Consider the following 229906-nt stretch of genomic DNA (forward strand, 5'->3'; position numbering starts at 1 on the left):
GAGGTCACGTGGTCGTATGCGGAGCTGAACGTGCGGGCGAACCGGATCGCGCATGTGCTGCGGGCCAGGGGGGTGGGCCCGGAGGATCTTGTGGGGGTCTGCCTGGAGCGTGGTGCGGATCTGTTGCCGGCGCTGCTGGGTGTGCTGAAGTCGGGTGCGGCGTACGTGCCGCTGGACCCGGCGAATCCCGCGGACCGTCTCGCGTACATCGTTCAGGACGCGAACGCGCCGGTGGTGCTGACCACTTCTGCGCTGGCGGGTGTCCTCGAGGGGCGTTACGAGGGCGAGGTCGTCGCTCTCGACGCCGAGGCCGAGGTCCTCGCGGCCCAGCCGGGTACTGATCCGGGTGTGGCGGGCAGTCCTCAGAACCTGATCTACACGATCTACACGTCGGGTTCGACGGGGCGTCCCAAGGGGGTGGCTCTCACTCACGAGAACGTGGTGCGGCTTCTCGCGCGCGGTCAGGAGCACTATGCCTTCGGTGGCGGCGATGTGTGGCCGCTGTTCCACAGCTACGCCTTCGACGTCTCGGTCTGGGAGATGTGGGGTGCGTTGCTGCACGGGGGGCGTCTGGTGGTCGTTCCCTTCGCGGTCACGCGTTCGCCCGAGGAGTTCCTCGACCTGCTTGTCGAGCAGGGCGTGACTGTCCTCAACCAGACGCCTTCGGCGTTCCGTTCGCTGGTGGGTGCTGCCCGGGACGGTGATCCGCGGGTGGGGTTGCTGGCTCTGCGTGCGGTGGTGTTCGCGGGGGAGAAGCTGGAGGTTTCCGAGCTCGTGCCGTGGGCGGAGCGCGTCGGCCTGGACCGTACGGCTCTGGTGAACATGTACGGGATCACCGAGACCACGGTGCACACCACGTACCACCGGCTCACCAAGCGTGACCTGGACCCGCAGGCCGGCAATCCGATCGGCCGGCCGCTCAGTGACCTGCGCGTCCACCTCCTCGACCACAACGGGGACCTGGTGCCGATCGGGGTGCCGGGTGAGATCCATGTGGCGGGCCCGGGTGTGGCGCGCGGGTATCTGAACCGTCCCGAGCTGACCGCCGAGCGTTTCGTCCCTGACCCGTTCGGTCCGGCCGGTTCGCGGCTGTATCGCAGTGGTGACCTGGCGCGGCGGTTGCCGGACGGGAGTCTGGAGTTCGTCGGGCGTGCGGATGACCAGGTGAAGGTCCGGGGGTTCCGGATCGAGCTGGGTGAGATCGAGAGTGTGCTGGGGTCGCATCCGGGGGTGCGGGACGCGGTTGTGGTGGTGCGTGAGGACGTGCCGGGTGACCGGCGTCTGGTGGGTTATTTCGTGTCTGCCGGGGTGGGGGAGGTGCCGGGGCTGGGTGAGCTTCGGGCGCATCTGTCGGCGTCGTTGCCTGAGTACATGGTGCCTGCGGCGTTCGTGCCGTTGGAGGTGTTGCCGTTGACGACGAACGGCAAGCTCGACAAGCGGGCTCTGCCTGCTGTGGAGGGTGCCGCGCTGGGCAGTGACCGTGTGTTCGTCGCGCCGCGCACGGCGACCGAGGAGCAGATCGCGGGTATCTGGCGTGAGGCTCTGGGCGTCGAACGGGTGGGTGTCGAGGACGGCTTCTTCGACCTCGGCGGCGACTCCATCCGGGCGGTGGCATTGGTCGGCGCACTGCGCGCGGCCGGATTCGACGTCGCCGTGCGCGACATCTTCGACCACCGCACGATCGCGACGCTCGCGGAACTCGTCGCCACACGCGGCCGGGCCGTCGTCCAGTCGGCCGTGGCCCCCTTCGAACTGCTCGGTACCGGTGACCGCGAACATCTTCCGGCCGGACTCGCCGACGCGTACCCGATGTCGCAGACCCAGATCGGCATGGTCGTCGACATGGTCGCCCACGACCGGAACGCCCACTACCAGAACGTCGCGTCCACGCGGATGCGCGCCGAGGTGCCGTTCGACGTGGGTGCGCTCCGCGCCGCCGCTTCGACGGTGACGGCACGCCACGACGTGCTGCGCACCTCGTTCGACCTGAAGTCCTGTTCCGTACCGGTTCAGTTGGTGCACGCGTCGGCCGAGATGCCGGTGGCCGTCCGGGACCTCCGCGGCCTGGGGGTGCAGGAGGCGGCACAGAGCATCGAGGCCTTCCACGCGGCGGAGAAGGCCAGGACCTTCGACCTCGCAGCACCCCCGCTCTTCCGGCTGACGGCCCACCTGGTCGCGGACGGCGGCTGGTGGCTCTCGGTCACCGAGTTCCACGGCATCGTCGAAGGCTGGAGCTACCACTCCCTGATCCAGGAACTGCTCGCCCTGTACCGGCAGGTGCTCGACCACGGGGAGGCCGATCGGTATGTCGCGCCGGGGGTCAGGTTCGCCGACTCCATCGCGGGTGAACTGCGCTCGCTCGCCTCGGACGAGGACCGCACGTACTGGCGCCGGACTGTCGAGGAGCATGCGAAGTTCACCCTCCCCGCCGGCTGGGGGGCTCCGGACCTGCCCGTCGAGCACTTCTGGGTCTCCGTACCGTTCGACGATCTGGAGGGCCGGCTGCGGGCCCTGGCGACGGAGGCGGGCGCCTCACTCAAAAGCGTCCTGGTGGCCGCGCACGGCAAGGTCCTGAGCCTGCTCACCGAGCTGCCTGCCTTCACGGGCGGCGTGGTGGTGCACACCCGCCCCGAGACGGCCGATGCCGACCGCATCTACGGCATGCATCTCAACACCGTGCCGTTCGCGTTCGACCGCGGGGCGCGGACCTGGCGCGAACTGGTCGGCCGCGCCTTCGAGCGGGAGGCGGCGCTCTGGCCGCACCGCCGCTTCCCGATGCCCGAGATGCAGCGCATGGCGGGCGGGCAACGGCTCGTGGAGGTTCTGCTCAACCACGTGGACTTCGACCGGCTGGAGAGCGAGGCGGTCGATCTGGACAGCCTGATGGCGCCGGGTACGACGGAGTTCGATCTCGCGGTCACCACGGTGTCTCGCCGCATCGGTCTGAAGACCAACACCGGGGTGCTGACCCGTGCGAACGCGCGCAGGATCGCGGAGCTGTACCGGAAGGTGCTCGAATCGATGGCGGCGGACCCGGACGGGGACGCGGCCGAGGCATTCCTGGCACCGGACGAGCGGGAGCTGCTGGAGCGGGTCAATCGGACGGAGTACGAGGCCGAGACGCGTTCGGTGCTGGAGCTGTTCGAGGCGCAGGCGCTGCGGACTCCGGAGGCCACGGCCGTGCAGTCGGACGAACTCATCCTCAGCTACGCGGAGCTGGACGCCCGTGCGAACCAGGTCGCGCACTACCTGCGGGATCAGGGAGCCGGCCACGAGTCGCGGGTGGCGGTGGTCCTGGACCGAGGTCCTGAGCTCATCGCGTCCCTGCTCGGGGTGTGGAAGGCGGGCGCGGCCTACGTGCCGGTCGATCCGAGCGCCCCGGCCGAGCGGATCGCGGCGATCGTGGAGACGTCGGGTGCGCGGGTGGTCCTGGACGCGACGCGGCCTTCGGTGGCGCAGCTGCCGGTGACGGCGCCGGAGCGGGTTGATGATCTGGACCGGCTGGCGTATGTGATCTTCACGTCGGGTTCGACGGGGGTGCCGAAGGGTGTGGAGCTGCCGCACCGCGGGCTCGTCAACCACGTCGCCTGGGCGGCGCGGGAGTTGGCGTCGCGGGGTTCGGGTGGTGCGCCGTTGTTCTCTTCGGTGGCCTTCGATCTGGTGGTGCCGAACTTGTGGGCGCCGTTGGTGGTGGGGCAGGCGGTTCACACGGTGTCCGGGTCGGTGGACATGGCTGATCTGGGTGCGCATCTGGTGGCGCGGGGCCCGTACAGCTTCATCAAGCTGACGCCGGGGCATTTGGAGATCTTGGGGCATCAGCTGGATCCTGCGGCGGTGGCGTCCTTGGCCGGGGTCGTGGTGGTGGCGGGTGAGGCGCTGTCCGGTGAGGTCGCGGGCCGTTGGTCCGCGGTGCTGGGTGCGGGCCGGCTGGTCAATGAGTACGGGCCGACCGAGGCGTCGGTGGGTACGTGTGTCTTCCCGGTGACCGAGGCGGAGTCTTCGCAGGTCGTGCCGATCGGTTCGCCGTTGCCGAACATGACGATGTATGTGCTGGACGGGCTGTTGCAGCCGGTTCCGGTGGGTGTGGCGGGGGAGTTGTATGTGGGTGGGACCGGTGTGGCGCGTGGTTATGCGGGTCGTGCGGATCTGACGGCGGAGCGTTTCCTGCCGGATCCGTACGGGCCTGCGGGTGCGCGGTTCTACCGGACGGGTGACCTGGTGCGGCAGCGGGTGGACGGGAACGTGGAGTTCCTGGGCCGGCTGGATGACCAGGTGAAGATCCGTGGTTACCGTGTCGAGCTGGGTGAGGTGCAGGCCGTGCTGGCCGCGCACCCGGGCGTGCGTGAGGTGTTCGTGACCGTCCACGAGACGGACACGGGTGACAAGCAGCTCGTGGGCTACTACGTGACGCAGGACGGCCGGCCGGTCGAGGACCTGGGCGCGTTCTGCGGGCTGCGCCTGCCGGACTACATGATCCCGTCGGCACTGACACCCCTGGCCGCCCTGCCGCTGAACGCCAACGGCAAGGTCGACCGCCGCGCCCTGCCCGCCCCCGGCAGGAACACATCCCCAGCCCGCCCGTTCGTCGCTCCCCGCAGCCCCGTCGAGGAGCGATTCGCCGCTGTCTGGTGCGAGGTGCTGGGGGTCGGCCGGGCCGGTATCCAGGACAGCTTCTTCGACCTGGGCGGCGACTCGATCCGTGCCGTCGCACTCGTCGGCGCGCTGCGGGCGGAAGGCTTCGATCTCGACGTACGGGACGTCTTCGACCGCCGCACGATCGCCGCACTCACCGAACTCGTCGCCGGGCGCGCTCCCGCCGTCGTCCGTGCCCCCGTGGCGCCCTTCGAACTGCTGGGCGCCGATGACCGGGAACGCCTCCCGGCCGGGCTCACCGACGCCTATCCGATGGCGCAGACCCAGGTCGGCATGGTCGTCGAGATGCTCGCCGACGAGAGTCTGCACCGCTACCACAGCGTCTCCTCGTTCCGGATCAGGGACGAGGAGCCCTTCGACGACGCCGCTCTGCGTGCGGCCGCCGGAGCCGTCGCCGCACGCCACGAAGCCCTGCGCACGTCGTTCGATCTCAACTCCCTCTCCGTGCCCGTACAGTTCGTGCACGCCGAGGCCGAGGTACCGGTGGCCGTCCACCCCCTCCCGGCGGGCCTGGACGCCGAGGGCGTCCAGGAGGCGCTCCGTACGTTCCAGGCCGACGAGCGCTCCCGCCCCTTCAGGGTCACCACCGCCCCCCTGCTCCGGCTCGCCGCACACCCGGAGGCCGACGGAGCCTGGTGGCTGTCGATGGTGCGCTGCCACGCGATCACGGAAGGGTGGAGCCACTACAACCTGCTCATGGAACTCCTGGACTGCTACCGGCAGTTCCGCGACACCGGCTCCCTTCCCGCGCCCCCGCCCGCTCCCGCGATCCGTTACGCCGACTTCGTCGCGACCGAGCGGCGCGCCCTGGACAGCGACGAGGACCGTGCCTACTGGGCGGGCGTCGTCGACAGCCATCCCACGTTCGTGCTCCCGGCCGGCTGGGGGGATCCGGACCGGCCGCCGGGGGAGCGGGTGCGGCGCCGCGTCGCGATCCATGACCTGGAGCCCGGCCTGCGGGCGCTCGCCGCCCGCGCCCAGACGTCCCTCAAGAGCGTGCTGTTCGCCGCGCACCTCAAGGTTCTCGGAGCTCTCACCCATGAGGAGTCCTTCACCTCCGGGCTCGTGTGCGACTCCAGGCCCGAGGCAGCCGGCGCCGACAAGGTGCACGGGATGTACCTCAATACCGTGCCCTTCCCTCACGACCAGGCTCGTACGGTCGGCAGTTGGGTCGGCCTGGTGCGTTCCGTCTTCGCCCGGGAGGTCGAACTCTGGCCGCACCGGCACTTCCCGATGCCGGAGATGCAGCGAGGGGCGGGCGGCCGGCGACTCGTCGACGTGTCCTTCAACTACCTGGACTTCCGCCAGGTCGACACCGAGCTGGTGGACGTCGCCCCGACGCTCGCCGAGGGCGGCACGGAGTTCGACCTCGCCGTGACGACGCTCGCCGGAAGCCTGGCCCTGAGCAGCAACGCCGGTGTCCTCGGCGAGGCCGACGCGGACCGGCTCGCGGAGATGTACCGCCGGGTCCTCGAAGCGATGGCGGCCGACCCGGACGGCGCGGCGGACGAGGACCTCCTCGCCGTACAGGACCGCTCGCTGCTGGATGCCCTGCACACCCCTGTGTACAAGCGAGAGGACCCCGCCCCGCTGCCGGACCTCTTTGCCGTGCAGGTCGCCCGCACCCCGGACACGGTGGCTCTCGTACACGGCCGTACCACCGTCCGGTACGGCGAGCTGGACGCCCGGGCCGACCGCATCGCCCGTGTACTCCGGGCGCGGGGGGTGCGCAGGGGTGATGCGGTCGGGGTGCTGCTGGGCCGTGAACCCGATCTGGTGGCGTGCCTGCTCGGGGTGTGGAAGGCGGGTGGGGCGTACGTTCCGCTCGATCCCGCGGCACCCGGCGAGCGGCTGCGGTTCATGCTCGGGGACGCGCGGGTGCACACGCTGCTGACCCGGCGCGACCGGCTCCCGGACGGTCTGCACCACCCGGGTGCGGTCCTCCTCGACGAGCTGCCGGACCCGGAGACGGGCCCCGGCCGGCCCCCGGGTCACGCCACGGACCCCGGTCACCTCGCGTACATCATCTACACCTCCGGCTCCACGGGCCGTCCCAAGGGCGCCCAGATCACCCACGAGGGCCTCGCCCACCGGGTGTCGTGGGCCGTGAGTGAACAGGGAATCGGCCCGAGCGACCGGGTCCTTCAGAAGACGCCGACCGGATTCGACGCGGCCGGATGGGAACTGTTCGCTCCACTGATCTCCGGCGGCACCGTGGTCCTCGCCCCGCCCGGGGCCGAACGCGACCCGCAGGCGCTCCTGCGGGCCGTCGCCGACCATCGGGTCACGGTTCTCCAGGTCGTCCCGTCGGTGCTGCGGCTGCTGACCGGAACGGCGGGCTGGGAGGCGTGCACCCAGCTGCGGCTGCTGTGTTCGGCGGGTGAGGAGCTGGACGGCGAACTCGCGGTCCAGGTGGGGAAGCTGCGGCCCGGGCTCCAGCTGTGGAACACCTACGGGCCCACCGAGTGCGCCGTCGACGCGACCGCGCACGCCGTGCGGGCCCCGGTGACCGACGCCCCGGTCCCGATCGGCCGGCCCCTGCCGCACGTGGGCGTGCAGATCCTCGGCCCCACCATGCGACGGGCGGCGGTCGGGGTGACCGGGGAGCTCCACATCGTGGGCGCCGCGCTCGCCCGCGGCTACCGCGGCCGCCCCGACCTCACCGCCGAGCGCTTCGTGCCGGACCCTTACGGCCCGGCGGGCGCCCGCATGTACCGCACGGGCGACCTGGCGCGGATCGCCCCGGACGGGACCCTCGTCCACGCGGGCCGCACGGACGACGAGGTCAAGATCAACGGAGTCCGGGTGGCGCCCGCGGAGAGCCGGGCCGCGCTGCTCGCCCTGCCCGGCGTGCGAGACGCGCTCGTGCTGCCCCGGCAGGCCTCCGACGGCACCGGGCCACGGCTCGTCGCCTACGTGGTCGCGACGGTCGACGGCGCCGCACTGCGGCAGCTGCTCTCCACCCGGCTGCCCCCGGCCTTCGTACCCACCGCGTTCGTGCACCTGGACCACATCCCGCTCACCGTGAACGGCAAGCCGGACCGCACCGCCCTGCCCGCACCCGAACCGGCCGCCGACCGCGCGTACGTCGCCCCGGCCACCCCCGTCGAGCGCGCCCTCGCCACGATCTGGTCCGAGGTGCTCGGGCTCGAACGAGTCAGCGCGCGGGACAACTTCTTCGACTACGGCGGGGACTCCCTGCTGGTCATCAAGGTCATCGGCGCGGCTCGCAGACGCGGGCTCCCCGTGACCCTGCGGATGCTGTACGAGTACGACACCCTGGCCGACCTGGCCGGAGCCGTCGACTCGCTGACGGAAGGACAGGACATGACGCCCGACTCACCACCGGTGGCCGCCCCCGAGCTCCCGCAGGCTCTGCCGCGCATCTCCAGGGCCGACCTGGAGGAGGTCATGGCGGCCCACCGCATCCCCGGGGTCGCCGTGGCCCTGCTGAGCGGCGGCGAGGTCGTGTCGGTGGAGGGGTACGGGGTCACGGCCGCCGACCGGCCCGAGCCGGTCACCTCCCGTACCGCGTTCCAGGTCGCGTCCGTGAGCAAACACGTCACCGTGCTGGCCGTCCTGCGGCTGGTGGCCGAGGGCGAGCTGAACCTCGACGGAGACATCAACCGCCACCTCACGAGCTGGCAGGTCCCCGACGACGCCCGCATCACGCTGCGGGAACTCATCAGTCACCAGGGCGGTCTGAGCCACGTCGCGCCCACCAACTTCCTGCCCGGCGAACTCATGCCGACGATCCCCGAGATCCTGCACGGCCGACTGCCCGCCACCAACGAGCCGGTACGCGCCGTGCATCCCGCGGGCACCACCTTCAAGAAGAGCAACATCAACTTCTCGGTGCTCGAACAGCTGCTGCTCGATGTGACCGGCGAACCGTTCGGCGCGATGATGCGGCGGCTGGTCCTCGACCCGCTCGGCATGGCCGACAGCACCTTCGACCAGCGGCACCCCGTCACCGCCACCCACCCCGTCGCCGTCGGCCACGACACCGAGGGCGAGCCGATACCGGGCCGCTGGCGGGTGCGCAACGAGGTCGCGGCCGGCGGCCTGTGGGCGAGTGCCGAGGACCTGGCCAAGGTGTCCCTGGAGATCCGCCGGGCCTACCTCGGCGAACCGGGGACCCTCGTCGGCCGCCCGCTGGCCCAGCAGATGCTGACCATCTGGCACCCCGGCAGCTTCTACGGCCTAGGCACCGTACTGGACGACACGGCAGGAGACGTGGAGTTCGGGCACGGCGGCCGCACGGTGGGCTACCGGGTCGGCACCTTCACCCGCATCGACAGCGGGGAGGGCCTGATCGTGCTGACCAATTCCGAGAACGGCAAGCACGCCAACACCTACGTCGCGGACGCCGTACGGCGCACCGGCGGCGGCCTCGGCACCGGCGAGGCGATCGCCGCCTGGGTGAAGGGCACCGATGAACCGGTCGAGCCCGCGGTCTCCCATGAGTGAGAGGGCGGCCGTCACCGGGACAACGGCCGAGCGGCTGCGCCGGGCCGTCGGACAGCGGCCGGACGGCGAGGCGACGGCCGTGCTCGTACGGGCCGAAGGACCCGAGGGGCCGTGGTCGGCCGAGTCCGGGGTCGCCGACGTCACCACCGGCGAACCGGCACGGCTGGAACACCGGTTCCGCATCGGCGGGGTGACCAAGACCTTCCTCGCCGCGACCGTCCTCTCCATGGCCGAGGACGGCCTCATCGACCTGGACGAACCCGTCGACCGGCAGTTGCCCGGCCTGCTCCGGGCCCCCGTCACCACGCGCCGGCTCCTCGACCACACCAGCGGACTGGCCGACGAGAGCGACGTCCGCTACAACGACACCCCGTGGTTCCTGCGCCACCGCCTCGACAGCTTCACCCCCGAGCAGTTGCTCGCCCGGCCCCTGCGGCAGCCGCTCGACTTCGCCCCCGGCACGGCCCAGCAGATCACCCGCGCCAACTACGTCGTCGCCGGCCTGCTCGTCGAGCAGGTCAGCGGACGCGGATACGCGCAGGAGATCGAGGAGCGCGTACTGCGGCCGCTCGGGCTGGACGCCACCACGCTGCCCGGCGCGGACCCCGCCATGCCGGCACCGCACCTGCGCGGGTACGAGGACGGCTCGGACATCACCGAGCACAGCCCCACCATCCACGGCGCCGCAGGCGAGATGATCTCCACCGTGCCCGACCTGGACCGCTTCCTGAGCGCCCTCCTCGGCGGCGAGCTCCTGGGCGAACAGGCCCTCGCGCAGATGTTCCGGGTGCCGGACGTCCCGTACGTCAAGGGCGGGCGTGCCTTCTGCGGGGCCGGGCTGGACAGCATGACGCTGCCCACGGGGACCACCGTGTGGGGCATGGCGGGCGTCGTCCACGGATACCTGGCCGGCATCGGCGCCACCCGGGACCTCGGGCATCGCGTCGTCTACATGATGGCGCCGCGCACCCGGGGCACCCTGCGCGTGCCGCCCGCGGTGCAGGCGATCCTCGCGGCGGCGTTCTGAGCCACGACGGCGGCGGGCCGGGCCCTCCCTCTCGGGAGGTGCCCGGCCCGCCGCCGTCGTCGTGGTGGGGTGCCGTGGGGCTCAGCCCGCGGCGCTCAGCTTCACGTTGCCGCCGTCCGTGTGCAGCGTGATCTTGCGGGTGGACGCGGGGTCGGTCTTGATGTCGACCTTCGACGAGCCACCGTTGCTGGTGGCCTTCACCGCGTACGCCTCGGCGGAGGGCACCTGCACCGACACGTTGCCGGCCCGGGTGTCGATGTCCACGGTGTCCGGTGCCGCCGCGAAGCTGGCCTCGATCGCGCCGCCGTTCCCGTCGACGGTGAACCGCTTGGCGGTGATCCGGTCCGCGGTGACCTTGCCCCCACCGGACTTCACCTCAAGAGCGCCGGCGAGCCCGGACACCGTGACGTCCCCGCCCTTGCTCTCCAGGACCGCCGCGAGGGACTTCGGCACCTCCAGGGTGTAGTCCACCTTGCACGTGGAGGCCCCGCCGTCCTTGGCGCAGCCGTCCCCGGGCGCCAGCACCAGGGTGCCGCCCCGCGTGGTGTGCTCCGTCTTCGGCTTGTCACCGCTGTACGACACCTTCTCGGTGACCCGTACCGTGCTGCCGTCACCGGCGACGATCTTGATGTCGCCGCCCGGGGTGCGCACGTCCAGTGCCGACACCTTCCCGGTCACGTCGTACGAGGTGCTCTTGTTCTTGGATCCCTCCTCACCGGGCTCGCAGCCGGTGGCGAGTACGGCGGCGGAGAGGGCGAGGACGGCGACGGACAGGTGGCGGGTGCGGAGCTTCATGATGGCCTCTTCTTCTTTCGGTGCTCGGGACGACTTCAGGTCTGCGCGGTTGCGGGGCCAGGGCCCCTCGTCGGGATCAGGCATGATCCGAACGAGCGGTCCTAGGAGAGAGGGCGGCGGTTCACGGACCGGCCGCCCTCGCGGTAGGAGGCGTGGGAGAAGGAGCCCGGGGTCTGGGCGACCCACACGCCGCCGAGGACCTGGGCCCGGACGACGGAACGTGTGGTCCCGGTGCCGGGGAGCGGACCCGTGAACACCACGGTCGGCGCGGCGCCGCCGGCCGGCAGACGCCCGGCCACCAGCGAACGCTGCGGGCACGTCTCGACATAGCTCTGGGTGTTCGCGACCGTCGACATGTGGACTCCCAAGTGACTTGGCCCCGCCGCTGCGGCGCTCCGACTGCTGACACAACAAAACCGTGAGTCGGGGGTCCGGCACATTGCGGCGGAACAGAGTCTTCGGGGTAGGGCCAGGCATACCCCGGAAGTAGAACTGGGCTGCTGGGCGCGGGGGGTAGGGAATTTCTACGGTGGAGCCATGGCAATCCTGGAAACGAAATCGGTGTGGGTGGCGGTCCGCCGCCCCGGGTTCCTGTTCTCGTCCTGGCCGTGGCGGGCGACCGCCTACCTGCTGAGCAGCACGCCGGTGGGCCTGGCCGGGCTGATCGCGATACTCACCGCGTTCGCGGTGGGTGGCGCTCTCACCGTCGTGCTCGTGGGGGTGCCGCTCCTGCTGGCGGCCCTGCTGTCCGGCATCCCGATGGGCGTGATCGAGCGGCGCCGGCTGGGGATGGTCGGACACCACGCCCTGCGCGCCCCGCACGAGGATCCGCAGGAGCCGGGGATCGGCCCCTGGTTCAGGCAGCGGATCGGCGAGGCCGCCAGCTGGCGCGAACTGGCGTACACGCTGCTGTTCGTCACGGTGCTGTGGCCGCTGGACCTGCTGGCCGTGGTCTTCGCGCTCACCGTTCCCGTGGGCCTGATGGCCACCCCGTACATGCTGGCCGCGTACGGCGGCGGCGAGTCCACCATGGCGCTGAAGCAGTGGGCCGTCACCTCGTATCCGCAGGCCTGGGCACTCGCCGCCCTCGGGCTGCTGCTGCTGCCGGTCGCGGCCTACGCGCTGACCGTGGTGGCCGGCGCCCGGGCCGGCGTGGCGCGGAAGCTGCTGACCTGACCGGGCACGGGGTGTCATCCGCCAGCCTCCTTCCGCGGCGCTCACGTTGATTCATTCAACGGGGCGCCGCGGTGGCGCGCCCGGCGTGTCAACTGGCAGCACCCTGCCCGGGCAGGACCTTGCGAGCCCTCTCCGCCGGGGCTCAGCAGCGCGCCCCCGCGAGCGAGCGGGCGAACATCAGCACCACCTCGTGGAAGCGGTACTGCGGCAGCCCCGATGAGTCCACGCCCGCCATCTCCAGGAGGGACACATCGGTCAGCCGCTCCAGGAAGTCCTCCGCCACCTGCTCCGGGACCCCGAAGAGCAGCCCCGCGGTGACCGCGGGGAACACACCGCGGCCGAGCGCCGTCAGCTCGGCGAGAAGGTCGTGCTCCCGTGCGCTGAAGCCGCGCATCGAGGACAGCACCGACTGCCGTACGTCGAGGTCCCCGAAGCGCAGTTCGTGCAGACGCGTCTCCTCCTTCATGAGCCGGTCCGCCAGGCGCCTGGCCGACCAGTGCGGCCGGGACGCGAGGCGGGCACCGGCGACCCGCAGGGCCAGCGGCAGTCCGCCGCAGGCGTCCGCGATGGCGGAGGCCGCCTCGGGCTCGACCGCGATCCGCCGCACACCGGCGACCGCCGCGAGCAGGGCGAGGGAGTCGCCCCGCTCCATGGGCGCGCACGCGGTGGTGTGCGAACCGGACACGGCGCACAGCCGGGCTCGCCCCGTGACGAGCACCGCGGCCGTGGCGCTGCCCGGCAGCAGGGGGTCGAGCTGGAGGTCGCCGGCCGCGTTGTCCAGGAGGATCAGCAGCCGCTTGCCCGCCGTACGGGTGCGGTACAGGCGCACCAGCTCGTCCAGGTCGGCCGGCGGCCCGTCGAGCGCCGCGACGGGCTCACCGAGGGCGCGCAGCAGTCGTACCAGGATCTCGGCCGGGTCCTTGGGCGTGCCGTCCGCGTGGCACAGGTTCGCGTACAGCTGCCCGTCGGGGAAGTGCTGGACGCTGGCGTGCGCGGCGTGCACGGCGAGCGCCGTCTTGCCCACCCCCGCCATACCGGTGATCAGCATGCGCTGCGGCCGGAAGACGGGCTGCCGGCCGGCCGGCGGCGGTGCCAGCTGATCGAGGAGTACGGAGAGTTCGGGCTCCCGGCCCGTGAAGTCGGCGATGTCGGCGGGCAGCATCGCGGGCGGCGCGACCTGCGGCGTGAACGCGAACGGCAGCCCGCCCGGGTACTGCGGGGTGTTCGCGTGCGGCGCGGACGTCGGGACCGAGGCCGGCGGCCGGGGCAGGTCGAGGGTGCCTTCGAGCACCGCCTGGTAGGTGGCGTTCAGGTCGGCGCCGGGGTCGACGCCCAGTTCCTCGGCGAGCGTGCGCCGGCCCTGCCGGTAGACGTACAGCGCGTCGGCCTGCCGGCCGCACCGGTACAACGCGGTCATCAGCTGGGCGCGCAGCCGCTCGCGCACCGGGAACTCCAGCACCAGGCCGGTCAGTTCCGGGACGAGCTGCTGGTGCCGGGAGAGCGCGAGGTCCGCCTCGACGCGGTGTTCCAGCATGGTGGTGCGCGCCTCCTCCAGCTGCGGCAGTTCCGCGTCCGAGAGGAACGTCGTGACGTTGGCGAGCGCGGGGCCGCGCCACAGGTCCAGCGCCCCGCGCAGCAGTTCGTGCGCGTCCTCGTAGCGTCGCTCGGCGAGTGCCGCCCGGCCCAGCCGGCCCAGCCGCTCGAACTCCGAGGTGTCGAGCCGCGCGTCGTTGGTGAGGATGAGGTATCCCGGCTGGCGGCGGACCAGTTCCACGTCGGCCCCGAGGAGCTTGCGCAGCCGCGAGATGTACGTGTAGATCTGAGCGCCCATCGTGGCGGGCGGATCCCAGCCCCACAGCAGTGCACTCAGCCGGTCGTCGGTGACGATCTTGCCGCGGGCGAGCAGTAGTGCGGCGAGCACGGTGTGCACCTTCGCCCCCGACATGGAGATGCGCCGCTCGCCCTGTCTGGCTTCCACCGGACCTAGAAGTTGAAAATCCATGAGTCCCCCACTCACTGCCGTGTACTGCTGTCGGAAGGGCCGGCTGGATTGCCGCAGCCTCCTGTCGAACCATTCTTCGAGCCCGTGACCTGGGAAGTCATCAGCGTCGGATGGCAAGAGGCTGCGGTGGCAAGACACTGCACGTTCGCTCCCGCGTTCACAGACCCGGGCTGAAGCCCATGCCGTAGCCGAGGAGCACGAAGGTCGGTGCCCACACGGCGCTGCTCACAACGGACCAGGTCAGATAGGACCGCACGGACATTCCGCAGGCCCCGCACAGCGTCGGTACGAGGGTGCGCAGCCCTGCGGTGAAGCGCCCCACGAACACCGCGCGGCCGCCGTGGCGCTGGATGGCTGACAGGGCGCGGTCGGTGGAGCGGGGCCGCAGCAGCCGGCGCGGGACGCGGTCCAGGAGCCAGGTGTTCCAGCGCCGCCCGGCCGCGTAGCCGAGGCCGTTGCCGAGCACGGCACCGAGCAGCGCGGTGACCACGATCCATCCGAGGGGCACCCGCCCGTGGTGCGCGAGCACGCCGCCCATCACCACCGCGGTCTGTCCCGGGAGCAGCACGCCGATCAGCGGCAGCGCCGCCTCCAGGGCGGGTAGCAGCAGCACGGCCGCCAGGACCCCCCAGATCCCGAACACCAGCGTGTGGTCGGTCAGCCAGGCCATCATCTGTGGCCCCCTTCCATCGCCTCCAAGCCAACCCCGCGGGCGCGCGCGGATCACGACCACTGGGCTGAGTCCTGGGGTAGGGCAGGCCCTACCCCCGACCCTCGGTCTGGGGGGATGGCTCCGGCAGAGAACCGCCTTCTACGGTGAGGCCATGCGCTCACTCAACGTGTGGCAGGCCCTGACCCGCTCCGGCTACCTGTTCTCCGCCTGGCCCTGGCGGGCTGCCGGCTACCTCCTCAGCAGTGCCCCGGTCGGCATCGTGGTGCTGGTGGCGATCGTGCTCGGGGCGGCGCTCGGCAGTGCGCTGGCCGTCGTACTCATCGGGCTTCCGCTGCTCGCGCTGCTCGCCCTGTCCGGACTGCCGGTGGCGGCCCTGGAGCGGCGCCGGCTGCGCCTCGTCGACCGGCGGCCCGCTCCCACGCCCCACCGGGTGCCGGACGAGCCGGGGCTGCTGGCCTGGGGGCGCACCCGGTTCCGTGAGCAGGCGACCTGGCGGGAGCTCGGTTACACGCTGGCGTTCGCGACATTGCTGTGGCCGTTCGACCTGCTGGCGTTCGCCATGGCGCTCGTCGTGCCGCTGGGGCTGGTGGCGACACCGGCCCTGATGGCGACGGTCGGGGACGGCGAGGAGGCGCCCGTGCTGAAGATGTGGACGGCGACCAGCTGGCCCGAGGCGTTCGCCGTCGCCGTCGTCGGCCTGCTGCTCTTCGGCCTCAGCGGCTATGTGATCGGCGCTGTGGCGGTGGCCCGGGCCGAACTGGCCCGTCTGCTCCTGGTCCCGGTGGAGACGGATCTGGGGGAGAAGGTCACCGAACTCGTGCGCTCCCGCGTCCGGTTGGTCGACGCCTTCGAGGCGGAGCGCCGGCGGATCGAACGCGATCTGCACGACGGCGCCCAACAGCGCATCGTCGCCCTGACCATGACCCTCGGCCTGGCCCGTCTCGACGCCCCGCCCGGCGCACTCGCCGACCAGCTCGCCAAGGCCCACGACGAGGCGGGCAAGGCGCTGGCCGAGCTGCGGGAGCTGATCCAGGGCATCCATCCGAAGGTCCTCGCCGACTTCGGCGTGGGAGCGGCCGTCGCCGACGCCGCCGACCGGTCGGTCATCCCGGTGGACGTCTCGGTGGACCTGTCCAGGCGGCTGCCCGAAGCGGTCGAGGCCGCCGCCTACTTCGTGGTCTGCGAGGCACTGGCGAACGTCGCCAAGCACAGCGGGGCACAGCGGGCCGAGGTGACCGGCCGGCACGCGGACGGATGGCTCGTCTTCGAGGTCCGGGACGACGGGTGCGGCGGTGCGGACGTCGAACGGGGCAGTGGACTCACGGGTCTTGCGGACCGGGTGTCGGTGCTGGATGGCAGACTGACCCTGTCCAGCCCTGCTGGCGGTCCGACCCTGCTGCGTGTGGAGATCCCTTGCGAGCCGACCGAGCGCTCCGTGTAGTCCTGGCCGAGGACAGCGTGCTGCTCCGTGAAGGACTCATCGGCCTGCTCGGCCGCTTCGGCCACGAGGCGGTCGCGGCGGTCGGTGACGCGGAGGCACTGGTGGCCGCCGTCGAGGAGCACACCCCCGACATCGTGGTCACCGACGTGCGGATGCCGCCGGACTTCCAGCACGAGGGGCTGCACGCGGCGGTGCGGCTGCGGGAGGTCCGGCCCTCGCTGCCGGTCCTGGTACTGAGCCAGTACGTACAGCGCAGTTACGCCTCCGAGCTCCTCGACTCCGGGGACGGCTCCGGCGTCGGCTATCTGCTCAAGGACCGGGTCGGCCAGGTCGAGGAGTTCCAGTCGGCCCTCCTGGAGGTCGCCGGGGGCGGCACGGTCGTCGACCCGGAGGTCGTCCGGCAGTTGCTGCGCCGCCGCCGTGACCCGCTGGAGCGCCTCACGGCCCGCGAGCGCGAGGTCCTGGCCCTGGTGGCGGAGGGAAAGTCCAACACCGCGGTCGCGCGCCAACTCGTCGTCTCCGAGGCGGCGGTGGGCAAGCACATCGGCAACATCCTCGCGAAGCTCGACCTCCCGCAGGCGGATGAGACACACCGCCGGGTCCTGGCGGTTCTGGCGTTCCTGCGGGCCTGATCCGATATGGCTGCGCCATAGCCCCCGCGGCCAGGCTGTGCCCGCCCCGCGCACCTGCGCCGGGCACCACAGCCCGCCGGAGGACTCCCGATGCGCAGCCGTTTCGCCACGACCCTCGCCGCCGCCCTCGCCGTGCCGCTCGCCCTCGGCATCGCGGCCGCCCCCGCCCAGGCCGCTCCCGCCGACAAGGCGCAGGTGCTGAGCAGTTGGACCCAGACCAGCGCGAGCAGCTACAACACCTGGGTTGCGGCGCGCAACAACCAGGGTTCCTGGAGTGCGTACGGCTTCGACTGGTCGACGGACTACTGCACCACCTCGCCCGACAACCCCTTCGGCTTCCCGTTCCAGATGTCGTGCGCGCGCCACGACTTCGCGTACCGCAACTACAAGGCCGCGGGTTCCTTCGACGCCAACAAGGCGCGCCTGGACGACGCCCTCTACGCAGACCTCAAGCGGACGTGCACGGCGTACTCGGGCGTCAAGCGCACCTCCTGCGACGCCGTCGCCTGGACCTACTACCAGGCTGTCGACAAGCTCGGCTAGGAAGACTCCGGGCGTGGGTGGCGGGTCACCCCACGCCCGGTTCCGCGCGGTGCGGGGACGCCCTCACCGATCGGTGCGGCGGTGAGCGGAGTCCGCTCACCGCCGCACTTCGTCGCGAAGGAAAGAGTGGTCAATTCACTGTCCTCGCCGAACTGTTCCCCGAAAGCCGCCGCCTGAGGAATTGTCGAATTCGGGGACGCGGAATGGTGAGTTCCCGGTGAATGGTGACCGATAACTGGAAAGTAACTTCCGCTCGATCGTCTCGTGGCAGCCAGGCAGGCGAAAGGCCCGGCACCGAATACTTCGGTGCCGGGCCTCGCCGGTACGACGACTGCCTAGGCGGCGGGGTCAGTCCCAGCTGGGGTCCTCCGGCGGGAGCGGCGTGGTGCCGTCCCAGCTGGGGTCCTCTTCGACGCTGTCCCAGCTCGGGTCCAGCTGCACGCTGTCCCAGCTCGGGTCCCCCACCGCCACCACCGTCTGTGCAGGCCCGTCCGCCACCGACTGTGCGACCGCCCCCGCGGCCGGCACACCGAGCACCATGGCGATGGCCGCTGTGGCGACGAAACCCTTGCGCAGAACGCTGACCTTCATGAAAGAGCCCCCTGAATAGTTTTCCGAGACATCGAAAAGAGACACCGAATTATTCGGCATATCGCTTCGAAATTTCGTGAACGCCCTCCGTGTTGCCGGTGAGCGCCCCCCGATGAATTAGATTCTTGTCCCCCGCGCCCCCCTGTCACCAGGGCAGCCGCATGTCAGGGTGCTGCGTTGGCAGTAGCTTGACAGCGGATCACTCAATTCCGATTCGGTGGTCGGAGGCATTCCGCTTTCCTCTGTGTAGAAGAAGTAAAGGTGAACGGCCTACAGCTGGTTCCTACGTGCACACCTGAACTCTTCCGAGGAGTACTCAGATGACCCTCGCCGCCGAGCCGGCCACCGGCCCACCGCTGCCCCGGCTCGCCGAAAGGCCGGATCTTGCCACGCGCACCGCCGAGTTGCGCAGTTGCCACGAACAGGCGCGGCGCGGGCCGGACGAGCGGGCCACGGCCCGTCAGCACGAACGCGGGAAGTTCACGGCCCACGAGCGGATCGCCCTGCTCTTCGACACGGATTCGTTCACCGAGGTCGAACCCCTGCGCCGGCACCGGGCCGTCGGCTTCGGCCTGGAGCACAGGCGCCCGTACTCCGACGGGGTCGTCACCGGCTGGGGCACGGTCCACGGCCGTACCGTCTTCGTGTACGCCCATGACTTCCGCATCTTCGGCGGCGCGCTCGGCGAGGCCCACGCCGAGAAGATCCACAAGGTGATGGACCTCGCGGAGGCGGCGGGCGCCCCGCTGGTGGCCCTGTGCGACGGGGCGGGCGCCCGCATCCAGGAAGGCGTCACCGCGCTCGCGGGCTACGGCGGCATCTTCCGCCGCAACGCCCGCTGCTCCGGGGTGATCCCGCAGATCAGCGTCATGCTGGGCCCGTGCGCGGGAGGCGCCGCGTACTCCCCCGCACTGACGGACTTCGTCTTCATGGTGCGCGGCACCTCACAGATGTTCATCACCGGACCCGACGTGGTGCAGGCCGTGACCGGCGAAGAGATCGACCACAACGGCCTCGGGGGCTCCGACGTCCACGCCACCACGACGGGCGTGGCAGCTTTCGTCCACGACGACGAGGAGTCCTGCCTGGAGGAGGTGCGGCACCTGCTGTCGCTGCTGCCCTCCAACAACCGCGAACTCCCGCCCCACGAACCGACCGACGACCCGGCCGACCGCCGCAACGACGCGCTCCTCGACCTGGTCCCGGCCGACCCCTCACGCGCGTACGACATCCGGGACGTCATCGCGGAGATAGTCGACGACGGCGACTACACGGAGGTGCACGCCCGGTGGGCGGGCAATGTGGTGTGCGCCCTGACCCGGCTCGACGGCCATGTGGTGGGCATCGTCGCCAACCAGCCGTCGTCACTCGCAGGGGTGCTCGACATCGCGGCGAGCGAGAAGGCCGCCCGCTTCGTGCAGACCTGCGACGCCTTCTCCGTCCCCCTGATCACCCTGCTCGACGTGCCGGGCTTCCTGCCGGGCCGCGACCAGGAGCACGGCGGCATCATCCGGCACGGCGCGAAGCTCCTGTACGCGTACTGCAACGCGACGGTGCCCCGGATCCAGCTGATCCTGCGCAAGGCGTACGGCGGCGCCTACATCGTCATGGACTCCCGCTCGATCGGCTCCGACCTCTCCTTCGCCTGGCCCTCGAACGAGATCGCCGTGATGGGCGCGGAAGGCGCGGCCAACGTCGTGTTCCGGCGCGAGATCGCCGCCTCACCCACCCCGGAGGCCACCCGTGCCCAGCTGATCGAGGAGTACCGCTCCCAGCTGATGCACCCCTACTACGCGGCGGAACGCGGCCTCGTCGACGACGTGATCGATCCCGCGCGGACCCGTGCGCTCCTCATCCGCTCACTCGCCATGCTGCGCACGAAGCACGCCCCGGTACCGGAACGCAAACACGGCAACCCACCTGTATAGGAGACGCATTGACCACCATCCCGCCCCATCCGGCGCACCCCCTGTTCACCGTGGAACGCGGCGCCCCCGACGCCACCGAACTGGCCGCACTCACGGCAGTCCTGCTCACCCGGGCGAGACTGTCCCACCCGTCCATCCCGTCCACACCCCTCCCGCCCCGCCCGAACTGGACCCACCCGTCCTACCGGGGTCCCGGCGCCTGGCGCCGCTGACCTGCGGAGCGGCCGGGTGGAGCGTGCGGGGCCGAGGCCTACCGTGGCCCCGCACGCCCCCGGACACGGCAGAGGGCGTGCACGGAATCCCGTACACGCCCTCTCCGCGGGGGAGGCGCGACGCAGCCGGCGCAGTCGCCGCGCTCACCCGGCCCCCGGCGCCACGACCACGGTCTCCGCCGCTACTTGGTCGCGCCCTGGGCGCGGCCGTTGTAGATGTAGCGCTGGAGGAACAGGAAGATGGCCGGCGTGGGCAGGATGACGAGGATCGCTCCCGCCGAGATGTTCTCCCAGTGCGCACCGATGGGGCCCTTGAACCGGAAGAGGGCGGTGGAGACGGGGCCCAGGTCTTCCGACGGCATGTAGAGGAAGGGGATGTAGAAGTCGTTGTAGACGGTGATCCCCTTGATGATGACCACGGTGGCGATGGCCGGCTTGAGCAGAGGGAAGATGACCTTCCGGTACACGGTGAAGGAGCTGGCGCCGTCGAGACGGGCCGCCTCGTCGAGTGAGACCGGGATGCCCCGGATGAACTGCAGGAAGATGTAGATGGAGACGATGTCGGTCCCCATGTACAGCAGGATCGAGCCCCATCGGGTGTCGAACAGGCCGAAGCTGTTGACCACCTGGAAGGCGACCACCCGGGTGGTCACCGCCGGGACCAGGGTGGCGATCAGGAAGAGCCCCATGACGAGCTTCCTGGCAGGGAAGTGGAAGCGGCCGATGGCGTGTGCCGTCATGGAGCCGATGATCACCGTGCCGGTGATGGAGAACAGCGGGATGAACGCCGTGTCGCCCAAGGCGGTGACCATCTTGCCGTCGGTGGCGGGCAAGAGCGATACAGTCGACGTCGTGGTGAGCGCACACACTCTGCTGAGAGACCTCCTTCTTCAGGCCGACCGTCTCGACCCGCACGCCGTGGCCGATCAGGGCCTGCGCACGCTGCTGCCCGGCGAGCAGGTCCGGTTCCGCGTGACCGGCTGCGGCTCCCTGGACGCGAAGAGGGCGCGGTCGGCCCTCTTCTGCGCGGACGCGAGGTGAACAGTCCCGCACGTGTGACGATCAAGGACGTCGCCGCTCGCGCCGGTGTGTCCAAGGGCGCCGTCTCGCTGGCGTTCAACCAGAAGCCGGGCGTCTCGGAGGCCACCCGCCTGAGGATCTTCGAGGCCGCGAAGGAGCTGGGCTGGGCGCCGAACCTCACCGCGCGCAGCCTCTCCAGCCAGCGCGTCGACATCATCGGCCTGGCCCTGTGCCGTCCCGCCCGGCTGCTCGGACTCGAACCGTTCTACATGGACTTCATCTCCGGCATCGAGAGTGTGCTGGCCGACCGGTCGCACTCGCTTCTCCTGCGGCTGGTGAGGGATCTCGACGAGGAGACCGAGCAGTACAAGTCCTGGTGGCGCAGCCAGACGATCGCCGGCGCCATCCTGGTGGACTTCCACGAGGACGATCCGAGGGTCCCCTCGCTGCAGTCCATCGGGCTGCCGGCGGTGGCCGTCGGGCATCCGTCCCTCACCGGTTCGTTCCCCGCGGTGTGGACCGACGACGCCACCGCAGCGGCCGAAGCCGTCCGTTATCTGGCCGCGCTCGGACACCGTCGCATCGCCCGCGTCGGCGGTCCGGTCGGGCTCGGGCACAGCGCCATCCGGGCCACCGCCTTCGCGGCCACGATGCGGGAGCTGGGGCTGGAGGAGGGCCGTCAGATCGCGACCGGCTTCGACGGAAGCGAGGGAGCCAGGGCCACCCGCTCCCTCCTGATGTCCGCCGACCGTCCGACGGCCATCGTCTACGACAACGACATCATGGCCGTGGCGGGGGCGGGGGTCGCCGCCGAGATGGGCTTCGTGGTTCCCGACGATGTGTCGCTCCTCGCCTGGGACGACTCGCAGCTGTGCCGGATCACCCACCCCACGCTGTCGGCGATGAGCCACGACGTGCACAACTTCGGGGCTCAGGTGGCCCGCACGCTGTTCGCCGTCATAGAGGGGCAGCACACGGGCTCCGTGCAGGTGCCGACCCCCTCCCTCACCCCGCGCGGCTCCACCGCCCAGGCGCCCGCCCGGAGTTGAGGGACGCACGTGGCCGGCACTGTGGCCTCTCCACCCAACTGGGCGGGGAGGCCACAGCACGTGAGGCAACCGGCGACGGGGGTGCGGGGGTTGGTCAAACCCTGCTGCAGGAGGAGCCGTTGAGGGCGAAGGCCCCGGGGGTGCTGTTGGCCGACGAGGAGGATCCGTTGAGGCCGAAGCTCACCGAACCCCCCGCCGCGATGGTCTCGGTCCAGGACTCGTTCGTGGCCGTGACCGCCGCCCCCTGCTGGCTCACCCTCGCGTTCCAGGCGGAGTTGACCTTCTGACTGCCGGGAAAGGAGAACTGGAGCTTCCATCCCTTGACCGCGGTGGTGCCGGTGTTGCGGATGGTGACGTCCGCGTTGAAGGTGCTGCCCCAGTCGCTGAGCTTGTACGTCACCTGGCAGGCCCCGGTGTCGCCGCCGCCCTCTCCGTCACCGCCACCGGTGCCGCCACTTCCGTACACACTGGCCTCGTGCGCGGTCGCCTTGATCCCGTTGGCGCCGTTGATGATGCGCTGACCCCAGGTGGTCAGGTGACCGGCATCGAAACCGGTGGCCATGTCCAGGTACTCGACACCGCCGCCGTTGCCGCTCCAGGACCACCCCATGTAGCCCAGACCCAACTGCTGGGCCGTGGCCATGATCGCGTCCTCGTCCGGGTTGCCGTCCGAATGCGCGTCACCGAATTCGCCGACGACGATCGGTAGTTTCCTGGAAACGAACCGGTTCAGGTAATCCTGGACTTCGGCGGCCGTGTCGTAGACGCCGTACATGTGGATCGAGAAGACGGTGTTCTTGTCGGGATCGGCGGCGAATACCCCTGCCGCATTGTCCCGCATGGTGAAGGACCAGTCCTGCCCCCAGTTCGGGGCGTCCACCATGATGGTGTGCTTGAATCCTGCGGCCCGCATGCTCTTGATGGCATCGGTGGTGCCGGAGGTCCAGTTCTCGTAACCGGTGTTCCCGTACGGCTCGTTACCGAGGTTCAGGATGATGTACTTCTCCTGCCCCTCGACCGCGCTCTTGATGCCCTTCCAGTAGTCCACCGCGCGCGCGAGGGGGACCGCGGCGCCGGCTTCGCCGTAGCCCGTGGTGTCGTGGGCCTCCAGAACGCAGACCAGGCGGCTGGCCTTGCACTGCTCGACGATGGCCGCGACGTCCGCGGTGTCGTTCCTGGTCCATTGGTCGCCGGTGCTCAGCACCACGCGCGCCGAGTTGGCGCCGAGGGCCTTGATGTCCTTGAGCGCCTGCGGCGTCCTTGCCGTGTACCAGGTGTGTGCCTGGTTGACCCCGCGCAGGACGAAGTCGTTGTCGTTGGCGTCGAGCAGACGGCCGTCGCTGACGTGGAACCCCGTGGACGCCTCCGCGGCCTGGGCCGCGTGGGGTGCGGTGAGCACGGCGGCGGTGACGGCCATAAGCGCTCCCGCAGCGGTGGCCAGCATCCTTCTCATATGTCGCTCCCAATGTGGGGGCGTGCCCACGGACCGGAAACGGATTCCCGCCCCGCGCGTCACGCTCTGCCGTGAGTGGCGGTTTCCTCCGCCCCGAGAAGCGCCTCCGAGGACGCGGTGAACGCGTGTCCTGCGAGACGTATCGCAGGGAGAGGAACACCGTCGGGACGGGCGAGTTCCTCGCCGACCGGATATGAATTTCGGATCTGGTCGGCCGACGAATGTACTGATCGCCGGGGAACGGCCGGTAGGCGCGCGCTCAAATGGGTGGTGAGCATGGGCGGTTCACCTTGTGTTCAGGCGACTGAATGAGAGATTAGGGGCACTCGAACGGAGAGACAACCGCTGGAACCAAACCGGTTAAGTTCAGCTCTGGTTTATGGTCGAGGGTGCCGTGACGATGCGTCACATCACTGCAGGACGGGCGCCCGTCAACAGCTCGGCCCGCAGTTGCCCCGCCTACGGCAGGCCCAAGCGCGGAGAGCGGAGACGGGTCACGGGCGCGGGCCGGCTGCGAGAGCGGGGGCGCCGATCTGCGCGGAGGCGACGGCGGCCGCCCCGATGAGTCCGGCGTCCAGGGCCAGGCGCGCCGGCACGATCGGCAGACCGCGGGTGAAGTCAAGCACCGCGTAGTCGGCCATCCGCCGTCGCAGGGGGGCGAAGAGGGTGTCGCCGGCCTGCGCGACGCCGCCTCCGATCACCACGAGATCGAGTTCGACGAGAGCCGCCGTCGCGGAGATGGCTGCCGCGAGCGCCTGGGCCGCCCGCTCGTAGGCGCCCAGCGCGCGGGCGTCCCCCGCCCGCGCGGCCTCCGCGACCGCCGCCGCCGTCGGGGCGACCCCGGCCGGCGCGGACCACCCGGCGGCCTGCGCGTGCGCGGCGATGGCCGTCCCGCTGGCGAAGCCCTCGACACATCCGGGAGCCCCGCACGGGCACATCGAACCGTCCAGATCGACGCTGATGTGCCCGATGTGCCCCGCGTTCCCCGTCCTGCCGGTGTGGAGCCGGCCGCCGAGGACCAGGCCGCCCCCCACCCCGGTGGACACCACCATGCACAGCGCGTTCTCGGACCCCTTCGCCGCGCCCAGCCAGTGCTCCGCCGCGGTCATGGCCACGGCGTCCCCGATCAGTACGGGGCGCAGCCCCGCGGGCAGCCGCGGATGAGCCGCCACCTGCCCGGTCAGCGGGAAGTGCCGCCATGCCGGGATGTTGACCGGACTGACCGTGCCCGCGGCGGTGTCGACCGGACCCGCACTGGCGATGCCGAGACAGGTCAGCCCGTCCCACACCGGATGGGCGGCCAGTTCGTCGAGGACCGATGCCACCGCCGCCATCAACTCGCCGGCGGACTTCTGGGCGGGAGTGGGCCTTTGCGCGCGTACGAGCAGAGCGCCCGAGTCGTCCACGAGCGCTCCGGCGATCTTCGTGCCGCCGATGTCCAGTGCTCCGTACACCGTCACGTCACCACACCTTTCGTGAAGGAAGCGGGTCCCTCTCGCTCCGGAGCACACTCTGGCGGGTGGTGACAACGTTGTCTAGTAAACCGTTTAGTTCAGGTCAAGGTTTAGTAAAGCCCTGGGGGTCCGTCCTGGCCGGCAGGGCATGTCAACGGCCGAACTTCTCGATGGCGGACGGCGTGACGGGGGTGAAGAAGTTGACGAGATTGCCGTCGGGGTCGCGGAACAGGAGTGCACGGTTCCCCCAGGGCATCGTGGTGGGCTCGTTGACGAAGTCCTCCACGAAGGCGGTCAGGTTCTCGTACACGCTGTCCACGTCGTCGACGAGGAACTCGAGGATGACGCTGTGGTTCTCGGCCGGGCGGGCGGAACCGGGCGCGAAGAGGGGGACGGTCCGGGTGCTGCCGATGGCGAGGGCGGCCGAAGCGGTCCTCAGCTCGGCGAAGTCCTCGGTGGCCCACTGGGCAGCCACGCCGGTGGCGCGCTCGTAGAAGGCGACGAGGCGGGCGACGTCGCCCGTGATGATGCGGACAGAGACGAAATCCATGGTCTTCTCCTGGTCGGTCGGTGCTTCTGCCCTGCACGCTACGACGTATACCGGGCGGAACCCGCCCGGTATACGAGGGAGACTTCGGTACATGCCCCGCCCCATTGCCCGCGTCCTCACCCTGCTGGAACTCCTGCAGTCGGGAGGCCTTCGCACCGTGACCGAACTCGCCGACCGGCTCGACGTCGACGAACGCACCGTGCGCCGCTATGCCGGCCACCTCATCGACCTCGACGTACCCGTCGAATCGGTGCGCGGCCGCTACGGCGGCTACCGGCTCGCCCCCGGCTACCGCATGCCCCCGCTCATGCTGAACGACGACGAAGCCCTCGCCGTACTGCTCGGCCTGCTGGCGGGCCGGCGATCCGGCCTGACGACCGCCATGGGGACGGCCGGCGAGACGGCTGCGGCGAAGATCCGGCGCGTGCTGCCCGAACGGCTGAGACATGGACTCGACACCGTGCTCGCCACCCTGGCCTTCACGGCCCCACCCGGAGAGGCGGAACCCCCGGACTCCGCGGTGCTGCTTCCGATCGCCGACGCGGTGACCCGCCACCGTCCGGTCTCGATCCGGTACACCGCGGGCGACGGCCGCCGCAGCGAACGCACCCTGCATCCGTACGGGATCGTCGCCCACACGGGGAAGTGGTACGTCACCGCTGCGGACCCCGCGATCGGTGAGGACCGGACGTTCCGGCTGGACCGCATCAGCGGCGTGAGGACTCTGCCGGGCTCGTTCGCACCGCGTACCGGAGTGGATCCGGCGCAGCGCGTACTGACCGGGCTCGCCACGGCTCCGTACCGGCACGAGGTGACCCTGCGGGTGCAGGGGACGGCCGAGCAGATCCGCACCCGTTTCCCCGCCGGCCTCGCGATCGTGGAGGAGCTGCCGCTCCCGGACGACGCAGGGCCCGAAGCCGCACCCTGGGCGCGCGTCGACCTGCGGGTGGAGCGGCTCGACTGGCTGCCCGCCGTACTCGCCTCGCTGGACCGGCCCTTCGCCATCGAACGTCCGGACGAACTCCGCATCCTCGTCGAGGCCCTCGCCGCCCGCCTCGCGGACTCCGCCCGTCGGCGCCCGCCTCAACCATGAGGGAGTGGCACAGCCGGCCGCGATGGCCCGGGTCTCCGGAAACCACTCAGGGGCCTGATCCACTAAGTGGATCAGGCCCCTGACCTGGTCTTACGGCTGTCGGGGTGGCGGGATTTGAACCCACGACCTCTTCGTCCCGAACGAAGCGCGCTGCCAAGCTGCGCTACACCCCGATCGCCGCCGGTCTCCCGGCGACATCGATTACTTTAGCCCACCGGCGCCCGGAGACGAAATCCGCTTTTTGCCGATGGGGCGGCCGCCGCCGGTCACACGTCCCGTGCCGTCAAGGTCAGCAAGGTCGCCTCCGGGGGGCAGGCGAAGCGGACCGGGGTGTAGCGGTTGGTGCCGCAGCCGGCCGAGACGTGGAGGTAGGCGCGATGGCCGTCGGCCGTATGGCTCGAGAGGCCCTTCACCCGGTCCGTGTCCAGGTCGCAGTTGGTGACCAGGGCTCCGTAGAAGGGGATGCACAGCTGCCCGCCGTGGGTGTGGCCGGCCAGGATCAGCGGGTAGCCGTCGGCGGTGAAGGCATCGAGCGAGCGCAGGTAGGGGGCGTGGACCACGCCGATGGAGAGATCGGCGCCCGTCTCCGGGCCGCCCGAGACCTCCGCGTAGCGGTCACGCTTGATGTGCGGGTCGTCGAGGCCGGTGAAGGCCAGCTCCAGGCCGTCGAGCTTCAGGCGGCCGCGGGTGTTGGACAGGTTCAGCCAGCCCGCGTCGTCGAAGGCGTCCCGCATGGGTTCCCACGGGTTGTGGACGACGCCGACGGCCGGGGCGTTCCCGTTGAGCCCGTGCCTGCCCGCGGTCTTCTCGAAGAGGTAGCGGGCGGGGTTGCGGAGCTTGGGGCCGTAGTAGTCGTTGGAGCCGAACACGTACACACCCGGGAACTCCATCAGCGGGCCGAGTGCGTCGAGCAGCTCCGGTACGGCGTCCGGGTCGGAGAGGTTGTCGCCGGTGTTCACGACGAAGTCCGGGCGCAGCCCGGCCAGTGACTGCAGCCAGCCGCGCTTCTTGCGCTGGCCGCTGACCATGTGGACATCGGAGACCTGCAACACGCGCAACGGGCGTGCCCCGTAAGGGAGTACCGGGACGGTGACCCTTCGCAGGCGGAACGAGCGGGCCTCGAATCCGGCCGCGTAGGCGAGACCGGCGGCGCCGGCCGCGGCGGTGACCGCCGTGATTTTCAGGGGTACTCCGTAGCGTGCGCGCATGCGCCCATCGTCGCAGACGGTGCGTGTCCACAGGAAAACCGGCGGGCGGCGGGCGCCCCGCACCTGCCACAATCACCGCATGACCACGCTCAAGTCCAAGCTCAAGGAAGACCTCACCACGGCCATGAAGGCGCGCGACGAGCTGACCTCGTCCACGCTCCGGCTGACCCTCACCGCGATCACCAAGGAGGAGGTCGGCGGCAAGACGGCCCGCGAACTCTCCGACGACGAGGTGCAGAAGGTGATCGCCAAGGAGGCCAAGAAGCGCCGCGAGGCGGCCGAGGCCTTCGCCAAGGGCGGCCGGGCCGAGCAGGCCGAGCGGGAGAAGAAGGAGGGCGAACTGCTCGACGCCTATCTCCCGCAGCAGCTGAGCGACGACGAGCTGACCGCGATCGTGACCTCCGCCGTGGACGAGGCGAAGGCCGCCGGGGCCGAGGGTCCGCGCGCCATGGGCGCCGTCATGAAGATCGTGAACCCGAAGGTCGCGGGGCGCGCCGAGGGCGGCCGCGTGGCCGCCACGGTGAAGAAGCTCCTCGCGGGCTGAGGCCGCGCGGCAGGCAGACATGAAGGTGGGGCGCCCCCGGACCGGGGGCGCCCCACCTTCATGTCCGGCGTGCGCCGGGACCGGGCAGGTCAGGGACCGTTCGTCCCACCCCGGCCGCGGCCGTTGCCGTCGTTCCCGCCGATCAGGTCCGGCGAGATGCTGATACCGGGGAACGGAGTGTCGCCGCCGGGCTTGTTGTCGCCCTCGCCCGGCTTGTTCTTGTCCCGGTCCTTGTTCTTGTCCTTGTCCTCCTTCGGCTTCGCCCGCGGTACGTCGACCGGGTTGAAGGCCGGAGTCTCGGAGGCGTTCAGGGAGCCGGTCATCGCCGTCCGCCAGATCGGGCCGGGCAGGCAGCCACCGCAGACGTCCTCGTAGTACTGGCCGCCGATGGTGATGTTGCTCATCGGGATCTGCTTGGCGCCGTCACTGCCGACCCACACCGCCGTGGAGAGGTTCGGCGTGTAGCCGACGAACCAGGCGTTCTTGCGCTCGTCGGTCGTACCGGTCTTGCCCGCGTTGTCGCGGTCGCTGAGACCGGCCGACTTACCGGTGCCGTCCTCGACGACGCCCTTGAGCATCTGGTTGATGGTGTCGGCCGAGTGCTCGTTCATGGCCTTGTTGCACTGCGACTTCGGCACGTCGATCTTCTTGCCGTCCGGCTTGGTCACCGACAGGATCGCGATCGGGGTGCAGTACGTGCCGCGGTTGGCGAAGGTGGCGTACACCGAAGCCATGGCCAGCGGCGTCGACTCCTGGCCGCCGAGGGTGGTGGCGGGGTTCTGGAGCAACGGCTTGTTGTCGCCGCGGTTGTAGCCGACCTTCTTCGCCATCGTGAGCGTCTCGCACAGGCCGGTCTGCTGCTCCAGCTTGGCGAAGTAGGTGTTGATCGACTTGCCCAGCGCGCCGGTCATGTCGAAGGTGCCCTTCTCCGACTCCATCTCGTTCTCCACGTCCCACGGGATGGTGTCCGCGGGCCCGCCGTCACAGGTGCGGAAGGCATCGGCGGGCAGCGTTATCGAGGAAGGAGTGGTGAAGCTCTGGGCCGGACTGATCCCCTTCTCCAGCGCTGCCGCCGCGGTGATCGGCTTGAAGGTCGATCCCACCTGGAAGCCGGCGTAGCTGCCGCCCATCCTGTGGTCCACGGAGAGGTTCAGTACGGTCTGGTGCTTGGAAGCGTCCAGTCCGTAGGGGCGGGACTGGGCCATCGCCATGATCCGGCCGGTGCCCGGCTGGACCTGGACGACCGCGGTCGCGACCTTGTCGGTCTCGTTGACCCGGGAGATGGCTGCCTCGTTGGAGGCGGCCTGGGACCGCGGGTCCAGCGTCGTCTTGATGGTGAGTCCGCCGGTCGCCCACAGCTTGGCGCGGTCCTTCGCGGTCTTGCCGAAGGCCGGGTCGCTCGTGACGGTCTGCCGTACGTAGTCGCAGAAGAAGCCGGAACCGCTGACCGCGGTGATGCAGCCGTTCTTCGGCCGCTTCACCTTCAGCTTGATCGGGGTCGCCTTGGCCTTGTCGGCCTCCTCCTGCGGGATGTCGCCGACATCGGCCATCCGCTGGATCACGGTGTTGCGACGCTTGGTCGCCTCCTCCGTGTCGTTGACGGGGTCGTAGCGGCTGGGCGACTGCACGATGCCGGCCAGCATCGCCGCCTCCTCCAGCTTCAGGTCCTTCGCCGACTTGGAGAAGTACCGCTGGGAGGCCGCCTCGACGCCGTAGGCCTGCTGCCCGAAGAAGGTGATGTTGAGGTAGTTCTCCAGGATCTTCTTCTTGCCGAGTTCTTCCTCGACCTGGATCGCGTACTTCAGCTCCTGGACCTTGCGGCCCAACGTCTGCTGGGTGGCCTGCGCGACCTTGGTGGGGTCGTCGCCCGCCTCCTCGACGAAGACGTTCTTCACGTACTGCTGGGTGAGGGTCGACGCGCCCTGCGCGGTCCCGCCCGCCTGTACGTTGCGGTTCATCGCGCGAAGGATGCCCTTGAGGTCGACCGCGCCGTGCTCGTAGAAGCGGGCGTCCTCGATCGCGATGATCGCCTTCTGCATGTACGGGGAGATCTTCGTCAGCGGCACCACGGTGCGGTCCCGTGAGTACACCGTGGCGATCTGGCCGCCCTGGTTGTCCAGGATCGTGGTGCGCTGACTCAGCGGCGGAGTCTTCAGATTGGCCGGGATCTCGTCGAACCCGTCGACCGTTCCCTTGGCGGCGAGACCCAGTGCTCCGGCGGCCGGCAGCGCGATGCCCGCCAGGACCACTCCGGAGAGTGCGGCGACACCGAGGAACTTGGCGGCCTGCTGGGTCGTCGTGAGACCCCCGCCCGAGCGCTTCTTTGGCATGGGGGCAGCCTACGTTCTCATTCGCCGGACACACGTATATGCCTTGGCCTAAGCTGCTCTCAACTGTCACAGCAGTCCGGTTCCGTATCAACCCCCCTGCACCACACGGCCACGAGTTCAGGCGCTCCCGAAATCGCCTCGTGTGTCATCGAACGTCCGTTGTGACTCAGCTGATCTGTCCCGATTCCTCCGGGATAGTCGCGCATGTCCTCACCTCACTCCCCTGGGTGATCTGCCGCATACGCATAGTCCGTTCGGGCCATTCAAGATTGGGCCCGAAGGGGGTGTTGTGCTGTCGCCACGTTCCGTAACGTCCTCAACTGGCAGCGGTGAATATGCCGCTGCCGCCGTGGGGGAGCCTCGATTCGGGAGAGGACGGCGCCGGGATGGGCTGGGTAACCGACTGGAGTGCGCAGGCAGCCTGCCGCACTACCGATCCGGATGAACTGTTCGTACAAGGGGCAGCGCAGAACAGGGCCAAGGCGGTGTGCACCGGATGTCCGGTGCGGACCGAGTGCCTGGCCGATGCGCTCGACAATCGCGTCGAATTCGGCGTGTGGGGCGGAATGACCGAGCGGGAGCGCCGCGCACTGCTGCGCCGACGTCCGACGGTCACGTCCTGGCGCCGGCTGCTGGAGACCGCTCGCAGCGAGTACGAGCAGTCCACGGGCATCCTGCCCGTGGCGATCGGGCTGGAGGACGACGAACTGCACGAGACGTTCGCCGCCGTGGGGTAGACCCGGGCGGCAGGACGAGGGGGTGACTAAGCAGCTCCGGCCGGGGCGGAACCGGTCGCGAGCCGGTCCCCGATGGCTCGCAGCCCTGCGAGGTCATGGACATCACCGGGCAGGGCGGCCACCGCGGTAACGGCCACCTCGGGATGCAGCGCGGTGAAGCGGTCGCGTGTGCGCTGTTCGCGTGCGACCACCTGCATCCGTTCGGCGTGCAGGCGCAGCAGACCTGCCGTCAGCTGCTCGACGGTCACGGCGTCCGTGGCCGGGGTGTCTGTGGGTAGGGCATCCGAGGCCATGGCATCCGTACGGGCGTCGTCCAGGGCGTCCGGGATGTCGGCGGGCTCGTGCTCCGAGGCGCGCTCGGACGGTTCGGGGGTGGCGGCTCCTGCGGTGTCCGGGGTCTGTACGGAACCGGCCGCGGGGGATTCGGCGGGCTCACGAAGTCCAGCCTTCCCGGCCCCCTGATCCACAATGCCGTCGGCATCAAGATTTTCCGCGGCGGACAGCGCACGCTCCGCGGAGAGCCGGGCGGCTTCACTGCCGTGGACACGGTTCAGCACCAGACCGGCCAGTGGCATGTCTTCGGCGGCCAGCCGCTCCACGAAGTACGCCGCTTCCCGGAGTGCGTCCCGCTCCGGTGTCGCGACGACGAGGAACGCCGTGCCGGGTGCCTGAAGGAGCTTGTACGTCGCATCGGCGCGGGTGCGGAACCCGCCGAACATGGTGTCCATCGCGGCCACGAAGGTCTGCACGTCCCGTAGGAACTGGCCGCCGAGCAGCTTGCCCAGCGTTCCGGTCATCATCGACATGCCCACGTTGAGGAACTTCATTCCGGCCCGGCCACCCATTTTCGCCGGGGCCATCAGCAGCTTGATGAACTTTCCGTCCAGGAACGAGCCCAGCCGCTTCGGCGCGTCCAGGAAATCCAGTGCGGACCGCGACGGCGGGGTGTCCACGACGATCAGGTCCCACTCGTCGCGCGCCCGAAGCTGACCGAGCTTCTCCATCGCCATGTACTCCTGCGTGCCGGCGAAACCGGCCGACAGGGACTGGTAGAAGGGGTTCTCCAGGATCGCGCGAGCCCGCTCCCCGTCCGCGTGCGCCTCGACGATCTCGTCGAAGGTCCGCTTCATGTCGAGCATCATGGCGTGCAGTTCGCCGGCGCCCTGTGTTCCGATGCCCTTCACCCGGCGGGGGACGTTGTCCAGGGAGTCGATGCCCATGGACTGGGCGAGCCTGCGAGCCGGGTCGATGGTGAGGACGACGACCTTGCGACCGCGCTCGGCCGCGCGTACACCGAGAGCCGCCGCGGTCGTCGTCTTGCCGACGCCGCCCGAGCCGCAGCACACGACGATCCGGATGTCCGGGTCGTCGAGAAGCGCGTCGGTGTCCAGCGCGGGGGCCGGGGCGGGGACGGTGTCAGGGCCGGCGTCGGGGTCCGGTGGGTTCTTGCGGGCCCGTGCGCCCGGCTTCGTCCCCGCGTCCTTGCCTGCGGCCGTGTCCGATGTCATGACCCCACCCCTTGTCCCGCCGCCCCTTCGACCGCGCCCTGCTTACGGAGTTCCATCGCCAGCTCGTACAGCCCGGCCGGGTCCACGCCCTCCCCGATCAGCGGCAGTTCGTATCCCGGCAGTTCGAGCCCCGCCAGTACGGCGCGCTGCTCACGCTCCAGCTCCACCCGCTGGGCATGCTCGGCCGCCTGTTCGACCAGGGGGCGTACGAGCCCTGCGGAGCCGGTCACACCGGCCCGGGTCAGCGTCTTGGCGATCTCCTTGCGCCGGCCGCCCGCGGCGGTGCGCAATGCGTCCTCGTCCAGCAGGTGCGGGCGCACCATGTTCACGATGACCCGGCCCACCGGCAGTTCGGCGGCCCGGAGCTCGGCGATGCCGTCGGCGGTCTCCTGGACCGGCATCTCCTCCAGCAGGGTCACCAGGTGCACCGCGGTCTCGGGAGACTTCAGCACCCTCATCACGGCCTGTGCCTGGTTGTGTATCGGGCCGATCCGGGCCAGCCCCGCCACCTCGTCGTTCACGTTGAGGAAGCGGGTGATGCGGCCGGTGGGCGGCGCGTCCATGATCACGTAGTCGTAGACGAACCGATTCAGCTTGTCCTTGCGGCGCACCGCCTCGCAGGCCTTGCCCGTCAGCAGCACGTCCCGGACGCCTGGCGCGATGGTGGTCGCGAAGTCGATCGCGCCGAGCTTCTTCAGCGCCCGGCCCGCGCTGCCGAGCTTGTAGAACATCTGGAGGTAGTCGAGGAGGGCGCGTTCGGCATCGATAGCGAGCGCGTACACCTCACCGCCGCCCGGCGCGACGGCGATCTTGCGTTCCTCGTAGGGGAGGGAGTCCGCCTCGAAGAGCTGGGCGATGCCCTGTCTGCCCTCGACCTCGACGAGGAGGGTGCGCCTGCCCTCGGTCGCGAGGGCGAGCGCGAGGGCGGCGGCGACCGTGGTCTTACCGGTACCGCCCTTGCCGCTGACGACCTGGAACCTGCTCACGTATTCGAGCCTAACCAGTCGCGCCGCAGGCTACGCACGAGGCTGCGCATGCCAGGGATTGCGCAGGTATTAAAGTCGGGCCATGACCAAATGGGAATACGCGACCGTGCCCCTTCTCGTGCACGCGACCAAGCAGATTCTGGACACCTGGGGCGAGGACGGCTGGGAGCTGGTCCAGGTCGTTCCCGGCCCGAACAACCCCGAGCAGCTCGTGGCCTACCTGAAGCGGGAGAAGCAGTAGTGGCGGGCGCCGTGGAGGCGAAGCTCGCCGAACTCGGGCTTGCCCTGCCGGACGTCGTACCGCCGCTCGCCTCGTACCAGCCTGCCGTGCAGTCCGGGGTGTACGTGTACACCTCGGGCCAGCTGCCGATGGTGGACGGCAAGCTTGCCGTCACCGGCAAGGTCGGCGCGGAGGTCACGCCCGACGAGGCCAAGGAGCTGGCCAAGACCTGTGCGCTCAACGCGCTGGCCGCCGTGAAGTCGGTCGCGGGCGACCTGGACCGGATCGCACGCGTCGTGAAGGTCGTCGGCTTCGTCGCCTCGGCCACGGACTTCACCGGTCAGCCCGCCGTGATCAACGGCGCGAGCGAACTGCTGGGCGCGGTGCTCGGCGACAAGGGCGTGCACGCCCGCAGCGCCGTCGGCGTCGCGGTGCTGCCGCTGGACGCGCCGGTCGAGGTCGAGGTCCAGGTCGAGCTGACCGGAGCCTGAGCCGAAGTCGTACCGCTGCCGGTGTGCGCCACCGGCCGAGCGGGGGATCCCGTCGGGTCGAGACGACCGGGCGGGATCATCTGTGTACAGGGCATGTACGGATCACCGCGCCCCTCGAACATCGGCGCGGATCCGGATAGCCTCCGGCCATGTCCAATGGTCAGTGGTACCCCCCGGAATGGCCCGACCGGATCCGGGCCCTCGCCGCAGGTGAACTGACGGCAGCCACCCCCAGGCGGGCCGCCACCGTGATGCTGCTCCGGGACGACGCCGCGGGTACCGGCAGCGGGCCCGCGGTTCACATGCTGCGCCGGCGCACCTCGATGGCCTTTGCCGGAGGGGCGTACGCCTATCCGGGTGGCGGGGTGGACCCGCGAGACGACGACAGGCTCGTCCGCTGGGCCGGACCCGCGCTGGAGACCTGGGCGCGGCGGCTCGGGGTCGGGACGCCCGCCGAGGCGCAGGCGATCGTCTGCGCCGCGGTCCGCGAGACGTACGAGGAGGCGGGCGTCCTGCTCGCCGGCCCGACCGCGGGCACGGTCGTCACGGACACCACCGGCGAGGACTGGGAGGCCGACCGCGAGGCCCTGGTCGCGCGGGAGCTGTCCTTCGCGGAGTTCCTCGACCGGCGCGGGCTGGTGCTGCGCTCGGACCTGCTGGGCGCGTGGGCGCGCTGGATCACTCCGGAGTTCGAACCGCGCCGCTACGACACCTGGTTCTTCGTCGCCGCGCTCCCGGCCGGCCAGCGCACCCGCAACGCCTCGACGGAGGCGGACCGCACGGTGTGGATCGGTCCGGGCGAGGCGGCCGACGGCTACGACCGGGGTGAGCTGCTGATGATGCCGCCGACCGTCTCGACGCTGCGTACGCTCAGGCCGTACGCCACCGCCGCGCAGGCGCTGGAGGCGGCATCGGTCCAGGACCTCGCCCCCGTGCTCGCACAGGCCCGCCTGGAGGGTGACGAGCTGGTGCTGAGCTGGCCGGGGCACGAGGAGTTCACCAAACACATTCCTGCGGGCGCGGGCGGCACGGGAGGTGGGGCGGCATGAGCGACGCGGCAGCGCTGCCCGGACAGCCGCGCGGCGGGGTGCTGTCCGGACCCGCCACGACCCGTACGGTCAACGTCCTCGCGCCCAACCCGTCGGCCATGACGCTGGACGGCACCAACACCTGGATCGTGGCCGAACCCGACTCGGACCTCGCGGTGGTCATCGACCCGGGCCCGCTCGACGACGCCCATCTGCGGGCCGTCATCGAGACGGCCGAGCGGGCGGGCCGCCGGATCGCGCTGACCCTCCTCACCCACGGGCACCCCGACCACGCGGAGGGCGCGGCCCGGTTCGCCGAGCTGACACGTACGAAGGTGCGGGCCCTGGACCCGGAACTCCGCCTCGGTGACGAGGGTCTGGGGACGGGGGACGTGATCACGACCGGCGGGCTGGAGATGTACGTGGTACCGACCCCGGGCCACACCGGTGACTCGCTCTCCTTCCATCTGCCCGCAGACCGCGCGGTGCTGACGGGGGACACGATCCTCGGCCGGGGGACGACGCTGGTGGCCCACCCGGACGGGCGGCTGGGGGACTACCTCGACTCACTGCGGCGGCTGCGCTCGCTCACGGTCGACGACGGCGTGCACACGGTGCTGCCCGGCCACGGCCCGGTGCTGGACGACGCGCAGGGCGCGGTCGAGTTCTATCTCGCGCACCGCGCACATCGCCTGGCTCAGGTGGAGACGGCCGTGGAGGCCGGCTGTCTGACGCCGACGCAGGTGGTGGCGCATGTGTACGCGGACGTGGACCGGTCCCTGTGGCCCGCGGCGGAGCTGTCGGTGCGGGCGCAGCTGGAGTATCTGCGGGAGCACGGACTGATCTGACGGTCCTGCTCCGGATACGTACGCGAGGGTCCTGCTCCGGATGCGTACGCGGGGGCCTTGCTCCGGATGCGTACGCGGGGGGCCCCGCCGGGCCGGACACCGCGGGATGCATGCCAGTGTCCGTGCCGACGGGGCCCCTCGGGCGTTGCGTACGACGACGGGTCAGCGGGACCGCTTGGCCAGCCGCTCGACGTCGAGCAGGATCACCGCACGGGCCTCCAGCCGCAGCCAGCCGCGGCCGGCGAAGTCGGCGAGGGCCTTGTTGACCGTCTCGCGGGAGGCGCCGACCAGCTGGGCCAGCTCCTCCTGCGTCAGGTCGTGCACGACGTGGATGCCTTCCTCCGACTGCACGCCGAAGCGGCGCGACAGGTCGAGGAGGGCGCGGGCGACACGGCCCGGCACGTCGGAGAAGACCAGGTCGGACATCTGGTCGTTGGTCTTGCGCAGGCGCCGGGCGACGGCGCGCAGCAGGGCCGTGGCCACCTCGGGGCGGACGTTCAGCCAGGGCTGGAGGTCGCCGTGCCCGAGGCCGAGGAGCTTGACCTCGGTCAGCGCGGTCGCGGTGGCGGTACGCGGGCCCGGGTCGAAGAGCGACAGCTCACCGATCAGTTCACCGGGGCCGAGGACCGCCAGCATGTTCTCGCGCCCGTCGGGGGAGGTGCGGTGGAGCTTCACCTTGCCCTCGGTGACCACATAGAGGCGGTCACCCGGGTCACCCTCATGGAACAGCGCGTCGCCGCGCGCGAGGGTCACCTCACTCATCGAGGCGCGGAGCTCCGCGGCCTGCTCGTCATCGAGCGCCGCGAAAAGCGGGGCGCGCCGCAGAACGTCGTCCACGAGTTCTCTCCTTGTCGGCCTGTTCAGGGAACCGTGGTCCCCATCATGCCGGACGGTAAAACAGTGCGATCGATCACAAACCAGTTTGACGCACGCGCGTGCCGGTGCGTACGGCAGGGGGCCGATTGGGGGTCGATCGCCGGTGCAGAGCGCGGATGCCGGGCGCGAGCGCTGGGCCGGGCGGGTGGCCGGACCACCGGTAGGAGTGCAGGCCAAGGGGGCTGACAGGGTGACAGCCGGCCGCGATTCCGCTGTGGGCGAACGGGCCGCCGAGGGTCAGGTAAATGCGACAAATGCCCTGCGGGAGGGGTGGGGCATTGGCGCGAGTGGCGCCCTTGGTGTGCGGGTCGGCCGGGCGGTGGGGGGCCCGCCCCGAGGGTCGGAGGGGGCTGGGAGGGGCTGCTCGCGACACGGGCGGCGCGCAGATACCCCCCTCTGGTACCCGTTTTGGGTTGACGACATACCCCCTAGGGGTATGTACTGCCCTGTGATTCCCCCTCCCGCCCCAACTGCCGAGGAGTCCGCCATGAACACCGCGCTGAAGATCACCGCCTTCACCGCCGGCCTCGCCACCGTCTTCGGCGCCTCGTACGGGATCGGCCACGCCACCGCCGACAGACCCCCGAAGCAGTCCACCGCCACCCACGCGGGGCACACCTCCACCGCCGCACCCTCGGATCCGGCTTCGCCGGGCGGCGAGGGCGCATCGGGCGGTGCCGGTCACCTGCCCGGTGGCCTGCAGATCTCCGAACGTGGCTACACGCTCAGCCTCGGCGACTCCTACGTCACCGCAGGCTCCCCCGTCGACCTGCGCTTCCGGATCCTCGGAGCGGGCGGCAAGCCCGTCATCGCTTACCAGCCCGCGCACGGCAAGGAGTTGCACCTCATCGTCGCCCCGCGCGACCTCTCCACGTTCCAGCACCTGCATCCCACCCGTGGCAGCGACGGCACCTGGCAGGCCCTGGCCGCCCTGCCCGCCGCCGGCGAGTACCGCGTCTTCGCCGACTTCACACCGGCCGGCGCCTCGCAGGGCCTCACCCTCGGCGCCGATCTGCATGCCGCCGGCGACCTGCGCCCCGTGCCCCCTGCCGCGACGGGCCGCACCGTCACCGTCGACGGCTACCGCGTCACCCTGGCCGGCGACCTCACGCCCGGCCGCTCCACCCGGCTCAGCCTCGCCATCGCCAAGGACGGCAGGCCCGTCACCGATCTCCAGCCCTATCTGGGGGCATACGGCCATCTGGTGGCCCTCCGGGCCGGCGACCTCGCCTACCTGCACGTCCATCCCGACGGTGAGCCCGGGGACGCCGGCACCGCACCCGGCCCGGACGTCACCTTCACCACCACCGCACCGAGCCGGGGCGCCTACCGCCTCTTCCTGGACTTCCGGCACGGGGGCGTGGTCCGCACCGCCGCCTTCACGGTCAACGCCACCGATGGCCGGGCCGAAGCGGCCAGTCCCTCCCTGCGGCCGTCCGCTTCCGCTTCCCCGGATCACGCCGGTGGTCATGAGCACTGAGACCACCGGCGGACACGGGAGAAACGCGACATCGTGACCGGCTCATGAACCGGCCCCGTGGGTTCGTCCCTTCGGCGTAGCCTTCGTGCATGGCAGAGAGCAAGGCCCGGAAGGCCACGGTCGAACCGGCGGTGAAGGCGGCTGCGAAGCCGGGGAATCCGGAGTCGCGTCTGGCGATGGTGCGGCGGGCGCGGAAGATCAACCGCGTCCTCGCGGAGACGTATCCGTACGCGCATCCCGAGCTGGACTTCGAGTCGCCGTTCGAGCTTCTGGTCGCGACCGTGCTGTCGGCACAGACGACCGACCTTCGGGTGAACCAGACGACGCCGGCACTGTTCGCGAGATACCCCACTCCTGAGGACATGGCGATGGCCGTCCCGGAGGAAATGGAAGAGATCATTCGGCCGACCGGCTTCTTCCGTGCGAAGACCAAGTCGCTCATAGGCCTCTCCGTCGCACTCCGGGACCGCTTCGGCGGCGAGGTGCCCGGACGCCTGTCGGATCTCGTGACGCTGCCCGGGGTCGGCCGCAAGACGGCCAACGTCGTCCTCGGCAACGCCTTCGGCGTTCCGGGCATCACGGTCGACACGCACTTCGGCCGGCTGGTCCGCCGCTGGAAGTGGACCGAGCAGGAGGATCCCGAGAAGGTCGAGGCGGACATCGCCGCGATCTTCCCCAAGAGCGAGTGGACCATGCTCTCGCATCGCGTCGTCTTCCACGGCCGCCGCGTCTGCCACGCCCGCAGGCCCGCCTGCGGCGCCTGCCCGGTCGCCCAGCTCTGTCCTTCGTACGGGGAGGGCGAGACGGACCCGGAGAAGGCCCGGAAGTTGCTGAAGTACGAGATGGGGGGCCAGCCGGGGCAGCGGCTCAAGCCCCCGTCGGACTATCCGGGCAGACCCGCCCCCGCCCTGGGCGCCGGCTGACACGGCGAGCCGCGCCGGAACGAAATGCGTGAGGACAGGCGTTGTGAAACGAGGGGTGCCTATGAAGACGCATGAACACAGCACGGACGCGTCCCGCAGCACGGCGGACGCGTCCCGCGACACAGCAGGCTCGTCCCGCGGTCCTGCAGGCGCGTCCCGCACTACCGCAGACGCTGCGCAGAGCGCCGCAGACACCGGACGCGGCACCGCAGCCGACGCGGCGATCGACGTCACGACGGAGGGCCTTCCCGGCTGGCTGGAGCCCGTCGCCCGGGCGGCGCGGACCGTCGAGCCACAGCAGCTCAGCCGCTTCCTGCCGCCCGCGAACGGTGCCGGGCGGCAGTCCGCCGTGCTCGTCCTCTTCGGCGAGGGCGCCCGCGGACCCGAGCTGCTCCTGATGGAGCGGGCCGGAAGCCTGCGTTCCCACCCCGGCCAGCCCTCCTTCCCCGGCGGCTCCCTGGACCCGGCCGACGGTGACCAGGAGACGACGGGGCCACTGCGGGCCGCGCTGCGCGAAGCCGAGGAGGAGACCGGCCTCGATCCGCGCGGGGTGCAGCTCTTCGGGGTGCTGCCCCGGCTCTACATCCCCGTGAGCAGCTTCGTCGTGACGCCAGTCCTCGGCTGGTGGCGTACGCCCAGCCCGGTGGGGGTCGTCGATCCCGCCGAGACCGCCCGGGTCTTCACCGTCCCCGTGGCCGATCTCACGGACCCGGCCAACCGGGTGACCACGGTCCATCCCAGCGGCCATCGAGGCCCGGCATTTCTGGTCGAATCCGCACTCGTATGGGGGTTCACGGCCGGGGTGATCGACCGGATTCTGCACTTCGCAGGCTGGGAGCGCCCCTGGGACAGGGCCAAGCAGGTGCCGCTCGACTGGCGCGCATGACAGGCTGACTCCCGTGCTCCGCTGCTCCGGGCCTTCCCGGCCGCGCGGAGACGTACGGGCCCGGTGACGAATCTGCGAGGCAATAGACGGTGAACGTGCTGGACATCCTGCTGCTGGTCGCCGCCGTGTGGTTCGCGGTCATCGGCTACCGCCAGGGGTTCGTCGTCGGCATTCTGTCGGTGATCGGGTTCCTGGGCGGCGGTCTCGTCGCTGTGTACCTGCTGCCCATCCTGTGGGACCAGGTGACGGACGGCTCCGAGGTCTCGTCGACCGCGGCCATCGTCGCGGTTGTCATCGTGATCGTGTGCGCCTCGGTGGGCCAGGCCTTCACCACCCACCTGGGGAACAAACTCCGCCGGTACATCACGTGGTCGCCCGCGCGTGCCGTCGACGCGACCGGCGGAGCCCTCGTCAACGTCGTCGCGATGCTGCTGGTGTCCTGGCTCATCGGCTCCGCGCTGGCCGGTACGTCGCTGCCCACGCTGGGCAAGGAGGTCCGCAGCTCCTCGGTCCTGCTCGGCATCTCCCGGGTGATGCCGCCCCAGGCCTCCACCTGGTTCACGGACTTCTCCTCGGTCCTCGCGCAGAACGGTTTCCCGCAGGTCTTCAGCCCGTTCGCCAACGAACCGATCACCGAGGTGAGGGCCCCCGACCCGGCTCTGGCAGGCAGCCCCGTCGCGGCCCGCGCCAAGGAGTCGATCGTGAAGGTCGTCGGTACGGCCCCGAGCTGCGGCAAGGTCCTCGAAGGCACCGGCTTCGTCTTCTCCGACCGCCGCGTGATGACCAACGCCCACGTCGTCGGCGGCGTCGACGAGCCGACCGTGCAGATCGGCGGCCAGGGGCGGCTGTACGACGCCAAGGTCGTCCTCTACGACTGGCGCCGCGACATCGCCGTACTCGACGTGCCGGACCTCGACGCGAAGCCCCTGCAGTTCACCGACACCGACAACGACGCCGCGACCGGGAACAGCGCGATCGTCGCGGGGTTCCCGGAGAACGGCTCGTACGACGTGCGATCCGCGCGCGTCCGGGCCCGCATTGACGCGAACGGGCCCGACATCTACCACCGCGGCACCGTCCGGCGCGATGTGTACTCGCTCTTCACGACGGTCCGTCAGGGCAATTCCGGCGGCCCGCTGCTGACACCCGAAGGCAAGGTGTACGGAGTCGTCTTCGCCAAATCGCTCGACGATCCCGACACCGGTTACGCGCTCACGGCCGACGAGGTCCGCCAGGACATCACGCAGGGCCGGACCGCCAACCAACAGGTCGACAGCCAGGGGTGCGCACTCTAGGGCTGTCTGTCCCGCAGTTCCTGGCGGGCGCGCGACGACAGCTACGGCACCTCGCCGCGTAGTCGAAACGCCCGGATACGTCCAGGATGCGGGCGACTCTCCTCCTTGGGAAGTACCGCGCTGACGCCGCGCGCTGGTCCACCAGAATTGCGGGACAGCCCTCGGGGCCTCTCGGCCCCGGCCCCATGACGGTCGCTTCCGCTTGCTGACGCGGACATGGCGCTGCGAAGGAGGGCGACGAGGACATGGCGCTGCGAGGAGGGCGAACGGGAGTCGTTCGCCCTGGGCCCTTTGCGCCGGCCGGTGGATCGTCCCCCGTGCAGCCTTGATGGCCGGTGTCCTGGTGCTCCGCCACGAAGTCCCGCGGCAGGGACTCCTCGGCGGGGCCGAGCCGGCTGTCGAGGAGCAGCGGCTCAGAGGGGTGTCGTCCGGGCAGCGCTCAACGCCTTCGAGCGAGGCTTTGACCACCCCTGGGTGAGGCCCTGCTCCCTGCCGTACGGAACCTCTGGGTCATCCCCGTGGATGGCGCAGCCGCGCCGATACCCAGCGGGCCCGGCGGCGGAGAATGCGCGGAATGCCGAGCCGGGGATCATGCAGAACATGCATAGCGTGCACCCGGCCCTGGAGGCCGCCCCCCTCATGAGTGCCCGGAGCCGCCGTAGCGGTCGAGCGACGATTGCGTGCTGCGTCACCGAAGTCGTGCGTCCAGCCCATACCCGGACGTCTGCCCGTGACGCATGGTCGGTAATCGCGCGTCCGCCAGCCAATTGGCCTATGCGGCAGGCAAGTGGCTGTTCGTCGGACGCGTGTGCCCATCGGCTAGCGGTCGGGCTCGGAATCCTTGAGCCAGTTGATGAGTTCGGCCGAGAACCCGGCCGGATCCTCCTCGTGGGGGAAGTGCCCCAGACCGTCGAAAAGTCGCCACCGGTACGGTGCCTCGACGTATTCGCCGGAACCCGCCGAACTCCGGGTGCGGACCGCCGGATCGAGTGAACCGTGCAGATGCAGGGTCGGCACCCGCACCGGTCGCTTCATGCGCCGGTTGAACTGGATGCCGTCCGGACGCGCCAACGAGCGCACCATCCAGCGGTACGGCTCGACCGAGCAGTGCGCGGTCGACGGAATGGACATGGCACGCCGGTAGACGTCCAGCGCCGCGTCGTCCGGGAAATCCGCTGTCCCCGGGCCCGCCCAGTCACGGATCAACCGCCCCACCAACGCGGCTTCGTCCGCCACGAGCTGACGCTCCGGCACCCACGGCCGCTGGAAGCCCCAGATGTACGAACCCGCACGGGACTGCGCGAAGTCGGAGAGCATCGAGGAACGCCAGCGGCGCGGATGCGGCATGGAGGAGACCACCAGCCTGCGCACCAGCTTGGGGCGCATCACCGCGGCCGTCCAGGCCAGGTAGCCGCCCATGTCGTGGCCGACCAGTGCGGCGTCCGGCTCGCCGAGCGAGCGAATGACGCCGGTGATGTCGAGCGCCAGGTTGGCGGGGTCGTAACCGCGGGGCGTCCGGTCGCTGCCGCCCACTCCGCGCAGGTCCATCGCCACGGCCCGGAAGCCCGCGTCGGCGAGTGCCGGGAGTTGGTGGCGCCAGGTCCACCAGAACTGCGGAAAGCCGTGCAGGAGCAGGACCAGCGGCCCTTCACCCATTTCGGCGATGTGGAAGCGGGCGCCGTTGGCCGCGACGTCCCGGTGGGTCCAGGGGCCGTCGATGCGTACGGGGCCGCCGGCCGTGGCGGCGGGGCCCTGCGGGCCACCGGGGGCCGGTGCGGGCGGGGTGGGGGCGGGGCCTGCCGGACCAGCCGGCTTCCCCGGACCTGCCCGGTCTTCCGGGCTCACCGGGTGGAACGCGCTGGAATCGGGGACCGTCATGTGGATGAGCGTGCCACAACAGACGCCTTGTCCTGGACCGGACGGTTCTCGATGGCCTTGTCCGCAACTGTGCTGCCGCCCACTGGCAGGATCACGTCCGCGCCGACGCTCGCACGCGGGTGCGGCTTGACCCCCTGCAGGACCGCGGCCGTCTGCTTTGCCGAGGCGATGGACTTCTCCGGCGGCTTGACCTTCTTGAACTTGGCGTAGCCGAAGAGCGCGAGCAGGATCCCCAGCAGGATGAACGCACCGCCCACGATCAGGAACGACCAGGCGAGCCCCAGTCCCAGGTTGTGGATTCCGTACGCGGCCGCGAAGCTCAGCACCGGGATCGCGAACAGAATCAGCACACCCGTGACCATGAACGCCACGCTGCCGGTGACGCCGCGCTTGACGTCCTGTCGCACCTCGGCCTTGGCCAGGGCAATCTCGTCGTGCACCAGAGCTGACAGTTCGGCCGTCGCCGAGGCGACCAACTGACCGAGACTGCGGTCGGCGCTGCCCGCGTAATTGCCGGGGTCGCTCATCCCTGACTCCCTCTCCTGTTCAACACATCCGATGTCAGATCATGCCGGACTGTCCGGCTTGCTGCTCGCTGCCCCCGCCAGTTGCGCAAGGCGGCGGTGCTCGGCCGCTTTCCTCTCGTACAGCGCAGCCATCCGCAGGTGGTACTCCGGATCGTCCTGCTCGTAGATGTCCGGAACCCCGGACGCGTCCTCGTCGAGTTCCTCGGCGTCGAACAGCGCCCGGTATCTGCGTACCCGCAGTTTGAGCAATACACCGGAGAGTACGGCGGCAATCAAGGAACCGATGAGAACCGACGCCTTGACCTCGTTGATCATGTCGTCGTCGCCGGTGAAGGCGAGCTCCCCGATCAGCAGCGAGACGGTGAAGCCGATGCCGGCGAGCGAGGCGACCGCGAAGACATCGGCCCAGGCCAGGTCCTTGTTGAGCTCCGCCCTGGTGAACCGGGTGGCCAGCCACGTACCGCCGAAGATGCCGATCGTCTTGCCGGCGACGAGTCCGAAGACCACGCCGAGCGTTTCGGGCCGGGTGAACACGCCGGCCAGCGCGCCGCCGGAGAGGGAGACCCCGGCGGAGAAGAGTGCGAACAGAGGTACGGCGAAACCGGCCGACAGGGGGCGGACCAGGTGCTCGATGCGTTCGCCGGGTGAGCGTTCCTCGCCCTCGCGCCGGGTGCAGCGCAGCATCAGGCCCATGGCGACGCCGGCGATGGTGGCGTGGATGCCGCTGTTGTACATCAGCCCCCAGATGACCAGGGCGAGCGGTACGTAGACGTACCAGCCCCGGACGTCGAACCGCAGCAGCAGGTAGAAGAGGGCCAGGCCGGCGAAGGCGCCGATGAGTGCGACGAAGTCGATGTTCTCGGTGAAGAAGACCGCGATGATCAGGATGGCGAAGAGATCGTCGACGACGGCGAGGGTCAGCAGGAACGCGCGGAGCGCGGCCGGAAGGGAGGTGCCGATGACGGCGAGGACGGCGAGTGCGAAGGCGATGTCGGTGGCTGTGGGGACGGCCCAGCCGTCCGTGGACCCGTCGCCGACCACGTTCACCAGCGTGTAGACGACCGCCGGTACCGCCATTCCGCACAGTGCGGCGACGACCGGGAGTGCGGCCGCCTTGGGGTCGCGCAGTTCACCCGCGACGAGTTCGCGCTTGAGCTCGACTCCCGCGACGAAGAAGAAGACGGCGAGCAGCCCGTCGGCCGCCCAGTGCGCCACGGACAGATGGAGCCCGAGCCTCTCGGGCCCGAAGTGGAAGTCGCTGACGGTCGAGTAGCTCGATCCGAAGATGTTTGCCCAGACGAGGGCGGCCACGGCGGCGACGAGCAGGATGACTCCGCCGACTGTCTCCGTACGCAGAGCCTCGGTGAGGTAGTTGCGCTCGGGGAGCGACAGGCGTCCCAGGAAGGTGCGGCGGGGGGAGGGGGGCGCGGGTGAGGGCGTGGCCACGGGGGGAGACCTCCGGGTCGGTACGGCAGCGATGGCATGGCTGATGCACTTGCCGACCAGACTTCCCGGCACACCCTGTGGAGATTTCTTATCGTTTTGTTGATCAGCTGCCACTGTACCCGGGGTGCTCGGGGCTGTAACCGGTGATCGCCACCCTAAAGGCCCGAAGGGCATCCGGCGCGTTGCCGGATGCCCTTCGGGAGGTGTACTGCCTCGGGTCTTTTGGGGCCCGGGGACCGAGGGGGCCGGAGCCTCAGTCCTCGGAGGAGGACTGAGGCAGCTGGGTCTGGATGAGGTCCATGACCGAGGAGTCGGTCAGCGTCGTGACGTCGCCCAGGGCGCGGTTCTCCGCGACGTCGCGCAGCAGACGCCGCATGATCTTGCCGGAGCGGGTCTTCGGCAGCTCGGCCACCGGCATGATCCGCTTGGGCTTGGCGATGGGCCCGAGTGTGGTGCCGACGTGGTTGCGCAGCTCCGCGACCAACTCGTCGGAGGAGGTCGCGGTACCCCGCAGGATCACGAACGCGACGATGGCCTGACCGGTCGTCTCGTCCGCGGCGCCGACCACGGCGGCCTCGGCGACCGACGGGTGCGACACGAGTGCGGACTCGACCTCGGTGGTCGAGATGTTGTGCCCCGACACCAGCATCACGTCGTCGACGCGGCCGAGCAGCCAGATGTCGCCGTCCTCGTCCTTCTTGGCGCCGTCGCCCGCGAAGTACTTGCCCTCGAAGCGCGACCAGTAGGTGTCGAGGAAGCGCTGGTCGTCGCGCCAGATGGTGCGCAGCATGGAGGGCCACGGCTCGGTGAGGACGAGATAGCCGCCCCCGCCGTCCGGCACCTCACGTGCTTCGTCGTCGACGACGGTGGCCGAGATGCCCGGCAGGGCGCGCTGGGCGCTTCCCGGCTTGGTCTCGGTGACCCCGGGGAGCGGCGAGATCATCATCGCGCCGGTCTCGGTCTGCCACCAGGTGTCGACGATGGGGCACGTGTCGGCGCCGATGTGCTTGCGGTACCACATCCACGCCTCGGGGTTGATCGGCTCACCGACCGAACCGAGGACGCGCAGCGACGACAGGTCGAACTTGGCGGGGATGTCGTCACCCCACTTCATGAACGTACGGATCGCGGTCGGCGCGGTGTAGAGGATCGTGACGCCGTACTTCTGCACGATCTCCCAGAAACGCCCCTGGTGCGGGGTGTCGGGCGTGCCCTCGTACATGACCTGCGTCGCACCGTTGGCCAGCGGGCCGTAGACGATGTACGAGTGCCCGGTCACCCAGCCGATGTCGGCGGTGCACCAGTAGACGTCGGTCTCCGGCTTGAGGTCGAAGACCGCGTGGTGGGTGTACGCCGCCTGCGTGAGGTAGCCGCCGGACGTGTGCAGGATGCCCTTGGGCTTCCCGGTGGTGCCCGACGTGTACAGGATGAAGAGAGGCTGCTCCGCCTCGAACGCCTCGGGGGTGTGCTCGGTGGACTGACGCGCGGTGATCTCGTGCCACCAGACGTCGCGACCCTCGGTCCAGGCGGTGTCCTGACCGGTACGGCGGACAACGAGGACATGCTCGACGCTCTCGATGCGGGAGACGGCGTCGTCGACCGCGGGCTTGAGCGCGGACGGCTTGCCGCGGCGGTATCCGCCGTCGGAGGTGATGACGACCTTCGCGTCCGCGTCCTGGATGCGCGCGGCGATGGCGTCGGCGGAGAAGCCGCCGAAGACGACCGAGTGCGCGGCACCGATGCGGGCGCAGGCCAGCATCGCGACGGCGGCCTCGGGGATCATCGGCAGGTAGACGGCGACGCGGTCGCCCTTGCCGACGCCGAGCTCGGTGAGGGCGTTGGCGGCGCGGGAGACCTCGTCCTTCAGCTCGGCGTAGGTGATGGCACGGCTGTCGCCCGGCTCGCCCTCGAAGTGGATGGCGACCCGGTCACCATTGCCCGCCTCGACGTGCCGGTCGACGCAGTTGTACGCGACGTTGAGCTCGCCGTCCGCGAACCACTTCGCGAAGGGCGGGTTGCTCCAGTCGAGCGTCTCGGTCGGTTCGGTGGCCCAGGTCAGGCGGCGGGCCTGCTCGGCCCAGAAGCCCAGCCGGTCCGCCTTGGCCTGCTCGTACGCCTGCGCTGTGACGTTGGCGTTCGCGGCCAGATCGGCAGGCGGTGCGAACCGCCGCTCCTCTTTGAGCAGATTGGCCAAGCTTTCGTTGCTCACGACATCTCCCATTCCCAGGGTGTCCGTTGTGTCCCGGGGCATAGCTCATCAGGCCCAGGGCCGGGTGACAAGTGTCTGCCGGGAATTGGTTTAGACCTGTGTCTTCGTGTATGGAGGCACGATCCCGCTTCCGCGGCGGGTGATGCGGTACTGCAGGTTGTTCGTCCGTGGTGCTGGGTACGGTGCGGTGCGCTGATGCGTGGCGCGGCGCGGAGTGCAGTGTCGCGGAAGCGGGACCACAAGGTCTCACGGGCCCGGGGAGTATGTGGTTCAGGCGCCGGTGCGCGCCAGTTCGGCTGGATGGGATGGACCAGCCGGGTCAGTTGAAGGAGCTGGATGGGACGGAGCGGACGGCCTGATCGGGTCGAACACCTCGTCGAGCCCGCTGCCGGCCCCCGCACCCTCGGTCAGCAGATACGACTGAGCCTCGGCCACGTGGAAATACATGCCATGGAGCTGGAGGGTGCCTTCGGCCAGGCGCCGCGACACGGACGTATGGGCCCGCAGATGGTCGAGCTGCTGGACGACGTTGGTGAGGCAGAGCTGCTCCACCGCATCGGCCGGCAGCCGGCCGGAGATCCGGGCCCAGGCCCGCTGGCGCGAGGACATCCTCTCCAGGCTGGGGAGCCCGTGTCGGAGCCACCGCCAGAGAGCGGATTCCGGGCCGTCCGGCCTGGTGCCCAACAACGCGTTCATCGCACCGCAGCCGGAGTGCCCGCAAACGGTGATGGACTCGACTCCGAGCACATCCACGGCGTACTCGATGGCCGCGCCGACCGAGTGGTCGCCGGCCTCCGACTCGGGTGGTGGCACGAGATTGCCGATGTTGCGGACGGTGAATAGGTCGCCGGGGCCGCTTGCTGTGATCATGCTCGTGACCAGCCGGGAGTCTGCGCAGGTGATGAACAGCTGCGACGGCCGCTGCCCTTCCTCGGCAAGTCTCGCGAGTTCCTCGCGGACCAGCGGAGCAGTATTGCGCTGGAACGAGCTGAGGCCGCTGACCAGCCGTTGACTGGCGGTCGGGCCCGGCCGGGCGGCCACATGATCAGGAGTGAAATTGCCTGAGCGTTCCGGTGTGGGAGGAGACGTGTGTCCCTCAGCGTGAGCGAGTGCTTCCGAGGTGGGGCCGGGGTGGGATCGTGTCCCGTCCGAGTTATGTGTGCTCCGGCTCGTCTGATCGAGGGCAGGTGCTGGTTCCGGTGCGCCGGTAGTGGGGGGCACGGGAATCGTGTCTGCCACAGCCGGCGCAGCAGCAGTCGCGTGAGCCGCTGTGCGCGTACTCGTACCGCTGTCGTGCGCGCGCGTTCCCGCGCCGACGACGGGCACGTGCTCAAGGCGGTCGTGGCAGTGGTGGTTGCGCCAGGGGGTCCAGGGGCGGCAGCAGGAGTGCGCGGCAGAGGCGGGTTCGGCGATCCTTCCACCGGACCTGCCGGTGAAGGCGACGCGACCACCGTGGGCGGCATGAGCGTTGCTCCAGTCATGGATCAGCTCGTACGCGGCGTGATCCATGAAGAAGCCGTCCAGTTCGAGGACCACGTCCGCGTCCTGAGGCAACTGGCCCAGTGCTCTGCTGAGGCGAGGCACGGCGAGGAACGTCAACTGCCCGCGCACCACGACCAGATGTTCTCCACCGTGGCTGGAAACGGTGATCCGGGTACGGGCAAGCCGGTGCAGGGCGACGGCCACGGCGACAGCGATACCGATCGCCACCCCCTTGAGCACGCCGAAGAGCAGCACGCCGGTGATCGTCGCTCCGTACACCAGGAATTCCCGGTGCCTGTGCACGTTGCGGATGTGGGCGAAATTCACCATCTGGATGCCGACCACCATGACGAGCGCGCCGAGGGCGGCCAGCGGGATCCACTCCAGCACGGTGACCAGCAGGCCAGTGGCGAGCAGGACCCAGACGCCGTGCAGGACGGTGGAGGCGCGACTGGTCGCTCCGGCCCTTACGTTCGCCGAGCTGCGCACCGCGCCGCCGGAGACCGCCAGCCCACCGAGCAGACCGGACACGGTGTTGGCGATGCCCTGTGCGCGTAGCTCCCGGTCGAGGTCGGAGCGTCTGATCCGGGGTGCGCCCGCGGCGGAGTTCGCCTCGGGGGCATCAGCGGTGTGTCCACCGGGCTGACCGCCGTCACTCCTGATGGCGGGCCCGGTTGACCGCTCGCGGTTCCTGTCGGCTGTCAGCTTGTCCACCGCCACGGCGGCGAGCAGGGATTCCAGGCTCGCCACCAGCATCATGGTGAATACGGCCGTTGCCAGGCCGAGCACGGGGCCCTGGGGCATTTCGGGCAGTGCGTGCGAGCGCCAGGACGGCAGGTCGACCCGAGCGATCGAGGGGGCGGCGAGCGCGGCCACCGCGGTCGCCATGGCGACCGAAGCCAGGGCTGCGGGGACTCGCCGCATGATTCGCCCGGCCCGCCCGGGGACCCGCGGCCACAGCACCAGAATCGCGACGGTCAGGCCGCCGATCAATGGAGCGGCCGGCCCCACACGCTCCAACTGTGCGGGCAGAAGCAGGGCGTTGGAGAGGGCTGAGCTCTGGGGGGAACCGCCGAGCACGATGTGCAGTTGAGCGAGTGCGATCGCTACGCCGATCCCGGCGAGCGTGCCGTGGACGATGGCGGGACTGACGGCCAGCGCGCTTCGCGCGGCCCTCAGCGAGCCCAGCACCATTTGCAGCAGACCTGCGCCGATGGTGATCGCGCAGGTGGTGCGCCAGCCGTAGATCTGAATCAACTCGGCTGTCACCACGGTCAGTCCGGCGGACGGGCCGGAGACCTGCAGAGGGGTGCCGCCGAGCAGTCCGGCGACGATGCCGCCGACGGCGGCGGAGATGAGGCCTGCCTCCAGCGGCGCATCCATGGCGACGGCGAGGCCGAGCGACATGGGGACGGCGAGCAGGAAGACAGTGATCGATGCGGACAGATCGGCGCCCGCGATGCGGAAGCGTCCGCCGCGATGCGGCGGTGGCGGGCTGTGTGGTCGCTTGACTCCCGAGGATCGGGGAGGTCGCGAACTGCGGGATGAGTGGTCATGACGAGTGGGGACGCAGGCAGACATGTTTCCCGTCTCCTCCGGGGCAGCGCGGTCGCGGAACGTGGGACGCGGCCGTGGGTCACGGCGTGCAGCGGCGGGATATCTCAACTCTCGGTAAACAGATCGTAATGGAGAGTAAAGATGCGTGTCCAGGATTAAGGGCAAATGGGTCGTTCAAGCACCCGTTCCAGTGAATAGGCAGCTTTTCATGCGGCCTGTCGCCCGGATTTGTGTGCGGTTCGTGCGACTTTGGCCGCGCCGTGTCGGCACTTCAGCGCTGGTTACCTGCAAGGAAGAGGGTGGGCGGATGTTGGCCGCCACGAAGAGGTTCGCCTTGGGCGTCATGGCCGTTGCACTGGTCGCGGGAGTGGCCGGCTGCACTGGTGCGAGCTCCGGCCCGATCGATTCCGGCCCCAGTGCGGCGAACGGTGCAGCGGGGGCGAAGAAGAAGGCGCCCGAAGCGGCCCCCAAGAGCGCGGTCCGGCTCATCGGTGACGGTTCGACCGCCTTCACCGGTGCCCAGCCGAAGCAGCCGGCTGTGCATCGCCTGGCGGCAGGCCAGAAACCACCTCAGTTCGTGGTGTTCTCCTGGGACGGCGCCGGGGAGGACAGCCAGCGGCTCTTCTCCCACTTCCGTGAGGTGGGCAAGAAGTACCACGCGAACATGACGTACTTCCTGAGCGGCGTGTATCTGCTGCCGGAGGCGAAGCGCAAGCTCTACGACCCGCCCAAGCACAACGCGGGCAGTTCCGACATCGGTTTCAACGACACGGCGGGCATCCGCGACACCCTTGCGCAGGTCCGCGGCGCCTGGCTGGACGGCAACGAGATCGGCACCCACTTCAACGGACATTTCTGCGGCAACGACGGCGGCGTCGGCACGTGGTCCGTCGACGAGTGGAAAAGCGAAATCAGCCAGGCGAAGTCGTTCGTCAAGGCCTGGAAGAGCAACGATCCGGACCTCAAGGGCGAGAAGTCGCTGCCCTTCGACTACGACAAGGAACTGATCGGCGGCCGCACGCCCTGTCTTGAGGGGCAGAAGAACATGGTGGCGGCGGCGCGCTCGATGGGCTTCCGCTACGACTCCAGTGGGGTCAACGACCAGGTCTGGCCGAAGAAGAAGGACGGCATCTGGGATCTCTCGATGCAGCTCGTCCCGGTGCCGGGGCGCGAGTTCGAAACCCTGTCGATGGATTACAACTTCATGTTCAACCAGTCCGGCACGACGCAGGGCGATCCGGACCAGCACGAGTACTGGGGCAATCAGATGCGGGACGGTCTGATCCAGGCCTTCGACCGAGCCTACGACGGGAACCGCGCCCCGCTGATCATTGGCAACCACTTCGAATCGTGGAACGGCGGCACGTACATGCGCGCCATCGAGGAGACGATCGAGACGGTGTGCACCAAAGAGGGCGTGCGCTGCGTGTCCTTCAGGCAGCTTGCGGACTGGTTGGACGCGCAGGACCCGGCCACGCTCGCCAAACTCGGCACGCTGAAGGTCGGCAAGGCGCCGAAGCCCGGTTGGGCGTCCTTCCTTGCCGGGGCTGCGAGCCCCGGCAAGGAAGAGGACGGGGACCAGCGCCCTGGTCACGCTGAGGCGAAGGCGCCCGCCGGGTCCGCGGGTCACAAGGCCGACCGCTAACTTGATCTTTAACCTGTGCGGCGTGGACGTGGAGTCGTTGACTTTTTCGTTCGTCGCTTGGCGGAACCTGGTTTGCCGACTGTGTGCACGTCATAGCGGGCAGTGGGCTGGTCGTTCTTGCGGCCGGGTGGGCGTCCTGGACCGGGCCGGGCGGTTTTCGGTGCTCCGGCTGGGCAGGCGGCCTTCGTGCGGAGGTGCCGAAAGTCGCGGCGGACTCGGGCGGGGGTGAGTCTGTCGGGCGGGGCCGGCTTCTCCCACGGCCGTCGGAGGTCTGCCGCCAGTGGGCGTGCGAGCCGGAGCTGAGTGAACGCGGCGACGATCAGCCAGGTCCAGCGATCGGCGGCTTCGGGGCTGCGGATCTTCGGGCAGGTCCAGCCCAGGGTCTGTTTGAAGAGCCGGAAGGTGTGTTCGATGTCGAAGCGTCGCAGGAATGCCTGCCAGAGCAGGTCGACGTCGGCCGTTGTGGCGTCGGTGCCTGACCACCACAGCCAGACCGGCTTCGGTGTCGCGCCGCTGGGCAGGTGCTCGACCCGCAGCCGGATCACGGTGCCCTCGATGACCGGCAGGGCACCCAGCTCGGCGGTCCAGGCCGAGCGGTGGGTCAGTCTCGGGTGGAGCCGGTCCCAGGCCCGTGCGACGGCAGTGCCGTAAAGGCGTGTCGCAGTCACCGTCTGCGCGTCGGGGGCGCCCCAGGTGGCCGGGTCACCGAACACGAACTCGCCGCCGTGACGGGGCGGCCGCCCTCGGAGACGGGGCTCACGGGGTGGTACCGCGCGTCGAAGTACGCGGTCCGAGCGCATCCGGCCCAGCACCTGCACCGGCAGGTCCTTCAGCAGGAAGGCCAGACGTGGCACGTCGTATCCGGCGTCCACCACGATCAGGATCTCCGGGTCGCCGTCTTTCCACTGCCCGGCTGTGATGAGCCGTTCGATGAGCTCGCGCATCTGCCTGGCGGTGACGGTGGCAGCGTCGTCGCCCGGTGCCAGACGTAGTGCGTCCAGTGGTGCGGTCCAGGAACTGCGGCCCGTCTCAAGCGCGCAGATCACCGAGTACGGCCAGCCGGGAACTGGGATGTGCTGGTCCTTGCCCCGGCCGTAGGTATGGCACAGGATTCGCTGCGGTGAGGTGTGGGCGCTGGGCCGCAGCCAGCAGGTGAGGTCGGCGGCAAGGACGAGGCGGCCGTCCGACGCGCGCGGCAGCGGCATCGTGGCGAGGGCCCGTCGCAGCCGGGTGACATCGACCCGGCCTGCGGCCAGGGCGTCGTAGAGCCCGCCGTGTCCCCGCCGGTGTTCGCCGACCAATGACAGTTCCACCAGGGAACGGACCGGCCCGTCCGCGCACAACACCGCGTCCACGAGTTCGAACAGTCCATCCGCACGCCTGGTCAGACAGGAGTAGAACTCACCCCGGAAGCGTGACAGTCCCGCAATCGGATCCTGTCGGACGACGTGATGCGACAGACTCATCCCCACGGCCTTCGTGCTGAGCGTTGTGTGTTCCTTGGTCGGATCACATGCTCAGCCGAAGGCCGCCCGCATGTACCGCAGTTACCAGTCCGAGTGATCAAGTACGAGGACTCGTTCGGGCCCCGAGGTTAAAGATCAAGCTAAGGGCTGTCCCGCAATTCCTGGCGGGCGCACGACGACAGCTACGGCACCTCGCCGCGTTGTCGAAACGCCCGAATACATCCAGTACGCGGGCGCCTCTCCGCCTTGCGATGCGCCGCATCCGACGCCGCGCGCTGATCCACCAGGAATTGCGGGACAGCCCTGATGCGCACTGACCGCGGGCAGTCGTCCCGGCGCTCTGTTGCGGGGTGGAGCCGGTCGGGGTGGTGTTCCGGCGGTCCGTTCGGGGCGGCGCCGGTCGGGAGGGTGTCCCGTCGGTCGGTTGCAGGGTGGACGTGGACGCCACCCAGGGCCGGTCCGGCGGATCAAGGCAGGACAGGCCCTGGTGAAGGCGCTCAGGCGGGCTGGGCGGCCCCGGCCCGCGCGTACCGCTCGTCGAGCACGAAGGCGGGGTCGACCTGGGCAGCCAGGTCGACCCCGGTCTTCTCGTTGCCCCAGCTCTCCGCGTTCTTCAGATGGAAGTGCACCATCTGCCGCGTGTAGCGCTCCCAGTCCCGCTGTCCGTACGAGTCCTCCGCCGCGTTCTGCAAGGCCTGCAAGGCCATCCGGTTGTCCGCCTCCAGTAGCTCGAAGCGGGCGGGGCGCCCCTTCTCCATAGCTCGCACCCAGTCGGAATGACCGATGGTGACCAGCAGATCGTCGCCGACCTCGGCGCGCAGGAACTCCAGATCGTCCTCGCCCTGCACCTTGTTGCCGACCACCTTCAGCGCGACGCCGAAGTCCTGTGCGTACTCCTTGTACTGCCGATAGACCGACACGCCCTTGCGGGTGGGTTCGGCGACCAGGAAGGTCATGTCGAAGCGGGTGAACATCCCGGAGGCGAACGAGTCCGAACCGGCGGTCATGTCGACCACCACGTACTCCTCGGGGCCGTCGACGAGGTGATTGAGACACAGCTCGACCGCCCCGACCTTGGAGTGGTAGCAGGCCACCCCCAGGTCCGATTCGGTGAACGGCCCCGTGACCATCAGCCGGATGTCCCCGTCGTCGAGCCCGACCGTGCGGGCGCAGGCGTCGTAGACGGGGTTGTCCTCGCACACTCGCAGCAGCCGACTGCCCTCGCCCGGCGGCGTCGTCTTGATCATTGCCGCGGCCGAGGTGATGCGAGGATTGCTGCCCCGCAGATACTCCTTGATCAGTGGCAGCTGGGCCCCCATGGCCGGCAGCGCCGCTGCGTCTCGTTCATCGAGGCCGAGTGCGGCCCCGAGATGCTGGTTGATGTCGGCGTCCACTGCGACGACGTGAGCTTCATTGGCGGCAAGGTGGCGGATGAAGAGCGAGGACAGCGTGGTCTTGCCGCTGCCGCCCTTCCCTACGAAAGCGATCTTCATGTTCACCTAGGGTAGTCGCATGATTGCGCACTGCTGTCGCAGTTCGTGAAGAACACCACTCCGGACCGGCAGGTGAGCGAGGGGCGCGTAGCCTCGCTACTTATGAGTACGACTTCCTCGGATCCGCTCGCTGCCCTGGGGGCCCTGCCAGGTGTGCCCGATGCGGTGGACTCCGTGCGCAAGGCCGTCGACCGCGTCTACGGCCACCGTGTCATGCGTCGTCGCAGTAATGAGGTGACCGCCGAGGCGGCCCTGAGGGGCGCCCGGGGTTCGGCTGCTCTCTCCGGTGCCGACTGGAACCTCGAGGAGGTGCGCCGCCGTACCGACTTCAGTGGTGACGGCGAGGCGCACGTGATCGGGGCGGCGCTGCGATTGACGGCCGAAGCGGGGCAACTGCTCTCCATCTGGCGCCAGTCCCCCCTGCGAGTCCTCGCGAGGCTTCATCTGGTGGCGGCCGGAGGGGCGGCGCCGGAGGATGCTGTCGGACGGCCGAGGCTGGCGGGTGAGCCGGTGGACGAGCCGCTGATCGAGGCGCCCCTGCCGGGCGCCGACGAGGTTGCGGGTCGCCTTGAGGGGCTCAGCGGGCTCATTCTTTCGGGGACCGCGGCACCCGCTCTGGTGACGGCTGCCGTCGTGCACGGCGAGTTGCTGGCTCTGCGCCCCTTCGGCTCGTACAACGGCCTGGTGGCGCGGACCGCTGAACGGATCGTGCTGATCGGGAGCGGGCTCGACCCCAAGTCGATCTGCCCGGCCGAAGTAGGTCATGCCGAGCAGGGTCGGGCCGCCTACCTCGCCGCCTTCGACGCATATCTCTCGGGGACGCCGGAGGGGATGGCCGCCTGGATTGCTCATTGTGGGCGGGCCGCGGAATTGGGTGTCAGAGAGTCGACAGCGGTATGTGAGGCGCTTCAGCGGGGAGCGGCGTAGCGGTCGACGCGCGTGGGCCTCGGCGAGGTGCGTCGGTAAGCGGTCCGCCTCTGCTGGTCCGGCAGGCTCCGGCCGCTTCCTCGACGGAACGGGTCCCTTCGGCGTCAGGTGCAAAGGGTTGCGGCGGTACCGTTTTCGGTACCGCCGCTGGCATGTCCGCCCAGTTACCAAGCGTCCTCGAAGTATGCCCATCAGGTCGGGTGCTTTGCCCGTTCCTGGTGCGGCTGGCCCGTATTCGACGGGTCGACGTCGCGTGGGTGCCCGGCTTTCATGCGCGGTCCGTGGGGCCTTCTCTGCGTTACAGGTCATCCTCTCGGATGTCCTTGGTCTCGCGGGCCGTTGAGTCCTTTGTACTCCAGGCTCCGGGCGAGCGGTAGTGCTGGCCGGAGTTCTTTACTTTTAGGTTCAATTACGGACGAGTCGGTCCAATTCGCGAGAGCGGGCGCGGTTGCGGCTACGGCCGTGCGCGATAGCGGGGTGCGGGGTGCGGGGTGCGGCGTGCGGGGTGCCGGGTGAGGTGGGCTCGACGCTCGCGGGTGGGGCCGCCGACGTTCCGGTGCGGTCGAGGGCTTGGCTGCTGCGCGGGGCCGCAACTTCGTCTGCCCCGCCCGCGCAGAGCCGAGAGGTGTCCCGCGATTCCTGGCGGGCGCACGTCGAGGGCTCCGGCACCTCGCCGCGTTGTTGAAACGCCCGGATACATCCGGTATGCGGGCGCCTCTCCGTCTTGCGATGCACCGCTGCTGATGCCGCGCGCTGGTCCACCAGGAATCGCGGGACGGCCCTTGGTCAGGCCGTCGGAGCAATGGCGCGACGGCGGGCGGTGTACCAGACGAGCCCGGCTGTGAGAGCCGCTGCGCCCACAGCGGCAGCAGCGAGGAGAGCCGGCCGTGGCGGCATCGAGAGTGCGGGCAGCCGCTGTTTTAGCCGGACCGGTCGGTCGAAGACGAGAATCGGCCACTCCCGCAGCGTTGCCTCGCGTCGCAGCGCGCGGTCGGGATTGACCGCGTGCGGATGGCCGACGGATTCCAGCATCGGTACATCGGTGGCCGAATCGCTGTATGCGTAGCAGCGCGCCAGGTCGTAGCCCTCGGATACGGCGAGCGCCCTGATGGCCTCGGCCTTAGTCGGCCCGTACGCGTAGTACTCCACTTCGCCGGTGAAGCAGCCGTCATCGCCGACGACCATCCGGGTGGCGACGACGCGGTCGGCGCCCAGTAGCTCACCGATCGGTTCCACGACCTCGGCGCCCGAGGTCGACACGATCACCACATCGCGGCCGGCGGTGTGATGCTCCTCGATGAGCGTCGCCGCTTCGTCGTAGATGATTGGGTCGATCAAGTCGTGCAGGGTCTCGGCGACAATTTCCTTCACATGCCGCACGTTCCAGCCCTTGCAGAGGGATGAGAGATATTCACGCATCCGCTCCATCTGGTCGTGATCTGCACCTCCGGCAAGGAACACGAACTGTGCGTACGCGGTGCGCAGTACGGCGCGGCGGTTGATCAGCCCGCCTTGGTAGAAGGACTTGCTGAAGGTCAGCGTCGATGACTTCGCAATGACCGTCTTGTCCAGGTCAAAGAAGGCGGCTGTGCGCGGCAAGAAGCGGTTTTCCACAAGGCAGAGCATAGGGGCCCGCCATTCGGCGTAAACTCCGGTGTGTGAGTTTGCCTGAGAAGACTCTCGGGTACACCATGGAAGTCACGGATCGTTCGCGACCGTGCTAACCCGGTCCGACTCCTCCCCCCCCCGAGTCGGCCGTGGGGACGACCCCCGCTCTCCCCCCCGGCGGGGGTCGTCGCATGTCCGGACGCGGTTCTGCTGTTCGGACTCACGCATTTACCCTCTCTTCCGGCCGTGATGGCCTACGTCTGCGAGCGATGTACACCAGCGTGCATCGTCACGTTGTGTGATGGAAGGGATGCTCTCGGAAGTCACCGGTGTGAGCTACGGAGTTATTCACAACGGCGGAGCTGTCCACAGTTTTTGAGCAAGATCCACACGATTTCCCGAAGCGCTGCACCGTGATTCCACCCGTGAGGTTCACGGGATCCGGAATCACCGCTCTCGGAACGCTCCGAGAACGCCGCGAACCGCGGTGAAGGTGAGTGGAGAAGGGGGCGGAGATCGTGGCTGAATCCAGTGCAAGGGATCGTCTGCCGACCGCCGAGGCGCGGCGGGGCGGACCACTGATCGTGACCGAGGACGTGGAACTGCTCGACGATCTGTTGAGGCTGTGCGCAGCCGCCGGGGCGGAGCCCGAGGTCCATCACACGCTGCCCGACCGCAGAGAGGGCTGGGAGCAGGCGCCCATGGTTCTCGTGGGGGACGACGCGGCGGTGCGGTGCCGAGGGGCAGCTCGCAGGCGCGGTGTGATGCTCGTGGGGCGCGATCAGGATGCCCCCGACGTATGGCGTAGGGCGGTGGAGATCGGGGCCGAGTACGTGTTGCGTCTGCCCGACTCGGAGAGCTGGCTGGTCGATCAGATCGCTAACGCCGCCGAGGGAGTCGGCCGGCCTGCGCTGACCGTCGGGGTGATCGGGGGCCGGGGCGGTTCCGGCGCTTCCACGCTGGCCTGTGCGCTGGCGGTGACGGCGGCGAGAGCCGGACAGCGGACCATGCTGATCGATGGCGATCCGTTGGGCGGCGGCATCGATGTGCTGCTCGGTGGGGAGAGGGCCGAGGGGATGAGGTGGCCCGATTTCGCCCATTCGAAGGGGAGGGTCGGCGGCGGGGCGCTGGAGGAGTCGCTGCCGGCCCTGCACGGGCTGCGGGTGCTCAGCTGGGGCCGTGACGACTGGGTGGTCATCCCGCCGCAGGCGATGCAGGCGGTTCTTGCCGCCGCACGCAGGCTCGGCGGGGTGGTGGTGGTCGATCTGCCGCGCCGAATTGACGAGGCGGTGGCCGAAGCCCTGGCGCAGCTGGACCTCGGGCTCCTGGTGGTGCCGGGGGAGCTGCGGGCGGTCGCCGCGGCCAAGCGGGTGGCATCGATGGCCGGGATGGTGTTGGAGGACCTCCGCGTGGTTGCGCGCGGACCGTACGCATCCGGACTTGACGAGCAGTGGGTGGCGCACGTCATGGGGCTTCCGCTCGCCGGTGAACTTCCCTTGGATCCAGGACTGCTGGCCGGCCAGGACCTGGGGGAGCCGCCCGGCGGAAGCCCTCGCGGACCGCTCGCCAGGTTCTGTTCGGCCTTCTGGGACCGGGCCCTTGCGGGGGAGAGCGCCGGAGGCCCGGCCGCCGCGGGAGGTGTGTCATGACCGAGGCGTTGCTCGACGCGGTACGGCAGCGGCTGGCACAGAGTGGAGTGGCGCCGACTCCGGCGGGGGTGGCGGCTGCGCTGAGGGCCCAGGGGCGATTGCTTGGGGATGCCGAAGTGCTGGGCGCGGCGGACGAGTTGCGCGGGGAATTGGTGGGGACCGGCGTGCTGGAGCCTCTCCTTGCGGATCCGGCGGTCACGGATGTGCTGGTGTCCGCGCCCGACCGTGTGTGGGTGGACCGGGGTCGCGGGCTCGAACTCACCGGGGTGGCCTTCGCCGACGCGGCGGCGGTCCGCAGGCTGGCGCAGCGCCTGGCAGCCGTCGCGGGGCGGCGCCTGGACGACGCCAGGCCATGGGCGGACGCCCGGCTGCCGGACGGGACCCGTATGCATGCCGTGTTGCCACCGGTCTCGGTCGGATCGACGTGCTTGTCGCTCCGGGTGGTCCGGCCCAAGGCCTTCTCGCTCGGGGAACTGGTCGCTGCTGGGACGGTGCCGCCGGGTGGGGACCGGGTGTTGCGGGCCCTGGTGGAGGCCCGGGTCTCCTACCTGATCAGCGGCGGCACGGGAGCGGGAAAGACGACGCTCCTGTCCAGCATGCTCGGTGCGGTGGGAGAGCAGGAGCGAATCGTGCTCGCCGAGGACTCGGCCGAGCTGAGGCCGGACCACCCGCACGTGGTGCGTCTCGAATCGCGCCCTGCGAACCAGGAGGGTGCCGGGCAGGTGACGCTTCGGGACCTGGTGCGGCAGGCCCTTCGCATGCGCCCCGACAGGCTGGTGGTCGGAGAGGTGCGAGGTGCCGAGGTCACCGAACTGCTGGCTGCCTTGAACACGGGTCATGAAGGCGGCTGTGGAACGGTTCACGCCAACGCTGCCGAGCATGTCCCGGCCCGGTTGGAGGCATTGGGAACTGCTGCGGGTCTGGACCGGACTGCACTTCACAGTCAGCTGGCGGCGGCGTTGTCGGTGGTGGTCCATCTCGTGCGGGACCGCACCGGCGGACGCAGGATCTCCGAGATTCAGGTGCTGGAACGCGATGGGGCGGGGTTGGTGGTGACCGTTCCGGCCCTGCGCTGGGGGGCAGCCGGATTCGAGCGGGAGCGGGGCTGGGAGCGGCTTTCGGCGCTGATCGGGGACGAGTCGTGAGCGGTACGCCGGCCGGAGCGCCGGAGGCGGTGTACGCGGGCGCGTTGTGTGCCGGGGTGGCGGCCGGTCTGGTCGCGGCCGGGCAAAGGCAAGGGCTGCGAAGGGCCCGGGTGTTGTTCGGCCGGGGGGTGGGGCAGTGGCCCCTTCGGGAGCGCTGGGAGAGGAGCCGGAGCCGACTTGGTAGGCGGCTGAGGGGGCGGAGGGAGTGGTTGTGCCTGCCGGTGGCTCTGGCTCTGGCGCTCCTCGGCAAGTCCGTACTGCCGCTGATCGCGGGGGTGGCCGCGGTCCCCATGGTGCGGCGATGGCTGGCTGGAAGGGAGCTGCGCACGGAGCGGGAGCGCCGGGCCGATGGGGTGGTGGACCTGTGCGGCGCGGTGGCGGGCGAACTGAGGGCAGGGCATGAGCCGGGGGAGGCACTTCTTGTCGCTGTCCAGGACGCGGGGGTACTGGGTGCGGCAGGGCCCGGGGTGTCGGCCGCGGCCCGGTTTGGGGGCGATGTCCCCCGAGCGCTACGGCAGGCGGCGTGCGAGCCGGGCTTGGAGGGCCTCACTGGAGTGGCCGCCTGCTGGCGGGTGGCGGCGGACGGAGGTGCCGGACTCGCAGCCGGTCTCGACCGGTTGGAGGGCGCGTTACGGGCTGAGCGGCGTCGGCGGGAGGAACTGCGGGCGCAGCTGGCAGGTGCCTGGTCGACGGTCGTAGTGCTGGCTCTGCTGCCGGTGCTGGGCCTGGGGCTGGGAGCGGCCCTCGGAGCGGATCCTCTGGGGGTGTTGCTGCACAGTTCCGTCGGACTGGTCTGTCTGGTGATGGGCGCAGCCTTCGAGGCGGCCGGTTTGGCCTGGGCGACTCGTATCGTCCGCAAGGGAGAGGTTGCATGACTGCCTGGGCCGGTGAAGTCGGTGCAGTTGTCCACAGGGTGGGTGTGGTGGGGCTGGCGCTGGGCGTGGGCCTCCAGCCGGCTCTCGCACTGGCTCGGCGTCGGACCGGGCAGCGGGTGCGCCGGCGCGGTCTGGCCCTCCTTGCCGTGACCGGTGCCGCTCCGGTGAGTCCGGGAGGTCAGCAGGGCCGGACGGGCATGCCCCTGGGTCGGCCGCGGTTGCCGCTCTCCGTCGCCGGCGCCAAGCAGTGGGCGGCTGTGCTGGGGGCCGTCCTGACGGGCTGGATTCTGGTGGGTGGGCTGTCCGGGTGGGCGGTCGGGCTGGCGGCGGCCTACGGCACGTGGAGATGGCAGCGCACGAGGCTCGGGCAAGCGCCGAGGGTTGCCGCCGAGGAAGCGGCGAGAGTGGCGGAGACGATGCGTCAGCTTCCGCTGGCGGCTGATCTGCTGGCGGCCTGCATCTCCGCGGGTGCAGGCCCGCGCGAGGCGGCCGAGGCCGTCGGCGACTCGCTGGGTGGGCCTGTCGGTGCGCAGCTGGTGCTCACGGCCGCGGAGATCCGGCTCGGCGGCGATCCTGCCGTCGCTTGGGGGAGGTTCGGGGCGATACCGGGTGCTGCCGCCCTGGCGCGCTGTCTGGACCGGGCCGGATCGACCGGCGCTCCTGCTGCGGAGCCGGTGGCACGGCTGGCCGAGGCCATGAGAGCCGAGAGGGCTAGCGCGGCGGTGGCACGGGCCCAGCGGGCTGCCGTGCTGATCACCGCGCCTGTCGGTCTCTGCTTTTTGCCTTCCTTTCTGACGGTGGGCGTGGCGCCCGTGGTGATCGGGCTGGCAGGAGGGCTGTTGCAGTCCTAGCAAGCCGGAAAGCCTGAATAGGGAAAATTTGTCCATAAAGTATCGGTTTGACGGGGGTTTGAAGTGATGCGGAAAATCATGCGCTGGGCGCGAGCTGTGGCAAGCAAGGTGCGGGCGGACACCGGAATGACGACCTCGGAATACGCGGTCGGAACGATTGCGGCCTGTGCGTTTGCCGCGGTGCTCTACAAGGTGGTCACCAGCCCGGTAGTCATGGCGCAGTTGCAATCGCTGCTCAAGGGCGCACTCGATGCCAAATCCTGACGGCGTAGGCGGAGTGTGGGCCGACTTCGGGGAACGTTCCGGGCAGCGGAGACACGCCCGGGAGGAGGTCGGGCCGACCGGGCGATGGGGTGACCGGGGTGCGGTGACGGCGGAGGCGGCCATGGTGATCCCGGTGTTGGTGATCTTCGTGCTCGCCCTGCTGTGGGCGTTGACGGCTGCGTCGGCCCAGATCCGGTGTGTGGACGCCGCCCGGGCCGGCGCCCGGGCGGCAGCGCGCTCCGAACCGGAGGCGCAGGTGAGGGAGGCCGCCCTCTCGGCAGCGCCTCAGCGCGCCCGGGTCGAGGTGGAGCGGGCCGGGGATCTGTGGCGGGTCACCGTGGCGGCACCGGCCCCGGGCCCCGGACCACTGGCCATGACGCTGAGCGCCCGAGCCGTGGCGGCGGCCGAGGACGTGGCGGGGGTGACGCCGTGACGTGGCCCAGTCCTCGCCGGCCGTCAGCCCGGAGGCCGCACGGGGCGTGGGTATGCCGGAAACGGCGGGACCAGGGGCTGGCGACGGTGTGGGCAGCGGTCACCACCGCCACGCTGTGCGTCGTCTTCGCGGTGGTCCTGGCTCTCGGGCAGGTGGTGGTGGTCCGGCACCGAGCCGGGGGTACGGCCGACCTGGCCGCGCTGGCTGCGGCCGACCGGGCCCTGGGAGGAGCCGCTGCCGCCTGCCGGTCGGCCCGGGACGTGTCAGCGGCGCAGGGGGCCGAGCTGGTGCGGTGCAGCGTCCAGGGGGAGATCGCCGATGTGACGGCCCGTGTGCGCAGTGGGCCGTACGCGGCCGAGGTCAGGTCCCGGGCGGGCCCGGCGACGGCAGGCCCGGCCGAGGCGGCCACCGCGTCGCTCGGACCTGCGAAGAGGCACATTCCTCAGGAGGCCAAGGTGGTCCCTGAGGAGGCCGAGCCCGACCCCTCGGAGGGCCCGTGATGGCCCCTCAGGAGGCCCGTGATGGCCCCTCCGGCTGGTCCCCCTCCGGGAGACGGGCAGTGGTCTATCGGGAGGCCGCGGCGGTGCTTCCAGCGGGGTTGCTTGTTGCCGGGAGCCGGACTGCTGCGTAGAGCCTCGCTCCTCCTGGGGGCAGAGGCCCGGGTGCTCACCCATCCAGGGGACCTCGCTCCTCCAGAGGTCCGGGTCCTCACCCCTCCACAGGTCCTCACTCCGCCGCGGAGCCTGGCTCGCCCGCCGGTCCGGGCTTCCGTGCGGACTCCGGCCCGTCCGGACCGACCGGTCCTGGCTGCTTCGCTGGAGCCGCCTCACTCGGGTCGGGTGGGGCGGAGCGGAGGAGTTCCGTGAGCAGGCGGACGGCGCCTCGCTTGTGCAGGGGCTCGTTGCCGTTGCCGCACTTGGGGGACTGGATGCACGACGGGCAGCCCGCCTCACACTCGCAGGATCCGATTGCCTGGCGTGTGGCGGCCAGCCAGGCGCGGGCGGTGTGGAAGGCGCGTTCGGCGAAGCCGGCACCGCCGGGATGGCCGTCGTACACGAAGACGGTCGGCAGCAGGGTGTCCGGATGCAGCGGCACGGAGACCCCGCCGATGTCCCAGCGGTCGCAGGTGGCGAAGAGCGGCAGCATCCCGATCGACGCGTGCTCGGCGGCGTGCAACGCGCCGCCCAGGATCTCCGGGTTGATCCGTGCCGCATCGAGCTGGTCCTGGGTGACCGTCCACCACACGGCACGGGTGCGCAGGGTGCGGGGCGGAAGGTCCAGCTTGGACTCGCCGAGCACCTCGCCCGTGATCAGTTTGCGACGGAGGAAGGAGACGACCTGATTGGTCACCTCGACGGAGCCGTAACAGAGCCGTCCGTCCCCCCAGGGGACCTCGGTATCGGTCTCCAGCACAGCGATGGCCGTGGTGTCGCGTGCGGTCGTCGAGTACGGCGGATTGGCCTCCTCGACCAGCGCGACCGAGTCCTCCAGGTCCAGTGCCCGGACCAGATAGGTGCGGCCCTGATGAAGATGGACGGCACCCTCGTGGACGGCGGTGTGAGCGGCCGACTCGTCGACAGTGCCCAGCAGCCTGCCGGTGGCCTCCTCGACGATCTGGACGGGGCGGCCGCCCTCGCCCCGGATGTCAGTGAGGTCGGCAGCCCGTTCGCGCCGCGTCCAGTGCCAGCCCGACGTCCGTTTGCGGAGCAGCTTCGCCGCTTCCAGTTGAGGCAGCAGATCGGCCACGGCGGGTCCGAAGAGGGCCAGGTCGGATTCGGTGAGCGGCAGTTCCGCGGCGGCGGCGCACAGGTGGGGGGCCAGAACGTACGGGTTGTCCGGGTCGAGGACGGTCGACTCCACAGGCTGCTGGAAAAGAGCCTCGGGATGGTGGACGAGGAAGGTGTCCAACGGGTCGTCGCGGGCCACGAGGATGGCGAGAGCACCCTGGCCGGCCCGACCGGCCCGGCCGGCCTGCTGCCACAGCGAAGCCCTGGTGCCCGGATATCCGGCGATCACGACGGCATCCAGTCCGGAGACGTCGATGCCGAGCTCGAGTGCGGTGGTCGCGGCCAGGCCGAGCAGGCTGCCCGAATGCAGTGCGCGCTCCAGGGCGCGGCGTTCCTCGGGGAGGTAGCCCCCGCGATAGGCGGCCACCCGGGAGGGCAGGGAGCGGTCGATCTCGGCGAGGCGTTCCTTGGCGATGACGGAAATGAGCTCGGCGCCTCGCCGTGAACGTACGAACGCGACGGAACGCACACCCTGCACGGTCAGGTCGGTGAGCAGATCGGCGGTTTCGGCCGTGGCGGTACGGCGCACGGGCGCGCCCTTCTCACCGGACAGCTCGGTCAGGGGCGGCTCCCAGAGGGCGAAGACGAGCTCGCCACGCGGGGAGGCGTCGTCGGCGACCTCCGTGACCTGGAGGCCGGTGAGACGGCCCGCTGCGACGGAGGGCTCTGCGGAAGTGGCTGAGGCGAGGAGGAAGACCGGGTCCGCGCCGTAGCGGGCGCACAGGCGGCGGAGCCGGCGCACCACCTGGGCGACGTGCGAGCCGAAAACGCCCCGGTAGGTGTGGCACTCATCGATCACGACGTAGCGCAAGGCACGCAGGAAGGAGGACCAGCGGGGGTGGGAGGGGAGTATCCCGCGGTGCAGCATGTCGGGATTGGTGAGGACGTAGTTCGCGTACTGGCGCACCCATTCGCGTTCTTCGACGGGGGTGTCGCCGTCGTAGACAGCGGGCCGGACGCTCTTGCCCAGCGGAGCCGCCAGCTCCTTCACCGAGCGCCGCTGATCGGAGGCCAGGGCCTTGGTGGGGGCGAGGTAGAGGGCTGTGGCCCCACGGCCGTTGGCGGCTTCTGAACCGTCCAGCAGGGCGCTGAGGACCGGGGCGAGGTAGGCAAGCGACTTGCCGGACGCCGTGCCCGTGGCGATCACGACCGACTCGCCGTCCAGGGCGTGCTCCGCCGCGGCGGCCTGATGGGCCCAGGGGTGTTCGATACCGGCCCTCTGGATGGCGGCGATCACTTCCGGACGGATGCGATCGGGCCAGATGGCATGGGTGCCCGTACGCGGGGGCAAGTGCTCCGTATGAGTGATGCGCGCGGACCGGCTCGCCCCTGCGGCGAGCCGGTCGAGGACCACCTCGGGAGAGGGGCGGAAACCCCCGCTCTCGGGCGGTCGACTGGGGCGGTGATTCTTGGCCATCGGCACCGAGTGTGTCACTGGCGAGACGGACAATGGTCCCAAGGCGTCGTGCATGGCTGCCCGTAAGTGATTGAATGCCATCGCGGCTGGCGATCCGTCCCCTGGCTCCGCCGGGGAGACCGAGGGGCGACCGCTCGATAGCAAGGTGCTGGAGGATCCGTGGACCTGTCCTTGTCGACTCGCAATGTGTCCGGCCCTGGTGGCGACCGTACGGTCGTCGAGGTCGGTGGCGAGATTGATGTGTATACCGCGCCCAAGCTGCGCGAGCAGTTGGTCGAGTTGGTGAATGACGGCAGCTACCACTTGGTTGTCGACATGGAAGGTGTCGACTTCCTCGACTCCACCGGCCTCGGCGTGCTCGTGGGCGGCTTGAAGCGTGTGCGGGCCCATGAGGGCTCGTTGCGACTGGTGTGTAACCAGGAGCGCATTCTCAAGATTTTCCGGATCACCGGTCTGACCAAGGTGTTCCCGATTCACACCACGGTCGATGAGGCCGTGGCGGCAACAGACTGATCGTCCCGTCCGCGGTCGGGTCGGCCTTGAGGCCGGCCCGGCGGTGGTCGGTGCGACGGCGGTCCGCACCAGGACAGTCGAAGTGGCGGGAGTCGTTCAACGGTGGCCGGGAGTCCGGCGGCTGCTGTTCGGCACGCTCTGTCACTCGTTCGGCGGTCTGCGGGCGACATTCATTTGTTGGCCGTCGTCGGTCGCCCCACGATCGGGTCGGCGGTTCGGTAAGCGTCGAACCGTGGGCGAGCGGCTGTCGAGAGCGGCTGTCTAACAGCTGGCGAACGGTTGCCGGGAGATGGCTGCGCGTCGCCCGGATGGCCGGGCGCCGTCGGCGCGGCGGGGTCTGACGTCGGGGCCCTGTCGACCGATCAGCGGCTTTCGCAGACATAGCTCAGGAGTGCCGGACCTCGGGTCCTGCTCCTGCGGATGCATTCGTACGTTCGAGGGGGATCGCATGGCCACCGTTGAACTCCGCTTCAGCGCCCAGCCCGAACACGTCAGAACGGCCCGCCTCGTGGCGGCTGCCGTGGCGCGCCGGGCCGGGGTCGATGAGGCCGTGCTCGACGAGGTCAGACTCGCCGTGGGAGAGGCGTGCAGCCGAGCGGTCGGGCTGCACCGGAGCCACGGCATCACGGCGCCTGTCGCGGTCTTCCTTATCGAGGAGGAGAAGTCCTTCTCCATCGAGGTCGGCGACGAGGTGCCCGGCCCGGGGGCCGACGGGTCCGTACCCGGGGGTGTTTCCGGACGCCGCGACGACGCGCCCGGGGTGGGACCGGACGAACCTGAACCGGACGCCGACGGCGACGGTGAGGACGAGATGGGCCTCGCGGTCATCAGCGGTCTGGTCGACGACGTCGAGGTCAGGTCCGGCGCGGATGGCGGAGTGATCCGTATGAGTTGGCCGAAGACGCCGGCCACCGTTCTCTGAGTGGGTTGAAGAGCAGGCGGGCCGAAGACGTCAGCCACCGTTCTGTGCGTGGGCTGAGGAGCAGGCGGTACTACGACGCCGGCGACCGTTCTGTGCGTGGGTTGAGGAGCAGGCGGGCCGAAGGCGCCGGCCACCGTTCTGCGGGTGCGCCGACGAGCCAGGCTGCTCGTTCGTCCCTGGTGCGGCGAGCGTTCAGGGGTGGTTCGGTCACCCCGGCGGCGTAGTCGGCCATCCTTGATCCAGACCTTGAGGCCCTGCTGAGCAGGGCCTTTTTCGGTTCTGCCCGAGCAGCGATAGCGGGAAAATGCATCTGCCCCATTACTGCATTCGGTCCAGGCGGGGAACTCGATCAATTGCCGTTCGGTGGATGAAGGTCAATTACATTTACCGCGCACTGTTTTGATCGTGTTCCGATCCCTACAATCCGTCCACGTCTTGAGCGCTGAGCGTCAAGGAGGACGTATGGCGGGGTTCGGCACCACATCACTGGCAGAACTGACGCAGTTTTCCGCACTTTCCGACCCACCCACCACTCTCGCGGCCGCGGTACTCACCGATGACAACCGCGTCATCGTGATCGTTGTCGCCATCGTCGCCGTCGCCGCACTGGTCGTCGCCCAGCTGCTGGTACGCCAGGTGCTGGCAGCGGGCGAGGGCACCGAGCGCATGAAGGAGATCGCGGCGGCGGTCCAGGAAGGCGCGAATGCCTATCTGGCTCGACAGTTGCGTACGGTCGGGGTATTCGCCGTCGTGGTCTTCTTCCTGCTTCTGCTGCTTCCGGCCGACAACTGGTCCCAGCGCGCGGGCCGTTCGGTGTTCTTCCTGGTGGGTGCGCTTTTCTCGGCGGCCACCGGATACATCGGCATGCGGTTGGCCGTACGGAGCAATGTGCGGGTGGCGGCCGCCGCGCGTGAGGCGACTCCCGCGGAAGGTGAACCGGAAAAGGATCTCACCGCGGTTTCACACAAAGCAACGAAGATCGCATTCCGTACGGGCGGCGTGGTCGGCATGATCACCGTGGGGCTCGGGCTTCTGGGCGCGTCCTGCGTGGTCCTCGTCTACGCCGCCGACGCGCCCAAGGTGCTGGAGGGTTTCGGGCTCGGTGCCGCGCTGATCGCGATGTTCATGAGGGTCGGCGGGGGCATCTTCACCAAGGCCGCCGACGTCGGTGCCGACCTGGTCGGCAAGGTGGAACAGGGCATCCCTGAGGACGACCCCCGGAACGCCGCGACCATCGCCGACAACGTGGGAGACAACGTCGGGGACTGTGCGGGCATGGCCGCCGATCTCTTCGAGTCCTATGCCGTCACACTGGTCGCCGCGCTCATCCTCGGCAAGGCCGCTTTCGGCGACTCGGGGCTTGCGTTCCCCTTGATCGTGCCCGCGATCGGCGTGGTCACCGCGATGATCGGCATCTTCGCAGTCGCCCCACGACGTGCCGACCGAAGCGGTATGACTGCCATCAACCGCGGATTCTTCATCTCCGCCGTCGTCTCGCTCGTCCTCGTAGCCGTCGCGGTCTTCGTCTACCTGCCGTCCTCGTACGCGGAACTGGACGGGGTCACGGATGCGGCCATCACCTCCCACGGTGGGGACCCGCGGGTCTTCGCCCTGGTTGCCGTCGCCATCGGGATCGTGCTGGCAGCTTTGATCCAGCAGCTGACCGGTTACTTCACAGAGACCAGTCGACGCCCCGTCAGGGACATCGGCAAGTCTTCACTGACCGGACCGGCGACGGTCGTGCTCGCCGGTATCTCCATCGGTCTGGAGTCCGCCGTCTACACCGCGCTGCTCATCGGGCTCGGCGTCTACGGGGCGTTCCTGCTGGGCGGTACATCGATCATGCTGGCGCTCTTCGCGGTGGCCCTGGCCGGTACCGGCCTGCTCACCACCGTCGGTGTGATCGTCGCCATGGACACGTTCGGCCCGGTCTCCGACAACGCGCAGGGCATCGCCGAGATGTCCGGTGACGTCACCGGCGCCGGAGCGCAGGTCCTCACCGACCTGGATGCCGTGGGCAACACCACCAAGGCCATCACCAAGGGCATCGCCATCGCTACGGCCGTCCTGGCGGCGGCCGCGCTCTTCGGCTCCTACCGGGACGCGATCGCCACCGCGGTCGACGACGTCGGCGCCTCGGCGGGGGAGATGGGGCTGAGCCTGGACATCTCCCAGCCCAACAACCTCGTCGGGCTGATCCTCGGCGCGGCGGTGGTGTTCCTCTTCTCGGGCCTGGCCATCAACGCGGTGTCCCGGTCCGCGGGCGCCGTGGTCTACGAGGTGCGGCGGCAGTTCCGCGAGCACCCCGGGATCATGGACTACTCGGAGAAGCCGGAATACGGGCGCGTCGTCGACATCTGTACCAAGGACGCGCTGCGCGAGCTGGCCACGCCGGGCCTGCTGGCGGTGCTGGCGCCGATCGCGGTCGGCTTCACGTTCGGGGTCGGCGCGCTCGGCTCGTATCTGGCGGGCGCGATCGGCACCGGGACACTGATGGCGGTCTTCCTCGCCAACTCCGGCGGTGCGTGGGACAACGCCAAGAAGCTCGTCGAGGACGGTCATCACGGTGGCAAGGGCAGTGAGGCCCATGCCGCGACCGTCATCGGTGACACGGTCGGCGATCCGTTCAAGGACACGGCCGGGCCGGCGATCAACCCGCTGCTCAAGGTGATGAACCTGGTGGCTCTGCTCATCGCGCCCGCGGTGGTGCAGTTCAGCTACGGGGAGGACGCGAGCGCAGGAGTGCGGGCGGTGGTCGCGGTGCTGTCCATCGCGGTCATCGTCGGCGCGGTCTACGTCTCCAAGAGGAGGGGGATCGCAGTGGGCGACGAGGGCGGTTCCGACGGCGGGGACGGGGAGGGCGCCGCCAGGCCTGCCGACCCAGCAGCTGCTCAGTGAGCCGGAATCCGCGCGGCGGACGCCGGCGTCCGGGCGACGCCTGATCAGGAGAAGGGCGGACACGGCATTCTGATGCGGTGTCCGCCCGTCGGCCGGTCCGCGCGAGTGGCCATTCGTTCAGGTGTTCCCGTGCTCGGGGCCGTGTGGGTGAGTTGTATCTCCCTCATTTCCCTTGGTGCAAATGGCTGCAAAAGGCTACTGATCGGACGCCCGGCATCCGGATGGAGGGCGCTCGGCGTGTAAGTTCCGGGGCCGAGAGCCTTGGAAGGGACCAATCCGGTGAACAAGAAGCTTGCGGCCGCGCTGTCCGGCGGTGCGGTACTGGTACTTACGCTGTCGGGCTGCAGCGACGACAGCGACAACAAGGTGAACGACTGGGCCAAGAAGGTCTGTGACCAGGTCCAGCCCCAACTGCAGAAGATCGCGAACGCCAACGCCTCCATCCAGCAGCAGACTGCCGACAACAGCAAGCCTGCCGACGTCCAGAAGACCGACTCGGCCGCCTTCCAGCAGATCTCGCAGGCCTACAAGGCACTGGGTGCGGCCGTGGATTCGGCGGGTCCGCCGCCGGTCGACGACGGGGAGACGACGCAGAAGGAGGCCGTGAAGGAGCTCAACGCCTCCTCCGTGGCCTACGCGAACCTGCAGAAGAAGGTCGACGACCTGAATACGAAGGACCAGGCGAAGTTCGCCGACGGCCTCAAGGGAATCGCGGATGAGCTGAACAAGATCAGCACCAATGGTGACCAGGCACTGAAGAAGCTCCAGTCCGGCGAGGTCGGTGCCGCCATGGCCAAGCAGGAGGGCTGCCAGAAGCCCACGGCCTCGGCATCGCCCTCGGCCGGCGCCTCGAAGGAGGCGACGCCGTCCAAGGAGGCGTCCGCGTCGCCGAGCAAGAAGGCGTAGCGGGCCCCGCGACCGGCCCGGCGTGCCCCTGATGGGCGGCCGGGCCGCTGCCGTTGTCAGTGGGAGCCGTCACAATGGGGCATGTGAGTAAGACCAGCCTTCCCGCAGCAGACCACGCGACCCAACTCCGCGAAGCCCTGCTCGCCGCCGCCTTCACGGCCGACGGGCTCCTCGACCTGCTCGGCGCGCCTGCCTACGCCGCGCTCGCCCGCAGCGAGACGGTTCCGGCGCTGCGGGCCACCCGGGGCGACACGCCGCTCGACACGCTCGTGCGCCTCTTTCTGCTCCAGCGCCCGGTCCCCGCCGCCCGGGCAGCTGCCGTGCTGCCCTTGGCGGAGTGCGTGGCGGACGGCTGGCTGAGTGAGGCGGGCGGCGAGGTGCGGGCGACGGTCGACGTGCGGCCCTACGGCGGCCCGGACGGCGAGGACTGGTTCATCGTCTCCGACCTGGGCTGCGCCGTGGGCGGCGCGGGCGGCATCGGTTCGCACGAGGAGGGCGTCGTCCTCGGGATCGGCGGGGCCTCCACCACCCTCGCCGGAATCACCGTCCGCAGGCCCGTCGGCTCCGCCCTCGACGTCGGTACGGGCTCCGGCATCCAGGCCCTGCACGCCTCGCAGCACGCCACCCGTGTCACCGCCACCGACCTCAACCCACGCGCCCTCGACTTCACACGTCTCACCCTCGCCCTGTCCGGTGCCGCCCCGGCCGACCTGCGCGAGGGATCCCTGTACGAGCCCGTCGGCGCCGAGACGTACGACCTCATCGTCTCCAACCCGCCCTTCGTCATCTCGCCCGGCGCCCGCCTGACCTACCGTGACGGCGGCATGGCGGGCGACGACCTGTGCCGCACCCTGGTGCAGCAGACCGGTGACCGGCTCAACGAGGGGGGTTACGCCCACTTCCTCGCCAACTGGCAGCACACCGAGAACGAGGAGTGGCAGGACAGGCTGCGGTCCTGGGTTCCGCAGGGCTGCGACGCCTGGATCGTGCAGCGCGAGGTACAGGACATCACGCAGTACGCGGAGCTGTGGCTGCGAGACAGCGGTGACCACCGCACGGACCCCGCGGAGTACGCCGCGCGGTACGACGCCTGGCTGGATGAGTTCGAGGCCCACGGTACGAAGGGGGTCGGCTTCGGATGGATCACGCTGCGAAAGTCCGCCGCAGCCGCCGCCGGGGTGCCCTCGATCGTGATCGAGGAGTGGCCGCACCCGGTGGAACAGCCGCTCGGACCGGCCGTCGAGGCGCACTTCGCCCGCCAGGACTACCTGCGCGAGCAGGACGACGCGGCCCTGCTCGCCGCCCATTTCACTCTTGCCGCCGAGGTCGTGCAGGAGCAGGTGGGACTGCCGGGAGCCGAGGACCCCGAGCATGTGGTGCTGCGTCAGAACCGCGGCATGCGGCGCGCGACGAAGGTCGACGCGGTCGGTGCAGGGTTCGCGGGTGTGTGCGACGGAGCGCTGCCCGCCGGTCGGATCCTGGACGCGATCGCCCAGTTGATGGGCGAGGACCCGGTGCTGCTGCGGGACCGCACCCCACAGGCCATCCGGCTGCTCGTCGAAGAGGGCTTCCTGGAGCCCCTCCCTCGGGCCGGACGGGCGGCCGGATGATCCGTATCGAGCTGGACGAGGCGTCGCTCGGCGCGACACGGATCGCCATCAGCCCGCTGTGGGACGCGTTCTGCAGCCTGCATCTGACCATGCCGCACCGCACCCCCTCCCGGCCCTACGCGGAGTGGGTGGTGCGCGCCCGCGAGGTGTTGCGGGAGGACGAGCGGACGGATGCACTGCGGCTGCTCATCGACGGCCCGCACAACTTCCCGGACTTCCTCCTGCCCCGCCCGGTCGGAGCCTCGTCGGTCGAGGCGGAGCTGGAGACCGTGCGGGCCACGCCGGCCGATGTCGTACGGGACGGGGTCGCCGAGCACTACCCGGGGCTTGAGGACCACCCCCTCATCCGCCCCTACCTGGTGGACCCCGAAGCGGCCTGCTCGGCCCTCGCCGACGCGTACATGGCGTACTGGGAAGGCGCGATCGCGACGCACTGGCCCACCATGCGCCGGCTCGTCGAGGACGAGGTCCTGATCAGGGCCCGGACCTTCGCCACCGAAGGCATCGACGCGCTGTTCACGGGACTGGAGAGCCGCGCCAAGTGGACGCCGCCCGTCCTTGAGCTGACGAAGCACATCGATGCGGAGTACCGAGCGGGCGAGCGTCGGCTGCTGCTCGTCCCGCTCGTCTTCGCGGAGGGCTGCCGGCTCTACTCCACCGATGACCCCGAGGTCCTGACGGTCTCCTTCCAGGCCCGCGGCGCGGGTGCGTTGCGCGAACGGGCCGCGGAGCGCCCGGAGAGCGGTGACCGGCTGGGGATGCTGCTGGGCCGGGGGCGCGCCTCGGTCCTGCGCCAGCTCGGCGGGCCGCTCACGACAGCAGGGATAGCCGACCGGCTGGGGCTCGCGCCGAGCACGGTCTCGGAGCACCTGTCGGCCCTTGCCGAGGCGGATGTCGTCACCCGGCACCGGGTCGGCCGCAGCGTGTACTACCAGCTCACGGACACCGGCAGGGCCCTGCTCGCGCTGCTCTCCGGCGAGGACGTGCTGCGCGCGGTGTCCTGAGAAGCGGGAGCCGGCACACGGGCGGGGCGGATGGGCGACGATTCGGCGGCCCCCGAATTGATGGCGGGTGCGGCACGGCCCGGCCTAACGTCCCCGCCATGCTTGCGATCGAGGCGAAGAACCTGCGCCGCACCTACACCAGCCGGACCGGTTTCCTGCGTCCGCGCCGCACCGAGACGGAGGCCGTGCGCGGGGTCACCTTCGAGGTGAGCCGCGGTGAGCTCTTCGGCCTCCTCGGCCCCAATGGCGCGGGCAAGACCACCACCATCAAGATGCTCAACACTTTGCTGCTGCCCACCTCCGGCACCGCCCGGGTCCTGGGCCACGACGTGGCCTCCGACCCCGTCGCCGTACGCCGCAGGATCGGTTACGTATTCGGGGGTGACCGGGGCCTGTACGACCGCCTCTCAGCCCTCGACAATCTGCGCTACTTCGCAGAGCTGTACGCCGTCGAGCCACGCGCGCAGAAGCGGCGGATCGCCGAACTGCTCGACCTGGTGGGCCTCACGGGCCGGGAGAAGGAACGCGTCGAGGGGTACTCGCGCGGGATGCGGCAGCGGCTGCACATCGCGCGCGGACTGTTGCACCGGCCCGATGTCCTGTTCCTCGACGAACCGTCCATCGGCGTCGACCCGGTGGCGGCGCGGGATCTGCGGCGCACCGTCTGTGACCTGCGGGCCGGCGGCACCACCGTGCTGCTGACCACCCATTACATGGCCGAGGCGGACGAGCTGTGCGACCGGATCGCGGTCATCGCCGGTGGCACGATCCGTGCGCTGGGCACCCCGGACCGGCTCAAGGCCCGGGTCCAGGAGCGCGGCATCCTGGAGATCGAGGCGTACGGGGCGGGCGAGGACCACCTCGACCGCATCCGGGCCCTGACAGGCGTGCACGGAGTGGCGGCCGAGGACCGGGGCAGCCGGCAGGCCGTCATCGTGCAGACGGAACGCGGAGCGGAGCTGCACGCGCAGGTGCTGGCGGCACTCGACGGGGTGCGGGTCGGACGGGTCGTCACACGCGAACCCACGCTGGAGGACGCCTATATCGCGATCGTCGAGGAGGCAGAGGCAGAGGCAGAGGCAGTGGCGGAGGTGGGCGTTCCGGTGGACGGCCCGGCGGGCACGGCCGTCGCACCGCCAGCCGTGCCCGCGCAGGCTGCCGAGGCGGTCCGGTCCGACGGCGACATGGTCCGGCCCGCCCACGGCGCGGCCCGGCCCGCCGACGAGACGGCTGTGTCCCACGGCGGCATGGTCCGGCCCACCGACGGGACGACCCGGCCCATCGACGAGACGTTCCGGCCCGCCGGCGGGACGATCCGGCCCACCGACGAGGCCGCGGCGTGAGCCCCGCCCGGGCCCTGCGCCTGATCGTCGTCGGAGTGCGTACCCACGTTTCGTACATGAGCCGTTCACCGCTCGAAATCACCTTCGCCGTCCTCGTGCCGCTGGTGTACGCGACCCTCGCGGTCTATCTCTTCCGCGCCGCAGGCGACCCCGACTCGCTCCTCACCGCAGCCGTCGGTGCCGGACTGATGGGCATCTGGTCCTCGGTGCTCTTCGGGTCGGGCGGAGCCGTGCAGGGTCAGCGCTGGCTCGGCACGTTGGAGACCTTGGTCGCGTCACCCACCCCGCTGTCCCTCGTACTGCTGCCGATCACCCTGGCCACGGCCGTCATCGGTACGTACGCCATGGGGGCGACGGTGATCTGGGGCGCCGTGCTCTTCGATGTGCCGCTCGACTTCGCCCACCCGCTGCTTTTCCTGCTCGCCGTACCCGTGTGCGTCCTGTCGCTCGGGATGATGGGGCTGCTGCTCGCCGCCACCTTCGTGCTGCTGCGCAACGCCAACGCCCTCGCCAACCCGCTCGACGCACCTGTGTGGCTGTTGTCCGGGATGCTGGTGCCCGTCACCGTGCTGCCGGACTGGACACGTCCGGTTTCCTGGGCGCTCCCCACCACCTGGGGCTCACGGGCGGTGCACGCGGCGACCTCGGGCGGGGCGGGAGCCGCGGAGGTGCTCGTACCGACGGCCGTGGCGTTCGCCCTCGGCACGCTGTACGCGGTGGTCGCGGTCCTGATCCTGGGCCGGGTCGAGCAGCGTGCGCGGGCCGCCGCCACCCTCTCCCTCGCCTGAGCCCTCCGGGTCTCCGTGGCTCCGCGTCCCGGTGCCTGCGTGGCTCCGCGCCTTTGAGTCTTCGAGCGTTCGCCCCTGAAGCATCCCCGCGTCTCACCTCAGGAGTTGTCCCGCATGCCTGCTCATCCACCGGTTCCGGCCGCCGCCTCCGCGTCCGTACCCGGCCTGCACCGGAGGGCGGCCTCGGCCTTTCGGCTCGTCGTGATCGGTGGCGGCCTTTCCTACCGTGCCCTGTTCAACTGGACGACGCCGCCCATGTTCGTCGGAACACTGCTCGTGGGACCGCTGCTGCAACTGCTGTTCTTCGTCTTTCTGGGACGGCAGCTCCAAGTGGCCGATGACCACTTCTACCTGCTCGGCAACGCCGTCGTCTCCGCGTCGACAGCCTGTGTGTACGGCGGCACGATGGCCATCGCCAACGAACGCCGTTACGGGACGCTCGGCGCCGTACTGCTGAGCCCGCGAAGCCGGGCTCCGCTCTGGTTCGGCCGCGCTCTGCCGTATGTATTGAACGGCCTTGTCATCAGCGTCTTCACACTCTCTGCGGCCTGCCTTCTGCTCGGACTCCGGATTCCGGTTGGGGCGTTGCCGGGGCTGGCCGCCGTCCTGCTCGCCGCTGCGGCGGGGTGTTCCGCCTTCGGCCTGGCGCTGGGGGCGCTGGGACTGCGCTTCCGTGATGTCTTCCTCATCTCGAACGTGGCCAGTTCCGGACTCCTGCTCCTGACCGGCGCGAACGTGCCGCGGGAGACCCTGCCGGAGTGGATGCGGGCCGTCGGAGACGTCCTGCCGATGACCCACGCGGCCGAAACCGCACGTGAGTTGTCCGCCGGTGCGGGTCTCGACGGCCGGGGCATTGCGGCGGAACTCGTGACGGGGGCCGGTTACGTCGTGCTCGCCGTCGTACTGCTCACCGTGTTCGAACGCGGGAGCAGGCGGCGCGCGACCCTCGACGTGATGTGAATTCGGCCATGGTCGCGGCGGAGCGCCGCAGTGGCGGGTCCACCACGCCCGGCTGTTCACCCGGTGTTCGCGTCGGCGACTTTCCGCGGTGGGAGCCTCCCCCGGAACCTGGCGGCACCGCACGGGCTGACCGTGCCGGGCCGCGCCAGGGGGAGAGGGAGGCGTACGGGTATGGAGAGCGGACCTGCTGCCTGCGCCGGAACGGTGTTCGCACTGTTCGGCGCCGCACTGCTGCTGTGGACGGGGGCGCGCGTGCTGCACCGTGCGCCGGTGGCGCACGGGGTGAGCCCCGTCGTCTCCACCGCACTCGCCACCGTGTTCGGCGTACTTTTCCTCGTCCTCGGAGTGTGGTGCCTCACCCGTATCTGAACCCGCTCCGGCCCCGGCCGCCCGGGGCGACCCCGGGAACACGCCCGGACCGCGCGCCCCCGGGCCTCTCGGCCAGGCATCCGCCAGGCAGCCACAGCGCCGCCGAAACCCGCAGGCAGGGGCCCTGCGGACGGCGGACCGAGCGGGCCGGGCGGCAGGAATGGCGGAAGTCGGGTTACCGTTCGAGTGGCCGTTGCGGGCTTTTGCCGTTTGACACGGGGGCGGGTTGTACCGTCACACTCCGCAGCGACAGCACTGTCGGCAGCGCCATCGCGCTGCCTGGATGCCCACCGAGCGTCGACCGGAGAGAAGAGCGAAGTTGTCCCCGACCAGCGAGACCGCACAGGGCGGCCGCCGACTCGTCATCGTCGAGTCGCCTGCCAAGGCGAAGACGATCAAGGGCTATCTCGGCCCCGGATACGTCGTCGAGGCGAGCGTCGGGCACATCCGCGACCTCCCGAACGGTGCCGCGGAGGTGCCGGACGAGTACACCGGCGAGGTGCGGCGTCTCGGCGTCGACGTAGAGAACGACTTCCAGCCGATCTACGTCGTCAACGCCGACAAGAAGGCCCAGGTCAGGAAGCTCAAGCAGCTGCTGGCCGAGTCCGACGAACTCTTCCTCGCCACCGATGAGGACCGCGAGGGCGAAGCCATCGCGTGGCACCTGCAGGAAGTGCTCAGGCCCAAGGTCCCGGTCCACCGGATGGTCTTCCACGAGATCACCAAGGACGCGATCCGGGCCGCCGTCGCCAACCCGCGCGAGCTCAACCAGCGCATGGTCGACGCCCAGGAGACCCGTCGTATCCTCGACCGCCTGTACGGCTACGAGGTCTCGCCGGTCCTGTGGAAGAAGGTCATGCCGCGACTCTCGGCCGGCCGTGTCCAGTCGGTCGCGACCCGCCTCGTCGTCGAGCGGGAGCGCGAGCGCATCGCCTTCCGCTCCGCCGAGTACTGGGACCTGACCGGCACCTTCGCCACCGGCCGCACCGGTGACGCCTCCGACCCCTCGACGCTCACCGCCCGCCTCAGCGCGGTCGACGGGCGCCGCATCGCCCAGGGCCGCGACTTCGGCCCCGACGGGCAGCTGAAGCAGGGGTCCGCGCAGACGCTGCACCTGGACGAGACGAACGCCCGCGCCCTGGCCGCCGCCCTCGCCGACTCCACGTTCGCCGTGCGGTCCGTCGAGTCGAAGCCGTACCGCCGCTCTCCGTACGCCCCGTTCCGTACGACGACCCTCCAGCAGGAGGCGAGCCGGAAGCTGGGCTTCGGGGCGAAGGCCACCATGCAGGTGGCGCAGAAGCTGTACGAGAACGGCTTCATCACCTACATGCGTACCGACTCCACGACCCTCTCGGACACCGCGATCTCCGCGGCCCGGGCGCAGGTCACGCAGTTGTACGGGGCGAATTACCTGCCGGACAAGCCGCGCACGTACGCCGGCAAGGTCAAGAACGCGCAGGAGGCGCACGAGGCGATCCGCCCCTCCGGCGACCGCTTCCGCACTCCGGCCGAGACGGGTCTCACCGGCGACCAGTTCCGGCTCTACGAGCTGATCTGGAAGCGGACCGTCGCTTCCCAGATGAAGGACGCAGTCGGCAACTCCGTCACCGTCAAGATCGGCGGCCGGGCGAGCGACGGCCGGGACGCCGAGTTCTCCGCGTCCGGTAAGACGATCACCTTCCACGGCTTCATGAAGGCGTACGTCGAAGGCGCCGACGACCCGAACGCAGAGCTCGACGACCGCGAGCGGCGCCTGCCGCAGGTCGCCGAGGGCGACGCGCTGACCGCCGACGAGGTCACCGTCGACGGGCACGCGACCAAGCCGCCGGCCCGCTACACCGAGGCCTCGCTGGTCAAGGAGCTGGAAGAGCGCGAGATCGGCCGCCCGTCGACGTACGCCTCGATCATCGGCACCATCCTCGACCGCGGCTACGTGTTCAAGAAGGGCACCGCGCTCGTCCCGTCGTTCCTCTCGTTCGCCGTGGTCAACCTGCTGGAGAAGCACTTCGGCCGGCTCGTGGACTACGACTTCACGGCCCGCATGGAGGACGACCTCGACCGCATCGCCCGCGGCGAGGCCCAGTCCGTGCCGTGGCTGAAGCGCTTCTACTTCGGTGCGCGCGAGGGTGACGACGCGGCCGGCGCCGGAAAGGCATCGGACGCGGGCAACGGCGACGGCGACCACCTCGGCGGGCTCAAGGAGCTCGTCACCGACCTCGGCGCCATCGACGCCCGGGAGATCTCCTCCTTCCCCGTCGGCAACGACATCAAGCTGCGGGTCGGCCGGTACGGCCCGTACATCGAGCGCGGCGAGAAGGACTCCGAGGGCCACCAGCGCGCGGACGTCCCCGAGGACCTGGCGCCCGACGAGCTGTCCGTCGAGTACGCGGAGGAGCTGCTGGCCAAGCCGAGCGGCGACTTCGAGCTCGGTGCGGACCCGGTGAGCGGGAACCAGATCATCGCCAAGGACGGGCGCTACGGTCCGTACGTCACGGAGGTGCTGCCCGAGGGCACCCCGAAGACCGGCAAGAACGCCGTGAAGCCGCGGACCGCCTCGCTCTTCAAGTCGATGTCGCTGGACACGGTGACGCTGGCCGACGCGCTGAAGCTCATGTCGCTGCCGCGCGTGGTCGGCGAGGACGCCGAAGGCGTCGAGATCACCGCGCAGAACGGCCGCTACGGCCCGTACCTGAAGAAGGGCACGGACTCGCGGTCACTGACGTCCGAGGACCAGCTCTTCGACATCACGCTCGACGAGGCACTGGCGATCTACGCCCAGCCCAAGCAGCGCGGGCGGGCCGCCGCCAAGCCGCCGCTGAAGGAACTGGGCACCGACCCGGTGAGCGGTGCTCCGGTCGTCGTCAAGGACGGGCGCTTCGGTGCGTACGTCACCGACGGCGAGACGAACGCGACGCTGCGGACCGACGACAGCGTCGAGGACATCACGCCGGAGCGTGGCTACGAGCTGCTCGCCGAGAAGCGCGCCAAGGGGCCCGCCAAGAAGAAGACGGCGAAGAAGGCTCCGGCAAAGAAGGCGCCGGCGAAGAAGGCGACCGCGGCGAAGAAGGCGACGGCTGCGAAGAAGACGACGACCGCGGCCAAGAAGACGACCGCTGCGGCGAAGAAGGCTCCCGCCAAGAAGGCGAGCGCGAAGAAGGCCGCTTCCGCGACTTCAGCGGAGGAATGACCTTTTCGGGGCTTGAGTTCCTGAACGCCGGAGGGGCTGGACCGATGTCCAGCCCCTCCGGCGTTGCCGCGTTCGCGGCCAGGGCGGGGAGTGCCCGCGGCCGCGGGCTCGTCTCCTGCCTGCCCCTCCCGTCATCGGAGGTTCCGCCCCCGGGCCCTGTCCTCGGGCGCTGGAAGGGTCGGCGGGCCCGAGGGGGCCGGCCGCGCGGGGGCGTCTGCCGAGCGGGTGAGTGGGGTGGGAGGACGAGTGGGCCGGGAGGGCTGGAGAGCGGGCCCGGCAGGGTCGGGGAGGCACTGCCGGAGCCCGTCGCGGAGGGGCGACTGCGAGGGTCTGTGGTCGTATGTTCGGACGCGGCCCCCGGGCACCGGTCCGCTGCCGATAGGCTGGGCGGATGACGCGAGCCGAGCAGCCAACGGTCGTGAGCCCCACCTCCGACACACTTGCCGCAGACTCACGCGAGCGCGCCGTACGAGCCTTGTTGCGTGTTCCCCCGCTGAAGCGGTTGTGGAGCGCCCAGCTCGTCGGCAGTACCGGCGATGCACTCGCCCTTCTCGTGCTGGTGTTGCTGTCGCTGCAAGCGGCGGTCCTTGAGGGCTCATTCGGATCCGGATACCGCGGGGCGGCCTTTGCCGTAGCCGCAGTCTTCGGTGCCCGGATTATTTCCACCTTGCTCTTCGGAGCCGTACTCCTGGGGCCGCTGACGACCCTGACGGCGCCCGGAGGGCCGCTCGACCGGCGGTGGCTGATGATCGGCGCCGACGGGCTGCGGCTCGCGCTGCTGGTCGTCGCGCCCCTGTGGATCGACTGGACGCCCGACAAGGCGCTCATGATGGTCCTCATCACCGTCTTCGTGACGGGCGCCGCCGAGCGCCTGTGGACGGTCGCCAAGGAAAGCGCGGCCCCGGCGCTGCTGCCCGCCCCGCCGATCGAGGGCGCCGCCGTGCGCCCGCTCCCGGATCACCTCGACGCCCTGCGCCGGCTCTCCCTGCGCACGGACTTCGCCGCCGTGCCCGCCGCCGCGGCCGTTCTGCTGGTCGCCACGCTCATCGGCAATCTGCTGGGCTCGGGACTGGACTGGTTCTCCTTCCACCAGGCGGCCCTCGGCTCGTACATCGCAGCCGGTCTGTTCTCCGCCTCGATCTCCACCCTGTACTTCCTTGAGCTGCCCGGCTCCGCGACGCCCCGTCCGCGCTCGCCCCTGGAGGGGTTGCGACGGCCGTCCGCCGGCAGCACCCCGGACAAGGGCCGCACCGGCGCCGTCCCGCTGATCGTCGCGACCTGCGCGGCGGTCGCCGGAGCAATCGCGGCCACGGCCGCTGTCGCCGTACTGCACGCCGCCGACCTCGGCGGCGGTCCCGCAGCGTTCGCCCTGCTTGTCCTCGCCCTGACCGGCGGCACGGGCGTCGGCATCCGCACCGCGGGGAAGGTGCTGCCGACCCTGTCCCGGCGCCGTCTGCTCTCCTTCGCCACCGCCGTCACCGGTGTCGCCCTTCTGGCGATGGGCCTGGTGCCGGACACGGCCACCGTCGTGCTGATCGCCCTGCTCGCCGGATACGCGGCGGGCGTCGCAGCGAACACCGGCCATGTGCTCGTCGACCAGGAGACCGAGGAATTCCGCCGGGCGCGGACCACCGAGCACCTCCAGGCCGTCGTCCGGGTCCTGATCGCGCTCGGCGCGGTCGGTGGACCGCTGGTGGCCGCCGCCATCGGCACGCACCGGCTGACAGCCGGAGACTTCGTCTTCGCGCACGGCGGCGCCGCCTTCACGCTGATGCTGATCGGCGCCCTGCTGCTGCCGGTCGCCGCGATCGTCCTCGCGAAGACGGACGACCGCTCCGGAGTGCCGCTGCGCCGCGATCTGCGGGAGGCGCTGCGTGGCGGCGACCCGGCGGTCGCACCCGCCGCGACCGGCTTCTTCCTCGCCCTGGAGGGCGGCGACGGAGCGGGCAAGTCCACCCAGGTCGAGGCGCTCGCCGAGTGGATCCGCGCCAAGGGCCACGAGGTGGTCGTCACCCGTGAGCCGGGTGCGACGCCGGTCGGCAAGCGGCTGCGCTCCATCCTGCTCGACGTGTCGTCGGCCGGGCTCTCCAACCGGACCGAGGCGCTGCTGTACGCCGCCGACCGCGCCGAGCACGTCGACTCCGTCGTGCGTCCGGCGCTGGAGCGGGGCGCGATCGTCATCTCCGACCGCTACATCGACTCGTCCGTCGCCTACCAGGGCGCCGGCCGCGATCTCGCGCCGACCGAGATCGCCCGGATCTCCCGCTGGGCGACGAGCGGACTCGTACCGCATCTCACGGTGCTGCTGGACGTCGATCCGCAGACCGCGAGGGAACGGTTCACCGAGGCGCCCGACCGGCTGGAGTCCGAGCCGCCCGAGTTCCACGCCCGGGTGCGCTCCGGATTCCTGACGCTGGCCGCCGCCGATCCGACGCGCTACCTGGTGGTGGACGCCGGCCAGGAGCCCGAGGCCATCACCACCGTCGTACGTCACCGGCTCGACCAGCTCCTTCCGCTCTCCGAGGCCGAGATCAAGGCCCGGGAAGAGGCACGCAAGGCGGCCGAGGAGGAGGCCAGGCGCCTCGCCGAGGAGGAAGCCGCGCGCAAGGCGGAGGAGGAGCGCCTGGAGCGCGAGCGGCAGGAGCAGCTCGCCAAGCTCCGTGCCGAGGAGGAGGAGCGCAAGCGCCGCGAGGAGGAGGAAGCGCGTCGGCGCGAGGCCGAACGCCAGGCCGAGGAGGCCCGGCAGCGCGCCGAGGAAGCCCGGCAGCGGGCCGAGGAGGAGCGCGCGCGGATCGAGGCCGAGGACGCGGCCCGTGAGGCCGAGCAGGCCCGGTTGCGCCGCCAGGCCGAGGAAGAGGCCCGGCTGCGCAAGGAGGCCGAGGCCCGGCGTCTGGAGAAGCAGCGCAAGGCTGAGGAGGCCCTGCTCCGGGCCGAGGCGGCACGCCGACAGGCCGAGGCAGCTGCCGCTGCGGAGAGCGCCCGCGCCCGGGAGGCCGCGGCCCAGGCCGAAGCCGAGGCGGAGGCCGCCGAGGCCGAGCGGGCTGCCCGTGCGGCTTCGCCGTCCGTGCCGGACAGCGAGCTGACGGTGCCGACGCCGATCGTCAACCCGAACGAGATCACGCAGCCGGTGCCTTCCCCGGTGGACCCGGAATCCGGATCGGGCCGGCCCCGCGGCGCCTCGCCGTCCGCGCCCTGGCCTTCCGACGAGGCCGAGACGGCGATGATCCCGAAGATCTCCGACGGGTCCGGCCGCTCCGGTGCGGCGGACGAGACGGCGGTCCTTCCGCCGGTACGGGACACGGGACGGGAGACCGGGCGGACCTCCGCACGGGACGCCGACCCCGCCGACCGTGTGCCGCGCGGCATCTTCCGGGACGAGCGTCCGGCGGACTCGGCACCGGAGGGCGAGAACGAGCGCACCCGCGAGCTGCCGCAGATCACCGACCCGCACGCGGACCGGGATCAGCAGGAGTCGTCCGGCAGGCAGCGGCGCCCGCGCCCGGACTGGGCGGAGGAGACCCCGCTGGACGATCTGCCCACGCTGGCGGACGAGCTGCTCGGCGACCACGACGACGAGGGCCCCGAGCCCAGGGGCCGGGGACGACGCCCGCGTCGCTGACCGGGTACGACGCCGATGGCCCTGCGCGAACAGGCGCGGGGCCATCGGCGTGCGGCCGCTCCTGGGCGGCCGGGGGCCTGCCACCGTCCGTCCGATCGGCCGGGCCGGGCCGGGCCTCCCACCGTCGTCCGATCGGCCGGGCCCGGGCCTGCCACCGTCTGTCTGCCGGGATTGTCAGACCCGTCCCGCACAATGGGAAGCCGGATCGACGAACGTCACGGCGCCGGCCATGACGGGAGCCATATGAGGCCGCGCCGCGGTTCCACGGAACGGCGGCACGGCCGCACACCACCGGAAGGGCGGTGACCCATGTCCGTATGGGACGACCTGGTCGGCCAGGACCGCGTGCAGGAGCAGCTGGGCGCCGCCGCCCGGGACGCCGACATCCTGGTCACCGCCAATTCCACGGGTGAGCCGGTGCCGCCCGGTTCGAGAATGACCCACGCCTGGCTGTTCACCGGCCCTCCGGGTTCCGGCCGGTCCACCGCCGCCCGGGCCTTCGCCGCAGCCCTGCAGTGCACCAGCCCGGACCGGGCCCTGGGTGGGGCGCCGGGCTGCGGTTTCTGCGACGGCTGTCACACGAGCCTCATCGGCACGCATGCCGATGTCGACGTGATCCGCACCGATCTGCTGTCCATCGGGGTGAAGGAGACCCGCGAGCTGGTCCGCCGCGCCCAGCTCTCGCCTGCCGTCGGGCGCTGGCAGGTCATCGTCATGGAGGACGCCGACCGCCTCACCGAAGGCGCGGGGAACGTGCTGCTGAAGGCGGTCGAGGAGCCTGCGCCGCGCACGGTGTGGCTGCTCTGCGCGCCCTCGCTGGAGGACGTGCTGCCCACGATCAGGTCGCGCTGCCGCCACCTCACCCTGCGCACGCCGTCGGTCGAAGCCGTCGCCGACGTCCTGATCCGGCGCGACGGTATCGATCCGGAGCGCGCCGCGGCCGCCGCCCGCGCGACCCAGGGACACATCGGCAGGGCCCGCCGCCTCGCCACCGATGAGCGGGCCCGTGCCCGCAGGACGGCCGTCCTGAAGCTTCCGCTACGGGTCGAGGACATCGGCGGCTGCCTCAAGGCCGCCCAGGAGCTGATCGACACCGCCACCGATGACGCGAAGCAGGCGTCCGAGGACGTCGACGTCAAGGAGACGGAAGACATGAAGGCCGCGCTCGGCGCCTCCGCCGGGGGGCGGATGCCGCGGGGCACCGCAGGGGTGATGAAGGAGCTTGAGGACCGGCAGAAGCGTCGTAAGACCCGCACCCAGCGCGACAGCCTCGATCTGGCGCTGACCGAGCTGACCGGGTTCTACCGCGATGTGCTCGCCCTGCAGATGGGTTCCCGGATCGCGATCGCCAACGCGGACGCCCAGGACTCCCTCGACCGCATCGCCCGCTCGTCCACACCCGAACGCACGCTGCGCCGGATCGAGGCGGTGAGCGCCTGTCGTCGGGCCCTGGACCGCAATGTGGCCCCGCTGCTGGCGGTGGAGGCGATGACGATGGCGCTGCGGGCGGGCTGAAGCCGCCGGCCGCGGCTGCACGGCGGGACTACGACACGGGCCGACCGATCGGAGAATCTCCCGAGACCGATCTTCGAATCACCCGAAAGAGTAGGGAATCGGACGAGCTGACGCCCGAGGGCTACGCTCCGGTCATGCACACCAGGCGCCCGCTCCGCACCCTCGCCCTAGCACTCGGCACTGCCGGCCTCCTGATCTCCGGCTGCACCGGCGGGAGTTCGACGACGGGCTCCTCGTCGCCCGCGCAGGCGGCCTCGGCCTCCGCCGTGCCGGCGGCGCTGAAGCCGTTCTACGCCCAGCACCTCAGCTGGCGGGACTGCGGTGTCACCGGATTCCAGTGCACGACGATGAAGGCGCCGCTCGACTACGCGAAGCCGGACGGCGGCGAGATCAAGCTGGCGGTCTCCCGGAAGAAGGCCACCGGCCCCGGCAAGAAGATCGGCTCCCTGCTGGTCAACCCGGGAGGCCCCGGCGGCTCGGCGATCGGCTACCTCCAGGGCTACGCCGCGATCGGCTACCCCGCCCAGGTGCGCGCCCGCTACGACATGGTCGCCATCGACCCGCGCGGGGTGGCGCGCAGCGAACCCGTCGAGTGCCTCACCGGTTCGCAGATGGACGCGTACACCCAGGTCGACCAGACCCCGGACGACGCCGTCGAGGTCACGAAGCTGAGCAACGCCTTCAAGAAGTTCGCCGCGGGCTGCGAGCAGCGCTCGGGTGAGATCCTGCCGCACGTCTCCACCGTGGAGACGGCCCGCGACATGGACATGCTGCGGGCACTGCTCGGGGACGACCAGCTGCACTACGTCGGAGCTTCGTACGGCACCTTCCTGGGCGCGACGTACGCCGAGCTCTTCCCGGCGCGGGTGGGCCGTCTCGTACTCGACGGTGCGATGGACCCCTCGCTCCCGTCGGCCGAGATGAACCGCGACCAGACCGCGGGGTTCGAGACCGCGTTCCAGTCCTTCGCGACGGACTGCGGGAAGAAGTCGGACTGCCCGCTCGGCACGACCTCTGCCGCTGATGCGGCGACGAACCTGAAGAAGCTGTTCAGTGACCTCGACGCGAAGCCGATCGCCACAGGCGAGTCCCGCAAGCTCGGCGAGTCCCTCGCCACCACGGGCGTCATCGCCGCGATGTACGACGAGACGGCCTGGCCCCAGCTCCGCGAGGCGCTCACCGGCGCGAAGGCGGGTGACGGGTCGGGTCTGCTCTCGCTGGCGGACAGCTACTACGAGCGGGAGCCGAACGGTACGTACGCGAACCTCATGTACGCCAACGCGGCGGTGAACTGCCTGGACCTCCCGCCCGCCTTCGCTACCTCCCAGGCGGTCACCGAGGCCCTGCCCACTTTCGAGAAGGCTTCGCCGGTCTTCGGGAAGGGCTTCGCCTGGGCCTCCCTGAACTGCGCCTACTGGCCGGTGCCCGCCACCGGCACCCCGCGCCCCATCAAGGCCGAGGGCGCCGCGCCGATCGTGGTCGTCGGCACCACCCGGGACCCGGCGACCCCGTACAAGTGGGCCGAGTCCCTGGCCGGTCAGCTCTCGTCCGGCACCCTCCTCACCTACCAGGGCGACGGCCACACGGCGTACGGCCGCGGCAGCGACTGCATCGACACGGCGATCAACACGTACCTCCTGGAGGGCAGCGCGCCGGACGACGGCAAGAAGTGCTCCTGACCTGCGGCTGAGGCGGAAAACCGGGCCGGTACGGAGCACCCCTCGAAACTGTGTAGACTTGGCGACGCCGCTGATCGCATCATGGTGCGACAGGGCGCGCCGCCTTAGCTCAGTTGGCCAGAGCAACGCACTCGTAATGCGTAGGTCTCGGGTTCGAATCCCGAAGGCGGCTCGGATCAGCCCCAGGACTCACTCGCCGTGACCTGGGGCTTTTTCATGCCCGGGGCATGCCGAGCCGTACGGCGGGAGGCCGTCGTCGGGCACGCCGCCACGTACCGCCGGTGACGTCGGACCGGCGGCGACTCAGCCGGGCTGATGCTGATCCGAGCTTCGCTCAGCTCAGCTCAGCTCGTGAACTCGCGCTCGATTCCGCGCCTCCGTGCCGGTTGCTGCGGCGCCGCCGTCCGGTACTCAGGCGCTGGGCGTGCCGGGCTGATGACGCGGGCTCCGCGTCGCCCCACCCGCACTCAATGCCGCTGGCCGAGCACACAGAACTCGTTTCCCTCGGGGTCCGCCAGGACGACCCACGGCTGCTCGCCCTGACCGATGTCGACGCGCCGGGCGCCGTGCGCCACCAGGCGGGCCACCTCGGCCGCTTGGTCGTCGGGGCGGAAGTCGAGGTGCAGCCGGCTCTTGGTCTTCCGGACTTCGTCGGTCCGGACGAAGTCGACCCCCGGCATGCGGTCCGGTGCGGGGCGGATCTCGAACTCGTCCTCGGAGGAGTGGACCACGACCCAGCCGAGAGCCGTGGCCCACCACTGCCCCAGTGTCGCCGGATCCACCGAGTGGACGACTACCTGCTCCCATTCCAAAGCCATTCGCTGAGCATAGAACGGCGGGGCGTCAGGCCGCTTACGATCCGAGTGACCAAGCCGCCGTGACGTGGGCCTGCGGCGGTGACGTGGATCTTCGGTTCGGCGGGACCGCGGACCCACGTCCGCCGGGCGCGGGCGCTAGGCCGAGCCGCCGTTGCTCTTCAGCAGCTGGCCGTTGACCCACTGGCCCTGGGGTGAGCAGAGGAAGTCCACAAGGTGCGCGGTGTCCTGCGGGGTCCCCAGGCGGCCCAGGGGGGTGTTGCGGACGAGGAGTTGAGAGAGGTCGTCGTTCATCCACCCGGTGTCCACAGGACCGGGGTTGATGACGTTGGCCGTGACCCCCAGGTGCGCGAGCTCGTGTGAGGCGGCCAGGGTGATGCGGTCCAGGGCGCCCTTGCTGGCGCCGTACGGAAGGTTGCCGACCGTGTGGTCGCTGGTGAGGGAGACGATCCGGCCGGACCCCGGGGCGACACGGAAGCGGAGCCCGTACTCCCGGATCAGCAGCCAGGTGGCGCGGGCGTTCACGGCGAAGTGCCGGTCGAAGCTCTCGACGGTGGTGTCGAGGAGGCCGGAGTCGACCGACTCGGCATGGCTCAGCACGAGCGCGGTGACCGGCCCGATCCGGCGTTCGGCCTCGTCGAAGATGCGGGACGGGGCATCGGGATCGACCAGGTCCGCCTCGATCGCGGCAGAGCGTGCGCCGTGCGCGTTGAGCGATTCCGTGATGGCCGCGGGCGCGCCCCGCTCCTCGCCCCAGGTCATGCGCCGGTCGTAGGGCGTCCAGTAGGTGAAGGCGATGTCCCACCCCGAGGCGGCCAGCCGGCGGGCGATGCCCGCACCGATGCCGATCGTGCGGCCGACGCCGGTGATCAGCGCGACGGGGCGTGGCGACGCAGAGGGCTGAGGGCTCTGTTCGGTTGTGGTCACAGCGTGAAATCCTGCGGGACGGGTGGGCGTCCGGGCAATGTCTTTTGGTGCTGAGGTGCTGAGGTGCTGAGGTGCTGAGGTGCTGAGGTGCTGAGGTGCTGAGGTGCTGAGGTGTTGCGGTGCGCGGTGCTGCGGCCGCGTGGTGACGAGACGTGAGGTGCCCAAAGGCGAGGGTCCAGGCATGTGGTGACGGTGCGTCAGAGGCTAGCGGAGCTCGGCGCCTTCCTCGCCCGGTTCGTCCCGCCCGCGGCCTGATCCGGCTGCGGGGTGCCCGGGCGACTCAGCCCCGTAGGTACGCCAGCACCGCCAGCACCCGGCGGTTCGTGGTGTCGTCCAGTGACAGGTCGAGCTTGCCGAGGATGCTCCCGAAGTGCTTGCTGACCGTGCCCTCGCTGACCGTCATCGCCGCGGCGATCGACGCGTTGGACTTGCCCTCCGCCATAAGGGCCAGCACCTCCTGCTCGCGCGTGGTGAGCCGTGCGAGCGGGTCCCGTCGGTTGCGGATCAGCTGGCGGACCACCTCGGGGTCCACGACCGTGTTCCCGGCCGCGACGCGGTGCAGGGCGTCGATGAACTCCTCGACGTTGCCGATGCGTTCCTTGAGCAGATAGCCGATGCCCGCACCGTCGGCGGAGTCGAGCAGGTCCTCGGCGTAGGTGCGCTGGACGTACTGACTGAGTACGAGGATGGGGAGTTCCGGGTGCCGGGTGCGCAGCTCGATCGCGGCGCGCAGGCCCTCGTCGGAGAAGCCGGGCGGCATGCGCACATCGGTCACCACGATGTCGGGGTCGTGCTCGGCCACGGCGACGATCAGTTCGTCCGCCGTTCCGGCGCCCGCCACCACCTGATGACCGAACCGCTCCAGCAGGCCGATCAGTCCCTCCCGCAGGAGCACACTGTCCTCAGCCAGTACGATGCGCACGCTCAAGTCCTTGTATCCGCAGGTGACATGGGGACCTGTAGCCGAAACACCGCGGGCCCTCCGGGCGGACTGGACATTAGCAGGTGGCCGTCCGGCACCGAGATACGGTCGGCCACGCCCTGGAGCCCCATGGGGGAGTGGGCCATCCGGCGGGGCCGACCCGGCAGGTGGAGCTACCCCTACCCCGGGCACTCCCCCTCGCTGTGATGTGCCGCAGGCGCGGCGCCGGTTGAGTGGGGGCATGAATCCCGCAGCTGTCCGACTCCGCTCGGTCACCCGCTCCTACGGCAGGAACTCCGGCACGGTGACCGCGCTGGACGCGGTCAGTCTGGACGTCCCCCGAGGCACGTTCACCGCCGTCATGGGCCCGTCCGGCTCCGGCAAGTCGACCTTGCTCCAGTGCACCGCCGGTCTCGACCGGCCCACCGGCGGGCAGGTGTTCCTCGGCGAGACCGAACTGACCGGACTCAGCGAGCGGAAGCTGACACTGCTGCGCCGCACCCGCATCGGTTTCGTCTTCCAGGCGTTCAACCTGCTTCCCTCGCTCAGCGCCGAGCAGAACGTCGCGCTCCCGCTCCGGCTGGCAGGCCGCCGGCCGAAGCGGGCCGAAGTCCTCGACGTATTGGAGCGTGTCGGGCTGCGCGATCGGGCCGGGCACCGGCCCAGTGAGCTGTCCGGCGGCCAGCAGCAGCGTGTGGCCCTGGCGCGCGCCCTGGTCACCCGGCCCGATGTGCTGTTCGGTGACGAACCCACCGGGGCCCTGGACTCCACGACCGGCCGGCAGGTGCTGACGCTGCTGCGCACCATGGTCGACGGCGGCCAGACCGTGATCATGGTGACGCACGACCCGGTCGCCGCCTCCTACGCGGACCGGGTGCTGTTCCTGGCCGACGGCCGGGTACGGGACGAGCTGTCCTCCCCGTCCGCCGAGCAGGTCGCGGCGCACATGACACGGATGGCGGCGGTCCCGTGCTGAGCCTCGCGCTGCGCGGCATGCGGACCCGCTGGGTCACCTTCGTCGGGTCCTTCCTCGCGCTGGCCCTCGGCGTCGGGATCGTCGCCACCACGGGGATGGCCCTCGCGGCCACGTTCGACGCCCCCCGTCACGGCCCCGAGCGGTTCGCCGCCGCGTCCGTCGTGGTCCGGGGTGAGGACCGGCTTCGGGTACGGACCCCGATCGGTGTCCGTACCCGGGAGCTGACCTCGCCCCGGTCCGTCCCGGCGGAGCTCTCCGCGGCGCTGGCGGGGCTGGGCCCCACGGTCGAGGACCGCACGTTCTCCGTCTCGGTCGGCGACGCCCGTCCCGACGGGGACGGGGAGGGAACGGTCGGACATCCGTGGCCGGTTGCGGCTGCCACCCCCTACCGGCTGGCCGCCGGACGGGCGCCGGTGACCGCCGGCGAGATCGTCGTCACCGCGAGGGACGGCTCCGATGTGCGAACGGGGGACCGGATCACGGTCGCCACCGGTGCGGGGACCACCCGCCGGACCGTCGTCGGCACGGTGCGCCCCGCGGGGTTCGAGACCGCCGTGTTCTTCACCGCGGCCGAGGCGGCCAGGATCTCCCCGGAGATCGACGCCGTGGTGGTGGACGCGGATCCGGCGGCGGTGCGCGCGCTCGTGGGGCGGGAGGACCGGATGACGGTGCTCACGGGCGATGACCGCCGCCGGGCCGATCCGGACCCGGACCGGGACGCCGAGGCGCTGGTCTCCGTCAACGCCCTGCTGGGCACGGCCGCGGGTATCACCGCGTTCGTCTCCGTCTTCGTGGTCGCGTCGACCTTCTCGTTCGCGGTCGCCCAGCGCCGCCGGGAGTTCGGCCTGCTGCGCACGGCGGGCGCGACCCCCGGCCAGGTGCGGCGGATGGTGTACGCCGAAGCAGTCGTCATCGGCGTACTGGCGTCGGCGGCGGGGTGCCGGCTGGGCGTCCTCGGTGCGCCCCGGCTCGCCTCCTGGATGGTCGGGGAGGGGATCGCGCCCCGCTGGTTCGCGATCGGGGACCAGAACTGGCCGCTGTACACCGCCTTCTGGACCGGACTCGCCGTGGCGTTGGCCGGTGCGGTCGCGGCCTCGCGTCGGGCCGGAAGGGTAGGCCCGGCCGAGGCGCTGCGCGAATCCGCCGTCGACAGCGGCTCGATGCCGCTCAGCCGGGTGCTGCCGGGCGCCGCCGTCCTGCTGACCGGGGCCGTGCTGCTGGTCCTCGCCCTCGTCCAGGACCCCGGAAGCCTTCTCAAGCGCAAGACGTACGTCACCCAGCCGATGCTGTTCATCGTCGGGTTCGCCCTGTTCGCACCCGTTCTCGTGCGGCCCGTCATCCGCCTTCTCACCTGGCTGCCCGCGCAACTGCCGGGCGCCACGGGCGTACTGGCCAGGGAAAACGCCTCCACCGGGCTGCGCAGGACGTCCGCGGTCGCCGCACCCGTGATCGTCACCGTGGCGCTGGCCGCCTCGCTGATGGGTACGACGGCGACGCTCGACGAGGCCAGGGCCACCGAGGCGCGCACCCAGGTGACCGCGGACTTCGTGGTCATGGCGGACGACGAGGGCGGCGCGCTCCCACCGCAGTTCGTCGAGCGGGCCAGGCGCATCCCGGGGGCTGTCGTCAGCGTCTCGCGGTCCACTTCCGTGACCGTGCTGGAGGAGGGCACGGCACTCGTCACCTCGGAGGCCCGGGCCGTGGACCCGGCCGATGCGGCGGCGGTGTCGGCGCTGCCCGTGGTGGCGGGCAGTCTGGCAGGCCTCGACGACGATTCGATCGTCGTCAACGAGGAGTGGATGACGACGACGGTCGGCGAGCGCGTCGGCGTCTGGCTGGCCGACGGCCGCAAGGTCACCCTGCGGGTGGCGGCCGTGCTGAGCACCGGCACCGGGAACAACGGGGTGTACGTGACCCCGCGCAATGCCGGCGGCGCCGCAGCCGACCGGGTCGACGTCAAGGTCATTGAGGACACCCGGCGTTCGGCCGTCGGGGCGCAGCTGGCGACGGCCGGCCGGGTGACGGGCGCGGAGGTGGCCACGCGGGCTGGATGGCTGGCGGCCGACCACCGGCAGTCCGGTGGGAACACCCGTCTCGGGCTGCTGATGATCCTGCTCATCGCCCTGGTGTACACGGGCATCGCGCTGGCCAACACGCAGGTGATGGCCACCGCGGACCGGGTGCGCGACCTGGCGGTGCTCCGGCTCGCCGGGGCGACGAAGGCGCAGGTGCTGCGGCTGGTGGGGGTGGAGGCCCTGGTCGTGGTGGCGGTGGGTGCGGTGCTCGGCGGGGCGGTGGCCGCGCTGAACCTGCTGGGCGTACGGACCGCACTGGGACGGCTCGATGTCCACTCGGCCGTTGTCGCCCCCTGGGGGACCATCGGTTCGGTCGTCGCGGTGAGCGCGCTCCTGTCCGTGGTCTTCGCGGTGCTGCCCGCCTCGCTCGCGCTGCGCACCCGGCCGGTCGAACTCGCGGGGACACGGGAGTAGTCCGGGGATCCGGTCGGCCGGACCTCAGCGGGAGAGTGCGGTGACCAGGGTCACCGCCTCGCCGATGAGGGCCCGCTCGGCCGCGCTCATCGTCGGGTTGGCGGCGCGGCGGGCGGCCACGTCGGCGAGGCGGCCGGCCGGTATCCCGCCCTCCGCCATGAGGTGCGGCATCAGGGCGGTCAGCAACTCGCGAGCGCCGTCCGCCGCCGGGCCGTCCGGGGCGACGGCCACCTGGGCCAGGATCAGCGCCGACATGGCCCGGTCCAGGGCCGGCGGCCCCTCCTCGGTGTTGCTCCAGTCGATCACCACGGGGCCGTCGGCGGTCAGCATCACGTTGTCCGGATGCAGGTCGAGGTGGAGGATCCGGTCCTCGGGGTCCGGCGAGACGCGGGCCGGGATGGTGTGCAGGTCAGCGAGCAACCGGGCGAGTACGGCGGAGCCCTCGGCCCCGCTGATGCCGCCGTTGAGCAGCGACTCCAGCATCGTGGGACCGGTCAGCCGCTGCAGGACCAGATCGCCGGGGCCGGCCGACGGGGGCTGCGGGCCCAGCCGGGGGACCGGGTAGCCCGAGGCCGAGAGATAGGACATGACGGGCAGTTCGCGGGTGGCGTCCAGTCCGTCGCGGTAGCGCCGCAGGACCCACAGCTCGTCCAGTTCGTATACGTCGGCGGAGCGCCCGCTGCCCAGCATCTGGCCTATTCGCATGGGAGGAACCTACTCGCGCGGGCCGTGCGCGGGGAGGCCGCTCGCGGGTGTTTCACCGTATCGCCGCCGGTCACACCGGACCGGCCCCGACCTTCGTCGGGACTCCCGGCCTCGGTACCGAGCTGCCGGTGCACGGAGCGGGAGGGGACACCTCGTACTCAATGGACGCCACCGCCACCGGTGTCCGGACACTGTCCGGTACGACCGCCGACTCGTCGCGTTCACCCGGCCGCGAGGCCGGGTGAGGCCGGCGGGTCCCGGCCGGGCACCGGGACCGGTCCCGGTCACTTCGCGTCCGAGTACCGCTCCACCACCGCCGTGGTGAACGGGAAGCGCACCGGCGTGTCACCGAAGGCGGTCCGTCCGGCCAGTTCACCGGCCGCCCGAATCGCCTCCACGACGGTCTCGGCCTCCTCCTGGGGGCAGTGCACGATCACCTCGTCGTGCTGGAAGAAGACCAGTTCGGCCCGGAGTCCGGCCGCCGCGATCGACTGCCGCAGCGCCGCCAGAAGCAGCAGCGCCCAGTCGGCCGCACTGCCCTGCACCACGAAGTTACGGGTGAAGCGGCCGCGGGCACGGGCGTTGGAGGAGGCGTAGCCCGGTGTGAACGCGCCGTCCGCCGGCTCGGAGCCGTCCGGCCGATCGTCGCTCTCCTGCGGTATGCCGGCCTCCCCGTCGTCCCCGCTGCCCGCGGCGGGCGGGCTGGTCCGGCCCAGCCAGGTGCGTACGAGACGGCCCTCCTCGCCGGCCTTCGCGGCGTCGTCCACATAGGCGACCGCCCGCGGGAACCTCCGGCGCAGTGCGGCCAGGTTCTTCAGGCCGTCCCCCGACGTCTGGCCGTAGACCGCGCCGAGCAGGGCGATCTTGGCGTGGTCGCGGTCGCCGTGGAAGGCGCGGTCGGACAGGGCGGTGTACAGGTCGCCGTCGTGGCCGGCCACCTCCATCAGGCCCGGGTCGCGGGAGATGGCGGCCAGCACACGCGGCTCCATCTGGTCGGCGTCCGAGACGACCAGCCGCCAGCCCTCGTCGGCGACCACTGCCCGCCGGATCACCTTGGGGATCTGCAGCGCCCCGCCGCCGTTGGTCGTCCAGCGGCCGCTGACCGTGCCGCCGGGCTGGTACTCGGGGCGGAAGCGGCCGTCGCGGACCCAGTCCTGGAGCCAGCTCCAGCCGTGCGCCGTCCAGATCCGGTACAGCTTCTTGTACTGGACGAGGGGCCGTACCGCCGGATGGTCCAGCTCCTCCAGCTCCCAGCGGCGGGTCGAGCGCACCTTGATGCCGGCCTGCGCGAAGGCCTTCACCACGTCGGCGGGAAGGTCCGGGCGCACCCTGCGGCCGAAGGCGGCGGACACCTCGTCGGCGAGCTCGGCCAGCTTCCGGGGCTCGCCACCGCCCGCGTACCGCTCGCCGAGGAGTTCGTGCAGCACCTCACGGTGGACATCGGCCCGCCAGGGCAGGCCCGAGCGGTTCATCTCGGCGGCGACCAGCATGCCGGCGGACTCGGCGGCCGTCAGCAGACTCATACGGCCCGGCCGGTCCGTGGCGTCGTGGCGGGCGAGCTGGTCCGCATACACCTGGAGCAGGGCGTCGAACGGCAGGCCGGTCCCCGACTGCGGCTCGAACAGGGAGGACTGGGAGCCTGGTACGGCGGAGCGGGGCGGCGGGTCGGGCGGCACCGGGCCGCGCAGCAGGCGGGCGTGGGCGGCCGCGGCCGAACGGGGCTCGCCGAGCCGGCCCTCGTGCCCCAGCAGCAGGGATTCGGCGACCTCGATGTCGTAACAACGGGCGACCGGCACCCCGGCGGCCAGCAGCCGGGGGTAGACCTCGGCCGTCGAACGCCACACCCAGCGGGTGACCTCGGGCCGGGTGCGGACGGCCTCGGCCAGGTCCGGTTCGGTGACGAGCGGGGCGGTGGGCCGGCCGGCGCGGTCCAGCGGGGCGAGGCGCGCGCCACCGCTCTCCGTGACGGCCACAGCCCAGCGTTCGGTCATGGATTCGAGTGTGGCACCCGGCACTGACAGCGAGGCGGAGCGCGCGGGAGAGGGGACGCTGGAAGGATGGATCCGGGCCCGGGAGGGCGGGATTCTCAGCACAGGCCCCGGCCCGGATCCGTTCCGACGAGGAGGCAGACGACACGATGGAAGCGATCGTTTTCGAGGAGTTCGGCGGACCCGAGGTACTGCATCCGGCCCGGGTCGAGGACCCGCATCCCGGACCCGGGCAGGTGCGGGTGAAGGTCCGGGCTGCCGCCGTCAACCCGATGGACTACAAGATCCGGCGCGGCTGGATGGAGGACGTGTTCCCGACCTCGCTCCCGGCGATTCCGGGCGTCGAGTTCGCCGGGGTGGTCGACGTGACCGGTGAGGGGGTCACCGGTGTCGCGGTGGGCGACGAGGTGCTGGGCTGGAGCGCCACCGGTTCGTACGCCGAGTACGCCCTGGCCGACGCCGCTCTCGTCGCCCCCAAGCCCGCGGAGCTGAGCTGGCCGGACGCGGCCGCCCTGACCATCGCGACGAACACCGCCCAGCGCGTCCTGGACGAACTGGCCGTGGAGTCGGGGGAGACCCTGTTGCTGCACGGGGCGGCCGGAGCCGTCGGATCGGCCGCGGTCCAGCTGGCGGCGGCCCGCGGCGCGACGGTGATCGGCACGGCCTCCCCGGGTAACCACGACTACTTGCGGGTGCTCGGCGCGACGCCGGTGGAGTACGGGGACGGGCTGGTCGGCCGGGTGCGCGAACTCGCTCCCCAGGGAGTGGACGCGGTCTTCGACGCGTCGGGGCGCGGCGCGCTGCCGGACTCCATCGAGCTGCGCGGCGGCACCGAGCGGATCGTCACCATCGCCGACCCGGATGCGGCGAAATACGGCGTGGCCTTCTCCGGCGGGGGCTCCCGGTCCGGGCAGCAGCTCGCCGAGCACGCCCGCCGCGCGGCCGACGGCGAGCTGCGGGTGCCCGTCGCCGAAACGCTCCCGCTGACCGAGGCGGCCAGGGCGCAGGAGCTGAGCGAGGCGGGCCACGTGCGCGGGAAGGTCGTCCTGCTGCCGTGAGGGAGGGCGGGCGCGGCGGCCACCCGTTGTCCACAGGGTGTGGATGAATTCCGCCGCGGCTTCCCTGTCTACCCTGACCTCATGGAACCGGTGATCGACCAGGCCTTCGCGGCGGCGCTGTACTCGGACGGCGACCGTGGCCTCGACACCGGCGCGTCCCTCCTCGCCGCCGACCTCGCGGCCGACGCGGAGCTGCTGCGCCGGGGCGAGGAGTTCGTCCGGCGCGCCTGGGGCCGTGGCTGGCTGCCCGCCGATCTCGTGCGTGTCGTCCGCCGCGAACTGGACGAGCACGCGGCCGGCCTGGCCGCCGGGCTGATCGGCTCGGAGGTCCGGCGGTACGAGGTGCTGCCGCCCCGCTGGCAGGAACAGCTGGACGAGCTGCCCGCCCCGCCACAGGCGGGGCGGCCGGACCGCTTCTCGTACGCCTCCGCGCTCCTGGCGCTCTACCGGCTGCTGCTCCGGCTGCCCGCGATCGAACCCGTCGGGCCGCCGCCCGGCGCCTTGCGCGACACCCTGCACCTGCCGCCCTCGCACGACGAACCGCGCATGCTGACCCGGATCCGCGCGCTGCTGGCCAAGGCGGAGGCGACCGGCTTCCCGGAGGAGGCGGAGGCGCTCACCACCAAGGCGCAGGAGCTGATGGCCCGGCACAGCATCGACGAGGCGCTGCTGGCGGCGCGTACGCACAGCGGCAGTGTGCCCGGTGCCTGCCGGATCGGGGTGGACGCCCCGTACGAGACGGCCAAGGCGATCCTGCTCGACGCAGTCGCCTCGGCGAACCGCTGCCGGGCCGTGTGGAACAGCGACCTCGGCTTCTCGACGGTGGTCGGCTTCGAGCCGGACCTGGAGGCGGTCGAGCTGCTCCACACCTCGCTGCTGGTACAGGGCACGGCGGCGATGACCCGGGCCGAGGCGGGCCAGCGGGCCGGCGGCCGCAAGCGGACCAAGACCTTCCGGCAGTCTTTCCTGATGGCCTACGCCCAGCGTCTGGGCGGACGGCTGGCCGACGGCACCGCCCGCGCCACCGCCGAGGCCGACGCCGAGGGCGCCGCCGCAGGCGCTCCGTCCGCCGGGGCAGGTCTGCTGCCCGTGCTGGCCGCGCGGGACGTGGCGGTCACCGACGCCGCCGAGAAGATGTTCCCCGAGACCACGACCACCCGGGTCCGCGGTGCCACGGACCTGGACGGCTGGACCCACGGGACGGCTGCGGCGGACCGGGCCAGGATGGGCGGGGGCAGGCCGGAGATCTCCGGCTGACGCCCACGGCCCGTCCCGGCGGCGCGTGGACCGGTGCGCGAGCCGGAAATCCGCACCTGACAACTCGGGCATATCGGAAAATCCGGTTAGGCTCTGGGCATGAGCTGGCTCCGGGCGCTGAGGGAGACCGCGCGCTCGGGGCTGACGATCGAGAAGGCGCGCCTCGAACCGCTGATCGCCATCCGCGGCGCGGCGGGTCTCGCGCTGGTGATCGGCGTGACCCTCGCCCTGTTCGGGCCCGTCGTCGCGGCCAGCTCCGCGTTCGGCGCCTTCCAGGCGGCGATCGCCACCTTCCAGCGCAGCTGGCGCCCCCGCCCCGTGCTCGCCCTGGTCTCCGGCTTCAGCCTCGGCATGTCCACGTTCCTCGGCTACGTCACCGGCTCCCATCTTGCGCTCTTCCTGGCCCTGCTGGTGCTCTGGACCTTTCTCGCGGGGATGGCCTGGGCGGCAGGTCCGACGGGCGGCATCATCGCCGCGTCCAACGTCGCGATCATGCTGGTGACGATCACCCTGCCCACGTCCGTCGCCGAGGCGGCCCTGCACGCCCTGATGATCACGTTCGGCGGGGTGGTCCAGGCCGTGCTCATCGTGCTGTTCCCGGTCCGCAGATGGGGAGCCCAGCGCGACGCCCTGGCCGACGCGCTGGCCGGCGAGGCCGACTACGCCCGCCGGCTGCGTCACGACCCCGTCGCCCACTTCGACCCCGCGCCCCTGATGGAAGCCCGCAGGGCCGCCGCCGTCACCGCCCGCCAGGCCCGGCGGCGCCCCGCGGAACTGCACGGCTCGCGCGGCGCCGCCGAACGGATCCGACCGGTCCTCGCCTCCCTCGCGGACCCTGCGATGGGCGTGCCCTCCGAGGGCCCGGAGCGCGACCGGGTCCGTGAGCTCCTCGCCGCCGCCGGATCCCTGCTCGACGCGGCCGCGCGGGCGATCCGTCACGGCGACCCGGTGCGGCTTCCCGCGCCCGCCGTCGCCGCGCTGAAGACGCCCGACACCGGCGCGCTGCTCGCCGGCCCCCCGCTCCGCGCCGCCGACCGGCTCGCCGCCCTGCTCTCCGACGTCATCGAGGCGGCCGAGGGCGACGGCACCAAGGAGGAGCGGGCAGAGGCCGCCGAGGCCGCCGAGGCCATCGAGGCCGGACGGGGCGGCCGGATCCCCGCCGAGCACCACCAACGGCCCACCCTGGTGCGGCTGGTTCCGGTGGTGATCGGGTCGATGCGCGGCGAGCTGCACCGCGGCTCGCCGATCCTGCGGCACGCCATCAGGATCTCGGTGGTCGCCGGGGTCGGCTACCTGCTGGGCCTGGCGCTGCCGTTCGGCCACGGCTACTGGGTGCCGATGGCGGCCGTCATGGTCATGCGGCCGGAGTTCTCCCGGACGTACGAACGGTCCGTGGCGCGCTTCGGCGGCACCGTCGTGGGGGTCTTCGTCGCCAGCGTGATCGTGCAGGCGGCGCACCCCCGTGCGGGGCTCTCCGCCGTGCTCGCCGTGGCCTGCGCCCTGCTGATGTACCTGCTGATGCGGACCGGCTACGCCGTCGGCCAGGCCTGCGTCGCCGCGTACGTGGTCTTCCTGCTCGGCATGGCGGGCGACGACCTGTCGCAGACCGTGCTCGAAAGGGTTCTGCTGACCCTCCTCGGCGGTCTCATCGCCATGATCTCGTACGCCGTCTACCCGGCGTGGGAGACCCCGCGGCTGCGCGGACGGCTCGGTGACTGGCTGAAGGAGGACGGCCGTTACGCCGCCTCGGTCGTCGACCAGTACGCCGATCCGGCCTACCGCGGCCACGACGACGTCCGTCAGGCACTGCTGGCCACCCGGAACGCGCGCGTCGCCTGGCAGGAGGCGGTGGCCACGGCCCAGCACGAACCGGTGCGCCACCGCGGTCTCTCGCACGCCGCCGCAGACGGCACCCAGCACGCACTCGCCCAGCTCGGCCGGGTCGCGATGCTGATGGAGGCCCACCTCCCGGAGGGCGGAGCCACTCCCGTACCGGCGGCCGCCCCACTCGCCGAGGCGCTGCGCCGGGCCACCGAGCAGGGTGCGAAGGCGGTGCGGGAGCGGCGCGTACCGGACTGGACGGCGGTGCGGGAGGCGCTGGAGAAGTGGGACGAGGAGGAGCGGATGAGCGGGGGAGGGGCGGACCCGGTCGTACGGAACGGGGCCGACCTCCTGCTCGAAGCCCTGGAGGAGTTCTCCGGGAGCCTGGACAGCGGTTCCGGTGCGCACTCCCGCGGGTCCGACGACGACTGAGGAGTCGGAGCCCCGGCCGCCGAGGCGGTCACGGGGTCGGAAGGTCCGGCAGGCCTTCCAGCGAGTCGGCGTCCGTCTTGGCGAGAGTGTCCTTGGTGCCGCCGTCCCACGAGACGACGACGGTCTTGCCGTCGTTGGACTCGATGGCTCCCATGGTCCGGTCGGTGTTGCCGTCGGCGCACGTCAGTGCCAGCATCGGCTTGCCCATGTCCTTGGCGGTGCCCGAGCAGACATGGGAGTCGGCGACGACCACGGCCTTCCCGGATGCGACGGACAGCACCACCGCCTTGCCGTCGGTCAGCCCGGCCCAGGCTCCCTCCAGCGCCTTGAGGCCCCCGGCGGCGTCGTCCGCCCCGGAGCCGGCGTCGGCGCTGCCGCTGCCCGCGGGCGTAGGGGCGGCCGTGGAGCCGGAACTGCCGTCCGCGCCGTCCTTGCCGCTGTCGCTGCTGCACCCGGTGAGGGCGAGAGCGGTCAGCAGTCCGGTGGCCACGACAGCGCCGGTACGTACGCGTTTGTGCATGTGGAATTCCCCCTGGAAGACGAATGACCGTCCAAGCTACCAGTGAGTTGCCACCGGGACGTAAGGGTCAACTTCCGGAATCGGGAGCGGAACAGGCCTGCCGTACGTCCTTCTTCTGTGAGAGCTGTAATCGGGGGAACACCCCGCGTGCACGTGCATCTGCCCATGCATCCGCTCATGCACCAGAAATTGAACACAGCTATGATCCGAGACAGTTGACACTTGCACTTTGCAACTCGGGGAGCGTCCTGTGCACCACGTGTACAACGGCATGGCGGCCACAGAGCTTCGCGGAGTCGTCTGGCAGAAGAGCAGGCACAGCAACTCCCAGGGATCCTGCGTGGAGTTCGCGAAGCTGCCCGACGGAGATGTGGCGATGCGCAATTCACGCCACCCGGACGGGCCGGCGCTGGTCTATACGCCCGCGGAGATAGAGGCCCTGCTGCTGGGCGTGAAGGACGGCGAGTTCGACCACCTCATAGCGGAGGCCTGAGCGCGGCCTGCCGCAGCGTCATTCCCGGGGGGCGGGGCCTTTCACCCCTGTGTCACGCCGGATCGGCGGTCGGCCCGTGTCATGCCGGGTCGGACAGCCGGAAGAGAGCCCAGACGACCTTTCCGCGGGGCGCGGACCCGGCGACGGTGCTCTCCGTCGCCAGTACGGGTGAAGGGTGCCAGCCCCAGCAGTCGCTGAACGAATCCACCAGGAAGAGACCCCGGCCCGACTCCGCGGAGTCCTCCGCCTCGGACGCGACGGGGCTCGCCCGGCTGGGATCGCGCACCGCGCACACCAGTCGCGAGGTCCAGCGCATCAGATGCAGCCGGACCGGCGGATCCTGGGACTCGCGCGGGGTGTCGGCGGGCAGGGCGTGCCGCAGGGCGTTGGTGACGAGTTCGGAGACGACGAGCGCGACATCGTCGAAGCGCTCGCTCAGACCCCAACCACTCAGTGTTGCCCGGGTGAACTGCCGTGCCCCGCCGACGGCTTCGAAGCGGGCGGGCAGGGTGCAGGTCGCTGACCCGGAGACGGCTGAGGGATCGATGGGGGGAAGCCCCTGCCGTAACGGCTCGAGCATCGTCGATCCATTCGTCCCCATGCGAGGCACTCCCGGGAATCGCGGCTGTATCGGTACTGCGGGTACACGGGTACAGCGGCACAACACGAACGAGCACGCAGGTGCGCGAGGCCCATGGTTCCGAATGCGCACAGCAGATGCAAGGGCAGATGCACGTGCACGCGCCTGACCTGTCCGATACCGTGCCGGTTCTTGCTCATTTCTTCCTCTGTGGATTTTCGGGACCTCCGGGAAGTCTTCTCATTTCCGTAATCGAATGAGTACGGGCTGAAGCGTTTTGATGGCAGAATCCGGCTCTTGGGGTTCGGGGGGACCCCGATGCCCAGGAAGCGATGGGGAGGGCTGGACCAGTGGCGGCAGGCGAGTCGAGTGGATCCGTGGTGCGGCGCATCCTGCTGGGCTCGCAGCTCAGGCGGCTGCGGGACTCACGTGGCATCACCCGTGAGGTGGCCGGCTACTCCATCCGGGCTTCCGAATCGAAGATCAGCCGCATGGAGTTGGGACGGGTGAGCTTCAAGGCCAGGGACGTCGAGGACCTGCTCACGCTCTACGGAGTCACGGACGAGGCGGAGCGCGACTCCCTGCTCGGCCTTGCCCGGGAGGCCAACGTGGCGGGCTGGTGGCACAGTTACGGGGACGTGCTGCCCGGCTGGTTCCAGACGTACATCGGCCTGGAAGGCGCGGCCTCGCTCATCCGCATCTATGAAGTCCAGTTCGTGCACGGCCTGTTGCAGACCGAGGACTATGCGCACGCAGTCGTCTCGCGGGGCATGCGCGGAGCCCCCGCCGCCGAGATCGACCGCCGGGTGGCGCTGCGTCTGGCGCGCCAGAAGGCGCTCGTCTCCGAGCGGGCCCCACGCTTCCACGCGGTGCTGGACGAGGCGGCGCTGCGCCGCCCCTACGGCGGACGGGAAGTGATGCGCGCCCAATTGCGGCATCTGATCGAAATGTCGGAACAGCCGAACATCACGCTCCAGGTGATGCCGTTCAGTTTCGGCGGGCACGCGGGCGAGAGCGGCTCCTTCACGATGCTGCGATTCCCGGAATCCGATCTGTCGGACATTGTCTATTTGGAGCAGCTGACAAGTGCGCTCTATCTGGACAAGGCCGAAGAAGTCGCCCAGTACGAAAAGGCGATGACCCGGCTCCACGAGGACAGCCCGGGCCCGGAGGAGAGCCGGGATCTGCTCCGTGGTCTTCTCCAACTCTCCTGATTTGTCAGTACCATGACGTACCGACAGGAGTCTGCACCTGCAGTAAGGGATCGCATGTCCTTCTTCCACGAGCTGGCCGCCCAGTACATAGACGGTGAATGGCGCACCGGCACCGGCTCGTGGGACATCATCGATTTCAATCCTTTCAACGGGGAAAAGCTCGCCTCCATCACGATTGCCACCACGGAGGAGATCGACCTCGCCTACCGCGCCGCCGAGCGCGCGCAGCGGGAGTGGGCCGCCACAAGTCCGTACGAGCGTCGCGACGTTCTGGAGCGGGCGGTGCGGATCACCGAGCAGCTGGCCGAGGACATCGTCGAAGCGGTCATCGACGAGTTGGGCGGCACCCGCGCGAAGGCGATGTACGAACTGAGCGCGGCCCAGGACTTCCTGCGCGAGGCCGCCCACCAGGCGCTGCACCCCGAAGGCCGGATCCTGCCCTCGCCGGTCGACGGCAAGGAGAACCGCCTCTACCGGATCCCGGTCGGCGTCATCGGCGTCATCAGCCCCTTCAACTTCCCCTTCCTGGTGACGATGAAGTCCGTCGCCCCGGCCCTGGCGCTCGGCAACGCGGTCGTCGTCAAGCCCAACCAGAACGCCCCGGTGACCGGCGGCGGCCTCATCGCCCGGATCTTCGAGGAGGCCGGGCTTCCCGCCGGGCTGCTCAACGTCGTCGTCACCGACATAGCCGAGGTGGGCGACGCGTTCATCGAGCACCCCGTCCCCAAGGTCATCTCCTTCGCCGGGACGGACCGGGTGGGCCGCCACGTCGCAGCGACGGCGGGCGCGCTCTTCAAGCGCACCATTCTCGAACTCAGTGGCAACAGCGCCTTGGTGGTGCTCGACGACGCGGACATCGACTACGCGGTCGACTCCGCGGTCTTCAGCCGCTTCGTCTATCAGGGCCAGGTCTGTATGGCGGCGAACCGGATCCTGGTGGACCGCGCCGTCGCCCCCGAGTTCACCGAGAAGTTCGTCGCCCGGGTGGCCGCGCTCAGGGCCGGCGACCCGCGCGACCCGGAGACGCAGATCGGCCCGGTCATCAACACCTTCCAGGCCGACGCGTTGACCGCCCTGGTCGACCAGGCGCTCGCGGAGGGGGCCACGGCGCTGGTCCGGGGCCGCACCCGCGGCAACCTCGTCGAGCCCACCGTGCTCACCGGGCTCCCGGACGAATCCCCGCTGCTCTCCCAGGAGATCTTCGGCCCGGTGGCGCTGCTCATCGAGTTCGACGGCGAGGAGGAGGCCGTGCGGATCGCCGACGACAGCCCCTACGGGCTCAGCGGCGCCGTGCACACCGCCGACGCCGAACGCGGGGTGCGCTTCGCCCAGCGGATCGACAGCGGCATGTTCCACGTCAACGACGCCACCGTGCAGGACGATCCGCTGGTCGCCTTCGGCGGCGAGAAGAACTCCGGGACCGGCCGGCTGAACGGCCGGGCGACGGTGGAGGCCTTCACCACCCAGAAGTGGATATCGATCCAGCACGGCCGGAGCCCGTTCCCGCTCTGAGCCCGCACCCTGACGGCCGGAGCCCTTTCACGCTCTGCCCCCGCACCCTGATGGCCGAAGCCCTTTCATGCTCCGGTCCCCGCACCGCTACTCTCGTCAAAGTTGAGTAGAGAGGTGGGTGGGATGTCAGCGATCCGGTTGCTGGTCCTCTGCGCGGTGCGACAGCACGGCCGGGCGCACGGCTATCAGATCCGCAACGACCTGGAGTACTGGGGCGCACACGAGTGGTCCAACGCCAAGCCGGGGTCGATCTACCACGCACTGAAGCAGATGGCGAAGCAGGGCGTCCTGCTCGCCCACGAGGTCGCCCCGAGCACGGTGGGCGGCCCGCCCCGTACCGAGTACGAGATCACCGAGCAGGGCAACGAGGAGTACTTCGCACTGCTCCGCGCGGCGCTGACCTCGTACGACCAGAAGCTGGACGTGCTGTCGGCCGGGCTGGGCGGGATCGTCGACCTGGAGCGGGCCGAGGCGGTGGCCCTGCTGAAGGAGCGGGTGGCGGGCCTTGCCCGGTGGCGGACCTCGGTCACCGAGTACTACACGCCCGAGGCGGGGCCCGAGTCCATCGGACACATCGGCGAGATCATGAACATGTGGGTGCACTCGGCGGACTCCGGCGCGCAGTGGACGCTGGGCCTGATCGAGCGCATCGAGGGCGGGGCGTACACCTTCGCGGGTGAGGGCGATCCGTTCGTCGGCGTGCTGGCCGAGGGCGAGGAGAACCCGTACGCGACGGGGGCGCCCGACCCGGAGGACCTCCACTAATCAAGTTTGACGAATGCGTGGCGGCCCGTTATTTTTCTGGTGCTAGTCAAGTTTGACTAATTGGGGGTGTGGCGATGCCGAACGACGCGATCGTCGTCGATGGAGTGCACAAGCGATACGGCGCGAAGCGCGCGCTGGACGGCCTCGACCTCACGGTCGCCCGCTCCACCGTGCACGCGGTGCTCGGGCCCAACGGGGCGGGGAAGACCACGGCCGTCCGCATTCTCTCGACGCTGCTGCGGTACGACGAGGGCCGTGTCCAGGTGGCGGGGCACGACGTGCGGCAGCGGCCGGGCGAGGTCCGGCGCCGGATCGGGCTGCTCGGCCAGCACGCGGCGGTGGACGAGCAACTCGGCGGGAGGCAGAACCTGGAGATGTTCGGGCGGCTGTACCACCTGGGCGCCCGGCGGGCGGGGGCGCGGGCGGACGAACTGCTGGACCGCTTCGGCCTCACGGACACCGGCCGCAAGGCCGTCGCGGAGTACAGCGGCGGCATGCGGCGGCGGCTCGATCTGGCCGCGTCGCTGATCACGGATCCCGAGGTGCTCTTCCTCGACGAGCCGACGACCGGTCTCGACCCGCGCGGCCGGGCCGAGGTGTGGGCGGCGGTGCGGGGCCTGGTGGGCGACGGCACGACCGTCCTGCTGACCACCCAGTACCTGGAAGAGGCCGACCAGCTCGCGGACCGGATTTCGCTGATCGACGGCGGGCGGGTCGCCGCCGAGGGCACGGCCGACGAACTGAAGGCGCGGGTGGGCGGCGACCGGATCGATGTCGTCGTCCGCGACGGAGCGCAGCTGGACCGCGCGGCCGCACTGCTGGCGGGCGGGGCGGTGACGGACCCGCACCGGCGACTGATCGGCGCGCCGGCGCGGGACCGGATGGCGACGCTCTCGCGGACCGTACGGGTCCTGGAGGAGGCGGGTATCGAGGCGGAGGACATCGCGTTGCGCCGGCCGACGCTGGACGAGGTGTTCCTGTCCCTGACGGGGAGCAGGCAGGACGACGTGGAGGTGGCGGTATGAGTACGGCGGGCTGGGCGGTGTCCGATTCCTGGACCATGACGAGGCGCGAACTGGCGCACTGGGCTCGGCAGCCGGTGCAGGTCGTCGTGGGGCTGGTCTTCCCCGTGATGCTCCTGCTGATGTTCAACTACCTGGTCGACGGCGGCCGGGCGGTCGACGGTGACACCACCGAGTACCTGGTGCCCGGCATGCTCGCGCTCACCATGGCGTTCGGCCTGGAGTCGACCATGCTCGCGGTCACCCAGGACCTCAACAAGGGGGTGGTCGACCGGTTCCGCTCGATGCCGATGGTCTCCGGCGCGGTGCTGGTCGGGCGGGCTGTCGCGGACATGCTCCAGTCGGTGGCCGCTCTCGCCGTCATGACCGGCGTCGGGTACGCGGTCGGCTGGCGCCCGCACCACGGGCTGCTCGCGGCGCTGGGGGCCCTCGGGCTGCTCCTGCTGTTGCGGTTCGCGATGCTGTGGCTCGGCATCCTGCTGGCGCTGGTGGCGGGCCGGCCGGAGATGGTGCAGGCGGTGCAGATCCTGGTCTGGCCGGTCGGCTTCCTCTCCAACGTCTTCGCGGTGCCGGAGTCGATGCCGGGGTGGCTGGGCGCGGTCGTCGAATGGAACCCGATGTCGGCGACGGCCACGGCGGTGCGCGACCTGTTCGGGAACCCGGGCGGCGGTGGCGGGTCCTGGGCCGCCGACCATGCCGAACTGCTGGCGCTCGCGTGGCCGGTGGCGCTGCTGGCGGTCTTCTTCCCGCTGGCAGTACGGCGGTTCGCGCGGCTGGGTCGCTGAACGGCGCGCCGCACCGCTCCGCCCCCGCCGGCGTTCGCAGGCGGGGGCGGAGCGCCTCGCCCGGTCCGGGGCGGCGCTCAGTGGTGGAACGACGTCGCCGGGCCGTGCTCGGCGCTCAACGGGCGCGCCTGGCTGCGCAGCTCCGGCAGCAGCAACCGAAGGTCCTCCAGCAGCAGTTCCGCCAGGTCCGACGAGAAGCCGTTGCGGCACACGATCCGGAGCACGGAGAGGTCCTCCCGGTTGGCCGGGAAGGTGTACGCGGGCACCAGCCAGCCGTGCTCACGCAGCCGGCGCGATACGTCGAAGACGTCGTACGCCGTCACCTCAGGCTTGGTCGTCACCGCGAAGACGGGCAGTTGGTCTCCGCGGGTGAGCAGTTGGAAGTCGCCGAGCTCCTCGAACTTCTTGGCCAGTCCCATCGCCACGTCACGGGACGCCTGCTGCACGGCGCGGTAGCCCTCCCGGCCCAGCCGCAGGAAGGTGTAGTACTGCGCCACGACCTGGGCGCCCGGCCGGGAGAAGTTCAGCGCGAAGGTCGGCATGTCCCCGCCGAGATAGTTGACCCGGAAGACGAGCTCCTCGGGCAGTTCGGCGGGTGAGCGCCACAGTGCCCAGCCGACGCCCGGGTAGACCAGGCCGTACTTGTGCCCGGAGGTGTTGATCGAGGACACCCGGGGGAGGCGGAAGTCCCACACCAGGTCCTCGTCCAGGAACGGCGCCACCATCGCACCCGACGCCCCGTCGACGTGGACGGGGATGTCGAGGCCGGTGCGCTCCTGAAGGGCGTCGAGGGCCGCGCAGAGCTCGGCGATGGGTTCGTAGCTGCCGTCGAAGGTGGAACCGAGGATGCCGACGACGCCGATGGTGTTCTCGTCGCAGAGGTCGGCGGCAGCCTGCGGGTCGAGGTGGTAGCGGTCGCCCTCCATCGGGACGAGGCGCGGCTCGACCTCCCAGAACGTGCAGAACTTGTCCCAGCAGACCTGCACGTTGACGCCCATGACCAGGTTGGGCCGGGCGGTCGAGGGGTAGCGGTCGGCGTTCTTGGCCGCCCAGCGGCGTTTGAGCGCCATGGCGGCCAGCATGCAGGCCTCGCTGGACCCGGTCGTCGAACAGCCCACGGCCGTGGCGGGGTCGGGGGCGTTCCAGAGGTCGGCGAGCATGGCCACGCAGCGCCGTTCCAGTTCGGCGGTGCGCGGGTACTCGTCCTTGTCGATCATGTTCTTGTCGCGGCACTCGCTCATCAGCACACCGGCCTGGGGTTCCATCCAGGTGGTGACGAAGGTGGCGAGGTTGAGCCGTGAGTTGCCGTCGAGCATCAGCTCGTCATGGACCAGGCCGTAGGCGGTGGCGGGCGGCAGCGGTCCGTCCGGCAGCTTGTGCCGGGGTGGTGCGGACTCCATCCCGGCGGTCGGGTCGGCCTCCCCGAAGAACGGGTTGAGTGCGAGCCGGCGCCGCGGGTCGGACGGTTCGGTGCTGTGTGCGGGGCCCTTGTGGAGCGGCATCGCAGACCTGCCCTTCTCAGCTGTCGCCGGCATGACGGGATGAATCCGGCGATACGGACAATGTCAGACGATACGGATAGCGGGGGTGTCCGGCGCGTCGGGCGCGCGCCCGACGCCTCAGCGCAGCGGCGTACCGTCCGCGTGCAGTTGCATCTGGGGCCGCCCGGTCACCAGCAGCCAGGCCGGCAGCGTGGCGACGCACAGCAGGGGGAGCAGCGCCGTGTCGGAGGCCAGGACCGCCGCCGTGAACAGGCTCAGCCAGCCCTGCCGCGTGACGGCCAGCAGCATGCCGAGCGCCGCGCACGTCACGGCGAGGGCGACCGGCACGCCGTCGACCAGGGCGTGGGCGCACAAACCGAGCGCGACGCCGCAGAAGACCGCGGGGAAGATCCGGCCGCCCCGGAAGCCGCAGGTCGCCGCGATCAGCAGGGCGGCGGTCTTCACCACCGCCATGACCGCGAACTCGCCGGCCGACCAGCCGCCCGGATCGGCGGCCAGCACCTTCACCTCCGCCAGCCCCTTGAACAGGGTGAGGTGTCCGCCGAGGGCCCCGAGGAGGCCGAGCAGCAGCCCGCCCGCGGTCATGGCCAGGACGGGGTGCCGCAGCGCGCGGAAGGCGCGGTGCGCGTACGGGAAGGCGTACACCGCCGCAAGGCCGAGTACCGCCCCGGCGGTGGCGATCACGCAGGCGGAGAGCAGGTCGCCCCAGTCGGAGTGGGTGTAGTCCGGCAGCGCCAGGTCGAAGCTGGGGTGGGCGGTCAGCGTCATGGTGAGGGCGCCCGCGGCCCCGGCGGCGAGCGGCCCGAAGAGCCGGTCCCAGAGGGCTCCCGGCCCGGGGCGCGAGGCGAGCGTCTCGGAGAGGACCAGTGCGGCGGCGACCGGGGTCCCGAAGAGCGCGCCGACGGTGCCCGCGGCGGCGAGCGCGAGCCACACCTCACCCGGGGCGCCCGGCGCGAACCGGCGGCCGGCCCAGCAGGCCAGGGCGATGTTGGCGGCGGTGATCGGATTCTCGGGGCCGAGGCTGACCCCGCCCGCCAGGGACAGGACCGTCACCGCGAGCAGACCCGGCACCACCCCGGGCGCCAGCGGCGTGTCGACCAGGCCCGTGGTCGCCGGGTCCGGGCCCGCCCGGCCCGGTACCGCGCGGATGGTCAGGCCGGTCACCAGGCCCGTCGCGGTCAGCATCACGATCATCCACAGCGAGGAGTAGCGGCCGATCGAGAGCGCGTCGGGCAGTGTCTCCCACAGGACGTCCTGCACCTGATCCGCGAGGAGGCTGACGCCGAGCAGGACGAGGGCCGCGACCACGCCGACGGCCAGTGCGGGGACGATGAGCAGCAGCAGCCGGCGCGCGGGGACCGGTTCGCCGGAGGCGGCCGAAGCGGCGGCGGAATCTGAGGCCATCGGCTCACCATAGCGATGCAAAAGGCCTATAAACCCTCGAATCGGACAGAGTCTGCGGTGTTTCGGACTTGCACCTCACGTCACGTCAGGGCCCAGGCTCGGACCCGCACCCACCACACGAAAGGAGCGGGGAGTCATGGAGCACTCGGTGGGACAGGTCGCCGGATACGCCGGAGTCACGGTGCGCACCCTGCACCACTACGACGGCATCGGACTGCTCTCGCCGGGCGGGCGCAGCCACGCGGGCCACCGGCGTTACAGCGACGCCGACCTCGACCGGCTGCAGCAGATCCTGTTCTACCGGGAGCTCGGCTTCCCGCTCGACGAGATCGCGGCGCTGCTCGACGACCCCGGCGCGGACCCGCAGGAACACCTGCGGCGCCAGCACGCACTGCTGTCGCACCGGATCGCCGAACTGCAGCGGATGGCCACAGCCGTCGAGACAGCAATGGAGGCACGGAAGATGGGCATCAACCTCACGCCCGAGGAGAAGTTCGAGGTCTTCGGCGACAAGGACCCGGAGCATTACGCGGAGGAGGCCGAGCGCCGCTGGGGCGGCAGTGACACCTACGCCGAGTCGCAGCGCCGGGCCGCCCGCTACACCAAGGAGGACTGGCAGCGGATGAAGGCCGAGGTCGCCTCCTGGGGTGAGCGCTACGACGCGCTCATGGAGGCCGGCGAGCCGGCCGCCGGTGAGCGGGCCATGGACCTCGCCGAGGAGCACCGGCTCCACATCACGACCTGGTTCTACGAGTGCACCACCGAGATCCACCGGAGCCTCGGCGAGATGTACGTCGCCGATCCGCAGTTCAAGGCGTTCTACGAGTCGATGCGACCGGGACTGGCCGAGCACCTGCGCGACGCGATCAACGCCAACGCGGAGCGCCAGGGGTAGCCGGGTGGGTCTGACGGGGGTGGGGCGCGGCGCCCCACCCCCGTCACGCCGCTCAGACCCTGCTGATCACCGCGGCGGTACCGTACGCGCAGACCTCCGTGCCCACGTCCGCCGCCTCGCTCACATCGAAGCGCATCATCAGCACCGCGTTGGCGCCGCGCGCCCTCGCCTGCTCGACCAGCCGTTCCATGGCCTGGTTGCGGGTCTCGACGAGCGTCTTGGTCAGCCCCTTCAGCTCGCCGCCGATCATGGACTTCAGTCCGGCACCGATCTGGCTGCCGAGGTGACGCGACCTGACCGTCAGGCCGAAGACCTCGCCGATGACCTGCGTCACCTGGTGTCCGGGTACGTCATTGGTGGTGACGACGAGCACATCGGACTGTGTCGTCTGACCGCCGCCGTAATCCTCAATGCCCATGGTGTGGCACCTCCTGGGATCGAGTTTTGCCCCGGTTCATCCTGTGTGCATCTCCACGGGGGCCAGTGGAACCGGGAGGGGGGCTGCGGCGTTGATAGCTTTGGGCGGCCACGCAGCCGCCATCGACCACATCCTGGAGCCCGGACCCTTGAATACGCTTGCGCTCGGACCGAGCTGGCTGGACCCGGACCACCTCATCGGGCAGTTCGGGCTGATCGGTGTGCTGGTCATCGTCTTCGCCGAGTCCGGGCTGCTGATCGGGTTCTTCCTGCCCGGCGACTCGCTCCTGTTCACCACGGGTCTCCTGGTGACGACGGACAAGCTGGACACCCCGCTGTGGCTGGTCTGCGTCCTGGTCGCGCTGGCGGCGATCATCGGCGACCAGGTGGGCTACCTCTTCGGGCGCAAGGTCGGGCCATCGCTCTTCAACCGCCCGGACTCCCGCCTCTTCAAGCAGGAGAACGTCGAGAAGGCCCACGAGTTCTTCGAGAAGTACGGGCCGAAGTCGCTGATCCTGGCCCGCTTCGTGCCCATCGTGCGGACGTTCACGCCGATCATCGCCGGCGTCAGCCGGATGAACTACCGCTCGTTCATCACGTTCAACATCATCGGCGGCGTCCTGTGGGGCGTCGGTGTGACGCTCCTCGGGGCGGGGCTGGGCCGGATCGAGTTCGTGCACAAGAACATCGAGGCGATGCTGGTCCTGATCGTGCTGATCTCGGTCGTGCCGATCGGCATCGAGTTCCTGCGCGCCCGCAGCAAGTCGAAGAAGGAAGCCGCCTCGGGCGAGGACGAGGCCCGGGACCCGGCCACCGGCTCGGCCGCGAACCGCCGCGGCGGCCGCCACGCCAAGCGCTGACCCGGGTCGCCGGCGCGGCCCGGCGGGGCGGCCGCCCCGCCGGGCGCCGACACCGTCGCCGACCCGTCCGGCCTCCGTCAGAAGCCGCGCGTCCGCTTGGCCGCGCGGCGGTTCGCTCCGCCGACCGCGCCCGGCACCCGCATGAACAGCCGGGAGATCTCGCTTCCCAGGTTCACCCCGATCGCGATGGCCAGCGCCGTCGCCACCGCGGTCGACAGGGATGCGAGCCCGCGGTCCAGCTCGTTCTGTGCGACACCCAGCAGACCGAAGTACGTGGCCGAGCCCGGCAGCAGCGGGCCGATCGCAGCCGTGATGAACGGCAGCGACGAGGTGTAGCGGTAGCGCGAGAACAACTGCCCGAACAGTCCGACGAGCCCGGCCGCGGTGGCGGTGGCCGCCACCGCGGAGAGGCCGCCCGTCCGGGCCATCGCCCCGTAGATGATCCAGGCCACTCCGCCGTTGAGCGTCACCGCCAGCACCGTGGCCCGCTCCTGCTGGAGCAGGATCGCGAAGGCCAGGGTCAGCACCATCGACGCCAGGATCTGCACCACCGGCCGGTCATGGGTGATGAACCGCGCCTCCGGGTCCAGCTCGGCGCCCAGCTGAAGCCCCCCGTAGAGAGCCAGCAGCACCCCGGTGACGATGGCGATGAAGAAGTACATGACCTCCAGCAGGCGCGCCGCCGCGGTGATGTAGTAGCCGGTCAGGCCGTCCTGCACGCCCGCGACCAGCGCCCGCCCCGGCAGCAGCGCGAACAGTCCACCCGTGATCACCGCCGACGGCCGTACGTCCGACCAGTGGGTGAGGGTCAGCGCCACGCCCATCGCGGCGGGCGGCATCGCCGCCACGACGAACTGGTAGAACTCCGGCAGCCCCCGCCCGGCACACAGCCAGGCCAGCCGGTCACCGAGCATCGCGCCGAGCGCGGCGATCAGGAAGACCACCGGCCCACCGCCGACCAGCACCGATGCCGCGCCCGCCAGCCCGCCGGCGGCCATGGTGAGCACCCATCCGGGGTACGGATGCCGGTTCCGCCGGATCTCCGCGAGGCGCCGGTAGGCCTCCTCCAGGGAGATCTCGCCCTCCACGGTGGTGATGTCGTCGATGAGCCGGAAGACCGCGGCCAGTCGCGTGTAGTCGGTGCCCCGGCGGCGTACGGTACGGCTCGCCGTCACGGGATCGTCGACCAGCGACGGCTGGTGCGAGATCGACAGCAGTGTGAAGGTGACGGTCGGTTCGCAGCGGTCGAGCCCGTAGCTGCGGGTCACCGCGAACATCGCCGCCTCGACGTCCTCGGCCCCCTCGCCGCCGGCCAGCAGCAGCTCCCCGATACGCAGGGTCAGGTCGAGTACGCGCGGCACCGCCGGGCCCGCGTCGTCGTGCCGCTGCACCGGTTCCGGCGCCGGACGGTCGGCGACGGGCATCCTCAGCATCGTGCGCATCCGGTCCTGCCAAGGGGCTTCCTTGGTCAGCCGGATCATCGGGATGCCGTGCGCGGGCGTGAAGGCGGGCGGAGAGTTCCGGGCGTCGTAGGTGCGCGGTGGGGCGAAGGCCGATCCGATCGTGTCCGAACCGGAAGCGGAACCCGGGCCCGACCCGGAAGCCGGCCCCTGCGGCTCGGGTGTCAGACCGGACGGCAGGGAGAACTCCGATGTCGGATGGTCCTCGTCCGACGGGGATGCGGACCTTCCGACCCCGGCGGGCTGGGAGAAGGCGCTGCGCGCCTCGTCGGACTGGGGCTTCTGGTCATCGGGACCGCCCGGTTCCGCCACCACTCGACCTCGCTCTTCCTCGGCTGCGCGTCCTCGGCTGCCCTCCTGCCCAGTATGGCCATGCCCATGGGCGGTCATGCGAACGGGCGGCACACCCGTGAAGGTGTACCGCCCGAGAGCTGTTCAGAATCGCAAGCGGAACGTCAGTGCGCGCCGCCCTGCGCCTCAAGGCGCTTGTACGAGTTCTCGATCTCGGCCTCGGCCTCGACCCGGCCGACCCAGTCGGCACCCTCGACGGACTTGCCGGGCTCCAGGTCCTTGTAGACCTCGAAGAAGTGCTGGATCTCCAGGCGGTCGAACTCCGACACGTGGTGGATGTCGCGCAGGTGCTCCACCCGGGGGTCGGAGGCCGGCACGCACAGCAACTTGTCGTCGCCGCCGGCCTCGTCGGTCATCCGGAACATGCCGATCGCGCGGCACTTGATGAGGCAGCCGGGGAACGTCGGCTCCTCCAGGATGACCAGCGCGTCCAGCGGGTCGCCGTCCTCGCCGAGGGTGTTCTCGACGAAGCCGTAGTCGGCCGGGTAGCTGGTCGAGGTGAAGAGTCGACGGTCCAGGCGGATCCGACCGGTCTCGTGGTCCACCTCGTACTTGTTCCGCGAACCCTTCGGGATCTCGATAACGACGTCGAACTCCACGGGTGGCTCCTCCATGATCAACACATACGACTGATGGTTAAGTGTCCCCCACGGAGTTGTGTGCTCGCGAAAGGGGCTGGTCAACGGTGGCCGATCCAGTGAAAAGGCCGTCGATCAATCCGTTCTCCCGCGTTGACAGGACGGCCCTCGCGGACCGCCTGGGCATGCGCAACGGACTGAGCGACCGGCAGTTCACGGCAGTCTCCGCCGCCCTGGGCCTGGCGCTCGCAGCCGGCGCCGTCCTCGCCGCCGGTCCCTGGGACTCGGGTCAGCGTAAGGCCGAGCAGGACTGGGTGGCTGCCCGGGCCGGTACAGGTGGCGCACATCACCAGCCCGCCGCGCCCTCCGGCCCCGCCCCGGCACCCAGCGCCCCCGCCGTGCTCGCGGCGCTGGGCACCGGCGCCGACAAGCCCGCGCCGGACGCCGCGGTCGCCCCGGACGGAGCAGCGGCCGGACTGCGGGCCGTGCTGGGCCCGCTGCTGAAGAACCCCGCGCTCGGTACCCGGCGCAGCGCCGTCGTCATCGACACGGCCACCGGCAAGCGGCTGTACGGGCTGGGGGCCGACACCCCCATGACGCCCGCGTCCACCGTCAAGATCGCCACCACGGTCGCGGCCCTGACCGCACTCGGCCCCGACCACCGCATCCCCACGACCGTCCGGGCCTCCGCCGACCTGCGCACCGTGACGCTGGCCGGCGGCGGCGACCCCACCCTGGACCGGGCGGCCCTGCGTTCCCTGGCCGCGGACACCGCCCGCGCCCTCAAGGACGGGGGCGTCCGCTCGGTGCGGCTGCGGTACGACACCTCCGGCTACTCCGGACCCGCACTCCACCCGATCGGCCCCAACGAGAACATCGCTCCCGTGAGCGCCCTGATGATCAACGAGGGGCGGCTCGACGACACCTCCAGTGGACCCGCTCCGCGCAGCGGCGACCCGGCCCGCGACGCGGCCGACGCCTTCGGCGAACTGCTGGACGAGGCCGGGATCGCCACCGGGGACGGCGCCGCCCCGGGCCGGGCCGGCGCGAAGTCCCGGCCCGTAGCCAGGCACCTGTCCGCCCCGCTGTCCGCCCTCGTCGAGCGCGCGCTGACCAACAGCGACAACGACATCGCCGAGGCCCTCGCCCGCCAGACCGCGCTCGCCACGGGTGAACCGGCCGACTTCCGCGGCGGCCGACGTGCCGTCACCGCCCAGCTGAGGAAGCTGGGTCTGCCGCTCAAGGGCGTGGTCGTCGCCGACGGCAGCGGGCTCAACCGTCAGGACAAGGTCACCGCCGCCCTGCTCGCCGGGCTCCTGGCCCGCGCGGCCGACCAGGACCACCCGGAACTGCGCCCCGTCCTCACCGGCCTTCCGGTCGCCGGTTTCAGCGGCACGCTCAGCGACCGCTACACCACCAAGGCCGGCGGCACCGGCCTCATCCGCGCCAAGACCGGCACCCTCACGGGCGTCAACACGCTCTCCGGCACGGTCGTCGACCCCCACGGCAGACTGCTCACGTTCGCCTTCCTCGCGTCGGGTACCGCTGCCCCGTCCGAGGCGCAGTCGGCCCTCGACGCGCTCGCGACCGCACTGGCCGCCGGCAGACGATGAGCGGCTCAACACCTCACCGCATCAAGGGCCGAGCACGTACGGTTGACGCATGACGAGCATCGGTGGTGCCGGGATGGTCGACTGGAATCTCGCGGTCGCGACCGCGACCCGGCTAGTGCGGCCGGGTCCCGAGATCAGCCGCGAAGAGGCCCGCGAGGTCGTCGCGGAGCTGCGCAGGCATGCCAAGTCGGCGGAAGAACACGTCCGCTCCTTCACCCGGATGATCCCGGAAGGGACCGAACCGGAGGACACCCCCGTCCTGGTCGTGGACCGGGCGGGCTGGATCAGGGCGAACGTCGCGGGCTTCCGGGAACTGCTCCGCCCCCTCCTGGAGAAGATGGAGGAGCGGCGCGGCGGCGGTACGGGCGGCGCCGTGCTCGGCGCGGTCGGCTCCAAGGTGACCGGCGTGGAGGTGGGGATGCTGCTGTCGTTCCTGGCCTCCCGGGTCCTCGGCCAGTACGAGACGTTCGCCCCCGCCACCCGTGACCTCCCGGCCTCCGCCGACGGCGGCGGCAGGCTCCTGCTGGTCGCCCCGAACATCGTCCACGTCGAGCGGGAGCTGGAGGTGGACCCGCACGACTTCCGCCTCTGGGTCGCCCTCCACGAGGAGACGCACCGCACGCAGTTCACCGCGGTCCCCTGGCTCCGCGACCATCTGCAGGGCGAGATCCAGTCATTCCTCGACGAGACCGACGTCGACCCGATGACCGTGCTCGAACGGCTCCGCGAGGCCGCCCAGTCGCTGGCCGGCGGCCGGCCCGAGGGCGAGGAGGGCGAGGACGGCGGCCGCAGCCTCGTCGAGATCGTCCAGACACCCGCCCAGCGGGAGATCCTCGGCCGGCTCACCGCGGTGATGTCCCTGCTCGAAGGTCACGCCGACTACGTGATGGACGGCGTCGGCCCCGAAGTGGTGTCCTCCGTCGGCGAGATCCGGGAGAAGTTCCAGCAGCGCAGGGCGCGCGGCGCGAGCCGTCTGGACCAGGCGCTGCGCAAGCTCCTGGGACTCGACGCCAAGCTGCGGCAGTACCGCGACGGGGAGCGGTTCGTGCGCGCCGTGGTGGACGAGGTCGGCATGGACGGCTTCAACCGGGTCTGGACCTCGCCCAACACCCTCCCGACCAAGGCGGAGATCGCCAAGCCGGAGGACTGGATCGCGCGGGTGCACCGTAAGGCAGAGTCATGATCACGGCCCGTGCACAGGCCCGGGACCCGAGGGCAACGCGCCGGTAATCACCCATCCGAGGGACCGTAGGGGCATGGGAAGGCGTGCAATGCTCGATGAACGGGTTTGCTCTGTCACCATCGACGCACTCTGAGTGACGGCACTTTCGCTGTCCCGCCACTCGGAGGCACCTCTCCAGAACTTCACGAAGGGCACCGGACATGGGTCCCCATCCTGCGGTCGCGGCGATACGCCTGGCGGTCCGCCGCGTACTCCACGACGTACTCACCGAATTCGCCGAACAGACCGAACGCACCGGGCACGCCGGTCGCGCCCCGCACCCCGAGCTCGCCGAGGCCGGGGCGGGCAGGCGGCGCCCCGCGCTACCCGAACGCACCGATACCCCCCTGGTGCTGGTGGCATGCTCCGGCGGCGCCGATTCCATGGCGCTCGCCTCCGCCCTCGCCTTCGAGGCCCGCAAACTCCCCCTCCGGGCCGGCGGCATCACCGTCGACCACGGCCTCCAGAACGGCTCCGACACCCGGGCCACCGAGGTCGTCGGCCGCCTCACCGCCATGGACCTCGACCCGGTCGAGGCCGTCGCGGTGCGCGTCGGCCACGACGGTGGACCGGAGGCCGCCGCCCGCGACGCCCGCTACGCGGCCCTGGACGCCGCCGCCGAACGCCACGGCGCCGCCGCGGTCCTGCTCGGCCACACCCGCGACGACCAGGCGGAGACGGTGCTCCTGGGCCTCGCCCGCGGTTCCGGCATCCGCTCCCTGTCCGGCATGGCCGCCGCGTCCGGACCGGCCGGCCGCTACCGCCGCCCGTTCCTCCAGCTCGACCGGCAGACCGCCCGCACGGCCTGCCTGGCCCAGTCCCTGCCGGTCTGGGACGACCCGCACAACATCGACCCCGCCTACACCCGCTCACGGCTGCGCCACGAGGGCCTGCCCGCGCTGGAGAAGGCGCTGGGCAAAGGAGTGGTCGAGGCGCTGGCCCGTACGGCACAGCTCTCCCGCGACGACGCCGACGCCCTGGACACCTGGGCCGCCGAGGCCGGACGTGATGTGCGCGACGACGCGGGCCGGCTGGAGTGCGCCAAGCTGCACATGCTGCCGCCCGCGGTCCGCCGCCGCGTGCTGCGCCGGGCGGCCATAGAGGCGGGCTCACCGGCCGGTTCCCTCTTCGCCCGGCACATCGAGGAAGTCGACCGTCTCATCACCGGCTGGCGCGGCCAGCAGGCCATCAACCTCCCCGGCCGCGTCGAAGCCCTGCGCCAGGGTGGCAGACTGGTGATTCGGCAGAGCTGACGCACAAGCGGCTGACATGCAGGCGAGCGGCCGCGCGGGTCCGGGACACCATCCCGGACCGGCAGGCAAAGAAAGAGACGCGGGTGAACGAGAAGGACATGGGTACCGACCTTCAGTCGGTGCTCCTCACCAAGGAAGAGATCGACGCGAAGCTCGTCGAGCTGGCCGCGAAGATCGACGCGGAGTACGCGGGCAAGGACCTGCTCCTCGTCGGAGTCCTCAAGGGCGCGGTGATGGTCATGGCGGACCTGGCGCGCGCGCTGTCCACCCCCGTCACCATGGACTGGATGGCCGTCTCGTCGTACGGCGCGGGCACCCAGTCCTCCGGTGTCGTCCGGATCCTCAAGGACCTGGACACCGACATCAAGGGCAAGCACGTCCTGATCGTCGAGGACATCATCGACTCGGGCCTGACGCTGTCCTGGCTGATGTCGAACCTGGGCTCGCGCGAGCCCGCATCGCTGGAGATCTGCACCCTGCTGCGCAAGCCGGACGCGGCGAAGGTCGCGCTCGACTGCAAGTGGGTCGGCTTCGACATCCCCAACGAGTTCGTCGTCGGCTACGGGCTGGACTACGCGGAGAAGTACCGCAACCTCCCCTTCGTCGGCACCCTCGCCCCGCACGTGTACGGCGGCTGACGGCGACGCCGACGAACCCGCCCCGGCTCCGGGGAACCCTCACCGTTTTCCCGCCGTTGAGCCTTCGAAGGCGGGTTTGACAGACGTCCTCGGCGGTCGTCGGTGACAATGCCGGTGTACCGTCCGGAGAACAGTCTTTACTCACAGCAGCAGCATTTACCTACGGGCAGGAGGGACGGGGCGTCTTCGCTCCGTATGGATGGACGTGAAGCGATACTTCCGTGGGCCGGTCATGTGGATCGTGCTGGCCGTCCTCGCCGTGGTCGTGGTGATGAATGTCGTCGGCTCAGGCGGCGGCTACAAGGCGGTGGACACCGGCGATGTGATCCAGGCGATCAGTAAGAACCAGGTGGAGCAGGCCAAGCTGACCACCGGTGACGATCACATCATCAAGATTGAGCTGAAGGACGGCCAGAAACTCCCGGACGAGTCCGGCCGCAAGTTCCAGGCGAGCTACATCGGTGACCAGGGCGTCCAGCTCGCCGACACGCTGCAGAAGAAGTTCGAGAGCGGTGACATCGAGAAGGGTTACACCGTCTCGCCGTCGAAGCAGTCCCCGTTCCTCTCGATCCTCTTCTCGCTGCTGCCGTTCGTCCTCATCGTGGTCGTCTTCCTGTTTCTGATGAACCAGATGCAGGGTGGCGGCTCCAAGGTCATGCAGTTCGGCAAGTCCAAGGCCAAGCTGATCACCAAGGACACCCCGAAGACGACGTTCGCCGATGTGGCGGGGTCGGACGAGGCGGTCGAGGAGCTCCACGAGATCAAGGAGTTCCTCCAGGAGCCGGCGAAGTTCCAGGCCGTCGGCGCCAAGATCCCCAAGGGTGTCCTGCTGTACGGGCCTCCGGGTACGGGCAAGACGCTGCTCGCACGCGCCGTCGCCGGCGAAGCGGGCGTCCCGTTCTACTCGATCTCCGGTTCCGACTTCGTCGAGATGTTCGTCGGTGTCGGTGCCTCCCGAGTCCGTGACCTCTTCGAGCAGGCCAAGGCGAACGCCCCGGCGATCGTCTTCGTCGACGAGATCGATGCTGTCGGCCGGCACCGCGGTGCCGGTATGGGCGGCGGTCACGACGAGCGCGAGCAGACGCTGAACCAGCTGCTCGTGGAGATGGACGGCTTCGACGTGAAGGGTGGCGTCATCCTGATCGCCGCCACGAACCGGCCGGACATCCTCGACCCGGCGCTGTTGCGCCCGGGCCGTTTCGACCGGCAGATCGCGGTCGACCGGCCGGACATGCTGGGCCGTCTGGAGATCCTCAAGGTCCACCAGAAGGGCAAGCCGGTCGCACCGGACGTCGATCTCGGCGCCGTCGCCCGTCGTACGCCCGGCTTCACCGGTGCCGACCTGTCGAACGTGCTGAACGAGGCGGCGCTCCTCACGGCGCGCGGCAATCTGAAGCTGATCGACAACAACATGCTCGACGAGGCCATCGACCGCGTCGTGGCGGGTCCGCAGAAGCGGACCCGGATCATGTCCGAGAAGGAGAAGAAGATCACCGCGTACCACGAGGGCGGACACGCCCTGGTCGCGGCGGCCTCACCTCAGTCGGACCCGGTCCACAAGATCACGATCCTCTCCCGCGGCCGCGCCCTCGGTTACACGATGGTGCTCCCGGAGGAGGACAAGTACTCCACGACGCGCAATGAGATGCTCGACCAGCTGGCTTACATGCTGGGCGGGCGCGCGGCCGAGGAGCTGGTCTTCCACGACCCGACGACCGGCGCTGCGAACGACATCGAGAAGGCCACGGCAACGGCCCGCGCGATGGTCACGCAGTACGGCATGACGGAGCGGCTCGGCGCGATCAAGTTCGGCGGCGACAACACCGAACCCTTCGTGGGCCGCGAGATGGGCCACCAGCGCGACTACTCGGAAGAGGTTGCCGCGCTGGTCGACGAAGAGGTCAAGAAGCTCATCGAGACCGCGCACAACGATGCGTGGGAGATCCTCGTCGAGAACCGCGACGTTCTGGACGCCCTGGTTCTCCAGCTCCTTGAGAAGGAGACTCTCGGCAAGGCGGAGATCGCCGAGATCTTCGCGCCGATCGTCAAGCGTCCGGCCCGTCCGGCGTGGACCGGCTCCGCCCGGCGCACGCCGTCCACCCGGCCGCCGGTGCTCTCCCCGAAGGAGCTCGCCCTCACCAACGGCGCCACCACGGCGAACGGCTCGGTCACGGACACGGTTCCGGCCACCGAGTCGATCCCCGAGGAGCGTCCCGAGAGCTAGACACCGCACTCGGTGTGGCCCCTGTCACGGGGGCTTCCCCGGGCCCGGAATGGATGCCGCGTCCCCCAGGTTTTAGCCTGTGGGGGCGCGGCTTTTCCGTGGGACCTGTCCGGCGGACCAGGGTCGGAAAGCCCCTACACCTGCGCGGATGTCCACGCAGTGACAGCTCTGAGGAACGAGGCACAGATGACCGACCCGGTGACGCTGGACGGCCAGGGTTCGATCGGCGAGTTCGACGAGAAGCGGGCCGAGGCGGCCGTACGCGAGCTGCTCATCGCCGTCGGGGAGGACCCGGACCGGGAAGGGCTGCGGGAGACGCCCGGGCGGGTGGCCCGGGCGTACAAGGAGATATTCGCGGGCCTCTACCAGGAGCCCGAGGACGTCCTGACGACCACGTTCGACCTCGGTCACGACGAGATGGTGCTGGTCAAGGACATCGAAGTGTTCAGCACCTGTGAACACCACCTGGTGCCGTTCCGCGGAGTGGCGCACGTCGGGTACATCCCGGCGACCAGCGGCAAGATCACCGGTCTGTCGAAGCTGGCCCGGCTGGTGGACGTCTACGCCCGCCGGCCCCAGGTGCAGGAGCGGCTCACTACACAGATCGCCGAGTCCCTGATGGGGATCCTGGAGCCGCGCGGCGTCATCGTCGTCGTGGAGTGCGAGCACATGTGCATGTCGATGCGCGGCATCCGCAAGCCCGGGGCGAAGACGCTGACCTCGGCGGTGCGCGGACAGCTGCGCGACCCCGCGACGCGTGCCGAGGCCATGAGCCTGATCATGGCGCGCTGACACCCCGGCCGGGGCGGGAACGGGCGGTGACCTACGCCGCCGCCGCGTTCTTGTTGTCGTCCTCGTCGTCCGGGAGCTTGCAGACGCGCTCCAGGAAGAGGGCCGCCGCGATCACCGCGATGCCGGCCAGGACCGCGAAGCCCGCGTAGATGGCCTGGTCGCGGCGGGGCGGGTTGTCGAGGGAGCCGAGCAGGAAGACGCCGACGCCGCCGTACATCCCGGAGACCAGCGCGGCCACCAGGGCGCTGGCCTGGCCGAAGACCACGGCCCGGGCCGCCATCAGGGGCTCGACGCCCTTGGCGCCCGGCCGGCGCTCGCGCTGGGCGCGCAGCCGGGAGCGGATGGAGAGCGCCGTCGCCAGCAGGACCACCGCGATCACCGCGAGCACGATGGGAGCGGCCAGCGGCACGCTCGGCAGTGTGCCGAGGGCGGACCAGAGGCGGGCGCCGCCCCAGGACAGCACCCCGGCGGCGGCGAAGAGGCCGGCCAGTACTCTGAGCCGTAGTTGCTTCACCGGGTGAGCCGCCCTTCGCCGCCTGTGGATGTCCCGCTGTCTTCTCCGAGCCTAACGACTACTCGGGCAGCCGGAGTTCCAGGTCGGCCCGGGGCAGTACGCCGCCGCGTCCCACACCGGCCAGCAGATCGGCGACCGGGCCGACGCCGGGCAGTTGGGCCTCGGGGTCGACGTCGTGCCACGGGGCGAGGACGAAGGCGCGCTCACGGGCCCGCGGGTGGGGGAGGGTGAGCTCCGGGTCGTCGGAGACGAGGTCGGCGTACGCCACGATGTCCACGTCGATCGTGCGCGGCCCCCAGCGCTCCTCGCGGACCCGGTCGAAGGCCTCCTCGATGGCCTGACCGCGCTCCAGGAGGGAGGACGGGGGCAGCGTCGTCTTCACGACGACGACCGCGTTGAAGTACGAGGGCTGGGAGCCGGGGTCGACGCCCCACGGCTCCGTCTCGTACACCGGGGAGACGGCCTTGACCCGGAGACCGGGGGTGTCCTCCAGGGCGTCGATGGCGCCCTGGAGGGTCTCCAGGCGGTTGCCCAGGTTGGAGCCCAGGGAGATCACGGCGCGTTTGGGGTTGGAGAGGGTGATGTCCGCGGCGTCCACCTGCTCGACCACGGATGCGGGAACCGGCTGTACGGTCGGGTCGCTCTGCCCCTCGGTGGAAAATGCAGTCATGCTCGGCTCCGGGTGATGGTGACGGTGACGTCGTCGAAGGGGACGGTGATGGGTGCGTCCGGCTTGTGGACCACGACCTCCACCTCCTCGACGCCTTCGTGCTTGAGGCACTGCTGGGCGATGCGCTCGGCGAGCGTCTCGATCAGATCGACCGGTTCGCCCTGGACGACGGCGACGACCTCCTCGGCGACCACGCCGTAGTGCACGGTCTTCGTGAGGTCGTCCGCGGCTGCCGCGGGGCGGGTGTCGAGGCCGAGCACCAGGTCCACGATGAACGTCTGTCCCTCTTCCCGTTCCCGGGGAAAGACGCCATGGTGCCCACGGGCCTTGAGGCCGCGCAGCGCGACACGATCCACGCGAATCACTCCTGCTGTTGTTGTCGAAGGGGCACGGAGCCGCGTGCGGGCGGCTGCGTACCCATTTCCGAATCTACCTGCGAGCACCGACAGTCCTCCCCCGCGGGGGCTATGGACACGGCGGCACGGGGCTGGTAGCCGCTGATACCCCGATGGGCCCGTTCCCAACCGTGCAGGGCCACCTTTTTGCGGTTCTGCCGACCGTGCACCCGCTCAGGAGGAGGAGTCCTCGGCCTCGTCCTCACCGGTCTCTGCCAGTACGGGAGAGCCGTGGTGGGACCAGAGCTTCCAGCCGTCCGGGGTGCGGCGGAACACGTTGGTCGCGACGACCAGTTGGCCGACGAGCGGGCCCAGGGAGCTGCCTTCCTCGGCGGGACCGCCGCTGAGGATGTTCTCGGTGCAGGTCACCAGGGCGGTGTCGCCCGTCATGGAGACCCCGACATCGGTCAGGAAGAACTGGATGTACTCGGTGTTCGCCATGATCAGGGCGTAACTGCGCAACACCTCGCCGCGTCCGCTGAGCACCGGCCAGCCGGGGTGCACGCAGGAGACGGTGAGGTCCTCCCCGGGCAGCCAGAGCCCGGTCAGCTCGTCCAGGTCGCCGTGTTCCAGGGCTTCGTAGAAGGCGGTGTTGGCCTGCTCGACCGCCTCGATGTCATCGGCGGCGGAGGGCTGCTCGTCCTGCGGCTCGTTCACGCGGCTCCCTCGACCGCGCGGGCGACCCGGACGGCGTCGGCGGTGGCCCGTACCTCGTGGACCCGGACGGCCCAGGCACCGGCCCGGGCGGAGAGCGCGGAGACCGCGGCGGTGGCCGCGTCGCGCTCGCGGGCGGGCGGTGGGGCGGAGCCCTCACCGGCCAGTACGTGCCCGAGGAACCGTTTGCGGGAGGCGGCGACCAGCAGCGGGCGGCCGAGGCCGTGCAGCGCGTCCAGCCGGGCGATGAGCGACAGGTCGTGCGCCGCGTCCTTGGCGAAGCCGAGGCCCGGGTCGATCACGATCCGTTCGGGGGCGACGCCCCCGGTGACCACGGCGTCCATCCGGATCCGCAGCTCCTCGACGACCTCCGCGACGACGTCCTCGTACACCGCCCTGCTGTTCATGGACTCGCTGAAGCCGCGCCAGTGCATGACGACGAACGGCACCGAGGCGGCGGCGACGACCGGCACCATGTCCGGGTCGGCGAGCCCGCCGCTCACGTCGTTGACCAGGACCGCTCCCGCGGCGACGGCCTGCTCGGCGACCCGGGCCCGCATCGTGTCCACCGAGACGGTGACCCCTTCCGAGGTCAGGCCGCGGACCACCGGGACCACGCGCCGCAGCTCCTCGGACTCGTCCACCCGGCTGGCCCCGGGACGGGTCGACTCACCGCCGACGTCGACCAGGTCGGCACCCTCGCCGACCAGGTCGAGGCCGTGCTTGACGGCCGCCGTGGTGTCGAACCAGCGGCCCCCGTCGGAGAAGGAGTCGGGGGTCACGTTGACGACACCCATGACCGCGCAGCGGTCCCACTCCGGCAGGCCCTGCACCGTGCCTCGTCCATGCAACGTACTCATACGACCAGCCTAGGCCCGTATGCGGGCCCGTCACGCCGGGTGGACGCCGTGCTCGCCCGCGTGGGTCCGGACATGCGTACAGGGGCGCCGCCCGCCCGTCGGCATCCGGCGGGCCAGGGGGCGGGGGGGTGCGAAGCTCACGAAGCCCTCGGCCTGCATGGCCGCGAGCGAGATGCGGGGCAGCTCACGGGCGGTTCGGTAGACCACGAACCGGGGCTCCCAGCGGGGCCGGAACTTGGCGTTGAACTTGTACAGGGACTCGATCTGGAACCAGCGCGACAGGAAGACCAGCAGCCCGCGCCAGATCCGCAGCACCGGTCCGGCCCCCAGCTTCTCGCCCCGGGCCAGGGCGGAGCGGAACATCGCGAAGTTCAGCGAGACGCGCGTGATGCCGAGCCGGGGCGCGGCCTGCAGGGAGGCGACGATCAGCAGCTCGTTCATCCCCGGGTCCGCGGCCCGGTCGCGGCGCATCAGGTCGAGGGACATTCCGTCGGTGCCCCACGGGACGAAGTGGAGCACGGCCTTCAGATCGCCGTACGGGGATTCGGCGTCCCGCTCGTCCGCCTTGTGGGCGGTGGCGACGAAGCAGTCCAGGTCGGCGCCGTCACCGATCCGGCCGAGCGCCATGGAGAAGCCCCGCTCGTTGTCCGTGCCGCGCCAGTCGGCGGCCGCCCGTCTGATGCGGACCAGTTCGGCTTCGCCGATGTCCGCGACGCGCCGGACTCGCGTTTCGTAGCCGCCGCGCTCAATGCGCTTCACCATCTGGCGCACGTTGCGCATCGTGCGTCCGGCGAGCGAGAAATCCGCGACGTCCACCACCGCCTCGTCGCCGAGCTCCAGGGCGTCGAGCCCCGTCTCGCGGGTCCAGACCTCGCCGCCGGTCTCGCTGCAGCCCATCACCGCGGGGGTCCAGGAGTGGGCCCTGGCCTCGTCCATGAAGCGTTCGATGGCGCCGGGCCAGGCCTCCACGTCACCGATCGGGTCGCCGCTGGCCAGCATCACCCCGGACACCACGCGGTAGCAGACGGCGGCCTTGCCGCTGGGCGAGAAGACCACGGCCTTGTCGCGGCGGAGGGCGAAGTGGCCCAGGGAGTCGCGGCTTCCGTGCCGCTCCAGCAGGGCGCGCAGCCGGGCCTCGTCGTCCTCGGTGAGCTGGGCGGCCGGGTGTTCCGGGCGGAACGCGAGGTAGATGGTGGTGACGGCGGTCAGCAGACCGAGGGCACCGAGCGAGTAGCCCACGGTCCAGGAGGTGTCGCCGGCGTAGTCGACCGGTCCCTCGAAGCCGAAGAGCCCGTACAGCACGTGCTGGAGCCGGTCGGCGATGCTGGGGTTCCCGACCAGGCGGCTCGGGTGGACGCTGACGATGACCAGTCCGAGCCCGAGCGAACCCGCGCCGAGCAGGACGAAGTTGGCCAGTGCCCTCCAACGGCTGCGCGGGTCGGGGAGCGCGGCGAATTCACTCCGGTGGCGTACCAGCAGATAACACAGCGTCAATGAGACGATGGTGCCCAGGACCGAGTGCCGGTAGACGAACTGGGCCACCGCACCGGCCGGGAGCAGGACGACGGCGGCCCGCCAGGCCCGTCGCTTGTGGCGCTTCAGGCCGTGGGCCAGGAGCAGCAGCAGGACGCCGGCGCTGAGCGAGAGCGCGGCGGCGAATGGTCCGAGGGCCCCGGGGAGCACCTCGGCGAGGGTGTGCATCCGGCTGTGCCGGAAGCGCGGGAAGACGCCCGCGGCGACATCGATCAGGCCGACGGCGGCGCAGGCGGTACCGACGAGTGCCGGTACGGTCTCGGGTCGCGGTCCGTGTACGAACTTGCGTACACCAATCGGAACCGATCCCGATTTATCCCCATCTAGCGTGACAGACATCGCTTCCCGTGGTTCCGCGAGAGATTCTTGGAGTCCGTCGGCCGGAGCCCTGCGGACGATGTGCGACCTCTAGGACGAGGCTTCCGGGCCACTGGTTCACCCAGGACCCGGAAATTTCCTGACAAGAAAGTTCAACCGCCATGGGCCTTACCGGCAATGCAGTGCTGATTCTGGCGATCGCGCTGGCTGTCGCGCTGTTCGCCGTCACGATCTGGTTCTGGCCGAGGCTTGCCCGGCGCAGTGTCTCCGCGGTGTTCGGCAGGGTGGGACTGCTGCTGGTGACCCAGGTGGCGGTCTTCGTCTCCGTCGGTCTGATGGCCAACAACTCGTTCCTGTTCTACGGCTCCTGGGCCGACCTGTTCGGCCGGAAGCAGGAGCTCGGCGTGGTGACCGACCATGCTCAGGGGACCCTGGCGGCGAAGAACATCGTCCGGGTGGGGACGCAGCGGCCCGACGTGCCGGGAGGGGCGCGGCCCGCCTCGGCCGGCCGGATCGACAAGGTCGTGATCGCGGGGCGGCACTCCGGGATCGAGACCTCGGCGTACGTCTATCTGCCGCCGGAGTACTTCCAGAAGGCGTACGCCCGAAGGAAGTTCCCGGCGGTCGTGGTGCTCACCGGCTACCCGGGTACGTCGGAGAACCTCCTCAAGGGGCTGGCGTACCCCAAGACCTCACTCGAACGGGTGAGGGCGGGGCGTGCGCAGCCGATGATCCTGGTGATGCTGCGGCCGACCCTGGCGCCGCCGCGGGACACCGAATGCGTGGACATAAAGGGTGGTCCGAAGACCGAGACGTTCTTCGCGGACGACCTGCCGCCCGCGATCTCGGCCGGCTACCGGGTCGGGCGGCACGCCCGCAACTGGGGCATCATCGGCAACTCGACCGGTGGCTACTGCGCCCTGAAGATCGGTCTGCACCATCCGGCACGCTTCACGGCGAGCGTGGGGCTCTCCGCGTACTACAAGGCGGCCGAGGACCCCACGACCGGTGACCTCTTCCACGGTGACCAGCAGGAGCGCGAGCGTGCAGACCTGCTGTGGTCCCTGGACAACCGGCCGCAGCCCGACTCGTCCTTCCTGGTGACGACGTCCCGCCGGGGCGAGTCGAACTACGCCGATACGCGGAAGTTCGTGGCGAAGGTGAAGCGGCCCGCCCAGGTCTCGTCGATCGTGCTCGACAGCGGCGGGCACAACTTCAACACCTGGCGCCGGGAGATCCCCGCAGCGCTGGAGTGGATGAGCAGCCGGCTCAGCGAGAACTGACCGGGTCCGGCCGCGGGCGCGGCCGGGGTCAGTCCCCGGCGGTCTTCGTGACGCCCGCCACGGTCTCCACGGCCACCTCGGCGCGCGGTACGGCCCGGTCGTCGGCACTGATCGAGCGCCGCAGCGCCTCGTGGAGGCGGGCCGGGGTGAGCACGCCCAGGAACCGGCCCTCGCTCGCCTCGTCGATGACCGCGATCCACCCGGCGTCGTGCTGGAGCATGGTGGCGAACGCCTGCTTGAGCGGCGCGCCGACAGGCAGCCAGGCCTCCATCCGGCGGGCGTGCTCGCGGACGGTGCCCCGGGCGCCGGTGGGCGCGTCGCCGGCCGGGATCCAGCCGTGCAGCCGGCCGTCGCCGTCCAGCACCACGGCCCATCGCGCCCCGTCCGCGCGCAGCCGTTCGGTCGCCGTGGCCAGCGGGTCGTCGAGGTGGACGACCGGCGGCCGGTCGAGGTCGCTCTCCTCGACGGGAGTGACCGACAGCCGCTTGAGCCCGCGGTCCGCGCCGACGAAGTCCGCGACGTAGTCGGTGGCCGGGGCGCCGAGCACGGTGGCCGGTGAGTCGAACTGCTCGATCGCGCCCTGCCCGTAGACGGCGATGCGGTCGCCGAGCCGCACGGCCTCCTCGATGTCGTGCGTGACGAACAGCACGGTCTTGCGCACCTGGGCCTGAAGCCGCAGGAATTCGTTCTGCAGCCGTTCCCTGACCACCGGGTCGACGGCGCCGAAAGGCTCGTCCATCAGCAGCACCGGCGGATCCGCGGCCAATGCCCTCGCCACACCCACGCGTTGGCGCTGCCCACCGGACAGCTGTTCCGGATAGCGGTCACCATAAACGGAGGGGTCGAGTCCGACCAGGTCGAGGAGTTCTGCCGCGCGGGCGCGGCCCTTTCCGCGTTTCCAGCCGAGCAGATGGGGGACGGTCGCGGTGTTCTCCAGCACCGTCCGGTGCGGAAACAGACCGACCTGCTGGATCACATAACCGATGCGGCGTCGCAGTCGGACGGGGTCGATGGCGGATATGTCGTCCCCGTCGAGGAATATCCGGCCCTCGGTCGGTTCGATCAGCCGGTTCACCATTTTCATGGTGGTCGTCTTGCCGCAGCCCGACGGTCCGACGAGCGTGACCAGTTCACCCTCGGCGACCTCGAAGGAAAGGTCGTCGACGGCGGTGGTGCCGTCCGCATACCGCTTGGTGACGTGCTCGAAACGGATCATGGGTCCCCATTGTGGCGCGTGTTCTGTGAAGGACATGTTGCTGGAATACAACGGCCTCGGCGATTGTCAGTGGTCGAGGATAGGCTCGCCGGACATCAGTACGAGAGGCGATCGGGAGGTGGGGGCGGATGGCCGGACAGAACTGCCTGGTGACGAACGACTGGATCTGTGGGGAGTATCTCCGCTCCCGCAGCCAGGAGTTGACCGATGCGACGGTCCAACACATCTGGATCACAGCGGTCTCGGTGGCGCTCGGGGTCGTGGTGGCTTTTCCGCTGGCACTGCTGGCCCGCCGCGGGCGGCGATTCGCCGGACCGGTTCTCGGACTGACGACGGTGCTCTACACGGTGCCGTCGCTGGCGATGTTCTCGCTCCTGCTGCCGCTGTTCGGGCTCTCCGCGGCGCTCGTCGTCACGGGGCTCGTGCTCTACTCGCTGACCATCCTCGTGCGGAACATCCTGGCGGGCCTTCAGGCGGTTCCGCAGGAGGCGAAGGAAGCCGCCCGGGGGATGGGATACGGATCGGTGCGGCTGTTGTGGGAGGTCGAACTCCCCCTTGCGATGCCCGCGGTGATGGCCGGCATACGGATCGCCACGGTGTCCACGATCGCGCTGACCACGGTCGGATCGATCGTCGGCCGCGGCGGTCTGGGCAATCTCATCGAGGACGCCCTGCCGAGCTTCTTCAAGGCCCAGGTGCTGGCCGCCTCGGTGCTCTGCGTGCTGCTCGCGGTCGTCGCGGACCTGCTGCTGCTCGGTGTGCAGCGGCTGCTGACCCCGTGGACCCGAATACCGGCCACCCGCGATGTCGTGGGCGCTGCCGGCCCGGCGAAGGCGGTCTGAACCGTGGGAGTTCTCGGGGAGGCCTGGACCTGGCTCACCACCGGCGCCAACTGGTCGGGGGAGAGCGGGGTGGCCCATCGGCTCGGCGAGCATCTGTACGTCAGCGGGGTGGCACTCGCCCTGTCCTGCGCCATCGCACTGCCCATCGCCCTGTACCTGGGACACATCGGGAGGGGCGGCGCACTGGCCGTCAACATCTCCAACGTGGGCCGGGCGATCCCGGTCTTCGCGGTGCTCGCCCTCTTCATGGTCTCGCCGCTGCGCAACGCGGGATACATCCCGACGATCGTCGCCCTCGTGCTGTTCGCCGTGCCGCCGCTGCTGACCAACGCCTACGTCGGGATGACGGAGGTGGACCGTTCGGTGGCCGAGGCCGCGCGGGGGATGGGCATGTCGGGCGGTCAGCTCTTCCTCCGTGTCGAACTCCCGCTGGCCTACCCCATGATCATGACCGGGCTGCGTTCGGCCGCGGTGCAGGTCGTGGCCACGGCGACGATCGCCGCGATGGTGGGCCAGGGCGGCCTCGGCCGGATCATCACCGCCGGTTTCAACACGTACAACACCCCGCAGGTGGTCGCGGGCGCCCTGCTGGTCGCCGTACTCGCGCTGCTGGTGGAGACGGTCCTGGTCGCCATCGACCGGATGCTGTCGCCACTGCGCCGCCGCCGGACGGCATGAGCGTCCGGCCGGCTCACCCAACCGATCACGCTACTCACCTATGGCCTCGTTGCCGTGGACGGAGAACATCATGAGCAGGATCTCGCGCACCGCCGGTGCGGTCATCGGCATCGTGGCGCTCGCGGGCTCGCTCGCCGCCTGCGGTGGCGACAGCCTGGAGAAGGACAAGGGCGGATCCGCCGCGTCCGCCGCGGACAAGGGTTCCGGGAAGAAGGGCTCGTTGGTCGTGGGAGCGGCCGCCTTCACCGAGTCCAAGGTGCTCGCGGAGCTCTACGCCGGAGTTCTGTCCGACGCCGGATACAGCACGTCGATCACCACGGTGAAGAACCGTGAACTCTACGAACCGTCGCTGGAGAAGGGCGAGATCGACGTCGTACCCGAATACGCGGCGACGATCGCGGAATTCCTCAACGCCAAGGTGAACGGCGCGAAGGCCGCCGAGTCCGAGCCGGTCGCGTCGGGCGACACCGCGGCCACGGTCGCAGCCCTGGAGAAGCTCGCCACTCCGCGCGGGCTGAAGGTGCTGCCTGCCGGGGAGGCCGTCGACCAGAACGCCTTCGCGGTCACCAAGGAATTCGCCGACAAGAACAAGCTCAAGTCCCTTTCGGATCTCGGCGCTTCCAAGATCAAGGTGAAGATCGCGGCGGGTGACGAGTGCGAGGTGCGGCCCTTCTGCGCACCCGGGCTGAAGAAGACGTACGGCATCGACGTCACCGGCATCGACCCCAAGGGGGTCGGCACCCCGCAGTCCAAGCAGGCGGTCAAGGACGGCAAGGACCAGCTGGTCCTCACCACCACCACGGACGCGGTCCTGGACACCTTCGGGCTGGTCTTCCTGGAAGACGACAAGAAGCTCCAGAACGCGGACAACGTGCTGCCCGTCCTCAATGCCGAGGACGCCGGTGCCCAGGACATCGCCGACGCGCTCGGCAAGCTCACCGAGGCACTCACCACGCAGGATCTGGCGGAGCTCAACCGCAAGGTGGACGCCGAGCGCGCCAAGCCCGCCGATGTCGCTAAGGAATACCTGGAGACGAAAGGTCTGATCAAGAAGTAGCGCAAGGCCGGAATGAGCGGTTCAGGGGCCGTCAGGTAACTGGCGGGGAACAGATTGCCGGGCGGCCTCCCAAGCGGACCGTACGCACGGTAAATTTCACGCCATGCCCCGTGGACGCCATCGCCATTCGCCACCTCTGCACAGAATCCTTCCGCCTTCGGTTGTTGCCGGAGCCGCGGTCCTCTGTGCCGCGGGAGCCTGGCTGCTCGCCGAGCCGCTGGTCCTGCGCGGACTGGTCGCCGCCGCGGCGGCCGCCGCCGTCACCGGCGCGTATCTGATGCGCGACTGGGACCGGGAGGCGGGCCGTCGCGTCGCGGAGCTGACGCGCGCCCGCGCCAGTGACGAATGGCGCGCCGAGGAACGCCTGGCGGAACTGGAAGCCGATCTGGAGGAGTCGCGCGAACTGCGCGCCCGCCTGGAGACGAAGCTGCGCCGCAAGCGGGTGGAGCTCGCCGGGCTGCGCGGCGAGCACGCCGCGCTGCTGCGCCGGTACGCCAACGCGGAGACCGAGCGCGCCAGTGTGCTGGAGAGCCGTCGGCAGCTCGCCCTGGAGGCGGCCGCGTCGCCCCGCGAACTGCCCGCAGCGCGCAGCACCCCCACGCCGTCCGCGTACCTGCGCGCCGCGCAGGCCCTCGACGACCTCACGCGCAACGGGGCGCTCCAGGAAGCGCGGCGCACCGCCGAGCAGGCCAGGGAGCGCGATCTCGCGGAGCGGGCCCAGGAGGCGGAGGAACGGCAGGGGAAGCACGCGGCGGCGACCGAAGCCGCAGCCGCCGGCCAGGCGGGCGAGGAGCAGCACCGTCGGCCGCAGGCCGCGCTGACCGCGACCCGGTCGCCCCAGGCCCTGCCCGCCCCGCGTCCGATGCCGGCCGCCAGCGCGGTCGTCCCGTACGCGGCGGCCCGCCGCCACCTGGTGCCGCAGGGCAGCTTCGACTTCTTCGGTACGCAGAAGGCGCACGCCGCGATCGAGTCCGTGCAGAACGAGGACCTCGCCGACGTGGTGGGTGAGGAGGCGCTGGCCGCGCACCGCACGGGGACGGCCGAGAACCGGGCGGTCGGCAAGGTCATCGACCTGACCGCGCACGACGAGACCGAGCAGCTGGACATGGCGGAGCTGCGCAGCGCGATCTCGTAGACGGAACGGAACAGGCGGCAGCCGGGGTTACTTGTCGATGTCGCCGACGACGAAGAACAGTGAACCGAGAATCGCCACCATGTCGGCGACGAGCGTGCCCGGCAGCAGTTCGGTGAGCGCCTGGATGTTGTTGAACGAGGCGGAGCGGAGCTTCAGCCGGTACGGGGTCTTCTCGCCCTTGGACACCAGGTAGTAGCCGTTGACGCCCAGCGGGTTCTCGGTCCAGGCGTAGGTGTGGCCCTCGGGGGCCTTCAGCACCTTGGGCAGCCGCTGGTTGATCGGACCGGGCGCCAGGTCGGCCATCCGGTCCAGGCAGGCGTCCGCCAGGTCCAGCGCGTTGTGCGTCTGCTCCAGCAGGCACTCGAACCGGGCCAGGCAGTCGCCCTCGGTACGGGTGACGACCTTCAGGGTGTCCTGGAGCTCCCCGTACGCGAGATACGGCTCGTCGCGCCGCAGGTCGAAATCGACGCCCGAGGCGCGGGCGATGGGCCCGGACACCCCGTAGGCGTGCACGGCCTCGGCCGACAGGGCCCCCACCCCACGGGTACGGGCCCGGAAGATCTCGTTGCCGAGCACCAGCTTGTCGTAGACGTCCATCCGGGAGCGGACCGAGGCGACGGCGTCCCGGGCACGGCCGAGCCAGCCCGCCGGGAGGTCCTCCTTGAGGCCGCCGACCCGGTTGAACATGTAGTGCATCCGGCCGCCGGAGACCTCCTCCATGACGGCCTGGAGCTCCTCGCGCTCCCGGAACGCGTAGAACACCGGGGTGATCCCGCCGAGCTCCAGCGGGTACGAGCCGAGGAACATCAGGTGGTTCAGGACCCGGTTCAGCTCGGCGAGCAGGGTGCGGGTCCAGACCGCGCGCTCCGGCACCTCCATGCCGAGCATCCGCTCGACGGCCATCACGACACCCAGTTCGTTGGAGAACGCCGACAGCCAGTCGTGGCGGTTGGCGAGCATCACGATCTGCCGGTAGTCGCGGGCCTCGAAGAGCTTCTCCGCGCCGCGGTGCATGTACCCGATGACCGGTTCGGCGTGCTGGATGCGTTCGCCGTCCAGGACGATGCGCAGACGGAGCACGCCGTGGGTGGAGGGGTGCTGGGGGCCGATGTTGAGCACCATGTCGGTGCTCTCCGCCGCGCCGCCGATGCCGACTGTGGTCTCCGTCATGGGGGACAGTATTGCCTGCGCCCGGGGCACGCCCCCAAGCCCCGTCGTTTTTCCCTCAGGCCCCTCCGGCGATCGGGGAGAGGGGAGCCGGATCCAGCGGGTGCACCCGTTGCGTCAGCCAGCCGAAGTCGCCCAGGCCGCCCCGGGCGGTGAGCTCGGCGGCCTGGCCCGCGGACGCCAGGGCGCGGACGTAGCCGGCCGGGTCGCCCGACGCCAGGGACAGCGAGGGGCGTTCACCGCTGACGCCCAGCATCCGCAGCGCCTCGCGCTGGGTGCGGATCTCCGCGCCAGGCCCGCCCGCCACCGCGCATGCGTCCAGCGCCACGTGCGAGGTGAGGTCGCAGCTGCCGTCCGGCACCGGCCGCACCTCCCGCCCCGCCCGGAAGCCGGTCAGCGTGCCGAACGGCGGCCGGTCCTCCCGAACGTGCATGTAGTCCACCGCCACCGCGAGTCCGGCGGCGAGCGTAGCCACCGCACCCGCCCACGCCTCGTCGCGCGGACGGCCGATCTCGGCCCTGCTGCCCGGCCCCGCCGAGGGCCACCAGCGGCGCAGCCATCGCGCGTCCGCCCCGCCCACCGGTTCGCCCAGCCGCTCCGCGCCGTCCTTCGCCCGCACCAGGACGTACCGCTCGACGCCGTCAGGATCCGTCTCGGCGACCGGGACCGGCACGTTGTCCAGCCACTCGTTGGCGAACAGCAGCCCGCGCACTCCCTGCGGCGGCCGCGCGCACCACCGGATCCGTGGGTCCAGGCCGGCCGGGCGGGCGGCGAGCTCCACGGCGTACGCCGCTACGGTGAGGCCGCCCCCGCCCTCCGCCGGCAGCGCGGCGAGCACTCCGGTCAACAGCTCCCCCCGCCCCGCCCCCAGATCGACCAGGTCCACGCACGACGTCCCCAGTTCCTCGGCCGTCGCGACCAGCAGGCGGGCCACGGCCGCCGCGAACAGGGGGGAGGCGTGCACGGAGGTACGGAAATGGCCCGCCGGCCCTTCGGGGCTCCGGTAGAACCCCCCGTCTCCGTACAAAGCGGTCTCTGCCGCCTCCTGCCACCCACGCCACTCATCCGTCACGTTCCCAAGTCTCCACCTTGGGGAGTACGGTCTCGGGACCTGGATCGGCCCTTCGGCTGACCCACGCACCCATTGGCTTTCCCTACGCTGGGTTACGTGCAGCGCCTCTACGACTTCATCCGCAGACACCCGACGGGCGTCGACAGCTTCTGGGCTGTCCTCCTCCTCGGGATCTCCGGCATGACGATCGCGGTCGGCGGGGCCGGGCACGGCGGCCGCGGACAGCGCATCGCCATAGTGCCGATCGTCGTCGGCCTCTGCGTCGTCGTCGCACTGCGCCGCCGCGCGCCCGAGAAGATGCTGCTGCTCGCCATCGCCATGGGTGTGGCGCAGCTGGTGTTCGGGGTGAGACCGACCGTCGCGAACTTCGCCATGCTGGTGATCACCTTCACCGTGGCCACCGTCGGCGAACGCTGGGCCTCCCGCCTGGCCCTGGTCTGCAGTCTGTGCGCCGCGGGTCTGTCCCAGCTCCGCTGGCCGGAGCAGGAGGGGGCGCCGCGGGGCTGGGTGGAGACGGGGTTCGTCGTCGTCGTGCTGACGGTGCCGTTCGTGCTGGCCTGGGTGCTCGGCGACTCGATGCGGACCCGGCGGGCCTACTTCGACCAGCTGGAGGAGCGCGCCGCCCGGCTGGAGCGGGAGCGCGAGGCGCAGTCGAAGGTCGCGGTGGCCGCCGAGCGGGCCCGGATCGCCCGCGAGCTCCACGACGTCGTCGCGCACAACGTCTCCGTGATGGTGGTGCAGGCGGACGGCGCCGCCTATGTGATGGACGCCGCCCCCGACCAGGCACGGCAGGCGCTGGAGACCATCTCCAGCACGGGCAGGCAGGCGCTCGCGGAGATGCGCCGGCTGCTCGGTGTGCTGCGCACGGGCGATGCGCCGGAGACCGGGGAGTACGTTCCGCAGCCCGACGTCGACCAGATCGAGGACCTGATCGAGCACGTGAGAGCGGCCGGTCTGGCCGTCGACTTCAAGATCGAGGGCACCCCGCGCCCGCTGCCCAGCGGCGTGGAGCTGACGGCGTACCGCATCGTGCAGGAGGCTCTGACCAACACACGCAAGCACGGCGGTCCGAACGCCGGGGCCAGCGTGCGGCTGGTCTACTTCGACGACGGGCTCGGCCTGCTCGTCGAGGACGACGGCCGCGGCGCGGCGCACGAGCTGTACGAGGACGGCGGCGCCGACGGCGCGGGCCACGGCATGATCGGCATGCGCGAGCGGGTCGGCATGGTCGGCGGCACGCTGGACGCCGGACCGCGTCCCGGCGGCGGATTCCGGATCAGTGCGCTGCTGCCGCTCAAGGCCGCGAACCAGGGCTGATCCACCGGGACGGCCCGGGGCCGTCCGTATGCCGGAACCGACCGCAGAACGAATCAGGAGACAGGGACCCCATGGCGATCCGCGTGATGCTCGTCGACGACCAGGCGCTGCTGCGCACCGGCTTCCGGATGGTGCTCGCCGCGCAGCCCGACATGGAGGTCGTCGCCGAGGCCGGTGACGGCGCGGAGGCGATCGAGGTCCTGCGCTCCACCTCCGTCGACGTCGTGCTGATGGATGTGCGCATGCCCCGGCTGGACGGGGTCGAGGCCACCCGTCGCATCTGCGCGCAGCCCGATGCGCCGAAGGTGCTCATCCTGACGACGTTCGACCTCGACGAGTACGCCTTCTCGGGGCTGAAGGCGGGGGCCAGCGGTTTCATGCTCAAGGACGTCCCGCCGGGCGAGCTGCTCTCCGCGATCCGTTCCGTGCACAGCGGTGACGCCGTCGTCGCCCCTTCCACCACCCGCCGACTGCTCGACCGCTTCTCGTCGATGCTGCCCAGCGGCACGGCCGAGCCGCAGCACAAGGACGTCGCCAAGCTCACCGAACGCGAACGCGAGGTGATGCTTCTGGTCGCCCAGGGTCTGTCGAACGGTGAGATCGCGGGGCGGCTGGTGCTCTCCGAGGCAACCGTGAAGACACACGTCGGCCGCATCCTGACCAAGCTGGGCCTGCGCGACCGGGTGCAGGTCGTCGTCCTCGCGTACGAGACCGGGCTGGTGCGCGCCGGGGGCGGGGCGGGCTGAGCGGTGGCCGGCCTGGTGTGGGTGAACGGCCCGTTCGGCGGGGGCAAGACGCAGACGGCGTACGAGCTGAGGAGGCGGCTGCCCGGCAGCGTGGTCTGCGACCCGGAGCACGTCGGCTTCGGTCTGCACCGGATGCTGCCGCCCGCGCTGCGCGGGGACTTCCAGGATCTGCCGGCCTGGCGGCAGGGCGTGCACGAGATGCTGGGCCTCGCACTGCGGGGGCATCCCGGCACGGTCGTCGCCCCGATGACGCTGGTCGATGCCGGCTACTTCGCGGAGATCATCGGGCGGCTGCGCGAGGACGGGCACACGGTGCACCACTTCGCCCTGCTCGCCGAGCGCGCGACGGTGCTGCGGAGGCTGCGCGAACGCGGGCTGGGGCGCGGGCTCAAGCGTGAGAGCTTCGCCGTCGCGAAGCTGGACCACTGCCTGGAGCGCCTGGAGCGGCCGGAGTTCGCCGAGCACATCCGCACCGACCGGCTGACGGTCCCCCAGGTCGCCGACCGGATCGCTGCCTCGGCGGGCCTCACCCTGCTGCCGGACTCGGACAGCGCGCTGCGGCACCGGGTGCGGCGGGCGTGGACGGGCATCCGGCACATCCGCTTCGACTGAACGACGAGCCGCCCCGCCCGCCTCAGCGCAGGATCCCCTCCAGGAAGTCGCTGCCGAGCCGTGCCACGACGGTCAGGTCCAACTGGTGCAGTACGTACCGGCCTCGGCGCCGCGTCGTGACCAGGCCCGCCTTTTTGAGCACTGTGAGGTGGCGGGAGACCTCGGGGGCCGTGATGCCGTTCGAGTCGGCGAGTTCCCCCGTGGTGAACGGCGAGCGGGCGATGTTGCGGCACAGCCGCATCCGCATCGGGTGGGCCAGTGCCTCCATCCGCAGCTGCAGCAGCTCGACGGAGGCGGGGGAGGGCAGTTCGGGCCGGTGCACGGGGTACTGGATCACCGGACGCCAGCCCGGGGCGTGCAGCACCGTCAGATGCGGCCAGCCGAAGCTGGTCGGGATGAGCGTGAGCCCGGCGCCGACGGCCGGGTCGGTGGCGTCGGTCGAGCCGTCGGACAGCTTGTCGACGCTGATCCGTTTCTCGTCCTCGTCGACCGCCAGCGCGGCGGACACCGCACCCATCGCCTCGGCGAGCCCCTTGCGGCGCAGCAGATCCGTCTTGTGCCGGGCGTCGGCCACCAGCTGGACCCGTACCCGCCGCCAGGTGTCCGCGAAGAACGCCTGGTCGCAGTCCTCGAACAGGCGCCGGATCCAGCGTCTTACGGAGGCGGGGTCGGCCAGCAGCTGCCGGGTGAACTCCGTCTGCTGCGGGCCGCGCGCCGCCGCCACGTCCAGGGCGCGGGCGCGCAGGCCGGCGTTGTTGAGGGGCGAGAGCGCACCGGCCCCGTAGAGGCCGGCACAGGTGAACTCCAGGGCGGCGGCGACGAACCGCTCGTCGTCCAGCCGGTCCAGGATGTCCAGGTCCTCGGCGAGGTCGGCGCCCGTCCTGCCGTTGCCGCCGATGACCCCGGCGAACGGCATGAAGATGTCCGAGAAGGTGTTCCGCCACAGGAACTCGGCCTCGTGGAGCCGGTCGGCCAGATCCGGATCCAGCGCCGTGGTCGTGGCCGTCGCCCAGCCGTGCACCCCTGGATGGTGCCCGGGCTCGGAGAGGGCGTGCAGGGCGAGCCCCAGCTCGGAGAGGGGCGAGGCCTCGAAGACGATGCGCCGAGGGTCGAGGCCCGCGATGTCGATGGTTACGCTCACCCGTCCATGGTGCGGGGTCGCGGCGACGGCGCGGATCCGGATTGACGGCTGCCGTCAACCCACATCCGGACCGGGCGGCCCTCACCCCTGCGCGGCCACCCGCTTCAGGAACTCCGCTGCCGCGGCGCGGACGTCCGCAGCCGTCCACTCCAGCCCCGCTTCCGACACCGTGACCTCGGTGAACGACATTCCGGGCGGACCGGCGGCAGCCGGGTGCCACCCGCGGAAGAGGGCCACGCCCGTCTCCTCCGCCTGCCGCACCGCCGCCTCCGTCAGGACGTCCGGCGGGTACGGCAGCCAGACCTGGAACTGGTGCGTGTGCGGCGGCTCCGGATGCACCCGGAACCACCTGGCACCGGCCTCCGAGAACCCCTCGGCCAGCGCCGCTGCCACCACCTTCGCCTGCGCCACGTACGACGGCAGCTTCGGCAGCTCCCGGTCCAGGCCGATCAGCGCGGCGAGCGCCGCCGGGAACTGCTGGAAGAGCTGACCGCCGTAGCGGTGCCGCCACGTGCGGGCCTCCTCGATCAGCGAGGCGGAACCCGCGAGCGCCGCGCCGGAGATCCCGCCGAGGGTCTTGTAGAACGACACGTACACACTGTCCGCGAGCGACGCGATCTCCGGCAGTTCCCGCCCGAAACGGGAGGCGCACTCCCACAGCCGCGCCCCGTCGAAGTGCACCACCGCATCGCGCTCCCGGGCCGCCGCCACCATGGCCTCCAGCTCCTCCCAGGTGGGCAGGACGAAGCCCGCGTCGCGCAGCGGAAGCTCCAGCATCAGGGTGCCGAACGGCTCCGCGAAGTCGCGGATCTCGTCGGCCGTGGCCAGTCGCGGCTCGGTCGTCGGGTGGACCGTGCGCAGCCCGCTGACCGCGGGCAGGGCGCCACGCTCGTGCATCTCGGGGTGGGCGAGCGGATGCAGGGCCACCGTCGCGTTGCCCGTGCGGCCGGCCCAGCAGCGCAGCGCGACCTGCTGGGCCATCGTCCCGGTCGGGAAGAACGCGGCGGCCTCGGTGCCCAGCAGACCCGCGATCCGCTGCTCCAGTTCGGCGACGATGCCGTCGCCGTAGATGTCGGCCGGCCGGTCGAGGTCGGTGACCGTGGCCGCGCCCGCGGTCAGCGACGCCAGCTGCTCGCCGAGTGAACGGTCCACCGGCATCCGGGACAGGATGAGCCTGGCCTGCCGCCACGCGGCGATGCGCCGCAGGCGCTGCGGATCGGCCTCCTTGTCCCCGTGTCCGTGGGGGACCTGCGGTCCGTCCGGCGCTGCGTCGTGGACCTGCTCGTTCGTGTCTGCCATGGGACGATCATCACGCAGAACGCAGCCCCTGCCCACAGGATATGGGCGCCCCCGGACCGGCGGTGCCGTCGCGGCCGGAGTATCCACAGCCTGTGGACAGCCGGGGGCCCGGGCGAAGCGCTGGCGTAGCATGCAGAGAAGTCGTCCGGTACCCCCCGCGGACTGGAACGGAAGGCCACTGCCGCGTGAACGCAACTGCCCCCAACGAGCCCCTCGACGCGAGGGACCGCCCCGCCCGGCTCACCGTCGGCGTCGTGGGCGCGGGCCGCGTCGGCCCCGCCCTCGCCGCGTCCCTGGCACTCGCCGGGCACCGCCCGGTCGCCGTGTCGGGTGTCTCCGACGCCTCGGTGCGCCGGGCCGCCACCCTGCTTCCCGATGTCCCGCTGGTCCCGCCCGCCGAGGTCCTCGCGCGCGCGGAGCTCGTCCTGCTGACGGTGCCCGACGACGCCCTGCCGGGGCTCGTCGAGGGTCTCGCCGAGACCGGCGCGGTCCGCCCCGGTCAGCTGATCGTCCACACCTCGGGGCGGTACGGGACGAAGGTGCTGGATCCCGCGCTGCGGGCCGGCGCACTGCCGCTCGCCCTTCATCCGGCGATGACGTTCACCGGCACCTCCGTGGACGTCCAGCGGCTGGCCGGCTGCTCGTTCGGGGTCACCGCCCCGGATCAGCTGCGGCTCGCCGCCGAAGCGCTGGTCATCGAGATGGGCGGCGAACCCGAGTGGATCGCGGAGGACGCCCGGCCGCTCTACCACGCGGCTCTCGCCCTCGGCGCGAACCACCTGGTCACCCTGGTCGCCCAGTCGATGGAGCTGCTGCGCACGGCAGGGGTCGCCGCCCCCGACCGGATGCTCGGCCCGCTGCTCGGCGCGGCCCTGGACAACGCCCTGCGCTCCGGTGACGCCGCCCTGACCGGCCCCGTCGCCCGGGGCGACGCGGGCACGGTCGCCGCGCACATCGGTGAGCTGCGTACCCATGCCCCGCAGACGGTGGCCGGTTACGTCGCGATGGCCCGCGCCACCGCCGACCGTGCGCTCGCCCACGGCATGCTCAAGCCGGAGCTCGCCGAGGACCTGCTCGGCGTCCTGGCCGACGGCTCGGACGCCCCCGGCGCCGCCGGTACCGGACCGGAGGAGTCCCGATGACCGCGTCCGAGGCCACCCTGCTCCGCACGGCCGCCGAGCTGGTGGCCTGCACCCCGGGCGCGCACCCGGAGGGGGACCCGGCGGCGCCCGCCGGAACCCCCACCCCCGGGGCCGGCCGTGCCGTCGTCATGACGATGGGTGCCCTGCACGAGGGCCACGCCTCCCTGATCCAGACCGCGCGTGCGGTTATCGGGCCGGCCGGACAGGTCGTCGTCACCGTCTTCGTCAACCCGCTCCAGTTCGGCGAGGCCGCCGACCTCGACCGCTACCCGCGCACCCTGGACGCCGATCTCGCCGTGGCCGGCGCGGCCGGTGCCGACGTGGTCTTCGCACCGTCCGTCGACGAGGTCTACCCCGGCGGCGAGCCGCAGGTCCGGATCTCCGCGGGCCCGATGGGCGAGCGCCTCGAAGGAGCCTCGCGCCCCGGGCATTTCGACGGCATGCTCACCGTCGTCGCCAAGCTGCTCCACCTCACCCGCCCCGATGTCGCGTTCTTCGGGCAGAAGGACGCCCAGCAGCTGGCGCTGATCCGCCGCATGGTGCGCGATCTGAACTTCCCCGTCGAGATCGTGGGCGTGGAGACGGTCCGGGAGCCCGACGGTCTCGCGCTCTCCAGCCGCAACCGTTTCCTCGACCCGCACGAGCGCCACACCGCGCTCGCCCTGTCCCGGGCCCTGTTCGCCGCCCGTGACCGGCTCGCGGCCCAGCAGGCGCTGCACGCCCGCGCGCAGACCGCCGGCGCGACCGAGGGCCGGGCCGCCGGACTCACCCGGCTCGGCGAGGCCAGGCTGGCAGCCGACGCCCAGGCGGTCGCCCGGGCCCGGCCGGACGGCGGCCCAGCGGCCGTGCGTGCCGCGGCCCGCGCGATCCTGGACGACGCGGAGGCCGAACAGCCCCCGCTGGCCCTGGACTACGTGGCGCTCGTGGACCCGGCGGACTTCACCGAGATCCCCGACGACCGCACCGCGGGCGACGCGATCCTGGCCGTCGCCGCCCGAGTGGGCACCACCCGCCTCATCGACAACATCCCGCTGACCTTCGGAGCCACCGCGTGACCGGAATACGGCTGACCGCCCCCGCCCCCGGCTGGTCCATCGACGCCGACGTCGTGGTCGTCGGCTCCGGCGTGGCCGGTCTCACCACCGCGCTGCGCTGCGCCGCCGCCGGCCTCGCCACTGTCGTCGTCACCAAGGCCCGCCTCGACGACGGCTCCACCCGCTGGGCGCAGGGCGGCATCGCGGCCGCGCTCGGCGAGGGCGACACCCCCGAACAGCACCTGGACGACACCCTGGTCGCCGGCGTCGGCCTCTGCGACGAGGCGGCGGTCCGCACCCTGGTCACCGAGGGCCCCGGTGCCGTACGCCGGCTGATCGGCACCGGCGCCCACTTCGACGCCGAGGACGACGGCACCATCGCGCTGACCCGCGAGGGCGGTCACCACCGCCGCCGCATCGCCCACGCGGGCGGCGACGCGACCGGCGCGGAGATCTCCCGCGCCCTGGTAGAAGCGGTCCGCGAAGCCGCCCTGCACACCGTCGAGAACGCCCTCGTGCTCGACCTGCTCACCGATGCCGAAGGCCGTACCGCGGGCGTCACCCTGCACGTCATGGGCGAGGGCCAGCACGACGGCGTCGGCGCGGTCAACGCCCCCGCGGTGATCCTGGCCACCGGTGGCATGGGCCAGGTCTTCTCCGCCACCACCAACCCACCGGTCTCCACCGGCGACGGCGTGGCCCTCGCGCTGCGGGCCGGCGCCGAGGTCTCGGACCTCGAATTCGTCCAGTTCCACCCCACGGTCCTCTTCCTGGGCTCCGACTCCGAGGGCCAGCAGCCGCTGGTGTCGGAAGCGGTACGGGGTGAGGGCGCCCACCTCGTCGACGCGTCCGGTACGCGCTTCATGCTCGGGCAGCACGAACTGGCGGAGCTGGCTCCGCGAGACATCGTCGCCAAGGCCATCACCCGCCAGATGCAGCTGCACGGCACCGAGCACATGTACCTCGACGCCCGGCACTTCGGCGCCGAGATGTGGGAGCAGCGCTTCCCCACCATCCTGGCGGCCTGCCGCGCGCACGGCATCGACCCGGTCACCGAGCCGATCCCGGTCGCCCCGGCCGCCCACTACGCCTCCGGCGGCATCCGTACCGACCTGCGGGGACGTACGACCGTCCCGGGTCTGTACGCCTGCGGCGAGGTCGCCTGCACCGGGGTGCACGGGGCGAACCGGCTGGCGTCCAATTCGCTCCTCGAAGGCCTCGTCTTCGCCGAGCGCATCGCTGCGGACGTCATCGCCGAGCTGCCCCGCGCGGGCGCCGGCACCGTCGCGGGGAGTCCCGCGCCCTCCCCGCTGCTGCCCCCCGAGGCCCGGGGGACGATCCAGCGCATCATGACCCGTGGCGCGGGTGTCCTGCGTTCTGCCGACAGCCTCTCCCGGGCCGCCGACGAGCTGGAGGACCTGCACCGCAGCGCGTTCCTGAAGGCCGAGGCCGCCGGGCCGAAGGACGCGGTGCCCGGGGTCGAGGCCTGGGAGGTCACCAACCTTCTCCTGGTCTCCCGGGTCCTGGTGGCCGCCGCCCGCAGCCGCGAGGAGACGCGCGGCTGCCACTGGCGCGAGGACCGGCCCGAGCGCGACGACGAGAACTGGCGCCGCCACCTCGTCGTGCGGCTCACCCCCGACCGGCAGCTCGTCCTCCGTCGGACGGATACCGAGGCGTTCGGGCCCGTGCAGCCGTCCGGGGCAGCAGACTGCGCAGCAACAGGCACCAACCACCCCACTCCCGAGGAGCCGTAACCGTGAGCACGCCCGAAGAGAATCCGCGCCCCACACCCGTGGACGTACCGCTGATCCAGATCGGCGCGCCCGCACCCGCCGCGGGCGGCTGCGGCGACGGCTGTGGCTGCGGCGGGGAGGACGGCTACGACCTGGACGCACTGGAGTGCGGCCTGGACCCCGCGCTCGCCCAGCTCCTCGCCGACGCGGGCCTGGACCCGGTCACCGTGGAGGACGTCGCGCACGTCGCCATCGAGGAGGACCTCGACGGCGGAGTGGACGTCACGACCGTCGCCACCGTCCCCGAGGACGCGGTGGCCACCGGTGACTTCACCGCCCGTGAGGCGGGCGTCGTGGCCGGTCTGCGGGTCGCGGAGGCCGTGCTCTCGATCGTCTGTACGGACGAGTTCGAGGTCGAGCGGCACGTCGAGGACGGCGACCGCGTCGTCCCCGGCCAGAAGCTGCTGACCGTCACCACCCGCACCCGTGACCTGCTCACCGGCGAGCGCAGCGCGCTCAACCTGCTGTGCCGGCTCTCCGGCATCGCCACGGCCACCCGCGCCTGGGCCGACGTGCTGGAGGGCACGAAGGCCCAGGTCCGCGACACCCGCAAGACGACTCCGGGCCTGCGCGCCCTGGAGAAGTACGCGGTGCGCTGCGGCGGTGGGGTCAACCACCGCATGTCGCTGTCCGACGCCGCACTGGTCAAGGACAACCACGTGATCGCGGCGGGCGGGGTCGCCGAGGCGTTCAAGAGGGTCAGGGAGGAGTTCCCGGACCTGCCCATCGAGGTCGAGGTCGACACGATGCAGCAGGTCACGGAGGTCCTGGAGGCGGGCGCCGACCTGATCCTGCTGGACAACTTCACGCCCTCGCAGACGGCCGAGGCCGTCGAGCTCGTCGGCGGCCGCGCGATCCTGGAGTCCTCGGGCCGGCTGTCCCTCGACTCCGCCCGCGCCTACGCCGAGGCGGGCGTGGACTACCTGGCCGTCGGAGCGCTGACCCACAGCTCACCGATCCTCGACATCGGCCTGGACTTCCGCGACACCGACGGGGCCGGCGCCTGATGCTGCTCACCATCGATGTCGGCAACACCCACACGGTCCTCGGACTGTTCGACGGTGAGGAGATCGTCGAGCACTGGCGCATCTCCACCGACGCCCGCCGCACCGCAGACGAGCTCGCGGTGCTGCTCCAGGGCCTGATGGGCATGCACCCGCTGCTGGGCATGGAGCTGGGCGACGGTATCGAGGGCATCGCGATCTGCTCCACGGTCCCGGCGGTTCTGCACGAGCTGCGCGAGGTGACCCGCCGGTACTACGGCGACGTCCCCGCCGTCCTCGTCGAGCCGGGCATCAAGACCGGTGTGCCGATCCTGATGGACAACCCGAAGGAGGTCGGCGCGGACCGCATCATCAACGCGGTCGCGGCCGTCGACCTGTACGGCGGCCCGGCGATCGTCGTCGACTTCGGCACGGCCACCACCTTTGACGCGGTCTCCGCCCGGGGCGAGTACACGGGTGGGGTCATCGCCCCCGGCATCGAGATCTCGGTGGAGGCGCTCGGCGTCAAGGGCGCGCAGCTCCGCAAGATCGAGCTGGCCCGGCCGCGCAGCGTGATCGGGAAGAACACCGTCGAGGCCATGCAGGCGGGCATCATCTACGGGTTCGCCGGCCAGGTCGACGGTGTGGTCGGGCGTATGAAGAAGGAGCTGGCGGCCGACCCCGACGACGTCACGGTCATCGCGACGGGCGGTCTTGCTCCGATGGTGTTGGGCGAGTCGTCCGTCATCGACGAGCACGAGCCCTGGCTCACGCTCATCGGGCTGCGCCTGGTGTACGAGCGCAACGTGTCGCGCCTCTAGGGCCTGTTTCGAAAGTCCCGCCTGCTCGGCGACGCCTGGCACGCACGCTCGCCGCGTTGTCGCGGTCGCCCCGATACGCCCAGTATCGGGGCGACCCTCCGCCTTGCGATCGCACGCACCGGACGCCGCCGAGCCCGCCCTCCGGGCGGACGGCGCTACTTTCGAAACAGGCCCTAGGACACGCGGCCCCTGACCGGCGGTTCGGCGGCGCAGCGGCTCACCGGAGCCGCCGCGCCGCCGGCGGCCAGCTAAACGGATTTTGTCCATTTAGCACGTATTGTCGCGGTATGCCCACGCCCTACGGATCACGCGGCGGTATGGCGTTCAGCGCGGACGAGCTGCGAGTGCTCCGCCGTGCCCTCGCCATCGCCCTCCACCCCGCGCCCCTGCCCGACGAGGACGTCCAGGACTGCCTGCGGCTAGCGGGTGCCGTCGATGAGGCGGTCGGTGAGGCCGGACGGCTGCGCGCCTTCCTCCTCGCCGACCTCGTCCGCTACCGAAACGCCCTCCCCGGCTCCCTCAGTGGGTACCTGGAGCGCCTCCAGGACGCCCTGGCCGCCGGGTACGACCCCCGTCCCGAGGATCTCGCCGCGTTGCGCGCCCTGCGGGGCGGACCGGTCGCCGCCGCGCTCCTGGAACGCTGTCAGGTGCTCGCCGAGCGTTCGGTGCGTGCCCGCCTCGCCGGACGCGCGGTGTCCGCGACGGCGCCCGCGCCGCGCAGCCGGCTGCTCGCGCTGCCCGGCGGCCGTGCGGCGGAGCGCGAGAAGCCGAAGGCCCCGGCGGCCCCGGCCCGTCCGGCACCGGCCCCGCCGTCCGAGCGCCCCGCGCCGAAGCCTTCGGAGGTGTTCCCGCCGCGCCGCCGCCCGGTCCCCCCACCGCAGCAGCGCGCCGTGGGGTAGGGCCTCATCGAGGAGCGTGGCCGCGCTCGCTACTCTGGACGCCATGGACTACGTATCCGCGCTTGTGCCCCCCGTGGTGATGGCCGCCTTCTTCATCGGCCTGGTCGTGACGATCGTCAAGAGCCAGGGCGGGCCGAACAAGGCCAAGGAGGACGCGGCCGTGGACGCCGCGTTCAGTCACGCGGAAGCGGCCCGGCGGACACCGCACACCGACGGCGCCTGACCTCCGGGTCGCGCTGCTCGCGCACCCCACGCACGAAAGGGCGTACGGCTCCGGAGAGCCGTACGCCCTTTTTGCTGTGTAAATAACCGGCCATTCCAGACATCTGGCACTAGGGTGACGCTGTGCCCCGCCAATTGGGAGAGCTGGAAGACGCCGTGATGACACGGGTCTGGCAATGGAACCGACCGGTCACCGTGCGAGAAGTCCTTGAGGACCTTCAGCAGGAGCGGTCCATCGCCTACACCACCGTCATGACGGTTATGGACAATCTCCATCAGAAGGGCTGGGTACGCCGGGAAGTGGACGGCCGTGCATATCGATATACGGCCGTCTCCACCCGCGCCGCGTACTCGGCCGCACTGATGAACGAAGCCTGGTCACAGAGCGACAACCCCGCCGCGGCGCTGGTCGCGTTCTTCGGCATGATGTCGGCCGACCAGCTTGAAGCCCTCCGGGACGCCATGCGGATCGTTCTGCCCACACTTCCCGAGGGTGCTGTTCAGGCGGTCGGTGAAGCCTCCGGGGACAGATCCGCGGAAGGGGTCGAAGCGGCCGATGACGTGGAGCCCGACGCCGGGCGATAGCGTCGGGGTATGTCCTCAGAGCTTCCGCATACCGATTTCCAGACCGATCCGTCGGTTATAAACGTCGCCATCACCGTCCGCCGTGCGAGGACGAGCGATGTGCCCTCGGTCCGGCGTCTCCTCGACGGCTACGTGCGAGAAGGCATCCTGCTCGACAAAGCGACGGTGACGCTTTACGAGGACATCCAGGAGTTCTGGATCGCCGAACGCGACGAGGACGCCCGGGTCATCGGCTGCGGCGCACTGCACGTGATGTGGGAAGACCTGGCCGAAGTGCGTACTCTCGCGGTCGATCACAGCATCAAGGGCGCCGGAGTCGGACATCAAGTGCTCGGCAAGTTGTTGCAGACTGCCCGCTGGCTGGGTGTGCGACGGGTTTTCTGTCTCACCTTCGAAGTCGACTTCTTCGCGAAGCACGGCTTCGTGGAGATCGGAGAGACGCCGGTTGACGGAGATGTCTACAGTGAGCTGCTGCGTTCCTATGACGAGGGAGTCGCGGAGTTCCTGGGTCTCGAACGAGTGAAGCCGAACACCTTGGGCAACAGCCGGATGCTTCTGCACCTGTGACCGCCGCAAGAAGCGCGATCCCTATGTCCGAATCGCGCACGTTTCCCGGCTTCTTGCGCTCCTGAACCTCTCCCGGGGGTTTGTGTTTTCCGTGGAAAAGCGGTTTCCTTTCCGCGTACTCAATTTTCGATGAAAGGAAATCCGGTGGCACAGAAGGTTCAGGTCCTTCTTGTTGACGACCTCGACGGCGGCGAGGCGGACGAGACCGTGACGTTCGCTCTCGATGGCAAGACGTACGAGATTGACCTCACCACGGGCAACGCGGACAAGCTCCGGTCGCTTCTCGAGCCGTACGCGAAGAGCGGTCGGCGCACCGGTGGCCGTGCGGCCTCCGGACGCGGCAAGGGCCGCGCCGTTCCCGGCGGCAACAAGGACACCGCCGAGATCCGTAAGTGGGCGCGCGAGAACGGCCACAACGTGAATGACCGTGGCCGCGTTCCCGCGGAGATCCGTGAGGCTTACGAGAAGGCCAACGGCTGATCGGCCGTTTCATCGGGGGCCATCCCCGTCCGGGCGCGCGTCAACCGGGCCCGGTGGCATTCCGTCGCCACGGCGTCCACGAGCCGGATGAGATCGGGAGCATCCCCACCCCTGCTCCCGAAGTCGGAGAGGGCCGGGAACACCGGTTCTCCCTCCTGCTTGTGCGTTGGACAGGGGGGCCGCAGCCATACGGCGGCCCCCGGCGCACCAGGCCGGCCAGGTGGCGGCGGTGCGGTGATGCGGCCGCCCGCGCCGAGAGCTCTCAGCGCGAGGGCGACCCCGCCCCACTCCAGCCAGTCGAGCAGCCCGGGCAGCTCATCGGCGCTCCCGGGCGCCACCAGCAGACTCATCCGCCGGCCCGCCAGCGCCACAGGGCCGGTCCGGCCCACCCGTCGCAGCGCCGCGTGACCGGCGTCCGCGGGGACGACGAGCGCGTCGAAGCGAAGCCCGGTCAGTAGCCGTACCGGCGCGCTGCCGGCCGTCGCCCAGCCGAGCTCCTTCTCGTACCACCGGGCACACGTGCCCCGTGACGCACCATCGGCACGGCCGCCCCGCTCTGCGGGGAGCGCGGCGCGGGGCGGTGGGACGGTGAGGGTCATGACGGAAGAACTCCCGATCCGCGCCAAGAGTTACGCAGAGTCCTTGATCGAACGCATACTGTGTCCGGGTTGGGGGCGTACGGGCGCATTCGGGAGTACGAAGATGTTCGCCCGTAGCGGAGGGAACCCGCGTACGCCGCATGGACTGTCTGTAATTGCGGGTAAGACATCCCTAGTGGGGAGGGGCGACACGCAGCCACCGGACGTCTCACGTTCGCCATCGGCGTACTGGCGATAGAGGTATCTGTCTGGCCTGCGGGAACATCGTCTCGCACCATCGGGTTGGAGCAGTTGTCGGCGTTCGGGGCAGGAGGCCATCGACGGGTGTCGGCAGTTGAAATGAGCGGTCCCCGCTTGCGGGACTAAGCTGCGGAAGGACAGGGAGGGGACCGACCCCTTACTGCCTGACCGCTCTGAGGAGCGATTAACGATGTTCGAGAGGTTCACCGACCGCGCGCGGCGGGTTGTCGTCCTGGCTCAGGAAGAAGCCCGGATGCTCAACCACAACTACATCGGCACCGAGCACATCCTCCTGGGCCTGATCCACGAGGGTGAGGGTGTCGCCGCTAAGGCCCTGGAGAGCCTCGGGATTTCGCTCGAGGCGGTCCGCCAGCAGGTGGAGGAGATCATCGGTCAGGGCCAGCAGGCTCCGTCCGGGCACATCCCCTTCACACCCCGAGCCAAGAAGGTCCTGGAGCTGTCGCTCCGCGAGGCCCTTCAGCTCGGCCACAACTACATCGGCACCGAGCACATCCTGCTCGGCCTGATCCGCGAGGGCGAGGGCGTTGCCGCCCAGGTCCTCGTGAAGCTGGGCGCCGACCTGAACCGGGTGCGTCAGCAGGTCATCCAGCTGCTGTCGGGGTACTCGGGCGGCAAGGAGGCGGCCACAGCGGGCGGCCCCGCGGAGGGCACGCCCTCCACGTCGCTGGTGCTCGACCAGTTCGGCCGGAATCTCACCCAGGCCGCTCGTGAATCCAAGCTCGACCCGGTCATCGGGCGCGAGAAGGAGATCGAGCGGGTCATGCAGGTGCTGTCCCGCCGTACGAAGAACAACCCGGTCCTCATCGGCGAGCCCGGCGTCGGCAAGACGGCGGTCGTCGAGGGCCTGGCGCAGGCCATCGTCAAGGGCGAGGTGCCCGAGACCCTCAAGGACAAGCACCTCTACACCCTCGACCTCGGTGCGCTCGTCGCCGGTTCCCGCTACCGCGGTGACTTCGAGGAGCGCCTGAAGAAGGTGCTCAAGGAGATCCGCACCCGCGGCGACATCATCCTGTTCATCGACGAGCTCCACACCCTCGTGGGTGCGGGCGCCGCCGAGGGCGCGATCGACGCGGCGAGCATCCTCAAGCCCATGCTGGCGCGAGGCGAGCTCCAGACCATCGGTGCCACCACGCTCGACGAGTACCGCAAGCACCTGGAGAAGGACGCCGCGCTCGAGCGCCGCTTCCAGCCCATCCAGGTCGCCGAGCCGTCGCTCCCGCACACCATCGAGATCCTCAAGGGTCTGCGCGACCGCTACGAGGCCCACCACCGCGTGTCCATCACGGACGAGGCGCTGGTCCAGGCCGCGACGCTGGCCGACCGCTACATCTCGGACCGCTTCCTGCCGGACAAGGCGATCGACCTGATCGACGAGGCCGGTTCCCGGATGCGGATCCGCCGGATGACCGCGCCGCCGGACCTCCGCGAGTTCGACGAGAAGATCGCGGGCGTGCGTCGCGACAAGGAGTCGGCCATCGACTCCCAGGACTTCGAGAAGGCGGCGTCTCTCCGTGACAAGGAGAAGCAGCTGCTGGCGGCGAAGGCCAAGCGCGAGAAGGAGTGGAAGGCCGGCGACATGGACGTCGTGGCCGAGGTCGACGGCGAGCTCATCGCCGAGGTCCTCGCCACCGCCACCGGCATCCCGGTCTTCAAGCTGACGGAGGAGGAGTCCTCCCGTCTGCTGCGCATGGAGGACGAGCTCCACAAGCGCGTCATCGGCCAGAAGGACGCCATCAAGGCCCTCTCGCAGGCGATCCGCCGTACGCGAGCCGGTCTGAAGGACCCGAAGCGCCCGGGTGGCTCGTTCATCTTCGCCGGCCCGTCCGGTGTCGGTAAGACCGAGCTGTCCAAGACGCTCGCCGAGTTCCTCTTCGGTGACGAGGACGCGCTGATCGCCCTCGACATGTCGGAGTTCAGCGAGAAGCACACGGTTTCCCGCCTCTTCGGCTCGCCCCCCGGCTACGTGGGGTACGAGGAGGGCGGCCAGCTCACCGAGAAGGTGCGCCGCAAGCCGTTCTCCGTCGTCCTCTTCGACGAGGTCGAGAAGGCCCACCCCGACATCTTCAACTCCCTGCTCCAGATCCTGGAGGACGGTCGCCTGACCGACTCCCAGGGCCGGGTCGTGGACTTCAAGAACACGGTCATCATCATGACGACCAACCTCGGGACCCGGGACATCTCCAAGGGCTTCAACCTGGGCTTCGCTGCCCAGGGCGACGTCAAGACGAACTACGAGCGGATGAAGACGAAGGTCAACGAAGAGCTCAAGCAGCACTTCCGGCCCGAGTTCCTCAACCGTGTCGACGACACGGTCGTCTTCCACCAGCTCACCGAGGAAGACATCATCCAGATCGTCGACCTCATGCTCGCCAAGGTGGACGAGCGCCTGCGGGACCGCGACATGGGCATCGAGCTGAGCCCGGCCGCCAAGTCCCTGCTGGCGAAGAAGGGCTACGACCCCGTGATGGGCGCCCGGCCGCTGCGCCGGACGATCCAGCGCGAGATCGAGGACATCCTCTCCGAGAAGATCCTCTTCGGCGAGCTGCGCCCCGGTCACATCGTGGTCGTCGGCACCGAGGGCGAGGGTGACGAGCAGAAGTTCACCTTCCGCGGCGAGGAGAAGTCGGCTCTGCCCGACGTCCCCCCGATCGAGCAGGCGGCAGGCGGCGCCGGCCCGAACATGACGAAGGAAGCGTGACAGGCGCCTAGCGCCCGAGCGTCATAGAGGCGGCCCCGGACCGGTTTCGACCGGTCCGGGGCCGCCTCTTTGCTGTTGCGTACAGAGTGACGGGCTTGTCACAGGGATGTCCCGGTCGGGTCCGCGCAGTACAGGCGAGGAAAACCGCTGGTTAGTCTGGCCCGGCTCCGGACGCGCCGTCCGGGGACGGACGAATCAGCTAGGGGGACGGGGCAGATCATGCGCAGAAGCGATGTGTCACGCAGGCAGATGATGAAGCTGGCAGGGGCCGGGATGGTGCTGCTGGGGGCCGGCACGTCGGCCTGCGGGCCGCAGGACGAGCCCGTCGGCGGCGGAACGGGCGAGCCGGACAAGGCGGCGGCCACCCCGGCGCCGGGCTCGAAGCCGCAGCCGACCTGGCAGCACGCCTCGACGTACGACGGGCTGGCGTGGATCTCGGCGGTCGCCGTGGTGGGCAACGTGGTGCTCGTGTCCGGCGACCCGCTGGTGGCCCGGGACATATCCACGGGCGAGGAGATCTGGTCCCGGGCGGAGGTCACCACCCCCGGCGCCAACATGCTCATCGGCGACGGGACGCTCTATCTCCAGAGCGCCCGGTACGACGGGAACATCGTCGGCCTGGACCCCGCGACCGGCAAGGACACCTGGCGCAGCCGGATGGAGAAGACGTACTCCCAGCCCCGCCCCATCGCCGCGGACGCCCACCACGTCTACGTCGTCGCGGGAATCCTGGACAAGGAGTTCCGGACGCCGGAGAACGTGATCGCCGCGATCGACACCACCTCCGGCAAGGTCGTCTGGCGCGAGAAGCGTGACCGCGGGACGGAGGAGAACGGCATCACGGCGCAGGTGGCCGGCAACCGTCTCGTCTACACGGACTTCCGGGAGAACCTCACGGTGCGCGACACCGCGACCGGCCACCAGGTCTGGACGAAGAAGATCGGCCGGTCCAGCAACCGCGGCTTCGTGGTCCACGAGGGCCTCGCCATCCTCGCCAACGGCGAATGGATGCGCGCCTTCGACCTGGCCGACGGCAAGGAGCGCTGGTCCTTCCGGACCGAGGAGTTCAGCCGGTTCAACGATCCGGCGGTCCTGGACGGCGTCCTCTACGTCTCCGACAGCGCGCACGCCCTCTGGGCGGTCGACCCCGCGACCGGCAAGAAGCACTGGCACAACAAGGGGAGCCTGGACGTCGCCGTCCCCTGGCAGTACGCCAAGGTCGGCGACGTCCTGTACGGGGCGACGGAGTTCGACGAGCACGGCGGCATCCACGCGTATGACGCCGGCAGCGGGAAGCTGCGCTGGACGTACAACGACGGCAGCGGTGACCTCCAGCGGTGGAACCTGGCGGTGGGCGGCAAGCAGCTCGTGGCCCTGCACGCCAAGAAGGTGACGGGACTGCCCGCCGTGTGAGGCGGGACCCCGGGCCGAAGGTCCCGAAACGGACAGCCCTTGGTCCCACGGCCGGTGACAAGGCGCACAGCCCTTTGGGGGCCTACTAGGCGCCCTAGGAGCAAAGTCCGTGATCGCCCGTGGGACCTTCGGCCCGGTGTCCGGCAGGGCTTTCGGGTGTTTGGGGTGGAGTGCCCGAATGGCGGGGCTGTGTCCGGTAAGGACTGTTTGGAACTGGGGTTAAACCTGTTCCGGCGAAGACTTTCGGAGCCCCTCGGGAGGCGTGGAAGCGGACCGGCGGTGGCGAATTCCCGAGCCCTCACCTACGGCTTTTCTTCGTAGATAGGGGGTTTGAGTGCATCCGGGGGTGCGGGTTACCAAGGTATGGCCAGCCCGGCGCACTGCCGGGTCCAGTCATCTCCGGAGGTTTTCCGCTTATGTCGAAGCGCGTTACGTTCCAGACCCGCCGCCCGTCCGCTTCCCGTGTCCGTGGCGCCGTGGTGGCAGCCGGCCTGGGGACGTCGATGGTTCTCGGTGTGGGCGCTGCGTTCGCGGCCGGCACGACGGGCACCACCGGCACCGCGAGCCTGGCGAGCGCGACCACCGCCGACTCGGTCGCCCAGCAGGCGGCCGCGCAGGGCAAGGCTGCCGAGCACACCGCGGCGAAGAAGGCCGAGGCAGCCAAGAAGAAGGCCGCCGCGGCGAAGAAGAAGGCGGCCGCCAAGAAGAAGGCCGCTGCCAAGAGGGCCGCGAAGCTCGCCTGGGAGACCCCGGTCCACCACTACGAGCTGAGCGCGAGCTTCGGCAACGACGGCAGCCGCTGGGCGCACAAGCACTCCGGCCAGGACTTCGCCGTGCCGATCGGCACCAAGGTCGAGGCCGCGCACACCGGCACCATCGTGAAGGCCGGCCCGAACGGCGGCGGCGACGGTCCCGCGTACGGCAACGCCATCGTGATCAAGCACAGCAACGGCACGTACTCCCAGTACGCGCACCTCTCGCAGATCGACGTGCACATCGGCGAGCACGTGAAGAAGGGCGAGAAGATCGCCCTCTCCGGTAACACCGGGAACTCCAGCGGCCCGCACCTGCACTTCGAGATCCGGACCACCCCGAACTACGGTTCTGCGGTCAACCCGGTGAACTACCTGCACAAGGAGGGTGTCTCGGTCTGATCCGACCGGACATCTCCTCCCCGCTACTGAGCGGTACCCGGGTCGTGTGCCCGGGTGACCAGTTCGAGGGCGACTTCGAGGGCGGCCTTCCGCTTGTCCTCGGGGTCGCCCTCGACGTCTTTCATGGCGAAGATTCCCGCGTGCATCGTGAAGAGCGCACTGAAGCACCGCACCTGGTCGGCGAGCGGGGCCTCGGGGTCCTTGAGCAGGTCCACGAGCGCCAGCACCCGGCCCTTGATCGTCTCGCCGATGCTCAGGTCGCGCACGGTCGCCTGGTTCTCCTGCATGAAACGGAAGAGCGGCGCGGCGCCGGCCAGTGCCTCGCTGTAGCGGCTGAGGATCTCCTTCTTCGTCTCCAGGGTGCGCGGCTGTGTCACGCCCCAGGCGATCAGCTCCTCGACCGGGCGGTTGAGGTCCTCGAAGATGCCGACCAGGATGTCTTCCTTGGTCTTGAAGTGGTAGTAGAGCGCGGCCTTGGTGACGTCGAGCTGCTCGGCGATCTCCCGCAGCGAGGTCTTCTCGTAACCCTGCTCGGCGAAGAGCTCCAGGGCGACGTCCTGGATGCGCTGCCGGGTGTTCCCCCGGCGCGGCTGCGGCGTGCTGCCCATGGTGCTCTCCTATAACTTACTTGACGCCCGGCTAGTTGCGGGGATATTTTCCCCCTAGTGTAGTCAACTAGCCGGGCGGCAAGTAAGGGGCCCGGTGCACAGGGGATCTGGGGAGTTGGGGAACATGGCGGACCTGATGAAGGCGGCGGACGGAAAGGCGGACGCGTCCTCCGGACAAGCGGGGAAATCCGAACCGCAGCAGCGCAGCGTGCGGGTGGTGGTGCTCGCCCTGATGATCGCCATGCTGCTGGCCATGCTCGACAACCTGATCGTCGGCACCGCGATGCCGACCATCGTCGGTGACCTCGGCGGGCTGGAACACCTGTCCTGGGTCGTCACCGCGTACACCCTGGCCACGGCCGCCTCCACCCCCATCTGGGGCAAGCTCGGCGACATGTACGGGCGCAAGGGCATCTTCCTCACGTCCATCGTGATCTTCCTGGTCGGCTCGGTCCTCAGCGGGATGTCCCAGGACATGGGCCAGCTGATCGGCTTCCGGGCCGTCCAGGGTCTGGGCGCCGGTGGTCTGATGGTCGGCGTCATGGCGATCATCGGTGACCTCGTGCCGCCCCGCGAGCGCGGCAAGTACCAGGGCATGATGGCCGGCGTCATGGCGATCGCGATGATCGGCGGACCGCTGGTGGGCGGCACCATCACCGACCACCTCGGCTGGCGCTGGAGCTTCTACATCAACCTGCCGCTGGGCGCCGTCGCCCTGGCCATGATCACGATCGTGCTGCACCTGCCCAGGCGGGAGCGCACCAAGGCCAAGGTCGACTACCTCGGCGCCGGACTGCTGACCGTCGGCATCACCGCGATCGTCCTGGTGACCACCTGGGGCGGTTCGGAGTACGACTGGAACTCCGCCGTCATCATGGAGCTCATCGCGATCGGCGTCGCCGCCCTCGCCGGATTCCTCTTCGTCGAGACCAAGGCCGCCGAGCCGATCATCCCGCTGCACATCTTCCGCAACGCCAACTTCACGCTGATGTCCGTGGTCGGCTTCATGGCGGGCTTCGTGATGTTCGGCGCGGTGCTCTTCCTGCCGCTGTTCCAGCAGTCCGTCCAGGGCGCCTCCGCCACCAACTCCGGACTGCTGCTCCTGCCGATGCTGCTGGCGATGATGGTCGTCTCGCTGATCGCCGGACGCGTGACCACCAGCAGCGGCCGGTACAAGATCTTCCCGATCATGGGCTCGATCCTGATGGTGACCGGCCTCTTCCTGCTCTCGCGGATGGACACGGACACCACCCGGTTCACGTCCGGCATCTACATGGCGGTGCTCGGCGCCGGCATGGGATTCCTGATGCAGATCACGATGCTCGTGGCGCAGAACAGCGTCGAGCTGAAGGACATGGGCGTCGCCTCGTCCTCCACCACGCTCTTCCGTACGCTCGGCAGCTCCTTCGGCGTCGCCATCATGGGCGCGCTGTTCACCGGACGGGTGAACGACGAGATGGCTGCCCGCGGTGGTGCGGGCGCCACCACACACGGCGCCCAGCTGGACGCGGCGAGCCTGGCGAAGCTTCCGGTGCCGGTGCGTGAGGCGTACGAGTACGCGGTGGCGTCCGGCACGCACATCGCCTTCCTGGTGGGTGGCTCGGTCGGACTGATCGCGGTGGTCGCCTCGCTGTTCGTCAAGGAGGTGCCACTGCGGGGCACCGGACCGGAGAAGGCTCCGGTGGCCGAGGCCGTCTAAGGGCTGTCGCAGCTCTCGTAGGGACAGGGCCGCGGGGTGTGCGCACCCCGCGGCCCTCCGCATGTCCGCTGTCCGCCTGCGGGCCGGCCGTTCAGCGGTCGGCCCGCGCGCCGTCCCCCGAGGCCTTCCTGCCACCGGGCGCCGGACCGCGCTGTTCGCCCAGCTGGAGCATGGGGAAGCTGCCGGTGTCGGTCGGCGCGTGCTCGGGCAGCCACAGGACGGCGACGGCCCCGCCGGCGCCCTCGGCCGCTCCCGCCGGCGCCGCGTTGCGGAAGGTCAGCCGCGCGCCGAGCACCCGTGCCTGACCGGCCGCGATGGTCAGTCCCAGCCCGTGCCCCTGCCCGGCCCGGTCGCTGCTTCCGGTACGGAACCGGCTCGGCCCCTCCTTCAGCAGCGCCGCCGGGAAACCGGGGCCGTGATCGCGGACCCGCACCACCCGGCCCTCGACCGAGACCTCCACCGGCGTGGAGCCGTGCTTGGCGGCATTGCCCAGCAGATTGCCCAGGATGCGCTCCAGCCGGCGCGGATCCGTGCTGACCCACGACTCGTGGACCACCTGCACCCGCACCTGAGGGTCCAGCTGTGCCACCCGGCGGCTGACGAACTCGCCCAGCGCGAGCTGCTGCAGCTCGGCCCGCTCGGAGGCGCTGTCGAGCCGGGCCACCTCCAGTACGTCCTCGACCAGCGTGCGCAGCGCCTGAGCCCGGTCCCGGACGAGCTCCGTGGGGCGGCCCGGCGGCAGCAGCTCGGCAGCCGTCAGCAGACCCGTCACGGGCGTGCGCAGCTCGTGCGCGATGTCCGCGGTGACCCGGCGCTCGGCCTCGATCCGTTCGTTCAGCGCGTCCGTCAGGGCGTCCACCGCGCCGGCCAGCTCATCGGTCTCGTCCCGCACCACCCCGCCCACGGCGTCCCCGACCCGCACATCGGTATGGCCCTGCGCGACCCTTCCGGCCGCGGCCGCCGCCTTGCGCAGCCGGCGGGAGAGCTGCCCGCCGATCAGCACCCCCAGCGCCGAGCCACCGAGGACCACCGAGACCGAGCCGATGATCAGGGCCCGGTCGAGGTCGCCCATGATCGTGGTGGAACGGTCGGCGAACCGGGTGTGCAGCGAGAGCACGTCACCGCCCGGCAGCGGCACGGCCGCCCAGACGTCGGGCACCCCGCCGCCGTCCTCGACGTGCGTCGCGCGCCGATTGCGCCGGGTCTCCTGGCGGAGGCTCCTCGGCATCGTCGGATCGTTCAGCTTCGCACCGAAGCGGGGATCGTCCTTCTGCGTCTTCTTCGCCTCGTAGAGCAGCTGGGCGTAGGTCAGCCGCTCCAGCTGGACCTCGCGCGCGTTCTCCAGCATGGAGACCCTGGCGGCGTTGTGGACGACCAGGCTCAGCGCGATCGCGATGAGGGCGCCGACCGCCGCGATCGCGATGCTGATCTTCCAGCGGACGCCCGTCCGCAGGGCCGGGCGCCTCATGCCCTGAGTTTGTAGCCGAAGCCGCGGACCGTCTCGATCCGGTCCTGGCCGATCTTCGTGCGCAGCCGCTGCACATGGACGTCCACGACCCGGGTGTCGCCGCCCCAGCCGTAGTCCCAGACCCGCTCCAGCAGCTTGTCGCGGGAGAGCACGGTGCCGGGCGCAGACGAGAACTCCAGCAGCAGCCGCATCTCGGTCGGGGTCAGACCCACCTGCTCCCCGCCCTTGCGGACTTCCATGCCCTCGGTGTCGATCTCCAGGTCCCCGAAGACCAGCACCCCGCCCTCGGGCCGCATCGCGCTCTCGCCGCCGCTGCCCGTCCCGTTCCCCGAGGCGTGGCCGAAGCGGCGGAGCACGGCCCGGATCCTGGCGACCAGGACCGCGCCGTCGAACGGCTTCGTGACGTAGTCGTCGGCACCGGCCTCCAGGCCGAGCACCACATCGATCGAGTCGGCCCGGGCGGACAGCATGATCACCGGGACCGTCGACTCGTCCCGGATGCGCCGGCAGAGGCTGACCCCGTCCAGGCCGGGCACCATCACGTCGAGCAGGGCGATGTCGGGCCGGTCGGCCCGGAAGGCCTCGAGGCCGAGCAGACCGTCGGGCATGGCAGTGACCACGAAGCCGTCCCGCTCCAGCGCCAGCTGGGTGGCTTCGCGGATGACGTCGTCGTCCTCGACGAACAGGACATGGGTGTCGGCCATCGGACTGCTCTCAGTTCTTCCGCGGTTCCGCGGGCGCCGGGAAGTCCCCTTCACCGGCTCCGACGGCTCTGTTGAAGTCGTTGTGCACCCGGTCCTGCTCGCTGAACCGGGTGTCTGCCCAGTGGTACGTGATCACTTCCTCGCCCGACGGGTAGGCGACCGCGTCCTTCTTCCCGTACACCTGCGTCGTCACCACCAGATCACCGTGGTCGATGGTCCCGTAGACCGCCGGCTGCTCGATGGTGAACACGTTCCTGTACGTGCCGTCGGACCGCGGCCGGTACACATAGGTGCCCACGCCGACCATGTCCCCGCACGTCATCACGTTCACCACGACATCGGCCGCCGGGCCGTCGGTCAGGCTTCCGTACGAGGTGTCCACCGGGTACTCGTCACCGGCGCAGGGCTTGAGATCGGTACGGACCCGCTCGCTCACCCTGGGATCCGCCTTGAGCAGGCCCACCGCGTCGACCCGCGGCGTGGGCTTCGCCGTGGACGGGGTCGTGGTGCTCGGTGTGACCTGGGCGACCGACTGGGTGCCTGCCGGGCCCTCGTCCCGGGTGCCCGTGCCGCCGGTGGAACAGCTGACGGCGAACAGCCCGAGGACGGCGAGCCCGGCCAGAGCCGTGCTGCCCGCCGCCCAGCCGGTCAGCCGGAGTCCGCGCCGGATGCCGGCCCCCGTGGGTCCTCCGGTGACATCGCCGCCGCTCGCGCCGCCGCCCTCACCGCTGCCTGTCAGGCCGCGCACCGCTCCCGCCCCCGCTCGTCGTGACGCCCCTCGGGGGGCGCCCCTGCCTGTGCCCGCGACCGCGCCGGGGTCCGGGGCGCCGGGACGCGGACATCCGCTCCACGCTCCCCGTCCTCACGGATCCGCTCCGCACGGCTCGCCGCTTCCCTGCTCTCCAGCTCCTGGCGCAGTCGTGCCAGTGCCCGGTGCAGCGTGCTCTTCACCGTACCGGCCGACATGCCGAGCGCCGCGGCCGTCTCCTCCGTGCTCATCTGCTCCCAGTGTCGCAGCACGACCACGCTGCGCTGCTTGGGAGCCAGCACGCTCAGGACGTCCATCAGCAGGGCGCGGTCGGCGCGCTGCTCGGTCCCGTCCTCGACGCTGGCGTCGGGAAGCTGCTCGGTGGGGACCTCGTCCAGCTTGCGCGCCCGCCACCACTCGGTGCGGGTGTTGATCATGACGCGGCGCAGATAGGCGTCGGCCAGGGACTTGTCGGCGATGCCGTCCCAGCGGCCGTAGGTACGGGCCAGCGCGGTCTGCAGCAGGTCCTGGGCGTCCACGGGGTCGGGGACCAGCCGGCGCGCACTGCGCAGCAGCGCGTCCTGCCGGGTACGCACGTACTCCTCGAAACCGAGCACCTCACCCTGCGCCATGCCAACCGCCTCCGTCCCCGTGAAACCCCGTAGAACCACTGCCAGCCGCTGGTCGTCGGGCTGACGTCGGTGACGCTACGGAGCTGTTGTCACGGGGCTGTGCGGAGCAGCCGTACGCCGACGCACGGCTGCCCATCGGTTGTGTAACAGCGCAGGAGGAGAGGGACAAAGAGCGCGAGGGAAGGGGAACGGTGCCGTCAGGTCAGCGGCAGCCGGTACTGGCCGCCCGCGAGCGGTTCGACCAGTCCGTCGGAGACCAGGCCGTCCAGCGCGCGGGCCCGCTGTACCGGTTCCTCCCACACCGCGTCGAGGGCCGACTGCGGCACCGGGGTCACCGCCTCGCGCAGCACCGCGAGCAGCCTGCCGCGCACCTGACGGTCCGTACCGGCGTACGTCTGGCCGCGACGCGGGGGGCCCTGGTGCGCGGGCTTCCCGGCCAGCCGCCAGGCACACTGCTCCGCGATCGGGCAGCGCCCGCAGTCCTCGTTCTTCGCGGTGCAGACGAGGGCGCCGAGCTCCATCGTCGCGGCCGCCCACTGTGCGGCCCGCTCGTCCTCGTCCGGCAGCAGCGCACGGGCGAGCTTGCGTTCGGCGGCGGTGGTCGCGTTCGGCGGGTACTGGATGCCGGTCGCGGCCCGGGCGAACACCCGGCGGACGTTCGTGTCGAGGACGGCGTGCCGCTGCCGGTACGCGAACGAGGCCACGGCGGCCGCCGTGTACTCGCCGATCCCGGGCAGGGCGAGCAGCTGGGCGTGCTCGCTCGGTACGTCGCCGCCGTGCCTTTCGGTTATGGCCTGGGCGGCCCCGTGCAGGCGCAGAGCCCGCCGGGGGTAGCCGAGCCGGCCCCAGGCGCGGACCGCCTCGCCGGGCGGTTGTGCTGCGAGGTCGGCGGGGCGCGGCCAGCGGGCGAGCCACTGCTCGTACACCGGGAGGACCCGGTTGACGGGGGTCTGCTGCAGCATGAACTCACTCACCATCACACCCCAGGCGCCCGCTTCGGGGCGCCGCCAGGGCAGATCGCGGGCGTGCTGGTCGAACCACCCGATGATGGGGGTGTGGAGGGAGGTGGGGGGCGTCTGGGTCGCAGTTGAGGCAGTCATCGCACCGTCGATCCTGACATGGAAGGGCAGACGGGGCTCAGGGGCACGGGGGTGTCGCCCCTCATAAGAGCCCTTGGAGTGATAGGGCACCCCGTCTTTCCCGGTCCCGCCGTACCCGCGTTCCGGCAAGTGGCCGCATGCCCCGCGAGCCGTTGCGGCAACTGGCCCACGGGCCGTCGCACAAAGGTCACGCAGAGTCGGTGAACCATCACTCACGGTGCCGGAGTCGAGGGTTCGCGGCGGGAACGGGCCGTCCCGGGATGATGATCGGCAAAACTTGGCGGCCTGTGGCGGCGGGTGGGGCGGGAGTTGGTGCTGTTCTCTCGTACAGTTTGCGCCGTGGGATCTTTGCGTAATCCGATCGGGCCGCTTCCCTCCACCATCTACTGGCGACGGAGGGCGGTAGCGGCGACGCTGATTGCGCTGCTCGCGTTGCTGATCGTATGGGCCGTCACCTCCGGTGGCGGCAAGGGGAATCACGACGACTCGCGGGCCCCCGGCTCCGGTCCGGCGGACTCGATCACGCCAGGACCCTCCGGTTCCGGTCCGGCGATCAGCGAACAGCCGGGCGGGCGCGACGAGTCGGGCGATACCGGCGGCAGCGGCGGTGCCGGCGGCGGAAGTTCGGACCCGGGCTCCGGCGGAACGGACGACGCGACGTCCGAGGGCAACGGCAACGGCACGGGCACGGAAGCTGGTTCAGGAGCCGACGGCGGTTCGGGGGCCGCAACCGCGGGGCAGCCGCTTCCGGCCGGCTCCTCGCTCCCCGACTGCGTGCCCGCCGCGCTGCGGCTGACCCTGAAGACCGACCTTCGTTACGGACCCGGCGAGAAGCCGAAGTTCCGGCTGATCGCCACGAACGCCTCGTCCACCGCGTGCAAGGCCGACTTCGGCCCGAAGGCCGCGGTCCTCACCGTGACCGAAGCGGGCGGTGACGACGAAGAGGTGTGGTCCTCCAAGGACTGCCCGCGCAACGCGGCCGCCGTACTGCTGAAGGTGCCGGCGGGTGCGAGCGTCGAGCACGCCGTGGAGTGGGACCGCGCGAAGAGCTCCCCGCAGTGCGCGACACCGCGTCCCGGGACCGCGGGCCCCGGTACGTACCTGGTCGAGGCCAAGGCGCCGGGCGAGCCCGTGCAGCGCGCCTCGTTCGTCCTCGCCAAGGACTGACCGGCCGAAGGCCGGCCGCGAAGGACTGACCGGCCGAGGGCGGACCGCCGAGGGCCGGCCGTGTGGGCCCGGACGTGAAGGGCTGGGCGCCAGGGAGGGGCGGGCCGTGCGGGCCCGGACCCGGAGGGCTGGGCGCGTGAGTCGGTGCGCATGCCCGAGCGGCGGGCCGCGCATGCCCGACAGCCCGGCAGGGCCGCCGCCTCGCTACACGTACCGCTCGAGAATCGACGACTCCGCCAGCCGCGACAGTCCCTCGCGCACGCTGCGGGCCCGCGCCTCGCCGACGCCGTCCACCGTCTGGAGATCGTCGACGCTCGCGGCAAGCAGCTTCTGCAGACCGCCGAAGTGCTCCACCAGCCGGTCGATGATCGCCCCGGGCAGCCGCGGCACCTTCGCCAGCAACCGGAAACCGCGCGGCGACACTGCGGAGTCGAGCGTCTCAGGAGAGCCGCTGTACCCCAGCGCCCTTGCCACAACCGGGAGTTCGAGCAGCTCGGTGTGGGACAGCGTGTCCAGCTCGGTGAGTGCCTCCGCCACCGTGCGCGAACGCTTCGCGGTCGGCTCCGGCACGTAGTCGCGCACCACGAGCTCTCGCTCCGGCTCCACGCCCGCGATCAACTCGTCGAGCTGGAGGGAGAGGAGCCGGCCGTCGGTGCCGAGCTCGACCACGTACTCGGCGATCTCGGTCGCGATCCGGCGGACCATCTCCAGACGCTGGGCGACGGCCGTCACGTCCCGGACCGTCACGAGGTCCTCGATCTCCAGGGCGGAGAGCGTGCCCGCGACCTCGTCGAGCCGGAGCTTGTACCGCTCCAGGGTGGCGAGTGCCTGGTTGGCGCGCGAGAGGATCGCGGCCGACTCCTCCAGGACCCGGCGCTCCCCGTCCACGTACAGCGCGATGAGGTGCATCGACTGCGAGACCGAGACGACCGGGAAGTTGCACTGCTTGGAGACCCGGTCCGCCGTGCGGTGGCGGGTTCCCGTCTCCTCGGTGGGGATCGAGGCGTCCGGGACCAGCTGGACACCGGCCCGCAGGATCTTCGTCATGTCCTTGTCGAGGATCAGTGCCCCGTCGAGCTTGGCGAGCTCGCGCAGCCGGGTCGCGGTGAATTCCACGTCCAGCACGAAACCGCCGGTGCACATCGACTCGACGGTCCTGTCCATGCCGAGCACGATCAGTCCGCCGGTGTTGCCGCGGAGGATGCGCTCCAAGCCGTCCCGCAGGGCCATTCCGGGCGCGACGGCGGTCAACGAGGCGCGCATCAGCGCCTCGTTACCGGTGCCTTGGCCGGACTTTCCGGGCGATGCTGCCCGGTCGCTGGCTGCCACTGCACTCCTCCGGTCACAGGTTGCGGTGCCCTCAGGGCCTCTCGTCACGATCAGGCCTGATCCAAACGAAAGACCTTATGTCCCTCGTACCGTTCGTACGGACGGGCGAGACCAGGGCAAAGTCTACCGGCGTGCGCCGTCCTCCTGTGGGGCCTGTGCACGAGAGCGGCGCGGGAGCACTCTCAGGGCATCGCCCATGTTGGCGACTTCCGTGACCTTCATACCGGCCGGAACCTTCCCCGGATCGGTCGGAACGAGCGCGTGGGTGAAGCCCAGCCGGTATGCCTCGGCCAGTCTGCGCTGGACCCCCGTGACCCTTCTGACCTCCCCCGCGAGACCCACCTCGCCGATCGCCACCAGGTTCTTCGGCAGCGGTGTGTCGCTTGCCGCACTGGCCAGGGCGAGCGCGATGGCGAGGTCCGCGGCCGGCTCGGAGAGCTTCACGCCGCCGACCGTGGCGCTGTAGATGTCCCGCTTGCCCAGGGAACTGATCCGGCCGCGCTGCTCCAGGACGGCCAGCATCATCGACACCCGGGACGTCTCCAGACCCGAGGTGGTGCGCCGGGGCGAGGGGATCTGGGAATCGACGGTGAGTGCCTGCACTTCGGCGACCAGCGGACGCTTGCCCTCCAGGGTGACGGTCAGGCAGGTACCGGGCACGGGTTCGTCGCGGCGGGTGAGGAAGAGTCCGGACGGGTCGGCGAGTCCGGTGATTCCCTCGTCGTGGAGCTCGAAGCAGCCGACCTCGTCGGTCGCCCCGTAGCGGTTCTTGACGCCGCGCACGAGCCGCAGCCGGGCATGCCGGTCGCCCTCGAAGGACAGCACCACGTCGACCAGGTGCTCCAGCAGCCGGGGACCGGCGATCGCGCCGTCCTTCGTGACGTGGCCGACCAGCAGGGTCGCCATGCCGCGCTCCTTGGAGGCGCGGATCAGCGCCCCGGCGACCTCGCGGACCTGCGCCATACCGCCGGGCGCGCCCTCGATCTCGGGGGAGGCGACGGTCTGGACGGAGTCCAGGACGAGCAGGGACGGCTTGACGGCGTCCAGATGGCCGAGGACCGCGGACAGGTCGGTCTCGGCGGCCAGGTACAGGTGGTCGTTGATGGCCCGGATCCGGTCGGCGCGCATCCTGACCTGGCTCGCGGACTCCTCGGCCGTGACGTACAGCGTGCGGTGCTCGTCACTCGCGGCCTTGGCCGCCACGTCGAGCAGCAGCGTGGACTTGCCCACGCCCGGCTCGCCCGCGAGCAGGACGACGGCGCCGGGCACCAGCCCGCCGCCCAGCACCCGGTCCAGCTCGCCGACGCCCGTCGAGCGGGCGGTGGCCTGGCGGCTGTCGACCTGGCCGATCGGGAGAGCGGCGGTGGAGACCCGGCCGGCCGCCGTGGTGCGTACCGCAGGGGCGCCGCCGAACTCCTCGACCGTCCCCCACGCCTGGCACTCGGGGCAGCGGCCGAGCCACTTGGCGGTCGTCCAGCCGCATTCGGTGCAGCGGTAGGACGGCCGGTCCTTCGCGGATTTCGTACGGGCAGCCATGGCGCCACCGTATAGGTGAGGTCGGACAGTGAGGCCCGGCGCGGTGTGCGCAGGGGGCGAGCACACCGGTCGTGGGCGCGGAATCGTTGATTCCCGTCCCTTATTGAGCGATACGTTCACCCGTAAGGGTTAAATGTGCTCAAGGGGTGCAAGGGGTATGCCCTGCCCTGCCTACGGTCGCAAGGTGACGAGCAGCAGGCTGGAGACCCCGACGAACACCCCCGGCGCACACCGGGCGCAGCACCACGCGCCCCATTCCTCGCCGAAGTCGAAGCAGCCTCCCGCCCGTTACGAGCCGCATCTCGACGGCCTGTTCACGTACTGCCTCTCCGTGCTCTGCGACCACGACGCCGCCACCGAGGCGCTCGGCGGCGTACTGGCGCTGGCCGAGCGGCAGGGCGGCCGGTGTCCCACCGGCGAGGAGGAACGTAAAACCTGGCTGTACGCGCTGGCCAGGTGGATGTGCCTGCGCAGGCTCGGCGAGCAGAAGCAGGGCAGGCAGGCCCACCGCAGGCCCGAAGGTTCGCGGACGCGCGGGCAGTCGGCCAGGGCGCAGGGCGACCATCGCGGCCCCGCTGCTCCGACACTCCGCGCGGGACGGCGCACGCCGGTGTCCGCGCACTCCGCGAAGACCGCCTCCGCACCACCCCCCGCGCCCCGGCCCGCCGCGTCCCACCTGCCCGCCGGGTCCGTGGAGGGCCCCGCGGCCGCCGAGGCGCACCGCCGCGAGCTGGCCCAGCTGGCCTGGCCCGAAGCGGCGGGCACCACTCCCGAACAGCGTGAGGCGCTGGAGCTCGCGGTACGCCACCGGCTCACCCCGCGCGCGGTCGCCGCCGTCCTCGGGCTGGAGCCCGCGACCGCCCGGGAGCTGCTGGCCGCGGCCGCCTGCGAGGTGGAGCGGACGAGGGCCGCCCTCGCCGTCGTGGAGAAGGGCAACTGCCCCGCGGTCGGCAGGCTCACCGGCGACCATCGCGTGCTGCTCTCCGCCACCCTGCGCCGTGAGCTCGTGCGGCATGTGGACGACTGCCCGAGCTGCCGCCGCGCGGCCGAGCGGGCCGGCGCCGAGGGCCCGTGGCCGGGGGCCGCGGTCACGCCCGCGGCCGCGCTGGCGGTCGTCGAGGCGCCGCGGCCCTCCGCCTACGTGGCGATGATGCATGCCCAGAAGCATCAGAAGAATCGGTCCGCCACTCCCCGGTTCGACCGGACGGGCTTTCCCATGGACCCGAAGGACCACGCCGCACGCCGGGACCGGCTGCGGTCCAGGGTCATGACGACGACGGTGGTCGCCACGGTCGTCGCGGCGCCCGTGATCGCCCTGTGGTCCGCCTACCGGGGCGCACCGCTCACCGGCGAAGGGCACGACGGTTCGGCGGTGACCGCGACGGAGACGGGCGGCGGCCACGGGGCCGACGACCCGTACGGCCACTACGAGAACGCGGGCAACGCCCGCCCCGAGCCCGGCCCCGGCTTCACGGACGGCGACCGCCTCCCCGACGTCTCGGCCGAGGTCATCAGCGCGGGTCCGGACCCGGACCGGGGCGTGTCCGGCGTCGGGCGCCTCACCGTCGAGGCCCGGTCGTCCGGCGGCACGACGACGATCACGCTCACCGCGTCGAGGTCGGGCCCGGTCGTCTGGTCGGCCGGCACGGGTCAGTCCTGGCTACGCCTGAGTACCACGTCGGGCACGCTCGCAGCGGGCGAGAGCATCACGCTCCGCGTCGTGGTGGACCACACACGCGAACCGGCCGGGTACTGGACGGCACGGATCGCCGTCGCCCCGTCGGGTTCGGTCGTGGCGATGCACGGGTACGGGGGCCGGGCGCCGACGGCGGCGCCGCGGCCGCATCCGAGCCGGCCGGCCCGCCCGCACCCGCCCGTCCCGGAGGAACCGTCGCCGTCCTCGCCGGATCCCCGTCCGACGCCCACACCGACACCCGATCCGACGGGTACCACCCCGACCCCGACGGACCCGGGTTCCCCGAGCCCGTCCCCGGACCCGACGGACTCGCCGGCCCCCACCGAACCGGGTCCGGACCCGAGCACTCCGCCGGCGGCGGACTGACGGGCCCGGACCCGAGGCACTACGCGGGGTCCGCCGGGTGGGGCGCCATCGGCAGCAGCGAGGAGAGCCGCTCCTCGCACAGTTCGACCAGCCGGTCGTACGCCTGCTTGCCCATCAGCTCCGTGAGTTCCGGCCGGTACGACACGTACACCGGCTCACCGGCGCCGTGCGCCGACGTCGCCGACGTGCACCACCAGTGCAGGTCGTGTCCGCCCGGCCCCCAGCCCCGGCGGTCGTACTCACCGATCGACACCTGGAGCACACGCGTGTCGTCGGGCCGGTCGATCCAGTCGTACGTCCGCCGTACCGGGAGCTGCCAGCACACGTCCGGCTTGGTCTCCAGGGGCTCCTTGCCCTCCCGCAGCGCCAGGATGTGCAGGGAACAGCCGGCCCCCGCCGCGAAGCCGGGACGGTTCTGGAAGATGCAGGACCCCTCCCAGCGCCGCGTCTGCCGTTCCCCGTCGTCATCGGTCTGGACCCAGCCCGATTCCGTACCCACGTCGTGGAACTGCCACAGCTCCGGGGTGAGCCGGGCCACGTGACCGGCCACCCGCTTCTCGTCGTCCTCGTCCGAGAAGTGGGCGCCCAGCGTGCAGCAGCCGTCGTCCGCGCGACCGGCCTGGATGCCCTGGCACCCACTGCCGAAGATGCAGGTCCACCTGGATGTCAGCCAGGTCAGGTCACAGCGGAAGACCTGCTCGTCGTCGGCGGGGTCCGGGAACTCCACCCACGCCCGCGCGAAGTCGATCCCCGTCTCGTCGGACCCGTCCGGCCCCTCTGTCTGCGGCTGCTGCATCTCCTGCTTCTTGGTCGGCTTCTTCGTGACTTTGCCCGGCTTCGCCTTTTTCGTCTTTGGCACGCGCCCAGAGTAAGACCGACCGGCGCATGGACGGGGCACGGCGGCGAGGTATGCGCCGGTCCGTTGCCCTTCACAGCCGCAGTAGCGTTCTGCGTATGAGACTCGGAGTCCTCGACGTGGGGTCGAACACGGTTCATCTGCTGGTGGTCGACGCGCACCCCGGCGCCCGCCCGCTGCCCGCGCACTCGCACAAGGCGGAGCTGCGGCTGGCCGAGCTCCTCGACGAGAACGGGGCGATCGGCCCGCTCGGCGTGGACCGGCTGGTGACGACGATCGCTGGTGCGCTCCAGGCCGCCGAGGACAAGGGGTGCGAGGACGTGCTGGCGTTCGCCACCTCGGCGGTACGGGAGGCGAGCAACGCCGACAAGGTGCTGGCCCGGGTGCGCGACGAGACGGGCGTCGACCTCGCCGTCCTCAGCGGCACGGAGGAGGCCCGCCTCACCTTCCTGGCCGCGCGGCGCTGGTTCGGCTGGTCGGCGGGAAAGCTGCTGCTCCTGGACATCGGCGGCGGTTCGTTGGAGATCGCCTTCGGCATCGACGAAGAACCCGACGCGGCGGTGTCCCTGCCGCTCGGCGCGGGCCGCCTCACGGCCGGCTGGCTGCCGGGCGATCCGCCGGACCCGGCGGAGGTGAAGGAGCTGCGCCGCCATGTGCGGGCGCGGATCGCCCGCAGTGTGGGTGAGTTCACCCGATTCGGTCGCCCCGACCACGTCGTGGCGACGTCCAAGACCTTCAAGCAGCTCGCCAGGATCGCGGGCGCCGCACGGTCCACCGAGGGGCAGTACGTGCAGCGGGCCCTCAGCCGCAAGGCCCTGGAGGAGTGGGTGCCGAAGCTGGCCGCGATGTCGGTCGAGGAGCGCGGGAACCTGCCGGGCGTCTCCGAGGGCCGGTCCGCCCAGCTGCTCGCCGGAGCCCTGGTCGCGGAGGGTGCGATGGACCTCCTGGGCGTCGAGGACCTGGAGATCTGCCCCTGGGCGCTGCGCGAGGGAGTGATCCTGCGCCGCCTGGACCACCTGCCGTCCACCGAGGACGTGGCCCTGAACTGACGGGGCCGCCCCGGGGCGTGCCACCGTCATGGTCCTTCTCACTTTCCGCCGGACTCCCTCGGCGCTGCGCACGGCTGCCCTTACGCTGTCTGCGTGGCAGAACCAGTGGTGCGCATCCCGGATGCGAAGGTCGCCCTGTCGACGGCCTCGGTCTATCCGGAGTCGACGGCGACGGCCTTCGAGATCGCCGCGCGCCTCGGGTACGACGGCGTCGAGGTCATGGTCTGGACCGACCCCGTCAGCCAGGACATCGAGGCCCTGCGCCGGCTGTCGGACTACCACCAGGTGCCGATCCTGGCCGTTCACGCCCCCTGCCTGCTGATCACGCAGCGGGTCTGGTCCACCGATCCCTGGGTGAAGCTCCAGCGGGCGCGCGCCGCGGCCGAGAAGCTCGGTGCGTCGACCGTCGTGGTCCACCCGCCGTTCCGCTGGCAGCGGGGTTACGCGCGTGACTTCGTCACCGGGATCTGGCGGATGGCGGACGAGACCGATGTGCGCTTCGCTGTCGAGAACATGTACCCCTGGCGCTACCGGGACCGCGAGATGCTCGCGTACGCCCCCGACTGGGACGTCACCAACGACGACTACCGCCACTTCACGGTCGACCTGTCGCACACCTCGACGGCGCGCACGGACGGCATGGCCATGGTCGACCGGATGGGGGACCGGCTGGCCCACGTCCACCTGGCCGACGGCAGGGGTTCCGGCAAGGACGAGCACCTGGTGCCGGGCCGGGGCGACCAGCCCTGTGCCGAGCTGCTGGAGCGGCTGGCCCGTACCGGCTTCGACGGCCATGTCGTCATCGAGGTCAACACCCGCCGTGCGATGTCCTCTGCCGAACGCGAGGCCGACCTGGCCGAGGCGCTCGCCTTCACCCGGCTGCACCTCGCCTCCTCGGCGCAGGTGCCGCGCCCATGACGCCGGACGCCGAGACCCCGGGCCCCAGGCGCCGCGGCCGCCCCTCCCGCACGACGGCGACGGCCGGGCCCGACGCGCGCACCCGCATCCTGGAGGCCGCCCGCACCGAATTCGCCGCACGCGGCTACGACAAGACGTCGGTCCGCGGCATCGCGAAGGCGGCGGGTGTGGACGCCGCGCTGGTCCACCACTACTTCGGCACGAAGGACGAGGTGTTCGCCGCCGCGATCGAGCTCTCCTTCGAGCCCGCCCTGGCGGTCCCCGCCATTCTGGGCAGTGACAAGGACGGTCTGGGGGAGCGGCTGGCCCGCTACTTCATCGCGGTCTGGGAGAGCCCGGCGTCCAGGACCCCGCTGCTGGCGGTCATGCGCTCGGCGCTGACGCACGAGGCGGCGGCGAACGTCCTGCGCGGTTTCGTCCTGCGGCGCCTGCTGGGACGGATCGCGGACCAGCTGGACGTACCCGACCCCACCTTCCGTGCGGAGCTTGCGGCCTCGCACATGGTGGGCATCGCGATGCTGCGGTACGTGCTCCGGGCGGAGCCGCTGGCATCGGCGGACCCGGAGAAGATCATCGCCATGGTGGCCCCGACCCTGCAGCGCTACCTGACAGACCCCAGCCCCTCCGGCGCCCCGGGCGACGCAGGTCCCTCGGGCCCTTCAGGTCCCTCCGGCGATTGAGGAGCGGGGCCCGGGCGGAGCCCGGCATCCCCACCGCCCGCACCACCACCGGCCCCACCCCACCGCCCACTCCCTGAGCACCTCGTCCCGCATTCCGGACACCGTGTCCAGATCCTGGCACCGGAGGCGTACGCTCGAAGCCAGTCTTTTCTGTCGAAGGAGCGAGAGACGATGCCGCAGCTGAGGTCCCGCACTGTCACCCACGGCCGCAACATGGCGGGCGCCCGCGCCCTTATGCGCGCCTCGGGCGTAGCGAGCGAGGACATCGGCAAGCCGATCATCGCGGTCGCCAACTCGTTCACCGAGTTCGTCCCCGGCCACACCCACCTCGCCCCGGTCGGCCGCATCGTCTCCGACGCGATCAAGGCGGCGGGCGCGGTCCCCCGTGAGTTCAACACGATCGCGGTGGACGACGGCATCGCCATGGGCCACGGCGGCATGCTCTACAGCCTGCCCTCCCGCGACCTCATCGCCGACAGCGTGGAGTACATGGTCGAGGCGCACTGCGCCGACGCGCTGATCTGCATCTCGAACTGCGACAAGATCACCCCGGGCATGCTGATGGCCGCGATGCGCCTCAACATCCCGACGGTCTTCGTCTCCGGCGGTCCCATGGAGGCCGGCAAGGCCACCCTGGTCGACGGCACGGTCCGCAAGCTCGACCTGGTCAACGCGATCAGCGACGCGGTCGACGAGAGCATCTCCGACGAGGACATCCTCCGCATCGAGGAGAACGCCTGCCCCACCTGCGGCAGCTGTTCCGGCATGTTCACCGCCAACTCGATGAACTGCCTGACCGAGGTCCTCGGCCTCTCCCTCCCCGGCAACGGCTCCGTCCTCGCCACGCACACCGCCCGCAGGGCCCTGTACGAGGACGCCGGCCGCACGGTCGTCGAGATCACCAAGCGCTACTACGAGCAGGACGACGAGACGGTCCTGCCGCGCGCCATCGGCACCCGCGCCGCGTTCGACAACGCGATGGCGCTGGACATCGCCATGGGCGGTTCGACCAACACGATCCTGCACTTGCTGGCCGCCGCCGAGGAGGCGGAGCTGGCGTACGACCTCGACGACATCAACGAGGTCTCGCGCCGGGTCCCGTGCCTCTCCAAGGTCGCCCCCAATGTGGCCCCCGGCGGTACGTACTACATGGAGGACGTCCACCGGGCCGGCGGCATCCCCGCCCTCCTCGGTGAGCTCCACCGCGGGGGTCTGCTCAACGAGGACGTGCACTCGGTGCACTCCGACACCCTCGCCGAGTGGCTCAAGAACTGGGACATCCGCGGCGGCTCGCCGTCCCCCGAGGCCGTCGAGCTGTGGCACGCGGCCCCGGGCTGCGTCCGTTCCGCGACCGCCTTCTCGCAGTCCGAGCGCTGGGACACGCTCGACCTGGACGCGGCCGGCGGCTGCATCCGCGACGTGGCGCACGCGTACTCCAAGGACGGCGGCCTGGCGGTCCTCAAGGGGAACATCGCCGTGGACGGCTGCGTCGTGAAGACGGCCGGCGTCGACGAGTCCATCTGGACCTTCGAGGGCCCGGCGGTCGTCTGCGAGTCCCAGGAGGAGGCCGTCGACAAGATCCTCCGCAAGGAGATCTCGCACGGCGACGTCGTCGTCATCCGTTACGAGGGCCCGCGCGGCGGCCCCGGCATGCAGGAGATGCTCTACCCCACCTCCTTCCTCAAGGGCCGCGGTCTCGGCAAGACCTGCGCGCTGATCACCGACGGCCGCTTCTCGGGCGGCACCTCGGGCCTGTCCATCGGTCACGCCTCGCCCGAGGCGGCGTCCGGCGGCACGATCGCGCTGGTCGAGGACGGTGACCGGATCCGGATCGACATCCCGAACCGCTCGATCGAGCTCCTCGTGTCCGACGCCGACCTGGCCACCCGCCGGGAGGCCTTGAACGGCGTGTACGCGCCCAAGAACCGCGAGCGCAAGGTCTCGGCGGCGCTGCGCGCCTACGCGGCCATGGCGACGAGCGCGGACCGCGGCGCCGTCCGCGACGTCTCCAAGCTGGGCTGAGCCTCTTCCCGCGTCCGGCCCCTCTCCGGAGGGGCCGGACGCGGCATGCGGGGCGTCGGCCGACGACGTGCGGCCTGCTGCGCGCCGAAGGCGCCGGCGGCCACCCACCGGCGCCCGGCCGGTGTGCACAGCGACGGCCATGCGCAGGACCGGGACGCGAGGGTGCGCTCCCTCCCCGCCGACCCGCTCCGCGGGCACGCCCCGGAGTCGGTGGAGACCGAGGCCGAGCGCCCCACCCGGTCTTCACGGCCGCATTCCGAGCGCCCCACCCGGTCATCACGGCCGCGTTCCGCGGCCTCGCGGTCCGCCAGATCCCAGCGCTCGGCTCAGCCGGTGAACGGTGAGGGGGCCACCTCGGGTGCGACGGTCGCCGTGGCCAGGGCGACCGTGTCCGGGTTGATCAGGCCGACGAGATCGCGGAGATCGAGCGTGGCGGAGCCGACACCGCAGCCATAGGCGAAGAGGTAGTAAGGGGGGAAGTCGACGACCAATTCGCCGCCGAACTGCAGGCCCGTCTCCATCTTCTTCTGATAACTGCCGGGCGTGACCGTTCCCTCGGGCATCTGGCCGCCGGCGAGCAGGGCTGCCGCGTCCGTGGTGCAGGAACTGTCCGTGCCCATGATCTTCGGGGCGATCAGCTCGGCCAGCCGGGTGGCACCCTCGTCCTGCCGGGCGGCGGGAAGAAGGATCTGGTCCTTGTCGAGAAGCGTCCAGGTGTCCGTGTTGATGTTGATCCAGTCGTCGATCACCCCTTCGTGGGAACCGCCGACGTACACCTGCCCGGTGAACTGGATCACGGCCAGTCGGCCGACCTGGTTGATCCTGGGCTGTTCGGAGAGCGTCAAGGCCGCGCCCTGAGCCGCGTCGGACGGGGCGTCGTCGACGGCGGCGAGGAAGTCCTTGACGTGGTTGTCGACGTGGCGCCTGATCTTGGAGTTGAGCGCGTCGACGGCCGGGTTCGCCGACCAGAAGACCGGCAGCGTCGCGTCGATCTCGTACGGGACGCCTCCCTCTCCGGCTCCCTTGCGCGTGACGCCGGTGGTGCAGCTGCGCCAGGTGGCCGTGGAGAACAGGAGCTCGACCTTGGGCGGCGGGACGGTGACCGCGTCCGGTGCGGCGGCGCACCAGGCGGACGGTGTGTCGCCGGTGGGGCGGGGGCTCGGTACGGCGGTCGCGGACCTCGCCGGGGCGCGGGTCGTCGCGACGGCGTGCGGGGTGGTGGAGTGCGGCGCCCGGGCACCCCACTGGCTCGCCACGTACCCGGCGAGACCGGCCACGAGCACGGCGACGACCAGCATCAGCTTCATGCTGCGAGGCCTACTCGTCCTGGCCGGCTTCACCCGATCCCCCCTGCTTCGCCGTGGCCCCGGTGCCCTGGGCGAGAGGGGTCGCGCACGGGTCGCCGCACATTGCCTCCATCGCGTCCGCGCGCCCGGTGACGGCGAAGGAACCGTCCTGAGGGTCCGGGGCGACTGCCTGGTCGTAGGCCGAGGCGAATCCCCTGGTGTGGAACGGCCGGGATCCGTTGGACAGCGTCTGTGTGGTCCGTTCGCCGTCGATGACCTCATCGAGCACGATGTCGTAGGTGACGTCCCACTTGACGGTCTGGAAGGTGAAGCCGAAGTTCACGATCTCCCTCTCCTTGACGGAGACCGAGTGGTCGTCGAAGTAGCGCGCGCCGAACGCCTTCTCCTCGAAGTCGGCGTTCCGGGGGACGGGGACCGGATCGTCGAGGTCGAATCCGATCTTGATGTTGGTGTCCTCGCCCTGGGACGGGTAGACGAGCAGCGTCCCGCCCGGGGCCGGGGCCACCTTGCTGCGGACCTTGATGTGGATGCCCGTGATGTCGACGGTGTGACTGCGGTTGCTCTCAAGGGTCACCAGCGTGGTCGTCTCGTAGGTGTCCGCCCGGTCGGAACGCTTCGACATGACTGAGGCCATCCGGCCGAAGTGGAGCCTCTGTCCTGCGCTCAGCAGCTTTCCCGGGAAGAACCACGCCCCGTTGTGATTCACCATGCTGTCCCTGGTCTGGACCGTGGCACGCAGCGGCGGGCCACTGGCAAACGCGTCCCTGACGTCCGGGTCGCCGGCGAAGTGATAGACCACGCCGAAGACGAGGACCATGACCGCCGCGATCACACCGGCCCGTTTCGCCCGGTAATAGATGTTCGTTACATGTATATCGCCCACGTCCCCTGCGGCGAGGGTGTTGACACTCCCCTTGCCGGAGCGGACCTGCTGATGCACCTCTCGGCGGTCCCCTTCACCCACCGGCTGCTACGTCCTCTCCTCCGGCGGAAGCGCGACGTTACCGCCGGCCACGATGTTCCGGCTGCGTCGGCCCGACTTCACGCGCTGATCGAGCGGCGCCGCCGACCCGCTTCGCCCGCCAGGTCCAGGCGCTCCCTCCCCGGCGGCACCGACGTCGCCGCGGGCCACGATGTTCTCGCTGTCCCGGCCCGCGGTGACCTCCTGCCTGTCGGCCGAGGCCGGGTCGGTCCCGGGCGGGCTGCCGCCGGCACGTGCCCACTCGAAAGCGCTGACCGCCAACCCGCTCAGGAACACGGCGACGACCATCGCCACGGCCCACCGGTCACCGTCGGCCTCCGGGGTCCAGGAGAACCTGAGCGTCATCATCGCCGTCGTACTGCCCGCGAATACGAGGACCGGGACCACTACTCGCCACGCGACTGATCGCCAAGAGCTTGCACCAGGGCCACTCATGAGGTCAGTCTTCCCATGGCGCAGGCGAGTTGAACACGTGAGCGAGACAACGCGGCTTCGCGCGCGGTGTGAACCGCCCGTTCCGCCGCCACGGCACTCCACCCACGCTTCACCAGTGCCCGGGCCCGGCCGTCGCGCAGTCCGGCGGGGGACGCCGACGCCTGCGCGTAGTGTCCCCGCACGACACCGGGTCCGTCCCGGCAGGTGCGGCTCCACCACACCCCCGGCATGCTCACCCCGCACGATCAGGTGCGCCGGCGAGCGTTTCGGCCGGATCGCCGGGGACATCGACCGCGCACGACTGCCGGCACCGGGTTGTGGCCCGTCCCTGGGACAATCGATTCCGTGACCGAGAACAGCGACACCCCCGACGGCACGGCTCCCGGCGCCCCCGAGTCCGGCGCGACGCCGACCGGCGCCCCCACGACCGCTCCCGGCCCGCAGCCCGAGCCCATCCGCTTCTTCGGCACGACCTGGGTCGCCCACGACGGTCACTACGGTCTCCGCCGGGCCGGGGTGGCCATCGGTTCGCTCGCCGCCGCGGTCGCCTCCTGCTTCGTGCTGCGATTCGCCTACCAAGGGCTGGAAATCGCCGATATCGGCAGTTTCGTCGGCATGCTGGTCGTCCTGATGTTCGCCATCTGCAGCGCCGTCGCCTTCCGTAAGACGTGGGAGGGCTTCAGCCGCCGCCCGGCCGACCCGGCCCGCGAGGACACACTGCGCGGCCTCAAGACCATCGGCTTCGTCGGCTCGCTCCTCGCGTACTTCTTCCGTACGTTCACCGAGGCCCCGGGCGAGAAGCTCCGCCGTGCGGAGTACGAGGCGGCCCAGGTCCGGTTCGCGAAGCGCCGGTCGTCCCGGACCGGCAACCCGGCGGCCCGCAGGGCGCCCAAGGCGAAGAAGCCCCGCCGCACGTAGGCGGAATCGGCCCGTTCAGGGTCCCGACGGCCGTAACAGCTTCTTGCCGCGCCCCGTCCCTTGACGACGGGGTCCCGCGCGGACCAAAATTCATCACATGATGAATTCTTCGGGCGTCGCCATCGAGGCCCGTGGCCTCACCGTCGTACGAGGCAGCCGCACCGTCCTGAAAGGGCTCGGCTTCACCGTCGAACCCGGCAGGATCACCGGCCTCCTCGGCCCCTCCGGCTGCGGCAAATCCACCCTCATGCGAGCCGTCGTCGGCACCCAGGCCAAGGTGACCGGCACCCTCGACGTCCTGGGCAGCCCCGCGGGCTCTCCCGGCCTCCGTCCACGCATCGGGTACGTCACCCAGGCACCCTCCGTCTACACCGACCTCACCGTCAGGCAGAACCTCGACTACTTCGCGGCGATCCTCCGGCCGGGCCGCCGCCACCGGGACGCCCGCCGCGAGGCCGTCGCCCGCGCCGTCACCGAGGTCGACCTCACCAGCCACGCCGACGATCTCGCCGGCGCCCTCTCGGGCGGTCAGCGCACCCGGGTCTCCCTCGCCGTGGCGCTCCTCGGCACCCCCGAACTGCTCGTCCTCGACGAGCCCACCGTCGGCCTCGACCCGGTACTCCGGCGGGACCTCTGGAACCTCTTCCACCGCCTGGCCGCCGACCACGGCACCACCCTGCTCGTCTCCTCCCACGTCATGGACGAGGCCGAGCGCTGCCACCGGCTGCTCCTGATGCGCGAAGGCGAGATCCTCGCCGACGACACCCCCGAGGCCCTGCGCACGGGCGCAGGCACGGACACCGTCGAAGAAGCATTCCTCCACCTGGTCGACGCGGCCGCCACCCGTCAGGAGAACGCCCGATGAGCACGACCACCACGCCCGCCACCGGCACCCCGGCCCTGAGCGCCGCCCGCACCCTCGCCACCGCCGGCCGCGTCCTTCGCCAGTTGACGCACGACCCGCGCACGATCGCACTCCTCCTGCTGATCCCGGTCGTGATGATCACACTGCTGCGGTACGTGTTCGACGGGAGCCCGCAGACCTTCGACTCCATCGGAGCCTCGCTCCTCGGCATCTTCCCGCTGATCACGATGTTCCTGGTGACGTCGATCGCCACTCTGCGCGAACGCACCTCGGGCACCCTGGAACGCCTCCTCGCCATGCCGCTCGGCAAGGGCGACCTCATCGCGGGCTACGCGCTCGCCTTCGGCGCCGTCGCCATCGTCCAGTCGCTCCTGGCCACGGCCCTCTCGGTCTGGGCCCTCGGCCTGGACGTCACCGGATCGCCGTGGCTGCTGCTCCTGGTGGCCCTGCTCGACGCACTCCTCGGCACGGCGCTCGGCCTGTTCGTCTCCGCCTTCGCTGCTTCCGAGTTCCAGGCCGTCCAGTTCATGCCGGCCGTGATCTTCCCGCAGCTCCTGCTCTGCGGACTCTTCATCGCCCGTGACCGGATGGCACCCGCCCTCGAAGCGATCTCCAACGTGCTGCCCATGTCGTACGCCGTCGACGGCATGAACGAGGTCCTCCACCACACCGCGATCACCGGCGACTTCGTCCGCGACATCGTGATCGTGGCGGGCTGCGCCCTCCTCGTCCTCGCCCTCGGCGCGGCCACCCTCCGCCGACGCACCGCCTGACGGGCCGGTGCGAGGATGGCGCCACGAGAACCGTGAGCACCGCCCGGAGGGTGAAGCGCATGACCCAGACAGTTGCAGTCCTCGGCACCGGAAAGATCGGCGAGGCCCTGCTCAGCGGCATGATCCGGGCCGGCTGGCGCCCTGGGAACCTGCTGGTCACCACCCGCCGCTCGGAGCGGGCCGCGGAGCTCCGCGACCGCTACGGCGTCGACGCGGTCACCAACGCCGAGGCCGCCAAGCGCGCCGACATCCTCATCCTGGCGGTCAAGCCCCAGGACATGGGCCGCCTCCTGGACGAACTCTCCGCACACCTCACCGCCGACCGCCTCGTCATCAGCGCCGCGGCCGGCATCACCACCGCCTCCATCGAGGAGCGCCTCACCGCGGGCACCCCGGTGGTCCGCGTGATGCCGAACACCCCCGTCCTCGTCGACGAGGGCATGTCCGTCATCTCCGCGGGCAGCCACGCCACCACCGATCACCTCGCCACCACCGAGGAGATCTTCGGAGGCGTCGGCAAGACCCTGCGCGTCCCCGAGTCCCAGCAGGACGCGGCCACGGCACTCTCCGGCTCGGGCCCCGCCTACTTCTACTTCCTCGTCGAGGCCATGACGGACGCGGGCATCCTGCTCGGCCTGCCCCGCGCCCAGGCCCACGACCTCATCGTGCAGGCAGCCATCGGCGCCGCCGTGATGCTCCGCGACAGTGGCGAGCACCCGGTCAAGCTCCGCGAGGCCGTCACCAGCCCGGCCGGCACGACGATCAGCGCCATCCGCGAACTGGAGAACCACGGCGTACGCGCCGCCCTCATCGCGGCCCTCGAAGCCGCCCGCGATCGCAGCCGCGAGCTCGCCTCGGGCAACGGCTGACCCATCCCGCTCTACTCCGCGGCAGCGATCAGCTCCGCACTGCGCACCACCTTCGCGAAGCCACCGCCGTGCAGCGACACGGCGGTGGCACGCGCCAGCTCCTCCGCGCCCAGCGTCCAGCCCCACGGGCCCTTCCCGTCGAAGGTGTACGTGGCATCGAGCGCGAAGAACACCTCGTAACCCAGGTTCCCCGCCATCCGCGCCGTCGTCTCCGCGCACATATTGGTCTGGATCCCGGCCACCACGATCTGCCGCACCCCGGCGCCACTCAGCCACGCGCCCAGATCCGGAGTCCCGTAGAACGCCGAGTTCACGCTCTTCGTCAGAAAGAGCTCGGGCCCGCTGCCCTTCCCCCGTCGCTCCTCCACGTACGGCTGGAAGTCATTGCCGGGATACCCCACCCGCAAGGGGGAATCGGGCTTGGGCGAGTCATGCCGTACGAACACGACCGGCCGCCCGCTGGACTGCCAGACGTCGATCAGCCCGGCGATGTTCTCCTCCGCCGCGGGATTGTTCCGCGGCCCCCAGTACGCCTCCTCATCGAAACCGACCTGTACGTCCACCACGACCAGTGCTGCGTTCTCCGCGATATCCATGGCCCTGATCCTGCCGTCCGGCCACCTGACCGCCCAGAGGTCAGAAAGCCATCGATCGATGATTTACTGCCACCATGCCCCCGTCCGAGGTCACTCCCCGCGCCCCCTCCCGGATCGCCCTCGTGTCCTTTCCCGGGGTCCGGGCGTTCGACGTCTCCGTCATCACGGAGGTGTGGGGCGTGGACCGTACGGACCGCGGCGTCCCGTCCTTCGTCCTGCGCCGCACCGCGTCCAGCGCTGCCGCCATCCCGTTGCGCGGGGGCCTCTCCCTGACCCCCGACCGCACGTTGAGCTGGCTGGCCCGGGCGGATCTGATCGTCGTCCCGGGGCTCGACGACCACGTGACACCGGCACCCGAACCGGTCCTCGAGGCCCTGCGCCGCGCCCATGCCCGCGCCACGCCGATCGCGGCGCTCTGCGGAGGCGCCTTCACCCTGGCTCAGGCGGGCCTCCTGGACGGCCGTCGAGCTGTCACCCACTGGAACCTCACGGACCTCCTGCGCACCCACCACCCCGCAGTGACCGTGGTGCCGGACGCGCTGTTCGTCCATGACGACAACCTGTGGACGTCCGCCGGCACAGCGGCCGGGATCGACCTCTGCCTCCATCTCGTACGGACGGTCCATGGAGCAGAGGCCGCGGCGACGATCGCGCGCTCGATGGTCACGGCCCCGTTCCGTACCGGCACACAGGCTCAGTTCATCGAGCACCCCACGCCGCACACCGACCGCGACGCGGACTCGCTCGCCGCCGTGCGCACCTTCGCCCTGACCCGTCTGGCGGATCCGCACACGGTGGCCGATCTGGCCGCGCGGGCCGGCATGTCTCCACGCTCCTTCGCCCGTCACTTCCAGGCGAGCACCGGCACCACGCCGCTGCGCTGGCTGATCGCCCAACGCATCGCCGCAGCTCAGAAGCTGCTGGAGCGCACCGATCTCCCCTTGCCGGAGGTTGCCCGCCGCACCGGGTTCGGCAGTGAGATCACCATGCGCCAGCACTTCGCCACCCACCTGGGCACCAGCCCCCGCGACTACCGACTCGCCTTCCACCGCGCCCCGGCGAGGACCGGGGTTGACACACCCCCTCCGCATCCGTAGTGTGCTCCGAGTTGTCCGACGTGAGCGCCGACCCCGGTCGGTCCCCGGACAGCCATTCCGCAACAACCACAACGAGCAAGCGACGTCTGTCGTCTGCCTCTGCGTGCGCTTGGGCGAAATGAGGAATCCGTGTTCGAAGGAACGCGACCCCGATTAGCGTCGGGGCCCTGGATTCCGCTAACGTCTCACTCGTCGGAACGGCCCAACAGCCGGGAGGACAAGCCCCGCTGACTGGGAATCAGGCCCGAAAGGATCTGATAGAGTCGGACTCGCCGGAAAGGGAAAGCGCGAAAGCGAAGAACTGGAAAGCGAAAATGCGAAACCCGCTTCGACCGGGAATCGGACACGAAAGAGTCTGATAAAGTCGGAAACGCAAGACCGAAGGGAAGCGCCCAGAGGAAAGCCCCAGAAAATGTTCTGAGGGTGAGTACAAAGGAAGCGTCCGTTCCTTGAGAACTCAACAGCGTGCCAAAAGTCAACGCCAGATATGTTGATACCCCGACCTGCTTCGGCAGGTTCGAGGTTCCTTTGAAAAGTCCTAGCAGGTCTCTGGCCTGGTAGGCAATGCACACAGCGAGGACATAGTGGATGACCGGTCATATTCCGACCTGGTTGTCCCGCTCTCGTGGTGTCTACCCGATTACGGGAAAACATTCACGGAGAGTTTGATCCTGGCTCAGGACGAACGCTGGCGGCGTGCTTAACACATGCAAGTCGAACGATGAAGCCTTTCGGGGTGGATTAGTGGCGAACGGGTGAGTAACACGTGGGCAATCTGCCCTTCACTCTGGGACAAGCCCTGGAAACGGGGTCTAATACCGGATAACACTTTCCCTCTCATGGGGGAAGGTTAAAAGCTCCGGCGGTGAAGGATGAGCCCGCGGCCTATCAGCTAGTTGGTGGGGTAATGGCCTACCAAGGCGACGACGGGTAGCCGGCCTGAGAGGGCGACCGGCCACACTGGGACTGAGACACGGCCCAGACTCCTACGGGAGGCAGCAGTGGGGAATATTGCACAATGGGCGAAAGCCTGATGCAGCGACGCCGCGTGAGGGATGACGGCCTTCGGGTTGTAAACCTCTTTCAGCAGGGAAGAAGCGAAAGTGACGGTACCTGCAGAAGAAGCGCCGGCTAACTACGTGCCAGCAGCCGCGGTAATACGTAGGGCGCAAGCGTTGTCCGGAATTATTGGGCGTAAAGAGCTCGTAGGCGGCTTGTTGCGTCGGTTGTGAAAGCCCGGGGCTTAACCCCGGGTCTGCAGTCGATACGGGCAGGCTAGAGTGTGGTAGGGGAGATCGGAATTCCTGGTGTAGCGGTGAAATGCGCAGATATCAGGAGGAACACCGGTGGCGAAGGCGGATCTCTGGGCCATTACTGACGCTGAGGAGCGAAAGCGTGGGGAGCGAACAGGATTAGATACCCTGGTAGTCCACGCCGTAAACGTTGGGAACTAGGTGTTGGCGACATTCCACGTCGTCGGTGCCGCAGCTAACGCATTAAGTTCCCCGCCTGGGGAGTACGGCCGCAAGGCTAAAACTCAAAGGAATTGACGGGGGCCCGCACAAGCAGCGGAGCATGTGGCTTAATTCGACGCAACGCGAAGAACCTTACCAAGGCTTGACATATACCGGAAAGCATCAGAGATGGTGCCCCCCTTGTGGTCGGTATACAGGTGGTGCATGGCTGTCGTCAGCTCGTGTCGTGAGATGTTGGGTTAAGTCCCGCAACGAGCGCAACCCTTGTTCTGTGTTGCCAGCATGCCCTTCGGGGTGATGGGGACTCACAGGAGACTGCCGGGGTCAACTCGGAGGAAGGTGGGGACGACGTCAAGTCATCATGCCCCTTATGTCTTGGGCTGCACACGTGCTACAATGGCCGGTACAATGAGCTGCGATGCCGCGAGGCGGAGCGAATCTCAAAAAGCCGGTCTCAGTTCGGATTGGGGTCTGCAACTCGACCCCATGAAGTCGGAGTTGCTAGTAATCGCAGATCAGCATTGCTGCGGTGAATACGTTCCCGGGCCTTGTACACACCGCCCGTCACGTCACGAAAGTCGGTAACACCCGAAGCCGGTGGCCCAACCCCTTGTGGGAGGGAGCTGTCGAAGGTGGGACTGGCGATTGGGACGAAGTCGTAACAAGGTAGCCGTACCGGAAGGTGCGGCTGGATCACCTCCTTTCTAAGGAGCACTTCTTACCGAGTCCGCTCGGTCAGAGGCCAGTACACCGGCGAATGTTCGGTGCTGGTTGCTCATGGGTGGAACGTTGACTATTCGGCACGGTTGGCTGGTTTTCGTAAGTACTGCTTCGGCGTGGAACGCGTAAACGAGTTGACTGTGTCGGGCACGCTGTTGGGTATCTGAAGGTACGGCCGTCATGGTCGTCCTTCGGTTGCCGGCCCCAGTGAACTCGCCTGTAAGGGTGGGGTGATGGGTGGCTGGTCGTTGTTTGAGAACTGCACAGTGGACGCGAGCATCTGTGGCCAAGTTTTTAAGGGCGCACGGTGGATGCCTTGGCACCAGGAACCGATGAAGGACGTGGGAGGCCACGATAGGCCCCGGGGAGCTGTCAACCAAGCTTTGATCCGGGGGTGTCCGAATGGGGAAACCCGGCAGTCGTCATGGGCTGTCACCCGCTGCTGAACACATAGGCAGTGTGGAGGGAACGAGGGGAAGTGAAACATCTCAGTACCCTCAGGAAGAGAAAACAACCGTGATTCCGGGAGTAGTGGCGAGCGAAACTGGATCAGGCCAAACCGTATGCGTGTGATACCCGGCAGGGGTTGCGCATGCGGGGTTGTGGGATCTCTTTTTCACGGTCTGCCGGCCGTGAGACGAGTCAGAAACCGTTGATGTAGGCGAAGGACATGCGAAAGGTCCGGCGTAGAGGGTAAGACCCCCGTAGCTGAAACATTAACGGCTCGTTTAAGAGACACCCAAGTAGCACGGGGCCCGAGAAATCCCGTGTGAATCTGGCGGGACCACCCGTTAAGCCTAAATATTCCCTGGTGACCGATAGCGGATAGTACCGTGAGGGAATGGTGAAAAGTACCGCGGGAGCGGAGTGAAATAGTACCTGAAACCGTGTGCCTACAAGCCGTGGGAGCGTCGCTGTGTGTGCTTGCACATGCAGTCGTGACTGCGTGCCTTTTGAAGAATGAGCCTGCGAGTTTGCGGTGTGTTGCGAGGTTAACCCGTGTGGGGAAGCCGTAGCGAAAGCGAGTCCGAATAGGGCGATTTAGTAGCGCGCTCAAGACCCGAAGCGGAGTGATCTAGCCATGGGCAGGTTGAAGCGGAGGTAAGACTTCGTGGAGGACCGAACCCACCAGGGTTGAAAACCTGGGGGATGACCTGTGGTTAGGGGTGAAAGGCCAATCAAACTCCGTGATAGCTGGTTCTCCCCGAAATGCATTTAGGTGCAGCGTCGTGTGTTTCTTGCCGGAGGTAGAGCACTGGATAGGCGATGGGCCCTACCGGGTTACTGACCTTAGCCAAACTCCGAATGCCGGTAAGTGAGAGCACGGCAGTGAGACTGTGGGGGATAAGCTCCATGGTCGAGAGGGAAACAGCCCAGAGCATCGACTAAGGCCCCTAAGCGTACGCTAAGTGGGAAAGGATGTGGAGTCGCAGAGACAACCAGGAGGTTGGCTTAGAAGCAGCCACCCTTGAAAGAGTGCGTAATAGCTCACTGGTCAAGTGATTCCGCGCCGACAATGTAGCGGGGCTCAAGCGTACCGCCGAAGTCGTGTCATTCACACATATAGGGCCAACGCCTGTGTGGATGGGTAGGGGAGCGTCGTGTGCCGGGTGAAGCAGCCGCGGAAGCGAGTTGTGGACGGTTCACGAGTGAGAATGCAGGCATGAGTAGCGATACACACGTGAGAAACGTGTGCGCCGATTGACTAAGGGTTCCTGGGTCAAGCTGATCTGCCCAGGGTAAGTCGGGACCTAAGGCGAGGCCGACAGGCGTAGTCGATGGACAACCGGTTGATATTCCGGTACCCGCTTTGAAACGCCCAATACTGAATCAGGCGATGCTAAGTCCGTGAAGCCGGCCCGATCTCTTCGGAGTTGAGGGTAGTGGTGGAGCCGACGAACCAGACTTGTACTAGGTAAGCGATGGGGTGACGCAGGAAGGTAGTCCAGCCCGGGCGGTGGTAGTCCCGGGGTAAGGGTGTAGGCCGTGTGGTAGGTAAATCCGTCACACATTAAGGCTGAGACCTGATGCCGAGCCGATTGTGGTGAAGTGGATGATCCTATGCTGTCGAGAAAAGCCTCTAGCGAGTTTCATGGCGGCCCGTACCCTAAACCGACTCAGGTGGTCAGGTAGAGAATACCGAGGCGTTCGGGTGAACTATGGTTAAGGAACTCGGCAAAATGCCCCCGTAACTTCGGGAGAAGGGGGGCCATCACTGGTGAGGGAACTTGCTTCCTGAGCTGGGGGTGGCCGCAGAGACCAGCGAGAAGCGACTGTTTACTAAAAACACAGGTCCGTGCGAAGCCGTAAGGCGATGTATACGGACTGACGCCTGCCCGGTGCTGGAACGTTAAGGGGACCGGTTAGCTGACTTTCGGGTCGGCGAAGCTGAGAACTTAAGCGCCAGTAAACGGCGGTGGTAACTATAACCATCCTAAGGTAGCGAAATTCCTTGTCGGGTAAGTTCCGACCTGCACGAATGGCGTAACGACTTCTCGACTGTCTCAACCATAGGCCCGGTGAAATTGCACTACGAGTAAAGATGCTCGTTTCGCGCAGCAGGACGGAAAGACCCCGGGACCTTTACTATAGTTTGATATTGGTGTTCGGTTCGGCTTGTGTAGGATAGGTGGGAGACTTTGAAGCGGCCACGCCAGTGGTTGTGGAGTCGTCGTTGAAATACCACTCTGGTCGTGCTGGATGTCTAACCTGGGTCCGTGATCCGGATCAGGGACAGTGTCTGATGGGTAGTTTAACTGGGGCGGTTGCCTCCTAAAGAGTAACGGAGGCGCCCAAAGGTTCCCTCAGCCTGGTTGGCAATCAGGTGTTGAGTGTAAGTGCACAAGGGAGCTTGACTGTGAGACCGACGGGTCGAGCAGGGACGAAAGTCGGGACTAGTGATCCGGCAGTGGCTTGTGGAAGCGCTGTCGCTCAACGGATAAAAGGTACCCCGGGGATAACAGGCTGATCTTCCCCAAGAGTCCATATCGACGGGATGGTTTGGCACCTCGATGTCGGCTCGTCGCATCCTGGGGCTGGAGTCGGTCCCAAGGGTTGGGCTGTTCGCCCATTAAAGCGGTACGCGAGCTGGGTTTAGAACGTCGTGAGACAGTTCGGTCCCTATCCGCTGTGCGCGTAGGAATATTGAGAAGGGCTGTCCCTAGTACGAGAGGACCGGGACGGACGAACCTCTGGTGTGCCAGTTGTCCTGCCAAGGGCATGGCTGGTTGGCTACGTTCGGAAAGGATAACCGCTGAAAGCATCTAAGCGGGAAGCCTGCTTCGAGATGAGTATTCCCACCCTCTTGAAGGGTTAAGGCTCCCAGTAGACGACTGGGTTGATAGGCCAGATGTGGAAGCCCGGTAACGGGTGGAGCTGACTGGTACTAATAGGCCGAGGGCTTGTCCTCAGTTGCTCGCGTCCACTGTGTTAGTTCTGAAATAACGAACGGCCGTGTTTTGTTCCGGTGTTGGTTAATTTCATAGTGTTTCGGTGGTCATTGCGTTAGGGAAACGCCCGGTTACATTCCGAACCCGGAAGCTAAGCCTTTCAGCGCCGATGGTACTGCAGGGGGGACCCTGTGGGAGAGTAGGACGCCGCCGAACTCCTTTTGATAGTTAAGCCCCGTGCCCTTGTGGCACGGGGCTTTTCTGCGTTCCGACCGTTTAAAGTCATGGCATGCGCTACGAACTGGTCATCTTCGACAACGACGGTGTGCTCGTGGACAGCGAGCCGATCGCCAACACCATCCTGGCCGGCTACCTCACCGAGCTCGGACACCCCACCTCGTACGAGGAATCCCTTCGCGACTACATGGGATCAGCCGTGCACCGGGTGCACGACCTCGTCGAGGAGCGCGGCGGGGAGAAGCTTCCGGCCGACTTCGACGACACGCTCCACTCCCGCATCTTCGCCGCGTTCCAGCGCGAGCTGGAACCCGTCCCCGGCGTGGAGGATGTGCTGGGGGGACTCGTCGCCGACGGGATCCCCTACTGCGTCGCCTCGTCCAGCAGCCACGAACGGATCCGGGTCAGTCACCGCAAGACCGGGCTCGACCAGTGGTTCGAGGAGGAGTGGATCTTCTCGGCGGAGGATGTGGGCCGCGGGAAGCCGGCGCCCGACCTGTTCCTCCTTGCCGCCGAGAGGATGGGGGTGGCCCCCGAACGGTGCGTCGTCGTCGAGGACAGTCCGCTCGGGGTCGAGGCAGCCAGGGCCGCGGGCATGGACGTGTACGGCTTCACGTCGATGATGCCCGCAGACCGGCTGGCCGGGGTGAGCGGCCATTTCTCCGACATGGGACAACTGCGGGAATTGCTTGCCTGACGTCTCTACCCATGGGTAGAGACTGGCCCTACGCTCGCGCACATGACAGATGCACGTTTGCGGCACGGCAGAGCCTCCCTTGCGTTGAGCTTCTTCGTGCAGGGCGTCACCTTCGCTCTCCTCGTCACCCGGATCCCCGCGATCCAGGACCGGTACGGGATATCCGACGGCCTGCTGCCCGTGTTCCTCGCAGCCGTGCCGATCCTGGCCGGTGTGGGCAGCGTGGTCACCGAGAAGGTGGTCGCGCGGGTACGGCCGAGGGTGGTTCTGCGCTGGGCCCAGCCGCTCGTGCTGCTGGCGCTGCTCGGGGTCGGGGCCGGGAGCGAAGTGTGGGAAGCGGCCCTGGCGCTCGGTGTGTTCGGGCTGGCCGTCGGTGCCCTGGACGCCTCCATGAACATGATGGGCGTCAGCCTCCAGCGGGCGTACGGGCGCTCCATCATGCTCGGCTTCCACGCCGCGTTCAGCCTGGGCGGGATCGCCGGGGCGTCCATGGCGTGGGCCGGGGCTCACTGGGATCTGTCGCTGCTGGTCTCGTACCTTCCGGCGGTGGTGGTGCTGCTGCCCGTCGCCTTCATCGGGAGCCGGTGGTACGTCGAGGGGAAGCAGGAGGAGGAACTCCAAGGTGAGGCGAGGGGTAAGGCCGGGTCGGTCTCCTTCAAGCTGCTGATGCCGCTGTGCCTGGTGATGTGCTTCGCGTACATCGGGGATTCGACCGTCTCCAACTGGAGTGCGAAGTATCTGCAGGACGTGCTGGGGAGCTCGGAGCAGCTTTCGACCGTGCCGTACAACGTCTACATGGTGACGACGTTGCTGGGGCGGGCCGTCGGCGACTTCGGGGTGCGGCGGTTCGGTGCCGTGGCCGTAGTGCGGTCGGGGAGTGTCCTGGCCGCGGCCGGGTTCGGGGTGGTGGCCCTGGCCGGTGGCGCATGGGTGGGGATGCTCGGGTTCACCATGCTCGGCCTCGGGCTCTGTGTGGTCGTGCCGCAGACGTTCGCGGCCGCGGGGCGGATGTTCCCCGGGGCGAGCGACTCCGCCATCGCCCGGCTGAACATCTTCAACTACGTGGGATTCCTCGTGGGATCGCCCCTGGTGGGGGCGCTCGGGGACGCGTGGAGCTACCGGGGTGCGATGCTCGTACCGATGGTGCTGGTGCTCGCGACGCTGGTGTATGCCAAGTCGTTCGGCGCGGAGCCTGCCCGATACGGTGGCGGGCATGAGCGGCCGCGCACAGTTGATGTGGGATGACGCAGTAACGGGATACGACTTCGGGGACAGTCATCCCATGGACCCGGTCAGGCTCGCCCTGACCATGGGCCTGGTGCGGGCGTTCGGTCTCGACCGGGCGGTGGACGTGGTGGCGGCCAAGGCGGCCGGGGACTCGACGCTGCGGCTCGTGCACCGGCCGGACTACGTGGCGGCCGTACGGGCGGCCTCGGCCGATCCGCGGGCCGCGGACCAGAGCTACGGGATCGGGACGACGGACGATCCGGCGTTCGCCGGGATGCACGAGGTGTCGGCGCTGATCGCCGGGCAGTCGGTGGCCGCCGCCGAGGCCGTGTGGCGGGGTGAGACCGGACACGCCGTGAACTTCACCGGGGGGCTCCATCACGCCATGCCGGGCGCGGCTGCGGGTTTCTGCATCTACAACGATCCGGCGCTGGCGATCGCGCGACTGCTGGAGCTGGGGGCGGAGCGGGTCGCGTACGTCGATGTGGACGTGCACCACGGGGACGGCGTACAGACGGCGTTCTGGGAGGACCCGCGCGTGCTGACGGTCTCGCTGCACGAGCACCCGCGCACGCTCTTCCCGCAGACGGGGTGGCCGGAGGAGACCGGTGCAGGGGCGGGTGAGGGTGGTGCGGTCAATGTGGCGCTGCCGGCCGGTACGGGGGACGCGGGGTGGCTGCGGGCGTTCCACTCGGTGGTGCCGGAGCTGCTGGCGGACTTCCGGCCGCAGGTGCTGGTGACGCAGCACGGGGCCGATACGCACTTCGAGGACCCGCTGGCTCATCTCGCGGTGTCCCTGGACGCACAGCGGGCCGTGATGGCGGCCTGTCACGACTTGGCGCACGAGTACGCGCAGGGGCGCTGGGTGGCCCTCGGCGGGGGCGGTTACGCGGTGGTGGACGTGGTGCCGCGTTCCTGGACGCATCTGGTGGGGATCGCCGCGCACGCGCCGGTGGACCCGGAGTCGGTGATCCCGTCGTCGTGGCGGGACGAGGTCTACGCCCGGACCCGGCAGCTCGGGCCGGCCCGCATGACGGACGGGCGCACTCCGTCGTGGAAGGCGTGGGAGGACGGTTACGACCCTGCGGACCGGCTGGACCAGGCCGTGCTGGCGACCAGGCGTGCGGCGTTTCCGTTGCGGGGGCTGCTGACCTGACGCCTGGTCGGGGGGCGGGTGGGGCTGCGGATTACGCCAACTGTGGGGCGTAATCCGGGTTTTGGCTCCTGAGCGCCATGGGTGGGGCAGCATCGGCCGGGTGTTGAGCACCGGAGCGCTGCGTGCGCATCTGCTGGCGGCCCGGCTGGCCGGGCCCGTGGCCACCTCGCGGGAAGTGAGCCTGCGAAGCTATCGGCTGTTCGCGGCCCGGGATCCGCGGGTGACGCTCGGACTCGATCCCGGACGGGTGTGGGGGGAACGGGACCTGCTGCGGCTCATGGCCGACAAGTGCGGGGTCTCGGACGATCCCGCGCATGTCTCGGGTCCCGATGTGATCGATCCCGAGCGGACGGTGGCGGGGCTGGAGGCCTTTGCGGAGCGGTTGTCGGATGCCGCGGTGCGGCGGGCGCCGGTGCTGTTCGGGACGGGCCATCCGCACCGTCTGCTCGGCTTCTACGCGGCACTGGCAGACGCGTTGTCGGCGGTGGGGTGCACCGTACTCACCCCCGCGCAGGGGCGACGTATCGACATAACGACCCGGTTCGGCGTACGCACGTACCACCTCGACTACGTACGGGGAGTTGCGCTGGTGCGCGAACCCGGCGTGCGGGCGCCCGGCGGTGGCACCGGCGCACACACCCACTCGCCGCTGCCGCTGAGGGTGGCCCTGGAGGCTGCCGCGGATGCCCGGGGGCCGCTGCCGGAACTCGTCGTGGGGGACCACGGCTGGGTCTGCGGGGCAGGTCAGCTGGGCATCGAGGCGATCGGCCTGGCCGACACGGACGACCCGGCGCTGTTCGTCGGGGAGGCGGAGGGCCGGGTGGCGGTCGCCGTTCCGCTCGACGACGCCGTGCGATCCGCGTACTACCTGCCGCTGACACGCTATGTACTCAATCGGGCGTGTCTGTCACAGTAGGCGGCCGATCGTCTCTCCTCTTCCCCACTCGCATCACCCGCCCCTAATCTGGGGAGTGAGCGCACAACGACGAAGAGTCACCGGAGGGGAAGCCGGTGCGCGTCTCGTGCGGAAGGTACAGGTGGGTCATGGCTGCTGACAGCGAGAGGCCTCTGAACGAGGTCAAGTTTCTGACCGTGGCGGAAGTCGCCTCGGTCATGCGAGTGTCGAAGATGACCGTGTACCGCTTGGTGCACAGTGGTCATCTGCCGGCGATCCGGGTGGGCAGGTCCTTCCGGGTGCCGGAGCAAGCGGTTCACGAGTATCTCCGCGAGTCCTTCGTGGGGGTGGGGACGGCCTGACATTCCCCTCGGATTACGTACCTCACGCGGTGGCGGGTAGGCTAGGCCGACGTAGGTCGTGTGGGCCCAGACGCCCCGCACCAGTGAAGAAGAAGTGAGCGAGGGTAGTCGTGGGCTCTGTTATCAAGAAGCGGCGTAAGCGGATGGCCAAGAAGAAGCACCGCAAGCTGCTCAAGCGCACGCGCGTTCAGCGTCGCAACAAGAAGTAAGCGAACGCAGTTCGTGAAATCCGCAGCCCTTTCGCCGATGAGGCGGGAGGGCTGCGGTGCTGTGCGGGCCCGGTACGCGGCGGTATGGGCGGCGGGTGCACACATTCGGGCCAAGACGCGGGAGAAGGCCGCCGCGCAGGCGCCACAGGGCAACATCCACCCGCTACGGTGACGACCGGGGGAGTGCCCTTTCGCGGGTGCCCCTTCCACTCACCTCACGGGAGACCGACGGAAGGCGCTGATCTTGGGGAAGGTCGTGCTCGTCACGGGAGCGGCCCGGCAGCTGGGCGGGCGCTTCGTGCGGCGCATCCAGCGCGATCCCGGCGTGGACCGGGTGATCGCGGTCGACGCGGTCGCGCCCGGGCACCAGTTGGGCGACGCGGTCTTCGTCCGCGCGGACATCCGCCAGCCCGCCATCGCCAGAGTGCTGGCCGAGCACGCGGTCGACACGGTCGTGCACCTGGACGTCAGCGGCAAGGCGCTCGGCGCGCAGGGGCGTACCACCGTCAAGGAGACCAACGTCATCGGCACCATGCAGTTGCTGGGTGCCTGCCAGAAGTCTCCGTCCGTCCGGCGGATGGTGGTGAAGTCCAGTACGAGTGTGTACGGCTCCGCCCCCCGTGACCCGGCGGTGTTCCACGAGACGACCCCGGCCAAGTCGCTCCCCAGCGGGGGTTTCGCGAAGGACGCGGTGGAGGTCGAGGGGTACGTGCGGGGATTCGCGCGCCGCAGGCCGGACGTGGCGGTGTGTGTGCTGAGGTTCGCGAACATCCTGGGCCCCGACCCGGACTCGCCGCTCGCCGACTATCTGTCGCTGCCGGTGCTGCCGACGGTGTTCGGGTACGACCCGAGGCTCCAGTTCGTCCACGAGGACGACGTCATCGACGTCCTCGGCATCGCCTCGGGCGAGCCGCGGCGCGGGACGCTGAACAGCGGCACGTTCAACATCGCGGGGGACGGGGTGCTGCTGCTCTCGCAGTGCTCGCGGCGGCTGGGGCGGCCGACGATGCCGCTGCTGCTGCCCGCGGTCAGATGGGTCGGGCAGGCGCTGCGTACCGTCGGCATGACGGACTTCTCGCCGGAACAGATCCGGCTGCTGACCCATGGCAGGGTGGTCTCCACGGTCCAGATGCGCGAGACCCTGGGCTTCTGGCCGCGGTTCTCCACGGCGGAGACCTTCGCCGAGTTCGCGCGCAGCCGTGGGCCGGGGCTGCTGCCGCCCGCGGCGGTGGGCCGGGCCGTCGACAGGCTGGCCGCGCTGCCGTTCGCCGGGGGCACCGGGGCCGACGGCGACACACACCCGACTCCGAGCGCCAGGTAGAGGAGCGCACCGACGATGACGGATGCCAAGGTCATTCCGTTCGACGACGACCGTTCGCGGTCGGGGGGCGTGCCGCGCGCCGCGCGCCGGCGGCCCTCGGGACGGGGCACAGGGTCCGTGAGCGCCCTGCCCGGGCAGCCGCCGGCCGCGCAGCCCCCGGAGGGGCTGGAGGAAGCTGTGGCGGCTCCTGAGGGTGCGGGAGGCGGCGGCTGGGACCGGCGCGTCGCGAGCGGGCTCGCGTTCCTGCGGCGGCGGGTGACGGGCGAGTACGAGGTCGACGAGTTCGGTTACGACGAGGAGCTCACCGACCAGGTCCTGATGTCGATGCTGCGGCCGGTGTACGAGAAGTACTTCCGGGTCGAGGTGAAGGGCATCGAGAACATCCCGTCGGACGGCGGGGCGCTCATCGTGTCCAACCACTCGGGGACGCTGCCGCTGGACGGGCTGATGCTTCAGGTCGCGGTGCACGACAACCACCCGGCGGGGCGCCATCTGCGGCTGCTCGCCGCGGACCTGGTCTTCATGCTGCCGGTGGTGAACGAGTTGGCCCGTAAGGCCGGGCACACGCTGGCCTGTGCGGAGGACGCGGAGCGGCTGCTGCGGCAGGGCGAGGTGGTCGGGGTGATGCCGGAGGGCTTCAAGGGCGTCGGCAAGCCGTTCGGCGAGCGGTACAAGCTGCAGCGCTTCGGGCGGGGCGGCTTCGTGTCGACGGCGTTGCGGGCCGGGGTGCCGATCGTGCCGTGTTCGATCGTGGGGGCGGAGGAGATCTATCCGATGATCGGCAACGCGAAGACGCTGGCGCGGCTGCTGGGTTTCCCGTACTTCCCGATCACGCCGACGTTTCCCTGGCTGGGGCCGTTGGGGGCGGTGCCGTTGCCGACGAAGTGGACGATCCAGTTCGGTGAGCCGATTCCCACGGACGGGTATCCGGTGGAGGCGGCGGAGGATCCGATGCTCATGTTCAACCTGACGGATCAGGTGCGGGAGCAGATTCAGCACACGCTGTACAAGTTGCTGGTGCAGCGGAGGTCGGTGTTCTTCTGACGCCGGCCGCGGGCGCGCCGGGGCCGACGAGTGGTGTCCTCGATCGCCGGACGGGCCGGAGGTGTCGGCCTCCGCCCGTCCGGTGGTCGCGTCAGTCCTTGTCGTCCTGGGCGTCGATCCCGAGGCCGCCGATCAGTCCGGGGATCAGTGGCGGCAGGGTGACGTCCGGGGACGGGGTGGTGCTCGGTGCGTCCTCGGTCGGCGTGTCGGCGTCCGGCGACGGCGGGTCGAAGATCCCGTCCGTGCCACCTCCGATCAGGCCGTCCGCCGGGGTGCTGACCGAGTCCGACGGCAGGGGCGAGGAGCTGGTGCCCGTACTGCTGTCGTGCGTGCCGGTGGGGGACGAGGGCGACGGGGTGTGCGAACGGCGGGACGGTGCCGAGCCGGCGCCGGTGCTACCGGATTCCTGGGGCCCGCTGCTCTTCTCCGGGGGGCTGGGGAGCAGTGACTGCAGCGGCGCGACCTCGTCGTCTATGGCGGTGAAGACCGAGCTCACCTGGTTGCCGACATCGGTCAGCTGTACGGGGAGTCGGTCGCGGAGGCTGCTCCAGCTGTCGCGGTGGGCGCGGGAGAAGGAGTCGAGGGTCTGGATCGGGCCGATCGCGCCGTCCCGTTCGTAGGCGGCGTGGAGGAGCCGGTGGCCCTCCGTGGCGTCGTGGGTCATGCCGTTGAGCGTGCGCCTGACCTCGCCGAGCTGCTCGTGGTCCAGGTCGCCGGAGCGGGCGCGCTCCATCAGCCTGCGGGCTTCGCTGAGCCGGGTCGAGGCCTGGTCCAGGTAGACCTCGCCGCGGTCCGTGTCGCCGTCTGCCAGGCCCAGGTGGATGTCCTCCATGCCGCGCTTCAGCCCGTAGAGGGAGTCACCCGGCAGGGCGTCGGAACTGGCAGCTGCCACCCCGCCGAAGGCCCCTGCGGCCACACCGACGGTGAGCCCGCCGGCTGCGAGGCCTTTCGTCCAGCGCGATCTGGGGCGCAGTTTGCGGAGTGGCGAGGCCCGGTGGGCCCCCTTGCCCCGTTGTTCGGGCACCGTAGGGTCCGCGGCTGCGCCGCCCTCGGCGAACATGGCTTCCATGGCGGCGACGAGCTGGGCTCGCTGCACCACTTTGACCTCGGGGTCCAACTCCGGCTTCGGTAGCTCACCGAGGCCGTTCGCCAGGGCCAACAGCGGTCCGGGGCCGGCCTGTTCGGCTGGTTCCTCGGGCTGTACGGCCGCCGCACCGCGGAGCGACTGCTCCTCCAGGGCCTGGGCGAAGGCGTTCGCCCGCCGGTGTGCCGAAACGTTTGCGATCACTGGCGGCACCTCCTCTCGTCATGACGGTCGACTCCCCTGTGGGTCCGGAAGGTTGCACACCTTGAGCGCATCCACACGAAAGAGTGAGTGTCTGCGGACATGGGGTGACGACAGGGAGCCTGCAACCGGCACAACGAGCGGCGCGGCACTTGGGTTACGCACGAAAGATGATCGGACCAGTGCGTGATGAACATATTGCAGGGAGTGAGGCCGATCGGCTCAGATGGAGTCAGCGGGCATCGTCCGGAAGGAGCCGGGCGAGGGTGCGGACGGCGCGGTACTGCAGGGTCTTGATCGCGCCCTCGTTCTTGCCCATCGCCCGGGCGGTCTCGGCGACCGAGAGGCCTTGCAGGAAGCGCAGGGTCACGCACTCCTGCTGCTGGGGGTTGAGTCGGCGCACGGCTTGCAGCAGTGCGGCATTGGAGAGGGACTCCAGGACGGAGTCCTCCGGGCTTCGCTCGACCTCGTTGGCGTCGAGCATCTCGCCGGTGGTCACTTCCAGTCGGAAACGACTGGATTTGAAGTGGTCGGCGACCAGGTTCCGGGCGATGGTGACCAGCCAGGCGCCGAAGTCCCGGCCCTGCCAGGTGAACGTGGAGATGCGCCGCAGGGCGCGCAGGAAGGTCTCACTCGTGAGGTCCTCCGCCGTCGCCTTGCCTCCCACGCGGTAGTAGATGTAGCGGTAGACGGTGTCGCTGTACTGGTCGTAGAGACGGCCGAAGGCGTCAGCCTCACCGGCCTGTGCGCGCTCGACGAGATCCATCATGCGCGCGCTGTCGCTGTCGGCGGTCGGCCGACGAACGGTGGACGTGGTCGTTGCGCCGCGGTTGCTGCGTCTTCCGACCGCCGCGCCGCGTTCGGCCAGGGCGTAGCAGGGGCCGGCAGGTGCAGGGGTGGCAAAGGCGGGGCCGGCGTACGCGGTGGGGACGAAGCCGCGCAAGCGGTCGGCGACCGTTGCGCGCAGCGTAGCCAGGCCCGAGGCGTCAACCCCGACGTGTGGGTACACGGGACTCCCAGAGGCAGAGCTTCCATCACGTGCAGTGCGAAACCGTCACTCGTCGTAGTGAGTGGTGGGTTCCGGAATGCGTCTGAGGAGAATAACGCTTCGTACAGGCGGCACTACACCCAGTTGCGCAAATCATCGATTACGTCGCTTCCGTAGCGACTACGCGACGTATCAAGTAGCACATCGTGACCGGTTGTTGATCGAATCGCTTCGAGATCTGTCTGGGGTCGCGACAGGATGTGGTCGGGTCCGGGTAATCCGACTGGCCGGAGCGGTCAGTGGGTATGGGGTCCCGATTGGTGGCACGGGGCCGGGCGTGGCTCGGCGGGCCGGGCATCGGCCCGGCCCCTGCGGAGCGGGCTTCCGGTCAGCGGCGGCGGCGGTGCAGGGCGACGGCCGCCGCGGTGCCGCCGGCGAGGGCGCCGACGCCGGCCGCGGCCGGGATGCCGACCTTGGCGGCCTTGCGGCCGGTCCGGTAGTCGCGCAGTCGCCAGTCCAGGGCGCGCGCGTGCTTGCGGAGCTTGGTGTCCGGGTTGATCGCGTACGGGTGGCCCACCAGGGACAGCATCGGGATGTCGTTGTGCGAGTCGCTGTACGCCGCGCAGCGGGCCAGGTCCAGGCCCTCCGCCGCGGCGAGGGCGCGTACCGCCTCCGCCTTCGCGGGGCCGTGCAGCGGTTCGCCGACCAGGCGCCCGGTGTAGACGCCGTCGACCGATTCGGCGACGGTGCCCAGCGCTCCCGTCAGGCCGAGGCGGCGGGCGATGATCGTGGCGGTCTCGACGGGGGCGGCGGTGACGAGCCAGACCTTCTGGCCGGCGTCGAGGTGCGCCTGGGCGAGCGCGCGGGTGCCGGGCCAGATGCGGTCGGCCATGTACTCGTCGTAGATCTCCTCGCCGATCGACATCAGCTCGGAGACCCGGTGCCCCTTGACGATGGACAGGGCGCTGTCGCGGGCGTCCTGCATGTGTTCGGGGTCCTCGACGCCGGCCAGCCTGAACCAGGCCTGCTGCCAGGCGAAGCGGGTGAGTTCGCGACGCTCGAAGAACTTCCGCTTGTACAGCCCGCGGCCGAAGTGGAAGATCGCGGCGCCCTGCATGACGGTGTTGTCGAGGTCGAAGAAGGCGGCGGCCCGGTCGTCGCCGACGACGGGGAAGACGGGTTCCCCGTCCTGCGGGCCGGACTGCGTGCCGGAGGCTGCGCTGTCCTCGGTGCCGGCGGGCTGCTCGGCGGCGAGCGAGGACTTCCGTGCTGCCTCCGCCGCTGCTTCGCCTGCCAGCACGCTCCGTGCTGTCGCGGAACGCCTACGCGGTGTGAGCCATCCAAGAGCGGCCATGCCGTGAGCATAGCCAGTCGCCCCGCCCCTTCCCGACCTGCCGGGATGCGGTGGCGTGAACTCTCGGAGGCCGACGTGTTGCACGGGCGATTCGGGTCGTATCGGTTCAGGGGTGGATAGAGGCCTGGGGCGGCGCAGAATGAAAGGTATGAGTGCCCTGCTGCGTCGTACGAAGAAGAAGCCCGCCGACCGCGTGGTCACCCTGGTCGGGAAGCCGGGGTGTCACCTCTGCGACGACGCCAGGGCGGTGGTGCGGGAGGTCTGTGAGGAGACGGGCGCGTCGTGGGAGGAGAAGGACATCACCCAGGACGAGGAGCTCTACAAGGAGTACTGGGAACAGATCCCCGTGGTGCTCGTGGATAACGAACAGCACACGTTCTGGCGGGTGGACCCTGCGAGACTGCGCAGCACGCTGCTTTCCTGAGTGAAACCCGGTTACCATCGTGGGCGTTTTGAGTGGTCTCGGGGGCGTGGCTGTGAGGAGTGTGTTCCGCTTTGCCCCCTTCGGGCCTGCAACGGGCTGATGCGATCCGCAGTTCCTGGATCGCACGACGAATGCGCGTGACCCCGGTCACTTTGACCGGACAAAACGGACACTATCTTTGTGCACGCGTTCACAAAGACATAGCCTGCATTCGACGGGGCGGTCCTGGGACATACGGCCGCCTGCAGCCCCGCTCATCCCGCAGGAGCACCGTGGCAACTGGCCGAAATCACCGACCGGCGACCCGTAGCCGAGGAATTCCCGAGGCCACCGTCGCCCGACTTCCGCTGTATCTCCGCGCGCTGACCGCGCTCTCCGAGCGCTCGGTCCCCACGGTCTCCTCCGAGGAGCTCGCCGCGGCGGCGGGGGTCAACTCCGCGAAGCTGCGCAAGGACTTCAGCTATCTCGGTTCGTACGGGACGCGCGGCGTCGGTTACGACGTCGAGTACCTCGTCTACCAGATCTCCCGCGAGCTCGGCCTCACCCAGGACTGGCCGGTCGCTATCGTCGGCATCGGCAACCTCGGCGCGGCGCTCGCCAACTACGGCGGTTTCGCCTCCCGCGGGTTCCGGGTCGCCGCGCTGATCGACGCCGATCCCGCGATGGCCGGAACGCCGGTCGCCGGGATCCCTGTCCAGCACGCCGACGACATGGACCGCATCATCAGCGAGAACGGTGTGTCGATCGGTGTGATCACCACGCCGCCCGGCGCTGCCCAGCAGGTCTGCGACCGGCTCGTCGCCGCGGGCGTCACCTCCATCCTGAACTTCGCCCCGACCGTGCTCTCGGTGCCCGACGGTGTCGACGTGCGCAAGGTCGACCTCTCCATCGAGCTGCAGATCCTCGCGTTCCACGAGCAGCGCAAGGCAGGTGAGGAGGCCGCCGAGAGCGCCCCCGACCCGGCCGCGCCGCCCGTGCGCGCCACGACCAGCAGCCGGAAGGGACCCGACGGGGACATGCCCGCCGTGATGCCGGCATGAGTCTCCTGGTCGTAGGTCTGAGCCACCGCAGCGCCCCGGTGTCCGTGCTGGAGCGGGCCTCGCTGTCCGCCGACAGCCAGGCCAAGCTGCTGCAGGACACCCTTGCCGCGGAGCCGGCGGTCGAGGCCGCCGTCCTCGCCACCTGCAACCGCATCGAGCTGTACGCCGACGTGGACAAGTTCCACGCGGGCGTCGCCGAGCTGTCCACCCTGCTCGCCCAGCACAGCGGCGTCGGTCTGGACGAGCTCACTCCGTATCTCTACGTGCACTACGAGGACCGGGCCGTCCACCACCTCTTCTCGGTGGCGTGCGGGCTGGACTCGATGGTCGTGGGCGAGGGCCAGATCCTCGGCCAGATCAAGGACGCGCTGGCGCTGGGGCAGGAGCTCCACACCGCCGGCCGGCTGCTGAACGACCTCTTCCAGCAGGCCCTGCGGGTCGGCAAGCGCGCCCACAGCGAGACCGGGATCGACCGGGCCGGGCAGTCGCTCGTCACCTTCGGTCTGGAGCAGCTCGCGGAGGGGCGCGACCCCGGGGCCTGGGCGAAGGGCAAGCGGGCCCTGGTGATCGGTGCGGGCTCGATGTCCTCGCTGGCCGCCGCGACCCTGGCCCGTACCGGTGTCGCCGAGATCGTCGTCGCCAACCGCACCCGCGCCCGCGCCGACCGCCTGGTCGAGATCCTGGGCCAGGCCGGCGGCACCGGGGTGACCGCCCACGCCGTGGAGATGGCCGCGGTCTCCGACGAACTGACACGTGCCGACGTCGTCGTCTCCTGCACCGGTGCCACCGGGCTCGTCCTGAGCGCCGAGGCCGTCGCCGGGGCGCTCGGGCTGGACTTCGACCCCGCGTCCGAGGCGCCCGCAGCACCCGTGCCGGCGCCGCTCGCCGAGCGGGACGAGCAGCACGCCGCATGGGTGGAGAACGGTTCCACCACCACGACCGCCCAGGCCCGGGCAGAGCGCCGGATTCCGGCGCAGTCGACCGGCCCTGTCCGCCTGGCCCTGCTGGACCTCGCCATGCCGCGCGACATCGACGGCGGCGCCGCCCGCCTCGACGGTGTGCGCCTCGTCGACATCGAGTCGCTCGCGGAGGCGTCCGCGGACGCCCCGATGGCCGCCGATGTGGACCAGGTGCGCACCATCGTGGCCGACGAGGTCGCCGCCTTCGGTGCCGCCCAGCGCGCCGCCCACATCACTCCCACCGTCGTCGCCCTGCGCACGATGGCCGCCGGAGTGGTCGCGGGCGAGATCGCACGGCTGGACGGGCGCCTCCCGGACCTGGACGAGAAGCAGCGCGCCGAGATCTCGCAGACCGTGCGCCGCGTCGTCGACAAGCTCCTGCACGCGCCCACCGTGCGGGTCAAGCAGCTCGCCAGCGAGCCCGGCGGCGCCGGGTACGCCGATGCGCTGCGGGAACTCTTCGACCTCGACCCGCAGACGGTCGCCGCCGTCTCCCGGGCAGACCTGAACGACCCGAATCGAGGGCGGTCATGACCGACAACTCACCCCTGGGCGCGGGGGCCAACCGGCCGCTGCGGCTGGGGACCCGGCGCAGCAAGCTCGCCATGGCGCAGTCCGGCCTCGTGGCCGACGCGGTCAGCGAGGTGACCGGGCGCGCCGTCGAACTCGTCGAGATCACCACGTACGGGGACACCTCCCGCGAGCACCTCACGCAGATCGGCGGGACCGGCGTCTTCGTCGCCGCACTGCGCGACGCACTGCTGCGCGGCGAGGTGGACTTCGCCGTCCACTCGCTCAAGGATCTGCCGACGGCGCAGCCCGAGGGCCTCGTGCTGGCCGCCGTGCCGGAGCGCGAGGACCCGCGCGACGCCCTGGTGGCGCGCGACGGGCTGACCTTCGAGCGGCTGCCGTCCGGCGCCCGCGTCGGTACCGGCTCGCCGCGCCGCATGGCGCAGCTCAACGCGTACGCCCGCAGTCACGGCCTGGACATCGAGACCGTGCCGATCCGTGGCAACGTCGATACGCGTATCGGATTTGTGCGAAGCGGTGAACTCGACGCGGTGGTACTCGCCGCGGCCGGGCTCAGCCGCCTCGGACGGAGCGGTGAGGTGACCGATTTCCTGTCGGTCGACACCGTTCTGCCCGCTCCCGGCCAGGGAGCACTGGCGATCGAATGCGCTGCCAGCAGCGCCGACCTCGCCGCCGCGCTCGCCGAGCTCGACGACCCGTACACCCGGGTCGCCGTGACCGCCGAGCGTGCCCTGCTCGCCGCCCTGGAGGCCGGCTGCTCCGCACCTGTGGGTGCGCTGGCCGACCTCCTGGCCGACGGCCAGGTTGTCAACGAACTGCGCCTGCGCGGTGTCGTCGGTTCCACCGACGGTTCCTCGCTGGTGCAGCTGTCCACCACCGGTCCCGTCCCCACGTCGCACGACGACGCGGCGGCCCTCGGTCGCGAACTCGCGGCCGAGATGCTCGCCAAGGGTGCGGCCGGTCTTATGGGGGAGCGAGCACTTTGAGCCCCACCGGCCACGCCGCATCCGATTTTCCGGTCCTGTCCGCAGGGCACGTCACCTTCCTCGGCGCCGGTCCCGGTGACCCGGGACTGCTGACTCTGCGCGCCGTCGAGGCGCTTGCGAGCGCGGACGTTCTTGTCGCCGAGCCGGACGTTCTCGGCGTCGTCCGCTGTCATGCGCGGGCAGGCGTAAGCACGCCTGAGCTGACGGTTGTTGACGCGCAGTCAACAGCCGCCGGTGTTCCCGTTCTCAGGGATGCGGTCAATCTTGTCATGGAGGCCGCGAAGGGCGGCAGGCGGGTCGTCCGTGCCGTCGCCGGTGATCCCGGTCTGGACGGCAACGCGGGCGGCGAGATGCTGGCCTGCGCCGCCGCGGGCATTCCCTTCGAGGTCGTGCCGGGTGTCGCCAACGTCGTGGGCGTGCCCGCGTACGCCGGTGTGCCGCTGCGCGACGCGCAGGGAGCGGACGTCCGCTTCATCGACGCCCGTACGGCCTCGGACCGCTGCTGGAGCGAGGTCGGCGCGAGCGACGCCACGTGCGTCGTGTCGACGTCGCTCGACTCGGTGGCCGCGGCCGCCGGTGAGCTGGTCTCTGCGGGACGCAAGCCCGACACCCCGCTGACCGTGACGATCGCCGGCACCACGACGCGCCAGCGGACCTGGACGGCGACGCTCGGCACGATCGCGCAGGTCTTCAAGCAGGGCAAGATCCTGCCGTCGCCCGACGGGCACCAGCCCGTCATAGCCGTGGTCGGGGAGCGCAGCTCCGCCGCCCAGCGCGACCAGCTCGCGTGGTTCGAGTCCAAGCCGATGTTCGGCTGGAAGGTGCTCGTGCCGCGGACGAAGGAGCAGGCGGCGTCCCTCTCCGACCAGCTGCGTTCCTACGGTGCGGTGCCGCACGAGGTCCCGACGATCGCCGTCGAGCCGCCGCGTACGCCGCAGCAGATGGAGCGGGCGGTCAAGGGCCTGGTCACGGGCCGCTACGAGTGGATCGCGTTCACCAGCGTCAACGCCGTGAAGGCCGTCCGGGAGAAGTTCGAGGAGTACGGGCTCGACGCCCGTGCGTTCGCCGGGATCAAGGTGGCGGCCGTCGGGGAGCAGACCGCCGCGGCGCTCGTCGACTTCGGTGTGAAGCCGGACCTGGTGCCCTCGGGTGAGCAGTCGGCCGCGGGTCTGCTGGAGGACTGGCCGCCGTACGACCCGGTCTTCGACCCGATCGACCGTGTCTTCCTGCCGCGTGCCGACATCGCCACCGAGACGCTGGTGGCCGGGCTCATCGAGCTGGGCTGGGAGGTCGACGACGTCACCGCGTACCGCACGGTCCGCGCCTCGCCGCCGCCCGCCGACACGCGTGAGGCCATCAAGGGCGGCGGTTTCGACGCGGTGCTCTTCACCTCGTCCTCGACGGTGCGCAACCTCGTCGGCATCGCCGGCAAGCCGCACAACGTGACGGTCATCGCGTGCATCGGACCGGCCACGGCGAAGACCGCCGAGGAGCACGGCCTGCGCGTCGACGTCCTGTCGCCGGAGCCCTCGGTGCACAAGCTGGCCGAGGCCCTCGCCGAGTACGGCGCGCAGCGCCGGGACGCGGCGAAGGAGGCCGGCGACCCGGTGACGCGGCCGAGCGAGCGCCGTCCGGGTGCACGGCGGCGTCGTACGACGACCTGATCCGTCGTGACGAGCGCGGGGCCCGGTCGCTTCTCCCGAAGCGGCCGGGCCCGCCCGTTTTTCCGGTGCAGCTGTCGGTAAGAGCGTGATGTGTACGGGTCTAGTCTCGAAGGATGACTGTGTACGGAAACTTCCCCGGCTCTCGTCCCCGACGGCTGCGGACGACCCCCGTGATGCGGCGGATGGTCGCCGAGACACGGCTCGACCCGGCGAACCTGATCCTCCCCGCGTTCGTGCGCGAGGGCATCGACGCTCCGGTCGCCATCTCGGCCATGCCCGGCGTGCAGCAGCACACCCTGGACACCCTGCGGAAGGCCGCGGTCGACGCGGTCTCGGCGGGCGTGTCCGGGATCATGCTGTTCGGTGTGCCGCTGGACGAGAAGAAGGACGCCCGCGGCACGGCGGGCACCGACCCGGACGGCATCCTCCAGCTGGGGCTGCGCGCGGTGCGCGAGGAGGTCGGTGACGACCTCGTCGTCATGTCCGACCTCTGTCTGGACGAGACCACCGACCACGGCCACTGCGGTGTGCTGACCGAGGACGGCCGGGTCGACAACGACGCGACGCTGGAGCGGTACGCGGAGATGGCCCAGGTCCAGGCCGACGCGGGCGCCCATGTGGTCGGCCCCAGCGGCATGATGGACGGCCAGGTCGGCGTGATCCGCGACGCGCTGGACCAGACCGGGTACGAGGACGTGTCGATCCTCGCGTACACGGCGAAGTACTCCTCCGCCTTCTACGGCCCCTTCCGCGAGGCCGTCGGCTCCTCGCTCAAGGGCGACCGCAAGACGTACCAGCAGGACCCCGCCAACCTCCGCGAGTCGATGCGCGAGCTGGCGCTCGACCTCGCCGAGGGCGCGGACATGGTCATGGTCAAGCCGGCCGGACCGTACCTCGACGTCCTGGCGAAGGTCGCCGACTCGGTGGACGTGCCGGTCGCCGCGTACCAGATCAGTGGCGAGTACGCGATGATCGAGGCCGCCGCCGAGAAGGGCTGGATCGACCGGGACGCGGCGATCCTGGAGAGCCTGACCGGCATTCGCCGGGCGGGTGCGCAGATGATCCTGACGTACTGGGCGACGGAGGTCGCGCAGAAGCTGCGCCGTTCCTGACGCGGCCCGGCGGGGCGTGCCCGGGGGCTCTCAGGAGCCGATGTGCGCGGCGAAGGCCGTCCAGGTGGCGGGGGCGAGGGTGAGCGTGGGGCCCTCGGGGTTCTTGGAGTCGCGGACGTGGACGGCGGCGGGGTGGGCGGCGATCTCGACGCACTGCCCGCCCTCGCTGCCGCTGTAGCTCGACTTCTGCCAGTCGTAGGCGACTTCGAGGCACTGGCCGCCCTCGTCGCCGCTGTAGCTGGACTTGAACCAGGCGCGTGCAGTGCTCATTGCTCTCCCAGCAGGCGGTCCAACAGGCCCACGGTGTCTTCGGGGTTGAGGGCCTGAGCTCGCAGCATCGCATATTTCTGGGACAGGATGCTGACCTCGTCGGGGTCGGAGACGAGCAGGCTCCCGCGCTGCGTTTCCGAGTAGGCGACGTGCTGGTAGTCCGGCGTCTCCAGCAGCGTGAAGGGCCCGTCGAGCCCAGCATGCGTGCGGCGGTTCAGGGGGAGCACCTGGAGGCAGATGCCGGGGAGTGCGGCGCACGAGCGCAGGTGCCGCAGTTGCTCCGCATGCTCCTCGTCCTCGACGAGTTGCAGTCTCACGACCGGCTCCCAGATCACGAAGCTGATGGTCGGGGGCTGGTCCCGTCGCAGGATCTCTTGTCGCCCCAGGCGCCCTGCGGTCTGGTCCCCGATCTTCTCCTCGCTGAAGACCGGGACCCTGTTGCGGAACACCGCACGCGCGTACGCCTCCGTCTGGAGGAGCCCGGGAACGACCTGGTTGTCGTACCAGGACAGTGCGAGTGCCTCCCGCTCCAGGTCCATGTACTCCTCCGCCCACGCCGGGATCAGGTCCACCTCCGGCATGTTCTCCACCGCCGTCGCCAGCGCCCCCTTCGTCTCCAGCAGGGCGTCCATGCGGTGGGCCAGAGGCAGTTGGAGGGCGCGTCTGCCCTGCTCGACGGAGGCGATGGACTCCGGCTGGGTGCACGTCTGCTCGGCCAGTTGACGCTGGGTCATCCCGGCCGCGGTGCGGAACCGGGCAACCAGCGCGCCCACGAGTCTCATCGCCGACGCGTTCTTGCGCTGCCGCTTCCTGGGTTGCATACGGTCCCCACTTCCCGCCCGCGTCCGTACTTCACGCGCGCGCGACCCGTACAAGAAATCTGTACGGGCGCGCACACTGTGACAGCATAGTCACCGAGTGTGACGCTCATTCCATGAACGAGACGATGCAACTCCCGCTGCTGCGCGAGCGGTTCTTCCGGCGGGAGCGCCGGTCGGTCGGGGAGGCCCGGGAGTTCGTACGGAGGGCGCTGGCCGACTGGGGGTTCGGCGAGGAGCGGGCGGACGAGGTGCTGGTGTGTGTGAGCGAGCTGGCCACCAACGCGCTGGTGCACGGGGTGCCGCCCGGGCGCGGGTACCGGTTGATGCTGTGGCTGCGGGACGAGGGGCAGGTCCGCGTCGAGGTGCACGACAGCGGCGACGGGGAGCCAGGGGTGCGGGAGCCCGACGGGGAGTCGGGGCGGGGGCTGGTGATCGTGGACGCGCTGGCGGACCGGTGGGGGGTGGGCGAGCGGTCGCCCGGGAAGATCGTGTGGTGTGAGTTCGGCTGAGGGGGTCGGGCGCCCGGTCAGGCCGGGTTCAGGCGGTCCGTGAAGTCGACCGCTTCGCGTACGTCCGCGTTCTGGTCCTCGGAAAGACGCTTGAGCAGCTCGTCGACTCCTGGGGTCCGCCAGCGGGCCACCGCCTCTACCAGGGCCACGCGTACGTCCGCGTCGGGGTGGCCGGCAAGATGGGCCAGCCTGTCGACCGGCCCGCGTCGGCGGAAGCCGAACCAGTGCAGGGTCGCGCACAGTTGTGCGGCGTCTCCGGGGCCGCCCGCTTCGGCGATCCTGGCGAGCAGGACGGGAGTGGCGGGCGCCGGGCCGTCGAGTAGGTGCGGGCGGCGGCGCAGGCGCTGCGATCCGTACTCGCCGCGTACCCGGCAGCCGTAACAGGTGCAGGGCTGCGTGCCGTTGGAGCCGGGGAAGTAGCGCCAGCCGGTCACCTGGCGGACGGCGCGTACCCGGTGGATCTCGGTCCGGGTGGCGGACCTGGGGAGGAAGATCTCCCAGCCGCTGGGGTCCTCCAGGGCCGCCACGCGGCGCACTGCCTCAGTCGCCGTGGTGGCGGTGGCGGCACGGCCCGGACGGTTGTTCTTCGCGATCGCGCCGTCCAGCGGAACCGGCGCGCTGGCCGGGATCCGCGGGGGCGGCGGGCTGGTCGTCGACGAGGACGGCACGCACCGGATCTGGTTCGACTTCGACGCCGGCCCCGGACCAGACGCTCAGTAGGTGAGCGCGTCCGCCATCTCGGTCTGCCAGTAGGTGACGAAGCCGTTGTCGTCCCAGTAGGTGTCCGACGGGAGCGTCAGGCTGACCGGGGTGCCCGTCGAGCCCTCGCCGCTCCTGGCGGAGAAGTGCACCTGAAGGCGCGAGGCCTTGCGTGGGGACGGGCCGGCGCCGGGCTCTCCGGTCAGCCCGATGGCGGCGTACGCGGACTGGCCCGGGTCGAGCGTCACGACGGCCTGGGGCTTGCTGTCGTCCAGGACCGGGAAGGCGGCCTGCGCGTCGTCGAAGCGGAGCGCCGGCGCGTAGTACGCGTAGCAGGTGCGGTCACCGGTGTTGGTGAGCGTCAGCAGCAGGTGGTTGAGGGGACGGCTCACCCTGGTGACGGCGGTCCGGGTGTTCCCGCCGTCGCACGTGACGGGGGTGCGGTCGGGGGTGCGGTCGGTGGTGCTGCCGCTGCCTGCCCGCTTCGTGGAGCCGGTGGTGTTCTTCCCGTGGCTCCGGGCGGGGGCAGTGGTGTTCTCGGGTGTGCTGCCCGTGCCGGTGGCCTTCTCGGGTGTGCTCCCGGTGTCGGTGGGCTTCTCCTCCGGAGCGGCGGTCGCCGCCCGGGGCCGGGACTCCTTGACGGCCTGGTGGGCGGCCGGAGCGGCCGATCCCGCCTTGGCGCTTTCGCTGGTGCCGTTCTCACTGCCGCATGCGGTGAGGGAGAGGGCGGCCAGGAGGGCGGTGGCGGCCAGGGCGGTGGTGCGGACGCGGTTGCTGCGCATGGTGGTGCTCCCCGTGAAGTCGTGCGGTGCCGTGTGGTGGTCTGTGGCGGATCAGTAGGTGAGGGCGTCGGCCATGCTCATCTGCCAGTAGGAGACGGTCAGGCTGCTGTCCACGTGGACGCTCTTGGAGAGCGGCACATTGACCGACGAGCCGGTGTTGTCGGAGTTGCCGTCGCGGTTCTGGAAGCTGACGCTCAGGTCCTTGGCGGAGTAGCCGTTCGAGCCGCTGCCGTCGGCGGAGGAGGTCATGACGCCGGCGTAGGCGGACTCACCCGGGTTGATGGTCGTGACAGCCTGCGGCTTGCTGTCCTCGAAGGTGTTCGGCACGGACTGGGCCTCGCCGAACTTCAGGTACGGGTAGTAGTAGGCGTTGCAGGCCTTCGAACCGGTGTTGGTCATCGTGAGCAGCATGTGGTTGACGGGCCGGCTGACCTCGGTGATCGACAGCTTGGTGTTCCCTCCGGTGCACGTCACCGTGGCCGCGTTGGCGTTGTCGCCGCTGCCGCCGTTACCGCCGTTGCCGTTGCCGCTGTTGTCCTTCGGCTTCGTTGTGGAGGTGCCGCCCCCGGAGCCCGAACCGGTGGCGTCCTTGCCCGGGTCGGCGTCCGGTGCCGCCGTGCCCTTGTCGCCTGAGGAACCGGCGCTCTCCGCCGGGGTCTTCGAAGCCGAGCCGGCCGAAGCGGAGGGGAGGGCGTCGTACGGCTCCGGGTCGTCGCCCTGGCAGGCCGTCAGGGACAGGGAGGCGACCAGGGCGACGGCGCCGAGGGCGGAGGTGCGGGCGGCGCGGCGGAAGTTGAGAGTACGCATGAGAGGGATTTCCGTTCGTCGAGTGTTGCGGAGTGTGGGGCGCCGCTTTGGCGCACCGGGGCCTGACAGATGTACTGGACAATGACGTGTGGTCAGAGGCGCCACAGGAGTGCGATGACGGTCGCGACGGAGGCGATCAGAACTCCTGTGGCGACTGCGTCGGTCAGGCTGCGTTGAGGACGAGTACGCACGGCGGCTCCCGGTGGCGGGCAGGTTGGTGGGTGTACGAGTCGCGCTGCTCGCCCTTACCGGGGTGCCGCTGCGGTGTGTTCCACCATCGTGTCCGGTCCGTGAATCCGATGGCAACGGATCCCGGCCGGTACGGGACGCTGGAACGGAAAACGGGCCTCTGACCTGCGATGACATCACCTGCCTGGGACGCCGTTCCGGGAGGGTAGGAGAGGGGAACGTCAGGGTGGGCACGGAGATCCAGGACTTCGCGGCATTGCTCAGGGGGCTGAAAGAGCGCTCGGGGCTGAGCTACGGAGCGCTGGCCCAGAAGCTGCACATGAGTACCTCCACGATTCATCGGTACTGCAACGGCGAGGCGGTCCCGCACGACTACGCGCCGGTCGAGCGCTTCGCGCGTGTGTGCCGTGCGCAGTCGGACGAACTGGTGGCGTTGCACCGGCAGTGGATCCTCGCCGACGAGGCGAAGCGGCGAGGCGCCCGGAAGACCGAGGCTGTCGAGACGTTCGAGCCGTCGTTGGTGACGTCGGAACTCTCGGCCCCGGCGCCGGCGGAACCGGTGAACCGGCATGAGCCGGGACCGGGACCGGAACCGGAAGGAGAACCGGGACGGGGAGCGGAAGCGGCAGGGAACGCGGAAGCGGAGGCGGTCCCCGACGCGACGGTGGCCGAGGACGTGACCCCGGATGTGCGGAGCGCCGGTGCCGCGCCGGTCCCGGGCCGGTTGTCCGGCAAGCGGCTGCGGGTCCTGCTCGCGACGGTCGCTGTCGTGGCGCTCACCGTGCCCACGGCGTTGGCGATCAACCACTACTCGGGCGAGCGCACCCGCGAGGAGGGGATGGACACGCCCCGCAGCAGCGCACCGGTCACGCCGAGCCGGAGCGAAAGCGGGTCTCCGTCGCCGAGTCCTTCGAAGCCCTCGCCGTCAGCGACCAGCGGCTCCGCTTCACCCTCCGCCACGGCCGCGAAGTCCACCGCCCCCCAGGGTGCGGACGGGAAGGCAGGGAACGGCGTCGGGTCCCAGGGGGTCCCGGTGACCGCCACTCTCAGTGCGTACAACTGGGACTGGCCCTGTGGCCAGTACTTCCTGCTCGACCGCGACCCCAAGGGCATGCCGCCGGTGCCCGACGCCGCGGACAGGGCCAGGCGCAGCTGGGCTGCGCAGCTGGGCGGGGTGGATGCGGGGAAGATGCTGATCGAACTCACCCTGCAGGGAGCCTCGCAGCAGGCGGTCGTCCTGAAGGCGCTCCATGTCCGGGTGGTGAAGCAGGAGGCCGCGACCGACTGGCCCGCGTACTCGATGGGGGAGGGCTGCGGGAGCGGCATCGTGCCGCAGACGTTCAATATCGACCTGGACGACAGCCAGCCCGTATCGCGGCCGGTCGCGGGTGAGAGCGGAGGCGAGGCCGTACCGGCGAAGAACTTCCCCTACCGGGTGAGCTCCACCGACGTGGAGGTGTTCCGCCTCGACGCGCACACGGAGGACCACGATGTGACCTGGTACCTGGAACTGGAGTGGTCCAGCGGGGACCGGAGCGGGATGTTGCGCATCGACGACAACGGCAAGCCGTTCCGTACGGCCGGCATGAGGAACCGTCCTGTGTACGAGTACCGGTCGGATACGGCCGAGTGGGAGGACATCTCGGAGTCGCTGGAGGGGCAGGGCGACTGACGGCGGCGGGACCCCGCCGGCCCGGGGCGGACCGGCGGCATGTGCGGGGTTACGGCAAGCGCTCCGCTCCGGACCGAACGGCGACGAGACGCGGTGGGCGTTCCGCACCTTCTGGTCCCGCACCGCCCGGGACAACGAATGCTGGGCGACCCACCTCGCACCGGGCACACCCTCGCCGTTGCACGCCCCCGCGCCCGTGCCCCTCCCGGACCCGGCCCCGTGTCGGTGCCCGCACGGCGTGCCGAGTTGCTCAGCCCGGGGAATGTCTTCCGCCGTGCCGTACGCGTGGTGCAGTTGCGACCAGTCCGTCATGCCGGTGATCCTCAGCAGTCCCGCGCGGACACGCGCTCTGCGAAGCGGGCCGATCGAGGCAGGTCAGTCCCACCAGAACGCCCACGTCTCCTGGTTCAGCAGCGCCTTCTCCGCATACGCCTCCAAGGTGTTGAGCGTGGACTGCTGGATGTTGTCCGGGCAGAACGCGAAGTGCTCGGCGGCCAGGGCCTCGGACTCGGCGATGGTGGTCGGGGGGCGGCTCACCGAGACGACCATCGTGTCGAAGCCGAGCACCACGATGCGGGCTCCGAAGCGGTCCTCCCAGGAACGCAGCACCGCGCAGAGCCTGGCCACGTCGTTCTCGTGGTTGAGCGGTCCCGACCAGCCGATGGCTGCCGGTATGTCCGCGCTGCGGCGCGCCGGCACGAGCGCCGCCCGTACCCCGGCCATCGGGCCGTCCGGCGCGGTCAACCGGTCCGCGATCTCCGCTGCCAGGGTGTCCGGGGCGTCCGGTCCCGACTCGGCCGGTACGGGGGCCAGGCCCGGCCAGTCCGCTTCGGATCCGTCGAGGTCCAGCTCATCGGCGGCGTACGCCTCCCACGCCTCGCTCAGCACGTCCTCGGCGTCGTGATCACCGGGGTAGGACGTCCGGGCCGGGCCGAGGTCCCAGGCCTCGGGCCACTGGGTGCGCATCCCGCCGTCGATCAGGACGGGCAGCAGCCCGACCGGCCGCCCCGTCGCGCGCAGGGCGGCCCATGTGCCGGGGGACGCGGGCTCGTCCGCGTACCAGAGAAGTGGTTCGTGCCACGTCTCGTCGATCGTGGTGTCCACGTAGGTGCCGGGCGGGAGTTGGAGCCCCGCGTCGGCCGGGGAGCGGAGAGGATTCGGAAGGGTCGCCATAGTGGTGACTCTAAGTGCCCCCGCTGACAGTCGTGAGGGGTGGTGCGGGCTCCCCGCACCACCCCTCATCCCTCACTCCTCAGCGCCAGGTGTGTCAGGCCTGCTTGCGGCGGCGGGCTGCCACGACCAGGCCGGCGCCCGCGGCGAGTACCAGCGCGCCGCCGATGACGATCGGGATCGTGCCGCTGGAGCCGGTCGAGGCCAGGTCGCCGCTGTCGCCCCCGGGCGCGCCCGGTGTGGAGCTGCCGGACGGGGCCGCAGCGGTCGGCGTCGCGGACCCGGACGGGCTGCCGGACGGGGTGGAGCTCCCGGACGGCGTGGTCGCCGGGACCGACGGGGTGCTCGTCGCCGGCGGCGTCGTTCCCGGGGTGCTGCCCGGGGTCGTGCCGGGCGACGGGGTCTGTCCGCCGGGGGCTTCGGGGAGGCAGCCGGTGAAGGGGAAGTGGTGCGTCTCGGCCCCGCCCGAACCGTGCAGGGACGCCACCCACACCGATCCGTTGACCGGTGCCGCCGTCCCCAGTTCCAGGTGCGCCTTGGGGGCGAGCACGCTGCCGGGCCAGGCGGCCTGGCTGTTCTTGGTGACCTTGGTGGCGTCGGGGAAGTTCCACAGCAGCTCGGCCCGCACCGTGCCCTCGGACGCGCTCTGCGACTTGTCGTCCAGGACGAAGTCCTGACCGCCCGACAGGAAGAAGCCCGTAGTGCCCGCAGCCGCCATGTCGTAGTCCTGTCCGCTGACGTTGACGATCGTCGTCGCCCCGGCCGGAACCTTGATGAACACCTCCTTGGCCTTCTCCAGTTGGTCCGCCGGCACCGAGAAGACGTTGCGGCCGCTGTCCCCGCCCTGGAGCGTCAGCCGGTTGCCGTCGAGCCGCACCTGGGCGCCGGAGGTGGTGGGCTCCTCGGCCAGCGCGGCGGAGTAGGACCCGAGCTTGGCGAACTCCGCGTCGAAGTCGATGAGGTCGGCCTTCTGGCTGAAGGCGCCGTGGTGCAGTTCGACGGCGCGGTCCGTGACCTTGCCGCCGACGACCGCGTTCCCCTTCATGACGACGGTGGCGGAGCCGCCGTTGAGCAGGTCGCCGCGGACGACGAGCGACGCCCGGCCGGGCAGGGCGTCGACCTCGGCGGCCGACAGCTCGTTGGCGACGCTGAAACCGCCCCGGAAGTCGGCGTTGCCGCCGACGGCCACGGCGCCCTCAGCGTCGGGGGAGTGGACGTCGTCCCCGAGGACGAACTCGCCGTACTTGCCGGCGATTGCGAAGGCGTCGGTCGTGCAGCCGGCCGGTGCGGGGGCGGCCTGGGCAACCGGAGCGACGGTGATCCCGAGCGCCAGGGAGCCGCCGAGTGCTGCGAGGAGGGCGGCAGTGGTGGGTATACGCATGAGGCGTGGTTCTCCTGCGGGGCAGTTATGAAGGTTCTGTGACGACTGCGATCATGATTTTCATACATCCGGAAATTGGTCAAGTCCAATGATGGCGCTGCTCGGTGCCCGCCCGATGAGGTGTCAGGCGGCGAGGTGTGCGTCCGGCGGGTGCCGGAGGCGTGCGGCCGTCATCGCGGGGAAGGTGAGCGGGACCAGATAACTGCGGTCCGTCCGGATCTGCTTCCGGCGCACCGCCGCGGCGAAGGGAACAGCTCATGAACGAGTCCGCAGACCGTGCACCGGACTCGACCGCGGTGATCACCGAGCCGGTACCCGATCTCCAGCTGCAGCTGCTCGTCCAGTTGCTCGACAGGGAGATGCGCTCAGGGCTGCCGCTCACCCTGGCCGTCCCCGCCGGGGTGCTGCACGGTGACGTGATCGGGCACGAGGCCTGGAAGGCGGACTGGTCCAGGAGCCTGCGGCAGGTCGAGGGCGAGGGCGCCAATCTCATCGCCGAGTTCCCCGAGACGGTGGACCAGGGCATCAAGGAGCTCGGCGCCGCCGAGGGCGCGCAGCAGTTGCCGCGGTGGATTCACCTGAGGGACGCCACCCTCCTCTTCGGCGGTATGGCGCCGCTGCGGCTCCCGTTGTGGCGCGGGCGGCTGTCCGACGTGTCCGGATGGGCGCTCGGCCGGCCGGAGTGATCGCGTACCCTCGGCGCCGTTCCCGCGGGAGGCGGCGCTGACCGCCCGAGTACCTCCGCGTTTTCCGGGCAGGAGCCGGTGGCCGGTTTCCGAGGGCGGTCCGGACCGGGTGGCGTGCCATGGTGGCGAGGGCGGTCCCTGACCGGTCACCGTGCCGGCGCGCGTGCGGTGAGGCCGTCGGAACGACCCCCTGGCCCCGCTTCCGCAGGAGCCGCCCACCGACGACCGTCGAGGAGACGCATGATCAGCACCACGTACGACAGACCGGAGGGCGCGTCTGCCGTCCCGGAGGGGTCGGATGCCGCGCTCTTCGCGGAACGCACCCTGCGGCTGCGCCGCCGGCTGGAGCGGCTGATAGGCGTTGCCGCGACCGAGGGGAACCATCTGGTCCCGCTCCGCAACGGCGACGAGATCTTCGCCGCGATGCTGGACGCCATCCGCCGTGCGGAGCACACCGTGGACATGATGACGTTCGTCTACTGGCGCGGCGACATAGCCCAGGAGTTCGCCGACGCGCTCGCCGAGCGTGCCCGCGCGGGGGTGCGGGTGCGGCTCCTGCTGGACGGGTTCGGCAGCAGGCTGATCGAGAAGGACCAGCTCGCGGCGATGGACGAGGCCGGTGTTTCGGTGGCCTGGTTCCGCAAGCCGGTCCGCCTCTCGCCGCTGAAGCAGAATCACCGCTGCCACCGCAAGGTGCTCGTCGTCGACGAGGCGACGGCGTTCACCGGCGGCGTCGGGATCGCCGAGGAGTGGTGCGGGGACGCGCGCAACGAGAAGGAGTGGCGCGACACTCATGTGCAGGTGTGCGGTCCGGCCGTGGACGGACTCGCGGCGGCGTTCGCCCAGAACTGGGCCGAGTGCCACGAGGAGCTCTTCGACGCACATGACAGGTTCGTCGAGCTGGAGCCGTGCGGGGACGCGGTCGTCCAGGTCGTGCGGGGGTCGGCGAGCGTCGGCTGGCAGGACATGCAGACACTGCTCCGGGTCGTGCTGGAATCGGCCGAGGAGCGGATACGGCTCACCACGGCCTACTTCGCGCCCGACGCGTACTTCATCGAGCTGCTCTGCGCGGCCGCGCGCCGCGGGGTCGTGGTGGAGATCCTTCTGCCCGGACCGCATACGGACAAGCGGGTCTGCCAGCTCGCCGGACAGCGTTACTACGAGGACCTGACCGCCTGTGGCGTCAGGATCTTCCAGTACCAGCCGACGATGATGCACACCAAGGCCATCACCGTCGACCGGGTCGCCGCGCTGATCGGGTCCACCAACTTCAACCGCCGCTCGCTGGACCACGACGAGGAAGTGATGCTCGCCGTGATGGACCCGGAGTTCACCGCGACCCTGGACGGCCACTTCGAGCAGGACATGCGGGCGAGCGAGCTGATCGATGGCCGCCGGTGGAGGCGGCGTTCGGTGGCGCAGCGGGTCCGGGAGGCTTCGGTACTGCCGATCCGCCGCTTCCTGTGACGATCGCCGTCCGTGAACCGGTCAGCGTGCCAAGGTGGCGAGGACGGTCTTTCCCCGACTGCCGTGCCGGTCGACGGTGACGTCGCGGGCCAGACGCAGGACCATCGGCCAGCCGAAGCCGCCCGCCCTGCCGGTCAGGTCCGGGGTGCGGCACTGCGGAGGCGTGGGGCTGGGGTCCGTGACCCGGACGTGCAGCGTGTGCTGGTCGGCGCCGAAGGCGAGGGCGGTGACGGCTCCGGCGTACCGGATCGCGTTCGTCACCAGTTCCGAGGAGAGCAGCAACAGGTCCTGGACCGCGCGGGCGGGCGGTGCGGGATTCAGTTTCGCGACGAAGGCGGCGGCCGCCGCGCGGGCGTCCGACGCCCGCAGGGGCGGGGGCGCGGTCTTCGAGGAGTGTTCGGGGGATTCCCCGGAGATTTCCATCGAGACCTCCCGCGTGGAGGAAATCGGTGTGACGCACTGCTCGGTCATCTGCATTCACCCCGTGGTGCAGTCGTGTCGGCTGGTCCTGGTTCGTGTACCCGTGCAAATCCCGTGTATCCGAAACCCATGCGCACACGTGGCCCCAGGCAGCGGGCGGAGGGCTCGGTGGGTGCGGTTCGCCGGAAGCGGCCCGCCCCGGGGGCCGTCACGGCGGAGGGTGCAGTCCAGGTCGAGTGCGCGCCGGCCCCGCCCCCGTCTCGGTGACGCGGTCGGGCGTAGCGCTCAGAGCCGCTCGGGCGTCCTGATACCGAGCAGTGCCATGCCCCGGTGCAGGGTGCGGGAGGTGAGCTCAACGAGGAAGAGCCGGTTCTCGACGACCTCGGCCGGATTCTCGTCGCTCAGGACCTGGCACTGGTCGTAGAACGTGGTGAGGTGCGAGGCGAGCTGGTAGAGGTACGCGGCCAGCTTGTGCGGCTCGTAGCCCGCGGCCACCTCGGACAGCACTTCGCCGAACTGGTCCAGGTGCAGGCCGAGCGCCCGCTCGGCCGGGGCCAGCTCCAGCTCCGGGTGCGCGACCGGCTTCGCGTCACCGGCCTTGCGCAGGATCGACCGGATCCGCGCGTACGCGTACTGGAGGTAGACGGACGTGTCGCCGTGCAACGACACCATCTGGTCCAGGTCGAACTTGTAGTCCCGCACGGCGGAGGTCGACAGGTCCGCGTACTTCACGGCGCCGATGCCCACGTACCGGCCGTTCTCGACGATCTCCTGCTCGGACAGGCCCACCTTCTCGGCCTTCTCCCGGACCACGGCCGTCGCGCGCTCGACCGCCTCGTCCAGCAGGTCCTGAAGACGGATGGTGACACCCTCACGGGTCTTGAACGGCTTGCCGTCCTTGCCGAGCACGGTGCCGAAGGCGAGCTGGTGCGCCTTGACGTCCTCGTTGAGCCAGCCGGCCCGCCGGGCCGTCTCGAAGACCATCTTGAAGTGCAGGGACTGCCGCGCGTCCACGACGTACAGCAGGGTGTCCGCCTTGAGGTTCTGCACCCGGTCGCGGATCGCGGAGAGGTCGGTCGCCGCGTAGCCGTAGCCGCCGTTGGTCTTCTTGACGATCAGCGGGGTCGGGTTGCCGTCCGGGCCCTTCACGTCGTCGAAGAAGACGCACAGCGCACCCTCGGAGCGGACGGCGACGCCCGTCTCCTCCAGGATCCGGCAGGTCTCCTCCAGCATGTCGTTGTAGCCGGACTCGCCGACGATGTCGGGGTCGCTGATCTGCATGTCGAGCTTGTCGAAGACCGAGTAGAAGTAGATCTTCGACTCGTCGACGAACCGCTGCCACATGGCGAGCGTCTCGGGCTCACCGGCCTGGAGCGCGACCACCCGGTCCCGCGAGCGGGCCTTGAACTCCTCGTCCGAGTCGAACAGGACCCGGGAGGCCTTGTAGAGCCGGTTCAGCGACGACATGGCGGCCTCGCCGTCGGCCTGGCCGCCCTCGTGGCTCAGCTCGCCCGGGTGCTCGATCAGGTACTGGATGAGCATGCCGAACTGGGTGCCCCAGTCCCCGATGTGGTGCCGCCGGACGACGGACTCGCCGGTGAACTCCAGGATCTGCACCATCGCGTCGCCGATCACGGCGGACCGCAGGTGACCGACGTGCATCTCCTTGGCCACGTTCGGCTGGGCGTAGTCGATGACGGTCGTGCCGGCGGCGCTGTTGTACGGCACGCCGAGCCGGTCGCCGTCCGCGGCACGGGCTGCCAGCGTCTCGATGATCGCCCTGTCCGAGAGCGTGATGTTCAGGAAGCCGGGTCCGGAGACCTCGATGTCCTTGATCAGATCCGTATCCGGAAGGGCGCCGGTGACCTGGGCGGCCAGCTCGCGCGGGTTGCCCTTGAGCTTCTTGGCGAGCGCCAGGATGCCGTTGGCCTGGAAGTCGGCCCGGTCGCTTCGGCGCAGCAGCGGGTCCGCGGTACCGGCATCCGGCAGCGCTGCCGTCAGGGCGTCCGCCAGCTGCTGCTGGAGCGTGGAAGCGAGGGAATTGACCGAGGCCATGAGCTGGCTGCCGTTTCCGTAGGGGTACAAGGGAAGACCCCGAGTATCCCACGGTGTGTAAAGCGCTTTACGCGTTGTGCTTGACACGCTCGGCCGGGCGGCTCCGTAAAGCCGTTTTCGCGCTGTGGGCGGTACCTGGGAGAATGGCGAGTGCCCCTACGAGTCCTACAAGAGAGAAGGACGTGCCGACCGTGGCTCAGAGTCAGAGCAGCACCGAGACCGACTGGGTCTCCCGCTTCGCGGACGAGGTCATCGCCGAATCGGAGCGTCGTGCGCCTGGCAAACCGGTCGTCGTCGCGTCCGGCCTCTCCCCGTCCGGCCCGATCCACCTGGGCAACCTCCGTGAGGTCATGACCCCCCACCTGGTCGCCGACGAGATCCGCCGTCGCGGGTACACCGTCCGGCACCTGATCTCGTGGGACGACTACGACCGCTTCCGCAAGGTGCCCAACGGCGTGGCGGGTGTCGACGCGTCCTGGGCCGAGCACATCGGCAAGCCGCTGACCTCGGTGCCCGCCCCGGCCGGCTCCGCGTACGCGAACTGGGCCGAGCACTTCAAGACCGCCATGACGGCGTCCCTGGACGAGCTGGGTGTCGAGTACGACGGGATCAGCCAGACCGAGCAGTACCTCGCGGGGACGTACCGCGAGCAGATCCTGCACGCGATGCGCCACCGCGCGGACATCGACGCCGTCCTGGACCGCTACCGGACCAAGAAGGACCCGGCGGCAGGCGCCAAGGGCGGCAAGAAGCCGCAGCAGAAGAAGGTCGACGAGGCCGAGCTGGAGGCCGAGGCGGGATCCGGTGCGGCGAGCGAGGACGACGGCAGTGGCGGCTCGGCCGGTTACTTCCCGTACAAGCCCTACTGCGGCAACTGCGAGAAGGACCTCACCACGGTCACGTCGTACGACGACGAGAGCACCGAGCTGAACTACACCTGCACGGCCTGCGGCTTCGCCGAAACGGTCCGGCTGAAGGAGTTCAACCGCGGCAAGCTCGTCTGGAAGGTCGACTGGCCGATGCGCTGGGCGTACGAGGGCGTGATCTTCGAGCCGAGCGGGGTGGACCACTCCTCGCCCGGGTCGTCGTTCGTCGTCGGCGGTCAGATCGTCCGCGAGATCTTCGACGGCGTGCAGCCGATCGGACCGATGTACGCCTTCGTCGGCATCTCCGGCATGGCCAAGATGTCCTCCTCCAAGGGCGGTGTGCCGACCCCGGCCGACGCGCTGAAGATCATGGAGGCGCCGCTGCTGCGCTGGCTGTACGCCCGTCGCCGGCCCAACCAGTCCTTCAAGATCGCCTTCGACCAGGAGATCCAGCGGCTCTACGACGAGTGGGACTCGCTGGGCCGCAAGGTCGCCGACGGCTCCGTGCTGCCGGCCGACGCCGCCGCGTACGCCCGGGCGATCGGGACGGCCGCCGGTGAGCTGCCGAGCACGCCGCACCCGCTGCCGTACCGGACGCTCGCTTCGGTCGCGGACATCACGGCCGGGGCCGAGGACCAGACGCTGCGCATCCTCGGCGAGCTGGACCCCCAGGACCCGCTGACCTCGCTGGACGAGGCCAGGCCGCGGCTCGACCGGGCCGAGAACTGGATCACCACCCAGGTCCCGGCCGAGGCCCGCACCGTCGTTCGCGACGAACCGGACAAGGAACTGCTCGGCTCGCTGGACGAGCAGGGGCGCGAGTCGCTGCGGCTGCTCCTGGAAGGGCTGGACTCGCACTGGTCGCTGGACGGGCTGACCACGCTCGTCTACGGCGTGCCGAAGATGCTGGCCGGTCTGGAGGCCGACGCCAAGCCGACGCCCGAGCTGAAGACGGCCCAGCGGTCGTTCTTCGCGCTGCTCTACCGGCTGCTCGTCAGCCGCGACACGGGACCGCGCCTGCCCACGCTGCTGCTCGCGGTGGGGGCGGACCGGGTGCGCACGCTGCTCGGCGCGTAAAGAGGTGACGCGCCTCGTGCGCGTGGACGTACGGCGAAGGGCCGCCACCCGGTGAAGCGGGTGGCGGCCCTTCGCCGTGCCGTGGGGCCCTGCCGTGCACGTCGTGCGACGGCTCGGGGGCTCACGCGATGTGGTCGGCCTCCAGTTCGGCGTGGTAGCGGTTCTTGAAGCCCTGGATCAGCTGGCGGAGCAGGGCCATGCTGCGCGGGTGCCGCACGTTGTGGCCGTCCGACAGGTGTATGTCGAGGACCTCGATGCTGGGGTACGTGCTGTGCTGCGTCACGAACGCGGCGAAGACCTCGTAGGCGATCTCGCTGAACTCCGCGTCCTCCTGCGCCCACTCCTCGGCCCACTCGTCGGCGGCCTCGACCACGGGCACCGGCTGCTGCTCCTGCACCGGGAAGTGCTCCTGCACCGGGGCCTGGACCTGAACCTGCCCGGCCTGCGCCTCGTCGCCTCCGGGGGCGGAGGGCACCTGCTCGGTGCGGGGGGCGGGCACGGCGCCGATCGTGCCGACGTTGCCCAGCGGCCGGGTGCGGCCACCGGGACCGGACGGGATCTTGACCGGGGTGGGCTCCAGCCCCTCGACGTACGTCGGGTTGTACGAACCCTCGTACGCCCCGTCCGGAGCCTGCGCCGCGAACCACGGGCTCTCGTGCGTGCCGGGGCCCTCCGCGGCCTGCTCCTCCTCGGCCCATTCACCGGGGACCGTCTTCGCGTACTGCTCCTGCTGCTGGGGGGCGTAAGCGAGCTCGGGCTGCGGGGCCGCGTCCATGGCGACGGCGGCGGCCGGGGCGGAGGCCTGGGCCGGGGGCAGCAGGGCGGGTTCGATGCCGGCGGCGGCGAGTCCGGCGGGGCCGGTCTCGGCGAGCGGGACGCCGTACTTGGCGAGGCGGAGCGGCATCAGGGACTCGACGGGGGCCTTGCGGCGCCAGTTGCGGCCGAAGCGGGCCTGGAGGCGGGCCTGGTAGATCAGCCGGTCCTGTTCGAGCTTGATGACCTGCTCGTACGACCGCAGCTCCCACAGCTTCATGCGCCGCCACAGCCGGAACGTGGGCACGGGCGAGAGCAGCCAGCGGGTGAGGCGGACGCCCTCCATGTGCTTGTCGGCCGTGATGTCGGCGATCCGGCCCACCGCGTGGCGGGCGGCCTCGACGGAGACGACGAACAGCACCGGGATGACCGCGTGCATGCCGACGCCGAGCGGGTCCGGCCAGGCGGCGGCACCGTTGAACGCGATCGTCGCCGCGGTCAGCAGCCACGCCGTCTGACGCAGCAACGGGAACGGGATGCGCAGCCAGGTCAGCAGGAGGTCCAGCGCCAGCAGGACGCAGATCCCGGCGTCGATGCCGATCGGGAAGACCAGCGAGAAGTCGCCGAAGCCCTTCTGCAGGGCGAGCTCGCGCACCGCCGCGTACGAGCCCGCGAAACCGATCGCTGCGATGAGCACCGCACCGGCGACCACGAGCCCGATGAGTATCCGGTGCGTGCGTGTCAGCTGCATCGCGGCCACCCGCGACCCTCCCCAATTCTGTGTCTCCGACGTCCGTTCCGGCGGGACGACTTCGAGTTCCGGCGGGCACAGCCTGGCACATGCCCGCCCGGTGCATTGCGCGGGGAGGGGCGAAGCCCGGTTCTCGGGTGAGGACCGGGCTTCGTAAGACCGCTTGCGCGCGGGCGTGTTGGGGGCCGCCGGCCGTCGTGCGCCGCTGCCGGGGCCGCCCGTCCTGATGGCGGGGCAGGGTCAGGGGCCGGGGCGGTCAGCCCTTTTTCGTGGCGGAGGCGGAGGCCTTGGCCTTGGTCTTGGTCTTCGTGGACGGGGAGGGCTTCGGCGAGCCGCTCGGCTGCGCGGCTTCGTTGGCGGCGGCGACCGAGGCGACCGCCTCCTTGGCGGCCTTCTCGGCGCCCTTGAGGATGTCGGCGCCGGACGGGGTCTTGGCTCCCGCGTAACCCGCGCCGTTGTAGTTGATGGTGACGACGACGTTCCCCGTACGGGCGACGACCGTGGCGTACTTGAAGTCCTCACCCGTTTTGGTGAGGTCGTACGTGATCCGGGTGGCCTGGTCGCCGAGGGAGCTGACGGGGGCGGTCGCGAGCTTCTTCGCGCCCTCGGCCGCCTGCGCCTTGGCGACCTGCTTCGTGTAGTCCGTGGCGGCGCGGTCGGCGCCGCTGCCCAGGGCCTGGTCGGACGCGAAGCGGGTGAAGCCGACGTCGAGCCAGCGGTACTGGGAGCCCTTGACGCCGTTGTCGTCGAGGCCGTTCCACGAGCAGCCGCCGCGGGCGGCGGTGTCACTGGACCTGCCGCGGGTGCCGCTCTTGTTCTTGGCCGAGGGGACCAGGGACTTGACCGTCTTCGCGGTGATCGACTTGCACGGGTCGGGCAGCTCGGCGAACTTCGCCGGTGCGACGGCCGCTTCCGTCTTCTTCGCGTCCGGTGCGGCGGACGAGGAGGAGGAGGTGTCGTCCTGCTTGCCGTCGGAGTCCGACGAGCAGCCGGCGACGACGAGCATCACCGGGACGGCGGCGCAGGCGAGTATGCGGGTGAGTCGCGGGGCTGATCGGTGCATGGTTCCTTCACTCGGGTGGCGCGGCGGTCGGGCTGCCAGACGGTCGGTGGGCGTGGTCGGTGGGCTGTGGCCGCCGGCTGCGGACACATCCGGTGGTCGGTCGGTGGCCCGCGGCGCTGCTCGGCCGACGGGTGGTTCCGGAGCAGCCACGGTACGACGGACGGGCGGCGGATGCCGCCTCGGCCGGGAGGCCGGCGGGGAGGCCCGCGGCCCGCCCCGGCGGCCGGGGACGGGGTTACTCGCTGAAGCCGTCGACCAGCTTCTCGCCCAGTGCCTGGGCCTTCTCCTGCAGTTCCTTGCTGTCGGGGACCTCGGTGGAGAGGGCCGGCTGCGCGGTGTACTCGATGGTGACGATGACGTTCGATGTGCGGAATACCACGCTCACCGTGCGGTGCTGTGCGGTGGAACCTGCCCGGGTGAGCAGATCGTCCAGAAACGCACTGTCTCCGAGCTGGTCGAGCACGCGGGGCTGGAGGTTCTCGGCGGGAGTGCCGGCGGTGCCGCCGTCCGCGGTGTCACCCGTGGCGTCGTCCGCCGCGTCACCGGTGGTGCTCCCGGCGACCGGCTTCGCATCCGTCTTTCCGTCGCTTGCGCCGTCACTCCTGCCCCCGGAGTCCTCGCCCGCCGTCGGGGAGCCGTCGGGCGACGCCGTCTCCTTCTGCGTGCCGTCGGGCGGGAGGGAGGCCGAGGGGAGGTCCGCGTCCTCCTCCTTCTTCGCGTACACCTCGCGGGCGCGGTCCTCGTCGCTCACGGACGGGTCGTACGAGACGACGCGCTCGAAGTCGATGGCGATGCTGCGGGAGGCGTCCGGGGCGTCGGACTTCCAGCGGCAGCCGACGCGGCGGTCCGTGTCGAAGGTGCCGGCGGGCGCGCCCTCGTACACCTTGTCCTGCTGGGCCTCGGGCAGTTGCGCGGCGCCGGGCAGGAGGTCCCTCAGGGTGGCGAGGGGGATGGCGCGGCAGGCCTCGGGAAGGGTGCGGTACTTGCCCGGGGGTGCGGCGGAGACGGTCAGGGTGCCGGGCTTGCTGTCGGTGGCCGATGCGTCGCCTTCGGTGCCGGCACTGCAGCCGGCGACGAGTGCTGCGATCAGCACAGCGCCGGGTACGTACGCCATTCGTCGCACGGTCCTGGGCTCCCTTCGCGCGAAAAGCGGTTGCCGCTCGATGGCGGCCGGTGGACACAATGTGTATCGCACGCGCCGCCGTGATTGCCGGTCGACCGACTCATTTGCCGACCTTGGCACCGGTTTTGCGCTTTCAGTCTTTTCGGGGGAATCGAGGAGTTATGTCGTATGTAGAGGTGCCGGGTGCGCAGGTCCCCATCCGCATGTGGGCCGACCCGGCTTCGGTCGAGGACGTCGCGATGCAGCAGCTGCGCAACGTCGCCACCCTGCCGTGGATCAAGGGCCTGGCCGTGATGCCGGACGTCCACTTCGGCAAGGGCGCCACCGTCGGCTCGGTGATCGCGATGCACGGTGCGGTCTGCCCGGCGGCGGTGGGCGTGGACATCGGCTGCGGCATGTCCGCGGTGAAGACCTCGCTGACCGCCAACGACCTGCCCGGCGACCTCTCCCCGCTCCGGTCGAAGATCGAGCAGGCCATTCCGGTGGGCCGTGGGATGCACGACGACCCGGTGGACCCGGGCCGGCTGCACGGTCTGGCGTCGACCGGCTGGGACGACTTCTGGGGGCGGTTCGACGGGGTGGCCGATGCCGTCAAGTTCCGTCAGGAACGTGCGACGAAGCAGATGGGAACGCTCGGCGGGGGAAATCATCACATCGAGGTCTCCCTGGACGAAGTCGGCGCCGTATGGCTGACACTCCACTCCGGGTCGCGGGCCATCGGCAAGGAACTCGCCGACTTCCACATCGGCCAGGCGCAGCAGCTGTCGCACAACCAGGGTCTGGTCGACCGCGACCTGGCTGTCTTCCTCGCGGACACCCCGCAGATGGCGGCCTACCGTAACGACCTCTTCTGGGCGCAGGAGTACGCGAAGCGCAACCGCGCGACGATGATGGCGCTCTTGAAGAGCGTGGTGCGCAAGGAGTTCAAGAAGGCGAGCGTGGCATTCGGCCAGGAAGTCAGCTGCCACCACAACTACGTGGCGGAGGAGCGGTACGAGGGTATGGACCTGCTGGTCACCCGCAAGGGGGCGATTCGGGCGGGCAGTGGCGAGCTGGGGATCATTCCTGGCTCCATGGGCACGGCCACGTACATCGTGAAAGGCCTCGGCAACGAGAAGGCGTTCAACTCTGCCTCGCACGGGGCGGGCCGTCGAATGAGCCGCAACGCGGCCAAGAAGCGGTTCTCGACACGTGACCTGGTGGAGCAGACTCAGGGGGTGGAGTGCCGCAAGGACTCCGGCGTCGTGGACGAGATTCCCGGTGCGTACAAGCCCATCGAGCAGGTCATGCAGCAGCAGCGCGACCTGGTCGAGGTCGTTGCGAAGCTGAAGCAGGTCATCTGCGTGAAGGGCTGAAGCGTGGGCGGTGAGTCCGCCTCGAGGGAGTAGACGGTCCGGACCGCAGAGTGGTGGCGTTCGGAGCAGTTGGTGGAGCGGATGCGTTCTTTGATGCTGCTCCTGTAGGGAGTCAGCCGCTGGAACTCGCGAAGGATCGCGATGTCTCGCACGTTGATCTCCACGCTCAGGCGGCCTTTCCGGCCTGGCCCGGTGGCGAGGTGCCCGTCCGTCTGTACAGAGCCGACCATGTAGGCGTATCGGGGATCGGCAAGATCCATGTACCCGGTTGTCGGGGCCACGAGAGCGTCGACTTCGAAAAGCGCGGGGGCGTTAGGGCCCTGCTCAGCCACGGGAAGCTCCACTTCCTTGGCGGTGAGGTTCTCGGTCCGGACTGCAATCCGGACCGAGAGCCGTTCTGTGTGAAGTGGTGATCAACCGTGGGGCGAGAGCGCGAAAGGCGACTCGATCGTGCAGGTTCCCCCGGACGGGTAGGCCGTCTCGGTGCTCAGACGGTTCGGTGGACCTTCGAGTTGGAGGCCTGGGCGCGCGGGCGGACCACCAGGAGGTCGATGTTGACGTGGCTGGGGCGGGTGATGGCCCAGGTGATCGTGTCGGCCACGTCGTCCGCGGTGAGGGGGGCGTCCACGCCCGCGTAGACCTTGGCGGCCTTCTCGGCGTCGCCGCGGAAGCGGGTGGTGGCGAACTCCTCCGTCTTGACCATGCCGGGGGCGACCTCGATGACGCGGACCGGGGTGCCGACGATCTCCAGGCGGAGGGTCTCCGCCAGGACGTGCTCGCCGTGCTTGGCGGCCACGTAGCCGCCCCCGCCCTCGTAGGTGGAGAGCCCCGCGGTCGAGGAGAGGATGACCACCGTGCCGTCCCCGCCCGCGGTGAGGGCGGGGAGCAGGGCCTGGGTGACGTTGAGTGTGCCGATGACGTTGGTCTCGTACATCTGGCGCCAGTCCGCCGGGTCCCCGGTGGCGACGGGATCGGCGCCGAGCGCTCCGCCGGCGTTGTTGACGAGGACGGCCAGGGAGCGGAAGGCGGTGGCGAACTCGTCGACCGCGGCGCGGTCGGTGACGTCGAGGGCGTAGGCCGTGGCCTCGTGGCCCGCCTCGGTGATCTCGGCGGCGAGCGCCTCGATGCGGTCCTTGCGGCGGGCGGTCAGCACCACACGGAAGCCGGCGGCCGCCAGCTGCCGGGCGGTCGCGGCACCGATGCCGCTGCTCGCTCCGGTGATGACGGCGATGGGGGATGCGGCCATAGCGGGCTCCTCGGACAGCTGATCGGTACGGAGCCAGGATAGGCAGGGGTGCGGTCAGTGGTTGCGGGGGGCATACATGATCACGGCCATGCCGGCCAGGCAGATCAGTGCGCCCGTCACGTCCCAGCGGTCGGGCCGGTAACCGTCGGCGGCCATGCCCCAGGCGATCGACCCCACGACGAAGACCCCGCCGTACGCGGCGAGCACCCGTCCGAACTCGCCGTCCGGCTGGAGGGTGGCGACGAAGCCGTACGTGGCCAGGGCGATGATGCCGCCACCGATCCAGGCCCAGCCGCGGTGCTCGCGGACCCCCTGCCAGACGAGCCAGGCGCCACCGATCTCGAAAAGGGCGGCGACGGCGAAGAGCGCGAGGGAGCGGACCACGGACATGGGGGCAGCGTGCCACGGTTCCCCTTGGGGACGCGCCGAACCGGTGGGTATATATGGATAATTCGTGATGATCTGTATCTTCAGGGCATGGGAGTGACGCGCAAGGCTCTGCTGGGGGTGTCCGCTGCGGCGGCAATGGCGTCGATGGTGGCGCCGGGTGTGGGCGGGACGGCCACGGCCGTCGGCGCGCCCGTCGGTGCGTCTGCGGTGCGGAGCATCGCACCGGAGGCGGATGTGTCGCATCACGGGCATGTCTCCCTGTGGGGCAGTGGGCTCGGGATCTGGCTGCGCAGCGAGAACCGCGGTCCGGCGGACCTGGCCGGAGTGACCGTGCGGCTGCGGATCTCCGTACCGCTGGCGGGCCGCCAGGAGTTGCCGCAGGAGTGCCTGCAGGCCGACCGGGCGACCGTGCTGTGCCGGACGGGTGCGCTGCGCGCGGACGGCTCCGAGCAGCGGCAACTCGCGCTCGAACTGCAGCTCGCGGGTCGGCCGCCGGAGGTGGTCGTCCGGATCGACACCGTGTGGAACGGCGGGGCCACGGACCGGAATGCGCAGAACAGCGAGCACCAGGTGCTGGCCCCCGCCACGGGGGACGAATACGTCTTCTGAGCCGTCGGGGGCCGGTCACGCCGCATGCGCGGCGGCCCCTGTGGCGGGGAGTGCCGGGGAAGCCTGCTCCGTACACTCTCCGCATGCCGCAGAAGTCAACCGCCCCGGGCCGCCGTGCGCTGCTGGCCGAGCTGGCCGTCACCTCGCGCCGCTACATGGCCTCGTACGCACTGTTCAACCAGGCCGTGGCCGACCATCTGCGGCTGCACCCCACCGATCTGCAGTGCCTGAACCTGCTCGGCCTGGAGGCCGGGGCCGTCACCACGGGCCGCGTCGCCGAGCTGACCGGTCTCACCACCGGGTCGGCCACCCGGCTCGTCGACCGGCTGGAGCGGGCCGGCTATGTGACCCGCACGCGGGACACGGAGGACCGGCGGCGGGTGCTCGTCGCGACCGTGCCGGAGCGGATGGCGGAGTTCGGCGCGGTCTGGGAGCGGCTGAACGGCGGCTGGGCCGCCCTGTTCGAGACGTACGACGACGACGAGGTCGCCTTCCTCATCGCCCATATGCGACGCACGGTCGAACTGAGCGCGGGCCAGATCGAGGGGCTGCGTCGCGAGGACGCCGGGTGAGGTCCTCGGAGCGGAGCGGAGCTGGGCCGGGCGGGGCGAGGGCGCGGCAGACGGCAGGCCCGGTTGGGTGCGGGATCAGCCGTCCGACGGGCCCGGTTCGGCGAGGGCGCTGCCGAAGTCCCGGACGGCTTCGGTGACGATCGCATCCAGGCGGGCGTGGTGGGCGCCGCGCCAGTACACCCGGTCGCACTCCGTGCACTGCGCGAAGACGTCGTACGACCGCTGAGTGCCGTGCTCCAGCTGTGCGCTGACGGAGTCCTTGTCGGCTGCCGTCAGCGGCCCGTTGCACGCCGTGCACCGCGTCCACGGGGCAAGGTCCGGCGCGAACCGCTCCAGCACGTCACGCAACTGCGCCTCGGGGCGGTCGCTGTAGACGTACGCCCCCGCCCAGATCTCCCGCCGGTGCAGGAGCCCCCGGTCCCGGGAGAGCAGGACCCGCCGCTCCTGTGCCGAGCGGGCGGCCAGCGCCGGGTCGCCGATGTCCTCGCTCTCGTACGCCGCATCGACCCCGAGCAGCCGCAGCCGCCGCGCGAGGGTGCCGAGGTGGACGTCGAGCAGGAAACGCAAGGGTGCGCCCGGCACGCTCTGCGGACGTCGGACGGCCCGGACCTCGACCCGTTCCCCCGCTGAGGGGATGTGTGACACCGGGGCGGGGTGACCGTCGACGAGGAGTTGCCCCGCCTCGGTGAGCGGGATGCCGAGTGATTCGACGACGTGGCCGAGGGTGGACGAGCCGTCGGTGGTCACGGCCGTCGCGCCCCCGCGGCGTGCGTGTGCGACGAAGAGGCGCAGTTCCGGGGCGACTTCGAGGTGGATCTCGGGTCCGTTCACCTGGTCAGGATGCCACCGGGGGCCGGGCCGGGCCACGGGATTGGGGAGCGCGGCCGCGCCGGTGTCAGGCGCGGAAGGCGGCGGCGTGATCGGCGGCCCAGGC

At 70.4% G+C, this 229906-nt stretch carries 198 protein-coding genes, 2 tRNA genes, 3 rRNA genes and 2 pseudogenes (2 of these 205 running past the window's edge); 124 read left to right on the top strand and 81 right to left on the bottom strand.

Annotated elements, in window-relative coordinates; all coding sequences use genetic code 11:
* Together OG538_RS19910 and OG538_RS19915 are read left to right on the top strand one after the other, a co-directional pair.
* Nucleotides 1–9123: the 3' portion of an amino acid adenylation domain-containing protein gene (locus OG538_RS19910; protein ID WP_406095437.1), read on the top strand. Its footprint begins 1566 nt before the window's first position; the window shows 9123 of its 10689 coding nt (coding positions 1567–10689); the start codon falls outside the window, past its left edge; its stop codon occupies nt 9121–9123.
* Complete coding sequence (locus tag OG538_RS19915) at nt 9116–10150, top strand: serine hydrolase domain-containing protein (RefSeq protein ID WP_406095439.1); 1035 nt, start codon at nt 9116–9118, stop codon at nt 10148–10150. The genes OG538_RS19910 and OG538_RS19915 overlap by 8 nt, the downstream gene beginning before the upstream one ends.
* An 81-nt stretch (nt 10151–10231) precedes the next feature.
* Here the strand turns inward: OG538_RS19915 and OG538_RS19920 are convergent, their stop codons facing one another.
* On the bottom strand, nt 10232–10945 hold the full coding sequence (locus OG538_RS19920; protein WP_406095441.1) for a DUF4097 family beta strand repeat-containing protein: 714 nt from the start codon (nt 10943–10945) through the stop codon (nt 10232–10234).
* A 101-nt stretch (nt 10946–11046) separates the two neighbouring features.
* Complete coding sequence (locus OG538_RS19925; protein WP_406095443.1) at nt 11047–11301, bottom strand: hypothetical protein; 255 nt, start codon at nt 11299–11301, stop codon at nt 11047–11049.
* 181 nt (nt 11302–11482) lie between these two features.
* Here OG538_RS19925 and OG538_RS19930 point away from each other — a divergent pair, with 181 nt between their 5' ends.
* Complete coding sequence (locus OG538_RS19930; protein WP_406095445.1) at nt 11483–12121, top strand: sensor domain-containing protein; 639 nt, start codon at nt 11483–11485, stop codon at nt 12119–12121.
* Nucleotides 12122–12263: 142 nt separating this feature from the next.
* Here the strand turns inward: OG538_RS19930 and OG538_RS19935 are convergent, their stop codons facing one another.
* Both OG538_RS19935 and OG538_RS19940 read right to left on the bottom strand, forming a co-directional pair.
* Entirely contained in the window at nt 12264–14099 is a 1836-nt protein-coding gene (locus OG538_RS19935) for a BTAD domain-containing putative transcriptional regulator (RefSeq protein ID WP_406095447.1), read from the bottom strand.
* Nucleotides 14100–14280: 181 nt separating this feature from the next.
* Nucleotides 14281–14796 (bottom strand): DedA family protein, encoded by a 516-nt coding sequence (locus tag OG538_RS19940; RefSeq protein ID WP_406095448.1) that lies wholly within the window; start codon nt 14794–14796, stop codon nt 14281–14283.
* Nucleotides 14797–14947: 151 nt separating this feature from the next.
* Between OG538_RS19940 and OG538_RS19945 the strand changes: the two genes are divergently transcribed.
* From OG538_RS19945 to OG538_RS19955, 3 genes are all read left to right on the top strand, one after another.
* Nucleotides 14948–16237, top strand: a complete 1290-nt coding sequence (locus OG538_RS19945; RefSeq protein WP_406095450.1) for a sensor histidine kinase — start codon at nt 14948–14950, stop codon at nt 16235–16237.
* A complete protein-coding gene (locus OG538_RS19950; RefSeq protein ID WP_406095452.1) occupies nt 16210–16869 on the top strand; it encodes a response regulator in 660 nt (219 codons plus the stop codon). The genes OG538_RS19945 and OG538_RS19950 overlap by 28 nt, the downstream gene beginning before the upstream one ends.
* Before the next feature lie 90 nt (nt 16870–16959).
* Nucleotides 16960–17412: a phospholipase gene (locus tag OG538_RS19955; protein ID WP_406095454.1), complete on the top strand. Its 453-nt coding sequence runs from the start codon at nt 16960–16962 to the stop codon at nt 17410–17412.
* A 348-nt stretch (nt 17413–17760) separates the two neighbouring features.
* Here the strand turns inward: OG538_RS19955 and OG538_RS19960 are convergent, their stop codons facing one another.
* Nucleotides 17761–18003, bottom strand: a complete 243-nt coding sequence (locus tag OG538_RS19960; protein ID WP_406095456.1) for a hypothetical protein — start codon at nt 18001–18003, stop codon at nt 17761–17763.
* Between the two features lie 320 nt (nt 18004–18323).
* Between OG538_RS19960 and OG538_RS19965 the strand changes: the two genes are divergently transcribed.
* Entirely contained in the window at nt 18324–19931 is a 1608-nt protein-coding gene (locus OG538_RS19965) for an acyl-CoA carboxylase subunit beta (RefSeq protein WP_406095458.1), read from the top strand.
* Nucleotides 19932–19939: 8 nt separating this feature from the next.
* Complete coding sequence (locus OG538_RS19970) at nt 19940–20143, top strand: acyl-CoA carboxylase subunit epsilon (RefSeq protein WP_406095460.1); 204 nt, start codon at nt 19940–19942, stop codon at nt 20141–20143.
* A gap of 182 nt (nt 20144–20325) precedes the next feature.
* Here OG538_RS19970 and OG538_RS19975 read toward each other — a convergent pair.
* Nucleotides 20326–20964: pseudogene (locus OG538_RS19975) on the bottom strand (carbohydrate ABC transporter permease); the annotation flags it as partial.
* A gap of 22 nt (nt 20965–20986) precedes the next feature.
* Here OG538_RS19975 and OG538_RS19980 point away from each other — a divergent pair.
* A pseudogene (locus OG538_RS19980) lies at nt 20987–21184 on the top strand (hypothetical protein); the annotation flags it as partial.
* Nucleotides 21181–22212 carry a LacI family DNA-binding transcriptional regulator gene (locus OG538_RS19985; RefSeq protein WP_406095462.1) on the top strand — a complete coding sequence of 344 codons (1032 nt, stop codon included), beginning with the start codon at nt 21181–21183 and terminating at the stop codon, nt 22210–22212. The pseudogene OG538_RS19980 and the gene OG538_RS19985, both read left to right, overlap by 4 nt.
* 94 nt (nt 22213–22306) lie before the next feature.
* Here OG538_RS19985 and OG538_RS19990 read toward each other — a convergent pair whose 3' ends face one another.
* The 3 genes from OG538_RS19990 to OG538_RS20000 form a co-directional block, all read right to left on the bottom strand.
* Nucleotides 22307–23656, bottom strand: coding sequence for a cellulase family glycosylhydrolase (locus OG538_RS19990; RefSeq protein ID WP_406100218.1), 1350 nt, complete (start codon nt 23654–23656; stop codon nt 22307–22309).
* A gap of 503 nt (nt 23657–24159) precedes the next feature.
* Nucleotides 24160–25125: an ROK family protein gene (locus OG538_RS19995; RefSeq protein ID WP_406095464.1), complete on the bottom strand. Its 966-nt coding sequence runs from the start codon at nt 25123–25125 to the stop codon at nt 24160–24162.
* A 145-nt stretch (nt 25126–25270) separates the two neighbouring features.
* Nucleotides 25271–25669, bottom strand: coding sequence for a VOC family protein (locus OG538_RS20000; protein WP_406095466.1), 399 nt, complete (start codon nt 25667–25669; stop codon nt 25271–25273).
* A 91-nt stretch (nt 25670–25760) separates the two neighbouring features.
* Here OG538_RS20000 and OG538_RS20005 point away from each other — a divergent pair, with 91 nt between their 5' ends.
* Nucleotides 25761–26762 carry a helix-turn-helix transcriptional regulator gene (locus tag OG538_RS20005; protein WP_406095468.1) on the top strand — a complete coding sequence of 334 codons (1002 nt, stop codon included), beginning with the start codon at nt 25761–25763 and terminating at the stop codon, nt 26760–26762.
* A 99-nt stretch (nt 26763–26861) separates the two neighbouring features.
* Here OG538_RS20005 and OG538_RS20010 read toward each other — a convergent pair.
* Nucleotides 26862–26935, bottom strand: a tRNA-Pro gene (locus OG538_RS20010).
* 93 nt (nt 26936–27028) lie between these two features.
* Nucleotides 27029–27970, bottom strand: a complete 942-nt coding sequence (locus tag OG538_RS20015; protein WP_406095470.1) for a metallophosphoesterase — start codon at nt 27968–27970, stop codon at nt 27029–27031.
* 79 nt (nt 27971–28049) lie between these two features.
* Between OG538_RS20015 and OG538_RS20020 the strand changes: the two genes are divergently transcribed.
* The gene (locus OG538_RS20020; RefSeq protein ID WP_406095472.1) at nt 28050–28514 is read left to right on the top strand and encodes a GatB/YqeY domain-containing protein; all 465 of its coding nucleotides are present in this window, start codon (nt 28050–28052) and stop codon (nt 28512–28514) included.
* Between the two features lie 89 nt (nt 28515–28603).
* On the opposite strand, the gene OG538_RS20025 is transcribed toward OG538_RS20020, so the two are convergent.
* On the bottom strand, nt 28604–30844 hold the full coding sequence (locus tag OG538_RS20025) for a transglycosylase domain-containing protein (RefSeq protein WP_406095474.1): 2241 nt from the start codon (nt 30842–30844) through the stop codon (nt 28604–28606).
* Nucleotides 30845–31230: 386 nt separating this feature from the next.
* On the opposite strand from OG538_RS20025, the gene OG538_RS20030 reads away from it, so the two are divergent.
* Nucleotides 31231–31581 (top strand): WhiB family transcriptional regulator, encoded by a 351-nt coding sequence (locus tag OG538_RS20030; protein ID WP_359134186.1) that lies wholly within the window; start codon nt 31231–31233, stop codon nt 31579–31581.
* 26 nt (nt 31582–31607) lie between these two features.
* On the opposite strand, the gene OG538_RS20035 is transcribed toward OG538_RS20030, so the two are convergent.
* Both OG538_RS20035 and OG538_RS20040 read right to left on the bottom strand, forming a co-directional pair.
* Nucleotides 31608–33089 carry an ArsA family ATPase gene (locus tag OG538_RS20035; RefSeq protein ID WP_406095476.1) on the bottom strand — a complete coding sequence of 494 codons (1482 nt, stop codon included), beginning with the start codon at nt 33087–33089 and terminating at the stop codon, nt 31608–31610.
* Nucleotides 33086–34075 (bottom strand): ArsA family ATPase, encoded by a 990-nt coding sequence (locus tag OG538_RS20040; protein WP_406095478.1) that lies wholly within the window; start codon nt 34073–34075, stop codon nt 33086–33088. Before OG538_RS20040 ends, OG538_RS20035 begins: the two co-directional genes overlap by 4 nt.
* A gap of 82 nt (nt 34076–34157) precedes the next feature.
* Here OG538_RS20040 and OG538_RS20045 point away from each other — a divergent pair, with 82 nt between their 5' ends.
* From OG538_RS20045 to OG538_RS20060, 4 genes are all read left to right on the top strand, one after another.
* On the top strand, nt 34158–34316 hold the full coding sequence (locus OG538_RS20045) for a DUF4177 domain-containing protein (RefSeq protein WP_003991873.1): 159 nt from the start codon (nt 34158–34160) through the stop codon (nt 34314–34316).
* Entirely contained in the window at nt 34316–34786 is a 471-nt protein-coding gene (locus tag OG538_RS20050) for a RidA family protein (RefSeq protein WP_219573178.1), read from the top strand. The genes OG538_RS20045 and OG538_RS20050 overlap by 1 nt, the downstream gene beginning before the upstream one ends.
* A gap of 149 nt (nt 34787–34935) precedes the next feature.
* Nucleotides 34936–35835, top strand: coding sequence for an NUDIX hydrolase (locus tag OG538_RS20055; RefSeq protein WP_406095481.1), 900 nt, complete (start codon nt 34936–34938; stop codon nt 35833–35835).
* Entirely contained in the window at nt 35832–36662 is an 831-nt protein-coding gene (locus OG538_RS20060; RefSeq protein ID WP_406095483.1) for an MBL fold metallo-hydrolase, read from the top strand. Before OG538_RS20055 ends, OG538_RS20060 begins: the two co-directional genes overlap by 4 nt.
* A 162-nt stretch (nt 36663–36824) precedes the next feature.
* Here the strand turns inward: OG538_RS20060 and OG538_RS20065 are convergent, their stop codons facing one another.
* Nucleotides 36825–37499: a Crp/Fnr family transcriptional regulator gene (locus tag OG538_RS20065; protein ID WP_123460131.1), complete on the bottom strand. Its 675-nt coding sequence runs from the start codon at nt 37497–37499 to the stop codon at nt 36825–36827.
* A gap of 526 nt (nt 37500–38025) precedes the next feature.
* Between OG538_RS20065 and OG538_RS20070 the strand changes: the two genes are divergently transcribed.
* The 4 genes from OG538_RS20070 (at nt 38026) to OG538_RS20085 (ending at nt 42122) form a co-directional block, all read left to right on the top strand.
* Complete coding sequence (locus OG538_RS20070) at nt 38026–39018, top strand: hypothetical protein (protein ID WP_406095485.1); 993 nt, start codon at nt 38026–38028, stop codon at nt 39016–39018.
* A gap of 89 nt (nt 39019–39107) precedes the next feature.
* Entirely contained in the window at nt 39108–39941 is an 834-nt protein-coding gene (gene nth / locus OG538_RS20075; protein WP_406095487.1) for an endonuclease III, read from the top strand.
* A 61-nt stretch (nt 39942–40002) separates the two neighbouring features.
* Nucleotides 40003–40827 (top strand): NUDIX hydrolase, encoded by an 825-nt coding sequence (locus tag OG538_RS20080; RefSeq protein WP_406095489.1) that lies wholly within the window; start codon nt 40003–40005, stop codon nt 40825–40827.
* A gap of 89 nt (nt 40828–40916) precedes the next feature.
* Entirely contained in the window at nt 40917–42122 is a 1206-nt protein-coding gene (locus tag OG538_RS20085) for a MarP family serine protease (protein ID WP_406095491.1), read from the top strand.
* A gap of 510 nt (nt 42123–42632) precedes the next feature.
* Here the strand turns inward: OG538_RS20085 and OG538_RS20090 are convergent.
* The 6 genes from OG538_RS20090 to OG538_RS20115 all read right to left on the bottom strand — a co-directional run bounded on the left by OG538_RS20090 (nt 42633) and on the right by OG538_RS20115 (nt 51245).
* Nucleotides 42633–42836 carry a hypothetical protein gene (locus OG538_RS20090; protein ID WP_406095493.1) on the bottom strand — a complete coding sequence of 68 codons (204 nt, stop codon included), beginning with the start codon at nt 42834–42836 and terminating at the stop codon, nt 42633–42635.
* Between the two features lie 105 nt (nt 42837–42941).
* Entirely contained in the window at nt 42942–44000 is a 1059-nt protein-coding gene (locus tag OG538_RS20095) for an alpha/beta fold hydrolase (RefSeq protein ID WP_406095495.1), read from the bottom strand.
* Nucleotides 43997–44527 (bottom strand): phage holin family protein, encoded by a 531-nt coding sequence (locus OG538_RS20100; protein ID WP_406095497.1) that lies wholly within the window; start codon nt 44525–44527, stop codon nt 43997–43999. Before OG538_RS20100 ends, OG538_RS20095 begins: the two co-directional genes overlap by 4 nt.
* A 39-nt stretch (nt 44528–44566) precedes the next feature.
* Nucleotides 44567–45973: a Na+/H+ antiporter NhaA gene (gene nhaA / locus OG538_RS20105; protein WP_406095499.1), complete on the bottom strand. Its 1407-nt coding sequence runs from the start codon at nt 45971–45973 to the stop codon at nt 44567–44569.
* 253 nt (nt 45974–46226) lie between these two features.
* Nucleotides 46227–48224, bottom strand: coding sequence for an acetate--CoA ligase (acs, locus tag OG538_RS20110; RefSeq protein ID WP_406095501.1), 1998 nt, complete (start codon nt 48222–48224; stop codon nt 46227–46229).
* A 228-nt stretch (nt 48225–48452) separates the two neighbouring features.
* Nucleotides 48453–51245 carry a bifunctional SulP family inorganic anion transporter/carbonic anhydrase gene (locus OG538_RS20115; protein WP_406095503.1) on the bottom strand — a complete coding sequence of 931 codons (2793 nt, stop codon included), beginning with the start codon at nt 51243–51245 and terminating at the stop codon, nt 48453–48455.
* 283 nt (nt 51246–51528) lie between these two features.
* Here OG538_RS20115 and OG538_RS20120 point away from each other — a divergent pair, with 283 nt between their 5' ends.
* A complete protein-coding gene (locus tag OG538_RS20120; protein ID WP_406100219.1) occupies nt 51529–52866 on the top strand; it encodes a hypothetical protein in 1338 nt (445 codons plus the stop codon).
* 8 nt (nt 52867–52874) lie between these two features.
* Here OG538_RS20120 and OG538_RS20125 read toward each other — a convergent pair whose 3' ends face one another.
* Together OG538_RS20125 and OG538_RS20130 are read right to left on the bottom strand one after the other, a co-directional pair.
* Complete coding sequence (locus OG538_RS20125; RefSeq protein WP_406093517.1) at nt 52875–54332, bottom strand: NF041680 family putative transposase; 1458 nt, start codon at nt 54330–54332, stop codon at nt 52875–52877.
* A 497-nt stretch (nt 54333–54829) separates the two neighbouring features.
* Nucleotides 54830–55825: an ATP-binding protein gene (locus OG538_RS20130; RefSeq protein ID WP_406095505.1), complete on the bottom strand. Its 996-nt coding sequence runs from the start codon at nt 55823–55825 to the stop codon at nt 54830–54832.
* 102 nt (nt 55826–55927) lie between these two features.
* Here OG538_RS20130 and OG538_RS20135 point away from each other — a divergent pair, with 102 nt between their 5' ends.
* Nucleotides 55928–56752, top strand: a complete 825-nt coding sequence (locus tag OG538_RS20135; RefSeq protein ID WP_406095507.1) for an oxidoreductase — start codon at nt 55928–55930, stop codon at nt 56750–56752.
* A gap of 786 nt (nt 56753–57538) precedes the next feature.
* Here OG538_RS20135 and OG538_RS20140 read toward each other — a convergent pair.
* Nucleotides 57539–58378, bottom strand: coding sequence for an HAD family hydrolase (locus OG538_RS20140; RefSeq protein ID WP_406095510.1), 840 nt, complete (start codon nt 58376–58378; stop codon nt 57539–57541).
* 566 nt (nt 58379–58944) lie between these two features.
* Here OG538_RS20140 and ssd point away from each other — a divergent pair.
* From ssd to OG538_RS20175, 7 genes are all read left to right on the top strand, one after another.
* On the top strand, nt 58945–60009 hold the full coding sequence (gene ssd, locus OG538_RS20145; protein WP_406100220.1) for a septum site-determining protein Ssd: 1065 nt from the start codon (nt 58945–58947) through the stop codon (nt 60007–60009).
* The gene (locus tag OG538_RS20150; RefSeq protein WP_406095511.1) at nt 60006–61154 is read left to right on the top strand and encodes a TadA family conjugal transfer-associated ATPase; all 1149 of its coding nucleotides are present in this window, start codon (nt 60006–60008) and stop codon (nt 61152–61154) included. The genes ssd and OG538_RS20150 overlap by 4 nt, the downstream gene beginning before the upstream one ends.
* Nucleotides 61151–62029, top strand: a complete 879-nt coding sequence (locus tag OG538_RS20155) for a type II secretion system F family protein (RefSeq protein ID WP_406095514.1) — start codon at nt 61151–61153, stop codon at nt 62027–62029. Before OG538_RS20150 ends, OG538_RS20155 begins: the two co-directional genes overlap by 4 nt.
* On the top strand, nt 62026–62880 hold the full coding sequence (locus OG538_RS20160; protein ID WP_406095517.1) for a type II secretion system F family protein: 855 nt from the start codon (nt 62026–62028) through the stop codon (nt 62878–62880). Before OG538_RS20155 ends, OG538_RS20160 begins: the two co-directional genes overlap by 4 nt.
* Nucleotides 62881–62946: 66 nt before the next feature.
* Complete coding sequence (locus tag OG538_RS20165; protein ID WP_406095519.1) at nt 62947–63144, top strand: DUF4244 domain-containing protein; 198 nt, start codon at nt 62947–62949, stop codon at nt 63142–63144.
* Nucleotides 63145–63247: 103 nt separating this feature from the next.
* On the top strand, nt 63248–63577 hold the full coding sequence (locus tag OG538_RS20170; RefSeq protein ID WP_406100222.1) for a TadE family type IV pilus minor pilin: 330 nt from the start codon (nt 63248–63250) through the stop codon (nt 63575–63577).
* Nucleotides 63574–64077 carry an Rv3654c family TadE-like protein gene (locus OG538_RS20175; protein WP_406095522.1) on the top strand — a complete coding sequence of 168 codons (504 nt, stop codon included), beginning with the start codon at nt 63574–63576 and terminating at the stop codon, nt 64075–64077. The genes OG538_RS20170 and OG538_RS20175 overlap by 4 nt, the downstream gene beginning before the upstream one ends.
* Nucleotides 64078–64303: 226 nt before the next feature.
* On the opposite strand, the gene OG538_RS20180 is transcribed toward OG538_RS20175, so the two are convergent.
* Complete coding sequence (locus OG538_RS20180; protein WP_406095524.1) at nt 64304–66862, bottom strand: DEAD/DEAH box helicase; 2559 nt, start codon at nt 66860–66862, stop codon at nt 64304–64306.
* Nucleotides 66863–66940: 78 nt separating this feature from the next.
* Here OG538_RS20180 and OG538_RS20185 point away from each other — a divergent pair, with 78 nt between their 5' ends.
* The 15 genes from OG538_RS20185 to OG538_RS20255 all read left to right on the top strand — a co-directional run bounded on the left by OG538_RS20185 (nt 66941) and on the right by OG538_RS20255 (nt 88266).
* Entirely contained in the window at nt 66941–67294 is a 354-nt protein-coding gene (locus tag OG538_RS20185) for an STAS domain-containing protein (RefSeq protein WP_003967428.1), read from the top strand.
* Nucleotides 67295–67742: 448 nt separating this feature from the next.
* Nucleotides 67743–68216, top strand: a complete 474-nt coding sequence (locus OG538_RS20190) for an ATP-binding protein (RefSeq protein ID WP_406095526.1) — start codon at nt 67743–67745, stop codon at nt 68214–68216.
* 462 nt (nt 68217–68678) lie between these two features.
* Nucleotides 68679–71114, top strand: a complete 2436-nt coding sequence (locus OG538_RS20195) for a sodium-translocating pyrophosphatase (RefSeq protein ID WP_406095528.1) — start codon at nt 68679–68681, stop codon at nt 71112–71114.
* A gap of 279 nt (nt 71115–71393) precedes the next feature.
* Complete coding sequence (locus tag OG538_RS20200) at nt 71394–72020, top strand: small secreted protein (RefSeq protein WP_406095530.1); 627 nt, start codon at nt 71394–71396, stop codon at nt 72018–72020.
* Nucleotides 72021–72094: 74 nt separating this feature from the next.
* A complete protein-coding gene (locus tag OG538_RS20205; RefSeq protein ID WP_406095532.1) occupies nt 72095–73630 on the top strand; it encodes a methyltransferase in 1536 nt (511 codons plus the stop codon).
* The gene (locus OG538_RS20210) at nt 73627–74634 is read left to right on the top strand and encodes an ArsR/SmtB family transcription factor (protein ID WP_406095534.1); all 1008 of its coding nucleotides are present in this window, start codon (nt 73627–73629) and stop codon (nt 74632–74634) included. The genes OG538_RS20205 and OG538_RS20210 overlap by 4 nt, the downstream gene beginning before the upstream one ends.
* Before the next feature lie 98 nt (nt 74635–74732).
* Nucleotides 74733–75977, top strand: coding sequence for an ATP-binding cassette domain-containing protein (locus tag OG538_RS20215; protein WP_406095536.1), 1245 nt, complete (start codon nt 74733–74735; stop codon nt 75975–75977).
* A 35-nt stretch (nt 75978–76012) separates the two neighbouring features.
* A complete protein-coding gene (locus tag OG538_RS20220) occupies nt 76013–76765 on the top strand; it encodes an ABC transporter permease (protein WP_406100223.1) in 753 nt (250 codons plus the stop codon).
* A gap of 114 nt (nt 76766–76879) precedes the next feature.
* Entirely contained in the window at nt 76880–77725 is an 846-nt protein-coding gene (locus tag OG538_RS20225) for an ABC transporter permease (RefSeq protein ID WP_406095538.1), read from the top strand.
* Nucleotides 77726–77896: 171 nt separating this feature from the next.
* Nucleotides 77897–78094 (top strand): hypothetical protein, encoded by a 198-nt coding sequence (locus OG538_RS20230; protein WP_406095540.1) that lies wholly within the window; start codon nt 77897–77899, stop codon nt 78092–78094.
* 319 nt (nt 78095–78413) lie between these two features.
* On the top strand, nt 78414–81281 hold the full coding sequence (topA, locus tag OG538_RS20235) for a type I DNA topoisomerase (protein ID WP_406095542.1): 2868 nt from the start codon (nt 78414–78416) through the stop codon (nt 81279–81281).
* A gap of 391 nt (nt 81282–81672) precedes the next feature.
* On the top strand, nt 81673–84900 hold the full coding sequence (tmk, locus tag OG538_RS20240) for a dTMP kinase (RefSeq protein WP_406095544.1): 3228 nt from the start codon (nt 81673–81675) through the stop codon (nt 84898–84900).
* A 309-nt stretch (nt 84901–85209) separates the two neighbouring features.
* Nucleotides 85210–86415, top strand: a complete 1206-nt coding sequence (locus tag OG538_RS20245; RefSeq protein ID WP_406095546.1) for a DNA polymerase III subunit delta' — start codon at nt 85210–85212, stop codon at nt 86413–86415.
* Between the two features lie 134 nt (nt 86416–86549).
* Nucleotides 86550–88094, top strand: coding sequence for an alpha/beta hydrolase (locus tag OG538_RS20250; protein ID WP_406095548.1), 1545 nt, complete (start codon nt 86550–86552; stop codon nt 88092–88094).
* Between the two features lie 98 nt (nt 88095–88192).
* A tRNA-Thr gene (locus OG538_RS20255) sits at nt 88193–88266 on the top strand.
* 295 nt (nt 88267–88561) lie between these two features.
* Here OG538_RS20255 and OG538_RS20260 read toward each other — a convergent pair.
* The 3 genes from OG538_RS20260 to OG538_RS20270 form a co-directional block, all read right to left on the bottom strand.
* Nucleotides 88562–88912 (bottom strand): VOC family protein, encoded by a 351-nt coding sequence (locus OG538_RS20260; RefSeq protein WP_406095550.1) that lies wholly within the window; start codon nt 88910–88912, stop codon nt 88562–88564.
* 135 nt (nt 88913–89047) lie between these two features.
* Nucleotides 89048–89836: an SDR family oxidoreductase gene (locus tag OG538_RS20265; protein ID WP_406095552.1), complete on the bottom strand. Its 789-nt coding sequence runs from the start codon at nt 89834–89836 to the stop codon at nt 89048–89050.
* A 280-nt stretch (nt 89837–90116) separates the two neighbouring features.
* Nucleotides 90117–90758, bottom strand: a complete 642-nt coding sequence (locus tag OG538_RS20270) for a response regulator (protein WP_406095554.1) — start codon at nt 90756–90758, stop codon at nt 90117–90119.
* Between the two features lie 241 nt (nt 90759–90999).
* Between OG538_RS20270 and OG538_RS20275 the strand changes: the two genes are divergently transcribed.
* Together OG538_RS20275 and OG538_RS20280 are read left to right on the top strand one after the other, a co-directional pair.
* Entirely contained in the window at nt 91000–91734 is a 735-nt protein-coding gene (locus OG538_RS20275) for an ABC transporter ATP-binding protein (RefSeq protein WP_406095556.1), read from the top strand.
* Nucleotides 91728–94223 (top strand): FtsX-like permease family protein, encoded by a 2496-nt coding sequence (locus tag OG538_RS20280; protein WP_406095558.1) that lies wholly within the window; start codon nt 91728–91730, stop codon nt 94221–94223. Before OG538_RS20275 ends, OG538_RS20280 begins: the two co-directional genes overlap by 7 nt.
* Nucleotides 94224–94247: 24 nt before the next feature.
* Here the strand turns inward: OG538_RS20280 and OG538_RS20285 are convergent, their stop codons facing one another.
* Nucleotides 94248–94928 (bottom strand): phosphotransferase, encoded by a 681-nt coding sequence (locus OG538_RS20285; RefSeq protein WP_406095559.1) that lies wholly within the window; start codon nt 94926–94928, stop codon nt 94248–94250.
* Between the two features lie 47 nt (nt 94929–94975).
* Here OG538_RS20285 and OG538_RS20290 point away from each other — a divergent pair, with 47 nt between their 5' ends.
* The gene (locus OG538_RS20290; protein WP_406095561.1) at nt 94976–95173 is read left to right on the top strand and encodes a hypothetical protein; all 198 of its coding nucleotides are present in this window, start codon (nt 94976–94978) and stop codon (nt 95171–95173) included.
* A 39-nt stretch (nt 95174–95212) separates the two neighbouring features.
* Here the strand turns inward: OG538_RS20290 and OG538_RS20295 are convergent, their stop codons facing one another.
* Nucleotides 95213–96919, bottom strand: coding sequence for a bifunctional 3'-5' exonuclease/DNA polymerase (locus OG538_RS20295; RefSeq protein WP_406095562.1), 1707 nt, complete (start codon nt 96917–96919; stop codon nt 95213–95215).
* 146 nt (nt 96920–97065) lie between these two features.
* Between OG538_RS20295 and OG538_RS20300 the strand changes: the two genes are divergently transcribed.
* The 3 genes from OG538_RS20300 to OG538_RS20310 all read left to right on the top strand — a co-directional run bounded on the left by OG538_RS20300 (nt 97066) and on the right by OG538_RS20310 (nt 101484).
* Nucleotides 97066–97974, top strand: coding sequence for an NADP-dependent oxidoreductase (locus tag OG538_RS20300; RefSeq protein WP_406095564.1), 909 nt, complete (start codon nt 97066–97068; stop codon nt 97972–97974).
* Between the two features lie 81 nt (nt 97975–98055).
* A complete protein-coding gene (locus tag OG538_RS20305) occupies nt 98056–99231 on the top strand; it encodes a DUF2786 domain-containing protein (RefSeq protein ID WP_406095565.1) in 1176 nt (391 codons plus the stop codon).
* Nucleotides 99232–99330: 99 nt separating this feature from the next.
* Nucleotides 99331–101484 carry an FUSC family protein gene (locus OG538_RS20310; RefSeq protein ID WP_406095566.1) on the top strand — a complete coding sequence of 718 codons (2154 nt, stop codon included), beginning with the start codon at nt 99331–99333 and terminating at the stop codon, nt 101482–101484.
* Nucleotides 101485–101512: 28 nt separating this feature from the next.
* On the opposite strand, the gene OG538_RS20315 is transcribed toward OG538_RS20310, so the two are convergent.
* A complete protein-coding gene (locus OG538_RS20315) occupies nt 101513–102004 on the bottom strand; it encodes a hypothetical protein (protein WP_406095568.1) in 492 nt (163 codons plus the stop codon).
* A gap of 250 nt (nt 102005–102254) precedes the next feature.
* Here OG538_RS20315 and OG538_RS20320 point away from each other — a divergent pair, with 250 nt between their 5' ends.
* Nucleotides 102255–102497, top strand: a complete 243-nt coding sequence (locus OG538_RS20320) for a DUF397 domain-containing protein (RefSeq protein WP_250969074.1) — start codon at nt 102255–102257, stop codon at nt 102495–102497.
* 79 nt (nt 102498–102576) lie between these two features.
* Here the strand turns inward: OG538_RS20320 and OG538_RS20325 are convergent, their stop codons facing one another.
* The gene (locus OG538_RS20325) at nt 102577–103098 is read right to left on the bottom strand and encodes an ATP-binding protein (RefSeq protein ID WP_406095570.1); all 522 of its coding nucleotides are present in this window, start codon (nt 103096–103098) and stop codon (nt 102577–102579) included.
* A gap of 311 nt (nt 103099–103409) precedes the next feature.
* Here OG538_RS20325 and OG538_RS20330 point away from each other — a divergent pair, with 311 nt between their 5' ends.
* From OG538_RS20330 to OG538_RS20350, 5 genes are all read left to right on the top strand, one after another.
* A complete protein-coding gene (locus tag OG538_RS20330; RefSeq protein ID WP_406095572.1) occupies nt 103410–104291 on the top strand; it encodes a helix-turn-helix domain-containing protein in 882 nt (293 codons plus the stop codon).
* 54 nt (nt 104292–104345) lie between these two features.
* The gene (locus OG538_RS20335) at nt 104346–105803 is read left to right on the top strand and encodes an aldehyde dehydrogenase family protein (RefSeq protein WP_406095574.1); all 1458 of its coding nucleotides are present in this window, start codon (nt 104346–104348) and stop codon (nt 105801–105803) included.
* Between the two features lie 123 nt (nt 105804–105926).
* Entirely contained in the window at nt 105927–106568 is a 642-nt protein-coding gene (locus OG538_RS20340; RefSeq protein ID WP_406095576.1) for a PadR family transcriptional regulator, read from the top strand.
* Nucleotides 106569–106642: 74 nt separating this feature from the next.
* Nucleotides 106643–107593, top strand: coding sequence for an ATP-binding cassette domain-containing protein (locus OG538_RS20345; RefSeq protein ID WP_406095578.1), 951 nt, complete (start codon nt 106643–106645; stop codon nt 107591–107593).
* A complete protein-coding gene (locus OG538_RS20350; protein WP_406095580.1) occupies nt 107590–108375 on the top strand; it encodes an ABC transporter permease in 786 nt (261 codons plus the stop codon). Before OG538_RS20345 ends, OG538_RS20350 begins: the two co-directional genes overlap by 4 nt.
* 77 nt (nt 108376–108452) lie before the next feature.
* On the opposite strand, the gene OG538_RS20355 is transcribed toward OG538_RS20350, so the two are convergent.
* Nucleotides 108453–109877, bottom strand: coding sequence for a glutamate decarboxylase (locus OG538_RS20355; protein ID WP_406100224.1), 1425 nt, complete (start codon nt 109875–109877; stop codon nt 108453–108455).
* A gap of 117 nt (nt 109878–109994) precedes the next feature.
* The gene (locus tag OG538_RS20360) at nt 109995–111281 is read right to left on the bottom strand and encodes an ion channel protein (protein WP_406095582.1); all 1287 of its coding nucleotides are present in this window, start codon (nt 111279–111281) and stop codon (nt 109995–109997) included.
* A gap of 136 nt (nt 111282–111417) precedes the next feature.
* On the opposite strand from OG538_RS20360, the gene OG538_RS20365 reads away from it, so the two are divergent.
* The gene (locus OG538_RS20365) at nt 111418–112176 is read left to right on the top strand and encodes a MerR family transcriptional regulator (RefSeq protein ID WP_406095584.1); all 759 of its coding nucleotides are present in this window, start codon (nt 111418–111420) and stop codon (nt 112174–112176) included.
* Nucleotides 112177–112228: 52 nt separating this feature from the next.
* On the opposite strand, the gene OG538_RS20370 is transcribed toward OG538_RS20365, so the two are convergent.
* Nucleotides 112229–112594 carry a YbjQ family protein gene (locus tag OG538_RS20370; RefSeq protein ID WP_406095586.1) on the bottom strand — a complete coding sequence of 122 codons (366 nt, stop codon included), beginning with the start codon at nt 112592–112594 and terminating at the stop codon, nt 112229–112231.
* 148 nt (nt 112595–112742) lie between these two features.
* On the opposite strand from OG538_RS20370, the gene OG538_RS20375 reads away from it, so the two are divergent.
* Entirely contained in the window at nt 112743–113453 is a 711-nt protein-coding gene (locus tag OG538_RS20375) for a DedA family protein (RefSeq protein WP_406095587.1), read from the top strand.
* 77 nt (nt 113454–113530) lie between these two features.
* Here OG538_RS20375 and OG538_RS20380 read toward each other — a convergent pair whose 3' ends face one another.
* On the bottom strand, nt 113531–115228 hold the full coding sequence (locus tag OG538_RS20380) for a threonine/serine exporter ThrE family protein (protein ID WP_406095589.1): 1698 nt from the start codon (nt 115226–115228) through the stop codon (nt 113531–113533).
* 140 nt (nt 115229–115368) lie between these two features.
* A complete protein-coding gene (locus tag OG538_RS20385) occupies nt 115369–115863 on the bottom strand; it encodes an inorganic diphosphatase (protein WP_123525235.1) in 495 nt (164 codons plus the stop codon).
* A gap of 86 nt (nt 115864–115949) precedes the next feature.
* On the opposite strand from OG538_RS20385, the gene dacB reads away from it, so the two are divergent.
* The 6 genes from dacB to folE all read left to right on the top strand — a co-directional run bounded on the left by dacB (nt 115950) and on the right by folE (nt 123584).
* Nucleotides 115950–117455, top strand: coding sequence for a D-alanyl-D-alanine carboxypeptidase/D-alanyl-D-alanine-endopeptidase (dacB, locus tag OG538_RS20390; RefSeq protein WP_406095591.1), 1506 nt, complete (start codon nt 115950–115952; stop codon nt 117453–117455).
* Nucleotides 117456–117504: 49 nt separating this feature from the next.
* The gene (locus tag OG538_RS20395) at nt 117505–118638 is read left to right on the top strand and encodes a zinc-dependent metalloprotease (protein WP_406095593.1); all 1134 of its coding nucleotides are present in this window, start codon (nt 117505–117507) and stop codon (nt 118636–118638) included.
* A 200-nt stretch (nt 118639–118838) separates the two neighbouring features.
* The gene (gene tilS, locus OG538_RS20400; RefSeq protein WP_406095595.1) at nt 118839–119930 is read left to right on the top strand and encodes a tRNA lysidine(34) synthetase TilS; all 1092 of its coding nucleotides are present in this window, start codon (nt 118839–118841) and stop codon (nt 119928–119930) included.
* Nucleotides 119931–120028: 98 nt separating this feature from the next.
* Nucleotides 120029–120568: a hypoxanthine phosphoribosyltransferase gene (gene hpt / locus OG538_RS20405; RefSeq protein WP_037777945.1), complete on the top strand. Its 540-nt coding sequence runs from the start codon at nt 120029–120031 to the stop codon at nt 120566–120568.
* A gap of 199 nt (nt 120569–120767) precedes the next feature.
* Nucleotides 120768–122792: an ATP-dependent zinc metalloprotease FtsH gene (ftsH, locus tag OG538_RS20410; protein WP_406095597.1), complete on the top strand. Its 2025-nt coding sequence runs from the start codon at nt 120768–120770 to the stop codon at nt 122790–122792.
* Between the two features lie 186 nt (nt 122793–122978).
* Nucleotides 122979–123584 carry a GTP cyclohydrolase I FolE gene (gene folE / locus OG538_RS20415; RefSeq protein WP_326660608.1) on the top strand — a complete coding sequence of 202 codons (606 nt, stop codon included), beginning with the start codon at nt 122979–122981 and terminating at the stop codon, nt 123582–123584.
* Nucleotides 123585–123615: 31 nt separating this feature from the next.
* On the opposite strand, the gene OG538_RS20420 is transcribed toward folE, so the two are convergent.
* The 6 genes from OG538_RS20420 to OG538_RS20445 all read right to left on the bottom strand — a co-directional run bounded on the left by OG538_RS20420 (nt 123616) and on the right by OG538_RS20445 (nt 128549).
* Nucleotides 123616–124098 carry a DUF3180 domain-containing protein gene (locus OG538_RS20420; protein WP_406095599.1) on the bottom strand — a complete coding sequence of 161 codons (483 nt, stop codon included), beginning with the start codon at nt 124096–124098 and terminating at the stop codon, nt 123616–123618.
* Between the two features lie 58 nt (nt 124099–124156).
* Nucleotides 124157–124768, bottom strand: a complete 612-nt coding sequence (gene folK, locus OG538_RS20425) for a 2-amino-4-hydroxy-6-hydroxymethyldihydropteridine diphosphokinase (RefSeq protein ID WP_406095601.1) — start codon at nt 124766–124768, stop codon at nt 124157–124159.
* Entirely contained in the window at nt 124765–125124 is a 360-nt protein-coding gene (folB, locus tag OG538_RS20430; RefSeq protein WP_326736961.1) for a dihydroneopterin aldolase, read from the bottom strand. The genes folK and folB overlap by 4 nt, the downstream gene beginning before the upstream one ends.
* A 213-nt stretch (nt 125125–125337) precedes the next feature.
* Nucleotides 125338–125820: a nuclear transport factor 2 family protein gene (locus OG538_RS20435; protein WP_406095603.1), complete on the bottom strand. Its 483-nt coding sequence runs from the start codon at nt 125818–125820 to the stop codon at nt 125338–125340.
* Nucleotides 125817–126614, bottom strand: a complete 798-nt coding sequence (folP, locus tag OG538_RS20440) for a dihydropteroate synthase (RefSeq protein WP_406100225.1) — start codon at nt 126612–126614, stop codon at nt 125817–125819. Before folP ends, OG538_RS20435 begins: the two co-directional genes overlap by 4 nt.
* Before the next feature lie 93 nt (nt 126615–126707).
* Nucleotides 126708–128549 (bottom strand): phosphatidylglycerol lysyltransferase domain-containing protein, encoded by a 1842-nt coding sequence (locus tag OG538_RS20445; RefSeq protein ID WP_406095605.1) that lies wholly within the window; start codon nt 128547–128549, stop codon nt 126708–126710.
* A 140-nt stretch (nt 128550–128689) separates the two neighbouring features.
* Between OG538_RS20445 and OG538_RS20450 the strand changes: the two genes are divergently transcribed.
* Complete coding sequence (locus tag OG538_RS20450; RefSeq protein WP_406095607.1) at nt 128690–129811, top strand: alpha/beta hydrolase; 1122 nt, start codon at nt 128690–128692, stop codon at nt 129809–129811.
* A 28-nt stretch (nt 129812–129839) separates the two neighbouring features.
* Here the strand turns inward: OG538_RS20450 and OG538_RS20455 are convergent, their stop codons facing one another.
* Complete coding sequence (locus OG538_RS20455) at nt 129840–131027, bottom strand: betaine/proline/choline family ABC transporter ATP-binding protein (protein WP_406095609.1); 1188 nt, start codon at nt 131025–131027, stop codon at nt 129840–129842.
* Nucleotides 131028–131155: 128 nt separating this feature from the next.
* Here OG538_RS20455 and OG538_RS20460 point away from each other — a divergent pair, with 128 nt between their 5' ends.
* The 4 genes from OG538_RS20460 to OG538_RS20475 all read left to right on the top strand — a co-directional run bounded on the left by OG538_RS20460 (nt 131156) and on the right by OG538_RS20475 (nt 134739).
* Nucleotides 131156–131869: an ABC transporter permease gene (locus OG538_RS20460; protein WP_406095611.1), complete on the top strand. Its 714-nt coding sequence runs from the start codon at nt 131156–131158 to the stop codon at nt 131867–131869.
* A 3-nt stretch (nt 131870–131872) separates the two neighbouring features.
* Nucleotides 131873–132547 (top strand): ABC transporter permease, encoded by a 675-nt coding sequence (locus tag OG538_RS20465; RefSeq protein ID WP_406095613.1) that lies wholly within the window; start codon nt 131873–131875, stop codon nt 132545–132547.
* Between the two features lie 70 nt (nt 132548–132617).
* Nucleotides 132618–133604, top strand: a complete 987-nt coding sequence (locus OG538_RS20470) for an ABC transporter substrate-binding protein (protein WP_406095615.1) — start codon at nt 132618–132620, stop codon at nt 133602–133604.
* A 103-nt stretch (nt 133605–133707) separates the two neighbouring features.
* Nucleotides 133708–134739: a hypothetical protein gene (locus tag OG538_RS20475; protein WP_406095617.1), complete on the top strand. Its 1032-nt coding sequence runs from the start codon at nt 133708–133710 to the stop codon at nt 134737–134739.
* A 27-nt stretch (nt 134740–134766) separates the two neighbouring features.
* On the opposite strand, the gene OG538_RS20480 is transcribed toward OG538_RS20475, so the two are convergent.
* Together OG538_RS20480 and OG538_RS20485 are read right to left on the bottom strand one after the other, a co-directional pair.
* Nucleotides 134767–135909 carry an NADH-quinone oxidoreductase subunit D gene (locus tag OG538_RS20480; protein WP_406095619.1) on the bottom strand — a complete coding sequence of 381 codons (1143 nt, stop codon included), beginning with the start codon at nt 135907–135909 and terminating at the stop codon, nt 134767–134769.
* 55 nt (nt 135910–135964) lie between these two features.
* Complete coding sequence (locus OG538_RS20485; RefSeq protein WP_406095620.1) at nt 135965–136978, bottom strand: SAM-dependent methyltransferase; 1014 nt, start codon at nt 136976–136978, stop codon at nt 135965–135967.
* Between the two features lie 96 nt (nt 136979–137074).
* Between OG538_RS20485 and OG538_RS20490 the strand changes: the two genes are divergently transcribed.
* From OG538_RS20490 to OG538_RS20500, 3 genes are all read left to right on the top strand, one after another.
* Nucleotides 137075–138295, top strand: coding sequence for a sensor histidine kinase (locus OG538_RS20490; RefSeq protein WP_406095622.1), 1221 nt, complete (start codon nt 137075–137077; stop codon nt 138293–138295).
* Nucleotides 138296–138366: 71 nt separating this feature from the next.
* Nucleotides 138367–139041: a response regulator gene (locus OG538_RS20495; protein ID WP_406095624.1), complete on the top strand. Its 675-nt coding sequence runs from the start codon at nt 138367–138369 to the stop codon at nt 139039–139041.
* A gap of 3 nt (nt 139042–139044) precedes the next feature.
* Nucleotides 139045–139653 (top strand): AAA family ATPase, encoded by a 609-nt coding sequence (locus OG538_RS20500; protein WP_406095626.1) that lies wholly within the window; start codon nt 139045–139047, stop codon nt 139651–139653.
* Nucleotides 139654–139675: 22 nt separating this feature from the next.
* Here the strand turns inward: OG538_RS20500 and OG538_RS20505 are convergent, their stop codons facing one another.
* Entirely contained in the window at nt 139676–140794 is a 1119-nt protein-coding gene (locus OG538_RS20505) for a DUF5937 family protein (RefSeq protein ID WP_406095628.1), read from the bottom strand.
* 81 nt (nt 140795–140875) lie between these two features.
* Nucleotides 140876–142093: a threonine aldolase family protein gene (locus OG538_RS20510; protein ID WP_406095630.1), complete on the bottom strand. Its 1218-nt coding sequence runs from the start codon at nt 142091–142093 to the stop codon at nt 140876–140878.
* A 185-nt stretch (nt 142094–142278) separates the two neighbouring features.
* On the opposite strand from OG538_RS20510, the gene OG538_RS20515 reads away from it, so the two are divergent.
* The 10 genes from OG538_RS20515 (at nt 142279) to OG538_RS20560 (ending at nt 150619) form a co-directional block, all read left to right on the top strand.
* Nucleotides 142279–143235 carry a Rossmann-like and DUF2520 domain-containing protein gene (locus OG538_RS20515; RefSeq protein ID WP_406095632.1) on the top strand — a complete coding sequence of 319 codons (957 nt, stop codon included), beginning with the start codon at nt 142279–142281 and terminating at the stop codon, nt 143233–143235.
* Nucleotides 143232–144290, top strand: a complete 1059-nt coding sequence (panC, locus tag OG538_RS20520; protein WP_406095634.1) for a pantoate--beta-alanine ligase — start codon at nt 143232–143234, stop codon at nt 144288–144290. Before OG538_RS20515 ends, panC begins: the two co-directional genes overlap by 4 nt.
* On the top strand, nt 144287–146023 hold the full coding sequence (locus OG538_RS20525) for an L-aspartate oxidase (protein WP_406095636.1): 1737 nt from the start codon (nt 144287–144289) through the stop codon (nt 146021–146023). The genes panC and OG538_RS20525 overlap by 4 nt, the downstream gene beginning before the upstream one ends.
* 2 nt (nt 146024–146025) lie before the next feature.
* The gene (gene nadC / locus OG538_RS20530; RefSeq protein ID WP_406095638.1) at nt 146026–147069 is read left to right on the top strand and encodes a carboxylating nicotinate-nucleotide diphosphorylase; all 1044 of its coding nucleotides are present in this window, start codon (nt 146026–146028) and stop codon (nt 147067–147069) included.
* A complete protein-coding gene (locus OG538_RS20535) occupies nt 147069–147866 on the top strand; it encodes a type III pantothenate kinase (protein ID WP_024493731.1) in 798 nt (265 codons plus the stop codon). Before nadC ends, OG538_RS20535 begins: the two co-directional genes overlap by 1 nt.
* A gap of 317 nt (nt 147867–148183) precedes the next feature.
* Nucleotides 148184–148765, top strand: a complete 582-nt coding sequence (locus OG538_RS20540; RefSeq protein ID WP_406100227.1) for a hypothetical protein — start codon at nt 148184–148186, stop codon at nt 148763–148765.
* Between the two features lie 43 nt (nt 148766–148808).
* Nucleotides 148809–148988 (top strand): hypothetical protein, encoded by a 180-nt coding sequence (locus OG538_RS20545; protein ID WP_406095640.1) that lies wholly within the window; start codon nt 148809–148811, stop codon nt 148986–148988.
* 122 nt (nt 148989–149110) lie between these two features.
* Complete coding sequence (locus OG538_RS20550; RefSeq protein WP_406095642.1) at nt 149111–149572, top strand: BlaI/MecI/CopY family transcriptional regulator; 462 nt, start codon at nt 149111–149113, stop codon at nt 149570–149572.
* A 9-nt stretch (nt 149573–149581) separates the two neighbouring features.
* Nucleotides 149582–150139 carry an amino-acid N-acetyltransferase gene (locus OG538_RS20555; protein WP_406095644.1) on the top strand — a complete coding sequence of 186 codons (558 nt, stop codon included), beginning with the start codon at nt 149582–149584 and terminating at the stop codon, nt 150137–150139.
* Between the two features lie 144 nt (nt 150140–150283).
* On the top strand, nt 150284–150619 hold the full coding sequence (locus tag OG538_RS20560) for an Lsr2 family protein (protein ID WP_350997977.1): 336 nt from the start codon (nt 150284–150286) through the stop codon (nt 150617–150619).
* Here the strand turns inward: OG538_RS20560 and OG538_RS20565 are convergent.
* Entirely contained in the window at nt 150598–151218 is a 621-nt protein-coding gene (locus tag OG538_RS20565; RefSeq protein WP_406095646.1) for an SCO3374 family protein, read from the bottom strand. The two genes, OG538_RS20560 and OG538_RS20565, sit on opposite strands and share 22 nt — an antisense overlap.
* Before the next feature lie 430 nt (nt 151219–151648).
* Between OG538_RS20565 and OG538_RS20570 the strand changes: the two genes are divergently transcribed.
* The 3 genes from OG538_RS20570 (at nt 151649) to OG538_RS20580 (ending at nt 156744) form a co-directional block, all read left to right on the top strand.
* Nucleotides 151649–154177: an ATP-dependent Clp protease ATP-binding subunit gene (locus tag OG538_RS20570; RefSeq protein ID WP_148020025.1), complete on the top strand. Its 2529-nt coding sequence runs from the start codon at nt 151649–151651 to the stop codon at nt 154175–154177.
* A gap of 219 nt (nt 154178–154396) precedes the next feature.
* Nucleotides 154397–155590: a PQQ-binding-like beta-propeller repeat protein gene (locus OG538_RS20575; protein ID WP_406095649.1), complete on the top strand. Its 1194-nt coding sequence runs from the start codon at nt 154397–154399 to the stop codon at nt 155588–155590.
* 416 nt (nt 155591–156006) lie between these two features.
* Nucleotides 156007–156744: a M23 family metallopeptidase gene (locus OG538_RS20580; protein ID WP_406095650.1), complete on the top strand. Its 738-nt coding sequence runs from the start codon at nt 156007–156009 to the stop codon at nt 156742–156744.
* Between the two features lie 23 nt (nt 156745–156767).
* Here the strand turns inward: OG538_RS20580 and OG538_RS20585 are convergent, their stop codons facing one another.
* Nucleotides 156768–157352 (bottom strand): TetR/AcrR family transcriptional regulator, encoded by a 585-nt coding sequence (locus OG538_RS20585; protein WP_406095652.1) that lies wholly within the window; start codon nt 157350–157352, stop codon nt 156768–156770.
* Nucleotides 157353–157476: 124 nt separating this feature from the next.
* On the opposite strand from OG538_RS20585, the gene OG538_RS20590 reads away from it, so the two are divergent.
* A complete protein-coding gene (locus OG538_RS20590) occupies nt 157477–159051 on the top strand; it encodes an MDR family MFS transporter (RefSeq protein WP_406095654.1) in 1575 nt (524 codons plus the stop codon).
* Between the two features lie 91 nt (nt 159052–159142).
* Here OG538_RS20590 and cseC read toward each other — a convergent pair whose 3' ends face one another.
* The 5 genes from cseC to OG538_RS20615 all read right to left on the bottom strand — a co-directional run bounded on the left by cseC (nt 159143) and on the right by OG538_RS20615 (nt 163703).
* On the bottom strand, nt 159143–160519 hold the full coding sequence (gene cseC / locus OG538_RS20595; protein WP_406095656.1) for a two-component system sensor histidine kinase CseC: 1377 nt from the start codon (nt 160517–160519) through the stop codon (nt 159143–159145).
* A complete protein-coding gene (gene cseB / locus OG538_RS20600) occupies nt 160516–161223 on the bottom strand; it encodes a two-component system response regulator CseB (RefSeq protein ID WP_406095658.1) in 708 nt (235 codons plus the stop codon). The genes cseC and cseB overlap by 4 nt, the downstream gene beginning before the upstream one ends.
* A gap of 10 nt (nt 161224–161233) precedes the next feature.
* Nucleotides 161234–161971 (bottom strand): hypothetical protein, encoded by a 738-nt coding sequence (locus tag OG538_RS20605; protein ID WP_406095660.1) that lies wholly within the window; start codon nt 161969–161971, stop codon nt 161234–161236.
* Nucleotides 161959–162603 carry a SigE family RNA polymerase sigma factor gene (locus OG538_RS20610; RefSeq protein ID WP_406095662.1) on the bottom strand — a complete coding sequence of 215 codons (645 nt, stop codon included), beginning with the start codon at nt 162601–162603 and terminating at the stop codon, nt 161959–161961. Before OG538_RS20610 ends, OG538_RS20605 begins: the two co-directional genes overlap by 13 nt.
* 197 nt (nt 162604–162800) lie before the next feature.
* Complete coding sequence (locus OG538_RS20615) at nt 162801–163703, bottom strand: A/G-specific adenine glycosylase (RefSeq protein WP_406095664.1); 903 nt, start codon at nt 163701–163703, stop codon at nt 162801–162803.
* A gap of 339 nt (nt 163704–164042) precedes the next feature.
* Here OG538_RS20615 and OG538_RS20620 point away from each other — a divergent pair, with 339 nt between their 5' ends.
* Nucleotides 164043–164870, top strand: a complete 828-nt coding sequence (locus OG538_RS20620; RefSeq protein WP_406095666.1) for a hypothetical protein — start codon at nt 164043–164045, stop codon at nt 164868–164870.
* A 204-nt stretch (nt 164871–165074) separates the two neighbouring features.
* Here OG538_RS20620 and disA read toward each other — a convergent pair whose 3' ends face one another.
* Both disA and radA read right to left on the bottom strand, forming a co-directional pair.
* The gene (gene disA / locus OG538_RS20625) at nt 165075–166199 is read right to left on the bottom strand and encodes a DNA integrity scanning diadenylate cyclase DisA (protein ID WP_406095668.1); all 1125 of its coding nucleotides are present in this window, start codon (nt 166197–166199) and stop codon (nt 165075–165077) included.
* A gap of 123 nt (nt 166200–166322) precedes the next feature.
* Complete coding sequence (gene radA / locus OG538_RS20630; RefSeq protein ID WP_406095670.1) at nt 166323–167735, bottom strand: DNA repair protein RadA; 1413 nt, start codon at nt 167733–167735, stop codon at nt 166323–166325.
* Nucleotides 167736–167919: 184 nt separating this feature from the next.
* Between radA and OG538_RS20635 the strand changes: the two genes are divergently transcribed.
* Nucleotides 167920–169797 carry a BACON domain-containing protein gene (locus OG538_RS20635; protein ID WP_406095672.1) on the top strand — a complete coding sequence of 626 codons (1878 nt, stop codon included), beginning with the start codon at nt 167920–167922 and terminating at the stop codon, nt 169795–169797.
* 19 nt (nt 169798–169816) lie between these two features.
* Here OG538_RS20635 and OG538_RS20640 read toward each other — a convergent pair whose 3' ends face one another.
* Nucleotides 169817–170656, bottom strand: coding sequence for a hypothetical protein (locus OG538_RS20640; RefSeq protein WP_406095674.1), 840 nt, complete (start codon nt 170654–170656; stop codon nt 169817–169819).
* Nucleotides 170657–170751: 95 nt separating this feature from the next.
* On the opposite strand from OG538_RS20640, the gene OG538_RS20645 reads away from it, so the two are divergent.
* From OG538_RS20645 to ilvD, 4 genes are all read left to right on the top strand, one after another.
* On the top strand, nt 170752–171702 hold the full coding sequence (locus OG538_RS20645) for a Ppx/GppA family phosphatase (RefSeq protein WP_406095676.1): 951 nt from the start codon (nt 170752–170754) through the stop codon (nt 171700–171702).
* A gap of 93 nt (nt 171703–171795) precedes the next feature.
* A complete protein-coding gene (locus OG538_RS20650; RefSeq protein WP_406095678.1) occupies nt 171796–172620 on the top strand; it encodes a sugar phosphate isomerase/epimerase family protein in 825 nt (274 codons plus the stop codon).
* A complete protein-coding gene (locus OG538_RS20655; protein ID WP_406095680.1) occupies nt 172617–173300 on the top strand; it encodes a TetR family transcriptional regulator in 684 nt (227 codons plus the stop codon). The genes OG538_RS20650 and OG538_RS20655 overlap by 4 nt, the downstream gene beginning before the upstream one ends.
* A gap of 171 nt (nt 173301–173471) precedes the next feature.
* Entirely contained in the window at nt 173472–175322 is a 1851-nt protein-coding gene (gene ilvD, locus OG538_RS20660) for a dihydroxy-acid dehydratase (RefSeq protein WP_406095682.1), read from the top strand.
* Between the two features lie 326 nt (nt 175323–175648).
* Here the strand turns inward: ilvD and OG538_RS20665 are convergent, their stop codons facing one another.
* From OG538_RS20665 to OG538_RS20675, 3 genes are read right to left on the bottom strand one after another with little or no spacing between them, the layout of a single operon-like run.
* Nucleotides 175649–176629 carry a hypothetical protein gene (locus OG538_RS20665; RefSeq protein ID WP_406095684.1) on the bottom strand — a complete coding sequence of 327 codons (981 nt, stop codon included), beginning with the start codon at nt 176627–176629 and terminating at the stop codon, nt 175649–175651.
* Between the two features lie 10 nt (nt 176630–176639).
* Nucleotides 176640–177569 (bottom strand): hypothetical protein, encoded by a 930-nt coding sequence (locus OG538_RS20670; RefSeq protein ID WP_406095686.1) that lies wholly within the window; start codon nt 177567–177569, stop codon nt 176640–176642.
* A 30-nt stretch (nt 177570–177599) separates the two neighbouring features.
* A complete protein-coding gene (locus tag OG538_RS20675) occupies nt 177600–177956 on the bottom strand; it encodes a hypothetical protein (protein ID WP_406095688.1) in 357 nt (118 codons plus the stop codon).
* Nucleotides 177957–178391: 435 nt separating this feature from the next.
* Between OG538_RS20675 and OG538_RS20680 the strand changes: the two genes are divergently transcribed.
* The 4 genes from OG538_RS20680 (at nt 178392) to proC (ending at nt 181471) form a co-directional block, all read left to right on the top strand.
* Nucleotides 178392–178964 carry a hypothetical protein gene (locus tag OG538_RS20680; RefSeq protein WP_406095690.1) on the top strand — a complete coding sequence of 191 codons (573 nt, stop codon included), beginning with the start codon at nt 178392–178394 and terminating at the stop codon, nt 178962–178964.
* A gap of 97 nt (nt 178965–179061) precedes the next feature.
* On the top strand, nt 179062–179829 hold the full coding sequence (locus OG538_RS20685; RefSeq protein WP_406095692.1) for an ABC transporter ATP-binding protein: 768 nt from the start codon (nt 179062–179064) through the stop codon (nt 179827–179829).
* Nucleotides 179826–180602: an ABC transporter permease gene (locus tag OG538_RS20690; RefSeq protein ID WP_406095694.1), complete on the top strand. Its 777-nt coding sequence runs from the start codon at nt 179826–179828 to the stop codon at nt 180600–180602. The genes OG538_RS20685 and OG538_RS20690 overlap by 4 nt, the downstream gene beginning before the upstream one ends.
* Nucleotides 180603–180661: 59 nt before the next feature.
* Nucleotides 180662–181471 (top strand): pyrroline-5-carboxylate reductase, encoded by an 810-nt coding sequence (gene proC / locus OG538_RS20695; RefSeq protein WP_406095696.1) that lies wholly within the window; start codon nt 180662–180664, stop codon nt 181469–181471.
* 11 nt (nt 181472–181482) lie between these two features.
* On the opposite strand, the gene OG538_RS20700 is transcribed toward proC, so the two are convergent.
* A complete protein-coding gene (locus tag OG538_RS20700; protein ID WP_406095698.1) occupies nt 181483–182067 on the bottom strand; it encodes a cysteine hydrolase family protein in 585 nt (194 codons plus the stop codon).
* A 74-nt stretch (nt 182068–182141) separates the two neighbouring features.
* Between OG538_RS20700 and OG538_RS20705 the strand changes: the two genes are divergently transcribed.
* The 12 genes from OG538_RS20705 to OG538_RS20760 all read left to right on the top strand — a co-directional run bounded on the left by OG538_RS20705 (nt 182142) and on the right by OG538_RS20760 (nt 195896).
* Nucleotides 182142–183164: a GlxA family transcriptional regulator gene (locus tag OG538_RS20705; protein WP_406095700.1), complete on the top strand. Its 1023-nt coding sequence runs from the start codon at nt 182142–182144 to the stop codon at nt 183162–183164.
* A 653-nt stretch (nt 183165–183817) separates the two neighbouring features.
* Nucleotides 183818–185343: ribosomal RNA gene (locus OG538_RS20710) — 16S ribosomal RNA — on the top strand.
* Nucleotides 185344–185643: 300 nt separating this feature from the next.
* Nucleotides 185644–188768, top strand: a 23S ribosomal RNA gene (locus OG538_RS20715).
* Nucleotides 188769–188847: 79 nt separating this feature from the next.
* Nucleotides 188848–188964 (top strand): 5S ribosomal RNA (rrf, locus tag OG538_RS20720).
* The 16S, 23S and 5S rRNA genes sit together here, the layout of an rRNA operon.
* Nucleotides 188965–189037: 73 nt before the next feature.
* Nucleotides 189038–189682 carry an HAD family hydrolase gene (locus OG538_RS20725; protein ID WP_406095702.1) on the top strand — a complete coding sequence of 215 codons (645 nt, stop codon included), beginning with the start codon at nt 189038–189040 and terminating at the stop codon, nt 189680–189682.
* 42 nt (nt 189683–189724) lie between these two features.
* Nucleotides 189725–190927: an MFS transporter gene (locus tag OG538_RS20730; RefSeq protein ID WP_406095703.1), complete on the top strand. Its 1203-nt coding sequence runs from the start codon at nt 189725–189727 to the stop codon at nt 190925–190927.
* The gene (locus OG538_RS20735; protein WP_406095705.1) at nt 190896–192065 is read left to right on the top strand and encodes an acetoin utilization protein AcuC; all 1170 of its coding nucleotides are present in this window, start codon (nt 190896–190898) and stop codon (nt 192063–192065) included. The genes OG538_RS20730 and OG538_RS20735 overlap by 32 nt, the downstream gene beginning before the upstream one ends.
* A gap of 100 nt (nt 192066–192165) precedes the next feature.
* The gene (locus OG538_RS20740) at nt 192166–192981 is read left to right on the top strand and encodes a phosphatase (RefSeq protein WP_406095707.1); all 816 of its coding nucleotides are present in this window, start codon (nt 192166–192168) and stop codon (nt 192979–192981) included.
* A 128-nt stretch (nt 192982–193109) separates the two neighbouring features.
* A complete protein-coding gene (locus tag OG538_RS20745; RefSeq protein WP_123460011.1) occupies nt 193110–193322 on the top strand; it encodes a helix-turn-helix domain-containing protein in 213 nt (70 codons plus the stop codon).
* A gap of 110 nt (nt 193323–193432) precedes the next feature.
* Complete coding sequence (locus OG538_RS20750) at nt 193433–193531, top strand: 30S ribosomal protein bS22 (protein ID WP_003948845.1); 99 nt, start codon at nt 193433–193435, stop codon at nt 193529–193531.
* A gap of 244 nt (nt 193532–193775) precedes the next feature.
* A complete protein-coding gene (locus tag OG538_RS20755; RefSeq protein ID WP_406095709.1) occupies nt 193776–194852 on the top strand; it encodes an NAD-dependent epimerase/dehydratase family protein in 1077 nt (358 codons plus the stop codon).
* A 15-nt stretch (nt 194853–194867) separates the two neighbouring features.
* A complete protein-coding gene (locus OG538_RS20760; protein WP_406095711.1) occupies nt 194868–195896 on the top strand; it encodes a lysophospholipid acyltransferase family protein in 1029 nt (342 codons plus the stop codon).
* Between the two features lie 91 nt (nt 195897–195987).
* On the opposite strand, the gene OG538_RS20765 is transcribed toward OG538_RS20760, so the two are convergent.
* The 3 genes from OG538_RS20765 to OG538_RS20775 form a co-directional block, all read right to left on the bottom strand.
* Nucleotides 195988–197184: a DUF5667 domain-containing protein gene (locus tag OG538_RS20765; protein WP_406095713.1), complete on the bottom strand. Its 1197-nt coding sequence runs from the start codon at nt 197182–197184 to the stop codon at nt 195988–195990.
* A 229-nt stretch (nt 197185–197413) separates the two neighbouring features.
* Nucleotides 197414–198190, bottom strand: a complete 777-nt coding sequence (locus OG538_RS20770) for an ECF subfamily RNA polymerase sigma factor, BldN family (protein WP_406095715.1) — start codon at nt 198188–198190, stop codon at nt 197414–197416.
* 367 nt (nt 198191–198557) lie between these two features.
* Nucleotides 198558–199523, bottom strand: coding sequence for an HAD family hydrolase (locus tag OG538_RS20775; RefSeq protein ID WP_406095717.1), 966 nt, complete (start codon nt 199521–199523; stop codon nt 198558–198560).
* Between the two features lie 148 nt (nt 199524–199671).
* On the opposite strand from OG538_RS20775, the gene OG538_RS20780 reads away from it, so the two are divergent.
* From OG538_RS20780 to hemB, 6 genes are all read left to right on the top strand, one after another.
* Nucleotides 199672–199947, top strand: coding sequence for a glutaredoxin family protein (locus OG538_RS20780; RefSeq protein WP_406095719.1), 276 nt, complete (start codon nt 199672–199674; stop codon nt 199945–199947).
* A gap of 272 nt (nt 199948–200219) precedes the next feature.
* On the top strand, nt 200220–200987 hold the full coding sequence (locus OG538_RS20785) for a redox-sensing transcriptional repressor Rex (protein ID WP_406095721.1): 768 nt from the start codon (nt 200220–200222) through the stop codon (nt 200985–200987).
* The gene (locus OG538_RS20790; RefSeq protein WP_406095723.1) at nt 200984–202480 is read left to right on the top strand and encodes a glutamyl-tRNA reductase; all 1497 of its coding nucleotides are present in this window, start codon (nt 200984–200986) and stop codon (nt 202478–202480) included. The genes OG538_RS20785 and OG538_RS20790 overlap by 4 nt, the downstream gene beginning before the upstream one ends.
* Nucleotides 202477–203463, top strand: a complete 987-nt coding sequence (gene hemC / locus OG538_RS20795) for a hydroxymethylbilane synthase (RefSeq protein WP_406095725.1) — start codon at nt 202477–202479, stop codon at nt 203461–203463. The genes OG538_RS20790 and hemC overlap by 4 nt, the downstream gene beginning before the upstream one ends.
* Nucleotides 203460–205127: a uroporphyrinogen-III synthase gene (locus tag OG538_RS20800; RefSeq protein WP_406095727.1), complete on the top strand. Its 1668-nt coding sequence runs from the start codon at nt 203460–203462 to the stop codon at nt 205125–205127. The genes hemC and OG538_RS20800 overlap by 4 nt, the downstream gene beginning before the upstream one ends.
* A 113-nt stretch (nt 205128–205240) precedes the next feature.
* Nucleotides 205241–206239, top strand: coding sequence for a porphobilinogen synthase (gene hemB, locus OG538_RS20805; RefSeq protein WP_219573197.1), 999 nt, complete (start codon nt 205241–205243; stop codon nt 206237–206239).
* Between the two features lie 30 nt (nt 206240–206269).
* Here the strand turns inward: hemB and OG538_RS20810 are convergent, their stop codons facing one another.
* Together OG538_RS20810 and OG538_RS20815 are read right to left on the bottom strand one after the other, a co-directional pair.
* Entirely contained in the window at nt 206270–206509 is a 240-nt protein-coding gene (locus tag OG538_RS20810; RefSeq protein WP_406095729.1) for a DUF397 domain-containing protein, read from the bottom strand.
* On the bottom strand, nt 206506–207291 hold the full coding sequence (locus tag OG538_RS20815) for a Scr1 family TA system antitoxin-like transcriptional regulator (RefSeq protein ID WP_406100229.1): 786 nt from the start codon (nt 207289–207291) through the stop codon (nt 206506–206508). The genes OG538_RS20810 and OG538_RS20815 overlap by 4 nt, the downstream gene beginning before the upstream one ends.
* A 152-nt stretch (nt 207292–207443) precedes the next feature.
* Between OG538_RS20815 and OG538_RS20820 the strand changes: the two genes are divergently transcribed.
* Nucleotides 207444–207839, top strand: a complete 396-nt coding sequence (locus OG538_RS20820; RefSeq protein WP_406095731.1) for an ATP-binding protein — start codon at nt 207444–207446, stop codon at nt 207837–207839.
* A 17-nt stretch (nt 207840–207856) separates the two neighbouring features.
* Here the strand turns inward: OG538_RS20820 and OG538_RS20825 are convergent, their stop codons facing one another.
* The gene (locus OG538_RS20825; RefSeq protein ID WP_406095733.1) at nt 207857–208507 is read right to left on the bottom strand and encodes a HEAT repeat domain-containing protein; all 651 of its coding nucleotides are present in this window, start codon (nt 208505–208507) and stop codon (nt 207857–207859) included.
* Here OG538_RS20825 and OG538_RS20830 point away from each other — a divergent pair.
* Complete coding sequence (locus OG538_RS20830) at nt 208467–208559, top strand: hypothetical protein (RefSeq protein ID WP_406100230.1); 93 nt, start codon at nt 208467–208469, stop codon at nt 208557–208559. The genes OG538_RS20825 and OG538_RS20830 overlap by 41 nt on opposite strands.
* Here the strand turns inward: OG538_RS20830 and OG538_RS20835 are convergent.
* Together OG538_RS20835 and OG538_RS20840 are read right to left on the bottom strand one after the other, a co-directional pair.
* Nucleotides 208553–209320 (bottom strand): DUF4232 domain-containing protein, encoded by a 768-nt coding sequence (locus OG538_RS20835; RefSeq protein WP_406095735.1) that lies wholly within the window; start codon nt 209318–209320, stop codon nt 208553–208555. The genes OG538_RS20830 and OG538_RS20835 overlap by 7 nt on opposite strands.
* Before the next feature lie 51 nt (nt 209321–209371).
* A complete protein-coding gene (locus OG538_RS20840; RefSeq protein WP_406095737.1) occupies nt 209372–210127 on the bottom strand; it encodes a DUF4232 domain-containing protein in 756 nt (251 codons plus the stop codon).
* Between the two features lie 415 nt (nt 210128–210542).
* Here OG538_RS20840 and OG538_RS20845 point away from each other — a divergent pair, with 415 nt between their 5' ends.
* Nucleotides 210543–211988, top strand: coding sequence for a helix-turn-helix domain-containing protein (locus OG538_RS20845; RefSeq protein ID WP_406095739.1), 1446 nt, complete (start codon nt 210543–210545; stop codon nt 211986–211988).
* Between the two features lie 375 nt (nt 211989–212363).
* Here OG538_RS20845 and OG538_RS20850 read toward each other — a convergent pair whose 3' ends face one another.
* Both OG538_RS20850 and OG538_RS20855 read right to left on the bottom strand, forming a co-directional pair.
* Complete coding sequence (locus OG538_RS20850; protein ID WP_406095741.1) at nt 212364–213161, bottom strand: DUF4253 domain-containing protein; 798 nt, start codon at nt 213159–213161, stop codon at nt 212364–212366.
* 94 nt (nt 213162–213255) lie between these two features.
* The gene (locus OG538_RS20855; protein WP_406095743.1) at nt 213256–214539 is read right to left on the bottom strand and encodes a choice-of-anchor A family protein; all 1284 of its coding nucleotides are present in this window, start codon (nt 214537–214539) and stop codon (nt 213256–213258) included.
* Between the two features lie 257 nt (nt 214540–214796).
* Between OG538_RS20855 and OG538_RS20860 the strand changes: the two genes are divergently transcribed.
* On the top strand, nt 214797–215225 hold the full coding sequence (locus tag OG538_RS20860; protein ID WP_406095745.1) for a hypothetical protein: 429 nt from the start codon (nt 214797–214799) through the stop codon (nt 215223–215225).
* A 240-nt stretch (nt 215226–215465) separates the two neighbouring features.
* Nucleotides 215466–216692, top strand: coding sequence for a phospholipase D-like domain-containing protein (locus OG538_RS20865; protein WP_406095747.1), 1227 nt, complete (start codon nt 215466–215468; stop codon nt 216690–216692).
* Between the two features lie 21 nt (nt 216693–216713).
* Here the strand turns inward: OG538_RS20865 and OG538_RS20870 are convergent, their stop codons facing one another.
* Both OG538_RS20870 and argS read right to left on the bottom strand, forming a co-directional pair.
* The gene (locus OG538_RS20870; RefSeq protein WP_406095749.1) at nt 216714–217115 is read right to left on the bottom strand and encodes an ATP-binding protein; all 402 of its coding nucleotides are present in this window, start codon (nt 217113–217115) and stop codon (nt 216714–216716) included.
* Between the two features lie 282 nt (nt 217116–217397).
* Complete coding sequence (gene argS / locus OG538_RS20875; protein ID WP_406100231.1) at nt 217398–219167, bottom strand: arginine--tRNA ligase; 1770 nt, start codon at nt 219165–219167, stop codon at nt 217398–217400.
* Between the two features lie 182 nt (nt 219168–219349).
* Between argS and lysS the strand changes: the two genes are divergently transcribed.
* Nucleotides 219350–221110 (top strand): lysine--tRNA ligase, encoded by a 1761-nt coding sequence (gene lysS / locus OG538_RS20880; protein WP_406095751.1) that lies wholly within the window; start codon nt 219350–219352, stop codon nt 221108–221110.
* A 121-nt stretch (nt 221111–221231) separates the two neighbouring features.
* Here lysS and OG538_RS20885 read toward each other — a convergent pair whose 3' ends face one another.
* The 3 genes from OG538_RS20885 to OG538_RS20895 form a co-directional block, all read right to left on the bottom strand.
* A complete protein-coding gene (locus OG538_RS20885; RefSeq protein ID WP_406095753.1) occupies nt 221232–222623 on the bottom strand; it encodes a DUF2637 domain-containing protein in 1392 nt (463 codons plus the stop codon).
* Nucleotides 222624–222870: 247 nt separating this feature from the next.
* A complete protein-coding gene (locus tag OG538_RS20890; RefSeq protein ID WP_406095755.1) occupies nt 222871–223677 on the bottom strand; it encodes a DUF3558 family protein in 807 nt (268 codons plus the stop codon).
* Between the two features lie 235 nt (nt 223678–223912).
* Nucleotides 223913–224791, bottom strand: coding sequence for a DUF3558 domain-containing protein (locus OG538_RS20895; protein ID WP_406095757.1), 879 nt, complete (start codon nt 224789–224791; stop codon nt 223913–223915).
* A 170-nt stretch (nt 224792–224961) separates the two neighbouring features.
* On the opposite strand from OG538_RS20895, the gene OG538_RS20900 reads away from it, so the two are divergent.
* Nucleotides 224962–226155, top strand: coding sequence for an RtcB family protein (locus OG538_RS20900; RefSeq protein ID WP_406095759.1), 1194 nt, complete (start codon nt 224962–224964; stop codon nt 226153–226155).
* Between the two features lie 487 nt (nt 226156–226642).
* Here OG538_RS20900 and OG538_RS20905 read toward each other — a convergent pair whose 3' ends face one another.
* Nucleotides 226643–227401 carry an SDR family NAD(P)-dependent oxidoreductase gene (locus tag OG538_RS20905; RefSeq protein WP_406095761.1) on the bottom strand — a complete coding sequence of 253 codons (759 nt, stop codon included), beginning with the start codon at nt 227399–227401 and terminating at the stop codon, nt 226643–226645.
* A gap of 54 nt (nt 227402–227455) precedes the next feature.
* Nucleotides 227456–227791, bottom strand: coding sequence for a YnfA family protein (locus OG538_RS20910; RefSeq protein WP_406095763.1), 336 nt, complete (start codon nt 227789–227791; stop codon nt 227456–227458).
* A gap of 87 nt (nt 227792–227878) precedes the next feature.
* Between OG538_RS20910 and OG538_RS20915 the strand changes: the two genes are divergently transcribed.
* Both OG538_RS20915 and OG538_RS20920 read left to right on the top strand, forming a co-directional pair.
* Nucleotides 227879–228400 carry a hypothetical protein gene (locus tag OG538_RS20915; RefSeq protein WP_406095765.1) on the top strand — a complete coding sequence of 174 codons (522 nt, stop codon included), beginning with the start codon at nt 227879–227881 and terminating at the stop codon, nt 228398–228400.
* A gap of 83 nt (nt 228401–228483) precedes the next feature.
* Complete coding sequence (locus OG538_RS20920; protein WP_406095767.1) at nt 228484–228972, top strand: MarR family winged helix-turn-helix transcriptional regulator; 489 nt, start codon at nt 228484–228486, stop codon at nt 228970–228972.
* 75 nt (nt 228973–229047) lie between these two features.
* Here the strand turns inward: OG538_RS20920 and OG538_RS20925 are convergent, their stop codons facing one another.
* Nucleotides 229048–229803, bottom strand: coding sequence for a Mut7-C RNAse domain-containing protein (locus OG538_RS20925; RefSeq protein ID WP_406095769.1), 756 nt, complete (start codon nt 229801–229803; stop codon nt 229048–229050).
* A 64-nt stretch (nt 229804–229867) separates the two neighbouring features.
* Nucleotides 229868–229906 carry the final stretch of an NAD(P)H-binding protein gene (locus OG538_RS20930; RefSeq protein ID WP_406095771.1) on the bottom strand. It continues 801 nt past the right edge of the window, so only the last 39 of its 840 coding nucleotides appear in the window; the start codon falls outside the window, past its right edge — the gene reads right to left on this strand; it ends in the stop codon at nt 229868–229870.

The organism is Streptomyces sp. NBC_01013, from assembly GCF_045162765.1.
Classification (GTDB): Bacteria; Actinomycetota; Actinomycetes; order Streptomycetales; family Streptomycetaceae; genus Streptomyces.

What these genes read in the sequence shown, in the direction of transcription:
- OG538_RS19915 (WP_406095439.1), top strand. Translation starts at nt 9,116, where the DNA reads ATGAGTGAGAGGGCGGCCGTCACCGGGACAACGGCCGAGCGGCTGCGC.
- OG538_RS19920 (WP_406095441.1), bottom strand. Translation starts at nt 10,945, where the DNA reads ATGAAGCTCCGCACCCGCCACCTGTCCGTCGCCGTCCTCGCCCTCTCC.
- OG538_RS19925 (WP_406095443.1), bottom strand. Translation starts at nt 11,301, where the DNA reads ATGTCGACGGTCGCGAACACCCAGAGCTATGTCGAGACGTGCCCGCAG.
- OG538_RS19930 (WP_406095445.1), top strand. Translation starts at nt 11,483, where the DNA reads ATGGCAATCCTGGAAACGAAATCGGTGTGGGTGGCGGTCCGCCGCCCC.
- OG538_RS19940 (WP_406095448.1), bottom strand. Translation starts at nt 14,796, where the DNA reads ATGATGGCCTGGCTGACCGACCACACGCTGGTGTTCGGGATCTGGGGG.
- OG538_RS19945 (WP_406095450.1), top strand. Translation starts at nt 14,948, where the DNA reads ATGCGCTCACTCAACGTGTGGCAGGCCCTGACCCGCTCCGGCTACCTG.
- OG538_RS19955 (WP_406095454.1), top strand. Translation starts at nt 16,960, where the DNA reads ATGCGCAGCCGTTTCGCCACGACCCTCGCCGCCGCCCTCGCCGTGCCG.
- OG538_RS19960 (WP_406095456.1), bottom strand. Translation starts at nt 18,003, where the DNA reads ATGAAGGTCAGCGTTCTGCGCAAGGGTTTCGTCGCCACAGCGGCCATC.
- OG538_RS19965 (WP_406095458.1), top strand. Translation starts at nt 18,324, where the DNA reads ATGACCCTCGCCGCCGAGCCGGCCACCGGCCCACCGCTGCCCCGGCTC.
- OG538_RS19990 (WP_406100218.1), bottom strand. Translation starts at nt 23,656, where the DNA reads ATGCTGGCCACCGCTGCGGGAGCGCTTATGGCCGTCACCGCCGCCGTG.
- OG538_RS20000 (WP_406095466.1), bottom strand. Translation starts at nt 25,669, where the DNA reads ATGGATTTCGTCTCTGTCCGCATCATCACGGGCGACGTCGCCCGCCTC.
- OG538_RS20005 (WP_406095468.1), top strand. Translation starts at nt 25,761, where the DNA reads ATGCCCCGCCCCATTGCCCGCGTCCTCACCCTGCTGGAACTCCTGCAG.
- OG538_RS20015 (WP_406095470.1), bottom strand. Translation starts at nt 27,970, where the DNA reads ATGCGCGCACGCTACGGAGTACCCCTGAAAATCACGGCGGTCACCGCC.
- OG538_RS20020 (WP_406095472.1), top strand. Translation starts at nt 28,050, where the DNA reads ATGACCACGCTCAAGTCCAAGCTCAAGGAAGACCTCACCACGGCCATG.
- OG538_RS20025 (WP_406095474.1), bottom strand. Translation starts at nt 30,844, where the DNA reads ATGCCAAAGAAGCGCTCGGGCGGGGGTCTCACGACGACCCAGCAGGCC.
- OG538_RS20030 (WP_359134186.1), top strand. Translation starts at nt 31,231, where the DNA reads ATGGGCTGGGTAACCGACTGGAGTGCGCAGGCAGCCTGCCGCACTACC.
- OG538_RS20035 (WP_406095476.1), bottom strand. Translation starts at nt 33,089, where the DNA reads ATGACATCGGACACGGCCGCAGGCAAGGACGCGGGGACGAAGCCGGGC.
- OG538_RS20045 (WP_003991873.1), top strand. Translation starts at nt 34,158, where the DNA reads ATGACCAAATGGGAATACGCGACCGTGCCCCTTCTCGTGCACGCGACC.
- OG538_RS20055 (WP_406095481.1), top strand. Translation starts at nt 34,936, where the DNA reads ATGTCCAATGGTCAGTGGTACCCCCCGGAATGGCCCGACCGGATCCGG.
- OG538_RS20060 (WP_406095483.1), top strand. Translation starts at nt 35,832, where the DNA reads ATGAGCGACGCGGCAGCGCTGCCCGGACAGCCGCGCGGCGGGGTGCTG.
- OG538_RS20070 (WP_406095485.1), top strand. Translation starts at nt 38,026, where the DNA reads ATGAACACCGCGCTGAAGATCACCGCCTTCACCGCCGGCCTCGCCACC.
- nth (WP_406095487.1), top strand. Translation starts at nt 39,108, where the DNA reads ATGGCAGAGAGCAAGGCCCGGAAGGCCACGGTCGAACCGGCGGTGAAG.
- OG538_RS20080 (WP_406095489.1), top strand. Translation starts at nt 40,003, where the DNA reads ATGAAGACGCATGAACACAGCACGGACGCGTCCCGCAGCACGGCGGAC.
- OG538_RS20090 (WP_406095493.1), bottom strand. Translation starts at nt 42,836, where the DNA reads ATGGGCTGGACGCACGACTTCGGTGACGCAGCACGCAATCGTCGCTCG.
- OG538_RS20095 (WP_406095495.1), bottom strand. Translation starts at nt 44,000, where the DNA reads ATGACGGTCCCCGATTCCAGCGCGTTCCACCCGGTGAGCCCGGAAGAC.
- OG538_RS20100 (WP_406095497.1), bottom strand. Translation starts at nt 44,527, where the DNA reads ATGAGCGACCCCGGCAATTACGCGGGCAGCGCCGACCGCAGTCTCGGT.
- acs (WP_406095501.1), bottom strand. Translation starts at nt 48,224, where the DNA reads ATGCCCCGGGACACAACGGACACCCTGGGAATGGGAGATGTCGTGAGC.
- OG538_RS20115 (WP_406095503.1), bottom strand. Translation starts at nt 51,245, where the DNA reads ATGTCTGCCTGCGTCCCCACTCGTCATGACCACTCATCCCGCAGTTCG.
- OG538_RS20120 (WP_406100219.1), top strand. Translation starts at nt 51,529, where the DNA reads ATGTTGGCCGCCACGAAGAGGTTCGCCTTGGGCGTCATGGCCGTTGCA.
- OG538_RS20125 (WP_406093517.1), bottom strand. Translation starts at nt 54,332, where the DNA reads ATGAGTCTGTCGCATCACGTCGTCCGACAGGATCCGATTGCGGGACTG.
- OG538_RS20130 (WP_406095505.1), bottom strand. Translation starts at nt 55,825, where the DNA reads ATGAAGATCGCTTTCGTAGGGAAGGGCGGCAGCGGCAAGACCACGCTG.
- OG538_RS20135 (WP_406095507.1), top strand. Translation starts at nt 55,928, where the DNA reads ATGAGTACGACTTCCTCGGATCCGCTCGCTGCCCTGGGGGCCCTGCCA.
- OG538_RS20140 (WP_406095510.1), bottom strand. Translation starts at nt 58,378, where the DNA reads ATGCTCTGCCTTGTGGAAAACCGCTTCTTGCCGCGCACAGCCGCCTTC.
- OG538_RS20150 (WP_406095511.1), top strand. Translation starts at nt 60,006, where the DNA reads ATGACCGAGGCGTTGCTCGACGCGGTACGGCAGCGGCTGGCACAGAGT.
- OG538_RS20160 (WP_406095517.1), top strand. Translation starts at nt 62,026, where the DNA reads ATGACTGCCTGGGCCGGTGAAGTCGGTGCAGTTGTCCACAGGGTGGGT.
- OG538_RS20165 (WP_406095519.1), top strand. Translation starts at nt 62,947, where the DNA reads ATGCGGAAAATCATGCGCTGGGCGCGAGCTGTGGCAAGCAAGGTGCGG.
- OG538_RS20180 (WP_406095524.1), bottom strand. Translation starts at nt 66,862, where the DNA reads ATGGCATTCAATCACTTACGGGCAGCCATGCACGACGCCTTGGGACCA.
- OG538_RS20190 (WP_406095526.1), top strand. Translation starts at nt 67,743, where the DNA reads ATGGCCACCGTTGAACTCCGCTTCAGCGCCCAGCCCGAACACGTCAGA.
- OG538_RS20195 (WP_406095528.1), top strand. Translation starts at nt 68,679, where the DNA reads ATGGCGGGGTTCGGCACCACATCACTGGCAGAACTGACGCAGTTTTCC.
- OG538_RS20205 (WP_406095532.1), top strand. Translation starts at nt 72,095, where the DNA reads ATGGGGCATGTGAGTAAGACCAGCCTTCCCGCAGCAGACCACGCGACC.
- OG538_RS20210 (WP_406095534.1), top strand. Translation starts at nt 73,627, where the DNA reads ATGATCCGTATCGAGCTGGACGAGGCGTCGCTCGGCGCGACACGGATC.
- OG538_RS20215 (WP_406095536.1), top strand. Translation starts at nt 74,733, where the DNA reads ATGCTTGCGATCGAGGCGAAGAACCTGCGCCGCACCTACACCAGCCGG.
- OG538_RS20225 (WP_406095538.1), top strand. Translation starts at nt 76,880, where the DNA reads ATGCCTGCTCATCCACCGGTTCCGGCCGCCGCCTCCGCGTCCGTACCC.
- OG538_RS20230 (WP_406095540.1), top strand. Translation starts at nt 77,897, where the DNA reads ATGGAGAGCGGACCTGCTGCCTGCGCCGGAACGGTGTTCGCACTGTTC.
- tmk (WP_406095544.1), top strand. Translation starts at nt 81,673, where the DNA reads ATGACGCGAGCCGAGCAGCCAACGGTCGTGAGCCCCACCTCCGACACA.
- OG538_RS20245 (WP_406095546.1), top strand. Translation starts at nt 85,210, where the DNA reads ATGTCCGTATGGGACGACCTGGTCGGCCAGGACCGCGTGCAGGAGCAG.
- OG538_RS20250 (WP_406095548.1), top strand. Translation starts at nt 86,550, where the DNA reads ATGCACACCAGGCGCCCGCTCCGCACCCTCGCCCTAGCACTCGGCACT.
- OG538_RS20260 (WP_406095550.1), bottom strand. Translation starts at nt 88,912, where the DNA reads ATGGCTTTGGAATGGGAGCAGGTAGTCGTCCACTCGGTGGATCCGGCG.
- OG538_RS20275 (WP_406095556.1), top strand. Translation starts at nt 91,000, where the DNA reads ATGAATCCCGCAGCTGTCCGACTCCGCTCGGTCACCCGCTCCTACGGC.
- OG538_RS20285 (WP_406095559.1), bottom strand. Translation starts at nt 94,928, where the DNA reads ATGCGAATAGGCCAGATGCTGGGCAGCGGGCGCTCCGCCGACGTATAC.
- OG538_RS20295 (WP_406095562.1), bottom strand. Translation starts at nt 96,919, where the DNA reads ATGACCGAACGCTGGGCTGTGGCCGTCACGGAGAGCGGTGGCGCGCGC.
- OG538_RS20300 (WP_406095564.1), top strand. Translation starts at nt 97,066, where the DNA reads ATGGAAGCGATCGTTTTCGAGGAGTTCGGCGGACCCGAGGTACTGCAT.
- OG538_RS20305 (WP_406095565.1), top strand. Translation starts at nt 98,056, where the DNA reads ATGGAACCGGTGATCGACCAGGCCTTCGCGGCGGCGCTGTACTCGGAC.
- OG538_RS20310 (WP_406095566.1), top strand. Translation starts at nt 99,331, where the DNA reads ATGAGCTGGCTCCGGGCGCTGAGGGAGACCGCGCGCTCGGGGCTGACG.
- OG538_RS20315 (WP_406095568.1), bottom strand. Translation starts at nt 102,004, where the DNA reads ATGCACAAACGCGTACGTACCGGCGCTGTCGTGGCCACCGGACTGCTG.
- OG538_RS20325 (WP_406095570.1), bottom strand. Translation starts at nt 103,098, where the DNA reads ATGGGGACGAATGGATCGACGATGCTCGAGCCGTTACGGCAGGGGCTT.
- OG538_RS20330 (WP_406095572.1), top strand. Translation starts at nt 103,410, where the DNA reads ATGGGGAGGGCTGGACCAGTGGCGGCAGGCGAGTCGAGTGGATCCGTG.
- OG538_RS20335 (WP_406095574.1), top strand. Translation starts at nt 104,346, where the DNA reads ATGTCCTTCTTCCACGAGCTGGCCGCCCAGTACATAGACGGTGAATGG.
- OG538_RS20340 (WP_406095576.1), top strand. Translation starts at nt 105,927, where the DNA reads ATGTCAGCGATCCGGTTGCTGGTCCTCTGCGCGGTGCGACAGCACGGC.
- OG538_RS20345 (WP_406095578.1), top strand. Translation starts at nt 106,643, where the DNA reads ATGCCGAACGACGCGATCGTCGTCGATGGAGTGCACAAGCGATACGGC.
- OG538_RS20350 (WP_406095580.1), top strand. Translation starts at nt 107,590, where the DNA reads ATGAGTACGGCGGGCTGGGCGGTGTCCGATTCCTGGACCATGACGAGG.
- OG538_RS20355 (WP_406100224.1), bottom strand. Translation starts at nt 109,877, where the DNA reads ATGCCGCTCCACAAGGGCCCCGCACACAGCACCGAACCGTCCGACCCG.
- OG538_RS20360 (WP_406095582.1), bottom strand. Translation starts at nt 111,281, where the DNA reads ATGGCCTCAGATTCCGCCGCCGCTTCGGCCGCCTCCGGCGAACCGGTC.
- OG538_RS20365 (WP_406095584.1), top strand. Translation starts at nt 111,418, where the DNA reads ATGGAGCACTCGGTGGGACAGGTCGCCGGATACGCCGGAGTCACGGTG.
- OG538_RS20370 (WP_406095586.1), bottom strand. Translation starts at nt 112,594, where the DNA reads ATGGGCATTGAGGATTACGGCGGCGGTCAGACGACACAGTCCGATGTG.
- OG538_RS20395 (WP_406095593.1), top strand. Translation starts at nt 117,505, where the DNA reads ATGACGAGCATCGGTGGTGCCGGGATGGTCGACTGGAATCTCGCGGTC.
- tilS (WP_406095595.1), top strand. Translation starts at nt 118,839, where the DNA reads ATGGGTCCCCATCCTGCGGTCGCGGCGATACGCCTGGCGGTCCGCCGC.
- hpt (WP_037777945.1), top strand. Translation starts at nt 120,029, where the DNA reads ATGGGTACCGACCTTCAGTCGGTGCTCCTCACCAAGGAAGAGATCGAC.
- ftsH (WP_406095597.1), top strand. Translation starts at nt 120,768, where the DNA reads ATGGACGTGAAGCGATACTTCCGTGGGCCGGTCATGTGGATCGTGCTG.
- folE (WP_326660608.1), top strand. Translation starts at nt 122,979, where the DNA reads ATGACCGACCCGGTGACGCTGGACGGCCAGGGTTCGATCGGCGAGTTC.
- folK (WP_406095601.1), bottom strand. Translation starts at nt 124,768, where the DNA reads ATGACTGCATTTTCCACCGAGGGGCAGAGCGACCCGACCGTACAGCCG.
- folP (WP_406100225.1), bottom strand. Translation starts at nt 126,614, where the DNA reads ATGGGTGTCGTCAACGTGACCCCCGACTCCTTCTCCGACGGGGGCCGC.
- OG538_RS20445 (WP_406095605.1), bottom strand. Translation starts at nt 128,549, where the DNA reads ATGTCTGTCACGCTAGATGGGGATAAATCGGGATCGGTTCCGATTGGT.
- OG538_RS20450 (WP_406095607.1), top strand. Translation starts at nt 128,690, where the DNA reads ATGGGCCTTACCGGCAATGCAGTGCTGATTCTGGCGATCGCGCTGGCT.
- OG538_RS20455 (WP_406095609.1), bottom strand. Translation starts at nt 131,027, where the DNA reads ATGATCCGTTTCGAGCACGTCACCAAGCGGTATGCGGACGGCACCACC.
- OG538_RS20460 (WP_406095611.1), top strand. Translation starts at nt 131,156, where the DNA reads ATGGCCGGACAGAACTGCCTGGTGACGAACGACTGGATCTGTGGGGAG.
- OG538_RS20470 (WP_406095615.1), top strand. Translation starts at nt 132,618, where the DNA reads ATGAGCAGGATCTCGCGCACCGCCGGTGCGGTCATCGGCATCGTGGCG.
- OG538_RS20475 (WP_406095617.1), top strand. Translation starts at nt 133,708, where the DNA reads ATGCCCCGTGGACGCCATCGCCATTCGCCACCTCTGCACAGAATCCTT.
- OG538_RS20480 (WP_406095619.1), bottom strand. Translation starts at nt 135,909, where the DNA reads ATGACGGAGACCACAGTCGGCATCGGCGGCGCGGCGGAGAGCACCGAC.
- OG538_RS20495 (WP_406095624.1), top strand. Translation starts at nt 138,367, where the DNA reads ATGGCGATCCGCGTGATGCTCGTCGACGACCAGGCGCTGCTGCGCACC.
- OG538_RS20510 (WP_406095630.1), bottom strand. Translation starts at nt 142,093, where the DNA reads ATGGCAGACACGAACGAGCAGGTCCACGACGCAGCGCCGGACGGACCG.
- panC (WP_406095634.1), top strand. Translation starts at nt 143,232, where the DNA reads ATGACCGCGTCCGAGGCCACCCTGCTCCGCACGGCCGCCGAGCTGGTG.
- OG538_RS20535 (WP_024493731.1), top strand. Translation starts at nt 147,069, where the DNA reads ATGCTGCTCACCATCGATGTCGGCAACACCCACACGGTCCTCGGACTG.
- OG538_RS20540 (WP_406100227.1), top strand. Translation starts at nt 148,184, where the DNA reads ATGGCGTTCAGCGCGGACGAGCTGCGAGTGCTCCGCCGTGCCCTCGCC.
- OG538_RS20545 (WP_406095640.1), top strand. Translation starts at nt 148,809, where the DNA reads ATGGACTACGTATCCGCGCTTGTGCCCCCCGTGGTGATGGCCGCCTTC.
- OG538_RS20555 (WP_406095644.1), top strand. Translation starts at nt 149,582, where the DNA reads ATGTCCTCAGAGCTTCCGCATACCGATTTCCAGACCGATCCGTCGGTT.
- OG538_RS20565 (WP_406095646.1), bottom strand. Translation starts at nt 151,218, where the DNA reads ATGACCCTCACCGTCCCACCGCCCCGCGCCGCGCTCCCCGCAGAGCGG.
- OG538_RS20570 (WP_148020025.1), top strand. Translation starts at nt 151,649, where the DNA reads ATGTTCGAGAGGTTCACCGACCGCGCGCGGCGGGTTGTCGTCCTGGCT.
- OG538_RS20575 (WP_406095649.1), top strand. Translation starts at nt 154,397, where the DNA reads ATGCGCAGAAGCGATGTGTCACGCAGGCAGATGATGAAGCTGGCAGGG.
- OG538_RS20580 (WP_406095650.1), top strand. Translation starts at nt 156,007, where the DNA reads ATGTCGAAGCGCGTTACGTTCCAGACCCGCCGCCCGTCCGCTTCCCGT.
- OG538_RS20585 (WP_406095652.1), bottom strand. Translation starts at nt 157,352, where the DNA reads ATGGGCAGCACGCCGCAGCCGCGCCGGGGGAACACCCGGCAGCGCATC.
- OG538_RS20590 (WP_406095654.1), top strand. Translation starts at nt 157,477, where the DNA reads ATGGCGGACCTGATGAAGGCGGCGGACGGAAAGGCGGACGCGTCCTCC.
- cseC (WP_406095656.1), bottom strand. Translation starts at nt 160,519, where the DNA reads ATGAGGCGCCCGGCCCTGCGGACGGGCGTCCGCTGGAAGATCAGCATC.
- cseB (WP_406095658.1), bottom strand. Translation starts at nt 161,223, where the DNA reads ATGGCCGACACCCATGTCCTGTTCGTCGAGGACGACGACGTCATCCGC.
- OG538_RS20610 (WP_406095662.1), bottom strand. Translation starts at nt 162,603, where the DNA reads ATGGCGCAGGGTGAGGTGCTCGGTTTCGAGGAGTACGTGCGTACCCGG.
- OG538_RS20615 (WP_406095664.1), bottom strand. Translation starts at nt 163,703, where the DNA reads ATGACTGCCTCAACTGCGACCCAGACGCCCCCCACCTCCCTCCACACC.
- radA (WP_406095670.1), bottom strand. Translation starts at nt 167,735, where the DNA reads ATGGCTGCCCGTACGAAATCCGCGAAGGACCGGCCGTCCTACCGCTGC.
- OG538_RS20645 (WP_406095676.1), top strand. Translation starts at nt 170,752, where the DNA reads ATGAGACTCGGAGTCCTCGACGTGGGGTCGAACACGGTTCATCTGCTG.
- OG538_RS20655 (WP_406095680.1), top strand. Translation starts at nt 172,617, where the DNA reads ATGACGCCGGACGCCGAGACCCCGGGCCCCAGGCGCCGCGGCCGCCCC.
- ilvD (WP_406095682.1), top strand. Translation starts at nt 173,472, where the DNA reads ATGCCGCAGCTGAGGTCCCGCACTGTCACCCACGGCCGCAACATGGCG.
- OG538_RS20665 (WP_406095684.1), bottom strand. Translation starts at nt 176,629, where the DNA reads ATGAAGCTGATGCTGGTCGTCGCCGTGCTCGTGGCCGGTCTCGCCGGG.
- OG538_RS20675 (WP_406095688.1), bottom strand. Translation starts at nt 177,956, where the DNA reads ATGACGCTCAGGTTCTCCTGGACCCCGGAGGCCGACGGTGACCGGTGG.
- OG538_RS20685 (WP_406095692.1), top strand. Translation starts at nt 179,062, where the DNA reads ATGATGAATTCTTCGGGCGTCGCCATCGAGGCCCGTGGCCTCACCGTC.
- OG538_RS20690 (WP_406095694.1), top strand. Translation starts at nt 179,826, where the DNA reads ATGAGCACGACCACCACGCCCGCCACCGGCACCCCGGCCCTGAGCGCC.
- proC (WP_406095696.1), top strand. Translation starts at nt 180,662, where the DNA reads ATGACCCAGACAGTTGCAGTCCTCGGCACCGGAAAGATCGGCGAGGCC.
- OG538_RS20700 (WP_406095698.1), bottom strand. Translation starts at nt 182,067, where the DNA reads ATGGATATCGCGGAGAACGCAGCACTGGTCGTGGTGGACGTACAGGTC.
- OG538_RS20705 (WP_406095700.1), top strand. Translation starts at nt 182,142, where the DNA reads ATGCCCCCGTCCGAGGTCACTCCCCGCGCCCCCTCCCGGATCGCCCTC.
- OG538_RS20725 (WP_406095702.1), top strand. Translation starts at nt 189,038, where the DNA reads ATGCGCTACGAACTGGTCATCTTCGACAACGACGGTGTGCTCGTGGAC.
- OG538_RS20730 (WP_406095703.1), top strand. Translation starts at nt 189,725, where the DNA reads ATGACAGATGCACGTTTGCGGCACGGCAGAGCCTCCCTTGCGTTGAGC.
- OG538_RS20735 (WP_406095705.1), top strand. Translation starts at nt 190,896, where the DNA reads ATGAGCGGCCGCGCACAGTTGATGTGGGATGACGCAGTAACGGGATAC.
- OG538_RS20745 (WP_123460011.1), top strand. Translation starts at nt 193,110, where the DNA reads ATGGCTGCTGACAGCGAGAGGCCTCTGAACGAGGTCAAGTTTCTGACC.
- OG538_RS20760 (WP_406095711.1), top strand. Translation starts at nt 194,868, where the DNA reads ATGACGGATGCCAAGGTCATTCCGTTCGACGACGACCGTTCGCGGTCG.
- OG538_RS20775 (WP_406095717.1), bottom strand. Translation starts at nt 199,523, where the DNA reads ATGGCCGCTCTTGGATGGCTCACACCGCGTAGGCGTTCCGCGACAGCA.
- OG538_RS20780 (WP_406095719.1), top strand. Translation starts at nt 199,672, where the DNA reads ATGAGTGCCCTGCTGCGTCGTACGAAGAAGAAGCCCGCCGACCGCGTG.
- OG538_RS20790 (WP_406095723.1), top strand. Translation starts at nt 200,984, where the DNA reads ATGAGTCTCCTGGTCGTAGGTCTGAGCCACCGCAGCGCCCCGGTGTCC.
- hemC (WP_406095725.1), top strand. Translation starts at nt 202,477, where the DNA reads ATGACCGACAACTCACCCCTGGGCGCGGGGGCCAACCGGCCGCTGCGG.
- hemB (WP_219573197.1), top strand. Translation starts at nt 205,241, where the DNA reads ATGACTGTGTACGGAAACTTCCCCGGCTCTCGTCCCCGACGGCTGCGG.
- OG538_RS20810 (WP_406095729.1), bottom strand. Translation starts at nt 206,509, where the DNA reads ATGAGCACTGCACGCGCCTGGTTCAAGTCCAGCTACAGCGGCGACGAG.
- OG538_RS20815 (WP_406100229.1), bottom strand. Translation starts at nt 207,291, where the DNA reads ATGAGACTCGTGGGCGCGCTGGTTGCCCGGTTCCGCACCGCGGCCGGG.
- OG538_RS20820 (WP_406095731.1), top strand. Translation starts at nt 207,444, where the DNA reads ATGAACGAGACGATGCAACTCCCGCTGCTGCGCGAGCGGTTCTTCCGG.
- OG538_RS20835 (WP_406095735.1), bottom strand. Translation starts at nt 209,320, where the DNA reads ATGCGCAGCAACCGCGTCCGCACCACCGCCCTGGCCGCCACCGCCCTC.
- OG538_RS20840 (WP_406095737.1), bottom strand. Translation starts at nt 210,127, where the DNA reads ATGCGTACTCTCAACTTCCGCCGCGCCGCCCGCACCTCCGCCCTCGGC.
- OG538_RS20850 (WP_406095741.1), bottom strand. Translation starts at nt 213,161, where the DNA reads ATGGCGACCCTTCCGAATCCTCTCCGCTCCCCGGCCGACGCGGGGCTC.
- OG538_RS20855 (WP_406095743.1), bottom strand. Translation starts at nt 214,539, where the DNA reads ATGCGTATACCCACCACTGCCGCCCTCCTCGCAGCACTCGGCGGCTCC.
- OG538_RS20860 (WP_406095745.1), top strand. Translation starts at nt 214,797, where the DNA reads ATGAACGAGTCCGCAGACCGTGCACCGGACTCGACCGCGGTGATCACC.
- OG538_RS20865 (WP_406095747.1), top strand. Translation starts at nt 215,466, where the DNA reads ATGATCAGCACCACGTACGACAGACCGGAGGGCGCGTCTGCCGTCCCG.
- OG538_RS20870 (WP_406095749.1), bottom strand. Translation starts at nt 217,115, where the DNA reads ATGGAAATCTCCGGGGAATCCCCCGAACACTCCTCGAAGACCGCGCCC.
- argS (WP_406100231.1), bottom strand. Translation starts at nt 219,167, where the DNA reads ATGGCCTCGGTCAATTCCCTCGCTTCCACGCTCCAGCAGCAGCTGGCG.
- OG538_RS20890 (WP_406095755.1), bottom strand. Translation starts at nt 223,677, where the DNA reads ATGCACCGATCAGCCCCGCGACTCACCCGCATACTCGCCTGCGCCGCC.
- OG538_RS20895 (WP_406095757.1), bottom strand. Translation starts at nt 224,791, where the DNA reads ATGGCGTACGTACCCGGCGCTGTGCTGATCGCAGCACTCGTCGCCGGC.
- OG538_RS20900 (WP_406095759.1), top strand. Translation starts at nt 224,962, where the DNA reads ATGTCGTATGTAGAGGTGCCGGGTGCGCAGGTCCCCATCCGCATGTGG.
- OG538_RS20905 (WP_406095761.1), bottom strand. Translation starts at nt 227,401, where the DNA reads ATGGCCGCATCCCCCATCGCCGTCATCACCGGAGCGAGCAGCGGCATC.
- OG538_RS20910 (WP_406095763.1), bottom strand. Translation starts at nt 227,791, where the DNA reads ATGTCCGTGGTCCGCTCCCTCGCGCTCTTCGCCGTCGCCGCCCTTTTC.
- OG538_RS20915 (WP_406095765.1), top strand. Translation starts at nt 227,879, where the DNA reads ATGGGAGTGACGCGCAAGGCTCTGCTGGGGGTGTCCGCTGCGGCGGCA.
- OG538_RS20920 (WP_406095767.1), top strand. Translation starts at nt 228,484, where the DNA reads ATGCCGCAGAAGTCAACCGCCCCGGGCCGCCGTGCGCTGCTGGCCGAG.